Genomic DNA, 230,686 nt, shown 5'->3' on the forward strand with positions numbered 1-230,686 from the left:
GTATGGACGCGGGGAATTCCCGTGGAGTTGACTGGTACTAATAGTCCGAAGGCTTACATTATTTTTTTTCAGGGTTTGTTGGCTGGTTTGTTTGTGTTTGCGTCCACTGTATGGTTTTGAGATAACAGCTCTTATAGGCTGCTTAAAAGCGAGAGGTTCTAGAGTGAAAACTCTAGAACCTCTCGCTTTTTTTGTATCCATTTAAGTGTTCTTGGACTAGAAACCGGGAAGGTAAGCTGAAATCATGGACCTCTTCTCACATCAACCTAAGGCAGAGACGGCGACGCTACCTGCTACAGAACACCAAACCCATGCTGTGTTTGCCGAACTATCCTTACCTTTTGAAGAGATTTGGCAGGGCTTTACTGCTTACACTCACCTGTGGTGGCCTCAGCAGCTGCGTCAAGAACCTACTAGCCACATAGAAATAAGCTCAGAGTATCTGCTGGAACAGAATGAGGATGGCGAGAGTACCCTATTAGGGCAGACAGTGCACTATGTACCGGGTGATGTAGTATCCTTGAGATTCCACGAAGAGACTGCACCTGATCTCCATGCTGCTTTCCCTAATGGGCTCAGTTTCACCTTCGATATTGGTGATGCTACACTACCCTCCATCGTTGAGGTAAGTACTGGCATCCTTGCTCCCAGAGAGATATCAGCAGATGCTGAACTTGGTCTTGCGGGAGAACCTGCAAGAGGTCTTGCTGAGCATATACTTTCTGCTTTCGCCCGTTTTATGGGAAAAACGCAAGCAGTGAAGGTAGAGGAGCTTTGAGGTTAGAGAAGCGCCGGGTTTAAGGTGAGTTTTAGCATAAACTTGGTGGCATTGAAGCGATACTGGGGGAGCAGCTCGGGGCCACAGCTATTGGAGCCGATACCGTTCTGCTGGTAGTCCAGGGATAGCACGGTTGCCTCAGCTGGGCACAGATCCACGTTACGCACTGCACGAGTTAGCTCTTCAGCGCTAAAAGGGGAGGCGTTAAAAGAAAAACCCTCGCTCTGCCCGACCCGCTCACCGGTCACGGTCAGAGCAAGCCCACCACCGCTGATCTCCAAGAAACGGGTATCGGAGTGAGCCCCGTTTTCCTGTGGCATGATGTAGTCCTCGTGCAGACCCTCCACAGTGTTCTCGAACAGCCCGTGCCAGGTACTCTGACGCTTATCAATGTAGTTTTCGTGCGGGCCTAGCCCAAAGTAACGCACTGCCTCCATGGCTTGGGGCAAAAAGAGCCTTAGGCCAAAGCGGGGGAGTGATGGGAACTCGGGGTCCTTGACTACTGCTAGCTCTACCTCAACTTGCCCACCTGTACTTACCTTCCAGATGGCGTTCACAGTCAGAATACGCTGGACGGTGCAGGCGACTAGACCCAGGTGAGCAGTAATGAGTACCCCACCTTCTTCTACCTGCTGCCAGCTTGACGAATAGGTGCGAGTATAGGCCTGATTCAGATGGGCCCGCTGCCACTCAGCACGAATGTACATATCATTGTCGGTGGGGGCGCGCCAGATCTGTAAGTCCATAGGCTTCTCTAACAGGCTTAGCCCTCCAAAGACCATGGAGCTAAAGGTACCGGTGAGACGGTTGAACACGTAGGTAAAGCTACTTCCGCTCAGGGTTAGAGCGGTTTCTGTCTCAGCTACCGTAATTCCCCCGCCACCGGTGGGATTGGTCGCTGGCAGGGTGAACATCCCGGTGCCCCAGTTGCCCTCATCAAAACCCAGTAGATACCCGGCGGGTAAAAGCACCTCACCGGCTGGGGCGTAGTCAGCGGTGAGCTCGGTGCTTACGCGTACATAGACAGCCCCGGACTCTACTTGTACCGCCGGCGTGAAGGGCAGGATTGCACTCTGCCCAGGTGCTAGGGGCGGCAAGGGTAGGGTGCCTGTTTCTGTTTCGGTGCCGTTGACCTCCACGGTGTAGCGCAGGGTAAACCGATCGGAGGCATCGCTAAAGTTCAGATTATTGAGTACGGTGATTTCGCCGCGTTCGGGGCTATGGGTAATCCGCAGGGGACGGAATACCTGCTTAGCTTCCAGCAAGCCTGTGTGTGGTGTGCGGTCAGGGTAGACCAGACCATCCATACAGAAATTCCCGTCGTGGATACCCTCACCATGGTCCCCGCCGTAGAAGAAAATTTTGCGCCCAGCGGCGTCTGCACCCTTATAGATAGCGTGGTCAGTCCACTCCCAGATGAAACCGCCCATCATGCGCGGGTTTTCGTCAATGATCTGCTGGTAGTCCGCAAGATCTCCTGGGCCGTTGCCCATAGCGTGGCAGTACTCCATGAGCAGGTAGGGCTTGCCCAAAAGCCCTGCGCCTTCCTGCCCGCCGGTGGCTGTAGTTGCCGCTAACTCTCCTGCAAGATAGCCGCGGATATGCTCCAGGGAGGGGTACATGCGCCCGTAGATGTCGAGGGGGGAGAAGTCATAGGTGCGGCGGCTACCGGCATTAAAGACACCTTCGTAGTGGGTCAGACGAGTTGGGTCAAAGCTCTTGACCCAGTGCAGAGCCGTCTCAAAAGTAACCCCGTAGCTCCCCTCATTACCTGCTGACCAGAAAAGGATGGAGGGGCGGTTCTTCTCGCGCTGAACGCATAGCTGCATACGGTCCAAAGTAGCGGTAACAAAAGCGGGGTTGTCCGAGACTAACTCATTCCAGTGCTCAACCTTGTGAGTGTAGGACTCATCGCGTAAATATTTAAGTTCGTGCCCGTGGCTTTCGTTATCAGCCTCAGCCATGACCATCAGGCCCATCTCGTCTGCCAGCTGGTAGAGGTAAGGGGAACCGGGGTAGTGGCTGGTGCGCACAGCATTGACGTTGTGCGCCAGCATCATCTCAAAATCACGTTTGACCTGCTGAATTTTAACAGTAGGGCCTGTATAGGGGTCTGAATCGTGGCGATTTACCCCACGGATTTTAAAGGGAAGATCATTGAGTTTAACCACCGAATCTTCCAGGCTCACCTGGCGCAGACCAACCCGATCGGCAATTATTTCGTGCTCGGTGTCTAGCGTTAGCTCATAGAGATAGGGGGTTTCTGGTGTCCACAGGTGGGGTTCAGAAATCTCGAGTTCCACCGAGTGGGTGTAGCCCTCCCTCGCTGACCCAGCGGTTAGCTGACCACTGGTAAGAACCTGCCCTGCGGCGTCCTGTAGTCTCACGCTGGTGGACACTTCGCCGCTCAGTACGGCATCAATGTGCACGGTAGCACCCTCAGCCTGCCCCGCCTGAAGGCCGGTTAGTTCCGAGGTAATAAAGAAGTCCTGCAGTGCTTTCTCGGGGCAATGCAGAAGGTAGACGTCGCGGAAAATCCCGGAGGTGCGGAACTTATCCTGATCCTCTAGGTAGCTCCCATCGCACCATTTAAGCACCAGCACAGCCAAACGGTTGCTACCCTCTACCAGATGCTCGGTGATATCAAACTCAGCGGTTGCGTGTGAAACCTGACTGTAGCCCACATAGGTGCCGTTTACCCAGACATAAAAACAGGAGTCCACACCCTCAAAATTGAGGTGGGCCCGGGGTGCTTCTGCCACAGGGGTGTAGATAAAATCTCGGATGTAGGCACCGGCCGGGTTAGCATGCGGCACGAAGGGCGGGTCAATGGGGAAGGGATAACGAATATTAGTGTACTGGTGGCTATCAAACCCGTGATTCTGCCAGACGCTGGGTACCGGTAAGTCGGTAAAACCCTCCAAGAGGTAGTCCCCCGCGAAAAATCCCTCGGGAACCTCGTAAGGGCTATCAAAAAGCTGGAAAGCCCAGGTGCCGTTCAGGCAGGTAAACCTGTCTGAACGCTCGCGGTTGTACACCAGGTCGCGGGCACTGAGTTGAGCGTTCCCGGATGCTGGTATGTAGTAAGCGTGGGGTGCTAGGGTGCCCTCGTGGAGGACCTCCAGATTTTCAAAATGACGAGGGATGAACACGAGTTTGCCTTTCGGAGCCGAGGCGGTGTCTAGCGGTCCTGAGCTGCTGAGGCTGCGGGGCTTGCCAGCAGGAATTCGGGGTGGTTAAAGCCTGCGCGTTCGTAGGCGGATGCTACAGCTTCTGCGACGGTGGGTACCAGCTCTTGAGATACCAGGGCGATAGCTGACCCACCAAAGCCACCGCCTGTCATACGTGCCCCCAGGGCTCCAGCAGCTCGGGCGGCGTTGACAGCCAGGTCTAGCTCATCGCAGGAAACCCGGTAGTCATCGCGCAAAGAATCGTGCGAAGCATTGAGCAGATCTCCTAGCTGTGCCCAGGTCTGCTCGGTGGTTTCTGCTGTGCTAAAGAGCGCCAGACACTCCTCAACCCGGGCAATTTCGGTCAAGGCATGCCGTAGGGCAGCTCGGGCGGTCGGCAGATCGGTCTGGGGTGGTAGGTCAACCATGCCCGCTGTAACCTGTTCTTCCCAGCGAGCTACCAGCTGATGCGCTTCAGCCAAGGTAGGGGTGCTTTCAAAGTAGTCACGCAGGGTGGTAAGCCCCAGTGTATCTGCGGTGAAATCGCAGGCTGCTCGTCGTTTAGCATACTGGCCGTCTGACAGATTGTGGTGGGCGCGGGTGTCCATAACCAACAGGGCAAGACCGGCGCGGTCAACGTCTACCGTGAGCGGGCGTGTTGAAAAATCGCGGCAGTCAATGGCAAGAACTGACCCCTGATGAGCGCGCAGAGAGATGGACTGATCCATCCCACCGGTGTTAGCTCCGGCTATTTCGTTTTCCGCCCGAATGCAGGCGATAGCAAGCTGTGTCCTGCCTGTATCACTCGCAGACAGAGGTTCCCTGCCAGTATTAGCTGCCGCAAAAGCGTCAAAGGCTAGGGCGGTAGAGCACTCCAGTGCAGCAGACGAGGATAGCCCAGCCCCCAGCGGTACTGAGGAATCAATGGCAATATCGGCTCCAGGCAGCTCATCGCGGCTTACCAGCCCCTCTTGAGCCATTGCCCAAGGAACTCCTGCGACGTAGGCAAGCCAACCTTCAACTGCACCCGGAGCTATCGCACCCAGTTCTATTTCACGGGGGGAAGAGGATGCTGAAGCCCCAGCGTCGCCCTGTGCTGTTACAGCACGCAAGAGCCTATCCTGGCGGGGAGTAACAGCTAGATAGGTTCTCTGGGGTAAGGCAAAGGGCAACACAGTACCACCGGAATAGTCGATATGCTCGCCCAGTAGGTTCACACGTCCTGGCGCGGAATAGACCGCCGTCGGCTCGTAGCCAAATGCCAGCCTGAAAGCCTGGGTTACCCTGTCGATTAGCTCGGTGGGCTTAGGGGTTTTCTTCCAGACGGGGGTCATGCTCCCAGCTCCTTAAAACGTGCAGCAATACGTTCGGGGGTGGTGTCATTAATCCATGCACCCATAGCGGACTCGGCTCCGGCGAGGTACTTTAACTTTCCTGGCGCGCGGAGCAACGAGAAGACGTGGAGGAACATCCGCGAGATATTCTGACCATCAATCAGGGGCTTCTGCACCCAGGCAGCAATGTAGGGAGTCTTCTCGACTCCTTCAAAGAAACGGTCGAGGCGAGTAAGCATGTCGAGATACACTTCGGTCAAATCATTTTTCTCGGCGGAGGTAAGGGCCGCGAAATCGGCGGCTGCCCGGCGCGGCATCACCATAAACTCCACCGGCCACTTAGCCGCAAAGGGTACATAAACTACCCAGTGATCGGTCTCGCGCACAATGCGCACGCCTGCCTCTAGCTCAGATGCCAGTACTGACTCCAGCAGGTCAGTGCCCTGCTCTATTGCCCAATCATCCGCTCGTCGTACCAGGGCAGCGGTGTAAGGCGGCAGGTAGGAGAAAGCATAAATCTGACCGTGGGGGTGGTGCAGGGTTACCCCAATTTCTTCACCCCTATTTTCAAAGGGTACTACCTGCTTTACACCGTCCAACTCTGAAAGCTCAGCGGTGCGGTGCGCCCATGCCTCCACTACAGTGCGGGCCCGTTTAAAGCCCAGAGTGCCGAAGGAACCCTCATGATCCTGAGTGAAGCTAACAACCTCACAGCGACCGGCAGGAGTGGTCTCAAAATTGAGAGGGTCACCGTTGACCAGGGCAAGAGGGCCCTGCAGGGAGGGGAAGCGGTTTTCAAAGACCACCACATCGTACTCGGTCTCGGGAATTTCACCGGGTACGCTGCCTACACCAGCTGGAGCAAGAGGATCTTCATCTGCCGGGGGCAGGAAGGTACGGTTCATGCGGTGAGCAGCCAGCGTCACAAAGTCCCCGGTTAGAGGATCGATGCGGATTGATGCTGACTCCTGAGGGGGCAGAGTGCGCTCATCCAGTGGACGCAGGTCTTTGGCGCCGCGCTGTTTAGCACCAGAGAGGTAGGGTTCAGAGTCGTCAAAAAAGATGATTTCACGACCGTCCGCTAGGGTGCTGCGAGAAATTTTTACTTGTACCTCGCCCATAACTAAGCGACCACCAGCCTTTCAACGGATTCGGTGAGAAGTGTGTGTGTCTCCGGTGAGATACCGGAGGAAGTAATGGCGATATCGATGTCGGACCAGTTGGCAAAGCGTGCTAGGCCGGGGGTGCCCCACTTACTGTGGTCAAAAACCGCGACCACGGTATCTGCGCTCTTCATGAAGGTCTCGTTGGTACGTGCCTCGTTAAGGTTGGGGGATGTCAATCCCTTAGTGCTTCCGCCATGAGCGCCCATAAAGAGCAAGTCAAGACTGAGCTTTTCAAGGGTGGCATCGGCAACCGCGCCTACCAGTGCATCCGAGGGGGTATGCTCGCCTCCAGTAAGAACCACCCGGTGCCCGTGCGCTCCGGTATCTGCCGTGCGGTAGAACTCATGAGCTACAGACAGAGAATTGGTCACGATGGTGAGGTTTCGGAACGTGCCACTGGCGGCTATTTCTTGGGCTATGCGGGTACAGGTGGTCCCGGCAGTGAAGCCCAGGGATTGACCATCCTGCACAAACTGCAGGGCACTGAGTGCTATAGCAGTTTTTGCATCCGCATGTAGGGTCATTTTTTCTGCAAAGGTTGGCTCTAGGGAGGACGGAGTGGGTATAGCACCGCCGTGTGTTCGGGAGAGTAAACCCTGGTCTTCTAGTTCTGCTAGGTCACGGCGCACGGTCATGGATGAAACGCCGAGGGCTTCTGCCAGTTCCTGTACTTGGGCGCTACCTCGCTGCTGAACTTCGCGCAGTATGTGCTTCTTGCGTTGCTGGGGGAGCACCTGTCACCTCCGGTTTCTTATATCTTCTACCTCACCACCCATTATGCACAGAATATAACATTTATGAACAGTGGTTGAGATTTTTTGTTTGCTTTCCAGCTGGGTAGAGACGGTGTAGACATTTACGGCACCCATAATTCATTTGTATTCTTACTTGTCAAAACAATATAAAATAAAAAATAAGGAAGAGATAGTGACGTAGGACAAAAATCTCGGTAGACTTTCACAAAATAAACACAAATGAACATTAAACGGTTTTGCCGAAGTGTTTCAGTCCCAACTAGCAGGAGTATCCCATGACACCCACCCCCCTCCAGCTCGACCCCGCACACCTGAGTCAGCTCCACCTGCGAGCTGCTGGGGTATCCCTGCTACTCGATATCACCGAAGGCGAGCTACCTGCCGTTATCCACTGGGGTGCAGATTTGGGTCCCACCTCCGCAGATGAAGCCACTACTCTAGCGCTTGGCCACATCCAGCACATCGCAATTAACGACCAGGAGCGACCCACCCGAATGAACCTGCTCGCCACGCATGAGGCAGGCTGGCACGGCCGTCCCGCCATCGACGGTGGGCGCGTGAACGGAGCCGGATGGACCACCAAACTCAAAATTACCGGCATTACCGCCACCCTAGAGGGTGCCGAGCAGACCGAAAACCTACTCAGCGGCGGTGCTGGAACCCTAGAATTTACCACCGTGGACACCGATGCCGGGGTGAGCGTAACCATCATCTTGGAACTGTTCCCCAGCGGCCTCATCCGCTCCCGTGCCACTCTCACTAACATTGGCCAGGGCGCCTACGAGGTGCGCGAACTGGGCATTGTTTACCCTCTTCCCTCGAACGCTCGTGAACTCTTTGATCTTGCCGGTCACTGGGGCAAGGAACGCGTTCCCCAGCGCATGCCCTTGACCGTGGGCGCTCACCTGCGTGAATCTCGCAAGGGGCGCACCGGTGCGGATGCCGCTACCCTGCTTACTGCTGGCGTTCCTGGTTTTGGTTTTGAGAGCGGAGAAGTTTGGGGCGTTCACACCGCTTTCTCTGGCAATCACCGTTCCTGGGCAGAACGCGCCTACACCGGAGTTGCTGTGATCGGTGGATCTGAGGTTCTTCTCCCCGGCGAAGCGGTGCTAGAGGAAGGTGAAAGTTATACCGGTGTCTGGGTTTATGCCGACTACGGTGACGGGCAGGATGCCCAAGCCGCGCGTATCCACCGCTGGTTGCGCTCGCGTGAGATCCACCCCCAGCGTCAGCGCCCCGTGACCCTCAATGTCTGGGAAGCTGTCTACTTTGACCACAATCTTGACCGCCTCAAAGACCTTGCTGATAAGGCTGCGGAGCTAGGCATTGAACGTTACGTGCTGGATGATGGCTGGTTTGGTTCCCGCCGCGACGACACATCCGGACTAGGCGACTGGACTGTTTCACCCGATATGTGGCCCAACGGTCTGACCCCCATCATTGAGCACGTGGAAAATCTCGGTATGGAGTTTGGGCTTTGGTTTGAACCCGAAATGGTGAACCCTGATTCTGACGTTGCCCGCGACCACCCTGAATGGATTATGGCACCTGCCGGTCGCCAGCCTGTGACCATCCGTAGCCAGCAGGTCATGAACCTGACCATCCCCGACGCCTACGCCCATGTGCGGGACCAGATGGTTGCCGTTCTCACCGAAAACCCTGGCATCAAATACATCAAGTGGGACCACAACCGTCACCTGGTAGAGGCAGGTAACCCCGCAACCGGCGCCCCCGGTGTTCACGCCCAGACTCTTGCCGCCTACCATCTGATGGAAGAGATCAAAGAAAACTTCCCCGGTCTAGAAATTGAAGCCTGCGCATCGGGTGGTGCCCGTGTGGACCTTGAAGTTCTGCAGCGTACCGATCGGGTATGGACCAGTGATTGTATCGACCCACTAGAGCGTCAGCAGATGCACCGATATACACAGCAGCTCATCGTACCCGAGCTTATGGGCTCTCACATCGCCTCGGGTAGCTCTCACACAACTGGTCGCACGCACACTCTTCACTTCCGTGCTGCTACAGCATTCTGGGGGCACTTGGGTGTGGAATGGGACCTCACCGAAGCTTCTTCTGAAGAATTTGCCGAACTTGCTGAATGGATTGCCTTCCATAAGAAGCACCGCGCCCTGTTGCACAGCGGTGACATCGTGCGTATGGACCTCTTTGATAAGGCAGTTGGTGTTCACGGCGTGGTTTCTGCAGATCGTCGTGAGGCCCTCTTTGGGATTAACCAGCTGGACTTCGCAGAGACCAACCCCGTGGGCAAGTTCCGTCTGGGTGGCCTTGATCCCGAGACCATCTATGAAATCAGGGACGTAACCCCCGGGCATGCGGATGCCCACACCGGCTTCCGTCCCTCACCTGTCTGGCCCACCGGACAGCCCATCCGTGTTAGCGGTAGGGCACTTGCCTCAGCAGGTCTCTTCCTGCCCGGTCTTTGGCCCGAAACGTCCCGGATCCTGCACCTCGCAGCTCTCTAAAACTCCTCAATCAACACATACACCCTTAGAGGTATACCATGAGTACATCGGCCACCGGCCACCGATCCGCGAGCCCTGCAAAGCGGCGTCGCGTCAAAGCACAGCAGCCCTGGCTGCCCTGGCTCTTCCTTGCTCCTGCCGCATTCGGATATGTGGTCTTCTACCTGTGGCCCACGTTGCGCGGTATCTGGCTGAGCTTTACCGAATACAACCTGCTGACTCCCGCCAAGTTTGTGGGGCTCTCCAACTACGAGCGCATGTTCCAGGATCCTATCTTCTGGGGATCCATGAAGGTCACCGTGCTCTACGTGGTGCTCAACATCGGTATTCAGACCATCATGGCGCTCTTGATCGCTGTGCTCATGCACCGCCTCACTAAATCAACTTTCGTGCGGTCGGTAGTGCTCTCTCCTTACCTGGTCTCCAACGTAGTCGCCGCAATCGTTTGGCTCTGGGTGTTGGATGCCCAGTTCGGTGTCTTCAACCAGTTCCTTGAATGGATTGGCATTGGAAAAATTGGCTTCCTCACGGACGAATTCTGGGCTATTCCCACCATCGCCATGATTAACGTCTGGCGCCACATGGGCTACACCGCCCTATTAATCTTCGCTGGTCTGCAGACCCTGCCCGAATCCGTCTACGAAGCAGCTCGCATGGACGGTGCGAGTGAAACCCGCATCTTCTTCTCCATCACCATGCCCCTGCTCCGCCCCATCCTGGCGTTGGTGCTGATTATGACCATCATCGGCTCCTTCCAGGTCTTTGACACCGTGGCAGTTACCACCGGCGGTGGTCCCGCAAACGCCACCAACGTACTGCAGATGTATATCTACGACCTCGCCTTCGGCCGCTTCCAGTTCGGTTATGCCTCGGCAATGTCGGTAGCCCTATTAATCGTCCTCGGTATTATCACCATGATTCAGTTCAAGCTCACCCGCGCCAACGACACAGATTTGGACTAAGACCATGAGCACTCAAACTACTAACCGCCCACCCGTTCAGCCCGAACCGGCACCTGCGCCTGAACCTGAGTTCCGCAAGAAGTCCCCCTGGGGCAAAATCTTTGCCTGGACTGCCATGGTCATCATCATGCTGGTTACCCTGTTGCCCTTCTACTGGATGTTGCGCACCGCGCTCTCAACCAACTCCTCCCTCTACCTAGACCCGGCAAACCCACTGCCCCCGGAGTTCTCCACTGGCGGTTTTGAACGAGTCTTTGGTATGCAGACCGCAGAAGAAGCAATCGCTGAAGGCGGCGCCGTCACCACCATGAATTTCTGGCGTTACATCATCAACTCCACCATGCTGGCTACCCTGGTCACCGCCGGGCAGCTCTTCTTCTCAGCAATGGCAGCCTACGCCTTTGCCCGCCTCAAATTCCGCGGCAGCAATATCGTCTACGTAGCCTTCCTCGCGGGTCTCATGGTGCCCTCCATCTTTACCCTGCTACCCAACTTTGTGCTCATCAAAGAGCTGGGCCTCATCGACTCCATCTTCGGTATCGCCCTGCCCACCATGTTCATGACCCCCTTCGCGGTCTTCTTCCTACGCCAGTTCTTCATGAACATCCCCCGCGAAATTGAAGAGGCTGCCCTGCTTGACGGTATCTCCCGCCTCGGAATCTTCTTCAAGGTCATCCTGCCCATGGCTCAGGCGCCCATGGCAACCCTGGGCATCCTCACCTACATTGCTGCCTGGAACGACTACTTCTGGCCGCTCATGGTGTCCTACACCGACAACTCCCGAGTGCTCACCGTCGCCCTCGGTGTCTTCCGCGCCCAGTCACCCCAGCTCGGCACCGACTGGGCAGGTCTCATGGCGGCCACCCTCATCGCCGCCCTGCCCATGATGATTCTCTTTGCCTTCTTTGCAAAGCGCATCGTCAACTCCATCGGCTTCAACGGCCTCAAGTAAGGATCGAACAATGGCTTTCAAACGATTCCCTAAATTCCGTGGAGCGCTCGCCCTCTCAGCAACCGCCATGTTGGCGCTGACCGGTTGCGCGCCGTCCGACGGTGGTGAAGGTACCACCGCTGGTGCCATCGACTACTGGCTCTGGGACACCGGGCAGATTCCCGGCTACCAGCAGTGCGCTGATATGTTCGAGGATCAGACCGGCAAGAAGGTGGTTATCACCCAGTACGGCTGGGATGACTACTGGCAGAAGCTCACCGCCGGTTTCATCGCCGATCAGGGACCGGACGTATTCACCAACCACGCCTCTAAGTACGCTCAGTACGTCAACCTTGAGGTTATTAAACCCCTCAACAAAATTGAGGCAACCGCCGCCGTCAATACCGATGATTTCCAAGAAGGTCTTGCCGAAATCTGGACCGGACCTGACGGTAACCTCTACGGGATGCCCAAGGACTGGGACACCATCGCCGCCTTCTACAACATGGAAATGATTGAGGAGGCCGGTTACACCGCCGAAGACCTGGAAAACTGGGGGTTCAATACTGCAGACGGTGGCTCCTTTGAGCAGATTATTGCTCACCTGACCATCGATGAGAACGGTGTTCGTGGCGACGAGCCCGGTTTCGATAAGAACAAGGTAGCTGTCTACGGTCTTGGTCTTTCCGAATCTGGTGGCTCCACCTTCGGCCAGGGCCAATGGTCCGGCTTTGCCGCTGCTACCGGCTGGGAAGCAACCAATAAGCCCGTCTGGGGTGACCACTACAACCTTGATGACCCTACCTTCCAGAGCACCATTGACTGGTATTTCGGGCTGGTAGACAAGGGCTACATGCCGGCTTTCGGCGTCTTCCCCCAGTCAGAAGGTGCAGCACCTCAGTTGACCTCCAGCAAGGCGGCTATCACATTCAACGGCTCCTGGATGATTACCACCTACGCCAAGGCAGGCTTTGAGGTTGGGTTAGCTGAGTTCCCTACCAACACCGACACCGGTGTTTCCAAGACCATGATGAACGGCCTAGCGGACTCCATCAACGTCAATACCAATGACCCCGAAGGTTCCGCCGAGTGGGTGGCCTTCATGGCAACTGACCAGTGCCAGAGCGTCATCGGTGAGCAAGGCGTGGTCTTTCCCTCGCGGAAGGACGCCACCCCCATCGCTACCGAGGCTTACTCCAAGCTGGGGTTGGACACCGCCGCCTTCAGCGACCCGGTAACCCGCAACGACGTGGTCTACTTCCCCATTACCGACTACGGCGCCGACATCGGAGCGCTCACCACCCCGGCATTTGAGGATATCTACGCCAACCGCAAGCCGGCATCCACCCTCTCCGCGGTGAATGACTCTATCAACATACTCTTCGAGACCTCCGCTGACTAAGGTCAGCCCCCAAAATTTAGAAAGGACGCACCATGTCAGGCGTCACCCTTGAAAATGTAACTTGCCACTACCCCGGTGCCGAGCGCGCCTCAGTATCCAACGTTAGCCTCGATATTAAAGAGGGCGAGTTCCTGGTGCTCGTCGGCCCCTCAGGCTGCGGCAAATCCACTACCCTGCGCATGATTGCCGGTCTTGAGGATGTCACCGACGGATCCATCACCATCGGCGGGAGGGACGTCACCCACATCGCCCCCAAGGACCGCGACATCGCCATGGTCTTCCAGAACTACGCGCTTTACCCACACATGACCGTGCGCGAGAACATCGCCTTCTCCCTCAAGGTCGCCAAGTACCCCAAAGACAAAATCAACCGCCGCGTAGAAGAGGCAGCTAAGCTACTTGACCTTACCCAGTACCTGGATCGCAAGCCCAAAGCGCTTTCCGGCGGTCAGCGCCAGCGCGTAGCAATGGGCCGCGCTATTGTGCGTGAGCCCCGCGCCTTCCTCATGGATGAACCGCTCTCAAACCTGGATGCAAAACTGCGCGTGCAGACCCGCACCCAGATTTCGGAACTCACCCGCCAGCTGGGTGTCACCACCGTCTACGTCACCCACGACCAGACCGAGGCGATGACCATGGGGGATCGTGTGGCCGTGCTCAAGGACGGTCTGCTACAGCAGGTGGACACCCCATCCAACCTCTACGACAAGCCCACCAACGAGTTCGTTGCCGGTTTCATTGGCTCACCCTCCATGAACCTTTTTCGTTGCAAGGTCGATGCCGCCGGTGTTCATCTGGGTAACACCGTGATTCCCCTATCTGAGGCGCAGCGTTCCCGCCTGACCGGTGACACCGTGAGCATCGGTGTGCGCCCCGAAGATTTGTCTATCGGAGCCGAAGGTGAGGGCATCGTGGTGCATGTAGACCTGGTGGAAGAGCTGGGCGCAGATGCCTATGTCTACGCTTCCCTTGGTCTCTCCTCAGAGGTCAAGCTCAATACCACCAACGACGAACGCCCTGCCCAGGTAATCCTGCGCGTGGGTGGTCGCAGCTCCATCAAGCAGTATGACCAGCTCTGGATTTCCCCCTCGGGCCGTCTGCACTTCTTTGATGCGGCAACCGGCGTAAACCTGGACGAAACGTCAACCACCGACCAGCAAGATACCCCCTGGGGTTAATTGGTTAGCTGCCTTTAGACGCTGCACCACTGCTCTACCTGCCCCTACCGGCTACCGAAACCGCACCACCCACAACGCTGGGTACGTGGTAGGGGCAGTGGGCACCGGGAGAAGCCTTTGAGATGCTCACCGAGGGTCTGAAACTGACCAACTACCCCCTGGCTGAAGTGGAGCAGTCTCGGCAGGAAACCCGCGATTTTGGCAGCTTTACGCTGGGTGCAAATAAGGATTTAGCTTTGCTAGAAAACAGCGATACCTACGATATTGAACGTGAAGTGGACCTGCCGGCAACAGGCTCCGAGCGGGTATGCCTGGAACTTATGAAGACCGGTGCTGGGAACCGAGTGCTAATAAGCTATGACAGCCGTGACTCCTGACTTTAGCCCCGTCCACGGCACCCTAGTAACCCTGACCGGAGGTGGCTACACCGCCCAGATTTCTGAGGTTGGGGCAAATCTTAACCGTTTGCTCGCCCCCTGTGGCCGTGATCTCGTCCTACCGGTAGGGCCAGGGCTTAGGGAAGGGTACCGAGGATCAGTTTTAGCTCCTTGGCCTAACCGTATAGCTAACGGTGTATATAACTTTGAGGGTGAACAGCGCTTGTCCGTGACCGAACCTGAGCTGGGAAATGCTAGCCACGGGCTAGTGGCCTGGGTGCCATGGCACCTGGGTGAACCGGTAACGGTTGATGATGGGCAGCAACTTACCTGCAGTTTGCACCTATACCCGCAACCCGGCTATCCCTTTAGCCTTTCCCTGCAACTGGTCTACACCCTTACCCGGGAGGGGCTACATGTTGTGCTTACCGCGCAGAACAGGGGTAAAACTCTCGCTCCCTATGCCGCGGGTTTCCACCCCTATCTGCTTGCTGATGGTCAGGCTGAGACAGAGGGTGTGATTGATAGGTGGAGCCTTGAACTGCCCGCTACCCGCTACCTGGAAACTGACCACCAAATGATTCCTGTAGCGGAGCACCCGGTTGCTGGCAGCACCCTTGATTTCTGTGTGGAGCGCCCGCTTGCCGGTGTGAATCTTGACCATGGGTTTGGTGGTCTTATCGGCACAGCCGTAACCTTGCGTGGTGCCAGCGGTGGAACCCTGTTGATGATGGGGGAGGGTACTAGATGGGTGCAGGTTTATACCGATGGAACAGCCCGCCGTGGGGTTGCTGTTGAACCAATGAGTGCTCCTGCAAATGCCTTTGTGACCGGTAAAGATCTGGAGCTGCTAAATCCGGGGCAGTGGCATACGATGAGCTGGTCTCTGGCGGCACTGTAAAACTATCGGGACTTCCAGGTGTCACCAGTATGCTTACATGAGGCCAATAAACTGTTATTTATGTCTTCACGAGGTGATACGCATTGGGCTCACCCGTGGCTCGGACCAGCTTGGATTCTAAATACAGCGATGAATTCTTATATGACCATCATTAAAGAGGTACGGCAGCCGGTCATCCTAGGGAATATCTACCTAACTGCTGAACATGATTTTGTAGGCCAGGAAGAACATGAGTGCGGCAATACCGGCGTCCAGAACACGCCAGGCGCGGGGATTGGCGAAGATGGGGCGCAAGAAGCGGCTGCAGCTAGCCAGCAAGCTGAACCAGAGCGTGGAACCAACTACGGTGCCAGCATAGAAAAGCCAGCGGTTCTCCCCCTGCTGATTGGCAATGCCACCCAGCAGGACGATGGTGTCCAAATAAGCATGGGGGTTAAGGTAGGTCATGGCTGCAGCAATCAGCAGTGCTTTGCCCACAGTTTTAGGCCCATCTTGGCCGGTGACTACAGTCATTGCGCTGGGCTTTAAAGCGCGTTTGGCGGCAAGTAGACCGTAGCAGATGAGAAAGAGCCCTCCACCCCAGCGCATTAGCTCTAGAACCCAAGCAGCAGAATCCACGAGTTTACCGATGCCAAAGACGCCTAACCCAATGAGCAGAGCATCCGAAAGGATGCAGAAAATAGCAATAGGCCACACAAATTTCCCAATGATCGCCTGGCGCAGAATGTAGGCATTCTGGGCGCCAATAGCAACAATGAGGGAAAGCCCTGTGGTGGCGCCCAATAGTATGGTGGGAAGCATTTCAGTAGTCACGAGGTACCACCGTACCCGCCTAGGGCTAATAAAGCCATCTAATGAAACTTCAATAACATAAGATGTTCTTATGATGCGTTTTACTACCGACCAGTTACACACCTTTGTCACCGTGATTGAATACGGCACCTTCGATGCCGCTGCCGATCTCTTGGGAATCAGCGCGTCGGCGGTGTCCCAGCGTATTAAGGCAATGGAGCAACTAGCTGGCAGGGTGCTCCTCAAGCGCACTAACCCTGTTGCCCCCACGGAATCGGGCCAGAGTGTGCTACGCATTGCCCGGCAAAGCGAGTTCTTGCACGGCGAGATGGAGCGGGAGCTGGGTGGCGGCGGCGCTGTCCAGAGTGTAGCTGTGGCGGTCAATGCTGACTCTCTAGCGACCTGGTTCCTCACTGCAGTAGGTGAGCTCGCCGCGCAGGACAAAATTTTTTGCGACGTACGCCGCGAGGGAGAATTCCATTCATCAGCTCTACTGCGTTCGGGTGAGGTTATGGCAGCGTTGACTTCTCGCCCCGAATCAATCCCGGGGTGCTCGGTAGAGAAGCTGGGGGAGATGCGCTACCACGTGGTTGCGTCGGGCCAGTATGTGCGCACTTACTTTCCCCACTACCCCAAAGTAACTGCTGATGAACTGGCACTAGCTCCTGTGGTTGAGTTCGACCGTAAAGACTTTGGGTTATCCTCTGCCCGTGATTTGTTAGCGCAACGCTTTAATGTTGAGTTAAGCGCCCTAGGTGTACCACCAAGAATTTACATTCCTAGCTCCCCCGATTATGCTCGCGCAGTTTTGGCTGGAATCGCCTGGGGAATTGTGCCGGAAGCTCAGTGTTTAGATGCTCTAGAGTCTGATGATTTGGTTGAACTAACGGAAGAACCCATTGACGTTCCACTCTATTGGCAGCACTGGAATATTAGCTCCCCGGTCCTGCAGCGACTCAGTGAGAAGGTCTATAACGCGGCCCAGCGCGGGGGAGGGCTAAGGTAAGGAAAATTTTTTTAACTGTGGCTTGCGGGGAGGAAACTTTACAAGTAAAGTATTCTTTGTTGAAGCAACCACCTTACGAAAGGTAAAGAACATGGCAGAGCTAACCGCAGGCACCTGGAATTTCGATCCCGCACACTCGGAGATCGGTTTCACCGTACGCCACGCAGGAATCACCAAGGTACACGGCATCTTTGAAGAGGCAACCGCGAACCTAACCATCGCAGAGAACATCTCAGAATCAACCGTCACAGCAACCGTGCAGACCACCTCTATCAACACCGGCAACGCAGACCGCGATGGCCACCTCAAGAGCGGTGACTTCTTCGGCGCCGAAGAAAATTCAGAGATGACCTTCACGTCCACTTCCTTTGACCTGGATGGTGAAGACCTCACCCTGACAGGTGACCTCACCATCAAGGACGTAACCCGCCCCATCACCTTCTCTGGCGAATTCGCTGGCGCTGTTGTTGACGCTTTCGGCGTTACTCGCGCAGGTGCGTCAGTTACCGCAACCATCTCTCGTAAGGACTTCGGCATGACCTGGAATGCCGCCATCGAAGCCGGTGGTGTCCTGGTCTCAGATAAGGTCGCCATCAACCTCGATGTAGCCTTTACTGCCCCCCAGAACTAACCTCCCAGCGTTCCCAGAACGCTGAAGGCAGCAGCAACCGCTGCGCAACCTTAGCCCCTTCCCGCTTTCCTCAAGCGGTGAGGGGCTAAGCTGTATGCTGGGCTGGAAATATCACGAAAAGGGGCTCTGCATGGCAGATTTTCTAGAAAATCACCAGGTAGCGCTCTACCTACTTGCCTTGGTTGCCGGTGGTGCGGCGTCCTTTATGCAGAGCGCAGCGGTGCTGGCTGAACCTCTGGTCAGCCCCGCCCTTGCTGCACTGCTCCTGGCTACCTTTCTCTGTATCCCGTTGAGGCAGGCTGCTACGGAGAAACCTCCGCGCGGCTTTGTATCCGGTCTGCTGGTGCTCAACTTTCTACTGGTTCCTGTGGTTCTTGCCCTTCTTTTGGCCGTAACCCCGGCACCCGATGCCCTACTCTTTACGGCTGCCCTGGTGCTGCTGGCACCCTGTATTGATTATGTGGTGGTCTTTTGCGGTCTTGCGGGTGGGTCTTCCCGCCGCCTACTAGTAGCAACCCCGTTACTACTTGGTGCCCAGCTACTAGCTGTGCCGCTGTGGCTCTTTCTGCTGGGACACGTAGGGCTCTGGTCAGCTACCCCGGTGACCCCCGCTGCCCTGCGAGCCGGCGCGACCCCCGCCGTGCTGGCCCTAGCAGTGGTGCTGGTGCCCCTGCTACTCGCCTGGGTACTACAGGGCTTCCAGACGACCTCGCACCGGGCACAAGAGTATGCTGAGGCAGGTATGGTGCCACTCATGCTGGCGGTCCTGTTTCTGACCGCCGCCGCCCATACCCACAGCCTTGCCGGTGAGTGGGCCTCCCTTGCACCGCTGGTCCCCGTTTACGCGGTCTTTGCCCTGCTCACCGGCGTCCTTGCCTGGTGGGGCTCACGACACCTGCTACGTCCTGCCGCGCACCCAGACCGTCTCGCTCTTACCTTCTCCGCAGTCACCCGCAATGCCCTGATAGTACTTCCCCTTGTGCTGGGGCTCAGTGCCCTAGCCCAGAGTGCCGGCACACCGGGCGCTACCCTCATGCCCATCGCCGTAGTTACCCAGACCCTGGTCGAACTACTGGTCATGACCGGCATGGTTGCACTCTTTCGAGCAAGAAAAAACCGGGCACCCGCCCCCAAATAAGGGAGGTGCCCGGCTTGCCGCTTCTAGCTGGCAAAAGACTGCCACACAAAGTAGATAGCAATTGCCGCGATGACTCCGAGCAGAGCCCAGCGTCGCAGCCTGGTCTCAAACTTGGCTGCCTTGATGTCCTTACGGTCAGCAAACTTCTCGGTAGGGTCCACAGGCGCCAAATTAGCTGGATTAGTAGTCTCTGGTTTATCTTCAGACACGGTCAGACCCTAGCGCCAACGGGTGGTCATCATCAGCCCCACCATAATTAGTCCAACACCGATACCAATGTTCCAGTTACCCGCAGCGGCTACCGGCAGAGTGCTCTGAGTAATGTAAAAAGTAACAATCCACAGCACCCCAAGAATCATAAGAGTAAACATGATCACGCGGTACCAAAGAGGCGTGGGGGAAGGGAACTCATCGTCACTGTACATCGACTCAGCAACTCGGCGGAGCTCAGCCTCACTTAAGTCCTCATCGCGAATCGACTTTGAATCAGCCACTATTCCTCCAGCTGGGGCATATTACCCCGAATATTTATGTAGACGTACAGACTCGATTTTAACGTCTAGAACTGAGAAAGTTCTACCATTGGACAGTAACCCGCCTAACGTCACTGAAAGTTCTCTCTATGGCCGCCAACCGCCCCACCGCCTCCAGGATATCTCTGACCCCCCTGCAGTGGGCTGTGCAAATTTTCGGTGAACTGCTCATTACCCTGGGTTGCATCCTCGTCCTCTTCGTTGCCTGGCAACTCTGGTGGACCAACATCGCCGCTAACAGTGCTCAAAAAGATGCAGTGCAGTCTCTAGTGCAAGAGTTTGATGCAACGCCAGAAGCTGATGCGGTACAAGAAACTCATCAAGCACAAGGGGCAGAAAATGCCCCTTCATCTGAAACTTACGACCCCCTCACACCCCCCATCACGCAGGCACCGGCTTACGGGAAAGTCTACGGAGTGGTCTATATACCCCGCCTAGGCGAAGGCTACGCTCGCCCTCTCGCTGAAGGAGTGGGCACCGATGTGCTCGACACGCTCGGCCTCGGCAGATACCCGGGCACCCAGCTCCCCGGCGAATACGGCAACCTAGCGCTCGCCGGCCACCGCCAAACGAACGGGGCTGTACTAGACCATATCGATGAGTTGCAGACCGGTGACGCTATCTATGTAAGGACGGCCCAGGGATACTACACCTACAGGGTTTATGAATCTACCATCGTGCTACCGCACCAGGTGGAGGTTATTGCCCCCAACCCCGATGCTCCTCACGCCCCGGCCTCCGAAGCTAATCGGCGACTTCTGACCCTCACCAGTTGCCACCCCCGCTATGGAGATACTGAGAGGTACATCGTGCACGCTGAATTCGTGGGTTGGCAGCCCAATCAGGCAGGTGCTCCCGAAGAGATTGCCAATATCTCCCTCTAAAAAATCGCTCGGTAAAGAACGTGCCACAACAGCCACTCACCCTTGGAGTTTTCTTATGTACGGATGGATCTTCCGCCACCTACCCGGCCCTCTGTGGCTCCGCATCATCACAGCCATCGCGCTTCTCCTGGTTGTCATTTACGCCCTGATGGAATACGCCTTCCCGCATTTTGAGCAGTACAGCCCCTTCAATACGGACGTCACCATCGACCAGGTGCACTAGATTCAGCATCTGAGGCCCTTCCTGAGCACAGGTGCAGTACAGCATGCGATAAAATCGGGTCAGAACGAAAGGGCCACACCCATGACCAAAATTCTTGTCATCGATAACTACGACAGCTTCGTTTTCACCCTGGTGGGCTACCTACAGCAACTAGGTGCTGAAACCACGGTCATCCGTAATGATGAGCTCGATCTCAAGGAGACCATCGCACTCGCAAAGACCCATGACGGTGTACTTGTTTCCCCAGGGCCGGGCAACCCCGCTGAAGCCGGGGTCATCATCGATGTCATTCGCTGGGCTGAAAGCTCTCAGAAGCCCCTTTTGGGCGTCTGCCTGGGCCACCAGGCGATCGCAGAAGCTTTTGGTGGTGTAGTAGCCCACGCTCCCGAGCTGATGCACGGCAAAACCTCACAGGTAACGCACGAGGGGGAATCTGTCTTCAAAGATTTGCACAGCCCCTTTACCGCCACCCGCTACCACTCCCTCGCGGTGGAACCAGCCACCCTCCCTGCAGAACTTTCAGTGACCGCTCAGACAGAGAACGGGATTATTATGGGTCTACGCCATAAAACCGCCCCCCTGCACGGGGTGCAATTTCACCCCGAATCTGTGCTCACCGAAGGCGGCTACCTCATGCTGGGCAACTGGCTAGAAGGGGTGGGGCTAGAAGGAGCGGCAGGCCGTGGAGCTCAGCTCTCGCCGCTCATTACCTCCTAACTATTACCTCAGCCTCTTCGACTAAGCGCACGCTTTACCAAAAAATAAGGCCCGCCCTCATGCACGAGGGCGGGCCTTTATATGATGTTGGCCAGTTGTCGGGGTCCTTATTGGTCACCGGCATCGGAGGACTCAGCAGAGGGCTGATCAGCCTCCTCTTGAGGCTTTTCAGACTGGCTACTGGGCGTCGGGGTAGCCGGTGTTGTAGGCTGCGTGCTAGCGGAGGGCGTTGACGTCACCGCGGAGGGTGCAACCGTGGGAGCCGGAGCGACTGCCACACGGATGGTTACCGTAGATCCCTGTTCAATGAGAGTTCCTGCAGCCGCACTTTGAGAGATGACGGTTCCAGCAGGTTGAGAAGCGGTAGTGACATTCTCAATATTGGTGCTCAGCAGGGTGTCAGGGCCGGTGAGGGTGGCAATTGCCTGATCACGAGTGAGACCGACAAGGCCGGGAACTACCACCTTGCCGTTCGACAGAATGATATCAACGGTTGACTCGGCAGGAGCCATCTCATCAGACGCCGGATTAACCCCCACCACCATGCCATTGGGCACCGTGGCGCTATTGACCGTGGTGGTACGTCCAGCCACAAAACCAGCCTCAGCCAGAGCCTCACGGACATACTGCTCGCTCTGCCCCTCAAGGTTGCTGGGCACGGTAAGCATGGACGGACCGGATGAAACGGTCACCGTGATTTCGGTACCCTCTTCAGCCTCTAGACCGGTCACGGGCGAAGTCTTGATGACCCTGCCCTTTTCAATCTCGTCCGAATGTTCCTCTTCAAACTTCAAAGTGTAATTCAGGTTGCGCAGGGTGGTTTCTGCCTCCGCCTGAGTCATCCCCTGTACCGCAGGAATCATGTGCTTCTCAACCTCGTTGAGCTTGGCATTGTAATAAAGCACTGAGCCGATACCGAAAGCTGCAAGCAGAAGAATTAGCAGGGTGGTCAGAGCCTTACCCCAGGCACTGCGGCGGCGCTTCTTGCGGGCGGTTTCGGGGTCTTGCCCATAACCGTACCCGTAGAGCTCCTCGTCGGTGTACTCTGCCTGTGCCGAGTCGAAGAAACTACCAAGACCGGCTTCTTCAGTTTCGCGATTGCGACCGGTAGCGGTAGCACCAGCAGCCACAGCGCCCAGGCCAGTAGCTGCGAATACTGTGGTTGCTTCGGTGGGGTCATCATCTACCCCACCTGCAGATATTCCTGAAGCGGCATTCTTGAGGTCGGCGCTGAACTGTGCGGCACTTTGATACCGGTCGGAAGTATTTTTGCTAAGACCCTTTAAAACCACGTGATCTAGAGCGGGTGGTAGATTATCAGCAAAGACGCTCGGGGGCTGAGGAATTTCACTCAGGTGCTTACCCGCCAGTTCTACATTGGTGGGCGCATCAAATGGCGAACGGCCAGCTAGCATCTCATAGATAACGCAAGCAGCAGAATACACATCACTGCGGGCATCTACCGTCTCACCGCGTGCCTGCTCAGGGGAGATGTAGCGTGCGGTCCCCATCACAGTATTGGCCTTGGTGAGCGTCTCGCCTGCCTCCTCGGCAGCTCGCGCGATACCAAAGTCCATGACTTTCACCTGACCCGGATCACCGAGGGAAACATCCTCAGGCGTCTGGGGGAGCACCATGACATTAGCCGGCTTAATATCGCGGTGGATGATGCCTGCCCCGTGACTATATTCCAAAGCCTCTAGAATCTGGACGCCGTAGTTAATGGCATCAGACTGAGTGACAGCTCCCTGTGCCAAAAGCTCCCGTAGGGTTGTTCCCTGCACCAGTTCCATCACCATGAAGGGTACGGAGACAGTAGAGCTACCGGCCGTAGCCTCAAACGCCCCGGTATCGTACACACCCACAATGGAGTGATGGTTCAGAGCAGCCACAGCCTCAGCTTCTCGCTGGAAACGAGCGCGAAAAATCGCGTCCTGAGCGTGCTCAGCGCGCAAAACCTTCAGCGCAACCTTACGACCCAGCCGAGTATCAACTGCCTCATAGACAGTTGCCATCGCGCCCGAGCCAATGACAGAGCCAACTTCATAGCGCTCATCGATTGTTGTGGGAACCTGCTGGTCCATGTATTCACCCATCTTCGGTGGACTTAGTTACCGGTCTCTGCGCTGCTCGGTGTAGAGCTAGGCGTTGATTCGCTATCTGCTGTAGAGACGTCTTCTGTTGCTGGCTGCGATGACGCACTGGGCTCAGGGGTTGGTGCCCGAGCGACATAAATATTGACGCTACTGCCCACCTCAACTCGAGACCCGGACGTGGGGGAGGTGCGCAAGACGGTACCCGCAGTAGCACTCGTGGTTTCCTCAAAATGAAGCTGGACATTCACACCAAGGGCAGTGATCGCCGTGGCAGCCTCATCAGAAGTCATACCCTCCAGGTTACTCGGTAGTGTCACAGACTGTGGCCCCGCAGAGTACTGAATAGTGATAGTTTCCCCCACTTGCACGCTGCCGGTCGGTGAAACTGAGAGAACGGTATCAACAGGTTTATCGGAGGTAACGCCGGTGGTACGGGTAGAAAATCCCATAGTGGTGAGTTCGCTGACTACGGCATCAAGCGGCCTCCCCTCAAAGTAGGCGTTGTCGATATCAACCCGCTGCTTCTCGGTCTCCGTGCTTTCAGCTGTAGGTGTCGGCGAGGCATTGACCGTTGAAATTGTGCCAGATGCGGTGGGCGGAGTTTCTGTGGTGCCGGTGGAATTTGAAGCATTGAAAAGGACGAACCAAACAATTGCAGCCACCAGCAGTAGGGCGAGCACCAAAGATACCCAACCCCAGGGACTTTTTTTCTTTGGAGGTTCACTCCTATAGCTCTGAACGGGCTGGGACGCAGGAACACGCGCAGTTGTGGGCTCAGGCTCAAACTGCGCACCTGTGCCAAACCGTGCCGCAGTAGGGGAGACAGCCGTAGGGGCAGTAATGACCGCTGTGGCGTCCCCATCTGCGCCCTGGGGGAGGAACTTGCTCAAAGAAGGGACAGCCTTAAGCGCTGCAGGCATATCGCGGCGACGAATCGCATCGATAGCTGAAGCGAGAGCGGTTGCCGTTTCCGGTCGCTCGGCGGGATCCTTGGACAGCAGACACATAATGAGAGCAGCTGCTGGCGCGGGGACGTCCCTAGGCAGGGCAGGGGGCGGATCATTGACCTGCGCTAGCGCAATAGCAATCTGTGACTCACCGGTGAAGGGTCGTTTACCTGCCAAGCACTCGTAGCCGATAATACCCAAAGAGTACATGTCAGAAGACGCCGTTGCCTGCTGCCCTGTTGCCTGCTCCGGTGCAAGATACTGGGCAGTACCCATGACCTGACCGGTAGCGGTGAGAGGTACCTGGTCCGCCAAACGCGCGATACCGAAGTCGGTGACCTTAACGCGTTCGTCCGGAGTGACAATCAGGTTGCCGGGTTTGACGTCGCGGTGCACCAGCCCCTGAGCGTGGGCTGCAGCAAGCGCGCGGGCGCTCTGAGCCATGATGTTGAGGATGCGGTCGGCGGGAAGCTTCTTATCCCGCTCAATGATGGTAGAAAGAGGGTCTCCGGGTACCAGCTCCATCACCAGATAGGCTGAACCGTCTTCTTCGCCATAGTCAAAGACATTAGCCACCCCGGGGTGGTTAAGAAGGGCTGTATGGCGCGCTTCAGCGCGGAAACGTTCAAGGAAGCCGGGATCTCCCGTATATTCCTCTTTCAGAATTTTTACGGCGACGATGCGGCCTAGCACCTTATCGCGAGCCTTCCACACCTCACCCATACCGCCAATCGCGATACGTTCGGTCAGAGTGTAGCGACCGCCCAAAGTCATATCTACTGAAGGCCTCACTAGTTCAACACCGCCTCAAAAATTTGCTGGGCCGCACTCGTCGAAAGCTGCGATCCAGTTGTAGTATCTACATCTTCATACACTACCGCGATTGCCACCTGCGGGTCATTCGCGGGAGCAAAACCTGTAAACCAGGAGTTCACCGTGTCGGTACCTGTCTCAGCTGTTCCGGTTTTACCGCCGACAGAGACCCCGTCAACACCTGCTCCCGCAGCAATTCCCTGATCCACCGAATTAACCATCCAATCTCTCACCTGATGAGCTACCTCAGCGGAAGTGGAGCGGCGCAACTGCTCAGCTGAGAAATCGTAGAGCGAACTCAGGTTATGCGACTTGACCGAACGAATCAGGTTGGGTTTCATTTGCACCCCTTCATTGGCAATAGCTGCACTGGTCATCGCCACTTGCAGGGGGGTTGTTTTTACATCGTACTGACCGATAGAGGCGAGTGCTAACTGACTATCTTCCATGTTAGTGGGGAAGACGGATTGAGAGACGGTAAGAGGAATCGAAAGATCCTGCCCGTACCCAAAATTCTGGGCGGTCTGCGCAATTTGTTCTTGCCCCACCTTCATCGCAATCTGTGCGAAGGGTGTGTTGCAGGATTGCGCGAAAGCCCACTCAATCGTTGCCTCACTACGAGCTGTGCAATTACCGCCCAGGTAGTTAGGCAACGTGACATCGGTGTTGGGCAGGCTAAGGTTCTGGGGATTGGGGATGACCGAATCAGCCGTGTACTCACCGGACTCAAGGGCGGCCACTGCGTCAATAATTTTGAAGGTGGACGCCGGTGCGTAGGTGTCGCCCGCAATGGCACGGTTGTAGAGGGGCCGGTCGGGGTCTTCATTCAGTGCTGCGTACTCTGCAATAACCGGCTCTGCGTTGTGTGAGGCCAGCACATTAGGGTCGTAGGAAGGACTCGATACCATAGCCAAAACCTCACCGGTCTTGGGGTTCAGAGCAACAATAGAGCCCTTATGCCCCTGTAAGAGGCTATAAGACAGCTGCTGAAGCTCTCCATCAATCGTGAGCTCAACACTCGCGCCGGCAGCGGTATTACCCGTGAACATTTGAGCTATGCGGTCATAGAATTGAGCATCAGAGTTACCCGAGAGCTGCTCGTCCATGGCAGACTCCAGACCGGTAGCCCCGTAGATCGATGAGAAATACCCCGTTAAGCCCGCGTAAATATCAGCCTGTGGATAGGTGCGCTGGAAAGCATACCCATCATTTGACTCCACAGAGACGGCAACTTCAACACCGTCCACCACAATTGAGCCGCGCTGAGAACCGTAGCTCTCATAAAGAGTGCGGGAGTTCCATGCATTAGCTTGCAGATCCTTTGAGTCAAAGAACTGAACATAGGTAAGCGTTCCTAGCAGTAAAACAAAGATGCAAGCCGACGCAATCCAAGCTCTACGGATTGCTGTATTCATCCTCTACCTCCCTGTGGTGTGGTGGAGTCGGTGATACGAGAGATAACTGAGGTTGCTCCGTCTGCTTCGCTGCCGCTGTAGTCAACGCTGTCAGCGCTATCGAAGGCTTCTACCACATGGGGTGCACGCGCTGCGTGGGAGATAGCGAGCAGGATGGCTACGATAATCCAGTTAGAGAGCAAGGACGAGCCACCCGCTGACATGAAGGGGGTGGTGAGACCGGTGAGGGGAATCAGGCGGGTTACACCTCCAATGACCACAAAAAGCTGGATGACCATCAACGCCGAGAAACCCGCAGCAAGGAGCTTACCGAAGGCATCGCGGGTGCCAAGAGCTGCGCGGAACCCTCGCGATATCAGGAGCAGAAAAAGCATGAGAATTGCACCCAGGCCCATGAGACCTAGTTCTTCACCCAGGGCAGTAATAATCATGTCTGAGTTGGAATATGAGACCAGGTCCGGGCGTCCGTTGCCCCAGCCGCGCCCAAAGAGACCTCCCGAAGCTAGCCCGAAGAGGCCCTGCACAATCTGCCCCGAACCACCCAGGGGTTGGTTATAGATTTCCGGCTCAAAGGCATGCGTCCAAGCGTTGATGCGGTAGTGCACATGGGAGATGTAGTTGTAGGCCAGGAGACCTCCCGCCACCACGAAGAGTAAGCCCAGAGCGACCCAGGTCAGACGGCCGGTCGCCAGGTAGAGCATCACTAGGAAGATACCAAAGAAGAGAATGGCGGAGCCCAAATCGCGCTGGAAAACCAGTACCGCTAGGCTGATGAGCCAGGCGACCACCATGGGTGCCATATCCCTGAAGCGGGGTAAGCGTACCGGGCCAATTTTTTTACCCGCCAGAAGAATAAGATCTCGATGCGTTGATAGATAGCCAGCAAAGAATATAGCCAAAGTTATTTTGGCTAGTTCGCCGGGCTGGAAAGTTCTGCCACCCACAGAAATCCAAATTCTTGCACCATTAATCTCAAGACCCAGGAAGGGCATGAGAGGCAAGATCAGCAAGAGTACTGATGCTAGAAGGGAGATGTAGGTGACCTTCAAGAGGATTTTATGATCCCGCAAAAAGAAGAGCACAACGGCTGAGACCACCATCGCCAGGCCCGTCCACATCAGCTGCATGGCACCCGCGTTGGCCGGGGTAGTGAGGTCAATACGATAAATCATTGCCAGCCCCAGACCGTTAAGAGCTACAGCAAGAGGCAGAATAAAAGGATCGGCGTAACGAGCACGCAGGTACATCACCGCATGCAAGATAAGCGCACCCACCCCCTGCACCAGCAGAGCCTGCAACCACATGCGGTTCTCAACTGCACGATCAGGGTCAATGAGGTACATAGAAATGGGGCACAGAGCTATTGCGCACAGCGTTAGAAGTAGCTCGGTAAGCCGGCGGGAGCGCGGTGTATCCACGCGTGAAACTGTCGATGCTTTATTCACCCCTACCTCCTTCAGTGGCGCTGGGCTGAGGCGTTGGGGTTGCGGTTGTCACGGTGCCGGGGGTAACCCGAGCAGGTAATTGTTCCCGCAAATTCTCCACCACTTGTTGCGCCTCTTCTTGGCTACTGACCGTGATGGTGCCGTTAAGGAGGGACTGAGAAAACTCCGGTAGGTCGCTGACCTTCACGTCAGTTTCTTCAACCACACTGTGCAGAGTAAAGGGCCCTAAGTTCTGATTAATCCCGTTAAAGATAGCTACCTGCTCACCTTGAAGACCCACGTAGTACTGGTCCTTGGTCCAAGAGAAGAAGATAGAGGCCGAAGCGGCTACAACAGCCAAGGTTAATGCCGCCACAAAAAGGCGCATAGGCCAGCGGTGGGGCGCCGGGTGCTCCTCCTTGAGAGCGGCCCTAAACTCTTCTGGTAGTTCGGCCGGCTCAAGCCCGGCATCCCCCTGATGAGAGAGGGTAGCGAGATTTTCTGCGGTGCGCGCTGTCACCGCCGGGATCATGCCCGTCCGAGTAGCATTAGCAGCAGCACCCACCAACTCATGGGGTCGCTCGGCAAGCTCCCTGCGCAAGACGGACGCCGGGGTAGGCTCGGACTCCTGGCTATCGGGGTGTTCCATGATCGCGTCCTCGGGCTTATCAACGCCAGCCCGAACGGTCATGGCATTAAAAACGCCATCCGAGAAGGACTCACCACGCCACTTGCCGTGCCGTAGAGCATTGCGTGCCTTTGCGTGCTGGGGGAGGCGGCGGCGCCAGGGGGTGCGGTGAAGGTCATCTGAACCCTCATCCTCAGAAGATGCTTCCCAACCGGCGTCCACGGTTTCATCAGTGCTCTCGGCAGGGCTGCTTTCTGCCTCTTGCTCGACCGTGGGGTGGACACCCACTAGCTGGCCGTCCGTGCCGTACTTACGCACGGGAATAATGGGCTGAGGTGCGGTCACCGCTGTAGAAAGAGATTCCTCTTCAATAACCGAAAGGGCGACTACTGTGACGTTATCGGGTGCCCCCCGCTCCAGCGTCATATCAACCAGGAGGTCGGTCATCTGCCCCAGGTCATCGGTGGAGCGCATCATTGTCTCAATTTCTTCTACCGAGACCACTGCGTCCAGACCATCGGAGCTAAGAATCCACTTTTCGCCCACTTGGGCATCTAAGGTGCGCAACTCAAGCTCGGGGGAGGCATCTACGTCGCCCAGAACTCGCATAATGACGTTCTTGTGCGGGTGCAGAGCTGCATCTTCAGGCGAGATACGCCCCTCCTGAAGGAGGCGCTGTACAAAAGTGTGATCGGTAGTGACCTGTTCAAAAATCCCGCCCCGCAAACGGTAGGCGCGCGAGTCACCAATGTGCGCCATCTCGATATGGTCCCCATCAATGAGAAGGGCGGTGCAGGTGGTCCCCATGCCTGCCAGGCGCGGGTTGAGATCAACCAGCTCATTCATGATGATATTGGCGTTCACAATTTCATCGGCCAGGTAAACTCCAGCGTTGCCGTCGAAACCTGCGTGGTCAAGGGGAGCTAGATCAAGCACGGTGGTGGCCGAGGCGACGTCGCCGCCCACGTGCCCGCCCATGCCATCAGCAACTACCGCAAGGTAGTGGCCTGCGTAGCCTGAATCGTCATTTTTAGAGCGCACCCTACCCACATCGGAGCGGGCGGCAAAGCGGAAAGCGATGCCCATATTTAGGCTTTCAACTGCATGGTAGTGCGGCCTACACGGAAATTCTGCCCTACTTCGATGGGGGTGGCACGCGTCAGGCGCTGTTCACCCACGAAAGTGCCATTGGTAGACCCCAGATCCTCAAGGAACCAGCGGGAGCCTTGCGGGAAAAGGCGGGCATGGTGGCCTGAGGCGTAGTCATCTTCTAAAGACACCTCAATATCTGAGGAGCGACCCATAGTGACGGGCTGATCATCAAGGCGCATGACAACCCCCGCCTGGGACCCGTCAATGATAGTGAGCTGGGTGGCGCGAGGCCGAGGCGCGGGGGCGACGCTCGGGTGCGTTAGGGAGGCAGGTGTCATGGTGTCTGCTGAAGCCTTGGCGGTGCGCACATTGCGGCCTACGCCTAAATCACGACGCGAAGCAGCTAGAACCATGAACACGAAGAGCCACAGCAAAATCAAGAATGCAAAACGCAGAACTGTCACGGTAATTTCTGACGCCATGAGCTACCCCCTGCGAATCATGAGACGAAAAACAATGCGGGCCCGGCCCATCTCAATCACCGATCCGTTGGTGATTTCGGCGCGACCCATTAGGCGCTGTCCGTTGATGTAGGAGCCGTTGGTGGAGCCCAAATCGACCGCCAGGTAGGCGCCGTCCTGCTCCACAATTTCTAGGTGCCGGCGCGATACCCCGGTGTCTTCAACGGTGATATCAGCACTAGAACCTCGGCCTAGAGTAACCGGCAGGGCACGAACCGCTATGCGTTCACCATTAACCTCCAGGACTACCTGCGGCTTGGGAGCTACAGACCCCGGGCGCTGCCGGGGAAGGTCAGCCGCGGGCACCGGCTGAGTGCGAGCCTGCTGGGCAGGGCGCGTAATGCGGTTCGGTAAAGAAGGAGGGGTAGAGGCCGGGTATGAACCTGAGTCAGCGCGCTGATGCCTAGTTGTTTTACTGGGTGGGGCTGCGTCGGGAGCGGGTGTAGCTACCTGCTGCTGCATGCCAGTAACGGTGAAGTCATCGGGCTCCAGCTCATCACCCACGGCAAAAGTAACGCGTACCGCGCCGCGCAGGGAATAACCCTGAGTGCGGGCGTGCCGAATCGCTACGTCGCAGAGCTCCTCAGCGAGAGGGACCCCCCACTGCTGGGCGCGGGAAAAATCCTGGCTGGAGAACTCAACGGTAAAAACGTTAGGTGCAATGGTCCGGCCGGACGCGATCGCATAGGCCTTCTTGTCCATTTCGGTGCGTAGGCGGTTAGCGATATCAACGGGTTCGAAAGCTCCACCTTTGCTGAAGGTGCCGCGGACAGCCTTTTCTAGGCCCTGTTCGATTCTGTCAATGAATCCCATGCTTGCCTCCTTCAACAAACGTATGTGGTGAGCTCCGCCGGGCGGGCGGTTGCGGACTGTGAACCATAGTGGGGCACAGTCTAAAACACCAGTCTAGTAGATAACCGTAAAAACACCCTTGGAAACACTGGGCACTACCCGTCAGTAAGGCTCACTCAGCTAGATTCTGGCACTGCAGGGCAGTGATTGGTGTGACCTATTGCATGTAGACTGGATAGTTTTTGGTTGGACACCCTCACCGGGCCTTGTGTATAGTTATCTTCGTTGCTCATTCGGCAACTCAAAAATGAATAATGCGCAAGTGGCGGAATTGGCAGACGCGCTGGCTTCAGGTGCCAGTGATCGCAAGATCGTGGGGGTTCAAGTCCCCCCTTGCGCACAGAGAAGAAAAACCCGTTTCCTTTTGAAGGAAGCGGGTTTTTTTGTTGCCTGCGGTTTCCTGTGCCCTCTGGAGTTACTTGGCCTGCCCTCGTGTGCTGGTGGTGCCGCGGCACCCTGTGCGGCTCAATAAATAGAATACACATACTAATAAATATAGAATATGTGTACTAGTATGTGGGTATGAAAGCAGTCCTTATATCCAAGATTCGCGCACTGCAGCCGTTGCATCTGCCTCTGCCGCCCACGCTGATACCCGCCGGCTTCCCCTCGCCGGCGCAGGACTACCAGGCCACCAGCATCGACCTCAATGAACTTCTCATTAGGGATAAAACTTCCACCTATATCTTCCGCGTTACTGGCTCGTCCATGGTGGATGCAGGCATAGCGGACGGTGATGAAATTGTGGTGGATCGCTCCATCACCCCTGTGCCCGGGGACGTCGTGGTCGCCAGCCTAGACGGTGAATTCACCGTTAAACGCTTCATCATCGACCGGCAGGGTCAGGGTTGGCTCACCCCCGAAAACCCTCAGTACCCCGCACTGCGCATAGAAGCCCTCTCAGACTTCACGATCTTCGGGGTGGTGACCAGGAGCATCCACCATGTGCGCTGATACCCCAAGAACCCTCATCTTTCACGTGGACATCAACTCCTGCTACACCTCCTGCGAAAAGCTGCTGGACCCCTCCATCGGTAACCGCCCGGTGCTCGTCCTTTCTAATAATGACGGGTGCATTATTTCGCTGGACGCCGCCGCGAAGGATCTGGGCTTCATCATGGGCCAACCCTGGTTCACCGTGCAAGAGAAAGCAAAAGAGCTGGGGGTAGTAGTACGGTCATCGAACTACGAGCTTTATGGGGACATCAGCCACCGAGTCATGCTGCTGCTGGAGAGCTACGCCCAGGAATTTGAGCAGTACAGCATCGACGAAGCCTTTCTCACCATCACCGCCAGCCTGCCCCAAGCACGGGTCCTGGCCCGTCGGATCAAGGAGGATCTGGCGCGCAGAGTTGGCGTGCCGGTTTGTGTGGGGGTGGCGGCGTCCAAGACGTTAGCTAAGCTGGCCAATAGAACAGCCAAGAAAATACCGGCCCTCAGGGGCGTCTGCGTGTGGGACGCCCTCCCGCCCCAGCGGGTGGATGCCTTGTTGAGCACCCTCCCTGCAGGAGAAATATGGGGTGTGGGGAGCAGGGGTGCTCAAAAACTAGCGGGTATGGGAATTCTCAGTGTCAAAGACCTGAAAGAGGCCTCGCTGGGGCTGATTCGCAAGAGGTTTTCGGTGGTGCTCATGCGCACGGTGCTTGAACTGCGCGGGGTAAGAGCGATTGAGCTTGAACCTGAGCGGGTTTTTAAAGATCAGATGATGTATTCCCGCTCTTTTTCTGACCCGGTAACCAGCGAAGACACTATGCGCCAGGTTCTGAGTATCTATGCCCAGCGTGCCTCTGGACGTCTGGCCAAGAGCGGGCAGGTTGCTGGGTTAGTCAGCGCTTTTTGTTCGACCTCCCGTTACGCCGCAGGAGGTTTTGTACGCGCTGACGTGCAGGTGAAACTGCCTGCGCCTACCGCTGACCCTATTATTCTCACTCAGGCCTGCGCCCAACTGCTGGAGCGCGCCACCTTTGGGGCGGTGAGGTACGCCAAGGCAGGGGTGGTGGTCAGTGACCTGACGCCGGCTGGCGCTACTGCTCTGCTAGACCCCTTTGCCCTCAGCCACGAAACCCGTGATATCGCTGGTTTGGTGCACAGCATCAAAGAAAAATGTGGCCCGCGCTCTCTGGGAGTTGGGTACGGGGGGCTGGCCCAATCACCTGCCTGGGAAATGAAACGCGAGATGCTTTCCCGACGCGGCACGACCCACTGGGCAGAACTCCCGGTCGCTGTCATCAAGTAATTCTCGGCGCGGGCGCGCCACCTGCATATAGCTATAGCCCATGCTGGTCTAATAGAACTTAGGTTTTAGGTGAAACTAATAGACCGCCCACGAGGCGGACGCTGATAGGCAAGGAGGGCGGTCTATGCCGACATCCAGGGGGCAGGAGCTGCCTTTAATCGTGCAGAAGGGTGCCGGGGCGTCCTTACCCGCTCAAATCGTGGAGCAAATACGCCCGCTCATCGAGACGGGAGTGCTCAAAGCTGGTGACCTGCTGCCCTCAAGTCGAGATTTAGCCCGCCAACTGGGTGTCTCCCGCGGCACGGTGGTTTTCGCTTATGAGCAGCTCATCGGTGAGGGCTACCTGCAAGCCGGTCACGGGGGCACCAGGGTGGACGCTCACCTGCGGCACCGGCGCCTAAGCCCACACAACTCCGGCCAGAGAAATTCGGTTCTTGACCCTGAATCGGGTAAAAACGCATCTGTTGCGACCGCTGTAACCGCCGGTATGCCAGCTAGCGCACCCGGTCAATCTGCCGTAACCCCCGAAGAGCACCCCGCGCCTCTTCGGCACGGCGTCATTAGCCTCTTGCCTGGCGCTCCTGACACCACCCTTCTTGCGACCACCGAGTGGCGTGCCGCCTGGCGTCGTGCGGCCGCCAACCCCGCTGATGGCTACCCCGCAGCAGGATCCACCCAACTGCGCACCCACATCACTGAGCATCTGCGCCTCACCCGCTCAGTTCTGCGCTCACCTGACGACGTGCTAGTCACTGCTGGTGCCCGCGAAGGCTTCCGCCTCTTACTCACCCTCTTACGCCGCCGTGTGCGCAACCGCCCCTTGCGCATCGCGGTGGAAAACCCTGGCTACCCCTCCCTGCACCGCATTCCACAGGCCTTCGGTCACACAGTGATCCCCATCCCCGTGGACGAGCAGGGGCTTGACCCGCAATATCTACCGACTGGCGCCCAGCTACCGGACATCGTCCTCGTGGCCCCCAGCCACCAGTACCCACTAGGGGCCTCGATGCCCGCTGCCCGCCGCCTCGAACTGCTGGAATGGGCCCGCACTCACCAGGTGCTTATCGTGGAGGATGACTACGACTCCGAACTGCGCTACACCGGCGACCCCCTACCCGCCTTGGCCGCCATGGACCGACCCGCTCACCACACCCACCCCGCAGGTGGTGGGGACCGTGTTATCACGCTGGGCTCCTTCGCCAAAGTGCTCACCCCGGGCCTTAACCTAGGATTTTTAGTGATGCCCAGACATCTGCGCGATGACCTACTCCACCTCCGCGCTGACTTGGGTAACCCGGTACCAGCCCTGGTTCAGGACGCCGCTGCTGATCTGCTAGCAGCCGGTGGGGTGCGCCGCCATATCGCCCGCATGCGCAAGGTCTACCGCGCTCGCCGAGCCCTGGTGGTTGAACAGCTAGGCGACCTGCCCGGGGCAGATATTCTGCCCATGGACGGCGGTCTGCACGCGGTCTTACAACTACACTCCACTGCTGATGGGGAGGCTGATCTAGTGGAGCGGGCTGAAGGTGCAGGGGTGCTGGTTGCGCCCTTGGGCTCCTACTGGTCGGCCCCTGCCGGGGTGGAGGTCTCAGAGGTAAGCGAGTCGAAAGGTGATGAGCTTACCACCGCTCCGTTACCCCTGAAAGGGGTTGTCATAGGTTTTGGTGGAATGAATGACCGGAAACTGGCAGAAGGGCTACAGCGCTTGCGCCGCGTCCTCTGATGCCCCTGTAAAAGTTGATACCCTTAGCACCACTGGCGCGCCCTTAGAGTGCACTCACTATATGCCTCACACCGCCCAAACGTGAGAGGCCACCCGGGTTCGCTACACTGGAACGGTGACTCACGAAACTGATGCCCCCACCCCCGTACCAGACCGCCGCTTAGCTGCTGCTCTGGCAGCTCCCACCGCCACCCACGCTCTGGTTTTTCTCATCTTTGGGCTGGTAACGGTCTTCTGGCAGGAACCCACCCTCACCGTTATCACCGTGATGCTTACTGCCTACCTGCTGGCTTACGGCGCGGCGTCCTTCTTTACCTCCCGCGCCCTCTTGCGTGAGGGGGATGACCAGAATAGTCAGGTCTTCACCTCCATCGCAGGCATTCAGGCAGGTGCCGGTGTGCTGGTGCTTCTGCTGCCGCGTGGGGAGTTCTGGCTGACTCTGGTGGTGTGTGTGGCTCTGGGCCTCACCGGCGTGTTGAAAATGCTGGCGGGTATGCGCACCAAAGGACACAACCCGGCAGCCCGTGACTGGCAACTTGAAGGTGCCATCATCACCATATTTGCCGCCGCTCTGCCGGTAGTGTCAGAAATCGGGGACAAGGCCATTATGGGCACCGCCGGTGCTGGTGCACTTATTGCCGGTGTCTTTGTCATGATTGGTGCTCTTACCCTGCGCTCCGCAGGTAAAGGTGTCTAGGTTACCTCTGTAACCTGCCCCCGCGGTCAGGCAAAAAACAGTTTGACCCCGTAGACTGGTCTGAGCACATTTTCAGGAGGAATTAGACGTGACTCAAAAGCCTGGCTCAGAAGAGCGCGGTTTCAAAGCCCAGGTGCGCGGGCCCCTTATCATCGCCTTTGTTCTGGCGATAGTGGCCTTTTTGTGCACCTTCATTTTTGCGACCGGCGGCACCGATAACGCGCCTCAGCTGGTGCTTGCTCTGACGGTTGCCGGCGCAGTTTTTGTGGTTACTTTGGTCATGTGCGCCACTCTCATTTTGGTGGAGAAGCCCAATGATCCCTCACTGGGTGAGGGCACCGGTGTGAATCGGTCCTCCGCTAAGCTCTACGCCGAGGCGCGCGCCCGCCGCGAAGCTGAAACCAAGCGTCGTGAGGCCGAAGAAAAAGAGCGTCTGGCCCGCAAAATTGATGAAGCGAACGCCGCCAAGGACGCCCAACAGAAGCAGCCCGGCGCCTAGCCCTATCGTTTTCTGCAGAAAGCCCCGCCAGATGCACCTTGGAGTGCGACGGCGGGGCTTTTTGCTACCCGAAGGAGCGCCCCGGTGGTGGTGCGCGTCATAAGTTGGGGTGTGCTTCAGGGAGGATTAGAGTGGAGATAAGGAAACCGCGCAAGGTTGCGCATCCACCGCAAAGGAGCCCCCCGTGAGCAAGAAGGACAAGAAACCCCAGGTTAAGAAAGAGAGCACCCAGAAGACTCTGGTAAAGACCCCCAAGAGCGTTGCGCGTTCCTCTGACAAGGTGCAAGAAATCTTTGCCCAGGCAACTAAAAAGCATCTCGCCCAGCACGGGGATGAAAAGAAAGCCAAGAAGGCGGGCAAGGAGGCCTTGAAAAAGAAGGGGTACTCTAAGACCGACGGCATGTGGGGCAAGTCTGCTGTAGAGCAGAAGCCTAAGAAGTCTGATCAGAGCCTCGAGAAGGGCGCTGCAAAGAAGTCTGATAAGAAAGCCGAAAAGCTTAAGGGCGAGAAGAAATCTGACCAGGATACTAAAAACGCTAAGGGTGCCGCGAAGCTAACGGACCAGAAGCCTGGCAAGAAAAACGGCAGAAAAGGCGCTGAAAAAGCTGCCGAACAGCAGCTAGAGCCTAAACCCTCTAAAAAGGCTAATAAAGCTAAGAAGAAGAAAAAGAAGATTCAGCGTGAGAACCAAGGGCCCCTGAAGGCCGCCACTGACTCTCTGGATATTGAGACCCTTCTGGGTGAGGATATCCCCGATGAGAACATGTACAGCTCCGCAGATGTAGAGGTTGAACCAGAGGTAGACCTAGATGAAATGGAAGACCTGGTGGATGCTGAAGATCCCGTCGAACCGCTGGATGAGCTAGCGCTTGCAGAGTTCGACCGGGAGTTTGCTGAGGAAGTCGCTGACCTGGAAGAAGTTGAGCACCCCGGCGCCCCCTCGGGCGCCGAGGCCCCCGCTCAGCGTCGCCCCATTGAGGTTTTTACCCGTCAAGAACTCTACGAAGAGGCTAAAGAGCTGGACATCCCGGGCAGGTCAAGAATGACCAAGCAGCAACTTTTTGATGCTATCGAAGAGGCAACTGCCTAGCACCATTGCCTAACGATGAAAGGAGCCGGGGCTCGCAGTGATCTGCGGGCCCCGGCTCTTTAGGGGAGGCTGGGGTGCTTAGATAAAGACCCTATCGAAGTAGTCCGCGATACCTTCACAATCGGTGAGGGGCAGTACAGCGCCGACGTACTGGTCGGGGCGCACAATCACTACGACACCTTCGCGGCTGATACCGCGCTGTTCAAAGATATCCTCGCCGGGCAGGGTGCAGTAGATGTTCTCCCAGTATTCCACCTGGCGGCTACCCACCAGCGGGCGGAAAGCTGCCGGGGCGTCGGTGGTTTCGAACTCGGTGTGCAGATGCTGGTAGGTGACCAGGGGCTCGATGCGGGTATCAAAACCGGAACCGTCTGGCCGGTGCTTGATGAAGGGAGAGCGGGCGTCCTGAGTCAGGAAGTCGCTCAGCGCCTTCACTTTTGACTCGTCGGACGCGGGGTGGGCGGCATCGGCAAAAACGTAGAGGCGGTAGCGGCCATCGGCGGCAGCGTCGTGGCCCAAGAAGCGGGGGTAGGCGTTCTCGCGGCGATTGACGCGGGCGGCACGGAAGCGTTTGCCCACGGTGTAGCCAGTTGCCAGGCTCTGGTGTTCGGTGCCTCCGGTAATCATCGAGGGCTTGTACTCGGTCATGAAGCCAGCAGGGAACTCGGCAGTTTTGACGTAGAACTCCTCTAGGTATTCGGGGCTGGGTAGTTCCTCTGCCGGGGTTGCCATGAGAGTTGACCACTCTTTATCGAAGTCTATGAGGTTCTTGGCGATTTCCTGGCGCTCTCCGGAGTAGGTGTCCAGCAGGGTTTCGGGGGCGCGTCCGCTGAGCACATGCCCTAGTTTCCAAGAGATATTGAAGCCGTCCTGCATGGAGACGTTCATACCTTGGCCTGCCTTAGCGGAGTGGGTATGGCAGGCGTCCCCGGTAATAAAGACGCGGGGAGTGCGGGTGCCGCGCTCCTCGGTGTCTACATCGTCAAAGTGGTCGGTGAGGCGGTGGCCAACTTCGTAGACTGAGTGCCAGGCGACGTCTTTCACGTCAATACTGTAGGGGTGGTAGATGGCGTTAGCGCGGTTGATGATTTCTTTGATGGGGGTGTTGCGCACCGCGTGGTTGTCGTTCAAGGGAACTTCCCCCAGGTCAACGTAGATACGGGCCAGGTGGCCGCCCTCGCGGGGGATGTGCAGAATAGAGCCGTTCTTGGAGCTAATTGCACACTTCATGCGCCAGTCGGGGAAGTCGGTGTTGGCAATAACGTCCATAACACCCCAAGCGTGGTTGGAGGCGTCCCCGGCAAGAGTGCGGCCAATGGCTTTGCGGACACCGGAGCGGGCGCCGTCGCACCCAATGACGTACTTGGCGCGCACGGTGCGCTCTTCACCTTCGCGTTCACCGGCGGTGTGGCGCAGGGTGACCTTGACGGGGTACTCCTCACCCTGTTCAACGGTGAGAGTGATGAATTCGATGCCGTAGTCGGGGGTGATGCGGCCGGGGGAGCGCAGGGCAAAGTCGGCAAAGTAATCCAGTATGCGCGCCTGGTTGACAATGAGGTGGGGGAATTCGCTGATGTCGTGCGGGTCGTCGATGGGCCGGGCAGTGCGCACGATGTTCTCGGGATGGGTGGGGTCTGGCTTCCAGAAGCTCATTTCGGTGATGTGGTAGGCCTCGCGAATGATTTCTTCGGCGAAGCGGAAAGCCTGGAAGGTTTCAACGGAGCGAGCCTGGATGCCGTCTGCCTGGCCTAGTTCTAGGCGGCCGTTGCGGCGCTCGATGATGCGAGTGTTAATCTCGGGGAATTGCGAGAGTTGGGCTGCAGCGATCATGCCGGCGGGCCCTGAGCCGACGATGAGAACGTCCATGGTCTCGGGGAGTTCGGTGGCACGGTCGATGCCGTAACCGGCGGCGTCGTGGATGCGTGGATCGCGCGAGACGTAGCCGTTGTGGTGGAAATGCATGGTGCTCCTAGAAGGGCGGGGTGCGACACTGCACCCGGCAGGTATGTGATGGGTAACACTTGACTTGAATCATATACGATGTCCAAAATCGTGACAAGGGTCGGTCGCATTTGTTTTTGCACCCTAAAGCGTGCACCGGCAGGGCAGGGGGTACCGCCCCCATGCCCAGCAAGAGATGACCGGATTTTTCCCACCGGACCGCATGTTTTCTGGTTAGATGAGAGAAATCTGGTCACCGTGGTACAACCTGGTCACCGTGGTACAACCTGGTCACCGTGGTGAGATGGGCTTTCCTTAGATGCCTCGCCCCGGGGTCAGAATACCCGCCGGGTCTAGGGCTGCTTTGATAGCGCGTCCGGCGGCAAGGGTTGCCGGGGTTAGTTGCTCTTCCAGGGCGTGTAGTTTTGCCGAACCTATGCCGTGCTCACCAGTCACCGTGCCACCCAGTTCCAGGGCTACAGCAGAAATCTGTGCCAGAACCGCCTCGGCGGACTCGGTCTCCTCACCCTGGGCGCCCGCGTAGACACTGGGGTGTAGATTACCATCCCCGGCGTGGGCGGTAATGAGCACGGGTCTGCTGGTAGCTTCGGAAATCTCCTGAATGCGGCGTATGAAGTGCGGTAGTTGAGGCACCGGGACGCCAGCGTCCCCCAATACCGTGAAACCTTCGGGGTAGATGGAGCTAAAGACCAGCCTGCGGGCTTCCATGAGGGAGAGACCTTCTGCTGTCTCGGTGGAACTAGCTCCCTGTTCGGCGCATATGCTTGCTGCCTGTGCGGCGTCTGTCTGAGCACTGGTTCCGGTGCAGAGACCCATCAACAGTCCGGCACCCGGTGCGGTGAGCCCCGCCCCGTGGTGCTTATTAATGAGTTGCACGATGGTGTGGTCGATCAACTCCAGGCTCTCTAAATTCAGCCCACTCTTGGTGAGAGCCAGCACCGCTGCGCCGGCGTCCTCTAGGGAGTCGTAGGAGGCGGCAAAGGTGTAGGGGGTGCCCTCTGGGAGGGGTTTGAGGCGCACGGTTGCGCGGGTGATGACGCCCAGAGTGCCCTCAGACCCCACAAAAAGTGGGGTCAGGTTGAGCCCGGCAACGTTCTTGATGGTCCGCGCACCTGTCTGAATGACCTCCCCGCTGGCTAGTACCACCTCAAGGGCTGCTACCGAATCCGCGGTCACCCCGTGCGCCAGGCAGCGCAGCCCACCGGCGTTGGTGGCGATGTTGCCGCCCACGGTTGAGGTGGTGGCGCTGGCGGGGTCCGGGGCAAAGAAGAGCCCTTGTGCCTGGGCGGCGGCATCTAGGGTGGCGGTCAGGACGCCAGGCTGGACGTCGGCAAGCCGCCCGGCGGCGTCGATGCTCAGCTCGGTCATGGCTTCGGTGCTGATGACCAGCCCACCATCGTAGGCTGCTGCCCCGCCCGCTAGACCGGTGCCTGCCCCTCGCACCGAAACTGGTAGCTGGTGGGCGCTTGCAAGGTGCAGGATCGCAGATGTATCGGCGGTGGTGCGAGGGAGAAAAACCGCCAGCGGGCGCCCGGACGCCGCCTGGGAGGCGTCTGTCAGATAGGGGGCTATATCATCATCGCTGGTCAGTGCTGGGCACCTAAGGTGTTTGATGAGGGTGGTGATATCACTGGTCATGGGTGCCTTCTCAAGATTTTTCCGTGCGCTCTATTGCTGTGATGTGAGTTACTTTGCTAGTGTAAGAAAATGATATACGATTTGGAATCAGATTCAAGAGCTTAATGAGGAGCCTTCATGACTGAAGCACCCAAGGCAACCGGCAAAGACGCCGCTGTCGTCCCGGTTACCCCCGGCAAAATCATTGCGGTTCACGTTGCCTACGAATCACGTGCAGCCCAGCGCGGGCGCCGCCCCTCCCAACCTTCCTATTTCCTGAAGCCCACCAGCTCCCTGGCGGGTTCCGGTGCCACTGTTGAACGCCCGGCAGGCACCGAACTGCTGGCCTTCGAAGGTGAAATCGCCCTGGTTATTGGCAAGCCCGCCCGCCGCGTCAGCGCAGAAACAGCCTGGGATCACGTCGCCGCCGTCACCGCCTCCAACGACCTGGGTATCTATGACTACCGCCCGGCAGATAAAGGCTCCAACGTACGCTCCAAGGGGCGCGACGGCTACACCCCCCTGGGCCCCGGCCTCATCGACGCCCGCACCATCACCGAAGACCAGCTACGCGTACGCACCTGGGTCAACGGGCAACTAGTGCAAGAAGACGTCACCGAACCGGCGAACATGATTTTCCCCCTCTCCCAGTTCGTCGCTGACCTCTCCCAGCACATGACCCTGGAAACCGGCGACGTCATCCTCACTGGAACCCCGGCAGGCTCCTCCGTCATCGCCCCCGGTGACACCGTAGAAGTTGAAGTGGACGCCCCCGTAGCACCGGGTGCACCCACCTCCGGCCGCCTGATGACCCACGTCATCGAAGGCCCCGGCGACTTCGACCCCGCCCTGGGCACCCTGCCCGCTACCGACGAAAAGCAGACCGAAGAAGCTTGGGGATCCCGCGAAGCTGCTGGCCTGCCCCCGGTCGCAGAAGAAGAACCCGTGCTCACCGACCGCCTGCGCCGCCTGCTCACCGCAGTGCCCACCGCAGGGCTCTCAGCTCAGCTACGCGCTCGCGGTCTGAATAACGTGGTCATTGAGGGCGTCTACCCTCAGACCCCCGGCACTATTATGGTCGGCACCGCCAAAACCCTACGCTTCGTGCCCAACCGTGAAGACCTCTTCACACACCACGGCGGCGGCTACAACGCCCAGAAGCGCTGCTTTGACGCAGTGGGCGAAGGCGAAGTGATTGTGATTGAAGCCCGCGGTGAAAGCGGCTCGGGCACCCTGGGTGACATCCTTGCCCTACGCGCCAAGGGCCGCGGCGCTGCCGGCGTGGTGACTGACGGCGGTGTACGCGACTACGCGGCGGTCAAGGAAATCGGCCTACCCGTCTTCACGCAGGGTGCCCACCCCGCCGTCCTGGGCCGCAAGCACGTGCCCTGGGAATATGATGTGGCAGTCGCCTGCGGTAACGCCACTGTGCTCCCCGGTGACATCATTGTGGGCGACGATGATGGCGTTATCGTGATCCCCCCGCACCTGGCGCTTGAAGTTGCCGAGGCCGCCTACGCCAAGGAACACGAGGACGCCTGGGTCGCCGAGCGTGTGGCAGAAGGCAACCCTGTGGACGGGCTCTTCCCACCCACCGGCATCTGGAAGGAAAAATTCACTACCTGGCTGGCTGACAACCCACCCGCTGACCTCTAACCCACCCCACCCTTACCCTCCTCAACCACAAGGAAGCTCATGAGCACCGCAGTAGCCTCACCCTCCGCCCCCGGCGGAGAGAGTTTGTCTAAAGCCCAAATCGCCTACACCTGGGTGCGCGAACGCATCGTCTCAGGGGATTATGCCCCCGGCCACCGTCTAGTGCTCTCAACCCTGGCAGCAGAACTGGACATGTCGGTGGTGCCCGTGCGTGAGGCCATCCGGCAGCTAGAAGCTGAGGGGCTTGCCAATTTTGAACGCAACGTGGGCGCACGCGTCGCCATGATTGACGAGGCCCGCTACGTGGAGAGCATGGAGGCGCTCGGCATCCTAGAAGGTGCTGCTACCGCCATGGCGCTGAGCAGTATCAGCGAGGAAGACCTAGCCCAGGCGCAGGATCTCAATGATCAGCTGCGCGTTACCCTAGAGGACTTTGACCCCAAAACCTTCACCGAACTCAACCACCGCTTTCACAACGTGCTGACCTGCCGCTGCCCCAACGAGCGCCTGATTGAACTGGTCAACGCAGAATGGGAAAAGCTGGGGCACCTGCGAGAATCAACCTTCTCTTTTGTGCCCGGCAGAGCGGCGGAATCGGTAGCCGAACACCAGCGCATCCTGGATCTCATCGAGAACCGAGCAACCTCAGCCCAGGTGGAAGCCGCAGTGCGAGAACACCGTGCCGCCACCCTCGCTAGCTATCTTGCAGCACACCCCAACCACCCCTAAACCCCACAACTTACCCCCAGCCCACTTGAACAAAGGAGTTACCCGTGAGCGACTACACCAATAAAACCGGCCAGCCAACAGGTCTGCCTGAGAAAATTCAGCACTACATCAACGGTACGTTCGTTGACTCCATCGACGGCGATACCTTTGAGGTGCTCAACCCCGTCACCAACCAGCCCTACATCACCGCAGCAAGCGGCAAGAAGGAAGACATCGAAGCAGCCGTTGCAGCAGCTAACGACGCCTTCAAGAACGGCCCCTGGCCCGGCATGCTACCGCGCGAACGTGCGCGCGTCCTGACCACGATCGCAGACATTGTAAAATCCCGCGAGCAGCAGCTAGCAGAAATGGAATCCTACGACTCCGGCCTGCCCATCACCCAGGCAAAGGGCCAGGCACGCCGCGCCGCAGAGAACTTCCGCTTCTTCGCAGATCTGATCGTCGCCCAGTCTGACGACACCTTCAAGGTGCCCGGCCGCCAGGTCAACTACGTCAATCGCAAGCCCATCGGTGTAGCCGGTCTGATTACCCCCTGGAATACCCCCTTCATGCTGGAATCCTGGAAGCTGGCACCCGCCCTGGCCACCGGCAACACCGTGGTGCTCAAGCCCGCAGAATTTACCCCCCTCTCAGCCTCCCTGTGGGCAGGAATCTTTGAAGAAGCAGGTCTGCCCGCAGGTGTCTTCAACCTGGTTAACGGCTTTGGCGAAACCGCAGGTGACGCCCTGGTCAAGCACCCCGACGTCCCCCTGATCTCCTTCACCGGTGAATCCAAAACCGGTCAGATCATCTTCGCTAACTCCGCCCCCTTCCTGAAGGGCCTTTCCATGGAACTGGGTGGCAAATCACCCGCCGTTGTCTTTGAGGACGCAGATCTAGAGACCGCCATCAACGCCACCATCTTCGGTGTCTTCTCCCTCAACGGTGAACGTTGCACCGCAGGCTCCCGCATCCTGGTTCAGCGCAGCATCTATGACGAGTTTGTGGAGCGCTACGCAGCCCAGGCCAAGCGCGTCAAGGTTGGCCTTCCCTCAGACCCCGCCACCGAAGTCGGCGCCCTGGTTCACCCCGAACACTTCGAAAAGGTCATGTCCTACGTCGAAATCGGCAAGACCGAAGGCCGCCTGGTCGCCGGCGGCGGCCGCCCCGAAGGCTTTGAAGAAGGCAACTTTGTGCAGCCCACCGTCTTTGCCGACGTCGCCCCCGACGCCCGCATCTTCCAGGAAGAAATCTTCGGCCCCGTCGTCGCCATCACCCCCTTCGACACCGATGAAGAAGCTCTGGAACTTGCCAATAACACCAAGTACGGCCTGGCCGCCTACATCTGGACCTCCAACCTGCAGCGCGCCCACAACTTCTCACACGCAGTCGAAGCGGGCATGGTCTGGCTCAACTCCAACAATGTGCGCGACCTACGCACCCCCTTCGGCGGTGTCAAGGCATCCGGTCTGGGCCACGAAGGCGGCTACCGCTCCATCGACTTCTACACCGACCAGCAGGCAGTGCACATCAACCTGGGCGAAGTACACAACCCTGTCTTCGGCAAAGCCGACTAACACACACCCCCCCCCCGCCCGGTTCGCCGCAACGTAGCGCCGCACCGGGCACCCACAGAAAGCGAAACCACATGTCACCCACCTTTGTTGACTACCCCGTCATCGAACCCGACGCCGACGCCCCGGACGTGCTGCGCTGCGCCTCCATGGAACTCGTGGTCACCGACCTCGAACGCTCCCGCAACTTCTACGTTGATGTGCTCGGTCTGGTCGTCACCGAAGAAGACGAGAACACCATCTACCTGCGCTCCATCGAAGAGTTCATCCACCACAACCTGATTCTGCGCAATGGCGAGACTGCCGCCGTCGCAGCCTTCTCCTATCGCGTGCGCACCCCCGAAGACCTGGACAAGGCAGAGAAGTTCTACTCCGCCCGTGGCTGCCAGGTACGCCGCAACAAGGACGGCTTCGTCAAGGGCCTGGGCGACTCCGTACGCGTCCAAGACCCCCTCGGCTTCCCCTACGAATTCTTCTACGACGTCGAACACGTAGAACGCCTAGCCTGGCGCTACGACCTGCACACCCCCGGCGCCCTCGTTCGCCTGGACCACTTCAACCAGGTCACCCCCGACGTCCCCACCGCCGTCAAATACATGGAAGACCTCGGCTTCCGCGTCACCGAAGACATCCAAGACGAAGCTGGCACCGCCTACGCCGCCTGGATGCGCCGCAAGCCTACCGTCCACGACACCGCCATGACCGGCGGCGACGGCCCCCGCATGCACCACGTTGCCTTCGCAACCCACGAAAAGCACAACATCCTCGCCATCTGCGACAAGCTCGGTGCCCTGCGCATGTCCGACGCCATCGAACGCGGCCCCGGCCGCCACGGCGTCTCCAACGCCTTCTACCTCTACCTACGCGACCCCGACGGCCACCGCGTCGAAATCTACACCCAGGACTACTACACCGGCGACCCCGATAACCCCCGCGTCACCTGGGACGTCCACGACAACCAGCGCCGCGACTGGTGGGGCACCCCCGTCGTACCCTCCTGGTACACCGACGCCTCCCGCGTGCTGGACCTCGACGGCAACCTGGTACCCCTGGTAGAACGCACCGATGACTCCGAAATGGCACAGACCATCGGCGCTGACGGCTTCTCCTACACCCGCGCCGAAGACGGCGACGAGTCCATGCCCGACTGGAAGAAGGGCGAATTCAAGCTGGGCAACCAGCTCTAACCTCGTCTCACCAGGGACATAGAGGCGGAACGCGGGGATATGCTTTTGCCGGCTGACCCTCTCACGGGTTCGCTAGCGCTCACGCGTGATTCACGCCAGCCCCGAGCCAGCCGGCTGCAAGCATATCCCCGCATCCCTCCCGCTGGTTGCCGGACCTGTAGGTGAATGGGCGCGCTGTACGTCAGCTGGCTGGGTCTGGCATGAATCACGGCGAGCCCCCCAGGGCGAGACGTGAGAGGGTCAGCTGACGGAAGCGCGTCCATTCACCGTTCAAGAACTGTGTACCCTCGCCCACCCGCCGTTCTAACAGAAGGAAACCTCATGCTTACGCAAGAACAACTGACCAAAATCGCTGATAACCTGGCGGCGGCTGAGGCCAACCGCACCATGATTCCGCGGCTGACCGCCACCTACCCTGAGATGACCGTGGAGGACTCTTACGCGGTGCAAAACACCTGGCGTGCCCGCGGTGAAGCTGCGGGGCGCCGGTTGGCGGGGCGCAAGATTGGTCTGACCTCCAAGGTGATGCAGGAGGCTACCGGTATCACTGAGCCTGACTACGGTGCAATTTTTGCTGACCAGATATACGAGAACGGGTCGGTCATTGAGCACAGCCAGTATTCCAATGTTCGTATTGAGGTGGAACTGGCCTTCGTTCTCAAAGAGGACTTAGTAGGCCCCAACGTCACCATTTTTGATGTGCTGCGAGCAACCGAATATGTGGTCCCGGCACTTGAAATTCTCTCCTCACGGATTGAGATGCAGGGGCGTACCATCGTGGATACCATCAGCGACAACGCTGCTCTGGGTGCCATGGTGGTGGGCGGTAACCCGGTTGACCCGGCATCCGTCGACCTGCGCTGGGTTTCTGCCCTGCTCTACCGCAACGAGACCATCGAGGACACCGGTGTGGCAGCTGCCGTGCTCAACCATCCCGCTAACGGCGTGGTCTGGTTGGTGAATAAGCTGGCGGCGCACGGTGACAGTCTAAAGGCTGGCGAGATTATTCTGGCGGGCTCCTTCACCAAGCCCATGTGGGTTCACCCCGGCGATACCGTGCACGCAGATTACGGTGATTTGGGGGCCATCACGTGTCGCTTCGTCTAAACCCGCCCTTCGCCCACACCCTCGATACGCTAGGACGCCCGGCGGTGGGCATGTGGGTCTGTTCAGGTTCGCATGTGGCGGCTGAGATTTGTGCCGGTTCTGGCTTTGACTGGTTGCTGATTGATGGTGAGCACGGGGTGCTTAGCCTGGAAACCACCCAGCAGCTTCTGCAGGTCACGGCGGCCTACCCGGTGCACACCATGGTGCGCCTGCCCCAGCTCGATACTGCCACCATCAAGCAGTTTTTGGATGCTGGTGCCCAGAACATTTTGATTCCTATGGTGGATGATGCCCGGATGGCGCAGGACGCCGTTGCGGCCACCCGCTACCCTCCTGCAGGGGTGCGCGGGGTGGGCTCTGCCCTCTCCCGCTCTGCCCGCTGGGGTGGCGTCGCCGGTTATCTGACCGATGCTGAGCAGTACATTTCGCTCTTTGTGCAGATTGAATCTGCCGCGGCAGTGGCCAATGCCCGCGAGATTTGTGCCGTCAAAGGGCTGGCGGGCGTCTTTGTGGGGCCTTCAGATTTGGCGGCGTCCATGGGACTGCTGGGCCAGCAGAACCACCCGGACGTAGTGGCGGCGGTTAAGAGCGTCATCACGGTGGCGCACGAAGCTGGTATCAAGGTGGGTCTCAACGCCTTTGACCCGGCGCAGGCAGAAGACTACCTGGCTGCCGGTGCTGATTTTATTCTGGTGGCCGCTGACGTGCAGCTGTTGGCTCTGGAGTCTAAGAAGCTGGCAGCCCAGTTCATTGATTCAGCCGCAGGTGGCTCGGCGGACGTGGGCTACTAGGTCCCGGAGCGTAAAGGAAGAACCCGGGAAGAAAGTAATTTTCTTCCCGGGTTCGTTTTTCGCCTATTCCTATTCTGAGTCGCGTCGCTTTAACTTGACCTCTACCTTGGGAATCTTGCGGGCAACGTTTTTTATTCCATCCATCGTTTCTGTGGCTTTAGCACCTGCGGCGACTTTCCAACCAAAAACTTCTGACTCGCTCCATAAGTTTTCCTGTAGCTCTAAGGCCTGGGCAAAAGTGTCTAAGTTTTTGTCTACGGCACCGATCCCTGCAAAGATTTTCTTCACAGCGATAGGATTTCTGAATTGCATCTCTTGTGCAGTTTCCCACGCTGGGCCAAGTTGGCTGCCAAGCTCCAGAAGCGTTGACTCAATTTCCGCGATACGGTGGTTACGAGCGAGCTTCAACCCCTCCCGATGCTGTTCTAGGGCTTCCGGGGACTCTTCAAGCACTCGGTCAAGTTCGATAACTGCAAGCTGGTCCTGGATCATTACTGCATTCCCTAAAGCCATGAGCCAGCCGGCAATTTCACCGCTAAGTGCATCTGTCGAGGTTCTGAGATCTGCGGCAGTTTTGGCTATCTGAATTTTTTGAGCAAGGCCCTGAATCTTTTGTAGGGCGTATTTCTGCACTTTAGTAGCGGCTGCCCCACATGACGCTACCTTGGACCATGTTGTAGAAGATACAAAGCCTGTCTCCTTACGGATAATGTATGCTTCTTCAACAGCATGTCTAAGTGAGAAAAGTTCGGAAATTACATTATCTTTTTGATCTTGAATTAGGTCATCGATTTTGGCATCAATAACCTCTAGGTATTCTGAAATTTCAGATATTGACTGTTCGAGGGCTTTCTGTGCGAGAATACTGCCGAGCACAGCTACGCCAGCAGGAGTGAATAGCCCACCAATTTGGGCAAACTTCAGATGCTTGATGATTTGTCCGTTACTAGCACGTGCGACTCCGCTTGTAGCGTTGGTAGCCTTAGCTAGTGCAGCCGATTCTTTAGTGAGCTTCACCCATCTACCGGATTGCTCCACCAAGTTCATTGCCTCAGTTGTAGTAACCCCAGCTGAGTGTATTGCCTTATTAAAAGCAGAACCAATTGGCTGTGATGCAATACCATTAGCGCTTAGCCAAGCTTCAACCGCTTGAGGGTCTCCGAAAAGAGCGAGACCCTTTTCCTCTTCAATTACTGTAATTTCTCCGTCAGCAGGAGAGAAGGAATCTTTATCACTCATAACCTCATCATAAAACTTTGTAGGTAGAAGTTTGTACAAAGACTTATTTGTATAGACGTTTTGTGAACTTATACTTGCTGTAATCTCTTGCCCGACCGGTCAGTATCCACGAAGCGATTTATTGCAGATGGTGAGCTGATATGTGGACTACAGACCCCGGCTCTGCCGACGTGGGCTACTAGCGGCGGCCCCGAGTTCTTGCTCTTTGGTGAAAGCAAGAAAAAACTAGATGCCCCTAAAGACCGGCTTGCGCTTCTCCGTGAAGGCTGCGAAACCTTCGGCGTAGTCCGCTGAGTTGCAGAGGTCGCCTTGGGCGCGGTTCTCTGCCTCAACGGACTCCCAGAGCCCCACGCGCTGATCACGCACCTGCGCCACCAGCTGCTTGGACGCCAGGAAGGCACCGGTTGCGCCGGCAGCCACGCGGGCTACCTTCTCGCGGGTAAAGTCCAACAGTTCAGTGGCAGGCACCGCCCGGCTAAAGAGCCCCGCGGCAACAGCTTCAGCACCAGAGATTAGGTCGGCGGTATAAATCAGGTCTAGGGCACGGTGGGCACCCAGACGCTCCACAAAGAGGGCATGCCCGCCAGAGTCCAGGGTTGCCCCCAGGTTGGCAAAGGGTGAGCCAATCTTGGCGTTTTCAGCCACGTAGACTACGTCCGTGGCAATCGCCAGACCCAGCCCCACACCCAGGCAAGCACCCTGCACCGCGGCAAAGGTGGGGGCAGGGAAGGCACTTATCTTCTGCAGTAGGGGAGTCACCTTATGAGAGAGGTAACCGTAGGCGTCGTCTTCAGCAGGCACCAGCCCGGCGATGTCACGCCCGGCGCAGAAACCCCTGCCTTCACCGCGCAAGAGCAGAGCGCGGGCGCCTGCCTCAGCTGCCTCGTCATAGGCAGCTGAAAGGTCAGCGAGGGCAGTCTCATTGAGAGAGTTCATTTTTTCGGGGCCGTTCAGCACCACCTCGGCAACGTTGTCGGTGATAGTCAGTTCAATCATGCTCATGGCTGTTCCTAGGCGTCGAAGTCTACGGTGACCTTGTCGGTGCAGGGGCGAGCCTGGCAGGTCAGAACGTAACCGGCATCCACCTCGTCCTTTTCAAGGGCGTAGTTCTCTGCCATCTCAACCTCACCATCAATCACCTTGGCGCGGCAGGTGCCACACACACCGCCGGCGCAGGCGAAAGGTACGTCGGCACGGACGCGCAGGGCAGCGTTCAAGATGGTTTCGTTCGCTGAGACGGGGGATTCCACAGAACCGCTGGTACCGTCCAAGGTGAAGGCGATGGAGTAGTTATTGCCGCCGGGGTCAACCTCAACAGCCTTGCCGTGCTGACCGGCAGGAGCCTCGGGGCGGCCGGTCGTGAAGAGCTCAAAACGTACGTTTTCCTCGGGGACGCCGCGCTCAGCCAGGGTGTCGCGGCAGAGCTGAACTAGCTCGAAGGGGCCGCAGAGGAACCACTCGTCAGCCTTATCCACCTGAATCACGTAATCGAGAATAGTGTTGAGTTTTTCGTCGTCAATACGGCCGCTCATCAGTGGGTTGACGCGCTGTTCGCGGGAAAGCATGTGGTGCACAGCAAAGCGGGTGGGGTATTTGTCCTTGAGGTCGCCCACCTCTTCAGCGAACATCACATCCAGGGCTGACTTATTGGCGTAGACCAGGTCAAAGGTGCTGTTTTCGCTGGCTTTCAGCACGGTGCGGGCAATGGCTATGATGGGGGTGATACCTGAGCCTGCTGCGAAAGCAACCATGTGCTCCCCGCCTACCGCCTTGGCGTCCTCAGCGATTTTCTGGGGTTCATTCAAGCTGGTGATGTTGCCCTTGGAGACGAAAGCACCCTGAGGGTTCATAACATCGATCTGATAGCCGGCGGCTAAGGTGTCGTTGGCCCAGTTAGAGAAAAGGCCGCCCAAGTCGCGCTTAATAGCCACTCGGATTTCACCGGGGACAGGCTCAGCACAGATGGAGTAGGAGCGGCGCACCTCTTGGCCGTCAATGGTGGCACGCAGGGCGACGTACTGGCCGGGAGCGTAGTTGTAATCCTCGATCAGGTGTTCGGGCACCTCGAAGGTTACCTCTACCGAATCCTTGGTCAGGGGGCGTACCTGGCTGACGGTCAGAGTGTTGAAGGACGCCCGGCGGCGCGCTGTCTCAGTCATGGCTTTTCTCTTATCTGTACGTTCTGTGAAGAGGTTCAGCTAGTGAACCTTGAAGTAGTCAAAGGGTTCCTGGCAGTCGCGGCAGCGGTAGAGCGCCTTGCAGGAGGTGGACCCGAAACGGGTGAGTTCTTCGGTGGCCAGGGAGTGGCAGCGGGGGCACTTGACGGCCATGCCCAGGTGGACGCGGCCTGCTGCAGCTTTGCCGGTGGGAGGGGCAATACCGTAGGCCTCAAGCCGTGCCCTACCTGCTTCACTCATCCAGTCGGTGCTCCACGCCGGTGAGAGAACCAGTTGCACTGCGGGTTCTGGTATCTGGTGCTGGGCAAAGACTCTGCGAATGTTGCTGGTGATCGCGTCCATGGCGGGGCAACCGGAGTAGGTGGGGGTAATGACCACCTGCGGCACCCCGTCCTCGCTGTAGTAGGCGGCCCGAAGAATCCCAAGGTCAGCAATTGAAAGCACAGGAATTTCGGGGTCTGCCACGTGCGCCGCAGTTTCCCAGAGGGCGGCGTCTGAGCCAACAGGTGCGGGGACGCTGCTCTCGGTTTCTAGGGACGGCGCGCGGTAGCCAGAATCAGTATCAAAACCAAAACTGAAATCAACACCGGCGCTTGCCTCTTCGCTGCTGCGCACGCGGGTCACCTCCTTGTGACGGGACGGGGTGGGGCGGGTTTACCAGGTGGCGCCGGGGTGGGCGCGTGCTAGAACCTGCAGTTCGGTCAGAATGTGACCGCGGTGTTCACTCATGGCACCGGAGCGATCGCCGCCGCGTGCCTGGGGCACGTCGGGCACCTGCAACTGGGCTTCTGCGATGGTGGCGTGCAGACGCTCCTCAAAGCGTGCGCGCAGGGTGGAGGGAACCACGGCAACACCGGGCAGTTCTGCTACGGGTTCAAAGTTGTAAAAGAGCTCATCGATGTAGGGCCACATGTAGTAAAGGCCCTCCTGCAGACGGCGGTTGGCTTCCTCGGTACCGATGCCCAGGCGCAGTGCCCAGGCGGTGGCATGATCCTGGTGGTACTCCACCTCTTTGAGGGCCTTGGCTGCGATGGCTGCCAGGGTGGGGTCCTCAGACTTCATCAGCTCGGTGTAAAGCTCGTACTGGTAGTAGCTGAAGATGAGCTGGCGGGCGATAGTCTGCCCGAAATCACCGTTCTCCTGCTCCGCCAGACGAACCGAGCGGAATTCTTCTTCGTCGCGGAAGTAGGCTAAGTCGTCCTCGGTCTTACCCCAGGCGGTGCCTGCGTAGGTGAGAAAGAAGCGGGCGTGGCCAATCAGGTCCAGGGCAATGTTGCCTAGAGCGATGTCTTCCTCCAGCTCGGGTGCGCGCGAAATCCAGTGAGCTAGTCGCTGGCCCAGCATCAGGGCGTCATCACCCAGTGCTAGGGCGTATCGGGCTACTGCTTCACTCGCCTGCACACCTGAGGTCGCGATGTCTTCAGCGATGATGGATTCGCCCTCGCTGTGGCGGGTCGCTGATTCGAAGGAAGCGTAGCTCACAGGTGCTTCACCCCTTCGCTCTTGGTGTAGTAGGTGGCGTGGCGGTAGCTCTTGCCCTGAGCTGACTCAAAGAAGCCACCCTTGGAGTCGGGGTCCGATGCCAGGATCGCTTCTGCCGGGACAACCCAGACGCTGGTGCCCTCATTACGGCGGGTGTAGAGGTCGCGGGCGTTACGCAGTGCCATGGTGGCATCGGGTGCGTGCAGTGAACCTGCGTGCACGTGAGACAGGCCGCGGGATGACCGTACGAAGACCTCCCAGAGGGGCCACTCGTTGGATTCGGGCAGGTGTGTGATGTTCTCTGACATGGTTATGCTCCCATGAGTTCTGCGTGCTGTTCTGCGTTTTTGCGGGCGTATTCGGCGGCTGCTTCGCGCACCCAGGCGCCTTCGTCGTGAGCTGCACGGCGGCGCTGCATGCGCTGAACGTTGCAGGGGCCTTTGCCCTGGATGACGGAGTGGAATTCGTCCCAGTCCAGCGGCCCGTAGTCGTAGTGGCCGCGTTCTTCGTTCCACTTGATGTCCGGGTCAGGCAGGGTCAACCCGAGAGCTTCAGCCTGGGGGACCATCATGTCCACGAAACGCTGGCGCAGCTCGTCGTTAGAGAAGCGCTTGATGTTCCAGTTCATGGACTGCTGGGAGTTAGGGGAGTCGGCATCTGGGGGGCCGAACATCTGCAGGGCGGGGCCGTAGAAGCGGTTGACGGCGTCCTGGGCCATCTTCTTCTGCGCCTCGGTGCCGTGGGAGAGCTCGTAGAGGATCTCCCAGCCCTGACGCTGGTGGAAGGACTCTTCCTTACAGATACGAACCATGGCGCGGCCGTAAGGGCCGTAGGACGCACGGCAGAGGGGCACCTGGTTGCAGATAGCGGCGCCGTCCACCAGCCAGCCGATAGCACCCATGTCTGCCCAGGTGCGGGCGGGGTAGTTGAAGATGGATGAGTACTTGGCGCGACCCTCTAGCAGCTGCTCGTTGAGGACGTGGCGGGGGGTGCCCAGGGTCTCTGCGGCGGAGTAGAGGTAAAGACCGTGACCTGCCTCGTCCTGCACCTTGGCCATGAGGATAGTCTTGCGCTTGAGCGAGGGAGCGCGAGTAATCCAGTTGGCTTCGGGCTGCATTCCGATGATTTCGGAGTGGGCGTGCTGGGAGACCTGACGGGTGAGGGTCTTGCGGTATTTCTCGGGCATCCAGTCCCGGGGTTCTACGCGAGAATCCTCAGTGATGAGAGCGTCGAAGTAGGCCTGCTCAGCTTCATGAGAGGCGCCGGCGGCAGGTGCGTCTGCGACCGGTGAAAGGGTGGGAGTCTTCTCTGTTGAAGTCATGAAAGTTCCTTGTGTGATGAGAAGGGGAAACCCCTGCACCAATAATTACTGACCGTTCGTTCAGAATATATATTTATGTAACTGGCGTCAAGTAAAGACCTAGAGACTGCATGACTTATTTCTACCTACCTCTACCGTCCGCCGGGTGCCTTGGGTAGCCTGGGGTTCATGCCCAATGTGAGTTGGTGCACATCTAGAGAAGAGGAGGCTTCGATGACGAAGCAGCTAACCCACTACGTCGGCGGCGCCCACCGTGAAGGTGCCTCCGGCCGTTACGCCGATGTTTACAACCCCAGTACCGGGCAGGTACAAGCTCAGGTGCCTCTAGCCAGTGCCGATGAAGTGCGCGAGGTTATTACCAATGCTGCTAAAGCGCAAACTGGCTGGGCAGAAACTAACCCGCAGAAGCGTGCCCGCGTCCTGCACCGTTTTGTTGACCTGGTCAATGAGAATGCCGATGAGCTGGCTGAACTGCTCTCACTAGAGCACGGCAAGACGATTGCTGACGCTCACGGTGACATCCAGCGTGGCTTGGATGTTGTCGAGTTCGCTACTGCTGCACCCCATCTGCTTAAGGGCGAGTACTCGGATGCGGTAGGCACCGGCATCGATGTTTACTCCATGCGCCAGCCTCTAGGTGTGGTTGCTGGCATTACCCCCTTTAACTTTCCCGCCATGATTCCCCTGTGGAAGTGCGGCCCCGCCATTGCCGCAGGTAACGCCTTCGTGCTCAAGCCTTCAGAGCGTGACCCCTCAGTACCTTTGCGCCTGGCAGAACTGTGGACCGAGGCTGGTCTGCCGGATGGCATCTTCAACGTGGTCAACGGCGATAAAGAAGCAGTAGACACCCTGCTGGACGACCCCCGCATCAAGGCAGTCGGTTTCGTAGGCTCTACCCCCATTGCCCAGAGCATCTACGAGCACGCTGCCCGCACCGGTAAGCGCGCCCAGTGCTTTGGTGGCGCAAAGAACCACCTGATTATCATGCCGGACGCTGACCTGGACCAGGCAGCGGACGCCCTGCTGGGTGCTGCCTTTGGTTCTGCCGGTGAGCGCTGCATGGCGATTTCTGTGGCGGTGCCGGTGGGCCAGCAGACCGCGGACACCCTGGTGTCAAAATTGCAGGAGCGCATCGGTGGCCTGAAGGTAGGTCACAGCCTGGATCCCCAGGCTGATTTTGGGCCTGTAGTAGCTAAGTCGGCCTTGGAGCGCATCGAAGGCTACATTGCCGCCGGTGAGAAGGAGGGTGCCTCCCTGCTGGTAGACGGGCGCGGCGTTAAGGTGGAGGGCTATGAGGGCGGATACTTCGTAGGCGCCACTCTCTTTGACCATGTCACCCCCGAGATGTCTATCTACCGAGAGGAAATCTTTGGCCCCGTGCTGACCGTGGTGCGCGCTGAAACCTTTGAAGAGGCCCTGGCTCTGCCCAGCAACCACGAGTTCGGTAACGGTGTCGCTATTTACACCCGCGACGGTGATACCGCCCGCGAGTTTGCCCGCCGCGTTGAGGTGGGCATGGTGGGCGTCAATGTGCCCATTCCGGTGCCCATCGCCTACTACACTTTCGGTGGCTGGAAGGCGTCTGGCTTTGGTGATCTAAACCAGCACGGCCCCGACGCTTTCCGCTTCTACACCAAGACCAAGACGGTGACCTCCCGCTGGCCTTCCGGCATCAAGGAGGGCGCCAGCTTCGTGATGCCGACCGGCAACTAGCCCCGATTCACGTGGAACAAGAAGGGGCCCCACCTTCAGGTGAGGGCCACTTTCTATATTTATAGACAGCAGTTTTCAGTACCGGCTAGAGCCTTCTAATCTCTTGATCTGGGTTCGGCTCTGCCCCTGGCTGTCCTAATCAGTAATCTCTATCCAGCATCGTCAGCGTTGTGTCACACATCTGCTTAATACCAGGAATCAAACGCTGTGCCAATTCACTCTTACCTAGAGCGGCTTGTTCCTCAAGGCATACTTTTTCTAAAGTTTGAGGAAGGTGGACGCACATATATTCAACAGTCTCGCGTAGTCGTTCTTCATTAACTCCAGTAGCCTGCGCGAACTTGTTCCAGTGTTTTCTCGTTATTTTTCCAAAACGGCGTTCCCCGCCAATCGCCATCGCAGCTTTCTCAAGACCATCATTCTTACCTGGAATGCCGTTACTCGAAAGGTGCTCATAGGGTATACCTGAAGCCACATCGTAAAAAGGTGCTAAACGGGTTACACCATCTGGCAGGTGTAGCAGTGAATAATTCTTTGCATGCGCGTCAGGAGCTCCTAGGAGATAGTTAGCGATGAGTCCTTGGATAAACGTTTCAGTATCTTCTTGAGGGCAAACTTGCTGCAATAGCCGAATGATTTGCACTGCCGAGGGTCCACCCGAAGATTCATATTTTTTCTCTGGTAAGGCAGAGAGCGCCTGGCATATATCTTCCTGATGTAGGCGGACGACAAATCCATTAGGGAGGCGTAGACGATCATATCTCTTAATAACGATGGCAGCTTGTTGACCAAACTCTTGGTAGCTGCTTTGAGCTACTGGGAGCCCGAGTTCTCCCAGCGCTCTAAGGCAGAGGTGTTCATTAAGTGCCTGATCTTTGAGGTCGTAAATTCCGGGTTTAAAAATGTGGGTAGTTGGCTGGGCGCCAGTAGCCTCATACCACTGTCCTTGATTGAAGTGGAGAGCAAACTTACTTTGAGCCCCCGCTAGTGACCAGCGTTCGCGGTCTGTCTGCCATGACTTTCCAGGTGTCGTGTTAAGGCGTTGGAGACGATTTTCTATGTCCTGACGTGATACGGGGATAAGCTCTCCCTGTAGATTAGGGTAATGTTCCATATCTTCAGGGGTAATGAACTGTACAGCTCCGGCGCACTCTAGCCCTATCTTTTCCAAGATGCCAAAGGGGTTTTTCCAGGAGGATAGATTGTATTCGCGAGCTAAGGATTGCCGGACTGATTCGCCTTCTGGGATGAGACCTTCGATGAAGGGCATGGTTTGCTTTTTGGGGTATGGGCTTTTTCTGTAGGGCAGGGCGACTGAGAGCTCCGCCGTTGGTTTTGCCTCTGTGGTGTAGACCAGCTTTTTGGTGCCCGAGGCATCTTGTTGGAGTTCTGCAACAATCTGCCCATAGAGTGCGACATAAAGTTTTTTCATGGGAATCTTTACTCTGAAGAGTTGCCTGTTTTATTTTTCTGATTTTGCCGGTTGAGCGCTTGCGTAATCCCTGACGCTTGGCCAAAGTTCGGAACGCTGTTCTTGAGCATGTTGGTGATGTCATCGGATGGAGCCAGGGTTGCCACAGGGTTTTGTGAGGCATTGGGCTCTGGTGCTAAGGTCTGTTTTGCTGGTTGTCGCTCAAGTACCAGGTTGATATTCAAGGCCTCAAGAACATTTAATATTTTGTCGAACTCAGCCCGTTGCCGTTTTCCTTGCTCAACGCCGATGAGCCAGCTGCGGGATACTCCTGCTAGCGTGGCAAGAGATTCCTGAGTGAGGTTACGTTCTATCCGGGCGTCATGAATGAAAGCGCCGAGGGCGCGGGGGGACGAGATGATGCTTTTATCGCGTGCCATAGTGATGTTCCCCTAAATACTTTTCTTTAAAATGTACACGTTTGTAGACATTTAAAAAAGTCTACGAACATAAACATTTGAGATTTAGATTCCTAAGCCTCACTCACGATGAGGCTCTGACAGCACGCCAAGGAATCAGCGGGATACACAGCAGCCTGCAAGCACCAATGATGCCGATAGCTGTGCGTGTGCCCAGCCATTCCACGAGTAAAGCCCCACTCAGCAGAAACACTGGCTGGACGAGTGCGGCAGATATTGGTCAGGCTGAACCCACCCTTGCCAATAGTGACCGGTCTACAATCTGCATCCTGTAGGTGACGAGGACCGGGTTAAAGAGACCAGCTGCGAACATTAGACCGCATTCACAGATAAGAATAAATATTAAACCTGGGGCTCCGCCGGGGCTGAAAGCTAAAAGGGGTACCCAGAGAGACCGTGCGGCACATGCCCACAGGAGGAGGTTGCGCCAGCCTGTCAGTACCTCACTTATTTTTTCTTTTCCGCTGGCACCGCTACTTGGTGCAGGGGGAGGTTCTTGTTGCGGAATGCGTCTTATAAGAACCCCTGAACATACATAGGCAGCACCGTTGATGGCCAGGACGGTACCTGGGTTTGTAGCAACAATTACTACGCCTCCGAGAGGGGTAGCCAGGGCTGACATTATCCATACAAGTGATTCGATTTTCCCGTTAGCCTGCGGCCAATCTTCTTGCCTGACGAGATCACGTAGGTGGACGCCATTGGCCGCTCCGGAAACGATTCCTGAAAGGGATATAAGAACTAGGCAAAGAGTAAGGAGCGGGAAGGTAAGAATTTCTGCCCATGCCAGTGTAGCTATAAGTATGAGTAGCGTTCCCCTGAAAAAGGAGGCACCAATCAATATTGGCCTCTTCTTTCTGGTCTCCACCACGGGCTAGTAGGAACCGCCGCTAGGGCAGCGGCGATACTGGCCCGACCCCCGGAAAGTAGACACGGGGGATGTGATCAGGAAGCAGATCTCAGCGTAACAGGACATTGCTCCTCAAACACTGCTGGAGCGAGATACCCGCACCAGGAATGCCGACGCGTGGTGTTGTAGCGATCGAGACGCTTGACTGGGCGACTGCGCAACTCTTCTTGATCCCGACGACCGAACTGGACAGGCGACGACAGGCGATTCGCAATCAGCTTGGCGACGATGCGCGCGTTCAGCGCCAACTCGCCTACCTCCATGAGTCACTTAGCATCCGGCTGCGCGATGCCTACGTTCGCCGCCTCGGCATAGACCCCGCCGACACATCTGACTTGCGTCCACAGATTCTCGTGGGGCTTTACCTCTCTCTCGCTACTGAGGTGTCGGGCCGGTCACAATCACCGGAAGAGACGCGCCAGCGGTGGCTTGCGTCGCTTCGCAGTCTGCTTTGAGAGGTCGGCACTGCTATCGACATTTACATGCTTGGTTGCGGAGGTGGGGATTGAGCGTTGCCGACCTTATGGGGTACACTGGAAGTATGCATTTGTATTTCCTGTGACGGTTGAGTAGGCCTACCGCGCTCGTTGAGCAACTCCGAGCTAGCGACGGCCGCTCGTTCTGACCCTGGAAGGGTCCCCGTCATTTGCGTGCCCGCTGGCTGTTTGGCTCGTCGTGGTGCGCCTTGCTGAAGGATTTGAATGCTTACCCCTACTAACCGTCATCCGGCGCGCCATCGCGCGCAACTCACCGCTTCCGACGTCTCCGTAATGCGAGGCGTAACCCCGGTGCTCAACCATGTCGATCTCGTCGTCACTCCCGCGTCCCGTGTGGCGATCGTCGGAGAGAACGGGCGCGGAAAGACCACACTTCTGCACGCGCTCGCGGGCACGCTGGTACCTGATAGTGGAACGATCCAGCGCATCGGCACGCTCGGGCTCGCTGAACAAGAGATGGACTCCACCGACAACCGAACCGTTGGGCAGGCCGTCGCGGAGGCCATCGCCGAACCGCTCGCAGCGCTGGCCACACTCGACGACGCCGCTGCCGCTCTCGCGGAAGGGAGTAGCGAGGCCGCAGAGCAGTACGCTGCGGCCTTGGAAGATGCGGAAGCGCTCGACGCTTGGGATGCCGAGCGCCGGGTACAAATCGCGCTCGAAGCACTCGACGCCGAAACCGACATGACGCGGTTGCTCGCTGATCTGTCTGTGGGGCAGCGATATCGAGTGCGGTTGGCCTGCCTGTTGGGGGCTGAAGATGATTTCTTACTGCTGGACGAGCCCACCAATCACCTCGACCGCAGCGGACTTGATTTCTTGACCATGCAACTCCGCACGCGCAACGGTGGTGTCGTCATCGTCAGCCACGATCGCGCGCTGCTCTCTGACATTGCGGAGACGGTGGTCGACCTCGATCCGACACCTGATGATCGCCCCCGCATCTACGGCAACGGGTACGCGGGATACCGAGAAGGGCGCGTGGCCGAGCGGGAACGCTGGGAGCAGGAGTACGACCGCCAGCAGCAGGAACAAGCCCGGCTGCAGGACAGTCTCAGCGCTGCACAGAACCGACTCGTATCGGGTTGGCGACCGGAGAAGGGGTCACAGAAGCACGGCCGCGCGACGCGCGCGGGCGGGCTGGTGCAGAGCGTGCACCGACGCCAGGAAGCACTCGAAGCACACGCGGTGACGGTACCTGAACCACCGCAGCTATTCCAGTTCCCCGACCTGCCCACACGAAAAGGGGCGGTGCTACTAAACGTCGACAACGTGAGCCTTGCCGGGCGGTTAGCGCAGCCAGTGTCGTTCGAACTCTCGCACCGCGGCAGGCTCGTGGTCACCGGCTCGAACGGGGCCGGAAAGTCGACGCTCCTGAGTATCGCGGCGGGCGAACTACTGCCAGATACGGGAACAGTGCGGACATCCCGTGGCACGCGTTTGGGTTTTCTTCGTCAGGAGACGATGCTGCCGCCTGATCGCCGGGCGAACGAGGTATACGCCCGACACCTCGACGAACTCGTCGGTCAAGGAACGCTTCAATCATCTGAGGCGGTCGGTCTCGGTCAACTTGGACTGCTGCGATCGCGCGAGGCAGGCAAACGAGTGGGTGAACTGTCGATGGGTCAACAACGACGCCTCGATCTGGCGCTCGTACTCGCGGCACGCCCGCACGTGCTACTACTAGACGAGCCCACCAACCACCTCTCCATCGCGCTCGTTGACGAACTCACCGAGGCACTCGGGGCTACCCAAGCGGCCGTCGTACTGTCGACCCACGATCGGCAACTCCTGCGCGATGTCGCCCAATGGCCTCATGTACATCTGATGGCGATGGCTGAAGGCGAGGCACTGGTATGAGCAACACCATCAAGCTACGCGCACTCCACCCATTGGCATCACGTGATTACCGTCTCCTGTTTGCCGCCGTCGGCATCGAGGTATTCGGGACCGGTATGTGGACGATCGTCATGGTCTTCCAAGTACTCGCACTCGATGACAGCCCACTTGCCTTGTCGGCGGTTGCAACCGGAATGAGTCTTGGCCTGTTTGCGTTCTCCGTTCTCGGTGGGGTTGTCGCAGACCGGTTCTCCAAACGGCGGATTCTCATTACAGTGCAGGGCTCAACGGCCGCGATCATGACCGCCGTGGCGGTCCTGTCGCTCACCGGGAATATCGAACTTTGGCACGTCGCCGCAGCCTCGTTCGCGATGGGTGCCGGGAGCGCCTTTTTCTACCCTGCGTACAGCGCTTACCTACCTGTGGTCCTTCCGCCGGAGCAACTCCTGGCCGCGAATGGGCTCGAAGGGGCGCTCCGTCCATCGATGGGGCAAGGGCTGGGCCCGGCCCTCGGTGGAGTCATCGTCGGTATGTTCTTCCCCGCTATCGGAGCGGTCATCGTCGCGGCTTCGTACGCGATTGCTTTCGTCATCACGTTGTTTCTTAGCCGTCGTGACGAACACACTGAGCCCACTCCTCCCGAGGATCGCCCGACCGTCTGGGGTGACCTTCGTGCGGGGGTTGCCTACGTGGCTCGTACACGCTGGTTGCTTTGGACGCTGATCTTCGGGTCTTCGCTTGCGCTCATTGTCCAAGGCCCGATCGAAGTTCTCCTCCCGTTCCTCACCCGCGACCGATTCGAGGATGCTGAAGCTACTTTCGGGTTCCTTCTGGCCGCCTATGGGATAGGTGGGGCTGTCGGTTCGCTGATCGTGTCGTCGTTGAAGCTTCCTCGTCGGTACTTGACGTTTATGATCCTGTGCTGGGGTGGAGGAACACTACCTCTTGTGGTCATTGGCGTTGCCGACAATTTGATCCTCATGCTCTCCGCGCTCTTTGTCGTCGGTGCACTCACCGGGGCTGGCGTTGTCGTGTGGGGAACATTGCTGCAACGGTTGGTGCCGCTCGACATGATCGGCCGAGTCGCCAGCCTCGACTTCTTCGTTTCGATCGCGTTCATGCCGGTCTCAATCGCCATCGCAGGGCCGCTCTCACTGTTGGTTCCCATCCCCATCATCTTTGTGATTGCGGGAGTCATTCCGCCAGCTCTCGCGTTGATCGCATTGCTGGCCGGGCGCATGCGCCAGACCGAGGACAGTCAACCACTAGACGCAGACTGACCTCGATGGCTCTGGGAATATCCCGGACGTTCGGCTTCGAGCCTTTAATGGCTCGAAGCCGAACTTTTCGTACCGCTGGCCCGATCTCCGCAGAAGACTGCGCGAGGCTGATCTTCGTGCGTGCCGGATCGGTTCTGTTGCACAACGAGCTGGGTGTGCAACAGGCGAACGTTGGAGACGTCATCACATTGGGGTCAAATGCCATGTTCGGCTATGAACCGGAAGGCTTCGTGACCGTGACAACGATCTGCCTTAATCTCGACTACGTTATCGACCAAGTGTTCTGGCAACATGCCGCCAAGTTCACCGACCGGCTGGAGGGGGCCCGACCCCCGGAAAGTAGACACGGGGGATGTGATCAGGAAGCAGATCTCAGCGTAACAGGACATTGCTCCTCAAACACTGCTGGAGCGAGATACCCGCACCAGGAATGCCGACGCGTGGTGTTGTAGCGGGTACACCAGCGGAAAACAACTCGCCGGCACTGCAACTGATTGGCAAACGTCTTTGCGTCCTGGAGGACCTCACGCTTCAACGCGGCGTTGAAGGACTCCGCCAGGGCGTTATCAGCGCTGCTGCCGATCGCGCCCATCGACTGCCGGATCCCCAGCTGCGTACACGTGTCCTGGAACGCATGGGAAGTGTAGACACTGCCATGGTCCGAGTGAAAAATTGCGTCGTCGAGACTTCCGCGCTGGCCCTTGGCCATCACCAGGGCGTCCTGGAACAGGGAAGAACGCATGTGATCGGCAATCGCGAAGCCGACCAGCCGGCGGGAGAAACAGTCGATGACCGTGGCCAGGTACATATTCGACCCGTCCGCGATCGGCAGGTACGTGATATCGCCGACGTAGACCTGGTTCGGTGCCGGGGCGGTGAACCTCCGGCCGACGAGATCCGGAAACACCGGCTTCCTCCCATCCGAGACAGTCGTGGTGACCTTGCGTTTCTTGGAGTAGCCAACCAGTTGCAACGAGCGCATGATCCGGGCGACTTTCTTGTGATTGACCGGACTGCCGGGCGAGTCGTCGTTGAGTTGCGCCGTGATGCGTTTGGAGCCGTAGCAGCCGCGTTCTGCGGCGAACACGGCCTTGACCCGTGCGCCGAGGATCGCGTCGCTGAGCAGGCGTTGTGTCCTGGCGGAGGAGGTGTTTCTCCATTTGTAATACGAGGACCGGTTGAGTTTCAGAACCTCACATAACCGCTTGACCGAATGGCTGTTCTTGGCGTCGTCAACGAACTGGAAGCGGATCACCAGGTCGTCTCTTCCGCAAAATATTTCGCGGCCTTGCGCAGGATGTCGCGCTCTTCCTTCAGTCGGGCGTTTTCCCGTTCCAGCTGGCGGATACGTTCGGCATCGGTCACCGATGTCGGGGTCTGCGAGGCGGCCTCGGTGCTGGTGGTGGTGCGGGCGCCGGTGCCGTATTTGCGGACCCAGATCTGGAGGGTGTTGCGGTTGACGCCGAGTTCGGTGGCGAGGGCGTTGATCGATACGCCGGGGGAATTCTCGTAGAGGGCGACCGCGTCGTGGCGGAATTCCTCGGTGTAGGTCTTGCTGGGCATGGTGGCAGGTTACCTTTCTTCCCCGGCAGAAAGCCGGGTTGTCGGGTGTCTACCAAACAGGGGTCAGGTCCCCTTGAAAAACCCAGCATGAAGGGCACAAAGGAGTCTGGGACTTTAGTTCTTGAATTGCCAGCACTGAGATAGCGCCGGCGCTGAAAGCAACACCAAAAGTATTGAGAAAGGTGCCCCACCAAAGAAGCTTAAAACTAATGCTGTTGAGACTAACCCCGGGAGGTTCAGGATTCATAAGATGTTGTCTCCGGGGCCTAGTAATAGTGCAGATGGGTAACGGTCAATATGTAAAGCTATTGTGGCATTCTTTGGCACGGTAATTTCCACCGACAAAACGCTCAATGCAGAGGACGCCGGGGCGCTGGCACAGCTGGTATTACCAGTAGTGCCCGCCCCAGCGTCCTGCCGTGTTTAGCCGCTAGCCCTTGAGGTCGGGGAAGTCGGTGTCAGAGAACTCGTGGCCGTAGCCCTCGGTGGTGGTGCGAGCTGCTAGTGCCTGGGTCTTCAGCTCGCCGTGCTCACCGTGGAACTCCTTCTCACGGGCACGCAGCTGCACGCGGCGAATCTTGCCCGAAATCGTCTTGGGCAGGTCAAAGAATTCCAGACGGCGAATACGTTTATAGGCCGCCAGGTTATCCCGGGAATACTTAAGAATTTCTTGGGCGGTCTCAGCGGTGGGCTCATAGCCCCCAGCTAGCACAACGTATGCCTTGGGGACCGCGTAACGGATTTCGTCCGGGGAGGGGACCACTGCCGCCTCAGCAACCGCCGGGTGCTCAATAATGACTGACTCCAGTTCGAAGGGGGAGAGCTTGTAGTCGGACGCCTTAAAGACATCATCGGCGCGGCCCACATAAGTGAAGACCCCGTTTTCATCCCGCTCGGCAATATCGCCGGTGTGGTACCAGCCGCCATCGAATGCTTCTTCGGTTTTCTCGGGGTCACCCTTGTACTGGATCATCAGACCCACCGGGCGGGGGCTCAGGCGCACACAAATCTCACCCTCTGCGGCGGGCTTGCTGAGGGGGTCCAGTAGAGCAATCTCGTAGCCGGGAAGGGGGCGCCCCATGGCACCCACCTTAAGCTCCTGACCAGGGGTGTTAGCAATCATGACGGTGCTTTCGGTCTGCCCAAAGCCGTCGCGAATGTCAACACCCCACGCGGAACGAACCTTCGAGATAACCTCGGGGTTCAATGGCTCGCCGGCAGCAACTACCTTGGTGGGTGGGGTCTTGAGCTGGCTCAAATCAGCCTGGATGAGCATACGCCATACGGTGGGTGGGGCGCAGAAACTGGTCACGCCGTGCTTCTGCATATTCTGCATGAGAGCTGCAGCATCGAAGCGAGAATAGTTGTAAATGAAGACCGTCGCCTCAGCGATCCAGGGGGTAAAGACATTCGACCAGGCGTGCTTAGCCCAGCCAGGAGAGGCGACATTCAGGTGTACATCGCCCGGTTCCAGGCCAATCCAGTACATGGTGGATAAGTGGCCCACGGGGTAGGAGGTGTGGGTGTGCTCCACCATCTTGGGGCGGGAGGTGGTGCCAGAGGTGAAGTACCACAGCAGCGGGTCGGACGCCGGGGTGGGCCCATCAGGTGTAAATTCCTCGGGTGCGCCGTCGGCATCTAGGTAGCTAACGTGCGGGTGGTTTGTGACAGCACCCTCGGTGAAGTCGCCGGTCTCAATGACAGTAAAATCGCCGGTTACGGTCTCGTATTTAGCTACGTTAGCGGAGTTGGTGATGACCCATCGGGCCTCGCCGCGTTCAATGCGGTCATCCAAATCTGCCTGTTCCAGCATCTCGGTGGAGGGCATGAGCACGGCACCCAGCTTGATGCCTGCCAGCATGGTCTCCCACAGCTCCACCTGGTTGCCCAGCATAAGAATAATGCGGTCACCGCGCTCTACCCCCAGGGAGCGCAACCAGGTGGCAACTTGAGAGGAACGACGCGACAGCTCACCGAAGGTGCGGGTGATATGGCTGCCGTCCTGTTCAGCAATTACGAGCGCCAGGGTATCCTTGCGTTCCTCACTGGCGGCCACCTGGTCAAACCAATCGAGGGCAAAGTTGAAGTGCTCGAACTGGGGCCAGTTGAACTCTTCTCTAGCTACTTTGTACTCCTCACGCAGAGCAACTAGCTGGTCTCGGGCGGTGCGGAACTGTTCGGTAATGCTCATGCTTCTCCTTTTGGCCAGGGGGTAGCTCTGGGGCGTCAAAATAAAGGTGTTCTGAGTCACTGTAGGATTGTTTTTTGGGGGCTGTCAAGGAATTTTCGTACTGGCACCCTCAGTGGCGTCATGTGGTGACTATCTGCCTTAATCTGTCCGGAAAGGGTTTACATATTCTTGACAGAGGGGGTAACTTGGTCTTAATTTATGTCTCACATCACAGTGCTGTGGTGAGAGTGGTGATCCCACCGGCCCCTGCACAGATACCAGCCAGGAGAAAACTCGATGACCACCCACATCCGAGGTATGGTTCAAAATCCACCCGCTAAACCCCTGCCCTTCCCCGATATTGACCCCTTTGGGGTGCTCAACCTGCTCCCCGAGGATGAAAAAGAGTGGTTCCTGCGGATCCGAAAATATCTACAAGAAGAAGTACGCCCCCAGGTCACCGATTACTGGAACCGCGAAGAGTTCCCCTTCCACCTCCTAGAAGGTATGGCAGAAGTGGGCCTGGCGCGGCTAGAAACAAGTGGCACCTCCTGGCTCTTTCGTGGCTTGGTCTACGCTGAGGTAACCCGCGTGGACGTCTCCCTCTCGGCCCTGGTGGGCATCCACAATGAGCTGGTGCTGGGCATGGTCAACGCTCTAGGTTCTGAAGAGCAGAAAAAAGACATGCTGCGCAAGCTAGAGAACTTCGAACTGACCGGCGCCTTTGCGCTGACCGAACCCGCCCACGGCTCTGACATCGCAGGTGGTCTGGAAACCAGTGCCACCTTTGATGGTAAGAACTGGATTATTAAGGGTGAAAAGCGCTGGATTGGTATGGGTACCATCGCAGACTTCGCCCTGGTCTGGGCAAGGGACACCGCTGACCAGCAAATTAAGGCATTCATCGTGCCCACCGACACCCCCGGTTATTCAGCTGAAAAGATTAGCAACAAAATTGGCCTGCGCATCATGCAGAACGCTCACATCACCCTCGATAATGTGAGCGTGCCGGCTAGTGCCCACCTGCCTGGTGCCGTTAACTTTGATGCCGCCAACGAGATGCTGCGCAACTCCCGCGCCTGGGTCGGCTGGCAGGGCTACGGCATCCAGATCGGCATCTTTGATATCGCCCGCGAGTACGCCACTACCCGCGAGCAGTTCGGTAAACCGCTGGCTAAGTTCCAGCTGGTGCAAAAAGGCATTTCAGAAATCATGAGTAATGCTCAGGCAGCACTAGGGCTCATGATGAACTGCGCCCGTATGCAGAAGAACGGCACTTTGGATATGGTGCATGCCGCCATGGCTAAGGCAACAGCCACCCGCTTTGCCCGTCAGAGCGCTGCACTCGGGCGTGAGGTACTGGGTGGTAACGGCATCACCACAGATTATGAGATGGCTAAATTCTTTGGGGACGCCGAGATTCTCTACACCTACGAAGGCACCTACGAAATTAACTCTCTGATTGTGGGCAGAGCTCTCACCGGCTACTCGGCCTTCGTATAAACCGCTAGAAAGGACGCTCTGTGCAACTTCATGACACCCTTGCCCTGGTCACCGGGGCGGCTTCTGGAATCGGCAATGCTACCGCCAGGGCGCTCCTTGCCCAGGGTGCCCAGGTCTGCGGTTTAGATTTGCAACCCAGCATTGACCGTGCCCAACCCCTGGAAGGACTAACCCTATTGGCGGCTGATGTTACCGACTACGCCGCCGTTGAAGCCGCCCTGGCACAGGTTCACGAGGTGGGCCAGCCCCTGCGTACCGTGGTCAACTGCGCTGGCATTGCCCCCGGTGCCCGCGTCCTTTCTAAAAAGGCCAAGCATGACCCGGCCCTTTTTGCCAAAACCGTGAGCATCAATCTGGTGGGCACCTTCAATGTGCTTACCAACGCTGCAGCTGTCATGGCAGAACAGGATCCCGCTACCGAGGACGGTTGCCGCGGGGCCGTTATTAATACTGCCTCTATCGCCGCTTTTGAAGGGCAAATCGGGCAAATCGCCTACGCCGCCTCCAAAGGCGGAGTGGCTGCCATGACCCTGCCCGCTGCCCGCGACCTAGCTAGCAGTGGCATTCGCGTGAACACTATAGCTCCTGGCATCGTTGACACCCCGCTCATGGCAGGTATCACTGAAGAATTTAGGGAGGCACTGGCCGCCGGCGTCCCCTTTCCCCAACGCTTGGCAACCCCTGCGGAATTCGCAGACCTGGCGGTCTTCATCGCCCAACACGACTACATCAACGGCGAAACCATCAGAATGGACGGCGCCCTGCGCATGGGCCCGCGCTAAAACCCACTCTAGGAGGACATCATGACCACCCAACCCATCATCGCTTTCATCGGACTGGGGCACATGGGCGGCTACATGGCCGCCAACCTGGTAGCAGCCGGTTACACCGTGCACGGCTTTGACCTGATGCCCGCAGCTCTAGATACCGCTGCCAGCAAGGGCATCACCATTGCCGAGAGCGGTGAGGCGGCCGCAGCCCAGGCCGATATTGTGCTGACTATGCTACCCGCCGGCGTCCATGTGCTCTCTGCCTACCCAGCGCTCCTAGCCGCCGCTAAACCCGGCACCCTTTTTCTCGACTGTTCCACCATTGAAGTAGACCACGCTCTGCAGGCAGCAGAAATGGCACAAAAGGCAGGCTTTGAGGCAGTAGACGCCCCCGTCTCAGGTGGCATGGTGGGTGCAGAAGCCGGCACACTCACCTTCATGGTTGGCGGCTCAGAAGCAGGCCTAGAACGCGTGCGCCCCCTGCTGGAGGTCATGGGTAAAAAGGTTGTTCACTGCGGCGCCAACAGCACCGGCCAGGCTGCCAAAATCTGCAACAACATGCTACTGGGCATCGCCATGGTCGGAGCTTCAGAAGCCTTCGCGCTGGGTCAGAAGCTGGGGCTAGAGAATCAGGTGCTCTACGACGTCATCTCCACCTCCTCGGGCTACTGCTGGGCCGTTAACGTCAACTGCCCCGTGCCCGGCCCCGTCCCCACCTCACCCGCCAACAAGGACTACGAACCGGGCTTCGCCACCGCCCTCATGGCTAAAGACATGGGACTGGCGCTCGCCGCCTTAGAAACTACGGGAGTTAACGGTGAGCTGGGGGCGCGAACTGCCGCTATCTATGCTGAACTGGTAGAAGAAGGACGCGGCGGCAAGGACTTCTCAGATGTCTACAACCGCATCGCGGGCACCATTTCAACAAAGGAGACGACATGAGCAGCTACGAGAATATCCTGACAGAAACCCGCGGCAGGGTTGGGGTTATTACCCTCAACCGCCCCAAGGCGCTTAACGCCCTCAACGACGCTACTATGCGCGAGGTTGTTGCCGCCGCCACCGCTTTTGATGCGGACGCCGGGGTGGGGGCGATCGTCCTGACCGGTAGTGAAAAAGCGTTTGCTGCCGGTGCCGATATCAAGGAAATGTCGAGCCAGACCTACGACAGCATGTATGCCGCCGACTGGTTTGCCCACTGGGATAACCTCACCCGCCTGCGCACCCCAATCGTCGCTGCGGTCAACGGCTATGCCCTAGGCGGCGGCTGCGAGCTTGCCATGATGTGCGACATGCTGATTGCCGGGCCCTCCACCAAGTTTGGCCAGCCCGAAATCAACCTGGGCGTCATCCCAGGCATGGGTGGTTCCCAGCGTCTAACCCGCGCCGTAGGTAAAGCAAAGGCAATGGATCTCTGCTTGACCGGGCGTTTTATGGGAGCAGAAGAAGCAGAACGCTCCGGATTGGTATCGCGCCTAGTAGAGGCGGATGAGGACGTTCTACCCACCGCTCTAGAAATGGCAGAGACTATTGCGTCTAAGTCCAAGTTCGTGGCGCAGGTGGCGAAAGAGGCAGTGAATGTTGCCTTTGAAACCACTCTGGCTCAGGGCATCCAGTTTGAACGTCGCACCTTCCACGCGCTCTTCTCTACCCACGATCAGAAGGAAGGCATGGCAGCCTTCGTGGAGAAGCGTGAGGCTAAGTTCGAGCACCGTTAAAAAAACTCTTTGAGAGAGATGCAAGGTGGCCACGGTGCAAAGCGCTGTGGCCACCCCCTATCTTTGTCTGCTGGGCCACCGTCATGGTGTTGCGCATCTCATTGAAGTGTGACAAGGTTAGATTCAATCGCAATAACTGACCAATCGGTCACTAATGATTTGTGGAGGCAAAGTGGCCAAACCGCACCCCATGCTTGAGCGTGACTACGCCACAGAGTGGATGGACCTTAATGTTCTAGAGGTCTGCCAGGGCTATGCCCTGGCAGAAATGACGATCACCCGCGATATGCTCAACGGCTTCGGCATCGTCCACGGGGGCATGACCTTTGCCTTTGCCGACACCGTTTTTGCCCTCACCGTTAACTCTTTGAACCCCGAAGAATTCAGTAAGAAAATCACTGTGTCATCCGGGGCAGACATCAACTACGTAGCCTCAGCACGCGAGGGTCAAACCCTGCGCGCTGAAGGTAAGCTCGCAGCATCCTACGGGCGCAACAGCCTGGTTGATGTCACCGTGACCTGCGAAGGCCAACTCATTGCCGAGTTCCGCGGCCGCGGGCGCACCATCACACCCCCGACAGCCTCGGAAGGACAGTAAATATTGAGCACCTACAAAGCACCCCCCTGCAGTGTGGAGAACCCCTACACCCCACCGGCTAAGCCTGCTGACCCCGGTAGCCCCGACGCTGAGGAGCTGATGAGCCGGGACCAGATTGAGTCCCTTCAGTTTGAGCGCCTGCGCTGGAGCCTGCACTATGCCTACGAAAATGTGGCAGCTTACAAGGAGCTCTACGACGAACACGACGTGCACCCCGGTGACTTTAAAGAGCTAGATGACCTCAAGCTCTTCCCCTACACCGACAAAGAATTTCTGCGTAAGGCCTACCCCTTTAAGGCTTTCGCTGTGCCCATGAGCGACCTGCGCCGCATCCATGCGTCCTCGGGTACCACCGGCCAGCCCACCGTGGTGGGTTACACCGAAAATGACTTGACGACCTGGGCATCCCTGGTGGCTCGTTGCTTCCGCTTCTCCGGTATCAAGCCCGGCCAGAAGGTGCACAACGCCTACGGCTATGGTCTCTTTACCGGTGGTCTGGGTGCGCACGCAGGTGCAGAACGCTTAGGCACCGCCGTCATCCCCATGTCTGGCGGCCAGACCGAGAAGCAGATCCAGCTCATTCGCGACTTTGAACCGGATGCGATTCTCTCCACCCCCACCTACCTGCTCACCATTGCAGACGGTTTCCGCAAGCTGGGTATCGACCCCAAGGAAACCAGTCTCAAGACCGCGGTGCTGGGTGCTGAGCCCTGGACCGAGGAGATGCGCCACGAGATTGAAAAAACCTTCGGCACCCTCAAAGCCTGCGATATTTACGGTCTGTCTGAGGTCATGGGCCCCGGTGTTGCTGGTGAATCTGGCGAAACACAGGACGGCTCCCACCTTTGGGAGGACCATTTCCGCCCCGAAATCATTGACCCCTTTGACGACACTGTGCTTGATGTGGGACGCCCCGGCGAGCTGGTCTTTACCTCCCTCACCAAGGAGGCGTTGCCCATCATCCGCTACCGCACCCACGACCTCACCCGCCTGCTGCCCGGCACCCAGCGTCCCGGCCACCGCCGCCTGGGTCGCATCACCGGCCGCAGCGATGACATGATCATCCTGCGCGGCGTCAACCTCTTCCCCTCCCAGGTAGAAGAGCTGGCCCTGCAGCAACCTGAACTCTCACCCCACTTCGCCCTGGAGCTCACCCGCCCAGGCCGCATGGACGAGATGACCGTGCGTATTGAGCGCCGTGAGGACGCCACTATGCAGCAGGCAGAGGACGCCGGCAAGCGTCTGCTGCACGACATCAAAACCAAGATCGGTTCAAGTTGCCGCATTGAGGTGCTGGACCCGGACATCCTGCCCCGCTCGGTGGGCAAGATTCGCCGTATCTACGATTACCGCAACAAGCCCAAGGGCACCGGCGAGTAAACGTCAGTTGAGCTAGTAGAAAGTGGGATCTGGCTACTACCATTGGGGGTGTCACCTGTCTGCAGGTGGCACCCCCACTGTGATGAAAGGAAACAGGTGAGCAAGACATCTGTGAAGCGCGGCCGCCCCGGCTATGAGCGGGCTGAGGTCTTACGTCTGTGCGTGGCTGAGTTCAATGAGCGAGGCTACGAGGCGACCAGCATGGACATGCTGGCTAAGAAACTGGGGCTCACCAAAAGCGCGATTTACCATCACGTGGCGTCTAAAGAAGAGATCCTTGAGATTGCCCTCAAGCAGGCACTCAATGCCCTGGATGAGGTTTTTGAAGCGGGCGAAGTGCTCGAGGCGGATGCTCTGGAGCGCCTTGAGTTTGTGGTGCGTCAGACCGTCTTTGTGCTGACCGACCATCTGCCTGAGGTGACCCTGTTGTTGCGCTTGCGCGGCAACACCCCGGTGGAGGACGCAGCTCTGGGTAAGCGCCGTGAGCTGACGGTGCGCCTCTCCAACCTGGTGGGGGCAGCGCAAGAAGCCGGTTTCGTGCGTCAGGACGCTGACCCTGCCACCCTGGCTCGTCTGATTTTCGGCATGATTAACTCCTTATCGGGTTGGTATGACCCCACCCGCGGCAGCGACGTGGACGCCTTGGCAGACACGGTCGTGGAGATGGCCTTCCACGGTATTGGTAGGCATACGTTATGATGCGAATTCGGATGAAAAAATTCTTGGCGTAGACCAAAATCCCATGATGTGAAAATTTCAACTATATCGATAATAAGATTCTGTCAAACTACGGGTGACCTGTCCAACAACCTGTCTATTGAAAAATTAATTATTTCCCCTTGACAGACCATGGTTCAGGTAAGAATATTTTAATCAGATAGTAATTTAATAAATTTGATTATTGAAAAATAACTAATATCTGATTTATTGAATGCCTTTATTTATTTGGGCAATTAATGTAAAGGATATTTGCCATGCGTAAATTTCTTACTTCAACATTGTTAGTTGTCGCTACTCTATGAATATTTCCTGCTGCACATGCCGTAAATAATGCACAGGGAAATGCGACTATTGAAACTCTCCAAGTTCCTCTTACTCCTGGTGCCGGAGATGTAAATATTCAGTGGTCAGACACGGGTCTTGGTCGCTATGCAAGCTATGTGACGCCTCAAGATGCCTGGGGCTCAAGTTATGCAATAAGCAGAGAGCTAGCTTGGGTGCGCTATGTGGGGACGGCTAGGGCTGCAGGTAACATTTATGGGGGCCAGCGAATTACGGGTGTATGTATTTGGTATACGCGTAATGGTGCCATGAAAAGTTATAAAGGATGCTCTTATGTCAGCAGCAATGGGCGTAGCTGGGCTGCTGGTCCAGTAACAATCGTAGAAACATGGGACACGATAGATCCTAATGCTCCTAAGACAATTTTTAATATTCAAACTACTAGAATCAATCCTAATATTTTTTAAGGAGAGCCTGCTGTGGTTAAGAAGATGGTCAGGGGTGCGGTGGTTACCACCTTCTTGCTCTCTGCCCTGACCATCTTCTCAGCCCTGAGTAGTCTCGCTGCCTACTTAGGCGGTGGGGCTCATCCCCTCCTAGGGTACGGCGGTGCTCTTAGTACCGTTACTATCGGTGAAGTTGGTGACTCTAACTCTCCTAGCCCTGAAGCCTCTGATTCTTCTGTCCCGCAAGAGACACATCAGGGGTTCACGCAGAACATTAACCGGTTCAGCCAGGGGCACCGAGTCTCCATTCTCTATGTTCCGGCCAGTCAACTTGATACAGCAACTGTCCTCGATGAAGCCCATAACTTTACTCTAGGGGAGGGACAAAGCTACCAGGCTCTAGAAGAGCCAGCCAGCCAAACCGCACTAGTGCTTGGACAGGTTCCCTCGGCTAGTTACGAGGTGCTATTACCTCATTCGTCGGTTGATATCTCGGCACTAAATGAGCCCTACCGTATCGACCAAGAGCCGGGTATCACCGCATTGGCGACTCCCGCTGTCCAACCTTTTGGCACTGGCACCTACTACCTCACCACCGATAATCACATCGCCATAGCCGTGCTAGAAGAGCTTGCCCAGAATGAGGGTTACACCTTTTCCCTAGTTGATACACGTAGCCAACCGACACTAGCCCACTATGTATCCTCCCCCTATGGGCTAGTTAACCTACTGCCCGTCCTTACCCTAGCTCTCTGTGCAACGGCGCTTATTCTTATCTACCTGCTAGGCCGCACCTCCTCAATGGCAACAGCTCTCTCCCTGGGCGCTAGCCGCTACCAGGCTCAGCAGGTCGAGTTGCGCCGTTTGATACCGGGGCTGGTCTCAGCTAGCTTACTAGGTGCCTGCCTTGCCCTGGTCTACTCCTTCCTGGCCCCCCAATATTCTTCGCTCTTCATCCCGGTGCTTACCGTTGTTCTAAATATTCTCTGGTGGGTAGCTCTTATTTGGCTACTTCTTCACCGTGCAGGCAGGAGGCTCAAACGTGAAATCCCATGCTAAAAGAACTTTGCTGGACATCTCAAAGTTCCTACCGCGCCTGCTCCCCATTAGCCTGCTGATCTTTTTGGCTTCGTGTATCGGTGTTTATTCCCTTGCTTTCTTTCTCAATGACGGCGCCGCTAACAATCCAGGGCGCCAGAGCTCCGACGGTCAGGTTGCCTTTCTTAGTCAAGTAGATGCCCATAAACAGCGCACCATTACCACCCCGCAACAGGCAAGCCCCACCCTTCTAGCTGGGCTTGCCCGAGAGCTGGAAAACTGCACCGGCTGCCAGCTAAGCATCGAGGTTCAAGGAATGCTGAACCGGGCACATTTTTCGTTGGTAGATGATGATGCAGATGCCCTGGTACTTGTCAGCAACCAAGTTGCTGAGCAGACGAATATTTCTACAGCTGAGATGGGTAGCGAGAACTATGGGCGCACAGTGCTTTCCCTACCTCCTGACCAGCTGACCAGCCTTCCCTTTTTACCGCTGGCAGACACAGTTTCCCTGCCCCAGAATATTTCCTGCTCCTGTTCAGCAGAGGAACTTGCTGTGTTGGCCGGAAACATAAATGAGGCCTATAAGGATGAGGGGCTTACCAGCCGCTTCTACGCTTACAGAGACGCTCCTCGGACCTATACACTGACACAGTGGGCGGTAACGCTCAACCAAAACCTGCCCTTCTTCCTGCCTTTACTGGTATTGCTTGTGCTGGCGGTTGCCGCTAACGCAGCCCTTTGGAAACTACTGCGTCCCAGCTACCGGCTTCAGTCCTTCTATGGCGCCCACTGGGTGGTGTTACTTCTTCGCTACCTCTTTTTTGTGGGTCTTGCTTTTACCCTGCCCCTTTATTTGGGATTTGACCTGGTAGACCGGCTGTTGCGTTCTAACGGGGGTTACTCCGCACCGCCCTGGCCCGCAGGCGGAGGTGCCCTCATGCCTCTGGCGCTATTGAGTTTCCTGCTGCTGGTTGCTGCCCCAGGCATCCTCTCTATCTATCGGCTTTCTCGAAAGGAGCGAATCGGTGACTAACCTACTGCTTGAGGCCTACGGGGTAGATAAGACCGTGCCAGACGGGACTGCTCGGCGCCAGGTTCTCAAAGACTGCAATCTAACCCTAGCTGCTGGGGAAATTGTAGGGATTATGGGTCCATCTGGCTGCGGTAAAACCACCCTGCTCGATATCGTAGCTGGCCTGCAGGTACCTGACAGAGGGCAGGTCTACCTGCGCGGCACTCCACTGGACTATACAAAACCTGCCAGCCTGCCGCCCATACGCCGGGAGCACATAGGTTTCTTATCTCAGGGCTATGGGTTACTACCTGACGAAAGCGCTTACGAGAACTTGGTGCTGCCCCTGCGTTTTCAAAAGCCCACTCCGCCCCGAAAAGAATGGCGGGCTCTAGCGGAGGAAAAGCTGGAGCAGGTAGGGCTAGATGTCGCCTTGGAGAAGAAAATTAACCGCTTATCGGGTGGTGAAAAACAGCGACTGGCATTAGCCCGCGCCCTTATGCGCAACCCTCAAATCTTAATTGCGGACGAGCCCTCGTCTGCCCTGGACTGGGGGCGTACCCAGCACCTCATTGAGCTTTTTGCCCAGCTTGCAGGGCAGGGAACTGGAGTTCTGCTAGCCACCCACGACCCTTTACTGGCTGCCGCCTGCCACCGGGTGCAGAATCTAGAAACTCTCTAGGTTGGGTATGTCTACATAACTCTTGCTCTATAACGTTTTGCGTTATAGGTCGTGGCTATACCTCATACCACTGGCGGAAAGCCTGAAGGGGCTGAAATTGTTGACTACCACTAGCCTCGCCCCGGTTCACCCCGGCGAGATTTTACTCGAAGACTTTCTAGAGCCTCTGGGGCTGAGCCAGAATCAAGCTGCACGTGCCATGATGGTGCCGCCCCGCAGAATCAACGAAATTGTGCACGGCAAGCGGGGAATCACGGCAGACACCGCAGCCCGCCTTTCCCGCTATTTTGGCACCAGCGCTGAATTTTGGCTTAACCTCCAGGCGCGCTACGAGCTAGACCAGCTTGAAGAGACCCAGGCTGAGAGCTTAGCGGCCATAGTTCCGCTAGCATCTGCCGCCTCATCAACAATAAGGACGCCGCTCCCTTCTCCCAGAAGAAAGGGTGCGGCGTCCTTATTGTTGGCTGTTCCGGCGGTTGAGACTAGTTAGCCTCGTCCACCTCGGGCATAGGCCAGGTCTTAGCGACCAGGGTTAGCACGTCGTAGGTGGCGACGATTTCGTCATTCTGATTATGTAGCACGGCGTCCCAGGCGACCTCGCCGTACTCGTCGGTAACACGCGGGGTGATTTTCTTAGCGGTCAGGGTTACTCTGATCGCGTCGTCATAGGTCACCGGGGTGATGAAGCGCAGGTTTTCCAGGCCGTAATTAGCCAGGACGGGGCCCGGTGCGGGGTCCACGAAGAGACCGGCGGCCCAGGAGACCAGCAGGTAGCCGTGGGCTACGCGGCGGGGGAAGAAGGGGTTAGCGGTCGCTGCCTCTTCATCGGTGTGGGCGTAAAACATATCTCCGGTTTCATGCGCGAAAGCGGTGATGTCCCCCAGGGTCACGGTGCGCAGGTCAGAAGCGAACTGGTCGCCAATTTCCAACTCAGCTAGGGACTTGCGGAAGGGGTGTACGCCCTCGCCCGCATCAACCTGGGCGCGGGTTACGGTTTTGGCATCCGCCCCGCTGTGCCACACCCCGGTCAGGGCGGTTAGCTTATTGGGTGAGCCCTGAATTGCGGTGCGCTGCATGTAATGTTTGACGGCGCGTACACCGCCTAGCTCCTCTCCGCCACCTGCCCGGCCGGGGCCGCCGTGGACCAGGTGGGGCACGGGGGAGCCATGACCGGTCGAGGTCTTGGCGTCCTCGCGGTCCAGCACCAGGACGCGGCCGTGGTGGGCTGCAATGCCCAGGGTGAGCTGGGCGGCAGTTGCGTCATCGTGGGTGCAGACGCTGGCGACCAGGGAGCCGCCACCCATGGCAGCAAGCTCGACTGCTTCATTGAGACTCTTGTATTCCAGTACTGAGGTGACGGGGCCGAAGGCCTCCACGCTGTGCACCTCGGGCGTGCGGGCGTCCGCGAACTTCAGCACGGTAACAGGGAAGAAGCTGGTGCCCTCGGGGGCCTCACCCTGGAAAGCAATCTCGCCGCCGGCAGCTACCAGGCGGTCAACAGCCTTGGCAACTTCTGCTTTCTGCTCGGGGGAGGCCAGTGAGCCCATGGTGACGCCCTCTTCGCGGGGGTCACCTACCCTAATGCGTTCGCTCACCTTAGCTGCCAGTGCATCAATCACTTCCTGGCTGCGTCCGGTAGGCACAATGACGCGGCGCACGGCGGTGCACTTCTGACCAGCCTTGGCGGTAATTTCGACCATGACCGACTTGATAAAGGCATCGAATTCGGGAGTGCTGGCCAGGGCGTCTGGGCCCAAAATAGCGGCGTTAAGAGAGTCAGTTTCGGCGGTGAAGCGCACTCCCTTGGTCTGCACATGGGGGTGGTTGCGCAACACCTGGGCGGTAGCAGCGGAGCCGGTAAAGGCGATGTGGTCGCGGTAATCCAGGTAGTCCAGCAGGTCACGAGCTGAACCGGAAATCAGCTGCAGAGAACCTTCGGGCAGTAGGCCGCTGTCCAGCATGAGGCGCACGGTTGCCTCGGTGACGTAGCCGGTGGGGGTCGCAGGTTTGACGATGGTGGGCATACCCGCGATAAAGGCGGGTGCAAACTTCTCCAGCATGCCCCAGATGGGGAAGTTGAAGGCATTGATTTCAACGGCTACACCGGGCAAGGTGGTGTAGATATGCTCACCGATGAAGGAGCCGTCGCGGGAGAGGACCTCGATGTTGCCGTCGATGATGACCTTGGAGTTAGGGAGTTCGCGGCGCCCCTTGGACGAGAAGGTAAAGAGGGTGCCGATGCCACCGTCCACGTCAATGTAGTGGTCGCGCTGGGTGGCGCCGGTTGAGAAGGAGATGTCGTAGAGACTCTGCTTGTGCTCGGTCAGGTACTGGGCGATGTGCTTGATTCTCAGGGCGCGCTCGTGGATGGTCAGCTTTTGCAGGTTCTGCTGGCCTACGGTGCGGGCGTAGTCGATGGCACCTGCGGTATCTAGCCCCTCGGTGCTGACCTGGTAGATGACTTCGCCGGTGGCGGCGTCCACAACGTCAGTGGTTTTACCGGGGTTTTCGGGGGCCCACCAGGTACCTTTGATGAAGCTGGGAACCAGGGTTGGGGTGCTCGTCATTGAGATGTCCTTCGCTGTTGCAGTACGACCCGGTAATAAGTGACCGAGCGTTCAGTTATTGATATAAACTATAGTTCACATCACAAGTGAGTGAAAGTTATCGGGCGAGGGTTACGCCCGGAAAGGACGCTGGTGGGCAAGATGGCAGACCAAGAACAGTGTGAGCTGTGGAAGATTACGCTCGGTGAGCTAGATGAAAAGATGGGCGTGAAGGTGCTGGAAGAGTCGGCCCAGCGCGTGGTCGCCACCATGCCGGTGGAGGGCAACCGCCAGTCCCTTGGGCTACTGCACGGCGGTGCCATGCTGGCAATCGGAGAAGCGGTCGGTTCCTGGGCCGCGGTGATTCACGCGTCCTCTATGGGCAAGGTGGCAGTGGGAGTGGACGTGAATGCTACCCACCATAAATCTTCACGCGAAGGAATGGTGCGCGCTACGGCCTCCGCCATTCACCTGGGTAGGTCGCTGACCACCCACGAGGTTATCATTACTCATGAAGAGACCGGTGACCGCCTCTGCACCCTGCGGATCACCAACTTTATTAAGGGGTAGGCCAGAGACCAAATCAGCGAATGTGCAGGAAATGTTCGAGCGTGCGCCTGAGAGACGCACGCCCGAACTTATAAGCTCACGCTCCTGGTGACAGCCTAGCTGTAGTCATAGAAGCCCTTGCCGCTCTTGCGACCCAGCTCGCCACGAGCCACCATATCTCGCATGAGCTGCGGGGGAGCGAAGCGCTCACCCAGCTGGGACTCCAAGTACTCAGCAATGCCCAGGCGGACATCCAACCCCACCACATCGGTCAGAGCCAGCGGCCCCATGGGGAACTTGTAGCCCAGCACCATGGCGTTATCAATGTCATCAGGGGAAGCGACGCCCTCCTCCACCATGCGGATAGCCTCCAGCGCGATTGCCACCCCCAAGCGGGAGGATGCAAAACCGGGAGCATCATTGACAACCACCGGGGTCTTGCCCAGACCATCTACCCAGGTGCGAGCCGCTGTCTTAAGCTCCTCAGAGGAATACTTAGACTGCACCACCTCAACCAGCTTGGATGCCGGTACCGGGTTAAAGAAGTGCAGGCCGATGAACTGACTGGGCCGTTCTAAAGCCTCAGCCAGCCCATCAATAGACAGGGACGAGGTGTTGGATGCCAGGTAGGCACTCTCGCTGAGCTGCGCTTCAACGTCGCTCAGGGCAGAGACCTTCAAATCCCAATTCTCGGGAACAGCCTCAACTACCAGGTCGCGGTCAGCGAAAGCCGCGTAGTCAACCGATACATCAAAACGTTCGGTCAGTTCACCCAGGTTGCCGTCAAAAACACCGCGCTCAATGGACTGAGCCAGTCCGCGCACCACGCGCTCGCGTGCAGCCTCAGCACTGGGGGCATCGCGCTCAACCACAACTACCTGGGCGCCGGCCAGGACGAAAGCGTGGGCGATACCCGCGCCCATGCGTCCGCCGCCCAGCACGCCCACGCGGGCGGGAACTTTAAGGTCATGAATTTCGGCCACGGTTTACCTACTTCTTTTTGCGCTCTAGGAAAGCTTGCATACGGTCGAACTTGGCATCAGACTCAAAGAGAATTGCCTGCGCTAGCTCGTCAATGTGGGGGTGGGCATCGCGCGGGGCAGCAAAGACTCGTTTGGTAATGCGCACCGCCAGGGGGTCCTGGGCGCCGATGCGGTCAGCCAGGGCACGGGCGGCGTCCAGAAGCTCGGACGGCTCGTGCAGCTCAGTCACCAGGTGCAGATCCAGTGCTTCCTGGGCATTGAGGATGCGCCCGGCCATAAGAATCTCAAGCGCCACCGGCTCACCCACCAGCTCCTTGAGACGCCAGAGTGCACCGGCGGCAGCGATGATACCCAGGTTGGTTTCGGGCTGCCCCATCTTGAGGTGGGGGGTGCCGATGCGGAAGTCTGCGGCGTAAGCCAGCTCTGCGCCACCGCCCAGGGCGTAGCCGTCAAGAGCGGCGATGACCGGCATGGGCAGGTGGTGGATACGATCAAAGATCTGCGAGTTAATCCCGCGCAGGGCGTCCTCTCGGCGGCGCTCGCGCAACTGGGCAATATCAGCGCCAGAAGCAAAAATGCCGCGGCCGTTGACCTCACACCCGGTCAGAATCAGAATCTTGGGGGTGGTTTCCAGGTAGGCGCAGAGCTCGTGCAGTTCAGCCACCATGGTAGCGTCAATGGCGTTGCGCACCTCGGGGCGGTTCATGCGGGCGACTAGGTGCCCCTCGCCGTCCTCGATGGTCAGTGCGGTGAAGTGCTCAAACATTAAACCTTCTCCACCAAAACAGCTGCACCCTGGCCCACACCGATACACATGGTGGCAAGGCCGCGTTCGGCGTCCTCGCGTTCCATCCGGCCCAGCAGGGTGATGATAAGACGGGAACCGGAGGAACCGAGCGGGTGCCCCAAGGAGATAGCGCCGCCGTCACGGTTGACGATGTCCTCGCTTAAACCCAGGCGGCGCATGGATCCCAGGGACTGGCTGGCAAAGGCTTCGTTGAGTTCAACAGCGCCCAGATCTTCGACGCTCCAGCCTGCGCGTGCGAGCACCTTCTCGGTGGCGGGGACCGGGCCGAGACCCATGATTTCCGGGGCAAGACCTGCGGCGGCGCCGGTCACAAACCGCGCGCGCGGTGTCAGCCCGTACTTCTCGATAGCTGCTTCTGAGGCAACAATAATGGCAGAGGCGCCGTCATTGAGCGTTGATGAGTTACCTGCGGTGACTACTTCGCCACCGGCCACGACGGGGCGCAACTTGGCAAGCACCTCGGTGGTGGTGCCGGGGCGGGGGCCCTCGTCAGTGTCGACCAGGGTAACGTTGCCCTTACGGTCACGTACGGGAACGGGCACGATCTCGTCCTTGAAATGGCCGGCCTCAATGGCGGCAATAGCCCGCTCGTGGGAGCGTACAGCAAAGGCGTCACAGTCTTCGCGGCTGATGCCATCGACTCGGGCAACTTCCTCAGCGGTTTCAGGCATAGAATAGGTGAATTTGTCACGCTTGGCGAACTCAGGGTTAACGAAGCGCCAGCCAATAGAGGTGTCAAAGGTTGCGCCGGGCTTGGCGAAGCCGGTGGTGGGCTTTTCCATGACCCAGGGGGCGCGGCTCATAGACTCAACGCCGCCCGCGATCACGACGTCAGCATCGCCGGCACGAATCATTTGAGCCGCCATGGTCACGGCACTCATGCCAGAGGCGCACAGGCGGTTGACGGTGATGCCAGGGACGGTATCTGGGTAGTCGTTGAGCAGCCAAGCCATGCGGGCTACGTTGCGATTCTCTTCGCCGGCGCCGTTGGCGTTGCCCAAGATGACCTCATCGACAACGGCAGGGTCAATCCCTGCCTTCTCTACGGCATCCTTCAGCACCAGAGCGGCGAGGTCATCGGGGCGGACGCTGGATAGTGCCCCGCCATACCTGCCGACGGGGGTGCGGGAACCGCCGACCAAATAAACCTGGGGTGCGGAAGACATTCAAACTCCTTTGTGAGAACGCGCGGGGCGCAGACGTCAATAACTGACCAATCGTTCACTAAATCTTTTCACTTTAAGTGACCTGGGTCAAGTGAACCAGCCGCCCCCGAGGGAGCGGCTGGCGTGAGGGGTGAGGCAAGGCTCTCGCTATAAGAGTGCGGGTTCTTTAGTTTCCTCGGGGTGTAGGTCAATTTCCTGGTTGCTCTTGGGTACCATGCTGACTGCGACAAGAGAAATTACTGACAGGACCGCGATATACAAACCAATCATCCACGATTGACCGGTCTCACGCAGAATCATTTCAGCAATCATGGGAGCAAAGGCGCCACCGAGAATTGCACCAATGGCGTAGCCGATGGAGATGCCGGAGAAGCGGACCGCTGCCGGGAACATTTCGGCGTACATAGCCGACTGGGGGCCGTAGGAAGGGCCCAGGCCGATGGTGAGGATGAAGATGGCCAGGGTGAAGAGCACGATGTTGCCACTGTCGATGAGGAACCACATGGGAATGGCCCAGAGGATAATGAAGCCGTAGCCGAGTTGGAAGGTGCGCACGCGCCCAATCTTGTCGGACATCCAGCCGCCCAGCATGGTGAAGATGAGCCAGCCAAAACCGCCTATGATAGCCGCGGTCATGGCTTCGCCGCGGCTCATGCCCAGTGCTTTCACGCTGTATGAGATAAAGAAGGCGATGACGAGGTAGCCAGCTGCGTTGTTGGCAATGAAGATGAGCGCTGCAAGGATGACCTGGCGGGTGTTGGTCTTGAAGAGCTGCTTGAGGGGCGCAGATTCACGCTTCTTGAGGTTCTGCATCTCCTTGAAGACAGGGGATTCCTCAACGGAGTGGCGGATGTAGAAGCCCACCAGAATCAACACGATGGAGGACCAGAAGGGGATGCGCCAACCGAAGGAGAGGAACTGCTCTTCGGTGAGGATGGAGTTGAGGAAGAGGTTGATGAGGGTTGCCAGAATCATGCCCAGGGGGACGCCGATCTGGGGGAAAGCGCCGAAGAAGCCACGCTTGTGGCGGGGGGCGTGTTCCACGGACATGAGGGCTGCGCCGCCCCATTCGCCGCCTGCACTGAAGCCCTGTAAGATGCGCAAGAAAACGATGATGATAGGAGCTGCGATGCCAATTGAGGCGTAGGTAGGCACGAAGCCGATGCCGACGGTGGCGATGCCCATCATGATAAGGGTGAGCACAAGGGTGATGCGGCGGCCGAAACGGTCACCGATGTGGCCAGCAACGATAGCACCCAGGGGGCGGAAGACGAAGCTGATACCCAGGGAGGCCCAGGCGACAATCTGTGCGATGGTGTTATCTTCACCTTCGGGGGTGAAGTATTGTGTTGCCAGAATGAGGCCGGCGGCCTGGGCGTAAATGAAGAAGTCGTACCACTCGATGGTGGTGCCGATGAGAGTTCCGGCGAGAACTTTTCGCTCTTCCCGGCTGACTTTGTGCGGTGCTACCGCTGCGTGTGAAGACATTGATGTACCTCTGCTGGTGGAGGGGCGCGTGTGCGCTTGATGCCCTGTGCAACCTCCTCTCATCTATGAGGCGGGGGTCACATCTTGGTGGTTAGTTATGAATCATATACGACTTTTAATCCCCGTGCGATAGTTTCCTAAAATTTTTTACCGTTCGGTCAGTAAATAACGACTGAAGCTCAAGGACGCCGGCACTTAGCCTGTGCGGACAAGCTAAATACCGGCGTCCTGCCTGAGGGGAACACAGACTGTGGAACGCCTAGCCCACGAGAGTTTCGACTACCTTTTCTGCAATCATGATGGTGGGAGCATTGGTGTTGCCTGTGGGTATCACTGGCATGACTGAGGCATCAATGACGTGCAGGTTCTCAACTCCGTGCACTGCCAAATTGTTGGAATCAACAACAGACTCAGGACCCTTGCCCATGGCACAGGTGCCTACCTGGTGGTGATAGGTCACCACAGCATCTCGCGCGTAGGCCTTTAGCTCCTCATCACTGTGCACCGATGTCCCTGGCCAAATTTCTTGGGCGCCCCACTCGCCAGCCAGCGCCTGCTGATTGCTAATCTCCCGGCACTGTTTGATGGAAGCAACCAGAGCATCGATATCTTCATCTTCGCTGAGTGCTGCAAGGTCGACGGTGACTGAATCAGCCAGGGATGCCCCGGTGAGTTTGAGTTCACCGCGAGATACAGGGCGAACAATGCCCGCCATCAGGGTAAATGCTTCGGCGGGCCCCTCCATCTGCCCCTGCCCGTAGTCTTGCGAATACATAGGTACCGAGAAGAAAATGGGCTGGGTATCCGGAACAGCGTGAGCGGGGGAAGACTTCGCGAATAGGTGAACCTCGGCGGGTGCATCTTCTAGGGCTGGGATTGGTCTATCAGTAGTAAAAATGACCGGCGCCAAGAGGTGATCGTGCAGGTTCTTGCCCACGCCGAGAATATCTGCCACTACCTCGATACCCAGCTGTTCTAGCTCGGCACGCGGCCCCACGCCCGAACGCAAAAGAATTTCGGGGCTACCCAGTGCACCGGCTGAAAGAATGACGGTATCTGCCAGTAATTCTTGGGGCTCCCCCTCCTGATGCAATAGGACGCCTTTTGCACGGTTACCATCGAATAGCACCTTCTCAACCCGAGCGTCCGTTATCAGTGTTAGGTTCTTATGGTCAGCAACTGGGCGTAGATAAGCATGCCAGACATTGAAACGTTCGCCATCGCGCAGGTTGAGCTGCATGCGGGAGATACCCTCAACATCACCCGAATTATAATCAGGGTTCAGGGTGTGGCCTGCTTGCTGGGCCGCTTCGACCATAGACTCCTGCAAGGGGTTGCGCCTAAAATTTTCACGCACGTCTAAGAGACCATCCCCGCCACGGGTGGCTGAAGCGCCGCCGTCAAAATTCTCAATTTTCTTAAAGAAGGGCAGCACATCAGACCAACCCCAACTGGAGTTGCCCATCTCTTCCCAGGCATCGTAATCAGCGGAGTCACCGCGTACCCAGATGCAGGCGTTGAGCGCGTGGGAACCGCCCAAAACCTTGCCGCGGGGCAGGTGGAGGCGGCGGCCATGAGCGCCTTTTTGAGGCACGGTGTAATAATCCCAATCCTGCTCACTGTGCCAGAGCTTACCCAGGTTATAGAGGTGATCAATATCGGGGTTGGGGTCACGCAAGCCTGCCTCTACCAGGGTCACTGTTTTGCCGGCATCCAAGAGCCTACGGGTGAGGACAATGCCGGCAGAGCCTCCGCCAACCACTAGAAAATCTGACATGATGTCTCCTTTGACTGTAGATATAAAAGCACCCCGATTCTCTGATAATTTTCAAGAAAACCGGGGTGGTGGGGTGAAATCTATTCGCAAATTACGTGAGGCACACCCATATGCTTGAGCCCTTCAACACCGAACTCCAGGCCGTAGCCGGACTGCTTGATGCCGCCGAAAGGGATGCGGGGATCAATGGCACCGTGCTTATTGATCCAGACGGTGCCAGCCTGCATCTGCGCAGCAACCTCGCGGGCGCGCTCAAGGTTGGGGGACCAGACCGAGGCGCCCAGGCCAACATCCAGACGGTTAGCTTCTTCTAATGCTTCTTCCAGGCTGGAGTAGCGAATAATCGGCAGGGCAGGGCCAAACTGCTCCTCAACCACCAGCGGGTTATCCTTATCAAGGTCGGCAATCAGGGTGGTGGGGTAGAAGAAGCCGGGGGCAGTTTCGTCCGGGGTGCCACCCAGTAGCACGCGACCACCGCCGTCCTTGGCCTTCTGCACCAGGTCCGCCACAATGTCGTACTGCGCCTTGTTCTGCAACGGGCCCAGGACGTTTTGCTCCTCAACACCCACGCCCATGGGCATGTTCTGAGCAACCGCGGTCAGCTCCTCACAGACCGCATCGTAGAGAGAATCGGGTACGTAGAGACGCTTGAGGGCGGCACAGGTCTGACCGGTATTGATGAAGGCGCCCCAGAAGAGGCCCTCAGCAATCGACTTGGGGTCTGCGTCATCCAGTACGATGCCAGCGTCGTTGCCGCCCAGTTCAAGGGTGAGGCGCTTGAGAGAATCAGCAGCTGATGCCGCGATCTTTTTGCCGGTGGCAGTGGAGCCGGTGAAGGTCAGCTTATCGAAGCCGGGATGAACCGACATCTTGGGCCCCAGGGCGCGGTCGGCACTATCTGCCACCACATTTAATACGCCCTCAGGCAACGCGGTGTTCATGACCTCAACCAGCGCCAGCACGCTCAGGGTGGTGTACTCAGAAGGCTTGACCACAATGGTGTTACCCATGCGCAGAGCGGGGGCAATCTGCCAAATCGCAATCATCATGGGCCAGTTCCAGGGGCCAATGCCACCCACTACGCCGATGGGGCGGTAATTGAGCACCGCGCGGGTTTCGCCGTCGTCCACCAGGGTTTCTTCTTCTAGTCCAAAGGACGCGGTGGCGCGGGTCCACGCCACAGCACCGCCCACCTCAAAGCGGGCGTTAGGGCCGTTCAGCGGCTTGCCCTGCTCGCGTGAGAGTAGCTCTGCCAGGGGTTCAGCGGTTGCCTCGATGGCATCGGCTGCCTTCATGAGGTAGTCGCTGCGTTCGGCGTGAGAGAGTTTTGCCCAGGCAACCTGGGCTTCACGGGCAGCTTGTACCTTGCGATCCAGGTCTGCTTCAGTTGCGGTGGGGGCAAGACCGATGAGCTCTTCGGTAGCAGGATCAAAAATTTCGCGGCTACCGCCTTCGGTCACGCGGCTGAGCAGTTCTTGGTAGGTGGTGGGTAGTGACTGCACTGTCATCTCCTTAGCATCAAAGATAGTTACCCCTATGCTCTCCAGCAGTGAACGATGAGCGTTAGGTGCAGCGTGCACACCCTTTGGCTTTTTGTGCCCCCGGTCACTTATCCTGTAGATTTCAAATAGTAGTCCACAACGGGAGAGAGGGAGGAGATGGGTCAGAGCACCCCCAAAACTGCCCGCGGCCTCGTGCTGCACGGCGAAATGAACATGACCCAGTGGCGTCTGGGTGCCACCGAAAGTTTCGGCGACCTCGCCATCACCTGCCCCAACCCCGCCTCCTTCCGCGCTAGCGTCCGGACCGCGTCACTGGGGAAGGTTGAACTCTTTGACATGCGCACCCCGGCGCACACCGTCAGCCGTGACCCCAACCGCCACGACCTAGAACATGACGGCTATTGCAAGCTCAGCCTGCAGTTAGAAGGAGAATCTGTGCTCACCCAGGACGGGCGTAGTTGCACCCTAACCCCTGGTAGCCTGGCACTCTACGTCACCAAACGCCCCTACACCCTGGAATACACCGGCGATCAACGCAGCCTCATCGTGCTCTTCCCCCAAAATTTCGTGCAAATGAGCTCCGACTATATGGGCCTAATTACCGCCACCTCACTCTCAGATAGACAGGGCCTTGGTAAGGTAGCCGTCACCCTCTTTGAGCAGCTTGCCGCCAACCTTGAGGAGTTGCAGGGGGCGCACGCGCTCGCCCTCGTGCGCTCTGCCCTGGAAATGCTGATCACGGTCATGGCGGCGGAGTCCAGCAGCGCCGGGCGGGAACCCTCCAACCTGCTTTTTCACCAGGCGGTAGCCTACATTGAGGATCACCTGGGCGACCCGGAACTTAGCCCGGGGCGGGTAGCTGACGCCCTCTATATTTCCCTGCGGCAACTACACGGCAGATTCGCTACCAACGGGCTGACGGTAGCTACTTTTATCAGGACGCGCAGGCTAGAACGTATTCGGGACGACCTGGCCAACCCACTGCTACGCTCCGACTCGGTGCAGACTATTAGCTCCCGCTACGCCCTCTTTGACCCCTCCCATGTCAGCAAAACCTTTAAGGCCGAATACGGGGAAAGCCCCTCTGCCTATAGGGCGAGGATGCTGACTATCTAAAGCGCAACAGCCGCGTTGAATTCAGTACCACAAAGACCGAGCTGAAGGCCATAGCTGCAGCGGCAATCATGGGGTTGAGTAGGCCCGCTGCTGCCACCGGAATCGCCACCGTGTTGTAGGCGAAAGCCCAGAAAAGGTTGGACTTAATCAGGTTCAGAGTCGCCCGGCTTAGCCTGATTGCAGTAGGTAAGGATGCCAGGTCGCTGCGCATGATTGTCATATCGGCTGCTTCCATGGCAACGTCGGTGCCCGAACCCATCGCCACTCCCAGGTCGGCCTTCGCGAGGGCGGCGGCGTCATTCACTCCATCACCTACCATGGCAACGCCATGGCCACCAGCCTGCAGCTGCGTCACCTTATCCAGCTTGTCTGCTGGGCTAACCCCGGCAAAAACGTGCTCCGGATCAATGCCCACACGGGCGGCAACAGCGCGGGCCACCGGCGCGGCGTCCCCTGTCAAAAGAACCGGGGTGAGGCCCAACTTTTTGAGCTCGGCAAGGGCGGGCACGGCGTCGTCCTTCGGTGAATCCTGTAAGCAGAGTAGACCGGCAAGGTGGCCCTCCACTGCCAGAAGCACGGTGGTTAGCCCCTCTTCTTGTAGGCTATGCACTTGCTGACTAATAGCGTCAGAAACTTCAACGCCCTCGTTCACCAGGTGGGAGACCTGCCCCACGACGGTGCGCACCGGCTGCCCGTGATAGGTAACGGTGGCACGCACGCCACCGCCTGCTACAGACTCAAAATCATCGACAGAGGCCAGCGAACCGTGTGCCCGGGCAGCCCCGGTAATTGCCCGCGCTAGAGGGTGCTCGGAGGGCGCCTCGGCAGCTCCTGCTAGTTGTAGCACCTGGTATTCTGCCCAGTCACCCAGAGGTAACACACGGTCAAGGGTAAGCTCGCCGGTGGTCACGGTGCCGGTCTTATCGAGTACCACAGTGTCTACCGTCTGGGTGCTTTCTAGCACCTGCGCTGACCGAATCAAAATACCCAGTTGTGAGCCCCGCGAGGTACCCGCCAGCAGAGCGGTGGGGGTAGCAAGACCCAGGGCACAGGGGCAGGCAATCACCAGCACCGAAACCGCTGCGGTAAAAGCGGCGTTGACATCGCCGGTGATCAGCAACCAGCCCGCCAAAACCACCAGAGAAATACCCATTACGATGGGCACAAAAACCGCCGAAATGCGGTCAGCTAGGCGGGCGATGGGCGCTTTAGTGGCCTGTGCTTCGGACACTGCCCGCCCCATTTGCGCCAGCACAGTATCGGCACCCACCCGGGTTGCCTGCACCGTCAGCGCACCGGAGGTGTTCACGGTCGCGCCCACCACCGCGTCCCCGGGGCCAACCTCAACGGGCACTGATTCGCCGGTCAGCAGAGAGGTATCCAGGGCTGAACGGCCAGAAATTACCTGCCCGTCCACCGCAACTTTCTCACCGGGCCGCACCAGGAATTCATCACCCGGTAGCAAATCTTTGACGGGAATTTGTACTGCCTGCCCCTGCCGCAACACGGTGGCACTTTTAGCGCCCAAATCCAGGAGGTTACGCAGGGCCCGGGAAGACCTGCGCTGAGTGGAATGCTCAATCTGTCTGCCCACCAGCAGGAAGATGGTAATCATGGTGGCAGCATCGAAGTAGAGCTGATGGTCCATGCCGTGCCCGCCATGGGACACGCCCGCATGAGCCGTCATGGAAGGGTCAACAAGAAGCTGCCAGAGCGAAAAGACGAAACTGGCGATGACACCCAGGGAAATAAGGGTGTCCATGGTGAAGGAGCCATGCTTGAGATTGGTCCAGGCGGGGCGGTGGAAGGGTAACGCCGCCCACGTGGCAACCGGCAAGGTCAGGGCGGCAACTACCCACCCCCAGTGCGGGAACTGGAAGCTAGAAAACATGGATATAAAGAAAACCGGCACCGCAAAAATCAGTGCCACCACAATACGGAGCGTCAGCGAGGTGCCCGCCTCCTGCTCATTTATCGGGGCATCTATCTCTTTGAGGCGTGCACTATAGCCAGCCTTTTCCACGGTTTCAATCAGCTGCTCATCGCTGATGTTCGCCGGGGCAATCACTCGGGCGGTTTCCAGAGGCAGGTTGACGGAGGGGTCCACCCCCAGCTTTTTCAGCTTGCGTTCTACCCGTCCCACGCAGGACGCGCAGGTCATACCCCCCACGTCCAGGGTGACGATGCGGGTTGGCTGGCTCAGGGTGTTAGAGACCTCCGGAGCGGAGGCCGAGGTGTCGGGTGTAGAGGTCATGGTGTGGTTTCCTCCATCGGAGGCATGGGTAAAGCGTCATGAGCAGGGGGTAATCCCTCTGCTGGTGATAGGTTGCCCATGCAGGTTGCGCTTACTTAACCAGGGTGAAGCCGGCTTCGGTAATAGCGGCTTCAATGCTGTCGTTGGTGAGGTTGCCGTCGTGGGTGATGGTGACGGTCGATTCTCCGTCCTTGACGACAGCGACCTCAACGTTAGTCACGTTCTCGATTTCTTCGAGCTCTTCGGTAACGCTCATCGCGCAGTGGTTGCAGGTCAGACCGGTTGCTTTGACGGTGGTTGCTGACATGGGTTTCCTCCTTGAGGTGGGTTAGCTTTTGACCAGTCGGCTAATGGCGGTCATAGCTTCGGATAATTTGGCGTCCAAGAGTTCTGGGTTGCCGCTTGTCTGCGCTTCGGTGGCTGCGCCGACCACACAGTGCCGCACATGGTCTTCTACCAGTTGTAGTGAGACGCTGTGCAGTGCCTTGTTGATGGCGGCTACCTGGGTGAGAACGTCGATGCAGTAGGTATCCTGCTCGACCATGCGGGCGACCCCGCGCACCTGCCCTTCAATGCGGCGTAGGCGCTTGAGGTAGGCGTCCTTCTCAGGGGTGTAACCGTGAGGTGCAGTAGGGCTTGAATCTTCTTCGCACATACCTTTAATGTATACCCTATAGGGGTATATTTCAAGTGTCTTACCTCCGGCAGTTTTAAATCATCTCCGCAGTCTTAGTAAGCCCCCTGTTAGACTGGGTGGCATGGCTTCATTCATCGAGGATTATGCTCTACTTTCAGATATGAACACCGGTGCTCTGGTCTCACGGGCTGGTTCTATCGACTGGTTCTGCGCTCCGCGCTTTGACTCCCGCGCGGTCTTTGCAGCTCTGCTGGGCGAGCGTGAGCACGGGCGCTGGCTCCTGGCTCCCCTCGAATCGGTGAACCCAGCTCCGGTAGAAGAGGTGCGTACTGAGCGCTCCTACCGCGAAAACACTTTCATTCTGCAGACCGTCTGGTTTGTGGGGGACGCCAGTGTGCGCGTCACCGAGTTTATGCCTCTTTCTGGCGGTACCACCATCGTCCGTAATGTTGAGGGCCTCACCGGTGAGGTCACCATATACCACGAGCTAGCCATGCGCTTTGACTACGGCAAGACCGTGCCCTGGGTGACCCGCTATGAAGGCACCAGCTCAGATGGTTCACCAGATCCGGATGCAGCCATGCTGGTGGGTATGGCTGGCCCCCACGCGTTGGTTTTCCGCGGTGATAGTGTGCCTGAGGGTGACCCTGAATCCAAGGCGGAAACCTTCACCGTTTCAGCAGGTCAGAGCTATACTTTTGCGCTGTCTTACTTTGCCTCTAACCACAATCCGCCGGCACCGGTCGATTACGCCACGGCACTGACCTACACCCAGGATCAGTGGAGTGAGTGGTCTGATCTTTATACCGCTCCAGAAGAAGAAACTGAGCCTCAGGCCACTGGTGCTGATACGGCGGGCGCTGATATGACCGGTGCTGATATGACCGGCGCTGATACAGCCAACCCAGAAGAAATATCTGCGGTGCGTTCGGTGCCCGAGTTTCAAGAGGATGCTACCGAGAGCCTCAAAACCTCCTCTATTCTGCTTGAAAGCGGGTCCAACACCAGTTCGCTAGAGGTCGACGAAGAAACCTACCGAGAACTAGCGCAGACCGCTGCCACGCCACTTGCCGTGCCTACAGAAGAGTCCCACCGCGAAGAGGCAGACGCCCGCTACCGCGAAGCTCGTCTACGCTCACTGCTGGTGTTGCGTGCTCTGATTTCACGGGAGACCGGTGCGCTGGTTGCCTCAGCGACCACCTCTCTGCCTGAGGTCATCGGCGGTAAACGTAATCACGACTTCCGCTTCACCTGGCTACGCGACGTCGCCATGGCTATGGACGTCACCCTAACCCACGGGCACGAACGTGAAACCGCGCAGCTGCGCAACTGGATTCTGCGCGCCCTTGCCAATAACCCGCGTCAGATTCACGCGGTCTACGGGCTGGCGGGCGAGAAGGACGATATGGAACGCCGCCTGGCGCTCCCCGGCTATGAGGGCTCACAGCCGGTTCGTTCGGGTAACGGTTCTGGTGACCAGTTCCAAGGGGATGCCCTGGGGCAGGTGCTGGTGACCTTTGCGAACCTGCGTGAGCAGGGTGTGGCTGAAGATCACCTGTCCTGGCCCATCCAGAAGGCATTGCTGAACGCGGCCACTGAGCGTATCGGTGAAACTGACCGGTCGATGTGGGAAATCTACGGTGAACCTTCCACCTATACCCACTCTCAGGCGATGCTTTGGGCTGCCTTTGATGCTGGTGTGTCAGCGGTCCGTGATTACGGCATGGACGGCGATGCCGCCACCTGGGAAGCCTGCCGTGACACCGTAGCTGAGGACATTCTGACCCGCGGTTACAACGAAGCTTTGGGTTGCTTTGTCTCAACCTACGGTGGTTCTAGCGTGGACGCTTCCCTGCTGCAGCTACCCCAAATTGGGCTGGTTGCTTGGGATGACGCGCGGATGCTGGCGACCGTCAAGCGTATCGAGGAAACCATCCAACATGTTTCGGGCATGATTTACCGCTATGACAACTCCGATTCGCACGACGGCTTTGAGGGGCAGGATAACCCCCACTTCATCTCCACCCTGTGGCTGGCTGAGCAGTACATTCGTTCAGGACGTGAGGCAGACGGCCGCGCCCTGCTGAACCTGGTGCTGGACTGCGCCAATGACCTGGGCTTGATGAGTTCGGAGTACGACTTTGCCCATGAGCGTCTGACCGGTAACTTCCCGCAGGCTCTTGCTCATATTTCTTTGATTCGTGTGGTTGAGGCGCTGGGTCTTTAGAGACTAAGGGCAGCTTCCCAGAGGATAGTTACACCAAAAATCACCAGCACGGTGCCTGCCACTCCGTCAATTACTAGGGTGGCGCGTGGGTGCAAGAGCCACTTCATAGACAGGGACGCCAGGGCGACGATGACCGCGAACCAGGCGACGTTGATACCACCGTGGATGAGCGCCAGGTAGGTGCCCATCAGCAGTGGGGGCACGGTAGCAACCATAAAAGGTGGCACCGTGGCAATGTAGAAAACCGCGATTTTTGGGTTGAGAATGTTGGCTATAAAGCCCGCTAAAAAGTCTCGGTAGACCCCTGCGTTAGGGTTGCTTGCTGAATCAAATTTTCCCCCGGGAGTCTCGGGGGTTGGCAAAATGGCTAGGGCGGCGTCCTGCGTTTTGAGAGCGGTCACTGATCCCCAGTGGCGCAGATTGAGCAGAAAACGTACGCCCAGATAGATGAGGTAGGCACCGCCTGCCAGGGTGATGGCATCAAAGACGCCCGGGGCCGTTGCCATGAGCACCGCCAGGCCGGTGGCTGCCGCTATGCCCCAAATGAGCAGGCCAGCGGTGATACCTAGAATGCAGGCAAAGGCAGCGGTTCTGCCCCGGGCTACGAGGGAGCGCAGCACCAGGGCGGTATCAGTGGCGGGAATAATGGTGATCAGAAAAGCGATACCCGCAAAACCAATCAGCGCCTGGCTAAGAGTCATGGGCACACGCTACCAAGGCAGTTTTACTACGTGCAAGAAAGTTTTGGGATGTAGGACGGGGGTGTTCTAGGTGTGCCGATAGTAGCCGGCTTGAGCTCTGACCGGCCTGGGGTCTAGGGTGCTTGACGTGCCCACTTGGCGGCGCGGGCGGCACAAATCATCAGCTGTACCTGGTGGAAAACCATCAGCGGTAAAATAATGGCGCCAACTGCGCCACCACCGAAGATGACCGCTGCCATGGGGACCCCGGTTGCCAGTGATTTTTTGGAACCACAGAACTGAACTGCCACCCGATCACCGTAGCTAAAGCCCAGCTTATTAGATACAAAGCCGCTGAACCAAAGCATGAACTCCACAATGAGCAGGGACAGAATCACCAGGACAACCAACTGCCAGATGCCGATGCGGGACCACACGCCGTCCACAATGCCCGCTGAAAAAGCGGAATAGACCACCATGCCAATAGAGAGTCGGTCAACGTTTTTGGTGAGTTTGTTTTTAGCAATCCCACCCACCCAACGGCGCAGTAGCTGGCCGATGAGGAAGGGCAGGAGAAGCTGAATAGAAATATCCAGGAAGGCGCTACCAGAAATGACTAGGTCACCATTACGCATCAGCAACATCACCAGCAGGGGGGTGAGCAGAATACCGGCGATATTAGAGGCACTGGCGCTGACGATAGCCCCGGCGACGTTACCGCGTGCAAGCGAGGTGAAAGCCACCGATGACTGCACGGTGGAAGGCACCAGGCACATGAAAAGTAGACCCAGGTAGAGCTCCTGGCCCAACACATAGGTCAGAGGGTAGAGCGCTAAACCCAAGAGGGGGAAGACCAGGTACGTGAAGCCCAGAATAGTGCTGTGCAACTTCCAGTGTTTGAGGCCCTGCAACGCTTCGGTGGGCGAAAGGCGGGCACCGTAGAGGAAGAAGAGCAGGGCAATAGCTATTTTTGTGGCCAGACTGAAGCCCTCGGCAAAGTCGCCGCGGGCTGGTAGAAGGATCGCCAGGATAACCGCCACAATAATCAGCATAATCAGCGGATCCGGGCGGCGGGCCAGCAAGTTTTTCAGGGTCATTCTAGGTTTCACGAGCCCCGGTTTAAGCGGGGTTCTGAGGGCCAGTTGTGCCCTCTGAGTTGCCGGGTTCGTCCGGGGTTTCTGGGGCAGGACGCTGGGGTGCGTCCGAGCTGGAAGCTTCAGGGTCTGCCTGCGATTCAGTGCCGGCTGGTGTTGCAGCCCCGCGCACCGGGTCACCCAAGCTGCCGGGCATATCGCCGCGGAATTGCGGGGGCACCCAACCGGCGTAGAGCATGTCGCCCACGGCGCGGTCGCGGTACTGGGCAGGCTCGCGGTAGACGGTCTGTACTGAACCCCAGTGCTGGTTGTCTTCGCGCTCGGGGTAGGTGAGCATAAAGTCGCTGGCCTGCAACGGATCTGGCCAGACGGCTGCCGGTTCGGCGGCGGGCACGGCAGAGAGGGGGTAAACCGGGTTGTTCTTGGGACGCCAGACCAGGCGGCCGGGCTTGGTACGGTCGCGCAGGGCGTGGGCACGCCAGGTAACCGGCGGGTGGGTGGTATTGAGGTTAGCCAGCCAGGTGAAGAAGCCCCTCTCGTAGACGGCGCGGTTGGCGAGCTCATGAAAGTTCACGTCGTTCATCAGGTACTTACCGGCGGCAAGCACGGAGGTGGTGGTTTCGGCGCCTTCGGGGCAGAAACGGTAGCCAAAGTTATCGGCGGTGTATTCCTGGGTGCGGGAAAGCAGTGTGCCTAGGAAGGGAATCTGTGTAAAGAAGGAAGTGAAAATCAGGCGGAAATAGCTGACGTGGCCAGCGGCGATATGGCCCACTTCGTGCCCAATGATGAAGCGTAGAGCCTCGGGGTTGCGTGCCTCCCCACCGATTTCAAAGAGGTCTGAGTAGATAACGATGAAGCGGCGGTGCCCGTGCCCGGAGGCAAAAGCGTTGATGACGCCGTTACCTGCCACCACGTAGGCGTCCGGCACACGGCGCAGACCAGCGGCGTGGGCGGCTTCGACCACCATTTGGTAGCCCTCGGGGAACTGGGTGGGCGACATACGCACACCCTGGATGCGCATCTGCGCGTAGTTCATGGCGCGCACAAAGAAGACGATGATGGGCAGGTAGAGGGCAATCACGATGAGCTGTAGTACCAGGTTGCTGGGGGTCCAGAAGAAGTCTGGTTCCAGAATGAAGCGCATGAACTGCACAGTTAAAAAGATGGCGCCGCCGATGTAGACCATGAAGGTCAGGGCATAGGCCATAGCCACTAGCGGCACTTCAGCGGGGTGACGGATGGCGTTGAGGAATCTGAAGGGCAGCAGGGATTGGAAGCCAAAGAGCTTGGGCTCCGGCAGCGGTGAGATGGGACGCTGGCGGGTATCTTCTGGTAGCCAACCGCGCGAGAGGTCATGAGGCAGCGGGGTGCCGGGGTGCTGAGCCGTCTGCTGCTGGGGCGGTTCGATGCCGTAGGGTGTTTCGCTCATGTGTCTCTCGCTGGTTAGACCTGTAGTTCCTGTATAACACTAGCAAGAAAGCGGGGAGGGGGCGCGAGTTAGGTGGCGGGCAGAACAAGAAAGGACGGCGGGGCGCTCACAACTACTGTGCTGGGTTACTTGCGCTTAAAGCGGGAAGAAAAGAGTAAGAAGAGTAGGACGATGCAGACGGCAAGAACCAGGAGTTCTAGGGGGCTGATCTGAAACATGGGTGCTCCTAAGCAGTAATATCGAGGGAGTCGGTGATGCTTTTCTGCTGATGCTGGCGACTGGAGATCGCCGTAGTAGCAACGAGGAGAACCATTGTGAACCCAAGCAAAGTAGTACCGAGAGAGCTACCAAATTCTTCCGGGTGAAAGAAAGACCAGAGGCTACTGATGACGGTTGCTAGCCCCATTACTATGGTTGCAGTAGCCAGCATTTTCAGTTTCATGGCGTCACCTTTCCTGCCAGGTTTTTGGTGCCTTGACCAGCGTCTTTGCTGGCAGCACCTATAAACGAAGAGGTAGTTTGACTCTACCCCTCCCGCCTAGCCACTACAAGAGGTTTAGTACCATGCTTGCCCACCCTTCAAAGTAGTCTGCCCGCGTCCCTACAGAAAGGGACGCGGGCAGACGGGCTAGTGGCAGAAGACTACTTGGTCAGCGCCTCGGTTGCCTCAGCGATAGCCTTTTCCTCGTTGGTGGGAACAACCAGAACGGGGATAGCGGAATCCTTGGTGGAGATAACGCGGGGCTCGTCGCCGCGCACCAGGTTGGCCTCAGCATCCAGCTTGATGCCCAGGGCTCCCAGGCGGGAGATCGCCAGCTCGCGGAACTGTGAGGAATTTTCACCGATACCTGCGGTGAATACCAGCGCCTGCATACCGCCAACAGCTACATGGTAGCCACCGATGTACTTAGCCAGCCGGTAGGAGGTCATGTCCAATGCCAGCTTGGCGCGCTCGTCGCCGCCCTCCATCGCCTCAACAACTTCGCGCATGTCGTTGTTACCGGCGATAGCCAGTAGACCGGACTGCTTGTTAAGGATGGTGTCCATCTTCTCAGCGGTGATTTCGGGGTTCTGAATCATCACAGAGGTCAGTGCTGAGGGGTCAATGTCACCGGAGCGGGTGCCCATAATCAGACCAGCCAGGGGGGTGTAGCCCATGGAGGTGTCGATGCAGGCGCCCTTTTCGATAGCTGTGATTGAAGCACCGTTACCCAGGTGAGCAATGACGCCGTTGAACTCGCTGCGCTCTACGCCCAGGAAGTCAGCGGCAATGCCGGTCACGTAGTCGTGGCTGGTGCCGTGGAAACCGTAGCGGCGAACACCGTACTGCTCGTAGAAATCCTCGGGAACAGCGTAGCGGTAAGCATGTGCGGGCATGGTGCCGTGGAAAGCGGTGTCAAAGACAGCGACCATGGGAACACCGGGGTAGGTTTCCTGCGCTGCACGGATACCCAGCACGTGGGCGGGGTTGTGCAGGGGAGCCAGCGGTGAGAGCTCATCAATCTTGGTGATGACGTCCTCGGTAATGATCACGGGCTCAGAGAAAATCTCGCCGCCGTGCACCACGCGGTGGCCGATAGCGTCGATGGTCTTGCCGTGCAGGGGCTCAACCAGTGCCTCAGCCATAATGTGCAGAGCTTCGGTGTGAGTGGGAATCTCAGCCCCACCGATGTTTTCGATCAGGCCCTTAGCAATGACCTGGGCATCTTCGCCGGTAGCTGCGGTGTCGCGCACCTGGTATTTGACTGAGGATGAACCGCAGTTGATAACGAGAACGAGCATGAAGTGTTTTCCTTCTAATAGTTGAAAAGTCTTTATGGGGGGCAGCCGACCGGGCGTACTTTTGCTAGGTGGCAGGTATGCACGCGCCTGGAGCCAGATGGCTCGGGGCTGGCGTGAATCACGCGTGAGCGCTAGCGAACCCGTGAGAGGGTCAGCTGGCGAAGGCGCGTGCATGCCGCCGTACCTGGTCAGCCAGCCCGCATCCTTGCGGAGCCTGAATTACAGGGTCTGTGCCTGGATCGCGGTGATAGCTACGGTGTTGATGATGTCATCAACGGTGCAGCCGCGGGACAGGTCGTTCACGGGCTTGCGCAGGCCCTGCAGGACGGGGCCAACTGCAACTGCGCCGGAGGTCTGCTGGACAGCCTTGTAGGTGTTGTTGCCGGTGTTGAGGTCGGGGAAGATGAAGACGGTTGCTTTACCTGCGACCTCAGAGTCGGGCAGCTTGGATGAGGCGATGGACATGTTGGATGCCGCGTCGAACTGGATGGGGCCTTCGAAGGCGAAGTCGGGGTTGGACTCGCGGAGCTTCTCGGTCGCTTCGACTACTACCTCGACGTCTGCGCCGGCGCCGGAGGTGCCGGTGGAGTAGGAGAGCATGGCGACCTTGGGGTCTACACCGAACTGGCGGGCAGTTTCAGCGGAGGCGATAGCGATGTCAGCTAGCTGCTCAGCGTTGGGGTTGGGGTTGACTGCGCAGTCACCGAAGACCAGCACGCGGTCTTCCATGAGCATGAGGAAAACGGAGGAGACGACCTTGACGCCGGGGCGGGTCTTAACGAATTCCAGGGAGGGGCGGATGGTGTTGGCGGTGGTGTTTGCTGCGCCGGAGACCATGCCGTCCACGATGCCCTTGTGAACCATCATGGTGCCGAAGTAGGAGGGATCCATCATGCGGTTGCGGGCGCCTTCAAGAGTCATTCCTTTGTGGGCGCGCAGTTCAGCGTAGGTGGCGGCAAAGTCATCGAAGTATTCGTTGTTATCGATGTCGATGATGGTGACGCCGCGCTTGTTCCCGTCCGCTACGGGCAGGTCAATGGATTCGCGCTGGCAGATTTCAGCGATTTGCTGGGGGTTACCGATGATGACGAGGTCGCAGAAGTCGCGGCGCACGATGATGGACGCGGCGCGTAGGATGCGGGGGTCGTAGCCTTCGGGCAGGACGATGGAGCGGCGGTCGCTGCGTGCCTTTTCGATGAGGTTATGCAGGAAGCGCAGGGGGGTCATGGTGGCGGGGCGTTCAAGTTCTAGACGCTCGAAGAGCTCCTTTTCGTCCACGTTGCGGAACCATTCGCCTAGGGCGGCTGCGATTTTACGGGGTTGTGCGAGGGCTAGCTGGCCGCGTACCTGGGAGACCGCGCGCCCTGCCTTGAAGGTATCCAGCTGGGTGGAGAAGACGGGGAAGGGTGCTTTTTCGACCAGCTGGCCGATGGCGGTGTTGCTGCCTAGTTCGTTGGTCAGGCCGCCGGTCAGTAGCATGCCAGACGGTGCGGGGAAGCTGGGCGCCAGGGCAGATGCCAGGGTGGCCACCATGATGTCTGAGCGGTCCCCGGGCACGATGACGAAGTCGCCGTCGGTGAACTGGGAGAGGAAGTTAGAGACGGTCATAGCCGCAATTTTGATGTCGTGGATGTCGCGGTCCAGGAAGTCAGCGCTCATACCTTCGCCGTTCAGACCAAGGTTGTGCACAACCTCTGCCACGGTGGGCAGCGCCATTTCGGGCAGTTCGGGCAGAACGTAGACGGGTCGGTTGGAGGGGCCGCGCTTGACGTTCTTTGCGATTTCATCGCGCAGCTCAGGGCGGCAACGGTTAACCATCATGGCGAGCACATCGACTTTGGCGTTGTGCAGTTCGGTGCGGGCAACGTCGATGGCGTTCACGGCATCAGACACGGATGCTTCCTGAGCGCCAACCACCGCGATAACGGGCAGGCCGAGGTCGCGGGAGAACTGGGCGTTGAGGTCAAACTCAACGGTGGCTGCGTTGTGGGAGAGCAGATCGGTGCCGTCTACGATAATCACGTCGCAGTGCGCTGCCATTTGGGAATATACCGATACGGCAATAGAAGACATTTCCTCATGGTTGCCTTCTGCCAGCAATTCGCGGCAGCGATCTAGTGAGACACCGCCGCGGGCCTGGTCCTCGGTCAGCTCGTATTTGGCGCGTAGCAGTCGGATCATAGGGTCGTGTGATTCGATTTCACCGGCGAAAACGGGGCGGAAGAAGCCCACACGGTCGGTTTCTTTGACGAGAGAATCGAAGAGGCCAAGTGCGATGAGGGACTTGCCGGAGCCCTGTGTCATCGCTGAGATGTATATGCCGTTGGTCATCAGTGTCTATATTCCTTGTGGCGGGTTGGGCCCTCGCGTCAGGCTCGGTGCGGGCGCGAAGGGGGCGCTTTGCCTTACCTTCGAGTTTATTCCTTGAGGTGAGTTTTAAGGGCTATACGCCGTGTGTTTGTGTGACATCTCATGTGTGCTCGCTGCAGTGATGCACGCTGACAGTCTGTCATCTCCCGCCCCTCCTCGGTGAGGGTAAGGTGGTGGTCAAGTGTTACTCATTTCAAGGAGCCTACCTGTGAAACTGTCCGCTTGTGCCCGTTCTCTTGCCCTGCCCGTTATCGCGCTATTAGCGCTCAACGCCTGCGGTGGAGCGGCTGACAACGCTAACTCACCAGTAACTCCTAGCGCCACCGTTTCTAGCGCCCCTGCGTCCTCGAGCAATCAGGAATTTCTGAGCGAAACCGAAACCGGCGTGCGCACTCAGGACGGCTATCACCTCAACAAAGTTACCGAAGGTGCCCCCACCGTCACTCTTTTTACTGACCTAGAGTGCCCTTACTGCGCCAAGGCCGATCCCACTTACGCGCAGGTGGCGGGGGAGCTTGAAGGCACCATGAACGTGACCGTCAAGCACTTCCCGTTGCCCATGCACGATAACGCCGTTCCCGCTGCACAAGCAGTTCAGGCAGCAGAACTACAGGGCGCCCACCAGAAAATGGCGGACCATATTTACAAGCACCAGAGTGAGTGGAAAGAACTCACCACTTCTGAGAGTCTGGTGGAGGCATTCACCGGTTACGCAGAGGAACTGGGGCTTGATCAGGAACAATTTGGTGCTGACCTGAACCGCGATGACCAGTTCGACCTGATTCAAAGTGAGTATGAAGAAGGTAAGACAGCGGGAGTGACTGGCACGCCTCAATTCGTGGTCGATGGTCAGGTAGTGGCAGGGGTGGAGTCCTCCACCTCAGTGGAGGCTATGGTGGCCGCGTTTAAGAAGGCAGCTAACCTCTAAAAACGTTTTCTGCCCCGCTGTACCAGTCATTGACCCTTTGAATACGCTTCTTTCTTGCCTAAAGTGGAACTATGAAGATTGCCCTCTGCCAGATTCAGTCCACCAAAGATATCTCCGCTAACCTGCGCTTACTCCGTGAGTACACCGAGGCTGCGGTGAGCAAAGGGGCGCGCCTGGTGGTCTTTCCCGAGGCAAGCATGGTCAGTTTTGGCGGCTCCCTGTACGATGACGCAGCCCAGCATGAGCTCAGCTTCCGCCAGACCCTGGGCAACCTGGCGAGGGAGCACTGCGTGACCGTGGTCGCCGGCGGTTTTGCCCCCGTGCAACTGTCAGATGAATGGAACCTGCGGGTGCATAACAACCTCTATGCCTTTGACCAGAATGGCGTGGAGACGGTCTACACCAAGGTGCATCTCTACGACGCTTTCGGCGTGAAAGAATCAGACGGGGTCAAAGCGGGTAAGGAGCTAAAACTTATTACCGTGGACGGCGTGAAAATTGGCCTTGCCATCTGCTATGACGTGCGTTTCCCCAAGCTTTTTGCCGACTATTCACGTGCCGGTGCGCAGGCGACCATCGTGTCAGCTTCCTGGGCTGGCGGCGAAGGCAAGGTGGAGCAGTGGCAGATTTTGACGAGCGCCCGCGCCCTGGATTCCAACATGTTTATTCTTGCTGCCGACCAAGCCTCTCCGGCGGTGAGCGACCCGCGCGTTGATATCACTCAGCCGCTGGGTGTGGGATATTCCCGGGTTGTGAGCCCCTTCGGCCGAACCCTGGTTCAAGCGGGGGAGGCGCCCGAGGTGCTAATTGCTGAGCTAGATGTGGGTGAGGTCGCCCAGGCCAAAAAGACGCTACCGGTTGTAGAGCACGCGAAGCTGGGCTACTAGGTCACGCAAGGACTTATTGAGCTAAAAGCCAAGTGCCCTAGAAAGCTCCTGCCACCCCGCGTAGCCTAGGATTAAACCCGCCACCGGGGCGGGTGAGCAAAGGAGCATCTCATGGCTAAAGTAACGATTATTGGCGGCCACGGTAAGGTCGCCCTGCTAGCAGAGCCCATGCTGGTGAGTAAGGGGCACACCGTTCAGGCGGTAATCCGTAGCGAAGACCAGTCGGCAGATATTGAGGCAACCGGGGCAACCCCCGTGGTCGCCGATATTCAGAGTCTTTCTATTGAGGAGCAGGCAGACCTCTACCGCCGACTAGGCACTGAAGTTCTGGTATGGAGCGCCGGTGCCGGCGGTGGCACCCCCGAGCGTACTTATGCCGTTGACCGCGACGCCGCGGTGCGTTCTATTGAGGCCGCCAAACAGGCAGGAATTAAGCGCTACATCATGGTCTCTTATAACGGTGCGGGCGCTGATCACGGCATTGACCCGGAACATTCCTTCTACCCCTATGCCCAGGCTAAAGCCGAGGCAGATGAGCACCTGCGTAACTCGGGGCTAGACTTCACCATTTTAGGGCCCAGTACCCTCACCCTGGATCCCGAGGGCCCCATTAGTGTAGGCGTCGCTGCCGGTGATCATCAAACCTCCCGCGCCTCTGTCGCTCGCGCTATTGCGGTCACGGTTGATGATGACAGCACCGTGGGGAAGGCAATTCCCTTCACCGATGGGGCCACTGATATTGCTGCGGCTCTGGCGTCCGCACCGCAAAGCCTGGTCTTACAGTAGAAACTTAAGTTTTCTAGTGAATCGGGGCACCTGCTTAGAGCAGGTGCCCTTTTATATATGCGGGCAAATTACTAGAGTGGGCTTATGGGTTTCTTTGATTTTCTCTCTGATAGCAGGGCACCGAAGCAAACGGTTGAACCTGCTGAAGCGCAGTTGACCGCCACCGTCCACGGTCGGGTGCAGGGCGTGGGTTTCCGCTGGTGGGTTGCCAGTAAGGCAAAGCCTCTGGGGTTGGTGGGCTACGCCAAAAACCTCGATGACGGAACTGTTGAGATCATCGCCCAGGGCCGCCGAGCGGACTGTGAGAGTCTGCTTGCAGCCCTTAAGTCGGGCGATACCGCCGGCCACGTAGAGCAAGTGCAGGCTGAGATGGGTGAGCCAGAAGTGCGCTACAAGAGCTTCGGCATCTACTAGCGGGTTGTGGGCGCCGTTCGTTCCATTTGATATCTACTATTTATCGGCAAATGGAACTAGAAGTGCCCAAAACGGTAGGGTCATTCTATGACCAAGAATATCCAGCTCTCCTTTTCGGGGCTTTCTGCTTCCGTTGCTCGCGATGGTTTCAGCAAGACGGGGTACATCCTCGAAATAGGGGGCGCTGAACAGTCCCATGTGGATCTCGCCAACCCCGACCACATTTTCTATGAGTACCTGCGCCGCATTGGCCACCTAGCTGATCTGGTAGCACCGGCAGGCCAGCCTATGACTGCAGCGCACTTGGGCGCCGGTGCCTTAACTCTGGTGCGCTATGTGCAGGCGACCCGCCCTGGGAGCCGCCAAATTGCCGTGGATATTGAACGGGAATTACCCAGCTTTGTCATTTCCCAACTGCCTCTGCCTGTAGGCACCGACTGCCAGATCCTTATCGAAGACGCGGCGGCAGCTGCGCCTTACCTCAAGGGCTACCTAAATGCCCCAGAAGGCATAGACCTGTTGGTGCTCGATATTTTCTCGGGATGGTCCGCTCCCGAGCACCTCACTACACCCGGCTTTTACACTGACCTGCGTGATGCCTTAGCTCAAGAAGGCGTGCTGGCAGTGAACGTGGGGGACGATGCCGGGCTAACCTTCTTCGCCGCCCAGGCACGCACCCTGCTAGAGATTTTTGAGCACGTGTGGTGCCTGACCGAAAGCTCCATGCTGACTGCTCACCATGCAGGCAACCTGATTCTGGTTGGTTCACAACGACCGCTGGATGCAGACACCCGCGCCCGGCTTCTGGCGGCCGGGCCGCACCCGGCGTCCGTGCTGGACACTCATGAGCTGGCGGGTTGGGTGAGCGAACTCTAACCCTTCTCGGCCCTATGTGGTTTCGAGCCCTGGGCGGTAGCGTCCTCAATCATGGGCAGGGACGCGGTCACCGGCGCTACCTCACCCAGCTGCACCTCTTTAGGGCCGGGATTTTTGCGGGCGGAAAGGGTCACGCCCACGCTGGCGGCAATGAGCAGGGCGATGGCTAGCCAGCGCACTGGCCCGGTGACCTGCCCTAGAAGTAGGAAACCGGCAATCGCGGCTACAGCTGGTTCTAGACTGAGCAAAATACTAAAGGTGTTGCGGGGCAGACGGCGCAGGGCCATGAGCTCCAGCGTGTAGGGAATGAGAGAGGCTAGCAGACCGGTGCCGATGGCGAGTAGAAGTAGATGGGGGTCAGTAACACCTTTTAGTGCCCCTGGCGCACCTAGCGGGAGCAGGAACACTGCGGCAAAAGACATGGCAACCGCCAGCCCGCCGGTACCTTCAACCGCCTGCCCCACTTTGGCGCCGGCGAGTACATAGAGCGCCCAGCCTAGCCCAGCAATCAGGGCAAAGAGCACCCCTAAGGGGTCGTAGTCGGTAGCATTGTTGATGCTCTCGTACCCCAGCACTCCCATGCCTAGGAGGGCGATGCCCAGCCAGAGAAAGTCAATACCGCGGCGGGAGAGCGCAGCGGCAAGAACCAACGGCCCCAGAAACTCGATGGTGACGGCAAGTCCGATAGGAATTCGCTCAATAGCGGCATAAAAGGTGCCATTCATCAGCGCCATAGAGCCGCCAAAGAGTGCTACAGCCTTCCACTGCTCGGCACTCCACTGGCCTACCTTGGGGCGCACCATCAGGGTGAGAACCAGCGCCGCAACGCCCAGACGCAGGGTGGTGACGCCCCAGGAACCCAGCTGCGGGAAAAGTTGGTAGGCGAAGACCGCCCCGAACTGTAGCGATAGGGCGGAGCCAATGACCAGGGCAACACCGGTGTAGGTGCTGCGGGCTCTGGGATGCTGTGTCATGGGGTCCTTCCATACGGGGGTACATGCTTTCAAGAATGCACCGAAAAAATAGGATAGTCTAGCGAATGAATTTGATGAAAACTCATCATTTTTTCTTATGAATGGTAGTGGAGTGTGCTCAACCTCAATCGTTTGCGGATGCTTAGCGAACTGTCACGGCTAGGAACCCTGGCAAAGGTCGCAGAATCCCTGGCCTATTCCCCTTCAGCTATATCTCAGCAGTTGGGGGTGCTAGAAAAAGAAACCGGCGTTCAGCTCCTAGAAACGGTAGGACGCGGGGTTAAACTGACCCCCGCCGCCCTGGTGCTAGTGGCTCACACCGACGCTGTGCTGGCACGACTTGAAGAGGCAGAATCTGAGCTGGCAACCTTCCGAGGTGGGCATACTCTACGCCTGGCAACTTTCCAATCTGCGGTGATTGGTATGGCACCCCGGGCACTGACCTTGCTTGCCGAAAACTACCCTCACATCAATGTGGAGCTCTCCCAGCGTATGGTCCATCAATCATACGAGGGGCTCTTGGCACATGAGTTTGACATCATTATTGGGGAGGAATTCCCGGGTTTACCCGCCCCTGCCTACCCCGGTACGGTACGCAATCCTTTGTTGAAAGATGCCTTGCGCCTGCTTTTACCAGTCACTGGCGCGCTGGCCGGCCTACCTACTCGACTAGCTGACCTGGCGCAGGCTCCCTGGGCTTTCGACCCGCCTCATACGGTTGCGGGGCAGTGGAGCCGCAATGTTTGCCGGGAGGCAGGCTTCGAACCCATCGTAAAGTTTGAAACCAATGATCCCCTGCTCCAGGCCAACCTGGTGCGGGAGGGTCTGGCTTTGGCACTAGTACCTTCACTGATACCGGCAGAAGCCCTGCCCGGCACCCGATCTGTGGCACTTGCGGGTAACCCGCACCGTGCCCTCTATACGGTGGTGCGGGCTGGCAATGCCGCCCACCCCGCCGTCATCGCTTGCAAGGAAGCGCTAGAGACAGCGGCTCGAGAGAACGTCATCCTTGAGTCTGACTTTGAGTTGGAGAGTTAATATGCTGTGCCCTGGGCGTACATACACCAAGTAGACTGTTCATATCGGGACCCGGGGCAGTAAGCTAGCGGTATGTTTGATATGTTCAATGCCTCCAGTGCCTTTGATGCTGATGGCAAGCCCAAGCCCGCTGTGACCAAAGCTGTTGACACCGTGCTGAAGGTGCAGCGCCCCCTCATTCTTTCCGGGCTCAAGAAGATGCGGGAGAAATACCCCCATGAGACCCCTGACCAGCTAGCTAAGCGCCTTGAAAAAGCCTACCTGCGTGATGTCACCGTTGGTGGCGGCGCGGTAGGTGCCACAGCTTTCGTGCCGGGTTTGGGAACGGCAGCCTCCGTGGGTCTGTCCGTCTTGGCTGTGGGTGGCTACCTTGAGCGAACCGCTATTTACGCTCAGTCTATGGCGGAGCTGCACGGCGTGCACGTAGAAGACCCCGATAAAGCCCGTCTCATGGTCATGGCGATCATGCTGGGTGAGGATGGTTCCGTGCTCATGAATTCCATGCTCGCGCACACCGGTAAGGCCGGTGGTGTCTCCCGTAAGTGGGGCATGATGATGGGCTCTAAGGATTCCGGAAAGATTTTCAGTGTGGAGCGCACCATCCGTAACATGTTTATCAAGCGCTTCCTTACCCGCCAGTCCGGTGCTCTGCTGGGTCGCGCTATGCCCTTTGGTATCGGTGCAGTGGTCGGCGGCGGTGCTAACCTGGCACTGGGTCGAGCTGTGGTGAAGTCAGTTGCCGAAACTTTCGGAGCCCTGCCCGCAGTTTTCCCTGCCGATCTTAATAGCAGCCGTGCACCCAAGCTGGTGGACACTGCCGCTCAAGGCGTCAAGAACCCTGAGGCTGACACCGAGGGCGGCGCCGCGATCGAAGCCTAGAGGGCTACGCTCCAGCGTCCTTTCATCTTCACCCACCCTGTCTGAGCCAGTACCTGGTCCGGGCAGGGTGGGTTTTTAGTGTCTTAGAATGAAGCCATGACTGACTCTGCTCCCGGTACGCCCCCGGCTGGCCAACAGCCTCAACCGCTGGCGGTTCGCCGCCTCAAGAAGCTACGCCTGAGGCACCCTGATGACACCCCGGAGCAACTGAAGAGCAGGGTTAGCGCCGTCTTTATCAGAGACTTTACCCTGGTGGGCGGGGTAAGTGCAGGTGCTGAGCATTTCACACCCGGTGCGGTAGGTAGGTTCACCCGCAACCCCAAGATTGCCCTGGCAACCCGTGCGGCGGCTCACCTGGGGAGTGCCGGTCAGAAAATTGCAGGTGCGGGGCAGAGCGCTCAACAAGGGGTCAATACTGCGGCTCATGTGGGCTCAGCCCAGGTTATTAAGACCTACGTGCACGCGCTGGCGCTCTTACACGGCAGGCAGGTAGCAGATGCTGAGGACGCCGCGGAGCAGCTTTTGGGCGGGGGAGTCAATGACCTCCTGGCAGCTTTGGATGCACCCCGGCAGAGCACCCCGCAGGATCAAAGTTTCAGCCTGCTAGGTGCTATCGGGGTCTTTGCAGCCCGTAACCCTCAAGCTTTCCTGCTCATCAAGGCAGGCGAGCAGTTAGCTAAGACCGGTAGCGCTGTGCTGACTAACAGCAAAGAACGCAAGCTTTTTGCTGCCAGCCTGGTGGAACAGCTGGCCGAGCAGTTGGGGGAGCCACCGGCAGACTTTCCCCAGTTTTTAAGCCGGGAGGCACTCAAGGACTCCCGAGCAAAAGCCTCCGATATCGCCGACGACGCAGATACCCTCGCTGAAGAGGGGCAGGGGCCAGGGGGCATCCTTGCAGAAGGTGCAGAACAGACGAAGGGAGCTCCACCGGTTCAAGACCCTATTGAGCTACCGGAGAATCATCCTGGAGCTATCGGCGCCCGGCTTGCCGCCCGCGCTTATATGAAGGCGCGCGGGCGGATGGGGCGCTAAACGCTAGCGGTTAGCGTGCTCCAAGAGCTGGGCTGCTAGACCGGTGTAGGTGTGAGGGGTTAGCTCGCTCAGGCGCTTTTCGGCGTCATCTGATAGACCCAGCTCTGCTACAAATTCCTTGAGACGGGTGGCGTCCACGCGCTGACCGCGGGTTAGGTCCTTGAGACGTTCGTAGGGGTTCTCCATGCCTTCAACACCGGCAATAGCTTCGGCGCGCATGACCATCTGAATGGCCTCAGCCAGAACTTCCCAGTTCTCATCCAGGTCAGCGGCAATGACGTCGGTGGCGATGTCCAGGCGTTCCAAGCCCTTGACTACGTTAGAAATCGCCAGTACCGAGTGGCCGAACGCCACACCGATGTTGCGCTGGGAGGACGAGTCGGTGAGGTCGCGCTGCCAGCGTGACTGCACCAGGGTTGAAGCCAGAGTATTCAGCAGACCGTTGGAAATCTCAAGGTTAGCTTCTGCGTTCTCAAAACGAATGGGGTTAACCTTGTGCGGCATGGTTGAGGAGCCGGTAGCACCTGCCACGGGAATTTGACGGAAGAAACCGATAGAGATATAGCTCCACACGTCGGTGCAGAGGTTATGCAGCACCTGGTTGAAGTGGGCGATGGAGGAGTAGAGCTCAGCCTGCCAGTCGTGGTTTTCGATTTGGGTGGTCAGGGGGTTCCAGTCCAGACCCAAGCCGGTGACAAAGTCTTCTGAAATCCTCTGCCAGTCAGCACCGGGTACAGCCACAGTATGGGCTGAGTAGGTGCCGGTTGCGCCGTTGATTTTGCCCAGGAACTCGGCGTTTTCAACCTGCTTAATCTGGCGGTTCAGGCGGTAGGCAAAGACAGCCAGTTCCTTGCCCAGGGTTGAGGGAGTAGCGGGCTGACCGTGGGTACGCGAAAGCATGGGCACCTCGCGGGCCTCTTCTGCCAGCTTCATAATCTGCTCTACCAGGCCGCGGGCTGCAGGCAGCCATACATTGGTGACGGCGTCCTTGATGCCCAGGGCGTAGGAGAGGTTGTTGATGTCCTCACTGGTGCACCCAAAATGAACCAGGGGGGTCAGGTGGGCAAGTCCCAGAGCATCGAGGCGGCGACCAATGAAGTACTCCACCGCCTTCACATCGTGAACGGTAACCGCTTCAATCTCAGCTAGTTCAAGGGCAGATTCTTCGGTGAATTCGGTGACGATGGCGCGCAGGCCATCGCGCTGGGCGTCCGTCAGGGGAGATAGGCCGGGCAGGACAGAGTGATCACAGAGGTAGATGAACCATTCCACCTCTACATGCACGCGGTCACGGTTGAGTGCGGCTTCTGAGAGGTAGTCAACCAGAGTTTCGGTGGCGGACTTGTATCGGCCATCTAGAGCGCCGAGGGCTAGACCGGCGCCGGTGAGTGAGTGGCGGCCGTTGGGCAGTGTGGTGCAGTTATCACGATGAGACATAGGTCTAGTTTCTCACGGGCACTAGGGGTTCTGCACCTTTGACGTCTCTCTGTATCGGCCTGTGTGCACCGGGTGGTCATATCCCGTCACAGGTTCACCACTTTTCTTCTCGCGGGTGCCCCCCTTGCCTGTTCTGGAGAGTGTGCCTTATCCACAGGGGTGCTGGCACGGTGCCAAGACGGTTTCCCTTTTTTATGCTGTGGGTCATGTGAAGCGTGAAAGGAGAAGCCAAATGGCCAGCACAGTAGACATAATGGCGGCGGTGGGCCGCGGCGGGCTGGGTTCGGACGCCGCGGCGTCCGCTAGCGCTTCAGCCAGTGGGCTAGCGGCGCGAGTGCGAGAATGGGCGCGGGCACTCGGGGCACATATTGACACCGAAGTGCAAGAGCTAGAGAGCATTGCTGCCGAAAGTAGGGCCTACTCTCTGGAGAATTGGCGCTCGCAGGCAGCGGTAGCTTTTAGGGACGCTTTGGTTCAGGAACAGGTGGCCAACGCAACTTTTCAAGGGGAGCTGGAAACAGCGGCAACGTCCACCCGACATGCCGGTGAGAGTATAGCGGCCAGTCTTGATGCCCTGGCCGCCACCCTGGGCGGGGTGGGAGCCCTCATCGATAATGCTCTGCTGGGTATGAGTCAGGTTGAAGGTGTTCTGGATGATGTAATCGCCCATGCCGACCGCTCCGGTTTGACCCTCCTGCAGAATGAGTTGCAGAGCCACTTAGCTGACCCCCTCTTGAACCAGGTGGCTGGTGCACTGTCGCAGGTGGGGAGGTAACTATGCCCATCGCGGTAACACCGGATTTCTCCCTGGTATCTGCCGGTGCCACTCAAATCATCAGCGTTAATACAGCAGAGCTAACTGCGGTCTCCCAGCAGTTATCAGCCCTGGCAGACCGGTATGAGAGCTTGGGCCGCCGGCTAGCTCCTGTTGCCCTTCAGGTCGGTGTTCTTGCTGCCCTAGATGCCAGCGGCCAGGGGGCTCTTGCCTTCACCAGTCTTACTGTCGGTGCCGCTACGTTGGTCACTCTCGCTGCTGCTGCTCAGAGGCTAGCGACTGCCGTGCGTCAGTCAGCTGCCAACTATGAGGCAGCTGAGGCTTTTGCTTCCGATGTCTTACAGGGCTATGAAGCCGCGCTTGACCAAAGCCCCGCTGCAGCTCAGTCCCTGGGCTCCGCATTCGGTTATCGAGGTGGCAGTCTACGTCTTGTGGTTCAACGCGGCACCACGGTCGTCAAGGTGATTTCAGAAAACAAAGTGCCACTAGCGCTCAAGGGCTTTGATGTCTTTCGCCAGACTGGGGTGGGGCGAGCAAGTATCTCTGTGGCCACCGACCAGCTTCACGATACCGCAAAGAGTTTCGGGCTGGTTCGCAGACTCAGGGTATTCGAAGATATTAGTCACGAGATTGACCCCTGGGTTGACCCAGAAACGGGTGAGAATCTACGCCTTGATAGGCCCCCCAAAACGGCCGCTGACCTTGTGCAGATGAATTACTTGGTGAGCGGTGCACACCAGGCAGTAGATGACCATTACGGAGGTGAACACTACGTCAACGAGTGGGACCACATCGTCCTGCAGCGGCACTACGATGAGCAAACCGGGCAGGAGCGCGTCATCATCACTCTGCCCGGAACCGATGGCGAGCTGGCTGACCTGCTGGCAAACTATGAGGGTGGTACGGCTAGCTGGACCGAAAACATTGCCAATGCTGCCCTGCTCGATGATCCGGATGTTCCACTGGCCCAGTCCTCTGCTGCCATGCAGCTGGTAGACCAAATGCTACGCGAAGAGGGTATCGACCCGGCTACCCCCATCATGCTCAATGGCTATAGCCAGGGCGGAGTGGTAGCTATGTCGCTAGCCAAGAATAAAGAGTTCAGCAGCCGCTACAACGTGCAGGTGGTAGCTACCCAGGGCTCCCCGGTCAGCGACATGGGCGCTGCACCGCCCGGGGTGGCGCACATTCGTATGGATAACAAGATGGACTATGTGCCGAAAACTCAGGGGGCCAACCCTCACTACCAGCCCACAGAGGACTACTCCCTCAACTATTGGAATGAGGGTGACCCTCATGGCAGCCCGGGCTATCTGCACAACGCCCAGAACAGCGAAAGCTTTAATCGTGAGTCAGAAGCGTTAGCTAAGTTCTTCAATGGAGACTTCCGCGCCGGTGAAACAACCGTCTATGCCGGGTCAAGTCAAGATTCAGACCTGACTGAGGTTGAGCTTAATCAGCAACGTTTACTGGGCGTAGCCCATGGGACGTCGAAACTGTCGGTGACGGTAAAAGATACTGTCGACCTGGCAGAAGACAGCATCAATACAGTCTGGAAGAAAATGGACCTGCCAGACGCAAACCGTGGTCCTTCTGGCTCCATGGATGACCTCACCCAACCGGTCAACCCCACCGAGGTCTACCAAAACCTGGACGAAGGCGTGGACTGGCTCAACGACAAGGTGATAGTTGTTGCTGATGAAAAATTGAACAGCGCTCTGCAGGACATCACAATTGGCGATATTGAACTTCATCCCCCAGACCTCACCTGGAACCCCGGTGGGAAGGAACAGCCGCCGGTGCCCACGCTAGATGACAACATCAAAACTTACTCACCTAACCCCATTGAGGTATCTCCCGCTGTTCTCCCAGATGGCAGAAACCCCGCCCTCCACGGGGTGGGAGCGGGGTCTAGCTTTTAGCTCGGGTGAACTTAGGCGGGGTAGAGAGGGTTGTGGCCGGGGGTGACGTACTCGCCCTCCCTGACCGGCCCGGGTGCGGTGGCACCGGCGTCCGTGTTGAAGGGGGAGCCGCCTAGAGCTTCACGGCCGTGGTCACTCAGCCAGTTCTCTAACTGGGGGCCAGCGGGCACAATGCCGGTGGGGTTAATATCCTCGTGCACGATGTAGTAGTGCTCTTTGATTTGCTGGAAGTCCACCGTATCTCCGAAGCCTGGTGTCTGGAAGAGGTCGCGTGCATAGCCCCAGAGGTTAGGCATGGTGGTCAGCGGCTGGCGGTTGCACTTAAAGTGACCGAAGTAGACTGGGTCAAAGCGCACCAGGGTGGTAAAGAGGCGCACGTCAGCTTCGGTGATGTGATCACCCATCAGATAGCGGCGGGTTGCCAAGCGCTCTTCCACCCAATCCAGGGCATCCCAGAGCCGCTGGTAGGCCTTATTGTAGGCCTCCTGAGAACCAGCGAAACCGCAACGGTAGACCCCGTTGTTGATCTCGGTGTAGATGCGCTTCATCACCTGGCGCATCTCGTCTTCTTGCTCAGCAGGCCAGAGGTCAGGGGCGCCTTCGCGATGGAAGGCGCCCCATTCCTTGGCGAAGTCCTCGGTGATTTGAGGGAAGTTGTTGGTGACCACCGCGCCACTTTCCACATGGACGATAGCGGGCACGGTGATACCGCGGGGGTAGTCGGGGAAGCGCTTGAAGTAGGCATCCTGAATACGTTCGATACCCAGTACCGGGTCCTTGCCACCCTCATCCAGGTCAAAGGTCCAGGAGCGGGCATCATGGGTAGGGCCGGGCAGACCCACCGAGATAGCGTCTTCAAGACCAAGTAGACGGCGCACAATCAGGGCGCGGTTTGCCCAGGGGCAAGCGCGGGCGGCGACCAGGCGGTAGGTGCCGGCTTCCGCTGCCCAGAGCTGGTGCTCGCCGTCGGTGGAGGCCGTTGGATCCGCTACGATACGATCCTCGATGTAGGTGGTATCGCGGTTGAACTCCTCACCCTCGTTCACGTAGGCGCCGCGGGTGGAGTGTTCGGTGGTGTGGTTTGTCATGAACTCATCATCTCAAATATTATTTTCATAGTAAAGTAATTACTTAAGATGAGGGATGCCCGCATCATCCTTAGAATTCCCTAAGCTGGCGGTTTCACCCCGCGAAACATGCGACCGGTGACAGCATCACCCCAGGCACCTTGGCAGTCAACAAACCGACCATCCCGAGTAAAACCCCGATGCTCATAAAACTGCACTGCCCTCTCGTTACCCTTGATATACCAGAGATAGGCAGGCTCCTCCTCATAGAGCACCGCATCAAAGAGAGCTGCCCCCAAACCGGTGCCGTGCGTGCATGCCCGCGTATAGAGGTGGGTCAGCTCCCGCGTCCCTTCGGGCACCAGGGGCAGCCCTATACGGCGTTCCCACTCCAGAGGGCCGGGCCGCGAAAGCGCGAAACCCACCGGCTGCTCCCAGTCCACAGCCCCGCCCATCGCACATGACAGGGGTGCACCCGGCTGCCATGCCGGGTTCTCATAGGCGAAGAAAGCCCGCACCTTCGGCGCAGTAATGTTCTGATCAAATTCCTTAAGCCAGCTGTCACGTTCCGCCCGCTGGCGCTCGCCAAAACCGGCGTCCACTAGCTCGTTATAGGTCTCTGCTAAGCAGTCCAGCTGCAGGTCCACGTACTTCTGCGCGTCCGCTGGCTCCACCGGTGCCAGTACGTACCTGCCCTCTACTGCAAACCCCACACCTGCCGTCCTTTCACCAAGGTCATATTGTTCTCCCTCAGTCTATGCGCCAGTGCGCACTAGACTGGGGGAGTGGCTAAACGCAGAAGAACTCCTAAGAAAAAACAGCAGGTTGAAGGTGGCCCCGTTGAGGGCGTCTACGAGATCTCAACCGGCACCGCCGAGCTCATTGAGGACGACTACACCCCCAACGGTTGGGTGTTAGAAATCAACGGCATGGAAAGCTCCCACATTGTACTGGGTGACCCCCGCGCGCTGGACTTTGAATACATGCGCTGGCTAGCTGCCGTCATTGAACCCCATGTGGATGCTCATCTGGACCCCGCTAAACTGCGCATCACCCACCTGGGCGGCGGAGCCTGCTCTATGGCACGCTACCTGGCTGACGTTTACCCCAGCTCCCGTAATACCGTGGTTGAGCTGGACGCCAAACTCGCCGATTACGTGCGTGAATGGTTCGAGCTACCCAAGGCACCCCTGGTAAAAATTAGGGTGGGGGAGGCGCGCGCTGTCACCGCGACCCTAGCGCCAGCTTCGAGGGATGTCATCATTCGTGATGTCTTCTCTGGCTATATCACCCCCGCCCCGCTAACCACTCTTGAATTCACTGAAATGGCGGCCAAAACCCTGGATGTTGGTGGGCTCTACATCATTAATTGTGGTGATAACCGCGATTTAGCTGGTGCCCGGGCTGAAGCCGCCGCGATTTCCCGGGTCTTCGAACACACCGCTGCGGTGGCCGACCCCGCCATGCTGAAGGGGCGCCGCCGCGGCAACATCATTATTGCCGGTTCTCACTCGCCGTTGCCTCTTGAAGGTGAAGCCGTGACTGCCGCGATTTCTAAGCGTCTGCTGGGCGGCGGGGTGCCGGCTCAGTACAAGGATGACGCCTGGGTGCGAGACTTTGCCCGGCCAGCGTCCCCGCGCCACGACCCCGTCTAAAAGTCTGAGCTCAAGGTACCTTCACTAGGGGGCGTTAGACCATGTCCCCATCCAGGTAGAACCAGCTACCGGTCTCTTTAACAAAGCGGGAGTTCTCTTCTTGCACTCCCTTGACTCGTGCGTCCGGAGCAGTGCCCGGAATAGAGCGGTAGTAGGCGGCAAAATGTACGGTCCCGGTGGTCTCAAAGACCGAACCGCTGGTGCCCAGAATATCTAGTCGGTACCAGCGCAGGGTCTCGTCCAGGTCTAAGGACGCCGGCCGGGTACTCGGGTGCCAGGTGGCACGCAGGTAGGGGGCCTCGGACACAGCAAAGGCAGTGAAGCGCGATCGCATCAAGGCCTCGGGTGTGGGCGCTGTTAGCTGGCCGGTGGCATCGTATTGGGCATGGTAGCGGTGGCAGCAGGCGCCGTAGGTTTCGCCGGTGCCGCAGGGGCAGCGGGTGTCAAGATCAGTCATGTTTTCTATTAAAACCTAGGCTGAGGGGCTTAGGCTTCCTTAATGCACACTAGTACAGCGCCTTCGTGCCCGGCGAGCACGACTGTGGAAACAATGAAGTCTGGCACTACCCAGCGGGGAGCCCATAGGGGAACAAGAGCTAGAACGAGCGTCATCAGCGCAACCACTGGAACGGCAATCACGGGTAGATGAAAGAAGAGGGGGTGCAGGGGGAAGCTCATCCAGGCTAAAACTATCTTTCCTGAGATGAGTGTGTAGACCCATGGGGCAGAGGCGGTAGTAAAGCGTATCTGCCGTCTAAGGGTGGAAAGCCTACCCTCTGGGAATTTTTAACCCTGCTTATAAAAGCGACCAGATTTCCCTCAGTTGACCAGCGAATATGTGGTCATGTGAGAGAAATCTGGTCGCTAGAACTAGCGAGGGGCAGGTTAGCGTATCCAGCCCTCGATGACGCCCATGCCAAAGAAGACTAAAAAGGCGGCTGAGACAACGTACATGATGGGGTGCACTTCGCGCCCGCGGCCCTGAATCATGCGGATGAAGGTGAAGGCAACGAAGCCGGCACCGATACCGTCTGCAATGGAGTAGGTGAAGGGCATCATGATGATGGTGAGGAAGGCAGGGATGCCCAGACCCCAGTCAGTCCAGTCAATGTGAATCGCCTGGCGAACCATGAGGAAGCCAACGATCACTAGGGCGGGGGCAACCGCTTCGAAGGGGACGATGGAGACCAAGGGGGAGATGAAGACCGCTAGCAGGAAGAGGGTGCCGGTGACGATGTTGGCGAAACCGGTGCGGGCACCTTCACCGATACCGGTGGCTGACTCTACGAAAATCTGGTGTGCCGAGCTAGAGGAGCCGCCACCGAGCACGGAACCGGCGGCGTCAATGATTAGCACGCGGTCGATGTTTTCGATTTTCCCGTCCTTGATGGTGCCAGCTTCGGTTGCCAGGCCTACGGAGGTTCCCATGACGTCGAAGAAGACGGCCAGAAGAATAGCGAACATCAGCATGGTGGCGCCCAGTGAACCGAGTGAGCTGCCGGCAAAGGCGCCGGTCATATCAACTGCACCAATGAGGGAAAGGTCGGGGTGACCGACCCACTGGCTCGGGATGCCGGGAACCATGAGGGACCAGCCGGTGGCTGAGTCCATGGATGAGCCTGAAGGCCAGACTGTTTCTAGAACCACTGCCAGAATGGTAGATGCGACCACGCCAATGAGGATGGCACCGCGTACGTTGCGGATAAAGAGGGCGATGGTGAGAAAGAGGCCGAAGAGGAAGACGGCGATGGGCCAACCTTGCAGATGGCCGCCGGCGCCGAAGGAGACGGGCACGGTGGTACCTGCGGCATCAGGCATACGACGCACGATGCCTGCGTTCACCAAGCCGATGAGGGAGATGAAGAGGCCGATACCCACCACAATGGCGGTTTTAAGGGATTCGGGCACGGCGTCAAAAACAGCGCGGCGGAAGCCGGTGAGCACGAGAATGCCCATGATGATACCTGCCCAAACGACCAGGCCCATGATTTGTGGCCAGGTGAGGTTGGGGTTGGTGGCGATGGTGGATGCCAAAAGTGCATTCACGCCCAGGCCTGCTGCCATGGCGAAGGGCTGCTTAGCCCAGAGGCCCATGATGATGGTGAGGATGCCGGCGATGAGCGCGGTGGCTGCGGCTACCCGTTCAACGCCGAGGGTGTTACCGGCGCCGTCTGGGCCCAGGCCCAGAATCAGGGGGTTAAGCACCACGATGTAGGCCATGGCGAAGAAGGTTGCCAGGCCGCCGCGGAATTCGGTGGCTAGGGTGGAGCCGCGTTCAGTGATTTTGAAGTAGCGGTCGAGCGCGCTTTTGGGGGCGGCGGGTGCGGTTTTGTGAGCCGCGGTGTTCTCAGAAGACATTCGTGAAAATCCGTAGATACTCGTGGGTGTGTGCCCAGAAATGATGAAGCGCCGGGCTCTTGCTTGGGGCAAGGTCGGCGCTGAAGTTACTGTCTTAGTCTACGCCAGAGGTCATTGGTGCGGCCCAGTGCTAACTGTGAGCTGAGTCTAATTTAGAGGAGGGCTGGGGTGGGGGTTTGCTGAGTGCGATTCATGGGTGAGGTTTGGTTGAGGCAATACCGACTTTTTCCACGCTTCGCGGTAGGGTGGTTAGGTAAACCTAAGTTCAGAGGAGGAACTGTGTCCGATTACCCTACCGTTGCCGAAATGAATCACACTGCCCGCTCACGGGTAGCTACAGACCGGCCCGCCCGGTATGCTAAGCAACTGGTCTCGCACATGGGCAATAAGTTGCCCGTTGAAGAGATTGAGGGCGGGCATCGTCTGACCTTCAACCGTGACGGTGTTTTTAGTGGATACGGGGACGTGCTCGTGCAGGACGGCGTGCCCCAAGTGGTTATGGTGGTGCACGCTCCGAGTGCTGAGAGCTGTACACGAGTCTCTGACGTACTGGCGCGCCATTTAGAACGCTTCGGTGAGCGCGATGAGCTGAAAGTTGAGTTCTTAGCAGCTTAGCGATGAAGGCTGTGGTTCTCTGGGCTAGCTCTCACCCTCGGTGTAGTGTTTCTGAGGTAAGTATCGGGCTAAAGAATGAGGGCTCATGGGCGAGAGAAACCCGCAAGATTTAGTGCTTGCCCGGGAATTTGTGCGACAGGTAGCGCAGCGGCTAGAGATTGACCCGCAGGTTATCCAGCAGACCCTGCCGCATCTTTTAGGGTTCACCAAGCATGTGGCGCACGGGGTAGTGCGCCCGGCTGCGCCCCTAGCCGCCTTTCTGGTGGGCCTGGCCGCAGGGCAGAACTCATCACGCGCAGGCTCTGAAGTCGACACTGAGCAGCTGGCCGCCAGTATCCTTGCCCATATTGACGCGGTTGAAAAACTAGTGAAGGAGCACGAGAATGGGCAGGCTTAACCGCTCGGTCGCTGCCACCAAGTACGTGCGTAAGCCCGATGGTAGCTTCAGCAAAGACCGCCGGGCCGATGCTATCACCGCTGAAGAGCCCCTAGAAATCAGGGTCAATGGCGCCACCGTCACCACCACCATGCGCACCCCCGGCCATGACCTAGAACTGGCGCACGGGTTTCTGCACTCTGAGGGGCAGATTCGTTCGGCCGCCGATATCAGTACCGCCCGCTACTGCGCCGGTGCCGGCCCAGATGGGCAGAACACCTACAACGTGCTTGATATCAACAGCACCTACCAGCCCCCGGCGTCCAAGGACGACGGCAGCGCGGGTTCCACACTTTTTTCCACCACGGCTTCGCCCCTTCGCCTGACTATCACCAACTCTGCCTGCGGGGTGTGTGGATCTGGTTCTATCGAGAGCATCATGGAAAAGAGCTACCGGCAGATTAAACCGATCAAGCTCACCCCTGAACTGGTACTTTCCTTACCTGAGCAGCTGCGGGAGCACCAAACTCTTTTCCGCAAGACCGGTGGCATTCACGCGGCGGCTGTTTTTGAAGAAGATGGCACCTTTTTGGTGGCCAGGGAAGACATTGGCCGCCATAACGCGGCAGATAAGGTGATTGGCCACCTTCTGCTCGAAGATAGCCTACAAAGCAATGGGCGCATCCTGGTCATGAGTTCCCGGGCCTCCTTTGAGCTGGTACAGAAGGCGATTATGGCTGGTTTCTCTGCCCTGATTACGGTCTCGGCGGCGTCCTCTCTTGCCGTAGATCTGGCTCGCGAAGCTGGGCTTACCCTCATTGCCTTTGCCCGCGAGAACCGTTTTAATCTCTATGCCGGAGAAATGGATGACAGCACCCTCCAGTCTTAGTAATCTAGACCACTGGCGATAGACTGAGGGTTATGACGACGCTACCCAAAAACGACAAAATTCCCACCGTGAGCCGTGTGAGCAAAGAAGCCACCCGCTTTGACGGCCCCCGTATTAGTAAAAGATTCAAGGCGGCTGCCGGTGTTGGCGGCGTTGTTCACGCTATGCAGCATGTCCTACCAGCTCGTGGTCTGTTACCCCTTATCACTATGAATAAGCCCGGAGGTGTTGACTGCCCCGGCTGCGCGTGGCCAGAACCTAACCAGCAAGATCTGGGCATCGTGGAGTTCTGCGAGAACGGCGCTAAGGCTATCGCAGAGGAAACCACCCCGGACCGCGCAACCCCCGAATTCTGGGCGAAGCACACCGTGACCGAGCTACGCGATAAGACCGACCACTGGTTGGGTAAGCAGGGCCGCATTACCGAGCCCCTGCTCTACGATCGTTCCAACGGGGACGACCATTACCGCCCCATCACCTGGGAACGCGCTTTCTCGCTGATTGCTGAACAGCTCAAAAGGACCGACCCCACCAAGGCGGTTTTCTACACCTCGGGCCGCGCCTCCAACGAGGCTGCTTACAGCTTCCAGCTGCTGGCACGCCGTCTAGGGTCTAACAACCTGCCCGACTGCGGCAACCTCTGCCACGAGTCCACCGCGGTCGCCCTCAAAGAAGTCGCCGGCCTGGGCAAGGCATCGGTCACCATGAAAGATATGGAAACCACCGAACTGTTCATCTCGGTGGGCCAGAACCCCGGCACCAACCACCCACGTTCGCTGACCACCCTCAAGAAGATGAAGGAAAACGGCGGCAAAATGGTGGTGCTCAACCCCATGCCCGAAACCGGTCTGATGGCCTTCAAGGAACCGCAATCGCCGGTAGGCATGTTCAAGGCCGAGCAACTGGCGGACGAGTACCTGCAGGTACGCTTGGACGGTGACCGCGCCTTCTTCCAGCAGCTCAACAAGGAGCTCATCCGCCGGGGCGCGATTGACCACGTCTTTATTGAACGCTTCACCTCTGGCTTCGATGAGGTTAAAGAGCACCTGCTCAACCTGGATGACGCTGAGCTTGAACGCGGCTCGGGTATCTCTGCCTCTCAGGTTGCGAAGGTCGCGGATATGGTAGAGACTGCCAAGACCGCCATCGTTGCCTGGACGCTGGGCGTCACCCAGCACCGCGAGTCGGTCAACACCATCCGCGAGATGATGAACTTCCTCTTCCTGACCGGCAACATCGGCAAGCCGGGTGCGGGCAGCTCGCCCTTCCGCGGTCACTCCAACGTGCAGGGCAACCGAACCGTGGGTATCTGGGAGAAGATGCCAGATCCCTACCTGCAAGCCATCGAAGATTACTTCGGTTTCCCCGTACCCCGCGAACACGGTCTTGACACGGTGGATGCCCTGCGCCAGATGCGCGATGGTGATAACCAGTTCTTCATGTCTCTTGGGGGTAACCTGGTGCGCGTTGCTTCAGATACCACCGCCTGTGAACAGGCAATGAGCCAGCAGGAAATGACGGTGCACCTCTCCACCAAGCCCAACGGATCCCACGCCTACCCCGGCGAGAAGTCCCTGATTCTACCCGTTCGCGCGCGCACCGATGTGGATGAACGAGCGTCCGGTCCGCAGAAGATTACGGTAGAGAACTCTGCCGGCGTCGTTTCAGCCTCCCAAGGCCACCGCACCGCTAACAAGGACCTAAACCTCAAGTCAGAAGTAGACATCATCTGCTCGGTGGGCCGGGAAACTTTCGGGGATGACTTCTGGCAGCGCATGATTGATGATTACGGCGTCATTCGTGATGCGATTGAGGGCACCATCCCCGGCTTTGATCGCTATAACGAGCGCATCGAAAAGCCCGGCGGTTTCTACCTGCCTAACGGCCCCCGTGAGCGTGTCTTCAATACGGCTACCGGCAAGGCCATGCTGACGGTCAATGAAACTAACGTCTTACAGGTGCCAGAAGGCCACCTGCTACTTTCGACCGTGCGTTCACACGACCAGTTCAACTCAACTATTTATGGGTTGGATGACCGCTACCGCGGTGTGCACGGTGGCCGTCGCGTGGTCTTTATGCACCGCGATGATATCGTAGCTCTGGGCCTGGTCAACGGCTCTATGGTCGATATCGTGTCGGTCTGGGAGGACGGCGAGCGCCGCGCCCCCAACTTCCGGGTGGTTGAGTATGACCACGCTCGCGGGTGCTGTGCGGTCTACCTTCCGGAGGGTAATGTGCTGGTGCCCTTGGATTCTGCTGCTAAGCGTTCTAATACCCCGGTCTTCAAGTCGGTGGTGGTGCGCTTGGAGCCGCTGGGCAGGGTTGCTGACTAACCGAGTCGCTTAAGAATTGCCCCGTACCTCTGTGAGGTACGGGGCTTTTGTCTGCTCTTTTTGCTGGGGGTGAGTCTGTGAAGACTGGTGATAGTGGCTGTCAACACTTTCCCATGTCAGGCGGCAGTTTTCGTGGTGTCCCCTAAATGGATGAGTATTTTTCTTCTTTTGTGTGCGAATGTGTGGGGTGTTTGATGGTCGTTAAGGTCAAACTGTCGCTACTTGTGCTCTGATTAGTAGATACGTTCCTAATGAGGGGTCTTTCTAGCCACGGTGCGAAGTAGTCTTGAGAATGCAGTGCAGGGATCTGCCTGTGACAAGTTCGCACTACCAGAGAGACTAGATTTTTGTCTACAGCGCTCCTTTCAGGTACCCAAAAATCAAAATATCGACATAAGAAAGCTCGCTTTCTCTACCAGTTTGTTCTCTACCTATCCCCGGTTATTCTTCTAACGTCCATCTTCCCCCTGGTGACCCCTCGTATGGCTGGCATCATGGTGGGTGGCGTGGAGCTACCTCAAATCATCCTGGCGGTTGCTATTACGGTGCCCTGGATGTCGCAGAGCGTCTGCCTGCCGGTCTACCGCGCTATGGGCGACCTCCTGGGGGAGCGCGAAATGAACGCCTGCATGCGCAGGTTCGCTGAGTATTGGATTACTACTAGCCTAGCGGTCCTTCCGGCTCTTCTGTTCTTCTCTTTGCCCTTCTTCTTTGCTTTAAACTGGAGCCTTACCACCCTGTTGGCCTTCCTGGTTCTGGGCTTTTTGAACATGCTCTTCAGCCAGTTGCTGGTGATTGCTAATCTGCCAACCGATAGCCGTAACACCTGGGCTTTTGCCTGGCTGGCTTACGCCCTGGCACTCCTTGCCTTCCCTGCCGTCTGGTTCCTGCCCCCGGTCATGGGTATCTTTGTTATGCTCTTTGTGTTGCGCGGGCACCTGCGTCACTTGGTTGCCTTCAAGCGTCTTGATTATCATGTGGTTGCCCGAGAGATGCTACGCGGTTTCCTACTGGGGTCTGTGCTCTGGGCAGATAAGTACCTCCTGTTCATCACCTTGGACGGCACCATGAACGTCATTGCGGTTTACATGGGTCTTGCCCCCGCCGTGATTGCCTACAACTACTTTTTCGCAGCCGAAGCCACCAAGGTGGATCGCGCTGTTGGTCACCTGCGCACCATCATTGAGAGCAAGGGCTACCAGCAGGTTGAGAGCTACTCGACCAAGGTTGAAAACCGCGTGGTTGATTCAACGCGCCGCACCCTGATGATTGCTGGCATTAGCTCCGTTATCGTTGCTGTACTCATGTTTCTCCTATCTCCGGAATCCTTCTCCCTGGCACTCACCGTGATTGTTTCGTCCTGGCTCTTCTTGGCGGTAACGGTCTTCTGCTACCAGATTGATTACCTGGGGTCGCACACCGCCCCCCAGCTTATTGGCTTAGCCCATCTCTTCATCTGTGGGGTTGCCTTCCAGCTATTCCCGGGCACCCACGCCTATTTCGCCATTATGGTGGGTGAACTTCTACTCGTTACGGTCAGCTATATGGCCTTCCGCCGCACCTGGAAGACTCCGGCCTATGACCTTTTCTGGCGTCACGCCGTCGCCTGGTAAATCGCTAGCACCGCTTATTTTGATTGTTGAGGGGAACAATTATGACTGAGAATATATACAAAGATTTGATCCTGCCCGAGACCGGGCCCAAGTACACCGACCTTAACTACCCCGATGTTGACGTAGCAATCGTCATGGAATCCACGTACCCCTTTTTGAAGGGCGGAGTGTCGGCTGTGGTGCACGATATCATCACCACCAACCCCGATATCACCTTTGGAATTATCCACATTTGTTGGGATAGCAACTCACCGAGTGAAGACCTCTACGGTATGCCCCAGAACGTGCTGTGGGTTAAGACCATTTACATCAGCCTTGATGAGCATCGCGACGGTTTCAGTCTGCCGGTGCGCGAGTTGAAAATGAACTCTAAGCAGCGAACCGCTGCTTGCAACGAAATTATTGACGCTCTGCTGGCGCTGTCAGAGGACGCTGATCCTAACCCCCTCTGGTCGATCTACGACCGCATGTTCTCCGAAAAGAACCGGGAATACCCCGGGTGGGCTTTACTGGGCACCAAAGAGTTCATGCAGGTCTTCTTTACCCGCATGAAGCTCCCGGGTATGAGCTTCTCGGAAGCCTTCTGGCTGGTTCGCACCTTCTTCTCGCTGGCTTACGCCCTCTTGCACGAGCGTATGCCCTACGCCCGGGTTTACCACGCCCATACCACCGGCTACGCCTCGGTGATTGGTGCGGCTGCAGCCCGCGATAACGGCACCAGCTTCTTCTTGACCGAACACAACCTTTATGTGCGTGATACCGTCAACACCCTACTGGATCGCAATATGTCCCTCCCGGTGGCTGTGGGTGATGAGGACATTTTTGACCTCACCCCTGAGCAGCGCGCCTGGGTCATTTGGTGGATTCAGATGGGCCGTTTCTGCTATCCCAGCGCTAATTTGATTACCTACCTTTACCCCAAGGCAATTGACGAGGCGAAGGGGCTGCACGGTCTAGAGGAAAAGTCGGTGATTCTCCCTAACGGTATGCTGCTCTCGGATGTGAACGAAGCGTACGCGCTACGCCGCACTGCGCGCGAAAAGATTGAACTCCAGGGCAAGAACCATCACTGGAAGTTCGTTTTTATCGCCCGTGTAGTGCCCATTAAGGGCCTCATTGACCTCATCGATACGGTGGGCATCCTCAAGAACCAGGGCTACAACCTACACATTGACTGTTTGGGCCCCACCGAGCACGTGCCCTGGTACTACGACGAGTGCCGCGAGGCAATCGCCGCCAAGGGACTAGAAGACTACATCACCTTCCACGGCACCGTGAACGTGCGCGAGAAGCTGGGTGAATTCGATGCACTGGTCATGCCCAGCTACAACGAGGGCCAGCCGATTGTGGCTTTGGAAGCCATGAGCGCGTCTATACCCGTGATTGGCTCGGACGTGGGCGGCATGTCTCAGCTGATTGATGACACCCTGGTAGCTGATAACGGCGAGATGATTGAACGCTGCGGCATTCTCACCCAGGCAGGTGACCCAGAAGGGTTTGCGCAGGCACTGCAACGCATCATGGATAACTCTGCCTTCTACGAGCAGCTCTGCATCAACGCTCGTGAACGCGTCCAGCAGTTCTTCCAGTTACACACCGTAATGGAACGCTACAACATGATTTACCGTGACCTGGGCAAGATGGAACCCAAGCCGGAGCACGCCGGTATGTCCATTGACGGGGTGCGTAGCATCCCCTCTGATGAGCGCGAACAGCAGATTTCTCTTCTGGAACGCGGGCTGGGAAGCAGTCTGCTCGCCGCTCCTTCTACCGTTAGCTAATGGCTCTGGGTAATTCAGCAAGCAGGGGCCTGTGGGTACGCTACGGAGGAGAGCCAGTGACAGAGGAGCAAATTAAATTTGCTGCTGAGCACTACTCCGTAGCTCTTCTTCAGCCGCGGCAGACCTACGCCGCAGCGCGGCTGAAGGAGCTTAACCCTGCCATAACGGTGCTCTGCTATAAGTGCCTGTCCTCTACCCGAAGCTATGAGACTGAGGGCCCTTATACCTCAGGTGTTTCCTACGCTGAGGCAGAGCAAGTGGAACAATCGGGGGAACAGTGGTTTGCCCGCCGTTCCAACGGGGAGCTCATTGAGTGGACTGGCTACCCTGGGCACTACCAGATGCAGGTGTGGTCCCCAAGCTACCGTTGGCACTGGGTGCGCAATGTGACCACCGAGCTTGCTGGCTCACCCTTTGACGGGGTTATGGCGGATAACGATATCCACGGGGACTACTACGGCCTTAACCTGCCCATCCAGGGCGCTCGCAACGTGAAAAAATTTCACCGCGGCTTAGACCGCCTAGTGAAAGATGCCGGGCGGGCACTGAATGCCGGGGGGAAAATTCTGGTACCCAACATCGCAGAATCTCGTGAGACACCGGGTAAGTGGGAGCGTCACAGCGCTTACGGTGGGGGTTTTGAAGAGGTCTTTTTGGGCTGGTCAGCTACAGACTTCCTCGACCAACCCTCTGCTCTGGCACAGATGAAGCAGATGATGGGCAACCACCACCCCGTTAGTCTCGGTCAGGTTCATGAGATGGGGGTGCATAGCCCACGGCTGACCCTGTTGCGGGCGTCCACAGACGGGCAGGATGATCACCCCAACTTTCTAGCAGCACTCGCCGCTTTCTGGGTCTTTGGCGCCGGACATTGGTCTGCTCTGAGCGCCGGGGGTCATGACGCCCACAACGGCACACCCTGGCGAGAAGAACTGGCGTGGGATTTGGGTACCCCGCACGGGGACGCTGTGATGAGCAAAGGAGCTTGGGTGCGCCGTTTCAGCCAGGGCTGGGCGGCTATCAACCTCGGTCCCAAAAAGTCCGGCACCCTCACCCTGCCTCCCGGCCTAGTTTCAGCTTCCGGCCCCGCACCGTCCAACCTGGTGCTCCCCGCCCACGGCGGGGTTATCTTCCGCTATACCTGGAACTAGCTCGGGCTAGTCGAAGATAGGGAAGTTATAGCGCCCTGCCTCCACCAGTATCTGCAGGCGGGTATTGATACCCAAGATGCTGTAAATGGAGCTGAGCTGGTTCTTCATGCTAGGGAGCGAAGAGTCAAGCTGATCCGCGATTTCTTGATCCGTTTTACCCCAGCAAACCAGCTTCACGATGGTCTGCTCATCCTCGCTGAGCTGCGCCCAGGGGTCCCCTTGGGGGTAGTCCGCCGCGTTCATGGAGGCAACCAACGAAGCAAGTGCGCGCCGGTCAATCAGGGTGCGGCCCTCAAGGGCCGCCCTGATGGCAGTATCAACCTGGCTGGGGCTTGAGTTCTTCAGCAGATAGCCGTGAACCCCAGCCTTCAGCGCCCCCGTCACGTAGTAGTGATCAACGAAGGTAGTCAGAGCAATAATGGTTAACTCTGGGTAGCTCTCTCGCAGGGCAACGGTCGCCTCAATGCCATCCAAAACGGGCATTTGCAGATCCATGAGCACCACATCTGGCTCAGTGCGAGCTACCAGTTCAAGCGCTTCAGCCCCGTTGATCGCTTCGCCCACCAGCTCAAGGCCGCTCAAGCTCTCAACATAGAGATTGAGAACCTCACGGATTTCGGGCACATCATCAACGATGGCCACCCTAATAGTCTGCACAGTTATATCCTTTACAGGGGGATGGGAAGGTGAATGGTCAGGTCCCAACGGTCAGCCACGGCGCCGTAGCTCATCGTGCCACCCAGCCGGCGGATGCGTTCTTCAATACCAACCAGCCCAAAGCCGGTTCCAGGTTCGCCCGGGTTAGCCTTTTTCTGCGGTGTACCGGTCTTCACCAGGTTACTGGTCCTAATGGTGATGCCCGTGAGATTGGGGCTGACCTGAAGGTCAATTTCTGTGCCGGGCTGAGCATACTTGCTGGCGTTAAAAGCAAGCTCTTTGATGATTTTATAGACGGTGGGGCGCAGACCTTCGGGTACATCGCTGGAACTGTATTCAATATCTGCCTTCACCATCAACCCCTTAGACCGCAGATTTTCTAGCTCGAAGTGTAGGGCATCACCCAGCGGCGGCACGTTTGCTGCCGGCAGCTGGGGAGCTCCGCTAAGGCTCTGGTCATCTCTAGCGGTCTGAATGAGAGCACGAACATCGGTCAGCGCCCGGTCTGAGCTGGTGGTGATAGCAGTCAGCGCGGCGTCCTTACCGGTCATCTCAGCCTGTTGCAGGGCGCTGTGGGCGTTGAGGTTAATGACGCTGATGTGCCGGGCAACGGTATCGTGCAGTTCCCGCGCTAGCTCCCGGTTGGCTTCGGCGACGCGCTCGCGGTAGGTAGCCAGGGCAGTTTCGGATCGTAGCCGTCCCTCCCAGTGCAGACGCACGGCCAAAGGGAGGATCAAGAAGATGCAGAACATGAGAGGAATGTAGGACAGCATATCTGGGCTGTTGAGGCGGTAGTCATCTACTGCTATCAGGGTGAGTACCAGAAGGTTGAAAATATTCTGCGCCGCTGAGGAATGGATGATGCAGATGAAGAGCGCGTAGAGGGCAAAGGGGGTCTGATGCGATGAGTCGCTGATAAACCACAGGGTAAAGCAGAGGGCGAAGAAGGGCACCGCGTAGCTTTTACCACGGTAGATGAGCACACCCCAGGTGAGGTAAAGAGCGGGGGTGAGCGCCTGAACCAACCCACCCACACTGCCGTTGATAAACCAGCTCAGGATTTCAACGACAGCGAAGAAGAGACCGATGCCCAGACTGATTCTTTTGACCAGCAGAGAGGGCGCACGAAATTTAAGGGCAAAAACTCGCTGCAGGGTTTGTCGCATCTGCTAGCGACAGATGAAGGGGAGGAACTGGCAGACTCCCTGCGGAGTGCTGTCCATGTGAGTGATGGTCTGGTAGGTACCTACACCTAGAGTGGTGCTGGCAGAGATAAGAAGAACGGCAAGGAGCTGCTTCATGGTCTGATGTCCTTTTCACGAGGAAAATCTTGTGGGCTTAGCTCAACTATAGGTGCCCTCAGTCGGTAGGCTCAAGGGGTCATGTCAGTCTCTGGTCTAGTCCAGTACCGGGAAGTTATGGTGCCCTGCCATCACCAGCAGCTGGGTGCGGCTATCCATCATAAGCTCGACTTGAATGGTGCCTCTCATGGAGTCAGCGGCAGCATCCAAGAGCTCAACCAGATCTGTCAGAATCAACTTAATATTGAAGAGCTGGGGGAGGAGTCGATGTATGTCCTTAGTCTTAGTCCTAGTGATGAAGGTATACGGCTGGAGCTGACTGTTTCTGGAAAAAATTCTGAGGTTGTGTTGTCTCAATTAGCACAATCTGTGTGAGCAAAATAAAGTCTGTAAACCACCCTTGCTGAGAATTTCTTCATGAGGAAATGAGGTTTGAGACTGACAAGCGGGCGTCTGCCCCCCTTCTGGGGTAGGCGCCCGTAGCACTGCGCTCTACTCGGTTATTACCTATATTAACTCGGTTATTAACCTATATTAACCTACATGACTGTAGAGGTAATTATCAGCCGATAAGGTAAGCCTCATCAGCGCCCGGCGGTAAAGTGGTGACCATCTGTGTACAAACGTCCTCAGCCGGTCACCACGCTTACCAGCGTCCGGCGCTGAAAGGAATCTCTCGTGTCTCAAGCACCCCGCGCCCTGCGCGTCGCCATCATCGGTGCTGGCCCTGCCGGTATCTACGCCGCCGACATCCTCACCAAAAGTGAAGAAGTCAAAAATGGTGATGTTCCCGTAGCCATCGACATCTTTGACCGCTACCCCGCACCCTTCGGCCTGATCCGCTACGGTGTAGCCCCCGACCACCCCCGTATCAAAGGCATCGTCAACGCTCTGCACCAGGTACTGGACCGCGGCGACATCCGATTCTTCGGCAACGTAGAGTACGGCACCGACATCACCCTGGCTGAGCTCAAAGAGCACTATGACGCCATCATTTTCGCCACCGGCGCCATCAAGGATGCCTCCTTGGACATTCCTGGCGTTGAACTGGATGGGTCCTACGGCGCCTCAGACTTCGTCTCCTGGTACGACGGCCACCCCGACTACCCCCGCGAATGGCCCCTGAACGCCAAGGAAATCGCCGTGCTGGGTAACGGCAACGTAGCGCTGGATGTCGCCCGCGTGCTCTCCAAGCATGCCGACGACTTGCTGGTCACCGAAATCCCTTCCAACGTCTACGAGGGTCTCAAGGCTTCACCCGTGACCGATGTTCACGTCTTTGGCCGCCGCGGCCCCGCCCAGATTAAGTTCACCCCCCTAGAACTGCGCGAACTGGCCCACTCCCGCGACGTCGATATTGTGCTCTATGACGAGGACTTCCAGTTCGATGAAGCCTCCGAAGAAACCATGACCACTAACAGCCAGGTCAAGGTCATGATGAAGACTCTTAATAAGTGGCGTGAAGAGCAGAAGGAAACCGAGCAGACCGCCTCTCGCCGTCTGCACCTGCACTTCCTGCAGTCACCCGCAGAAATCATGGGCGAAGACGGTAAGGTCACCGGCATCAAGATGGAACGCACCGCTCTCAACGGCAACGGCGGTGTAGAAGGCACTGGCGAGTTCATCGACTACCCCGTGCAGGCCGTCTACCGCGCCATCGGTTACTTCGGCACCGAGCTGCCCGAGGTTGGTTTCGACGTTGAACGCGGCGTTGTCACCAACGCTGAAGGTCGCGTCATCGATGACTCCAGTGTGCCCGTGCCCGGCCTCTACGCCACCGGCTGGATCAAGCGCGGCCCCGTTGGCCTCATCGGCTCCACCAAGTCAGACGCGCTGGAAACCATTACCCACCTGCTCGAGGATCGCCCGGATCTCTACACCGCAGCGCAGCCCGAGGTTGATTCCATCAACGCCCACATGGATGCTAAGGGTATTAAATACACGACCTGGGAAGGGTGGCAGAAGCTGGACGAGCACGAAAAGGCACTGGGTGCCCAATCCAAGGACGCCGCCGGTGAGCCCCGTGCCCGCGTGAAGGTGGTAGACCGCGAGGAAATGATTAAGGTGTCCCGCGGCTAAAGCCCTTCTTAAACTTCACAAACCTATAGCCCGCTGCTGACCCTCTCGCCTGGTTCGCTTCGCTCACAAGAGCGATTCACGCCCAGCCTCGCGAGCTCGGCTGATTCCGCACACTTTTTCTTTCCTCGCGAGCTCGGAAAAGTGTGCTTCATCCAGCCAGCAGGCGGGCTATAAGTTTGTTCCGTCTAATGCCGTGGTAAGTGCCAGTCCGTTAGCTGAGAAGTACTTTCTCAAGGTAGGGGTTAAGGAAGGTGCCTGCCGGGTCCAGCTCCTCGCGTAGGCTCGTGAAGTCCTCAAAGAGTGGGTAGAGCTCTCCCAGGGCGGCGGCGTCCTGGGTGTGGAACTGCCCCCAGTGCGGTCTGCCCCCGTGCGCCTTAAAGATATTTTCGAGTGCCGTGAAATATTCAGTGTGGGGGCGACGCCAGTACTGGCGTGCCGAAATGTAGAAGGTTTCGCGCCCGTAGGCCTGGGACAGGGGAATCTCATCAGCGGCAGCGGTGCGCACCACCAGCGGGTAGCTACTCTCACCCAGTGAACCGTTCAGGTGGGTGTAGAGATCTGCCATGACTTCATCAAACTGCTCAACATCGAAAGCGTATTCCATATTGTTTTGGGGGATGGTGCGAGCCACCGTGAAAACCCTGGCTGAGTAGTCTGCGTAACGGCGGTTGCCCTTGCCCCAATTAGAAATTTTATTGAGCGTAGGTTGAGCGGCGGGGAGTTTCTGCCCTGCGTAGCTAAGAGCCGAGAAAATACCGTTATTGAGGAAGTGATCGCCGCCGTAGCGCCGTGCCTGGCTCAGTGCCGCGCCGGCGGGCATATAGCCGTCGGTGAGTAGGGGCAGGCGAGTGAGACGGCGGGTGCGCACCTCTTGGGACCCAGGGAACCAGCTGAATTCATAGTGGTCGGCCCCTCGGGCACGCTCAATAAAGGCAGGGACGATGGTGCTATAGCGGTGCCCGCGTTCGGCGGCGTGCAGTCGGAACTGGGGCACTACTTTAAAGGTGAGGTGGGTGATGATGCCCAGAGCGCCTAGTCCGCAGAGAGCTGCCCTGAAGATTTCGGGGTTTTGGCTTTCTGAGCAGGTGAGTGCTTGGCCGGTGGCATCAACCATGCTCAGCTCTTTGACCTGGCTAGCAAAAACACCGTAGCCCAGTCCGGTGCCGTGAAAGCCGGTGGAAATCGCCCCTGCCAGGGTTTGTTCATCGAGCCTGCCCAGGTTGGTAAAAGCCAGGTTGTAGTAGCCCAGCGCCTTATTGGCATCGCGGACGGTGGTTCCTGCTAGAAAGGTAGCGGTGAGGTTCTGCGGGTCGACGTTCACCAGGCCCGTGAGGTAGTCCAGGGTTAGATGCTGGCCATTGGGTTGGGCTACAGCTGAGGCACTTCGACCTCGCCCTACTACCTTGACGCGCTGACCTGACGCCGCTGCGTCCTGTACCTGAGCTGCTAGTTCAAGGGCAGAACGCGGTGCTAGTAAGTCAGTGGGGGTGGTGCTGTGCTGGTGTGACCAGGTGCTCCATGCCTTATCAGTCATTGTGCCCTCATTTCGTGGAATTGGTCATTACTCTTATTATCTCACTGAGGGATGGGTAACCGCTGGCACATTGCCGCGCAAAAAATGAGGGGCCGCAGTTTGTTGTAGGTTCACAATATCTTGCGACTATCATGCGAAATAAGCCCCTAAACTGTGAGTGCAGGCACTAGACTTAAGATAAAGACCCCGGCGGTTGCGCCGGAGATTCGGCCACTGCATGCCACGGGGTTCTCACCTAGATAGTAAGGGGAAAACCATGACCGACCGCGAACTCCGCACCTTCGGCGAAGAAGCTGTAGCAAACCGGGGCGACCACTCGCAGCTCGCTGGCGCTCAGGGTGAAATCATCGTAGGTATTGATGGTTCAGAGCAGAGCTACGGTGCTCTGCGCTGGGCAGTACACGAGGCTGAGGTACGTAAGGTTCCTGTGCGCATGGTAACCGCTTACTCTCTCCCTGTCTTCACCGGCACAGGCTTTGACGCCGGCTACTCCATGATCGATGAGAAGGCACTCACTGACGGTGTGGCGCAGATTCTTGATGAGGCGCGCTCCCGTATCGGTGAAACCAGCGTTGAACTGCGCGCCACCGTTGAAACCGGCGATGCTACTGCGGTTCTGCTAGAACTTTCCAAGAAAGCTGAGCTGATGGTCGTCGGCTCCCGCTCACACGGCGGCTTTATTGGGCGGTTGCTGGGCACCGTATCCACCTCTCTCCCTGCGCATTCTCACTGTGCCACGGTGGCTGTGCCTCAGTCCTACGCTGAAAAGATTGAAAAAGACGCCTCCCTGCTGGGCGGCGGAAATTCAGTAGTGGTTGGTTCTGACGGTTCAGAAGAAGCCCGTATCGCTATGATGCAGGCGGCTGATGAGGCTGACCGCCGCGGCGTTAAGCTCACCCTGGTCAACGCGTTGGCCCCTTACACCGGTGCACTAAACTGGGTGCCTGCCGCAGTTGACTTTGAGGCACTCTACCGCGAGATTGCCGACCTGCAGCGCAAGGCTGCCGAGTGGATTCGCGGCTACTTCCCCAACCTAGAAATCGAGTTCAAGCTAATTGACGGTTCTCCCGTTCAGGTATTGCTTGAAGCTGGCAAGAACGCCGACATGATTGTGGTTGGTACCCGTGGACGCGGCGGAATTGCCGGCATGCTTCTAGGCTCAACCTCTCAGGGCATCCTGCACAACACCCAGGTTCCGGTCATGATTGTTCCCCAGCTTGAAGACCCACGTGTCGAAACCGCGCCCAGTGCGGAAGTCACCTGGGGCTAAGCACCTAGCCCTAAAACCTTCTTACTCTTTCTCTGGTCTCTAGACCCGGGGAAGGGTAGGCTGGTACTAAGCTGCAGACGGCAGGGCATCGCGCCGAAGCTCAAGATTCAATATGGTTTGGCTTCGACGATGATGTTCTGCCGTCTTTTTTAAAAAAATCTAGAATTTTTTTCTTGCCTAAAATCTTCCTTAAAAAAACCCCCTGACTAGTGATTTCTTTGATGATGTTGGGGTGGGTAACCCCTTTTTGGTGGTCTGGGTTACGTATTTTGGAGCAGATTTTGAGTAATTCCCGGTTTTTTGATTTGCGCGCTGTTTTGAAGTCGCGTAGTGTATTACTTGTTCGAGCGACGGGCTGAGAAGTCCGGAGTTCATGCGAACTAGCCCCTATCGTCTAGCGGCCTAGGACGCCGCCCTTTCACGGCGGTAACACGGGTTCAAATCCCGTTGGGGGTACAGTGAAATCTTCGGATTTCACGGCCAAGTTGGAAAGAAATTTCTAGCTATGGCCCCGTAGCGCAGTTGGTTAGCGCGCCGGCCTGTCACGCCGGAGGTCGCGGGTTCAAGTCCCGTCGGGGTCGCTCCGACCGCGTAAGTTCTCGTAAGAGAAGACGCGGTTGTGGCATATCTAAGGGTATGCCTGGCTCTGTAGCTCAGTTGGTAGAGCGTGCGACTGAAAATCGTAAGGTCACCGGATCGACGCCGGTCGGAGCCACGAAATCCACTCTCTAGGCTTCTACATGAGGGTGGATTTTTATTTTAAAAGTAAGCCGCCCCGCACCAGTTCTTTGGTGCGGGGCGGCTTCTTCTTTAGCTATTAAAAGATTAGGCAATCTCGATGATGACGGGGGTGTGGTCAGAGGCTCCCGCACCTTCACGTTCTTCCCGGTCAATCTGTGCAGCAACGACGCGCTGGGCCAGAGCAGGGGAGAGCAGTTGGAAGTCGATGCGCATGCCCTCATTCTTTGAAAAACGGCCCTTGGTGTAGTCCCAGTAGGTATAGGGCTCGTCGGTGAGCGGACGCACCGCGTCTACCAGGTTGAGGGGTTCTTCCAGGAAGGCGTTGAAAGCCGCGCGTTCGGGTGCGGTTACGTGGGTCATCTGGTTTTCCCTAAAGAAGTCGATATCCCACACATCCTGGTCTAGCGGGGCGATGTTCCAGTCACCCACCAGGGCAAGCTGGGCTCCTGGGTCGGCTTTAAGCCAGCCGCTGGTGTCCTTGTGGAGGGCGGAAAGCCAGTCCAACTTGTAGCTCATATGGGGGTCTTCAATGCCACGGCCGTTGGGCACATAGAGGCTCCACACACGCACTCCGTTGCACGTGGCGCCAATGGCTCGGGCCTCTTGAACGGGTTCTTCGCCGGGCTTGCCGAAGGGGGGCTGGGAAGGGAAGGTACGCTCTACGTCCTCAAGACCTACGCGGGAGGCGATGGCCACGCCGTTCCACTGGGAGATGCCAAAGTGGGCGACTTCGTAGCCGGAGTATTCAAAGATTTCGTAGGGGAAGGTTTCGTCGGTCGCCTTTGTTTCTTGGAGAGCGAGGACGTCCACCTCGGTTTTGTCGAGCCAGTCTTCAATGCGGTCGGCACGGGCGCGAATGGAGTTGACGTTCCAGGTAGCAATTTTCATGACTTTAACCCTAACAGTGCGCCCTGGCAGGCTAGTGACCCCTACCCGTAAGCGGTAGGCTGTGATGTGCATAACCTTTTGAACATATGGAGGGCAAATGACCGACGAGAAACTGGTGCTGGGTAGCAGGCAAGGAAGCCTGGGCGTCATTACGCTCAACCGCCCGCGTGCGGTAAACGCGCTGAATTTAGACATGATGCAGCTGGTAGACCAGTTGCTCACCGAGTTTGAAGCTGATGACAGTGTGACCACGGTACTGATGACCGGTGCAGGGGATCGCGGCCTTTGCGCCGGTGGAGATGTGAAGTCAATTTACTACGAACCGGAGCGCATGCCTGAGTTCATGGGTTTTGAGTACACCATGAACCTGCGCCTTTCCCGTTATCCCAAGCCACTGGTGAGCTTCATGGACGGTTTGGTGCTGGGAGGCGGCGTCGGAATTTCAGCACACGCTGCCTACCGGGTGGTTACCGAGCGCAGCCGGGTGGGGATGCCCGAAACTATCATCGGTTTCAGCCCCGATGTGGGCGCTTTGCACATCCTTTCCCGCAGCCCCCGTAAGCTAGGTTACGCTATGGCACTCACCGGCCTGCATGCCTCCGGCGCAGATGCCCTAGCGGTGGGACTTGCAGACTACTATGTCCCCTTTGAGCGTCTCAATGATCTGGCAGAGGCACTGAGCAAGGTGGATGCGGCTGAGAACGTTGAGCGCTGCATCCAGGGTTTCACTGTGGACGCCGGGCCCTCACGTCTAGAAGAAAACGCGGACTGGATTGAGAGGGCCTTCTCAGAAACTACCGTGGAGAAGATTGTGGCTGAGGTTGAACGCCAGGCAGTGGCAGGGGCGGACGAGGGCCCGCTGGTGCACGAGGTACTGGCAGCCCTGCGCCATAATAGTCCCACCGGCATGAAGGTGGCGCTAGAGGCTACCCGCCGGGCAGCGGACCAGACACTGAACCTGACGCTGAATCAGGACTACGCAGTGACCCTCAACTCGGCTGCCGGCCACGATATGCGTGAGGGCATTAGGGCGCAGGTCATTGATAAGGACAGACAGCCCGCTTGGCAGCCTGCCACCCTGGAAGAGGTGGATGAGGCCAGTGTCCTTGCCTTCTTTGAAGATCCGGAATCAGGCCCGTTGGAGCTACGTTCGATCTGAGCGATGGGGCACTGTGTGCCAGCTGCCCCTCTTGGCGCGCGGGGCGCGCGCTACTACCCGCCCGAAACAATCGCAGAAGCAGGCTGCCCCTCTTGGCGCGCGGGGCGCGCCCCAATTCACGTCACCCGGCCAGCTGGCGCACAGCCACCCCCCAGCACTCAGGTAAGTAGCTGTAGACAGGGCAGAAAAGCCCGCCCCCCGGTTTGTCACCGGGGGGCGGGCTTTCTCTTGAGAGTTTTACTGGCTGACGGGGAAGCTCTTCAGCTTGCCGCCGACCATGGTTTCCAGCACGCGGATGACCTGGCAGGAGTAGCCGAACTCGTTGTCGTACCAGACGTAGAGGATGGCGTTGGTATCACCTGAGGTGATGGTTGCTAGACCATCAACGACGCCGGCAGCACGGGAACCTACGAAGTCGGTGGAGACGACCTCATGAGAGTCGGTGTAGTCGATCTGACGGCGTAGGGATGAGTGCAGGGAGCGATCACGTAGCAGGTCGTTGAGTTCGTCCTTGGAGCCTACGGGCTTTTCGAGCTGTAGGTTGAGGATTGCCATGGAGACATCCGGGGTGGGGACGCGGATAGCGTTGCCGGTTAGCTTGCCTTCTAACTGGGGCAGAGCCTTAGAGACAGCTTTGGCAGCGCCGGTCTCGGTGATGACCATGTTGAGGGCTGCGGAGCGGCCGCGGCGGTCGCCCTTGTGGAAGTTGTCAATGAGGTTCTGGTCGTTGGTGAAGGAGTGAACGGTTTCAACATGGCCGCGGATCACGCCGAAGACCTCGTCCATCACAGCCAGAACGGGGGTAATGGCGTTGGTGGTGCAGCTGGCAGCTGAGAGCACGGTGTCGTGCTCGTCGATGAGCTGGTCGTTGACACCGCAGACGATGTTCTTGACGCCCTTACCCGGTGCGGTCAGCAGAACACGAGCTGCGCCGGTTGCCTTCAGGTGCTGTGAGAGAGCATCCTTATCGCGCCAGCGCCCCGTGTTATCGACGATGATGGCGTTATCGATGCCGTAGGCGGTGTAGTCGATATCGCTGGGGTCTGAGGCGTAGATGAAGCGGATGGGGGTGCCGTTAGCGATGATGGTGCTGTTCTCTTCGTCCACGCGGATGGTGCCTTTGAAAGCGCCGTGTACGGAGTCGCGGCGTAATAGGGAGGCGCGCTTGTAGAGGTCCTTATCGGAGTTCTTGCGCACGACGACGGCGCGTAGTTTGGGGCCGGCACCGGCTGAGCGTTCGAGCAGGATGCGGGCCAGTAGGCGGCCGATACGGCCGAAGCCGTAGAGCACGACGTCGTGGGAAGTGCCCTTGATGTCGCCCTTTTGGTCGATGACGGGAGCTAACTCGCCGCGCAGCCAGGCTTCAAGGTCACTGTCACCGGATTTCTCAAACTTGCGCCAGAGAGCTGCAAGATCGAGTGAGCAAGCGCCCAGGTTAAAGCCCTGAACAATCTGCAGAACTGACAGGGAATCAGCAGGATCAAGCTCAACATCGTCAATCTGACGGGCAAAACGGTGAGCCTTCAGAATCTGAATGACAGACTTGTTAATCAGTGTATGCCCGTGAATGGAAACCACCACGTTGTTCTCGCGGTTGAGTTTGCCGATCATCGGAATCATGGTCTCAGCTTCAGCTTCAGAAGCGAGCCACTGATCGTGAGCGTTGTCTGCAGAAATAGTCATGGTGTGACCTCTCTCGATAAGCATCGTCGTTGAGCTTATCGGTTATGCGCTACAGTGCGCTGACTGGGGTGCTTGAACTCTTAGCGGTAGCTCGACCCCTTTGCAGGAGGAGGGCGCCAAGAGCACTACAAAGACAGTGTATAGTTTCTACGCCACCGTGTGCAGTTTGTGACGTGAACGTTATACGCGAGCGCGATCACACGGTAAAATTGTGCTCATGCTTACTGTCATTGGCGAAGCCCTCGTAGATGTTGTCCAGCGCCCCGGTGCCGAAACTGCCGCGCACCCCGGCGGATCCCCCATGAATGTAGCCGTGGGCTTAGCCCGCCTCGGCCACGATGCGCAGTTTATTGGCCGCTACGGCAAGGACGATCACGGCACGCTCATTGACGAGCATCTGCGTGCTTCGGGCGTGCACCTGCCGGTGGGTGCGGACGAGAAGAAGACCTCGGTCGCCCAGGCCACTATCGGTGCGGACGGCGCAGCTGACTACAAGTTCGACATCGACTGGTCACTGGACGGTGCCGCCGAGAAACTGGCGGACGTCGCCGCGGGAGCTACCGCAGTGCACGTTGGGTCTATCGGCGCCATGCTAGAACCCGGTGCCAGCGCTGTATTGGAAACCGTGCGCAAAGCATCTGCCAACGCACTCATTTCTTATGACCCCAACTGCCGACCCACCATCGTCCCTGACGCCTCGGTAGCGCGCACGTGGGCCGAAAGCATCGTGCGCTACTCGGACGTTGTCAAGGCATCAGATGAGGACCTACTCTGGCTCTACCCCCAGCGCTCTCTCGAAGAGTCAGCCAAGGCATGGCTGGAATTGGGTGCCTCCTTGGTGGTAGTTACTCGCGGTGAACTGGGCCCCTGGGCGATTACCCAAAAAACTAGCCCCGCTGGTGTAGCCATGCCTGCCTACCGGGTTGAGGTCGCTGATACCGTGGGTGCCGGCGACTCCCTCATGGCAGCCCTGCTAGCAGCTCTACTGGATCGCGGCATCGAAGGTAGGGGCGCTCGCGCTACTTTGCAGTTGATGAGCAAGGATGAACTCAAAGAGATTCTCACCTTCGCTGCTACCGCAGCTGGTATCACCGTTTCACGCCCCGGCGCTAACCCACCCACCCGCGAAGAGCTCGAAGCGACTCTCGCGCGCTCATAATCCCACAAGACGAGGAGGCTTCAATGTTGAACCGTGAACCCTACGCCGACCTGCCCGATCTACCCACCTTTACCCTTACGTCCACTGACATTCAGGAGGGGGCACCGCTACCCAAGGCCCAGGTCTCAGGGATTATGGGTTGCGGGGGTGAGGACGTCTCGCCGCAGCTTTCTTGGGAGGGCTTCCCCGAGGGCACTAAGTCTTTTGTGGTTACCTGTTTTGACCCCGATGCTCCCACCCCCAGTGGTTTCTGGCACTGGGCTGTCTCTAATCTGCCTGCTGATGTTACAGAGCTAGCTACCGGTGCTGCAGAGAACCTGCCGGCAGGGGCTCTCGGGCACCTGAATGATGGTGGCACCCGCGGCTTTGTGGGCGCAGCCCCGCCCGCCGGTCACGGCCCTCACCGCTACATCTTCTGCGTCACCGCTGTGGATGTTGAGAAGTTGGACATCGACGAGAACGCCACCCCCGCCGTGGTGAACTTTAACCTCTTCTTCCACGGGATTGCCCGTGCCTTCCTCACCGCAACCCACGAAGAAAACTAGTTTCACCACCGTGATAAAACTGATTGCCAGTGACCTGGACGGCACCCTTATTGGGCATGACTTTCACTTTCGCAAGCGAACTCTTGAGGCCCTGAGCGCCGCCCGGGACGCCGGCGTGCAACTGGTGGTTGTCACCGGTCGCCCTTTTCGCTGGTTAGACGGGGTACTGGGCCAGCTGCCAGGCTATGACTCCTACGCTATTTGCTCTAATGGGGCGGTGACTTACCATGTGGGCAAAGGCAGAGTGGTAGCAACCCGTACCCTTGCAATGCACACGGTTTTAGAGGCACACCAGATTTTAGAACGTGAGTTCCCCACCGCTACTTTTACCGCTGAAACGGTCGATACTGTCTTTTTGCAGGGTGATGTGAAGGTTGAAGAGGGCGGCCCGCTTGAAAATAGTGAGCTGGTCTGGGGCAACCTGGCAGAAATTTTGAGCCCAGATGCGCAAGTGGTGAAATACCTGGTACGAGTTGAGGGGTATGATCCTGAGGACTTGCTCCCGCGTGTGGCGAAACTGGTGGGGGAACGAGTGTCAGTCACGCACGCGGTGCCCGGTGACCCCCTCATTGAAATGGCAGCACCCGGTTTGAATAAAGGGGCGGTGCTGGCTGATTTTGCCGCTGAGCGCGGTATCGAAGCGCACGAGGTTGCAGCTTTTGGTGATATGCCCAATGACTTGGAGATGTTGCAGTGGGCGGGTCATGGCTACGCGCTGGAATCCGGTTCACCCTCTCTGCGCCAGGCCGTAGCGCGCACCTGCCCCGCATTTGACCAGGACGGCGTGGCTCAAATAATAGAGAAACTGCTAACCAGAACGTCCTAAACGTAGCTCTCTTGAAATGAGTGCCCCTAAGTTACTAGCGGGTAGTACTCTTATAAGAATGTCTACTAGGTCAGCAGCGCGCCGCTCTTCTCTCAACCAGCCCCTTGAGACCTTCGAAATTTTTGCCCACCGGGGCCTAGCCAAGGGTTGCACCGAGAATACTCTAGAAGCCTTTGCACAGGCAGTAAACGCCGGCGCCCACTGGCTCGAAACCGACGCCCATACCACTGCAGACGGGGTAGTAGTAGCTTTCCACGATCACACCCTCAATCGGCTCTTTGGCACCTCCGGCACGATTCACGATACTACCTGGGAAGAACTTAAAGACCGCGAGCTCGTCAAGGGCGGTAAGCTAGCCACCTTTGAACAGGTACTTCGCACCTTCCCCAGCATGCCGGTCAACGTCGATATCAAGGACGCCGCGACCGCAGAACGCATCGCCAAAATTACCGTGCAGGAAAGGGCTCAAGACCGTGTGCGTTTTGCGTCCTTCAAGGAAGAGCGTAAACGGCGTGCTGTTCAGTGTGCAGCCCAGCTGGGTGCGCATATTCCATCGAGTGGCAGTGAGCTCGCTACCGCCCTCTTTTATCTGTGCAGCCGGGTGAGCTGGCGTCTGTGGCCTCTGGTACGCGCCGTGACCGCTCCCTGGATTAGCCCTTTCCAGTCCCTCCAGGTGCCCGTCACTCAAACGTACGCCGGTCTCACCTTTAGGGTCGCAGACCGTACCACCGTTGCTATGGCGCACCGCTTTGGCATTAAGGTGCACGTCTGGACGATTGATGATGAAGCGGAGATGCGCCGCTTGCTCGACCTAGGGGTAGACGGTATTGTCACTAACCGCACCGACCTGCTAGCAAAAATTCTGGCGGGGCGGGCAGCGTCCTAAGGCAGATTAAGCGTGAAAAGGCGGGGCTAATTCAGTGTGAATTAGCCCCGCCTTGTGTGGGTCTTAGCGGTGTGGGTCTTAGTGGGCGTCGCCCTTAGCTTCGCTGGGGGTGAGCGGCTCGGGGTGGGAGCCGGTAGCGCGCGCAATGGCTGCCATGAGGTGGTAGACCACCAGGGTTGCGGCGGTGCCCAAGGCGATGCCTGCGAACTGGAGATCTCCGATATCCCAGGTGTAGTCGGCAATACCCACGATCAGGGCCACGGACGCCGCGGTGAGGTTGACCTGGTTGGAGAAGTCCACGCGGTTCTCTACCCAGATGCGCACGCCCAGCATACCGATCATGCCGTAGAGGACGGTGGCGGCGCCACCCAGCACGCCTGCGGGGACGGAGGCAACGGCTGCACCGAAGACCGGGAAGACCGAGAGTAGCACTGCCACGATGGCGGCGACCCAGTAGGCTGCGGTGGAGTAGACCTTGGTAGCTGCCATAACGCCGATGTTCTCGGCGTAGGTGGTGGTACCGGAGCCGCCGCCAGCGCCTGCCAGGGTGGTTGCCAGGCCGTCAGCCATAAGGGCACGGCCGGAGTAATTGTCTAGGTTCTCACCGGTCATCAGCGCCACCGATTTCACGTGTCCAATGTTCTCAGCTACCAGCACCAGGATGACGGGGATGAAAAGACCGGCAAGGTTCCAGTGAAATTCGGGGGCCTGAAAGTGGGGCAGACCGATGAGACCTTCGGTGTCCCATGCCTGCTGGATTTTACTGAAGTCAACTTCACCGCGAACAACTGCGGTGATGTAGCCGATGATGACACCCAGCAGAATGGCCAGGCGGCCGATCATACCCTTGAAAATCACCGAGATCAGGATGATGGAGACCAGGGTCGCTAGTGCAGTGACGGGGGCTTCCATAAAGTTATTCTTGGCGCTGGGTGCCAGGTTAAAGCCGATCAGTGCCACGATAGCGCCGGTGACGACCGGCGGCATAAGCCTGGTGAGCCAGCCGGTGCCGGCGAACTGCACAATGGCGCCTACCAGGAAGAGGCAGACACCTGCCATGACGATACCGCCCAGTGCGCCGCCGGGGCCGTACTGGTTAGTTGCCGCTGCCAGTGGGGCAATAAAGGCGAAGGACGAGCCCAGGTAGGAGGGCACGCGTCCTGCGGTAATCAGCAGGAAAAGGATGGTGCCGATACCTGAGAAGAAGAGGGTGGTGGAAGGCGGGAAGCCGGTCAGCAGGGGCACCAGGAAGGTCGCGCCGAACATGGCAACCACGTGCTGGGCACCAATGCCGATAGTGCGGCCCCAGCTGAGGCGTTCGTGGGGGCGGACGACGCCGCCGGGGGTGATATTTTTACCGTCGCCGTGCAGCGTCCAGGCGAAAGGGGAGCGAGAGGTCACAGGGGTGTCCCAACCGTAGTGTAATGAGTGTAAATCGTCATCATTTTACTCTGCCGCCGGAGCTTAGGGGTGCAAGGGAGAAAGTGATGCTGAGTGGGCCATAGAAAAGATTTGTTGAAGTTTCTACCTGACCTTCAAAAAATAACTACCGTTTAAGTAACCCCTGACAGATATGTAGCAAGTATTGCACCGTGCAGGAATTGCTGTTTATTTGACAAATGTGAATTTTTGAGATTTTCATCATCGACAGAGGCACTAAGCCCACGTATTCTTTTAACAGAATGCCCCTGTGACCCAAGGCCTGATACGTGACCATAGTTCTTGCCCTCTTCCTCCTCCTATCAATCATTGCGCCCTGGGTGGCACGCCGCATAGGGGCCAGCGTATTTTACCTGCTGGCCGCACTACCAGCACTCGTGCTGGCTTTTGTGCTCACCAAAACCCAGAGCATCCTGGGTGGTACGCCCTGGTCCGAAAGCTACCGGTGGGTCCCCGAGCTCAACCTCGAACTCACCTTCCGCATGGACACCCTCTCCTGGGTGATGAGCCTGCTCGTGCTCGGAATTGGCTCTCTAGTGCTCTTCTACTGCGCAAGCTATTTCAAGCACAGCAGCGGTGACATCGGTCAGTTCGCCGCCTACCTCTTCGGCTTCGCCGGCGCCATGTTCGGTCTGATTACCGCAGATAACTTCATCATCATGTTCATCTTCTGGGAAATCACGACCATCCTCTCTTACCTGCTCATTGGCTACTCCCGCCACCGCCTCTCGGCCCGCAGCTCGGCGTTGCAGGCCCTGACGGTCACCACTGCTGGTGGTCTTGCCATGCTGGTAGGCATCATCATGCTGGGACACTCCCTGGGGACCTACAGCCTGGCTGAACTGGTTGAACGGGGCCCCGCCCTGGTGGCCGCTGCGCAGGCAGGCGACAATAACACCATGAGCTTAGGGCTGCTCTCCGCCGCGCTAGTGCTCATTCTTTGCGGCGCGCTCAGCAAGTCCGCCATCTTCCCTGTGCATTTCTGGTTGCCCGGTGCAATGGCTGCACCCACCCCCGTCAGTGCTTACCTGCACGCAGCTGCCATGGTCAAGGCAGGCATCTACATTCTGTTGCGCCTGGCTCCAGGTTATGGCGAGGTAGCTATCTGGCAGAACATACTGGTCATCTTTGGTGCCTTCACCATGATCTTTGGTGGCTGGGCGGCTCTCAAACAGACCGACCTTAAACTGATTCTTGCGTACGGAACTGTGAGCCAGTTGGGTTTCCTCACCCTGATCATCTCGGGTGGCACGCCCAACGCTATATATGCCGCTATGGCTATGATGCTGGCGCACAGCCTCTTTAAAGCAACGCTCTTCCTAGCAGTTGGCATCATCGACCACCAGTCAGGTACCCGTGATATTCGCCGTCTCTCCGGCATCTACCGCCGTGCCCCTAAACTCTTCTGGGTCTCACTGATTTCGGCGGCGTCCATGGCCGGTGTACCTCCGCTGGCCGGTTTCGTCGCTAAAGAAGCAGTGCTAAAAACCTACGTGGGGCATACCACCGGCTGGCAGAGCGCCGTCACCTTGGCCGCTATCGTGCTGGGCTCCGTGCTTACCTTTGCCTACAGCGCCCGCTTTGTCTGGGGTGCTTTTGCGGCTAAGCCCTACAACTACATTAACCACGAGCACGTCAAGTACTGTCAGGAAAGCGCGGACGGCGGCCGCCCGGCTGCCCTGCGCAGCAAGAGCGGTAAAAAGCTGAGCCCCGACACCGCCTTCCACCAGGTCAGCTACAGCTTCGTCGCCGCCCCCGCGGTGCTGACACTGCTCACCGTGTTCTTTGGTTTCTACCCGGAGCCCGCCCACCTCTTCATCAAGCCCTTCCTTGACGCTTTCCCGGCGTCCGCACCAGAACTTGAACTGCACCTGGCTCTCTGGCACGGTTTCACTCCCGCGCTCTTCACTTCACTGGCCATTGTACTGGTGGGTCTCATCCTCTTTGTCTTCAAGCGACAGATTGAAGAAATGCAGCGAGCCCTGCCACATACCCCCAGCGCGTCAGTGGTCTACCGTAATCTGATTGACCTGCTGGACCGATTCGCCGTATGGGTCACCGGTATGACTCAGCGAGGCTCCCTTGCCTACTACTTGGCCGTCATCCTGATGACCGCCGTGGTGGTCCCCACCGCAGCGCTCTTCATCAACGAAACCCCGCCGTTAGGTAACATTCGCATTAGCGAATCCCCAGCACAGTGGTCAATCGTTCTGGTCATGATTGTGGCCGCCCTGGTAGTGGTCTTCGTGCGCCGCCGCTTCCTGGCGATCCTCATGGTGTCAGTGACCGGCTACGGCATGGCAATTCTCTTTGCCATCCGCAGCGCCCCCGACCTTGCCACCACCCAGCTCCTGGTTGAAACCATCGTGCTGGTCGCCTTCGTGCTGGCGATGCGTGTGCTACCCCGTGACATCCCTCGCGTGAAAGCCAAGGACGGTAAGGACGGCGCCCGCAAAACCCTGCGCGTCATTATCGCCGTGGGCTTCGCAACCCTGATGATGGCACTTGCCATGTTCACCTTCTCATCTCGTTCCCTGCCGGCTATTTCTCTGGACATGCCGCGCCTGGCCTACGAAATCGGCTACGGCTACAACGTGGTCAACGTAATCCTGGTAGACCTGCGTGTCTGGGATACCTTCGGTGAAATTTCAGTGCTGGCACTGGCTGCCACCGGCGTGGCCTCCTTGCTCTTCATTGGAGGGCGCGCGGATGACCGCAACCAGCGTTTGGACACCACCACCATGAAGAAGATTGAGAAATCTTTCACTCAGCGCCGCCACATTAGTGTGCAGCAGCGGGTTGCTGGTCAGTTCTCATCGGTGGAACGGGATCCCTTCATCGTGGCGGGCCGCACCCTGCCCCCGGAGTCCCGTTCCATTCTGCTGGAAGTGGTCACCCGTCTCATTTTCCACACCCTGATCATGGTTTCCGTCTACATGCTGGTAGCCGGTCACAACCTGCCAGGCGGCGGCTTCGCCGGCGGTCTGCTGGCAGGTCTGGCCTTCGCTGTACGCTACCTGGCCGGCGGCGGCGCGGAGTTACGCGCCGCGTCACCGCTTTCAGCGGGAGCCTTCCTAGGTGCCGGTTTGGGTCTCTCCACGCTCTACGCGATTGCACCAGCCTTCTGGGGCGATCCCATCTTCTCCAGCTACGTCTTTGACTTCTGGGTACCTGTCTTCGGTGACGTTCACTTTGTCACCGCGGTAATTTTCGATCTCGGTGTCTACCTTCTAGTCATCGGCCTGGTTCTTGATATCCTGCGCAGCTTGGGTGAACGAGTAGACGAGAAGCTCATCAAGGAACGCAAGAACAAAAATCGTAGAAAGGCACAATCATGATTATTGATCTCAGCCTCATCCTGGTCATGGGTGTGCTCTACGCCGCGGGCGTCTACCTTATCCTGGATCGCTCCATGACCCGCGTGGTGCTCGGCCTTATGCTGATTACCAATGCCACCAACATCCTCATTCTGCATGCCGGCGGCCCTGCCGGGTTCGCTCCCTTCTACGCAACAGATATTGCTGCAGAAGACTACTCTGACCCGCTACCGCAGGCCCTGGTGCTCACCGCAATCGTGATTTCCTGCGCGGTGACCGCCCTGATCCTGGGCATCATCTACCGCAGCTGGCTGCTCTCACGCGCCGATGAAATTCAGGACGATGATGAAGATATCCGCGTGGCAGAGCAGAGCTCCTTTGACATGGAAGCCGACGCCGATGTCGAAGCGGAAACCTCAGAATTTGATGCGGACGAAGAAACCCGTGAACGCCAAGCTAACAAAGAGAGAAGGAAGACCCATTCGATCCCTGTTCAGTCAGCGACCGGTAGCGACAGCACAGAAGGATTGGGGGCTTAACCTGTGGAACTAGCTCAGCTCGCCCCCCTCAGTGTCATCGTGCTGTTCATGGCAGCAGCCCTGACCTTCATCTCTAAAAAAGATAAAACACAGCGTCTCATCGCCTTCTTTGCCGTGGCAGGGGTGCTCATTTTTGAGATTCTCATGCTTTTCTCGGTATGGAACCTAGAGCCTCAGATTGTTTTCATTGCCGGTTGGGAGGCTCCCTTCGGTATCACTCTGGTGGTCGATCAGCTCTCGGCTCTTATGCTGGTGGTTTCCTCCACTATCTCTCTTGCCGTGCTGGTTTTCGCCACCGGCCAGAACCTGGCGGATGGCGATGACGAGGTGCCCATCTCGGTCTTCTACCCCACCTACCTCATGCTGCTGGCAGGCGTCTCTAACGCCTTCTTAGCAGGGGACCTCTTCAACCTCTACGTGGGCTTTGAAATCCTGCTCATGGCGTCCTACGTGCTGATCACCATGAACGCCAACACCCCGCGTATTCGTGCGGGCGTGACCTACGTGGTGGTCTCCGTGGTCTCATCTCTGCTCTTCTTGACCGCTATCGGCTTTATCTACGCTTCAGTGGGCACCATTAATATGGCCGACCTTTCGCTGAAGCTGGGGACCCTCCCTGAAGGCACCCAGATGCAGCTACACCTCATGCTACTCATCGCTTTCGGCATCAAGGCAGCGGTCTTCCCGCTCTCCCTCTGGCTGCCCGACTCCTACCCCACGGCACCAGCACCGGTGACCGCCGTCTTCGCGGGTCTGCTCACCAAGGTGGGCGTTTACGCTATCATCCGCACCGAAACCCTGCTCTTCCCTGGCGGGCAGCTCTCCACCCTGCTGGGCGTCGTCGCTGGCTTGACCCTGCTGGTAGGTATCCTCGGTGCCCTGGCACAGGGTGACATCAAGCGTCTGCTCTCCTTCATCTTGATCAGCCACATCGGTTACATGATTTGGGGTATCTCGCTCAACAACGAACTGGGCCTGACCACCGTGGTCTTCTACATCGCCCACCACATCGTGATTCAGACCGGCCTCTTCATGGTGGTAGGTCTGATTGAACGCCGTGCCGGCTCAACCAATCTGCGCCGCCTGGGTGGGCTCATCAAAATTTCACCCTTCCTGGCTCTGCTCTACTTTGTGCACGCCATCAACCTGGGCGGCATCCCGCCCTTCTCCAGCTTTATCGGCAAGGCCGGCTTTATCGAAGCGTCCGTGCAAAACGGTGGTGCCCTGGCCTACATCAACGCAGGCATCGGCGTCCTCGTTTCGCTGCTGACCCTGCTGGCTTTGGCTCGCGTCTGGAACAAGGCTTTCTGGCGCCCCGCCAAGGACGCAGAACAGCCCACCCCCGCTCTGGTCCGAGCCGAGCATACCGGCGAGCAACCCGATGAAACCGACAGTAAGAATATCCCCGCCTCCATGATGGTCTCTACCGTCAGCCTGGTATCAGTAGGCGTGCTCATCACTGTATTCGCGGGCCCACTCTACAACCTCTCAGACCGAGCATCAGATAACTTGGTCAACCCCGACCGCTACATCTCAGCGGTTCTCGGTGAGGACGCTCCCACCCGCGAACAGTTCATCAACGAACAGGTCAACCTCAACGGCTCCCAGGAGGTCAACCAGTGAAAGCCCTAAAAACCTCCAGCTCCGACCTGCTGCACTCCATTCCGCCTACCCTCTGGTTGGTTTTCGTGTGGTGTGCCCTCTGGCAGAACTTTTCCCTGCCCTTCCTAGCCTTCGGGCTGGTGCTTGCGGTGGGAATCGTCTGGATTTTCCGTTTGCCCACCCTCTACCTCTCTAACCGCTTCAATCCCTGGTATGCCATCAAGTTTTTGGCGCTCTTCATTTGGAATATCGCGGTAGCCAGTGTGCACGTCATGTGGCTGGCCTTCACCTTCACTCCGCCGCTGCGTAACTCTGTGGTGGCAGTTCAGCTGCGCACCCACTCTGACCTGCTCCTCACCGCGGTATCACACACCATGTCCCTGATTCCCGGCTCGGTCGTCGTTGAAGTAGACCGCTCCCTTTCGGTGCTCTACTTCCACGTGCTCGATAGCTCCACTGAAGAAGAAATCCAAGACTTCATCCGCACCGTGGGCGACTTCGAATCTCTCATCATCAAGGCCGTAGGCAGCAAAGAAGAACACGAAGCGCTACTTGCAGATGAGAAACTCGATAAGGAGGCCGCAGCATGAACCTCACAACCGTAGCCTGGATTGCAGGCGTTATTCTCACCATCTCAACGTGGGGCACCGTCTACCGCATCTGGAAGGGCCCCTCCCTGCTGGATCGTGTGCTCGCTAGCGATGTTTTACTCTCCATCATCACCTCGGCGCTTTGCATCATCATGATCGTCACCGATACCCAGTACTCAATCATTCTTCTGGTCGCCATTGCCCTCATCGGCTTCGTCGGCTCTGTCACCGTGGCACGCTTCGCGGACAACTCTAAAGCAGATGAAGCTACCCCCATCACCACTGTTGAACGGCACCGCCGCCGTAAGAACCGCGGCAACCGCTCAACCGGTCGCGATCACCGTGATTACCATGCAGAGGATACCGACAAAGTGCACCACAGCGAGTCGCATCCGTCCCGTGCATCAATGGATCAGGGAGAATAAACCGTGAATACCGATCTCATCCTCGATATTATTACTGCCATCTGCCTGATAGTTGGCTCCCTCATGTCGCTAGCAGCGGTGGTGGGCCTGGTACGCTTCCCGGATCTGCTGACCCGTCTACACGCTGGTACTAAGCCCCAAATCTTCGGTCTTATGTTGTTGCTCCTGGCGGTAGGGCTCCACAAGAGAAGCTGGGAGGACGTCCCCGTGCTGATTCTCATTATGGTGCTTCAGATGATCACCATCCCCATCTCGGGTCATATGATGGCGCGCTCTGGCTACCGTAACAAGCACTTCCGTAAAACTGACCTCCGCCACGATGACCTGCGTCGCCTGGTCGATGAGGTAGAGGGTAGGTAAGACCCCTCTCATGTAAAGACCCGCTTTCTGTACAGCCCATATGGTGTCACAGAAAGCGGGTCTTTTAGTGCCCGACTACTTGAGTAACTTCTGTGCCAGCGTGTCCAGGGCAATGCCCAGAACACCAATGACCAGGATAACCACCAGCATCTCGTCGTAGGCTAGCCGGTCACGGGCATTCAAAATCTCGTAGCCCAGCCCCGAAGAAACCCCTAACATCTCGGCTGGCACAATAATGACCCAGCCAATACCCAGTGCCAGGCGGATCCCCGAGAGTACAAAGGGACGGATAGAGGGCAACACTACTGAGCGCAGCTGCTCCGGGCCGCTAGCACCCAGCGTCCTAGCTACCTGAAGGTATGCCGGGTTGAGTGCCCGCACCCCCGAAACCGTGCCCAGAGTAATGGGCCAAATAGCGGCGATAGCCACCAGGAAAATGACTGGCAGGCTACCCACCCCAAAAAGAGCCACCGCAATGGGCGCCCAAGAGAGTGGGGAGACCATACGCAAGAACTGCACCAGCGGGGCACTGGTCTGCTCAACCAGTCGGGAGAACCCGATGACCAGCCCGAGAGGGACGCCCAAGACAGTGGCAAGGCCCAGCCCACTCAACAACCTCAACAGGCTGATACCGACATCAGAGAGCAGCACCCCGCGGCCCAGTAGGCTCTTCAGGGCGTCGGGGACGTTCGCGGGGGCGAAGGCTGCCAGCATCAGGTTGCCGGTAGCTGCTCGGGTGAAAATCCACCAGAGAAAAACAGCGAAGACAATGCCTGCAGCGCCCAGCGCCCAGCTCTTAGTCAGTGACTGATTCTGCTTCTTGAGGGTACTCATGCTGAAATCTCCTCGGTGCGCTCTAGGCTCTTGAGACCGAACGTGCCCAGACCACCCGCTGCTTGCATAGCCTGGGTGACCAACTCCGCATTAACTAACTCTCCGTGCACCGCCGAAGCGTCCAGGTCTTCCAGAAAATCGGTTGGGGCGTCCATGAGGGTGTTGCGCATTTGCTGGACCAGTTCTTGGGTGTAACTCGCATAGGGATAGGGCTGAAACTGCAGTAACTCCCCGCCCCAGCTGGGGTGTTTAATAATTTCCTTATGCTCCTCAAAATGGTCGGTCATGGCCCGCAAAATGGCAGCGGGCTTCTGTGGGAGGTACTTCTTTTCAGAGAGCAGGGCAGCTGCCTCCACACGGTTCTCGCGGGCATAAACCTGCGCCTTGACCAGGGCATCTACGAACTTCTGGGCGGCCCCGCCCTCCCGCTCAATCAGCGAGGAACGCATCATAGTGACGCAGCAGGCATGATCGCGCCAGACATCGCCCATAAAGCGCTGAATAGTGCCCGTTCCGCTGGTGTGGGCGGCAGCATTAAAGGGGTCAGCCACCGTAAAACCCGCTATAGTGCCGTTGGCCAGTGCCGGAATCATATCCGCCGGTGCCATAACAATGAGAGCTACCTCGTTCTGAGTTTTGTCTGCAGTTTTACGAATCACCGGCGTCAGTCCAGCCTCCTTCAAAATCTTCTGCACCAGAATGTTGTGAAGAGAAAACCAGGCTGGAATCGCCACCGTCTGCCCCGCCAGCTCAGACAGATTGCTGATGGACGGTGAGAGAGTCAGCGCCGAGCCGTTCACGTGATTCCACGCCACCACTTGAGCGTCAGCGCCCAGATCGTACTTGAGGTATACCGGCATAGGCATGAGCAGGTGAATCACATCAACGCTGCCCGAAATAAAGGCTTCGGTGAGTGAGGCCCAAGAGCGGAAGAGCACCGGCTGTTCTACCTGCACTCCGGCGTCCTCGTACAGGCCCCTGGCGTGCGCCAGGAGCAGAGGAGAAGCGTCAGTGATAGGGAGATAACCGATTCTGATAGCGTCATCGGTGCTCTGCGCCCTGCCGGCAGCTTCAGCACCGGACGCCGCCCCAAGAGTGTGGGCGCCCCAAGTAGCGCCGGCTGCCGCCAGGGTAAGGCCGCCTGCCCCCAGCACTTTTCGACGGTTGAGTTTAGATGACATAGGAACTCTGCTCCCGGTAGTAGCCCAGGATTTCGTCCTTGGACACCTGCTCATCACGAGGCCTCCAGAAGCGGGTGAAACCCTTGCCCGCCTCAAAGAATCCAATGCGGTCACCCACCACCGTGGCCTCAGCGATATCGTGGGAGACCATCAAAACGGTCAGTCCCAGATCTTCAATCAGGCTACGCAACCACCCCTGTAATTCTTCGCGAGTGGCTGGGTCAAGGGCCGAGAAGGGCTCATCGAGGAGCAAGAGAGAAGGCTGAATGGCCAGGGCTCGGCCAATGGAAACTCGTTGGGCCTGGCCGCCAGAAATCTCACTGACTTTACGGTTTTCAAGTCCGTTCAGACCTAACCGAGAGATTAGTGCATTGACTCCATCAGCGGTCACTCTGCCGCTGTTGCGTTTGTAGCGGGAACCTAGCTCGATATTCTGCCGAACCGTCAGCCAGGGGAAGAGCGAAGCTTCCTGAAAGACCACGGCTAGCCGGCCCCGGTCAGCCACCTGTATGGAGCCAGAATCTAGTTCTTCAAGCTGCGCCACCGCACGTAAGAGGGTCGATTTACGGAGCCGGTAGCTCCCAAAACCACAAAGGCTTCACCCCGAGGCAGAGCGAGATCGATATTTTTGAAGATAGGTTGGGGTGCCCCGGGATAGGTTTTGGTGGCACCTGTAACGGTGAGAGCGTCCATGGTTGTCTTAGTCAATCTGAGAGAGTTCATAGCGCAGATGGCCCTCGGTGGGGGATTGGACGGGCAAGAACGTTGCCTCGCGGTAGCGACGGGCGGTGGCACTGGTGGTCTTGTAGCCGCGTCCGCCAATCACTGCCATTTCCAGGTGGGTGGCGCTGATCGCCAGGTGAGAGACGTCCAGGCGCAACTGGAGCAGACGGCGGCGGCTGGTAGCGGCAGGCTCTTGAGCAAGGTCGGTAAGTTCGGTGCGCAGACGCTGGTATTCAGCCTTAAATTGATCAAATTCCTGGGTGAAGATACCCCGGGAGACACTGGTGTGGGGAGCCGTTGCCGCAAGGGCTGCCGCTGCCAGGCCCAGGCAGAAAGAGGACTGAATCAACAGAAAAGGTGCAGTGATGGTCGCGAGGAAACCTGGGACGTCGCGGCTGAGAATATCCGACTCGGGGACAAATACCTCGGTTAGACGGATGAACCCGGATTCTGTTGCATCCAGCGCCAGGAGACCTTTTTGGTACTTCACATCTAGCCCCTCAACGCCCACACGCAGGGTGACGATGTAGCTAACCGGCTCACCGGGTGCAGCATCCTCCACTGCCACGGGAAGAATCATGACGCCTCCCGGGTAGAGGTTGGATGCCCAGCTGATGCTTCCATTGAGCAGTAACCCGCCGTCGGTGTGCTTTGCCTGAACCCCCAGTTCCCCTACTCCCGAGGCGTGCTTGAAGGCGGCAGCCATGGCGGTTGACCCGGTAGTTTCACCGGTTTCCATACCTTCGGGGAGCTGACGTCCCACGGCGTCAAAGAAGGCGATAGTAGCCCGGTGAGCCCAGAGTGAGAAGGCGGTTGCGGTATCTTCGGTCGCCAGGTCAAAGGCCACGGCCGCCTGGGGTAGCACTGACCCGGTGCGCCCCAGCGTCAGCAGACCCTCCTGCCCCAGCTCACGCAGGGTCTCGAAAGGGGAGCGTTCCCCCGCGTCCACTGCGGCAGCGTGTTCTCGGGCTAGCGCCAGCAGGTTGTCCCGTTGGGAGTAGGGGTAGAGAGGTTCAAGGGTAAAAGTGCTTGTCATGGCTGTTTTCTAACTGCTCTAGAAGTGGGGTGCTGGGGTTTTAGAGTGTAAAAAAACCGCCGCCTGGTGGTGGGCGGCGGTCTCTGCTGTGTCTAGACGTTGAGCTTGAAGAGGCGGTCAATGGGAGTTGATACCGCTTCGCGTGCTCGTACGACCGCTGCCTCATCAGGGGCATCGTAGAAACAGAGGCACTTGGCGGTATCTTCTCGCACGTAGGTGCGCAGGAAGGAAACCTCGGGCACCTGCGCGTACTTAGGAGAATTAGCCTTCTTGCGAGTGAGGTACTGATCCATGGTGATTTCTGCGGGGATATCCCATTCAACCAGGTACTCTGCGCTGGACTTGAGCTTCTTGATGTCCTCGAGTTCAGCACCCACCAGACGCACCTCATCGGGGCCTTCCAGCCCAGCGCGGGCACTGAAGGCGTCCTTGACCGCGGGAGCGAAGACGCCGGGGTTAGCTGCCTCGATGATGGCGAAGACCAGCTTGTAGTCACCGGTGACCTGGGTTTCAATCAGCTCAGCGCCGTCCACGCCGTCCAGTACCTGAGCGATGTCAGCAACCAGTGCTTTCACTTCGTCCTGCGAAGTATCGTGAGGGGTGAATTCTACGAGGTAGAGTGACATGTTCTCTCCGTTTCATGCGGCGTCCTTCTGTCTAAAAAGATGCTTGCTGCTAACGCACGCCGGCCATCTTCTTAACGATCCACTTATTCATGGCCCAGAGGACGGCACCGATAATGATGGTGACGACACCCAGGGTGGTGAAGTAAGCGACTTCGGTTTCCATGGTGTAGAAACGGCCCAACCAACCTGCCAGAACGGTGCCCAGCGAGACAGAGGTGAAGTAGAGCGCAACCATAGCCACGCGGTGCTTCTCGGGCGCCAGTTTGGTGGCCAAAGAGGTACCCACGGGTGAAATTGCCAGCTCGCCCATGGTGCAAATAAAGAGAATCAGCACAATCCACAGGAAGTTCACGTTGGTGTTCCCTGCCTGGGTTAGGAAGATCAGGAAGGCTAGACCAATCAAAATCAGGGCAAGCGAGAACTTGACCGGGGTGGTGGGCTGACGGTCACCCAACTTGGTCCACATGGCAGTAAAGACAGCGCCGAAGATCATGATGAAAACCGGGTTAATGGAGTTCATAAATTCGGGGGTGAACTGCAGACCCATGATGTTCCAGTTGATACGGGATTCTGAGTAGATTGCTAGCACAGTGAACTGCTGCTGGAAGAGCGCCCAGAACGCTACGTTACCGATGAACATGGGAATGAAGGAGACCACCCGGGAATGCTCGTCCACTGTGGTGTGCTTTGAGGTCAGCAGGGTGTAGAAGAGCACCGCGGCGCTGATTGCAACAATGGTCATGACCCAGGTTGCCAGGTTGGCGGGGTTGATGAGACCGGTCATCACCAGGACGAGCACTGCTGCAACGATGACTACAGCAAGACTGCCGTAGATCTTCTTCTCGCTGGCGTTCATGGGCTCAGAGAGCTGGTGGACGCTGGCGGGTAGGTTCTTGCGGGTCAGTGAGTACTGGATTAGGCCGATTGCCATACCTGCAGCCGCTAGGCCGAAGGCGATGTGGAAGCCGTAGGATTCCCGCAGAATACCGGTGAGCATGGGGCCAAAGAAGGCACCGATGTTTACACCGATATAGAAGATAGTGAAGCCACCGTCACGGCGGGGGTCGGTGCGGTCGTAGAGAGACCCTACCAGCACTGATGCGTTGGTTTTAAGACCACCGGAGCCGATAGCAACAAGCACCAGACCGGCAATGACGCCAGCTGCGCCGGGTAGCACGGCGAGTGCCAGGTGACCTGCCATAATGGTGAAGGCTGAGTAGAAGAGGGTGCGCTCGGGCCCGAAGACACGGTCGCCTAAGAAGCCACCTACGACTGCCATGAGGTAGACCATGCCACCGTAAGCGCCCATGACGCTGGATGCTGATGCCTCGCTGAGAAGTCCAAGACCGCCACGGTCAGCTTCCCAGTAGAGGTAGTAGAGCATGATGACCTGCATGCCGTAGAAGGAGAAACGCTCCCAGAGTTCTACGGAGAAGAGGCTGGCCAGCATGCGGGGGTGGCCGAAGAAGGTTTTGCCGCTGGGGTTATGGGCGTCCTCCGGAGTAGGCCGCAGTGCGGGGGTTGTCATAGTAATACCTTGTGTCTCGGTGTATTTGCGGGAAGACCGTGTATATAAATGCGGTCGGTAGCATACCTTACTCTCTTGGATTGGCTATTTGCACTTCTGAAGGAGTAGGGATGATGCTCGCGGGCGCTTTTTGGTGTGCTGGCGCGCATGAAAAAGGGGCTGCCCGGCAGATCGCTGTGATAAATACAATCTTTCGAACAGTCCCTTCTCAGCGGAACGCTAGACGCTAGGCGATGACGCCGTCCACCAGCGCCTTAGCTTCCTTCTGAACCTGAGCCAGGTGCTCAGGGCCCTTAAAGGATTCGGCGTAGATCTTGTAGACATCTTCGGTACCTGAGGGGCGGGCCGCGAACCAGGCGCTCTCGGTGGTCACCTTCAAACCGCCAATGGAAGCACCGTTGCCGGGTGCCTCGGTCAGCTTGGCGGTGATAGCCTCGCCTGCTAGCTCTGAGGCGGTGACGTCCGCCGGTGAGAGCTTGCCCAGCTTGGCTTTCTGCTCGCGGGACGCCGCGGCGTCCACCCGGGCGTAGGCAGGCTCACCGAAGGACGCGGTCAGCTCAGCGTAACGCTGGGAGGGGGTCTTGCCGGTTACTGCGGTCATCTCGGAGGCCAGCAGGGCCAGGATGATGCCGTCCTTATCGGTGGTCCACACCTTGCCGTCGCGCATGAGGAAGGAGGCACCTGCGGATTCTTCGCCGCCAAAACCGATGGTGCCGGTGCTCAGGCCGTCTACAAAGTATTTGAAGCCCACGGGAACCTCAATGAGCTTGCGGCCCAAAGCATCAGCCACGCGGTCGATAATTGAGGAGGACACCAGGGTCTTGCCGATGCCAGCATCTGCTGCCCAACCGGTGCGGTTGCGGTAGAGGTAGTCAATGGCGGTTGCCAGGTAATGATTGGGGTTCATCAGCCCGTGATCGGGGGTAACGATTCCGTGGCGATCCGAGTCGGCGTCGTTGCCGGTGGCGATGTCGTACTTATCGCGGTTGGCAATCAGGGAGGCCATGGCATTGGGGGAGGAGCAATCCATGCGGATTTTCTCGTCCCAGTCCAGGGTCATGAAGGCCCACTGGGGATCAACGGCGGGGTTTACGACATCCATGTTGAGCTTGTACTGCTCAGCAATGCGCTGCCAGTAGGCAACGGAGGCGCTGCCCATGGGGTCCGCGCCAATCTTCAGACCGGAGGTTGCGATAGCCTCCATATCGATGACATCACCCAGCTCGTCCACATAGGTGCCCAGGTAGTCGTAGGTGCCTGTGGTTTCTGCTGCCGCGGCCTTCTCAAGGGGTAGACGAGCTACATCCTTATTTCCGCCTTCAAGCAGCTCGTTGGCACGATCGGCAATCCAGCCGGTTGCATCAGAATCAGCGGGACCACCGTGGGGAGGGTTGTACTTGAAACCGCCGTCGGCAGGGGGATTGTGGCTGGGGGTAATCACAATGCCATCAGCCTGCGCGGTGTTGGCGGGGTTAGCGTTGTGAACGATGATAGCGCGTGAGAGCGCGGGGGTGGGCACAAAACCTTCGTTGGCGTCCAAAAGAACGGTGACACCGTTAGCCGCCAGAACCTCCAGCGCGGTATCCTGCGCCGGGTCTGAGAGCGCGTGGGTGTCCTTACCCATAAACAGCGGGCCGGTGATGCCCTGACCCTTGCGGTACTCCGCAATTGCCTGAGAAATAGCAGCAATGTGAGCGTCGTTAAAGGAACTCTTAAGGGAGCTGCCACGGTGCCCGGATGTACCAAAAGCCACGCGCTGTGCGGGATCGGTCATCTCGGGGGTGAGGTCATAGTAAGCGCTGATCAGCGCATCGATATCAACAAGGTCTTGAAGGGTGGCAACTGTGCCTGCGCGGTTTGACATGTACTAAGCCTAGCCCCGTGGTGTGCATGAACCGCGTAGAACCGCCCGTGTGTAATCTTCATTGTGGACGTTGATGAGGCGACGAGCGTTAGAGGGCCTCTTGCTGCGCCTCGGTTTAAAACGTGTGACCCGGCTAGAACAATAGCCGGGTCACATAAAACCGCGAAAGAGCGGCGCGAAGAGTTCTAGCTGAGCTTAGTAGCGCGAATCAGCTTCTCGTTGGTGAACTCAAGCAGACCCCACTGGGTGAGTTCACGGCCGTAACCTGACTTATTGATACCACCGAAGGGTAAATCTGCCTGGGTAACAACGTGCTCGTTGACCAATACCATACCGGCTTCGATCTGATCAGCAACTTCAAGCCCGTGGTCCATGTCAGCGGTCCACACAGATGCCTGCAGACCGTACTCGCTGGCGTTGGCGAACTCAATTGCCGCTGCCTCGTCCTTGACCTTGTAGACCACAAGAGCCGGGCCAAAGAGTTCATTGCAGGAGAGGTCATCATCGAAATCAACGTCGGTGAGCAGGGCGGGGCTCATGAACCAGCCGGGGCGGTCTAGCTTCTTGCCGCCCGCATGCAGGGTCGCGCCGTCCTTGACTGCCTGCTCGATGCGCTCGACGGCGTCATCGCGTGCTGACTCTGAGGACAGCGGGCCCATCTGGGTCTCGGGATCATCGGCGTCGCCCACCACGAAGTTCTCAACGGCGGTTTTTGCTGCTTCAACGAACTCGTCATAAATGTCTTCAACCACGATGATGCGCTTGGGTGAAGTGCATACCTGACCAGCGTTGGAAAAGCGCAGACCAGCAAGGGTTTCTGCCACCTTGCCCACGTTCTCAACGTCGGCCAGGACAATGGCGGGGTCATTGCCACCCAGTTCCATGACAGACTTTTTAAGGTTTTGCGCCGCCAGCTCAGCAACCGCAGCGCCGGCCCGTTCAGAGCCAGTGACCGATACGCCCTTCACGCGGAAATCCTTGAGGATGTGCGCGACGTCTTCGGTGTCGAGGTAGAGGTTCTGGTAGGCACCCTTGGGTAGGTTTGCTTCTAGCAATACTTCCTCAAAAGCAGCTGATGAAACGGGGCAGATAGACGCCTGCTTCATCAGGACCGTGTTACCCACCAGCAAGTTGGGGGCGGTGAAGCGTGCTAGCTGGTAGTAGGGGAAGTTCCAGGGCATGACACCCAAAAGGACACCCAGCGGGTCGTGACGCACGAAGTTTACGGGTGCACCCTTGGCATACAGCGGTGAATCTTCAAGATGTGCAGGGCCTTCTGTGGCGTACCAGTTGAAGATGTCCACTACAAGCTGGATTTCAGCCAGAGCATCGGCATGGGGCTTACCCATTTCACGTCCGATGATTTCAGCGAGTTCATCTTTGCGAGCATCAAAGCCCTGGGCGGCCGCCGCGAGCACAGTGGCGCGCTCCGCTACGGAGTTATTTTTCCAGGAAAGGTAGGCTTCGTGGGCAGTGTCGATGAGCCCGGGGATCTCGCTGGATGCGAGGGTATCAAAAGTTTTTTCAACCTTACCGGTGTTGGCGTTGGTGAGTGCGTAGGTGCTCATAGCAATCTCCTTTGAGTAAGCGCACGGTATTTGTAAGCGTGCTTTCTTTTAACTCTAACTGTGTAGTGTGACTTGTCAAAGGGGGTGGGGAGGAAAGCTATGCGCTCACAGCGTAGAAGTGCGGTTCGGAGACGATGATTTCGGTACTGGCTGAACCACTTGTGAGCAGCACCCTGCCCCGCCTATCCTGAAGCTAAGAAACATCTCAAGTAAAGGACTCCACTATGAACGAAGACATCCCCCAGGTCACCGTCGACCAGATTCCCGAAGGCGCCAAAATTCTGGACGTCCGCGAGGACTACGAGTGGCAAGAAGGTCACATCGCCGGCGCCCAGCATATTCCCCTGGGCGAAGTTCCCGAGCGGTATGGTGATGTGCCAGCAGACGAAGATGTGTACGTCATTTGCCGTGCCGGTGGCCGCTCACTGCGGGCTGCCGCCTACCTCAACCAGTACGGCTTTGACGCTATCAACGTCATTGGCGGTATGGGTGCCTGGCAGGACGCCGAGATGCCCATGGTCTCCGAGAACGGGGAAACCCCGCAGGTACGCTAAGCTCCTCTGCTACTACGGCCGCCCCGGTATCACCGGGGCGGCTTTTTGGTGCAGTGGGAGGGCAGCTCTCTTCGCTATACCTTGCCTCCAGATCTTGCCCGATATACTAAACCGGTGACTTCCCTGACCTGCCTGCCCCTGCCTTTCCCGGTGGAACCCAAAGACGCCTTCCCACTGGTGGCAGGCACCAACCCTTACGCTTTTTGGCTGGACTCAGCCCGCGATGAATCGCCTATGTCCCGCTACTCCTACCTGGGTGCCCCTCACGATGGGGGAGCGCTACGCTATGAGTCTGCCGGGCTGACCCAGCCGCAGGTCAGCGTCCTCGATGGTAAAGGGGCTATGAGGCGCACCCTACCCGGCACTATCTGGCAGGTTCTGCCTCGGATGCTGGCAGATGCCCCCGCTATTACCGGCGCAGAGAACCTCCCGCTGGATGCTCTGCCTGGCGGTTACGTAGGTTTTATGGGCTATGAGGCACACGCCGATTTTGAACTGACTAACTTTCACCACCAGCACCCCTACCGGCAAGCGTCCACCCCCGATGCGCTCTGGATGCCTGCTACCCACTACCTGGCCTATGAGCACGCTAGTGGGAAGGCTTGGTTGATAGGCCCGGATGCCTGGGTTCAGCAGACAGCACGCCAGCTGGCAGAGTTGGGTGAAAACACTGGTGCTCACACTATGCAAGCTAGAGCATATGCGCCTGCCATACCGGATTTTCCCCTACCCGACCGCGATGATTACCTCGCTAAAGTACAGGAATCTCAGCGGGAAATCTTCGAGGGCAACAGCTATGAAGTCTGCTTAACCGCTGAAACATCTACCCGGGTTCAGCCTGCTCTTGATGAAGCTGATCTTCTGGCTCTTTATCTAGCCCAGCGTGAGAAAAATTCTGCCCCCTACGCCAGCTTTTTGCGTTGCGATGACTTTACGGTGCTCAGTTCATCGCCCGAAAAGTTCCTGAGCGTGACCGCCGGTGGTCAAGCCGAGAGCAAGCCCATTAAGGGCACCGTGCCCCGCGGTGCTACCTCCGAAGAGGACGCCGCGGCGTCCGCCTGGCTGGCGGCGGACCCCAAAACCCGGGCGGAAAACCTTATGATTGTTGATCTGCTCCGCAACGACCTTTCGTTGGTGTCCTACCCCGAGTCGGTACGCGTGCCGGTGCTCATGGGCGTTGAAAGTTACTCGACCGTTCATCAGCTGGTCTCCACCATTACCGCCCAGTTGCGCCCCGGCGTCACTGCGGTAGATGCAACTGCCGCCTGCTTCCCAGGCGGCTCTATGACCGGGGCGCCCAAAGCGTCCACCATGGCAATTATCGACCGGCTTGAGGGGCGCGCTCGTGGGGTCTACTCCGGCGCTCTGGGCTACTTCGGGGCAGACGGATCTGCTGCTCTGTCCATTGTGATTAGGACGCTGGTCGCTTACAGGGATGGCACTCTCACCCTGGCTGCCGGGGGAGCGATTGTGGCTGATTCAGACCCCGTCGCTGAATATGACGAGATGGTTACCAAGTTACGCGCGGCCGTGCCCCGCCACGCAGATGGAGTGGCGGGGGCCTAACGGAATCTCAGCAACTCCCCGGAGCTACTTCTTAGCTACGTAAAGAGCTGCGGCAATCATAGGAATCTGCATGGGGAGGCGGCGCAGGCGTTTGGCGTCGGTATCAAATACCCCTGGGATATCAATGCCCTGAGTGTACTGGTAAACATTGGCGGGGAAAACCGCCGCAAAAAGGGCTGCAGAACCTAGACTGGATACACGTCGTGCGCCGGGTGCGGTCAGCAGGGTGAGGCCCAGGGTCAGTTCAGCAACACCGGATGCATACACCGCACCCTCGGGGCTGCCCGGTACCCACGGCGGGACGATAGATGCGAACGAATGCGCCGCATCCTTCTTAAAATGCAGAGCGCCCATGAAAGTGAGGCCAGCACCCAGACCCAAGCGGGTGAGTTTCTGCCCGGTAGTTTCGGTGGTGTCTTTCCTAAAAAGGTTCATGCGTACCATGCTACGCCCGCTGGTCTAGCGGTCTGCCCTCACCCGGTGTTCTAAGTAGTATTCTCTCCACTCAAACCTGACCCAGAATTAGAGCCTCGGAGCTACAGATGGCATGGGCGCACCCATTAGACTAGGGAACATGACTAACCTCTCTGACACCCCCACCATCGAAGAAGCCCGCGAGCGTCTGCGCCAGCTCATCTCTGAACTTGCTGTTGTGCGCGGCAAGGTGACCCTGGCGTCCGGCAAAGAAGCTGACTACTACGTTGACCTGCGCCGCATCACCCTACACCACGAGGCGTCCCGCCTGGTCGGTCAAGTCATGCTTGACCTCATTGACTCAGCCGGCATCGAGTTTGATGCCGCTGGCGGTCTGACCATGGGCGCTGACCCCGTCGGGCACGCCATCATGCGCACCGCAGGTGACAATGACCGCGCCATCGACACCTTCGTAGTGCGTAAGGCTCAGAAGTCCTACGGCATGGGCCGTCAGGTTGAAGGCCCCAGCGTGGTTGGACGCCGCGTCGTTGCTGTTGAGGACACCTCCACCACCGGTGGCTCCGCCCTGACCGCTGTTGAAGCCCTGCGTAACGCAGGTGCCGAGGTCGTGGCTGTTGCCGTCATCGTTGACCGAGCAACCGGCGCCAAGGAGCACATCGAAGAGATCGCGGGCGTTCCCTGCCTCTATGCCTACTCCAAGAGCGACCTGGGCCTCGACTAACCACTGTTTTTGGTGCAGAAGACCCCTCAGCGCAGGGGTCTTTTGCCGTGTGAGAGAGAGTTTTATTTCATGAGTGATGACCAGAAAAGCGAACTGTTTGACCCAGTTGCACCCGAACAGCCCGCGGCCCCTGCTCCTGAGGATGCCCGTGTGGTCGGCGTCGGCCCCTGGGAAGGCGAGTGGCCCGAGGGTGAGCACTGGGACGAGGAACTGTTGCGCGAGGGCGACCGCCGCAACGTCTTAGACCACTACCGCTACTGGACCATGGACGCCATCATCGCTGACCTGGACACCCGACGCCACACCTTCCACGTGGCAATCGAGAACTGGCAGCACGATTTGAACATTGGCACCGTGGTGCGCACCGCCAACGCTTTTTTGGCGAAAGAGGTGCACATTATTGGTAAGAAGCGCTGGAACCGTCGCGGCGCCATGGTCACCGACCGCTACCAGCACGTGCGCCACCACCCCACGGTCGAAGACTTCGTCGAGTGGGCACGAGCCGAGGGGCTAGCAATTATCGGTATCGATATCTTCCCAGATTCCAAGCAGTTAGAAACCTATGACCTTCCTAAGGACTGTGTGCTGGTCTTTGGCCAGGAAGGCCCGGGCCTGTCAGAGGGAATTCACGCTGCTGCAGAGGCGACTTTGTCCATCGAGCAGTACGGCTCTACCCGCTCCATGAACGCGGCAACTGCCGCCGGTATCGCTATGCACGCCTGGATCCGCCGCCACGAGTTCGGTCAGAAGGTCAACTAGATTTTCGTGCAGAGTGGCGCTTCTTGCCGGTGAATGACAGATAAATGCCGCTGACCGGCAGGAAATGTCATTTTAACCGCAGCGGCTTCTAGCAATCAGTTCAGCCCTCTGAGCGGGTGTACCCTTGGCAAATAGAGACTTGCACCTGTGCACGAAAGGACGCCTGCAATGAGCCAACCCGGCACCCCACCCTCCCCTACTAACGGTAGCGGGGGGTCTGCGTCCTTACCGGCTCACACCAGCCCCAAGAAACTGCTGACTGCCCTGCTCGTGCCTCTCTTCATGGCGCTCATGGCGGTGTCCGTGGTCAACGTGGCGCTCACGCCCATCGGCTCATCACTGGGGGCAAGCTCCAGCCAAACCCAGTGGGTCGTCTCAGGTTATGCCCTTTCTTTCGCGGTGCCACTGGTTGCCGCCGGACGTCTGGGCGATGCCACCGGCCGCCGCCGTATGTTCATGCTCGGGCTCATTCTCTTTACCCTGGGCTCCCTGCTCAGCGGTGTGGCCCCCTCCATCGAGTTTCTGATTGTTGCCCGCGTTCTGCAGGGCCTCGGCTCTGGCTTCATTAACCCGCAAACCACTGGCATCATCCAACAAAACTTCACCGGCCAAGCCCGCGCTCGCGCCTACGGTATGTTCGGTTCGGTGGTGGCGCTTGCAGTGATTGTGGGCCCGGTGCTGGGTGGCTTCCTGATTCAAATCTTTGGTGAGTCACTGGGCTGGCGCATGATGTTCCTCATTAACGTGCCTATCGGCCTGCTGGGTTTGGTGCTGGGCCTGCGGTGGATTCCGCGAGACCGCATTGCGCCCTCCTCCGGCGCCAAGCGCATGGACCTAGATCCCGTGGGTATGGTTACTCTGGCCCTGGCCGTTTTCACTCTTCTTCTGCCCTTTGTGCAACGTAGCGAGAACCCGGCTTTCTGGGTCTTCCTGCCGCTAGGTTTGGCTCTGCTCGTTTTCTTCGTGATCTGGGAAGGGCGCTATAAGAAGGCTGGGCACCCGCCCATGCTGGACATGGACCTCATCAGGCAACCTGCCTTCCGCAACGGCATCATGATTGTCTCCCTCTATTTCTTGGGGAACACCAGTGTTTGGCTGATCATACCTATTTACGTGCAGGGGCATCTAAACCAGAGCGCCCTCATGGCTGCCATGATTGGGGTGCCCTCAGCGCTGGTGTCAGCCTTTGTCGCTCCCTGGGCAGGACGCCGTGTGCTGACTGCCGGCCGCCGTATGGTGATGGTGGGGTTCTGCTTCTCTCTACTGGCGATTTCTGGCACGATACTTCTCATCACCCCGGTTGAAAACGGCACTTTGCCCGTCTGGGCGCTAGCGGTACCCCTGATTCTTCTGGGTATCGGTGGCGGCTTGACAATCTCACCTAATCAGACTCTGACCCTCAAGTCGGTTCCGCCGCAGGTCAGCGGTGTCGCCGGTGGTGTGCTTTCACTGGGGCAACGGATGGGAACCGCTGTGGGTACTGCCCTGATCCCTTCCATTCTTTATGCGCTGACCGAGGCCGGCTTCCACTGGAACCTGGGTATTATTGCAGCCTTCTCGGCTATTATTCTCACTCTCAGCAGCGGGCTTGCCTTCACTATCGCTGACCGCCGGCTCGAAGTGCGCGAGACTGCCTCCTCTTAGACCTGGGCATCCTAGACCTGGGCATCTTAGACCTGGGCAGGCTTAGCCCGGCGCTCTGCTTACCATCGCATCTGCAGGAATAACGCCTCACGAGCAGGGGGATTGCCCCCATGGTGGTGAGGCGTTACCTATACTGCTACCCCCACCAGCGTCACACACATGTGAAGTACACTTCACCAAAGGCCTTGTCTAGTAGAGTGAAACGAACCCCCGCATGAGTGCGGGCCAGGAGTTACACACACAAAGAAGTGAGGTCTACATGTCAAAACCCCACGTCACGGGCGACCACCTGCAGAAGTACAGTGCGGCGCCCACTCAGGCGATTTCTCAGATTCACCACTCCCGCGGCTCTCAAGCCCCAGAGGTTGAACAGGGCGAACGCAAAAAGCGCTTCATTGGTTTCATCGGTGGTCTAGCTGCCGCACTTTTGGTCTACTTCATCATGCCCGGCGAGGTGCCGGACGCCGCCCGCCTCACTGCGGCAACTGCTGTGCTCATGGGCGGTTGGTGGATGACCGAAGCGATCCCCATCCCTGCCACCGCCCTCCTGCCGCTGGTGATTTTCCCGGTGTTTAATAGCGAAGTTAAAATCAACGATATCGGCGCCAGCTACGGCAACAGCATCATTTTCCTCTTTATGGGCGGATTCCTGCTGGCACTTGCTATGCAGCGCTGGAACCTGCACCGCCGCATCGCCCTGCTGACCCTCAAAGTCATGGGCACCAACCCCTCCATGATGGTTGCGGGTTTCATGGTGGCCACGGGCTTTCTCTCGATGTGGGTATCGAACACCGCCACCGCGGTCATGATGATCCCTATCGGTGTCTCCGTGCTCATGCTGATTGCCCAGGCAACCGGCGGTAAGAACATTCAGATTGAGGACGGCGCCGCCCCTGACAGCGATGAGGTCAAGAGCGCTGTCATTGAGTCCAACTTTGGCACTGCGCTCATGCTGGGTATTGCCTACGCGGCGTCCATCGGTTCGCTGGGCACCCTGATTGGCACCCCTCCCAACACCCTGCTGGCAGGCTACATGGCCGACACGCACGGTGTGCAAATTGGCTTTGGTCAGTGGATGATTGTGGGCATGCCCATCGCCATTGTGGTTCTTTTCTTCTGCTGGTTCCTGCTGACTAAGGTACTGTTCAAGCCCGAAATTGATGAGATTCCCGGCGGTAAAAAGCTGATTGCTACCGAGTACCAGAAGCTAGGTAACATGGGCTCGGGCGAAGGGCAGGTGCTGGGGATCTTCATTCTGGCGGCTCTCGCTTGGATTTTTGTGCCCATCATCTGGTCTGATGCGCCCCCCATCACGGACGCCGGCATCGCGGTGGCCGTGGGTCTACTGCTCTTTGCGCTGCCTGCCGGTGGCAGCGCTAATAAGGGTGTTCGCCTGATTGACTGGGAAACTGCCACCAAGCTTCCTTGGGGCGTCCTGCTCCTCTTCGGCGGCGGTCTGGCTCTTTCAGGTCAGTTCACTAGCTCCGGGCTGACCGAATGGATTGGTAGCACGGTTGCCGGTCTGGGCGCTCTGCCCATTCTGCTGATTGTGGCTCTGGTAGCTACCGGCGTGCTCTTCCTCACCGAGCTGACCTCTAACACGGCTACCGCGGCGACCTTCCTACCCGTGGCTGGCGGCATCGCCATGGGCATGGGCTACGATCCCATGCTGTTGGCAATCCCCGTGGCACTGGCTGCAACCTGCGCCTTCATGCTGCCGGTAGCAACCCCGCCCAACGCTATTGCTTACGGCTCGGGGTACGTCACCATCGGTCAGATGATCAAGGGCGGTCTGTGGCTGAATATCTTCTGTATCTTCGCCATTACCGCAACCACCATGAGCCTGGCTGTCTGGGTCTTCGGTCTTTAGCCTTTTAGGTTCCGGTGAGGACGCCGCAGGTGCACCTTCCAGCAACGAGCAGGGAAGGTGCACCGGCGGCGTCCTTGTGTATCAATAGGGGGCGAGTTGAGGGTAAGAGGCGTCCACGTAAACCCATAAAAACCAACATGTAAGCCTTCTCGACCGAGAAAAATTAGGCTTGAGGTGCATTAGACTCTATGATCTTCATGGTTTTAAGTGGGTTTATGACCGAAATTTGTGTGGGAAACCTACCTTAAGCGCGTTCACCCTTGGTAAACTGAGAAGTAGGCAAGTGCCCCTGACCGGTCAGCCCGGCAGCGCTGGTACTAACTCGATCAACAGGCAGCCAACCGGGCCGCCCAACCGACAACCAAGGAGTCAGCATGCCTATTGCAACCCCGGAAGTCTATGCAGAAATGCTTGAAAACGCGAAGACCAAGGGTTTCGCGTACCCAGCAATCAACGTCACCTCATCACAGACCCTCAACGCAGCCATTGCAGGTTTCGCTGAGGCAGGTTCAGACGGCATCATCCAGGCATCAACCGGTGGCGCAGCATACTGGTCAGGCTCAACCAAGAAGAACATGGTTGTTGGCTCACTGGCTTTCGCTGCCTACGCTCGCGAGGTCGCTAAGCAGTACGACGTCAACATTGCTCTGCACACCGACCACTGCCCCCAGGACAAGCTAGACGGCTTCGTTCTGCCCCTGCTCGAAGAGTCAGAGAAGGCTGTAGCCCGCGGCGAAGACCCCATCTTCAACTCACACATGTGGGACGGCTCAGCTATCTCCCTCGAAGAGAACCTTGAAATCGCTCAGCAGCTGATCGCTCGCACCGCTAAGAACCACCAGGTTCTTGAGGTCGAGATCGGTGCTGTTGGTGGCGAAGAAGACGGCGTTGAGGGCGCTATCGATGACTCTCTCTACACCACTGTTGAGGACGCCATCAAGACCGTTGAGGCTATCGGCCTGGGCGAGAAGGGCACCTACATGGCTGCTCTAACCTTCGGTAACGTTCACGGTGTGTACAAGCCCGGTAACGTGCACCTGCGCCCCGAGCTGCTCAAGGAAATCCAGACTGAGGTCGGCGCTAAGTACGGTAAGGACAAGCCTTTCTACCTGGTCTTCCACGGTGGTTCAGGCTCAACCGAGCAGGAAATCGCGGATGCCGTTTCATACGGTGTTATCAAGATGAACATCGACACTGACACCCAGTACGCCTACACCCGCCCCGTTGCTGGCCACATGTTCAGCAACTACGACGGTGTGCTGAAAGTTGACGGCGAAGTTGGCAACAAGAAGCTCTACGATCCCCGCGTATGGGGTGCTGCAGCTGAAGCTGGTATGACCGCTCGCGTGGTGGAAGCAGCTCAGCAGCTAGGCTCAGCAGGTACTTCAGTGAAGTAGTCCCTAGCTGGCTAGCTTTACAGGCGCGGTGCGTCCTTCTTTTGGGGAGGGCGCGCCGCGCTTTTGTGTGCGTGGGCTGTGCACCGCAGAACGGGGCTGCGGCTTAACCCTAAAAATGGGCTTTTTAGGTTTAAGGGTGCGTCCGAGCCGTCCCTTAAACGTAAAAAGGGGTGTTTTTACGTTTAAGGAATGGATAGGATGGGGTCTAAATACTAAAAACGGGTGTTTTTACGAGATAGGCAGGGCTGTTATGCAGAAATACAGGTTGCTCAAGAGCGTCTTTCATCAGTACGACCATGATACTGCTGCCTCTGAGGCTCAGCGCAGGCGGTCTAACGGTTTTGAAACGCGCTTTACTGTGGGTGCGGAGACTCTCTTCTATACGGCTACGCCCCAGTTGCTCCAGTTGCAAGAGAAGATTTTGCGCAATGAGCGCTCCATCAAAGACCTGGCACAAAATATCCCTGTAGCGGCACGGAAAAGCTACCTATATAACCTCATCATTAGGGAAATTGCAGCGACTAATGAAATTGAGGGTGTGCGTTCTACGCGGCAAGAAATTATGGACGCTCTTGAAGCAGCGCCAAACGAGCATAAGAAGTTCCGTGAGATTGCGACGCTGTACTTGGAGCTTTCCCAGGGCAAGGTTGAGCCGCCTGTTACCTTAGAGGGCATCCGGGCTACCTATGACAGCCTCTTTGGCTCTGAAATTGAAGAGGATGATCGCCTTGATGGCGATCTATTTAGGGCTGGTCCGGTATACGTGCGCGACGGTGCTAACGAGGTTGTCCATGCCGGAGCCAAAGATAAGGGGGAAATATCTGAGCAACTCAAAGCAATGTTGGAACACCTGGAAGACGACAGCGCCTCCTTCCTTCTTTCCAGGGTGGTTTCCCACTTTATGTTTGAGGCAGTCCACCCTTTCTATGATGGCAATGGGCGTTTCGGCAGGTTTTTACTGAGTGCTCAGCTTCTACATATTTTTTCTGCTTTTACCGTGCTGACTTTGGCTTCTCAAATTAATGGGCAGAGACCTAAGTACTATAGGGCGTTCACAGATGTTGAAGAGCCACTGAACTTTGCTGATGCTACCCCCTTTGTTCATACAATGTTGGAGTTAATCCAAGATGCACAGGTAGCTTTGATGGATGATTTCGAGCTGAAACAGAAGCAGATGTCTGCTCTGGAGTCCCGCCTTGATGTATTGGTGGCTGATGATGAGGAGCTCACCGAGGGTCTATCCGGAACCCTCTACGTTCTTGCCCAGGAACGTCTTTTTGGTAATGGATTGGGAGTTACTTGGGATACGCTAACCGAGGTGTCGGGTAGGTCAAGAAGTACGACTCGTAAGTACATCGAGGGGCTTGAAACTAAGGGGCTGGCAGAACGTATCTCATCCCGTCCTTTGTGCATCCGGTTGAGTCAAGCCGGTCGCAGCAGGCTCTTTGAAGATTAGCTGGGGTGGCGTGCCTGGCTAGCGCGTAGACTTTGGTGTAACCGTAAGAACTGTTAAGGAGACCCCCATGTCACTTGCTGGTAAGAACCTGTTGGACGGCCCTGCCCCCACCTACCTGCCCGAAGAAACCGAGCTACTGGCACGCGTCCAGGCCGGCGATATTGGTGAAGATTTGGCTAAGGCCTTCCCCAAGTCCCCACTGGCTTGGGCAACCTTAGCTGAAGAAACCTGGGCAGATTGCCGCGTGCTTGAGGCTTACGCTTATGCGCGCGTGGGCTACCACCGCGGTTTGGACGCACTGCGCGGCAACGGTTGGAAGGGGCACGGGCCAATCCCCGTAAGCCATGAACCTAATCGCGGCTTCCTGAAGGCTCTGCTGTTGCTGGGCCAGGCTGCTGCTGCGATTGGCGAGGCTGACGAGGCGGAGCGCATCGAAAAATTCCTGAACGATTCAGACCCTTCGGCGAAGTCTGAACTGAGCTAGTTACACAGATTTTGTTGCCCGGGCTCTTCGCTCCTCTAGGTGGGGGAGCCCGGGTGCTTGCGTGTAATATGGATTACACCCCTGTTTTTGATGGCGAATTAAAGGAAGTAACCATGCGCATTGGCGTACCCCGCGAAATCAAACCCCAAGAACAGCGAGTAGGGCTGACCCCCGATGGCGTCTACGCACTTACCCAGGCTGGCCACCAGGTTTTTATCGAGAAGGACGCCGGCGTTGGCGCTGGCTTCACTAATGAAGAATATGAGGGTGCCGGTGCGCAGCTGGTGCGCCAGAGTGAGACCTGGGAGCAAGCAGAACTGCTGGTGAAGGTCAAAGAACCCATTGAATCTGAGTATGAGTACCTGCGCGAAGATCTTACCCTTTTCACCTACCTGCACCTGGCCGCAGACAAGCCCCTGACGGAGGCTCTTTTGGCGGCTAAGACTCGCGGTATTGCTTATGAAACCGTGCGTACCGGCCGGGCGCTGCCTCTACTATTGCCCATGAGCGAGGTTGCGGGGCGCCTTGCAGCCCAGGTTGGTGCTCAGTACCTGCTCTCAACAGAAGGTGGCAGCGGCACTCTGCTGGGCGGTGTGCCCGGTGTTGCGCCTGCCCGCGCCGTGGTGTTGGGCGGTGGCAATGTGGGTACTCAGGCGGCAAAACTGCTGGTGGGTCTAGGCGCCGAGGTCACTATTCTTGAGGGTTACGGGCCGCGGGTGCGCGAACTGGCTGATTTATTTGGCGCATCAGCGCGTATTCTGACCTCAACCCCAGCCAATATTGAGCGTGAAATTGTAGCAGCGGACGTGGTAGTCGGCTCCATTCTGGTGCCCGGCGCTAAGGCACCGAAGGTGGTGCGTCGTGAGCACCTGAAGCAGATGAAACCCGGTGCACTCCTGATTGATGTGGCGATTGACCAGGGCGGATGCTTTGAAACCTCCAAACCCACTACCTATGCTGACCCCATTTTTGAGGTAGACGGCATCAGGCACTACTGCGTAGCCAACATGCCCGGAGCTGTACCGCGCACCTCAACCTTGGCGCTGACAGACGCTACCCTGCCCTATGTACTCAAGCTGGCAGATGGAGTGGATGCCGCCCTAGCAGCTAACCCTGACCTAGCGCTAGGGCTCAATACGGATGCAGGCAAAATCGTCTTTGACGGTGTGGCAGAAGCCTTCCCTGACCTAGCGAGCTAGGTACTACGCGGCGTCCCTGCCGTGTTGCTGTTTATCCCCGTCTGCGCACTAACCGTGCTGCAGGCGGGGATCATTCTGTGGGGGAGAGGTAAAGAGCACTTGCCGTGACCGCCTGCTGGGTGAGGTTCTGCCTAGAAGCAGGAGGGTAGCTGCCAGAGAATAAATCAGGCTTCGGCCGGTGGTAGTCATCCGGGCTGAGCATGAGCCTGGAGCCAGCGGACTGTGTTTGTGGGTCTGCTGCGTGGATCAGGACCTCATCTCTTGGTGTTTTGCGTTACCGCAAGTTTGGCAGAGGGGGATAGCACGCATACAAAGAGCCAGTTATAGAACAGGGAGCTGGCTTGATGAGTTTGGTGGACACAATACGCCAAGTAAGAAATTTTCTACTTTTCGGGCTGCCGTCACCGTTTTAAACCACACCTGTTTTAAGCTGCTGGAATGACCTCTCAGCATTATCGTCCAGATCTCGTATACCCACAGCTCGCTGTTCCCCGTGAACTCGAACAACATAATATTTGGTTAGTCAGATCACTTGACGACGAGGTGAACCGTAGGGCTAAATCTGGTCTTGTCTATGACGACGATATCGATTCGCACTACTCATATAGCGACAAAGTACCCAACTGTAAGCAGGTTGCACCTGGTGATTGGCTACTGGTGAGGGATGAGCAGATGTTGTTGGGCGCTGCTGTCATTGAGTCAATTTCTATGGTGTCCGCGCCTGTGGAACGGTTGCGGTGCCCACGGTGTAATAGCACCAGGCTGTACTGGCGCACGACGTCCGAGGACTACCGTTGCGATGGCGTATGTGCTGGTCAGCTTACCGCTGACCAGCGTAGCACCAGAGTACCTGTGGTTTCGGTAGAAAACGGGATCTCCTATAGGGCTGAATTTGGGGATACCTGGTCTGACCTTGCTGGTTCTATGCTTGCTAATGAGTTCCCCCAGCTATCTGATCACTGGAATAGGCAGAACAGCATCGTTAAGCTCAACCCTGCTAAGGTGTTGCGCTTCTTTGATCAGCTGAATTTCAGCACCCGACGCCAGGTGGAGGTGGGCTTGAACGATTCGGAGGTCGCTCTGCCGGGTGGGTTTGCCGAAAGAACAGTGCGGACGCGCCGTGGGCAGGCGCAATTCCGTGCCCACCTCATTAGAAAATTTGGTGCTCAGTGTGCTTTTACAGGCCCCTGCTATATCGCTGCGCTGGACGCCGCACACCTCTATTCTTACGCAAGTACGGGTGAGCATGTTGCGGACGGCGGTTTGTTGCTTCGGAGGGATGTGCACAGGCTTTTCGATATGGGGCTGATGGGCGTTGACAATACTCAGCGGATTTCTTTGCACCGCGATTTGGTGACAACCCAGTACAGTCTCTTGCACGGGAGTCCTCTTCAGGCTGAAATTGGTGAGAAGGAGAAAGCCCTGCTGTCTAGGCATTTTGAGGAATACGCGCGAGACCTGGTGCCTGTATAAGCCTTCATGTTAGCTGTAGAAAACTTGAGCGGGGCAGACTTATTGTCTGCCCCGCCCCGCTTATCTTTACTTCAGTATCGGCAGTCTATTAGCTCAGACCAAAGTGACGTTTGTTGATAACTTTGCCCAGAGCGTTGGGTATACCTACAACCAGAGCATTACCCATGCAGAAAGCACGGTGTCCATCGGTAAGACCTGTGTCTGTCCAGCCACGTGGAAAACCTTGAATCTGGTCAAGTTCATCAGGGACAAGGCGGCGTAGTCTCCCTGACTCAGTTTCCACAACGTGTTTAAACCTGGAGGCACCTGCTCCGCCTTCGCCCGTTAAGATGGTGCGGGCAGGCCTATCTAGTGGGTCGGGAAAAGACATACTACCTTCAGAGTAAGTGTATTTGAAGCCGCTAGCTTTATTGATACGTTCTTCTCGCTTACCGCCCTTGAGATATTTCCACGATTCGATTTTGCTGGAATCGATAAAGAATTGCTCAGGAATCTGGTTCTCATCCAAAATGATATCGCCGAGAACCTTAAAAGGACCGCTATAAGATGCCCGCGGTTTTGCGGTATAAACCTTGCCGTCTTGCATCACACCAGCGTCCTGGAATCGCGAAGTTTTAGCACCTAGCCCAAAGTCCTGGGTGACTTCATAGGGATCAATTCCAATGGTGAAGTTATCTTCTCGTTCTAGTTCCTGTGTGATGGGGAAAGCTTCAGCAAAGACTCCATCGGTACGTAGGGTCTGCTCAAGTTCCCATGCTGTGTCAGTAAGTTCTGCGTATATATAAACTCGCTTGCGTTTCTGGGGATGACCGTAGTCCGCAGCGTTAATTACGCGCCATTCTGCAGAATAGCCGAGTGCATAAAAGCAGGAAAGAATAATTGCAAAGTCACGTCCACGTTGTTTTGATGGTGATTTGAGCAGCCGGTCTACATTCTCCAGAACAACATAGCGAGGCTTTTTCATTTCGAGAGCGCGATAGATATCCCACCAGAGAACACCTTTTCTGCCCTCTATGCCGTGAGACTGGGAGAGAGGTTTAGACACAGAGTAGTCCTGGCAAGGGAAGCCACCAACAAGCATGTCGGCGTCGGGGATGGTGAGTTCGCCGTTTTCTGCCATGGTTAGCGCTTTATTGATGTCCTCGTTGAGGAAATTCTCCTCACCAAAACGGGCAATGTAGCAGCGAGCAGCGAATTGCTTAGTGGGTGTTCCTGGGGGCTCCCACTGGTTGGCCCAGACTGTCTCGAAACTACCTGCTGCGGGCAGGGTAAAGCCGTCTTTGTCGTAGCCCTCAAAGCCCAAGCGGAAACCGCCTACGCCAGCGAAGAGTTCAATGATGCGAATTGGCTTGTCAGACATGCCTAACCCCCTGCTGGTAAATGATACTTATAAGAGTATAGATCAGAACTGATGTTCTGATCAAGTAATAGCGTTTGAGATGTTGCGCACCAAAGCGAATCGTTTGAATGACACCAGGTCAGAGCATGTTCATGTCTACTGATTATGCGAAAATCCAACACATATTAGGTTAACAGGGGAAAGTTAGCCCTTCCCTGTCTGGAACCCACGTATCAAAAAGGGAAATCTGAGCGCCCAATCAATGTGCCCATCTCTGATAAATGAAGTGATTTCATATTTGATTGATTGTGCGACGATTAGTATCGCCCCTGCATCAAAATATGCGTCACGGTAGGTTGAGCTTGATTTCCTGCGCAATCAGTTGAGTGTTGAGCCAAAATGCCTGTTTGGTCATCCACTGCCCATCTGGCAGCTGATTTGCGTCTTTCTTGACATTGCCTATCTCAGGTCTGCCATCGGTGAAACGGTATGCTCGGGCATCCGCTCCCGGGCGTATGTGGCAGACAGGGTTATCAGCTACTCCTAGAAAGTTATTGGTTATCGTATTTCCCTTTTGTTTTAGGATGATTCCTTCCTTAAGTTTGTTCTTGGTATCTAGCCAGTATTCGTAGGCTGTGCCCGTGTTGTTTTCAAATTCTTCGCCCCCAATGAGGTGTGTAGGGACTGCCCAGAAGAATGCACCGCGTAGATAGTAGCCTCTTTCATCCTCTTGATAAACCACGAATAGATAACGTTTGTCGCTGAGCAGGGAGTACCACTCAGATTCCTCCCACTTGGTTTCGGAGTGAAGATCAAGGAATTTGAAGTTTTTCAGTTTCAGCTTTTCCTTGATTTCCCCATTCTTTTGTACCCGGACTGCTTTGACAGAGATATTTGCTTTATCAAATTCTTCAATCCGTTTTTTCTTAGAACCTAATAATCGCCACGTCAGAGCATTGTGAAAATTTTTGGCGTTGGGGTTTAGGTCAGGAGCCATCTCAGCTCCGAGGTCGGTCGAGTAGCGCTTTTCGAAAGGAGCGAGTAGATGTAGGACTACGTCGTCGAAAGAATTTTCTTTGAGCTCCCGAAGATTATTAACCAGTTGGTCAGCTTCTTTTTGTTCCTTCTCAAACCGCTGGACTAGCGAAGTCATGAAAGACTGTTTGAGTGAAAAGGCGCGACTTTTCGCAGGTATGTACTCTAGTGATCCATCCCCATTAACCATGGGGTAGAACTGGGTTCGTAGGCTCTTTTCTGCGGTTGCGCCTTTGGTACAGGCCCCCAGGTAGTTAGTCATTCCTTCGCTGAGTTCATGGGCACGCCCTGCTTGAACTAACTTGGTGATTTTTTCGTAGTCAGCCTTGATAATCTCTAGGTCTTCTCCAGAAATTTGATACCGGTTGACGAACTTAATCATCTGTTCAGTATTTTTTAATGAACGGTCACGCAAATAGTTGATGAGAAGAATGTCCGAAGTTTTTTTCTCGAGAGATGACCCTTCGTACTCAACTGGAATCTCACAGTTGTTGGGAATCATCGTGAGAACCAGCCGTTCACCGGCCTTAATAACCCACTCTTTCTTGCGATTATTGCCATATTCAACCGGTGTAACTTTGAGCTCCATGCCAGCATTGGGGAAGTCGGGCTGTGAGTCAGAGTTGATGGTATAACCGAAATAATGTTCTTCAAGAAGGTTCCCCAACGCCCCCTTGCGGCTACTGTCTGTGAGAGATGCTTTTGGTAGAACCTCAGATAGCTGTAGTGCGAGGACATCTTCAAAAGTTAGATTTCGTAACTCTTCTGCATATCCGAGAATTGCTTCGGCTTCGCTAAAGTTATCTGCTTTTAAATCTTGAAGTTTGTTTACTATACGGTGGCGCTTTGTCTCATCTGTAGCCATGGGGGTCCTCTCTAGGGGAGCATCTACTATTCAATTAAAACTCAGTTCTCATTTGCCGGCTAGGAATCTTTGAAAAGTACAACTGTATGCCTGTGTCTGAGCAGAATTCGAGATATCTTCACCACCCGTGCCGTAACCTAACGCCTCATGCACTCACCCTGGTGTTCTGAGTGGAAAGCCTAATAAACACCCTTGTCATGTCACATTTCCAGTGGTAGCTATTGCTAACACAAGTAGAAATGAACAAGGGAGAAACCATGTCAGCCCCGGAAATCGCACCCGTGCGTAAACGTATCTCGCGGCGCGATACCCACCACCCCCAAGACCCACACCCGCGCCCCGACGCGGGTCTGGCACACGCCTGGGGTAATCTCTTCACCTACCTCACAACCTTCCGCGGCAGAGCATCACGCAGCGAAGCCTGGGGAGTAGGTGCCCTGGTGCTGCTCTGTCTGCCAGTCCTTCTGGTGCTTCAATTCTTCCTTGACCGTCTTACCGCCAGCTACCGCTACGACGGTCAAACCTTCAGCCTCATTGGCCTAGGCCTTATTCTGATGTACTGTGGCGTTCAAATTCTGGTGCACGTACTTTTACCCGCGCTCCTCGCTTCACTGGCTGCCCGGCGCCTGCGCGACGTCGGGTTCAGCCCCCAGCTGGCATGGCTACTCCTGGCTGCGCCCCTGGGGCTACTGTTGCAGTGGCTGGGTTTCTGGACCACCGGCACGCTCCTCCCCGTTATACCTATCCTTGCATTGATGGGTCTTACGCTCCTCCCGTCAGCGCCGGTTACCACCGACATGACACCGGGTGGATCTTTCACCGCAAACCCTCACCAGCTCGCCGCAGACCACCCGGTCAACGGTTCACACACGGTGCCGACGCTTGTCTCCCAGCACCCCACTGATGGTCTGCCCCGCCCTCGGGTTGGTTGTGGCATCGCCCTGAGCAACTTCTTTTCATACATGACTCTCTACAAGGGCAGAGCCTCGCGCAGCGAATACTGGTGGGTCTTTGCCTTCTGGGCCGCTATCACCGCCTTGGTGTGCGCTGCCATCTTCCTCTTCATGCTGTGGATAGCTCCAGAGACAGGGCAACCCGGTGACAAAATGCACGGCTTTGGGGAAGTTATGATGGGCCTGGCGGGCATTATCTTAGCGTGGGTGGCATTCATGCTGAGCTACATCATTGGGATCAGCCTGAGCCTCGGGCTTCAACTGCGACGCCTGCGCGATGCCGGTTTCTCCCCCTGGTGGGCGCTCTGCTTCGTGGGGATTCTGCTGGATGTCCTCATGCTCCCTGTCACCGGCATGATGGGGATTGGTCCTATCGTGGGATTCTGGTGGCTGGGCTTCATACCGCTGCTGCTTTGCCTCACACCTTCACGTGACCGGTCAGGCCACCCCTCCCAGCCATCACCCTTGCCAGCGCAGCCTGCCGCGGACTACTACCAGCAGACCCAGAACACTTATCAACGATAAAATTTTTGGGGCATCGTGCCGCCGTTTCTCTCACCTGCCGGACGCTGCCCCGCACCCCCTAGGTTAGGGCCAAGGGGCGCACTAGACTGGTTAACCATGCGTTACACCTACCTAGGCCCCAGCGGCACCTTCACCGAAGCAGCCCTGCTGACCGTACCCGGCGCCCTGGATGCTGCCCGTGTGCCCGCTACGAGCGTCCCTGATGCTTTGGAGCGACTACGCAACGGGGAGGCAGATGCCGCCATGGTGCCCATCGAGAACTCGGTGGAAGGTGGGGTGACTGCAACCCTGGATGCTATCGCTGCAGGCGGTGCTGATCTACGGATTATCCGCGAAGTTTTGGTGCCCATCACCTTCGTGTTGGTAGCCCGCCCCGGTGTGAGCCTTGAAGATATTAGAACCGTTTCAACCCACACTCACGCCTGGGCGCAGGTGCGTGCCTGGGCGGCAGCTAACCTGCGGGGTGTGGACTACGTGCCGGGATCGTCCACCGCCGCTGCAGCACTGGGGTTGCTCCATGAAAACCCCGGCTACCAGGCAGCTGTCTGCTCGCCCACGGTAGCTCAGCAACACCCCGACCTTGAGGTGCTAGCGCACAACATCGGTGATAACAAGAACGCGGTGACTCGCTTTGTGCTAGTTGCCCGCAATAAACCTGCGCCTGCTCCCACCGGAGCTGACAAAACCACCCTGGTGATTCCGCTGCCGCAAGATCGCCCTGGCGCGCTGCTTGACCTGCTCGAACAGTTCTCTACTCGCGGGATCAACCTCTCCCGCATTGAATCGCGCCCCACCGGCGAGTTCTTGGGCTCCTACTTTTTCTCCATCGATATTGATGGGCACCTGCATGATGCTCGTGTGCGGGACGCCCTGCGCGGCATCCACCGGGTCTCACCGGGGGTGCAGTATTTGGGCTCTTACCCCCGCGCTGACCAGCGCGTCACCGCTGTAGACACCCTCCACAGCGAGGATGCCTTTGACGCCGCCCGCGATTGGGTTGAGGCCCTCTTTGTCGGTGGCCGCCCTGAGGGTCTCAAACACAACATCTAAGGTCCGATGGGTGCCGTTAGAGCCGCAGTAGCCTCTGCCACCAGCGCACCTGCTGTTCAACCAGGTCTTCACGCGCTTCGACCAGGTCAGAGAAGGTGCGGATCTCAAGCTCTTCAGGGTAGACGTTAACGTTCACAGCGCCGGGCACCACTGTGGCTGTCATCGAGTCAACCTCGCCCAACACATCTCCATCCACCTCAACGGGCAGGGGCTGGCGGGGGAAGTCCACCGTTACGCTAGTGCCCACAAAGTACTCTACGACGGGGAAGCGGGTGTCGGGACGGCGTGTCATGTACTGCCCAGCCAGGCGTAGCCAGCTGACCACGTTGCGCGGGGTCAGAACAATCACCTCAAGACGCCCGTCTGAAGCTTCAGCAACTGACGCCAGATTAAGCCCGCCTTGAATCTTGCCGCAGTTGGCAATCAGAACGGTGCGGATTTTTCGGGCAAAGGGGGTGCCGCCATCCACAGAAATCTGTGCGGGACGCCGGCGGGTAAAGACGTGTTTGAAGCTGGCACCCACGTAGGCCAACCAACCAATTTTCGCCTTCAAATCCTCGCGGGTGTCGTTCATAATTTGGGCATCAAACCCGGCCCCGCCCATGACCAGGTAGTCAATGGGGTCAAGCTCCTTGCCGTGACCGGTCAGCTCAAGATGAATCATGTCAATGGCCTGGCTGGTGCCGTGCAGGGCCACGTTAATACAGCCGTTGAGGTCAGAAATATCAAGTTCAAGGTTGCGCGCTAGCAAATTACCGGTGCCCAGGGGTACCACACCCAACCGGGCGTCCGTACCAGCTAGCCCGTTGGCCACGGCGCGTACGGTGCCGTCACCGCCCACAGCAATCACGATATCGGCGCCGTCTTTGACCGCCTGCTGAGCAAGACCGGTGCCGGGATCCTCAAGAGTGCTCTCGTAGAAAAAAGCACGCGGCCAATTAGCGAAACCCAGCTGGGCAGTAATCATGCGTACCGCTGCCTCCGCCCGGGTTTTAGTCGGGTTATAAATCACCGCTACCTGCCGCGGTTCACCCGGTTCAATCATGCGGTGCAGGGGGCGGTAAACCGGGAAGAGATCCGGGCGGGCGAGTCTTGCCCGACGCATCAAGAGAGCGGACGCCGCGGCGGCCACTCCAGCGCCAGTTACAGAAGCCACAAGAATTGATGAACGAGAAACCATATGTTCAGCATACTGAAAAGATGCCACTTGTGGTGTGTAGTACGCTACAGGCGTCTCCTTGACAGTGCTCGCACCGTTTAAAACTAGAACCTCTCTAAAACTGCGGTAAATTTAAGGGCATGATCGACATTAACCTCCTCCGCGAAACCCCCGACGCTTTCCGCGCCTCCCAGCGTGCCCGTGGCGCCGACGAAACCCTCATCGACCAGATTCTGGAAGCTGACACTACCCGCCGCCAGAAAATCTCTGAATTTGAGGCCCTGCGTGCAGAGCAGAACGTCTTCTCAAAGAAGATTGGCAAGGCTGCTAAGGAAGAAAAGCAGGCGCTACTGGCTGAGGTAAAGGAGCTTTCGCAGAAGGTTTCAGAAGCTAAGGCAGCTAGCGAGGAAGCTCAGAAGAACCAGGAACAACTGGTCAGCTCGGTGGCCAACCTGATCATTGATGGCATCCCCGCCGGCGGCGAAGACGACTACACCGTTGTCAAGACCGTAGGTGAACCCCGCAATTTTGAGGCCGAAGGCTTTGAGCCCCGCGACCACCTAGAAATCGGTGAATTGGTGGACGGTATTGATATGGCGCGCGGTGCTAAGGTATCTGGCTCCCGCTTCTACTTCCTCAAGGGCCATGTAGCCCGCCTGGAGCAGGCTCTGATGTGGATGGCCCTCGATCAGGCAACCGCCAACGGTTTCACCATGATGACCACCCCCACCCTGGTGCGCCCAGAAACCATGAACGGCACCGGCTTCAACGTGGAGCACGACGATGAGATTTACCGCCTAGAGCGCGATGACCTCTACCTGGTGGGCACCTCCGAGGTGGCGCTCGCCGGTTACCACGCCGATGAAATCATTGACTTCGAAAAGGGCCCGAAGAAGTACCTGGGCTGGTCCTCCTGCTACCGCCGCGAAGCTGGCTCTGCCGGTAAGGATACCCGCGGCATCATCCGCGTGCACCAGTTCAACAAAGCAGAAATGTTTGTCTACTGCCCCGTTGAAGAGGCAGAAGAGATGCACACCAAGATGCTGGCCTGGGAAGAGGAAATGCTGGCTAAGTGCGAGCTGTCCTACCGCGTCATCGACACCGCGGCGGGCGACCTAGGTTCATCCGCTGCCCGTAAGTTTGACTGCGAAGCGTGGGTTCCTACCCAGGGCGCTTTCCGCGAGCTGACCTCGACCTCCAACTGCACCACCTATCAGGCACGCCGTCTGAATATACGTGAGCGCCAGGCTGACACCGTAACTGCTGAGGGTAAGACCAAGAAGGGTGGCACCCGCTCGGTGGCCACCCTCAACGGCACCCTGGCAACCACTCGCTGGATTGTTGCACTGCTGGAAACCCACCAGCAGGCAGACGGCTCAGTGCGCATCCCCGAGGCGCTTCGCCCCTACATGGGTTGGCTAGAGATCATCCCGGTAGCATCCTAAAGGGTAGCTGAACAGTAGTAGCGCGACGTCCTTTCATCACCGTATGAAGGGGCGCCGCGCTATTTTCTACCCCAAAATTTGAAAGTTCGTTGAGGCGAACTTATGATGGAGGCACACAGGCCAGAATACTTCAACGGTTGCAAGGACGCACCCCGCAAGGCTCTGCCTAACCCCGAAGGGACAAAATGCCCATGACGCCTTGGTGGTCAACGCTCATTTCAGTGCGTACTTTTCTCATAACCTGCCTGGTTGCGATTACCGGGCTAGTGACTGCCTGCTCCGCCCCTGAACCTGCCGATAGTGGCAAGCCCACCGTGTTAGCTACCTTCACCGTTCTGGCCGATCTTGCCCAAAACGTGGCAGGCGAGCACCTAGAGGTGCAGTCTTTAACCAAGCCAGGGGTTGAAATTCACGACTATGACCCGGTGCCATCTGACGTGAGAAAGGCAGCAGATGCTGACCTCATTCTCGTCAATGGCTTGCACCTGGAAGGCTGGTTAGAGCAGTTCTTGCAGGACGCCGATGCGGAAAGCGTGACGGTTTCTGAAGGTGTTCAGACTATCGGTATCGCGGAAGGCGACTCAGCTGATAAGCCCAACCCCCATGCCTGGATGAGCCCGCTAACTGCCCAAATGTATGTGGACAATATTGCTGCTGCTTTGGCCGATCTTGACCCCCAACACGCTGCTGACTTCGCAGCGAATGCTAGCGCCTACAAGCAGGAGCTACAGGCTGTACATGACCGGCTAATCACTGACCTGGGTGACCTGCCACAGCATCAACGCGCCTTAGTGACCTGCGAAGGCGCCTTCTCCTACCTGGCAGCGGATGCGGGGCTCACCGAGAAGTATCTCTGGGCAGTGAACAGTGATGGTAATCCCTCAGCCGCCCGAGTGGCCGAGGTGGCAACCTTTGTAAAGGAGCAACAGGTGCCTGCTGTCTTTTGCGAGACCACCGTGCCCGCAGATACCATGCGGCAGGTTGCCGCTGAATCTGGTGCTACCTACGCCGGTGAGCTCTATGTTGATTCCCTATCGCAGGAGGGCGGGGATGTGCCTACCTACTTGGATTTGATACGCCATGATGCGGAGGTGATTGCTCGTGCGCTCGGCCAGTAAGTTTCCTGTGACCAAGAGCAACGACCAGCCCGCTGAGCTCTTGTTGGACGCTCAGAAGTTGACCGTGAACTACGGCGAGGTGCAGGCCCTCAAGGGTGCCTCACTGAGCGTCCAGTCCGGTGAAATCTGTGGGCTGGTGGGCATGAACGGGTCCGGTAAATCCACTCTCTTTAAAGCGATTATGGGAGTCACCCCGGCTGAGGGGCAGGTGCTCATTGACGGTCAAACACCTACGCAGGCTCGCAAACTGGGCCTGGTGAGTTATGTGCCGCAGAGTGAGGACATCGACTTCACCTTCCCGGTGTCAGTGCGGGATGTGGTTTCGATGGGGCGATACGGGCGCTTGGGCCCCACACGACGCTTAAAGGCAGCAGACCGGGCGGCGGTTGATGAAGCACTTGAACGTGTTGATCTTCTTGATCTTGCCCACCGGCAAATCGGCAACCTGTCTGGTGGCCAGCGGAAACGTGCTTTTGTAGCCCGCGGTTTGGCACAGGGTGCTCGCCTGCTTCTGTTGGATGAACCCTTTGCCGGAGTCGATAAACGTAGTGAGACCATGCTGGTGAGCTTGCTACGCCAACTTCGGGACGCTGGGGCGGGCGTCCTGATTTCTACCCATGACCTAGCCAATTTAGCCGAATTAGCTGATACCGCCGTGCTGTTGCGGAATGAGGTGCTGCTCAGCGGGGAGCCGGGTGCCGTGCTGGCTCCCGAGAACCTAGTGCGCGCTTTTGGTATGAACCCACTAGGAGGCAGCGGTGTATGAGCTTCTGATAGACCCTCTGACCTACGGTTTTATGCAGCGCGGTTTTCTCGTCACGGTACTAGCGGCCCTAGTTTGCGCCCTCCTCTCTTGCTGGTTGGTGCTCATGGGTTGGTCCCTGATGGGTGACGCTATCTCCCACGCAGTGCTTCCAGGAGTGGTACTCGCTTACATGACCGGGGTGCCCTTCGCCGTGGGTGCAGTCGTCGCTGGGCTGGTAGCGGTGGGGCTGATAGGGGCGGTGCGCTCTAAAGGGCGCATCCGTGAGGACGCCGCTATCGGCATTGTTTTTACCGTCATGTTCGCGCTGGGACTGGTGCTCATCTCGGTGACTCCCTCCCAAACTGACCTGCATAGCATCCTCTTCGGTAATGTGCTGGGGGTTGCCTGGGCTGATGTGCTCCAGCTTGCTACCCTGGGTGTTCTGGTGACGGCCGCCCTACTCTTTAAGCAACGCGACTTAACCCTCTACGCCTTTGACCCCGGCTATGCCCACGCTATTGGTCTACGCCCCCGTTTTTTGGCTGGTCTGTTGCTGGTCTGTCTGGCGTTGACCTCGGTGCTGGCCCTGCAAATCGTGGGAGTGGTGCTAGTGGTCGCACTGTTGGTTATTCCTGGGTCGACTGCCCGCCTGCTGACTGACCGTTTCGCACCCATGTTAGCCATCTCTGCCTGTGTTTCGGTGCTGGGTTCTCTGGTAGGGCTCTACGCCAGCTTCCACCTCGATGTTTCAGCCGGTGGTGCCGTGGTACTGGCGCTGGGTGCTATTTTCATCTGCGCCTATCTCTTTGCCCCGCAACACGGCCTGCTGCGCCCGCGCAGAAAAGTTAGGAAGTAGCCGTTGTCACAAAGACAGCAGCAGCGCCCTGAGGGGAGAGCGCAAAGGTGGCTTCGCCCCTAGCAGACAAAGTGAGGTGACCCGCTGCGTCCCGGGAGAGCACGGTCAATTTCGCCTCGGGGCCGACCCCCTGTTGAGCGAGAAAACGTAGCAGGGCGGGGTCAGCGTCCGAAATGCGTTCAACTACCAGCTGCTGGCCCTCGCAAGCCTGCTCTAGAGTGAGGCCAGCCAGTTTATCTACCTCGCCCGAGACCGAAGGAATAGGGTCGCCATGGGGGTCACGAGTGGGGTGCCCCAGCACCGCATCGATACGTTCAACCATCAGATCAGAGACAGCATGTTCTAGCACCTCAGCTTCATCATGCACCTGATCCCAGGTGTAGCCCAGGGTTTTCACCAGAAAGGTTTCAATGAGGCGGTGGCGACGAATCACCTGCAGGGCCGCTGCCTGGCCTTCTTGAGTTAGCTCAATCGCTCCGTAGGGCTGGTGCTCCACCAACCCGGCAGCTACCAGCCGCTTCACGGCATCCGATACGGACGATAGCCGCAACCCGGCACGCGCGGCAATCACCGAGGTGGTGGCGGGGGCGTCAGCATGCTCGGTGATGCTCCAGATAATTTTGAGGTAATTTTGGGTGCTATCAGAAAGATGGTCAAGAGGCATAGGTAACAGTCTAGAGCAGGCCGACTCACCCCTGCCCGTCCCACAGTTTTCACCCCCTGTTCGCCTGGGAGCAAGGTGTAGGCTAGAGCCAGTTGCAAGACTGAAAGGCGTGATTGCTGCAATGAAAGATCTAGAAGTAAACCCGCCCCGACGCTCTAACTGGCAGAAGGAAGACGGGGTCAAGTACCTGGTGGCCCTCGATATCGACGGCACCTTGGTTAACCACGACGGCGTTATGAGCGAGGCCGTCAAAGAAGCTGCCCAGGCTGTAGTGGCTGCTGGTCACCACGTGGTCATTTCTACCGGACGTTCCATGGGTGCCACCCTGCCCATCGTGAACATGGTGGGCATGACCAGAGGGTACGCGGTGAGCTCCAATGGCGGAGTAACCCTTGAAATTGACCCCGCGGTCCAGGACGGCTACCGCATCCTGGACAGGGTCTGCTTTGACCCCTCCCACGCCATCACCATGATCAAAAAACGTTTGCCCGATGCCTCTCTGGCTCTTGAAGCCCCCGATGGCACCGTCTACGCCACCGAAAACTTTGAAGACTGGTCCTTTGGCGCTAACACCGTGAAAAGAACCCGCACCGAGATGGCTGCTATGGAGTCTGCGGTTCGTGTGGTGGTCTCATCCTCAACCCAAACCCCCGATGACTTCAAGCGTGCTATCTACGATGTGGGTCTGCACGGCGTTAACTACGCGGTGGGCTGGAGCGCCTGGCTTGATATCGCCGCTCACGGTGTTTCAAAGGCATCAGCCCTCGAACAGATTCGCCGCCGCTTGAGCGTTGATCCCCGCCACACCGTTGCGGTGGGCGATGGCTACAACGACAAAGAAATGATTCACTGGGCTGCCCGTGGCGTAGCTATGGGCCAAGCGCCAGCTGAAATTGCTGCACTTGCCACCGACGTCACCGGCAGCGTCTATGAAGACGGCCTCGTGCCGATTCTGCGCGAACTGCTCTAGGCATATGGAATCAGCAGCGCTCTTCTACGACCCGGATTGCGGGATGTGCCAGCGTGCGGCCAACCTACTGGCACACGCCGGGCTCACCGCGCGCGTCGTTCCCGGCGAAGCAGAAACCCTGCTGGACGCCGGGGTACAACTAGAGCGCTTCATACGGCAGATACCCTTCCGCACCGAACAGGGGCAGGTAGCCTACGGTGCGCTCGCTATTGGCCTAGCCCTGCGCACCAGCCGCTATGTTCCCGTGCGGGCTGCCGGCGTCCTGCTCACCCAGCCCCTCATCCGCCCCGTCGCTGAACGGGCCTACCGTCTGGTGGCAGATAACCGCTCCACCACCTGCACCCTCAAAACCTAAGAGCCAGAGCCGTCATAAAGGGTCACTCTTACACCTGGCTACCGCTCACCTTGCTAGCCTAGAGAGGCAGAGCAAGGAGGGCGCCGCGTGGTTGGAGTTTTAGAGGGTTTCACGATTATTGCCGTGGTAGTCGGGGTTGGCTACCTGGTCGCCCGCCTGGATATCCTTCCCCCCAACTCGGGCCTAGCACTCAATAAGTTTGCTTTCTTTGTTGCCCTGCCGCCGCTCATGTTCGTCACCATGGCGCACGCTGATCTGCGCGTTATTTTCTCTGCTCGGCTACCCATTGCTGTGCTCAGCTTCAGCGTCGTTGCCCTACTCTACGCACTGATTGCGCGGTTTTTGCTGAAGAAAAGTGCCGGGAGGGTTACTGTGGGCGCTGCCTCCTCGGGTTACATTAATGCTAACAATATGGGTCTGCCGGTAGCTACTTATATCGTGGGGGACGCCGCGCAAGTTGCACCCATCTTGCTCTTTCAGCTTCTGATTGCCGCGCCAATCGTGTTGACGATTCTCGATACGGTTTCAACCGGTCGCCGCCCCTCGCTCACCACGGTGATGAGTCAGCCGGTCAAGAATCCGCTGATTATTGGGTCAGCGCTCGGCCTGCTGGTCAATGTCGCTGGGTTTACCCCACCGGATATCGTGCTTGAACCCCTGCGAATTCTGGGTGGTGCCGGCGTACCCCTTATTCTTGCCGCTTTTGGTATGTCCTTGCGCGGTTCGCGTCTGCTCGATACCCCCGGGCAAAAGCTTGAAACTGTTCTGGCCGCCAGCTTCAAGAACGTACTGATGCCCCTGCTCGCCTACCTCTTGGCTCAGTTTGTTTTCGGGCTTGATGCGCAGGAGGTCTTTGCAACCACCGTGTTAGCGGCGCTACCTAGCGCACAGAACATGTATAACTTCGCGGTGCGCTATAACGTGGCGGTTGGTCTTTCCCGTGACATCGTGCTGCTGTCCACCATCGGGGCGGTGCCCGTCATCCTGGTGGTTTCGTTACTGCTTGCCTAGCGGTAGCAGCTTCTGCAGGCAGGTTGGTTAGGCGGCGTTCAACTGCTCCATGAGATGTTCCAGCAGGGGGCGGGTGGCTAGTTCTTCGTGCCAGAGGGAGCGCACCAGCGTCTTACTGACCGCCTGCGAGGTAATACCCAGAGCCTGTGCCACCGCTTTTTGCTGGCCGCGCACCCCCGGGATGAGCAGATCAAGGACGCGCCACTCGGCCTCGGTGCGGGCGGCAGTCACTCGGTAGAGCAGGCGAAGCAGCCCGGTGACTTGCTCAGCCTTCTCGCGATCCCGGGTGTTCAGGCAGATACCGCGTGGAGGTGCACCGGTCTGCGCCAGCTCTACTGCGGCGCGTGAAGCGTTGAGGGCAGCACCTTCGCAGTCGGTGGTTGCTACGACTCCCAGAGCGGTAGCAAAACGGGGTAGGGTGAGGGAGCCAACGCCGATACCCACCCAAAATTCGCCATGACGAGCACCCAGAAGGGCGGCCGCCAGAGCGTCCTGGGCAGTGTCGAAAGCGCCCTGTAGTTCATCATGGTAGGTCTGTGCAAAACCTACGGTGGGCTCTAGCTGCTCCAAGCGCTGAGCGAGCGCGGACATATCGGAGCTAGCTAATCGGGCGATAAAGGTTAGAACAAACACGGTTTCCAGTATGCCCTACTCACCCGGTCTGTGTGGGGGTAGCTACCCCTCGTCCCAGAAAAGGGTCTCAGTATCAACGCCCATCAGGAAGAGCTCTTCTTCCAGGGGTTGGCGGCATTCAAGAGGCAGAGCGATGCTGCTGCAGGACAGATCGTAGCCCAGGTAGACACTTATCTGGTCAAAACCGGTGCGTAGTTTGGCGAGGGAACGGCAGAGGTCCGCTACACCTGCCAAATCAACATCTGACCCAAAGACCCAGAAGGAGTCAGGGCTGGTCAGCTGAAAGAGCCCTACCGGCTGACCGCCGCCCTCCCGCCCGCGCACCCGCACCCAGCCGGCTGCATCGATAGCGCCTTCCGAAGGAGCAATCGGGTCAAAGACCCAGGCGCGGGCTTTTTCTAACCAGCTGGGGAGCTGCGGCATGTAGAGCGTTTCTTCGCCCTTTGACCAGGGGGTGGACGCGAAGCTGCGGGCGTACATGGCAGACCAGAATTCTTCTTGAGAACAGCTCACCCCCACGCTGTTGAGCAGGGCAGGGTCACTGGGGGCACCGAACTGTTCTAACCCGGGGCTAAAATTTTCGGGGTTCTGCATCGACAGGTCGGCTAGGTAGGCCTGGTCCCAGAAAGTGGGCCGGGTGGTGTAGCTCTGTTCGGTGAGCCGGTCGTTGATACGCTGCAAAAAGTCAGGCTCACCAAGAGCCACGGTCTGCCCATCAAAATGAAAAATGTAGGGTGATCGTGATCGATGGGTGGGGGTTAGTGCCATGCTCTCTCCTTGTAACGTACCGGTCTAATTATGCTCTCTTGCAGGGCGCTTGGGTAGCGCCGCACAGCTCGGTAGGGGCAGCGCCGAACGGGTGAGTTTGATGAAGCCGCCCAGAAGCGCCAGCGCCTCCGGTGAGACGGGCAGAAAGTGGGTGAAACTAGCTGACTTAATGACGACCGCCGCCCACATGCCGCGCGAAAGGGCAACATTCAGGCGGTTGGACGACAGTAGGAAGTCAGTGCCACGCGGGGAGTCCCCGGCGCTGGATGCCGCCATAGAAACTAACACCACCGGCGCCTCCTGGCCCTGGAACTTATCGACCGTGCCCACCCGCACCCCGCCGTCTTCATCAGCTAGGCCAGCCTCTAAGAGGGCTTCGCGAATAGTCTCAACCTGGGCATTGTAGGCTGCCACCACAATGATGTCCTCAGGCTCCAAGGGTCTGGTGCTCTCGGGCTCCTGGAGGGAGGGCGTCCACTGATGCCCCAAGAAACTGCGGGCCAGGCGTACCACCTCGGCTGCTTCCTCGGCGGAGAAGGTGCCGTTGCCGCTGTGCTCCACCTCGCTCACATAAACCCCCGGTTGCCAGGTCTCTAGAAGACGCTCAGCCCCGGCCGGCGCCGAGCTGAGCTTGCCCTCGTAGGACAGCGCGGAGACCGGGGCGCAGAGCGCCGGGTGCATGCGCCAGCTAACATCCAAAAAGTAGCCAAACGTCTCGGGGAGCACCGTACGCCCGTCAGAGAGCCAGCCCAATGCTGACTCGTCTACCGGGTAGGGGTGGGTACCTTGGGTGACCTGGGGTAGCTGGGCAGGGTCACCCAAGAGCAAGAGGTTCTTAGTTGACCGCGCTACCGCAAGCGTGTTGGCCAGGGAATACTGGCCGGCCTCATCAATCACCAGTAAATCTAGCGACTCTGCACGGAACTTGCGGTCGGACGCGAAATCCCAGGCAGTGCCCCCAAAAATTCGCCCGCCCGCGCCGTCCATGAAGCGTTGAACTTCAGGGTTGCGCACCTCCTGCCAGGGGAAGTCCGGGGTCTGGCTCTTCCCCAGACCCTTAGCTACCTGTTCGGGCTCAACCCCGCCATTCTTAATGCAACCTAACAGCATGTTCTCCACCACCGCGTGGCTCTGGGCAACAATGCCCACCTTCCAGCCCTCAGCTACTAGCCGTCCAATCACGTGGGAGCCTACAAAGGTCTTGCCAGAACCAGGAGGGCCCTGAACCGCTACAAAAGAACGGTCAAGCTCAGCCACCGCCGAGTAAATCGCCTGAACCGTTGCCATACTGCCGTGAGTCTGTGCGAAATCAGCCGGACGCGGCAGCTGACCCCCGGTTTTCAGCCGCGGGGACGCCCGCAGAAGCAGGTCGGTTCCGGCGGTTTGCGGCAAGTGAGGTAGGGATTGCGCGGTGGCGCTCGCCAACTCTAAGAGAGAATCTTCCTGGGCTTTTGTGGGGATAGGGGTGGAGGGGGTCACGGCCAGGGGCAGTGCCCGGTAAAGTTCAGGCTGCCCCTCCCCAAAGCCTTTGAGACTCTCGCGCACTCTAATCCGTACTAGGGCGTCCTCACCTTCGACCTCTTCTAAATCGAGTATCTCGCTGTTGAAGGCACCTGCCCGCTCAAGCGGTGCTGGCAGGACGCCCTCGTGCAGCGCCGCGTATTCCAGTGCCTGCTGGTGGGTTTGTTGCTGCAAAAACTCGGGCAGGGGGCGGGCGTACATAGCAAAAAGGTTCTTATCGCCCACCTTGAGCGAAGATCCCGGCGCCAGGCGCGCAGTGCCGGCTAGAATCCGCGAGAGACTGCGGGCACCGGCAGGCTTGTGCCAGTCCTCCTGCACACCCACTCGCTCAAAAATGAGGACGTCCCGGGTCTCTTCCCAGTCATCTACCGGAGCGGTTAAACGGTCAAAATGGTCCCACCAAAACTGGCGGCGCTCCCGGCGATGGTAGCCGGTAGCAGAAGCAACCATAGCCACCGCTTCCTTCTGTCGAGTAAGGGCATCAGCCATATCAACGCCCGCCACGAAGCGCTGCAGGGTGCGCTCCACCTGAGTTTCCTGCTCGTCTTTACCGGACTGCACTAGAAGCTCGCTGACATCAACTAGGGGAGTGGGCTCCCTGGTCTCGGCCCGGGCGTCACGCCCTGCTAACTCCAAAAGCCAGTTGCGCAAGCCCAGCAGAGAAACTCCGTCAAACTGCACATCGGTCTCCACAGCAGAGGTAATAGCCGCAACTCGCTGGCTATCATCGGAGGCACGGGCAGTACCCAAATCTGCGTAGGCTCCCTCCGGAATCTCAAAAGCTCGGCTCTGCCCCTGCATGTATAGGGGTTCTATACCCGCCAGAGAAGCCGTGCCCGCAGAGACCCTTAAGGACCGACGCAACACTTCTGACAGATCTACCAGAATGTTATGCCGCAGTAGCTCTGCGATATAGTCCTCGCCCAGGCTGTGCTGGGCCGCTAGCTGACGTAGCGCGTTCTTGGTCTGTGCACCGAAGTGATAGATGTGCAGGCCGGGGTAGTCTGTACGCCTCTGATGCACGGCATTGAGGAAGGAGAGAAGAAGCTGTTTTTCCTCTGACCGGCTGTGGGCCCAGACCGGGGTGAAGCTGGGCACTTGGCCCGGCTCCGAATAGGAGGTTAGGCCCAGCAGGTAGCTCAGCCCCCAGGAGTGCTGCCCATTGGGCCGGCTCTCATCGCGCCAGAGACCATCACCCCTCAGGCTGAGAAAAATATCTTCAGAATTAGCCCGCGGCAGCTGCCCCAATGAATGCTTGGGGAGCAGCTTATAGCTCACGCTCTGCTGCTGGCCTCCGCTCTCAAAGGCGACCGAAGCATCCGGTTGCGCGAGCCCCGTTTGCAAAGCCGCCTGCTCAGCAAATTTACGAGTGGCACCGCTCAAACCAGGCTGACCTGCCAACTGTGCCAGTTCCTCTATACGGTGCACCCCGTGCCGCTCTATCAAGAGATTGCGGGAGCGCGCCGTCATGCCCTGGGTGAGCATAATATCTCTATGCTCCTGCACCTGAAGCAGGCACTCATCACAGACGCCGCAGCGGCTGATTCTGCCGTAGTCAGGGTCTGAATGCCACTGCACCGGCTCGCGCCCACGCTGGCAGTGGAGGCTCAGCAACACCCTCAAACGCTCCCGCTTCTCTTCAAAAACGGGGGTAATGGTATCTAGATTGTGAAGGGATTCAACTCCATTGCCCAGAATGAGCGAAGCATGACGGTCTACCTCAATACCCGCCTGGGATAGTTGATCAGCGTAGGCAGCCAGCTGTAAAAGGGCAGTGACCCGGGCGGTACGTGCCAGTTTGGAATCAACTACCCGGTAGGTACCATTTGCTTGCTTGACCAGAAAGTCTGCGCGACCGTGAAACTCACCGTCAAAAAAGGAAGCTTGAAAGACTACATCCGCGCCGGCTCTGAGAGCTCTAAGAGATTCTTCGTGTTTCTCTTTGAGAGCCTCAGGGGTATAGGTAGCTGCCGGCTCCACCTCGTAGACACCCCGCTCGCCGTCCCACATGCCATAGGTAGAGACTAAATCGGCAAGAACCCTGGCTTCGTGAGCTTCACCCAGAGTAGCTGCGCGAGCCCTGCTGTCGTTGACCACCTGTTCGTCACGGGGCACCCGCCCCAGCTTTTGGTCGGCGGTGTGCAAAACAGAGAACTCACACTGAGCAGACTTCACCAGATCAGAGGCAGAAAAAACCGGACGCAGGGGTGCATCACCAGCGGTGTCTGAAGGTTCTGATGCGGTAAAGAACATGGGTGCTCCTTAATATGTTTCTCTAAGGCTAGCAAGAGGGACTGACACTTTAGGGTCGCCCGTAGAGGCGTAGGTTGGTCGGTAAAAAGATCCGGGGAGCCATTGTTCGGTCAGTATATAAAGACATCAAGGGTCGGTTATGAGCTGTCTTACACGGTATATTCTTATTAGAAAATAATACGAAAGTATGTTCGATTACTTTCTATTCTTAATAGAAGGTTAACGAATTTCTGCTATCGTTTTGCCGATTCCTTGTCGAATTTTTCATGACAGGTTCTATGTTTTAACCTCGCCACGCCGGTGAACAAGAGAAATTTGATACCACCTCCGGTGATGCCGGTCCCAAATTAAAGCAAGCCGTATATTAGGTATCCATTGATGACCGCTGCGCTTTGTGATGTATAAATTTGCCCTCAAAAATATAATTTTTGCGATAAATGTGTAACGAAATAATAAAAATTAGGTCACGATTCTATAAAGTTATCTTCAGCTATTTCACATTGCACACACACCACATCGCATCCTTAGGGTGCAACGAATCGGAGTCATCGTGAACAATCTTCTTGAAGCTGCGCGGCCTACTCGACGTCAGGTCGCTGCACTTACCCTTTCTGGCCTAGCAGTAGCTGGCACCGCTACCGCCGCTATCGCAGCATCCTCTGATCTGCGCAGTGTTTCAGCTACTCAGCGTGCAACGGACCAGCAGAGGCTACTTGACCTCATCAACGTTTTTAGGGCGCAGAACGGTCTCAGGGCAGTGCGTCACTCCGCCACTGTAGCTACCGTGATGCAGGCAGAGGCTGAACGTCAGGTGCGAGCCGGTTACTTCTCCCACGGAACCGAATTTATTTATAACCCCTCGGTTCAGGGGTACAGCTTCGTGCGCGAAGTCATCGCTCTCTCTTATAACGATGACCTGAATGTGCTGATTAACTTCTGGAAGGGCTCACCCGCCCACCGCGCCGCCGTGCTGGCGCCCCAGGCAAACGTTATGGGCATTGGTCTTGCCTACGGTCACGGCACTTCTTTGCCCTGGCGCGTACTGGGCAACGTTGGTATTTACGAGTACCAGGCTGGACGCGGCCCCAACGATTACGTTTCGAACATCACCGCTGATCTAGGCACCCAGTCTGATGATTCTAAAGAAATACCTGCTTTCGCCCTGACCGGTGCAATTAGCAACCACTACTATGCTCGTGGCGGCGCTAACTTCTTCGGGCAGCCCACAGGTAACGAATTTGGTTCTATCAATGGCGGCGCTATCCAGAACTTCTCCAATAGTCGTACAATCTACTGGACTCCTCAGCAAGGAGCCCATACTATCTACTGGTCAGGTACTATTGGTCGTCGTTTTGCCGGCGCTGGCTTTGAGCACGGTTGGGGCTACCCCATGAACTCTGAATATAGTTTCTGGGGCAGCGTGCGCCAGGATTTTGTGAAAGGTGGACGCATCAACTCCGTCTACTGGACCCCTTCAACCGGTGCCCGCGTTATCAATGAAAGCGGCGCTATTTCTGCCCGCTGGTATTCTCTGGGTGGCCCTCCTGCCCTGGGTTTCCCCACCACGGACGAAACTATGGGGAGCGACGGGGTAATCCGCGTTAGCTTCTCTAGGGGCGTCACTATTAACTGGAGCGCCGATCGCGGTGTATGGGTGAACTAACAGCCTCTACTGCAAGGCCCCGCCCCTCATTGGTCGACAGATGAGGTGGGGGGCTTTTGTTGTTCTAGCGGTCGGTGAGGGTTGCTGAAAAGCGGTCGATGACATTTTTGGCGGCTTCGGCGTCCTCTAAGTCATTCATGATGACCGAGAAGGCGAGCACTCGCCCGCCGTCAGTGACGGTGTAGCCGGTCAGTGATAGCACGCTGTTGAGGGTGCCGGTTTTAGCGCGTACCAGACCACGAGCTTCTACTTCTTCTGGGCTGTTAAACCGTGTGGGCAACCCGAGGGTGCCGCTGTAGCCAGCCACCGGTAGGCCAGCTAGGGCCAGTCGTTCTGAGTCCGTGCCGGTGACGGCTCGTTGTGTCATATCGGTAAGCAGCTCGTTGCTGACCTTATTGTTGAGAGACAGTCCGCTGATATCGGTCTGCTGATAGTCAGTGGGCAGACCCCGATCGCCCAGGACGGCGCGGATTTGGGCAAGAGCATCACTCTGGGAACCATCCCCACCCCGCGCAACCGATAGGTTACGCCCCAGCACCTCTGCCAAGGAATTATCGGACTGCTGCATCATCAGCGCGCTCTGCTGGGCGGCCGTGGCAGATTCCACGGCAGCCAGCTCGGTGGCATCTTCACCGCTGGGGCTCTGGGCGCCTGTGATGAAGCTGAGACCGGCGTCTTTACCTACCCGGTTAAGAGTGCTCACCAGCTGCTGGTGAACCTGCCCCGGAGCATCCTGGGGGCGGCTGGTGCTAGCCTCACTTCCGCTGCCATCAGGGGAGTAGTGGGAGAAGAAAGCTAAGGGGGTTACCTCTGTCATGAAGCCCGAGTCGATATCCTCCTGCGCCCAGTCTGAGTTGAGCGCAGGCCCGGCGAAGATAGAGGTATCCAGATTGACGACTAATTCGCCGGTGATGCCCTGGCTCTTGAGGGCATCCACGGTTTTCTGCGCCAGGGTGGTGATACCGGCATGTCCCATCACCGCATCGGGGTCAGATTCGCCGGGCACCAGTAGAGTATCTCCGCCTGCTACCAAAGTGAGGGTTTGGGGGTCAGCCAGCTCTACGGAGGTTTTAAAACGAGCCTGTGGTGCGGTGGCCAGCAGGGCGTAGTCCACCAGCATTTTCATGTTGGACGCCGGCACGCGGCCGGTACTGGCGTCGCGGCTGTAGAGCACCTGCCCGGTCGCTGCGTCCACTACTTGAGTGGAAGCTGTGCCCTGACCCAGCGAGTCAAGCACAGCGTTGGCGTCTGCGGTGAGTGTAGCGGCATCCACCGGGGTGCCTTCGCTTGCACTCTCTACCTGCTGAACCTGTGCTGAGGACGCTGGCGCAATGGCTGTTGCTTGAAGGCGCTGGGTTTCAGACCAGGTAGGTACAGCCCAAGTGCCCGCACCAATGCAACCTGAGGCTAACAGGGCGGTGGCAGCCCACCAGCCCGCAGCTTTTTTGCGGGTAGTAACAGACTCAGACACGCCAACCTCCAAAAACGACTACCACCACAATAACCCGCCTGAGCGGCATAGCCTTGCCTTGTCCGCTAGACTAGACCCGATACACTCGTGCACTCGCGCACATACTTCAACCTAGGAGGTTCCTCTTGGAGCTCGACGTCACCATCGAAATCAACCGCGGCTCACGCGTCAAGTACGAAATCGACCACGAAACCGGCCGTCTGCGCCTGGACCGTGTTCTCTTCACCTCCATGCAGTACCCCACCGCCTACGGCTACTTTGAGGACACCCTGGGCGAAGACGGTGACCCCCTGGATGCCATGGTTATCCTCGACGTTGACGTAGTTCCCGGTGTGCTCGTAGAGTCACGCCCCGTTGGCGTCTTCCGTATGACCGATGAAGCCGGCGGCGACGACAAGGTTCTCTGCGTTCCCACCGACAAGCGTTATGACCACATCCAGACCATTGACGATGTGTTCGAGCAGCTCAAGAACGAAATCAAGCACTTCTTTGAGCGTTACAAGGACCTGGAGCCCGGCAAGTGGGTCAAGGGCGAAGGCTGGGAAGATCGCGAATTCGCGGAGAAGCTGGTTGAAGAAGCTAAGGTTCGCTTCGCCGAATCCCACTACGACTCAGCTGCTGAAGCAGAAGCTGACGAGAACTAAGCTTTAGCTTTTCTAAGCTAGTTTTAATAAAGGGCGCCGCCCCGCATCTTCCTCACTCTGTGTGAGGAACCTGCTGGGCGGCGTCCCTTGCTTTTATAACGCTAGGGGAGGGATGAGCACAGTTTTGTATTCCTACCTTAAGATGAGAGTAGTTGGTTCGGTTCCGTGCGCCAAGGAGGTATTAGTGGATAGCAGCTCTGGTAGGTACTTGTTGTCTTTCAGTGCAGGGGCTCTGATGCTCAATGAATCATTGGCGGTGGCCCGTGTCTATAGCGACTTATTAGATTGGGATGCCACTCGGTCCTTTGTACTTCACAATAACTCGATTCAGGCTACTGCTGAGTCGAGCCTGAAGAGGTACACAGCTGAGGTCATTGGAAGACTTAAGGTGCTTAATGCAGAGCAGCTCAAGTTTTTACTAGATGCCTCAGCCACAGATCAGAAACTAGCTGTTTGGACAGCAATCTGCCGTCGCTATGCCTTTATTGGTGATTTTGCTGAGGAAGTGCTTCATCAGAAGTTCCTTGGGCAGGATTATTCACTTTCTTTCGATGACTACGATGTTTTTGTGGCTCAGAAGGTCTTCTGGCACGAAGAGCTGGAAGAGGTTACTGAGCTAACCCAGAAGAAGTTGCGGTCTGTTGTCTTTAGGATGCTCGAGGGGGCGGGTCTAATCAATGAGTTCGGCATGATTTCTATGGCTTTCCCGTCTGACGAATTCATTCAGATGTTTGATGGCGATGTGCCTGGTTCTACAGTTCGTTTTTTGCCAGCATATGAAAGTGGGGGTCACGGTGGCTACTGATCAGCAACTTGTTGCGCTACTGGGTAGCGATAATTTTTTACAGATGCGGGGGTTGAACAATGAGGTTCCTTTCTTTATCTATCCCTTTAACCCTAAAGAGGCTTTATCTGCTGAAAAATCTTTGAAGGTGGTGAGTAGCCAGCTGAAACAGCAAGGCGTCAACCTCATCACTATTGATTTATTTAGACTCTGTGTTCAAATTTTGGAAGAAAAGCATCTGCTGCAACCTGTGCTTAATGCTGAGCCCGCGCAGAAGCCTAAGTCTCGGTTCCGCGTTGGTCTCCAGAGCATGCTTGATGTTGAAACCGTGATTGCACCGAGGATTGCAACTGAGTCTAAGGGCCAGGAACTGGTCATTGTTCATGGTATTGGTGCGGTTTTCCCCTTCCTCCGTACTCATGCCTTGTTAGAGGCCCTGCAGATTCATATGCCACCTGTACCCCTGGTTTTGTGGTTCCCGGGAGAGTACACGACGAATGCTGCGAGGGGTTTTGAACTGAAGGTTTTGGATATCTCGGTGAGTGATAGCTACTACCGGGCTAAGAATATTGAGGAAATGGTGAGGGGCGGTCTGTAATGCAGATTAATGATCTTTTTGCAAAGGACATCCAGCGCTCGATTGAAGGTGTCATCAAAGCCGATGACACCAAGCAGCTGGGTATTGAAGTTGACGAGTATGTGCTAACTGCTGAGGCAGCCCGTGCTGTCGATCAGCTGTTAGATAGATACAACAATAATGACGGTAGTAACGGCGTATGGATCTCGGGCTTTTTCGGGTCAGGTAAATCGCATTTGCTGAAGATGCTGGCACATCTGTTGGGGACTGTTCCTCAACATGATTTTGATCGTGCTGTTGCTGTAGAAGCGTTTTGCCAGAAAGCTCGTGAAGCAGATGAACTGATGCTTGAGGGCGCAATTAGCAGGTCGTCCCAGATTCCGGCGATGAGCATTTTGTTCAATATTGACCAGAAGGCCAGCGCTGCAACGGTTAAGAATGATGACTCATTGTTGGCTGTATTCGTGAGGGTTTTTGATGAGGCTTGTGGTTATTTTGGGCGGATGCCACACGTTGCTCAGTTTGAACGTGATTTGGATTCCCGTGGTGAGCTAGAAAAGTTCAAAGCTATCTATGCTGATGTTGCTGGTTTGCCCTGGGAAGAAGGGCGCGGTTTGAGCTTTTTGGAGGAGCATAATGCTGCTGTGGCCTATGCGCGTCTGAAAGGTACTTCTGAGTCTAATCCTGTACAAATCCTGAGCCAGTACAACGATAGTTATAGCGTTACTGCTGAGGATTTCGCGCAGAATGTCAAGCAGTGGATTGACCGGCAAGATGACCCACAGTATCGAATAAATTTTTTTGCTGATGAAGTTGGGCAGTTCATTGCAAACAATGTAAAGCTGATGCTGAAACTTCAGACTGTCGCCGAAACCTTGATGACGGTTTGTGGCGGCAGGTCTTGGGTCTTTGTGACCTCTCAGGAAAGTATGGATTCTGTTCTGGGGGATCAGACCAAGCAGCAGGCTAACGACTTTTCTAAGATTCAAGCTAGGTTCAAGGCTCGTTTGAAGCTTTCTAGCCAGGACGTTGAGGAAGTCATTAGTAAGCGCCTTCTGCGTAAGAATGAAGAGGGTGCCGCTGAGGTAAGTGCTTTGTATTCCGAGCAGCAGCAGAACCTGAAGACGCTCTTTGATTTCCACGATGGTTCACGTTCTTATGGCAACTACAAGGACCAAAACCATTTTGTGGCGATTTACCCGTTTGTGGGTTATCAGTTCCGCCTGTTCCAGAATGCGATTGAAGGCCTTTCACAACAGAATGCTTTTGAGGGGCGTTACTCATCTGTGGGTGAGCGTTCTATGTTGGGAGTGGTACAGGATGTCGCTAAGCAGATTGCTGGGGAATCAACTGGCGCTACGGTGAGTTTTGACCGGATGTTTGAAGGCATTATGAATGCTCTTCAATCTTCCATCGTCCGTCAGATTGGTGCGGCAGAGCAGGAGTTAGATGCCTTTGCTGCTCAGGTGCTCAAAGTACTGTTTTTAGTTAAGTATGTTGATGAGTTTAAGGCTTCAGAGCACAATATTGTGGTGCTTATGTATTCTGGCTTTGGCGCTGATATTTCTGCCCTACGCTCTAAAGTTAAGCATGCTCTGAGGGAGTTAGAGCAGCGCAGCTTCATCCAGCGTACTGGTGACCTATTTGAGTATCTGACCGATGCAGAAAAAGATATCGAACAGAAAATAAAGAACGTTGATATCGAGCCTGCCGATGAACGCGCAGTCTACAAAGAGCACATCGCATCTATCCTATCTAGTGCAAAAATCCGCGATATAGCCACAAATAGGGATTTCCAGTACGCGCTAAAAGTGGACGATACTTTTGCAGGCCGTGGGCATGACTTGAGTATCAACTTCTTGACTCCGCTCTACGATTTTTATGATCAGATTGATGTTGTGCGGAGCCACAGCGTGGGAATTAATGAGCTGCGTGTAGTTCTTAAACCTGATGAGCGGTTAGCGAGCGATATCCGGCTCTACGTTAAAACTAAAACGTACGTAAAGCGTACGCAGGGTGCCGCTGCTTCTGAAGATTCAACCCGTGCCTTGAACATGAAGGTGCAGGTTAATCAGGTTCGTGAGCGCCAGTTTAGGAACAGAATTGAACGAGCTATTCTTGACGCTGTCCTGATCGACAATGGCTCTGAACTTGAAGGCATCTCTGCTACATCTGCTAAGTCTCGGGTTGAGTTAGCCTTCTCTAAACTGACTGGCCGGGTTTACTCTGAACTGGGCCAGCTGGGCGATTCCAGGATTAACGAAGCAACGATTCGATCGATTTTGAGTTCAGATGAGACTCTAGATGGTGCTGACACTGAGCGTTCAATGGCTGTTGCTGCTCAGACGATGCTGGGGGAGGTCACCCGGCGCCATAATTTGGGTGAGCCCCTTAACGTGGCACGGTTGATTAGTCACTTTGAAAAGACGCCCTATGGTTGGGACAGCCTTTCTTCGCGTGCTGCTTTGGCTGTTTTGGTGATAGGCGCTAAGGTTACCATCAGTAAAGACAGCAGAATTCTGAAACGAACTCAGATTTCTGAGGCACTGACTCGGGGTACCGGGTTTGATCAGCTATGGCTGGGCGTTCCTCGTAATATTTCAGAACAAAAAGTGCGTTTTTTGCGGGACTTCTTGAACGACCTGGAACCGCTTCAATCTCTGCCTACCTATGAAGGCGGGGAAAATCTCGCTGAATATGCTGTAGAAAGAATCAAAGCTGTCTTGGCAGAGGTAGAAGACCTCTCTACTTCCTCATACCCTTTCGTTCCTTTGCTGGCACCTCTCAAGGGAAAACTCAGAATATTAGGACAGTATTCTTCAGCTCCTGCCGGTCTTTATGAGCAAGAAGCAGCTTTAGACGAAGTTTTGGACGCAGTTGAGGCGGTACTTGCCCCTATTCGTGGTTTCATGAAGGGGCAGCAGTGTTCACACTATGATCAAGCTAGCCAGTTCCTTAACACCGAGAGCGTTAATCTTGAAGCTCTGCCAGGGGAACTTGTGATGCGCCTTCGTGATGCGCTGAATATTGAGCGGTGCTTTGACACTCAAAATATTCAGAAAATTCGGCAGCTGCAGGTAGAAATCAGCGAGCAAATCATCCAGGCTAAGCATGATGCCTGCAGCGAAGCTTTTGAAGTTTTGGAACAGGGCAAACAGCATCTGGAAGGTCTGCCTGAATGGCATCGGGTCGCTGCGCAGATCCGTGAAGAGATCGAGAACGAATTCCAGAAAGCCCGTGAGAAAGTGAACGGGCAGCAATTCATTCCCAGCATTATGCCGGTTGCTTATCGCTTTAGACAGAACCAGGTTCCCCGGCTGGTACAGAAGTTGATGCTGGCGGCTCAACCGCAACAGGTTGCTAAACCTGAACCTGTAACCGATGATGCTGCTGCAACAGTGATTAGTTCCCCAGAAACCGTGAGCCTTCAACCGCAGCAGCCCGTAGCTCAGCCTATTCAGATCGATAAACTAATGCGCCCTAGCGACTCTCTGCCTGTGTTGAGAGGGGCTGCTGATGTCGACCAATATCTTGAGCTGTTGAGACGGGATCTACTGCAGGCATTAGACGATGATCAGTACATTATGCTGTTCTAGCTCCGGGCACTGGTACTCAAGGTAGAACAGATTTAGAGGCAGAATGGTCTAGCAGCTTGGGCCTTGCCACAACAACTTACTTTAAATATGAAGTTATTTTACTTCAAAGACAAGGGTGATTTTATTGGATACTTCAGCGTTGAAGGAATTTGCGGCAGAAACCCGCAGAGAATTAACTCAGGGTGTATCTGCCCGCCTAGATACGGTGCTTCTGCCGGGTTCTGCAGCCCGCCTGGATTTTCCTGTTCTAGTGGGAAAGCTAGAACGGGCTATCGAGGAGACCTCCCGTGAAGCTGTGGTGGACAGGGTAACTTACCTCTGGTTTAACCGATTTGTGGCTTTGCGTTTTATGGATGCCTGTGGGTATACCCCTGTTGGGGTTGTTTCACCAGCAGAAGGTGTAGACCCTATGCAGGCTCCGCCCCAGATTGTTTCTGATGCTTTCGCTGGAGTTATTGATACGGATATCGTAGGTGCCAAGGTTGCTCAGCAAGTCAACGATGTGGTGAGCGGTGTTAGGCGATCTCAAGATCAGTATTCTGAGGTTTTTGCGCTCTTGCTTGATGCGTATGCCCAGCATTTTAAGTCTTGGGTGCCTGCCATGTTCCCGGATGCTGACGATATCAGCAATCTTCTTTTGCCAGCTAATCTGTTGTCTGTAGATTCTGTGGTGCGTAAGGTGGCGCAGAGCATGACGCCTGAGATGTGTCAGGACGTGGAAGTTATTGGCTGGCTCTACCAGTTCTATATTGCTGAACGTAAAGATGAAGTATTCGAGGGTTTCAAGAAGGGCGTGAAGGCGGGTGCAGAGCAGATTCCTGCGGCAACCCAGCTCTTTACCCCTGATTGGATTGTCCGTTACCTGGTGCAGAATACGGTGGGTCGCACCTGGCTGTTGAACCGTCCGGGCTCTGCTTTGCGGCAGCAGATGGAGTATTTTGTGGAGCCGGTAGGCGGCTTGGAATCGGTAGAGGATTTTGTGCGAATCACTTCGCCGGAGGAACTGACAGTCCTTGACCCGGCGGTCGGCTCTGGTCATATGCTGACCTACGCCTTTGATTTGCTCTATGAAATGTACCTGGAAGACGGCTATGCAGAGGCGGATATCCCTGGGCTAATTCTGGGAAAGAACCTGGTGGGGTTGGAGCTGGACGAACGAGCTGGTGCCCTGGCAGCTTTTGCTCTGACCATGAAGGCACGCGGCAGGTACCGCAGGTTCTTCCGCCGGGCTGTTCAGCCTTCTATCTGTGTGCTGAAGCCTGTGACTTTCTCGGGTGAAGAGCTACGTGAACTTGCGAGGGGCTTTGACTTTACTCGTGATTATGCTGGAGACGGCTCTGCCCAGCCCGTAGTGATTGATGAAGCACGCTTTGGCCAGTTCTGGAACACCTTTGAACATGCCGATGTGTTCGGTTCCTTGATCCGCCCGGACGCAGAGGTACTGGAGCTGATGGAGGATCACTGGAGTCAGCATGTATTAGCCCGGGAGTTGCCAGAGGGCGCCCTGGACGTTCAGGTTGACCAGTCCCTGAAATCGAGGACGGAGACTGCGCTGCGCCAAGCACGTTTGCTGAGCCAAAAGTACACGACGGTGGTGGCGAACCCGCCCTACATGGGGAAAAAGAACATGGGAGAACAGCTTAAAAGCTTCATAGTGGATAATTTTCCGGGTGGGAAGGATGATCTGTTCTCAGCATTTATCTATAGAAATCTCGCATTTTCGATTTCTAAAGCCGCATGCGGATTCATGACACCCTTCGTATGGATGTTTATCTCATCTTATGAAAGAGTGCGTAGGGAAATTTTGAAATCCAATAATATTCTTTCCTTGGTTCAGCTTGAGTACTCGGGTTTTGCTGAGGCAACTGTCCCAATCTGCACCTTTGTTTTACAGAAAGACCTATCTGGGTACGAAGGTGTCTATATAAATCTGAAAAAATATGTTGGTCCTAAGAATCAACCAGTGCATACTCGGAGAATAATTTCTGATATCAGAGAAAATGGAGTGAGCAACACAGCTGACTCATTTTCAAAAATTCCAGAATCCTTCAAAGAGGTGCCAGGTAGTCCTATAATTTTCGAGTTGACTGATGAAATGCTGAAAGCCTTCACTCGTGGAGAGAAGCTTAAAAATCTTGCCGAACCGCGTGTGGGGTTGCAGACCGGAAATAATTCAGACTTTGTGCGTTTATGGTATGAGGTAAGCGCTGATAATTTTGGTGCGGGATACGCCTCGCGGGATGACGCTCAGAACTCCGGCCTTAAGTGGTTCCCCTATAACAAGGGTGGGAAGTTCCGCAAGTGGTATGGCAACCAGGACCAGGTGGTGAACTGGGAGAACGATGGGGCAGAAATACGAATATTTGGAGCAAATGATGGGAAAAAGACTCGTTCGCGCGTCCAAAATTCTAACTACTATTTTCAGCCTTCCATTTCCTGGTCAAAAGTGGGTAGCGGCGAATCTTCCTTCCGTTACTTCCCAGCAGGTTTCCTCTTTGACGTAGCCGGTACCTCTATATTTATCGACTCTTCAAAAGAAAAGGCTCTGCTGTCAGTTCTTAACTCCTCAACCATAAGGCACCTGCTTTCCTCTATTTCCCCCACCATGAACCTTGAGGTGGGAACCCTCGCGCAGACTCCCTTCGTGAATTCAGTAGAAACTCAAGAAATAACTGAGGAGCTCACCGAAATTCATAAGGCTGACTGGGACTCCTCCGAGAATTCTTGGGACTTCACCCATAACGCTATCTGCCAGTTAGCTGCTAGCTCAGGCAACGGCGTCCTTGCAGAACTGGTAGAAGCTAACTTTGCTGAGTCCCTGATTACCGTTGAAACGGTGCAGGAGCTGGAGAAAGAAAACAACTTCAAGGTGGCAAACGCATACGGTATTACCCACGGTATCGAACACGATGTTCCCGCTGACCGCGTTACTCTGCTCAAAAACCCCTACGCCCGTTACGGCACCAACCTCAGCGTCGATGAGCTCCGCAACAAGTACGACCACGACACCATCAAAGACCTAATCTCCTACTTCGTCGGCGTCCTCTTTGGGCGTTACTCCCTCGATGCCCCTGGGCTGATTCTCGCCAACCAGGGCGAAACTCTCGCCGACTATTTGACAAAGATTGGCACAGACGCACCCACCTTCATCCCCGATGAAGATAACGTAATCCCCGTACTAGCAGATGATCGCTTTGAAGACGACATTGTTGCCAAGTTCAAAGCCTTCCTGAAAAAAGCCTTCGGTGAAGAAAACCTTGAAGCTAACCTGGCTTTCGTAGAGAGCGCCCTGGGCAAAAACATCCGCAAATACTTCACCGATGAATTCTTCAAAGACCATCTCAAACGGTACTCCAAGCGCCCCATCTACTGGATGTTCTCGTCCACTGGCAACGGAAAAGGTAGCTTCAAAGCCCTGGTCTACATGCACCGCTACACCCCCGCGACTGTGAGCACCGTCCTCAACGACTACCTCCGCCCCTACATGGACAAACTCACCGCTAACCGAGAACACCTACAGTACACCATTACCCACGGTGAAGGCGCAGAAGTCACCAAGGCACAGAAGGAAGATGACAAATTAGGCAGGGTCCTCAAAGAGCTCACGGACTACCAAGATAACGTGCTCTACCCCCTTGCCCTGCAAAACAAGCACATCGACCTTGATGATGGTGTAGCCCATAACTACCCGCTCTTAGGAAAAGCACTTATCTCTTTCAAGTAGATAAGTAACCCCATGGAGAATTAACAACTATGTATTATGCGCTGACCACCGACAGTTCCGGCAAACTTACGAACCATGAAAGCAAAACCCTGGAATACAAGCGGGATCTCTCGCACCCCCAGGGGCCCTTGCCCACACTTGTAGCCTTTGCTAACGCTGCCGGTGGTCAGCTGGTTGTAGGCGTAAACCATGATCTCAGCATCTGTGATGTTAAAGATCCGTTGAGGCAAGAAGAATGCCTAGAACTGAGTTTCCTTCTGAAATGAAAAGCCCCAGAGCAAGAATCAGCAGTATAGGCTCACTCATACAGGCAGACAACTACTCACAGCAGGAAACTAGAAATGTCAGACATCGCCCAGGCTATCAATCGTAAATTCGAAGAGCAGAAAATTATCATTTGGCATGACTCTGCCCAAGAGTTTATGGAGGATTTTGAGACCCTTGAACTGCCAGGAAACATTCAAAAGCTCCGAGTAGATAATAATGAGTTCGGTGTTAAGCACACGGTATTTACCGCCTCAGACGAGCAGAAATTCCTCATCTACAGAGGTGGCTTACTGCCGCATGAAACCGAAAACTGGCTGCTTGATCTTGAACTCGCCTATGGCATCTTCACGGCAGATAAGATTTCTCTTACTCTGAATTCGCTCGGTATCAGCTCGCCTATTGCTATCAACTTGGCAGCACAGCACCCTGCCTTCTTTGGGAAGAATACCCTGCTGCAGCAACTTAAGCTGCGTCTTACCGGTCAAGAAGATGAAGCTACCTTTAAGGCGAAGATGGTGGCATGCATCCTTGGGCTTCCCGAAGATCAACACTCAATGCAGGTAATTTTGTCTCATCTAATGACAAAATATGCGCAGGGAGACAGCTCCCCTCAGGCTGCTTTAGCAGAGTACGGGCTTGAAGAATTCTTCTGGAAAGGTACCCGCAATATTTACCGCTATCCAGAAGACAGCCCAGAAAACTTTGGTGCCTTACTCATCTGGGCTTACCGGGATGAAGTTCTTGATAGTACTACCCCCGAGTACCGTAATATTCGTACGGACTACAAAGCTTTCCGGGATAATTACAGCACCCGGGACTACGCTCTAAAAATTGCGCAGAACATTGCAGAAAACAAGAATTACTATCACACCCACAAAGACGATGCGCTGGGAGAGCTGTTGCCCAGTGCCCTTTTTGAGGAGACAGAACAACTCATCCTGCTCAAGCTTACTCAGGGGCTCCTATCAGCCCTGTATTCTGCGCAAGAAATTAGCGAATCTATAGCTCAACGTTCCCAAAATTCGGTGCTCTGGTACCAAAAGTACAGAGAGGCCTATGAAGCACTGATCACTGGTGCTCAGTTGCTTGAACGTATTCGTACTCTAGAGCTTGGGGCCGGAAACCTCGTTGAGACATTCAAAAACTATATCTACCGCTGGTCTATTATCGATCGGCTCTACCGCAAGTATCACCTGGCTCAAAAACGAAGCAGCCAGGTTCATGGAAACACACTCTTCAATGAACTTACACAGCAGGTCAACAATGCTTACACCAGCAATTACCTGATTCCGCTGGGAGATCACTGGTCTAATCTAGTGGACAAGACCCCCAACTGGCGTGAAAGCTTCCCTGACAGTAACCGTCAAGAAGCCTTCTACACTGAGCATGTGAAGCGACACCTTGAAAAAGCGCGTACCTTCGTTATCATTTCAGATGGCATGCGCTACGAAGTAGCTTATGAGCTAGAACAAAAGCTTGCGCAAAACGATAAGTATAAAACCAGCATTAGCGGCATGCTTGGAGTCCTTCCTAGCTACACTCAGCTGGGCATGGCTTCTCTCTTGCCTCATACCAAGCTAACCATCACACCAACACCTAACTCTGCTTCGGTATTAGCTGATGGGATTTCGACTCAGGGCACTGCAAACCGCGATAAAATTCTTACCTCTTTTGGCGGCCGAGCATTTCAGTATAAAGACGTGATCAGTCTCAGTCGAGCTGACATGAAAAAGCTCTTCAAAGACCTTGATTGCATTTACATCTACCACAACACCATTGATAGTACCGGCGATAAGCGTGCAACCGAGGACGGAACCTTTACCGCAACCGAAATCGCCTTTCAAGAGATTGAAGCACTCGTCAAGAAGCTGCACACATCAGCTACCCGCATACTTATAACTGCTGATCACGGCTTTATTTACCAAGATGAAAATGACAACCAGATCAGTTATCTCAGCGAAAAGGCACACGGCGATACACTCATCTTCGAAGACAGGCGGTTTGTTTTTGGAGAGGGCCTGCACAAGAGCGAAGCATTCCATCACTTTACCTCTCAAGAGTTAGGCGTAGAGCCTGGTGTCGAAGTGCTTATTCCCCGTTCAATCCAACGCCTGAAAAGGCAAGGTTCTGGGTTTAGGTATGTGCATGGTGGTGCATCCCTCCAAGAGATGACAGTGCCGGTGATTAACGTGCATATCACTAAAAATAAGAGCATTTCCAAAACGGTGAAAGTGGACTTTGTTGAAGTGCCCAGCAAGTTAACCTCAAACTTGCTGGTCATTAAACTCGTTCAGCAGCACCCCCTTGGCAATCTACAGCCACTTAGGGTGCGCGCAGGTATTTACCATAATGACAATCTCATCTCAGATCAGCCGGAAGCTACCTTTAACTTTGCATACGAGGCAGCGAGCGAACGCCAATTGAGCCTCACCCTTGAACTGACCAGGGCTGCAGATAGCCTTACCGAAGGTAATGCAGAAATTAGGCTTGAGAGCTATAACTCTGGTACCGAAACCTGGCATCACTACGAGAAAACAAATATTGAGATTAAACGCGGGAACACTGCGATTGATGACTTCTTCAACTAACCCCTAAGGAACATATCTCATGGCATATACACCGCTTGACGAAAAAATCGTTTCAGAGTTTCCTGGTAACGTCGTTCGTAAAGACCTCTCGGCCCAGCTCAAAAGCAACGCCCCAGTTCCTACCTACGTATTGGAATATCTGCTCGGGCAGTATGCGACATCAAATGATGAAACCCAAATTGCCGAGGGTATTGAACGGGTTAAAGCCATTCTTGAGAATAACTTTGTTCATAGAAACCAGGCCGAACTCATCAAGTCAACTATCCGTGAAAAAGGCTCAAAACTGCTGATTGACCGAATTCACGTGATCTTCAATGACAAAGATGACCGTTATGAGGCAAGTTTTAATAACCTCGGCATCTCAGAAGTTGTGATTGACTCAGCAACGGTACGAGCAAACCCCAAACTGCTGACAACTGGAGTTTGGTGTCTACCTCGTGTGAGTTACCACGGCACCCCCGAGCCAGGTACCAGCCCCTGGCAACTCGAAAGTCTCAAGCCCGTCCAGCACTCAGGGTTTGACTTCGACCAGTATAAAAAACATCGCGAGGCCTTCAGCTCCGAAGAGTGGATCGATGTACTGATGCAATCCATCGGCCTCAATCCTGAGTTCTTCGGCCATCGCCAGAAACTCTTTCAGCTAACTCGCCTGATTCCATTCGTTGAAAGAAACTATAACCTCATTGAACTTGGGCCAAAAGGTACAGGTAAAACCCACGTCTACTCGGAATTCTCACCCCACGGCATTGTCATTTCTGGTGGTGATGTCACGGTGCCCAAACTTTTCATCAACAATACAACCGGCAGAATAGGGCTAGTAGGCTACTGGGACGTTGTGGCTTTTGATGAGTTTGCCGGCCGAACTAAACGCCCTCAACGTGAACTTGTAGACATCATGAAGAACTACATGGCAAATAAGAGTTTCTCAAGGGGGAACGATGTGCAAAGTGCTGAGGCGTCTTTTGCTTTCGTTGGGAACACCGCTCATAACGTACCCCACATGCTGAAACATTCAGATCTCTTCTCAGAGCTTCCTGCTAACTACCACGACTCAGCATTTATCGACCGTTTCCACACTTATATTCCTGGTTGGGAAGTTGAAACGGTGCGCAACGAAATGTTCACCCAGGGTTTTGGCTTTGTTGTGGATTACCTGGCAGAAGGTCTGCGGCACATGCGCAACCTCGACTACTCTCTTCATACCGCTCATTTATTTGACCTTGATAAGAGCCTCTCTAAACGAGACCGGGACGGTATCAATAAGACTTTCTCGGGCTTGCTCAAGCTAATTTACCCTCACGAACAGTTCACCCCGGAACAAGCAGAAGAGCTTTTTATCTTTGCTATCGAGGGCAGAAAACGAGTCAAAGACCAGCTCTGCCGTATCGACTCCACGATGGTTCAACCCCGTTTTTTGTACCTGAACAAGACAAGTAACCAGGAACGCGGGGTACAGACTCTTGAGGAAGCTGAGTACCCAACTCTCTACTGGCGAGATAACGCGCTTCAACAAGAAAACCTTGAAGAAACACCCGTTACGCAGGGTACCGTCGGGGTTGCGCAGACGGCCCTCACACCGGTAGATACGCCCCCCCTAGAAGGAAGGGTTGAAATAAGGGAAAACCAAACAGGCGTCACTTATCAGGGGCTATTTGCTGACTATCTCCGAGGGGCCACCATGATTCAGCTTGAGGACGCCTACATTCGCCGAGCACACCAGGGGCGAAACCTGCTTGATCTTCTGGTCGTTGTTCATTCGGTTAAAGATCCTGCCGAAGAAGTTGTTTTTGCCTTGCGCTCAGGTTCAGACGAATCCGGTGGGTTTACTCAGGAACAAGAGGAGATGTTTGAAGAAATTAAAAACCAAGTTGAGCCACTTGGAATTAAGTTCATCTATACGTATGACTCCGGCACTCATGATAGGTCTATTAAATGTAACAACGGTTGGATTATCGACCTTGGTATTGGGCTAGACATGTTCCAGAGACCTGCTTGGAGCCAGTATTCACTAGAGTTCAGCCATCAAAAGTTCCGTAAGAGCAGAAGAGTAGTGCTGAATTACACCTTTGATGCGAATGCTAACGTCAATGCCTAAAGCAACAGCAATTTTTATCTGTGATGTCCGAGTACGTCCAGAAAAAATACATAAAAGTAGTGCCTGGTCTCAAGGAACCTGGGCGGTTCCCAGCGGTACCCGCCGGGATGGAAGTCAGCTTTACTCCGACGGGGGATGGAGAGCTCAATACTTTCCTTCCACAATGTCACCTTTTTTGTACGGGGACATGGGCGGTTCCAAGAGCCTTACTATGATTCCTGTGCGCTATCACCACGAGTGCGATATTAATGTTATGCCCTATATAAAAGGTAAGGAACGACGTACATCCGATGGCAGTAATATGCTGAGGTTTCCTGAGGTAACACATTTCACCATCAGACGCTTAGAACTATTAATTGCTGATCGGGTTATAGACGGTGTGGCACTTGCTCAGCTAGCCATCGTAAGCGAAGTTGAGGCAAACACCGAGGAACAGGTCAAAAACGTAATCCGCAGTTTTGCCTCGGCATTTGGCGGAGGTGACTACCGAGGCGTCCGCGGGCGTGATTTACACGAAGTAGTTGAGAAAGAATGTGTAAATTCACACATTGATTTTCCAACAGCCAAGAGCCTCAAATACGATACCGAGGCAAATACCTATACCGCTATTTTTCTTCAAAAGAGCCCACAGGAAGTAGAAGAAATAAAGAACGGTCTCCCTGCCGGTTTTGAAGACTATGAGCCGTTTCTGCCACTGTTGGTCGAATATACTACCAACCTCACTCCCCAAAGAGCCGTGGAAGATAAAGAGCGATTTGATCAGGAGCAGGAGACCCGTTTCCTCACCTTTAACCGGGTAGGGTATGGGTACTTTGCCCGTTATTATGCTGCCTTTATAGCTGTAGAAGACAATGGTGGCTGGCGTTCCCAAAAATTTGCGGCGAGCTTTGAAGCAGAATATCTGGATGCTTTACTTTTGGGCAGGTTGCAGGACCAGATGCTCCGCCAGTCCGAACTCAGACTAGTGCAAGCTATGGCTGGTGCCGCCCACTCTAACAACTTGGGGAAAACCTCAGATCAGGTGATGGCGCTTTACCGTGAAATTGAAGTGGACTCCGTGCGCTATTGGATGGATGATGCTTCTGCTAATACCGGTAAGACTATGGAGGTTTTGAGAGAATTCAAAAAGGCCATTGAATTTTATAAACGGTACGGCGCAATGAAGCAGCACGCTGAGACGATTATGAATATCGCAACCCGAGACCAGCAAGAAGCTGCGCTGGAGAGCCAAGACCGTATTGCACTGGTACTCGCCATTGTTGGTGCCTTAGTTATTCCGTTGCCGCTCTTGAACGATAGCTTCGATTTTATGGATAGGGTTGCTCAGCAGGAAATCTTTGTTTCTTGGCAATCCTTTGTGTTCTGGTTCTTGCTGTCAGGTCTGACTCTGGGGCTAATAGTGGGTCTGGTTAACTGGCTACTATCTTTGCGCAGAGGCAGGCTCCGCGGAGTATTTTCTGTGTTGAGACCAAGAAATAAACATCGGTAGCTATAGGTTGTTTTCCTTACCCAGTTATTCGTTTAGGCGGTGTATATGTGCAGGTTCTACTTACCGGGACTACAGATGATAGTGGGCAGCTCAGCAGGTAGAGAGAAGGAAACAGAGAACACCAGGGTGTCTTGTGCACTCCGGTAAAGTGAGGGTCTATGAATGCCTCACCCGCTCCCCAGCGTCCTGACAGTGCCCGCTCCGTACCCCTGAATTTTGGGTTGGCCCACAAGGTTGCCAGCTTCATCACCCCCGGCGGGCCTCGGCTAGAAGACCAGCGCAAGCGTAGCGCCGTGGAGGATATGCGCTACGCCGCTACCGCCGCCGTGGATCATGTCTATAACATCACCGGTTTGGACGCCGCCCACAACCTGCACGACTCTGAGCTTCTCATTGTTGACCGCGCCACCTGGGTGCAAGCCAACGCCCAGTCCTTTGACGTCATGCTGGGGCCTGTGGCCGAAGAGGTGCTGGGTAGCAAGCTAGAGCACCTTACTGACACCCAGTACGCCATCACCGAGGTGGGCGGTGCCACCGAACTGGGCGCGGTGCTGGGCTTCCTCTCCACCCGCGTGCTGGGGCAGTACGACCCCTACGCCGCGCTCGCCGGTCACGGAGCGTCCGGCGGCAGGCTCATGATCGTGGCACCTAACCTGGTTCAGCTCGAAAAAGAGCTCAATCTTGACCCCGCAGATTTCCGCCTCTGGGTGGCGTTGCACGAGCAGACCCACCGGGTGCAGTTCGCCGCTGCCCCCTGGCTGCGGGATTACATGCTGGCCACGATGCACGATTTAGCCAGGGAACTAGGGCAGGTCACTGAGAACCTGCCCGAACGTCTTGCTTCTGCTGCCACCGGCGCGGTGCGCGGTATGAAGAACCGCGAAGCGCTGGGTGAAGGAACCCCCGCCCCCGGCGTCACCGCCCTGCTCAGCCCTGAGGGCAAGGAGCTTATGGACCGGGTCACCGCCATCATGAGCCTGCTCGAAGGTCATGCCAACGTGGTCATGGACGCCGTGGACGGCTCCATCGTGCCCAGCGTCAAAACTATCCGCCGCCGCTTTGAGCGTCGCGGCAAAAACCAGGGCTTCTTCCCCCGCTTCATGGGCAAACTCTTGGGGATGGATGCCAAAATGTTGCAGTACAAAAACGGGCAAAAGTTCGTTCAATACATTGTGGATCAGGTGGGCATGGGCGACTTTAACCGCATCTGGGAATCCCCCGAGAACCTGCCAGCCGCCACAGAAATCACCCGCCCTCAAGCGTGGATTGACCGTGTACTCGGTGCAGCCCCGGCAAAAACTATCTCAGCACAAACCATCCCGGAGAACTAATGCAAGAGGCACGCAAAGGCAGGCTTAACCCCACCGTAGGTGCAGCGCGCGGGGCATTGGCCTCCGCCCTTAATGACGCCCTGGGGCCGGGTACCGTGGCCCCCGCAGGCCGGGCTACCCGAAACCGGCAGGACGTGAGCGAGCAGGGTGCCGGCATCCAGCACGAAAACTCGGCCGTGCCCCTGGTGCTGGTGGCGGTCAGTGGCGGCCCTGATTCTCTGGCGCTCGCCTCGCTCACTGCCCACTTTGCCCGCCGCGGTGATCTTCGTGCCGGTGCCATCGTGGTGGACCATCAGCTGCAAGAAGGATCGGGAGAAGTTGCCGAGAGCACCGCCCACGTTCTGCGGCAGATGGGGCTATCGCCGGTTTTAGTAGAGAAAGTCACGGTTAATTCCAGTAGTGAGGGCCCAGAAATGGCGGCACGCCTTGCCCGCTACGGGGCTTTTGAAAAGGCAGTCCGCGAAACCGGTGCCGCCGCCGTCCTTTTGGGGCACACCCTAGATGATCAGGCAGAAACCGTTCTGCTGGGGCTGGCACGGGGTTCAGGCACCCGGTCGCTGGCTGGCATGCCCGCCCTCAAAGAAGAAAATGGTGTCACCTACTTGCGCCCACTCTTGAGCGTACGCCGCAGTGAGATTGAAGAAATCTGCGCCGCCGAGAACCTGAACCCCTGGTACGACCCCACCAATACCGACCAGTCCCTCATGCGCGCCAAAGTGCGCCACAGCATCCTGCCCTATCTTGAGGAGCACCTGGGAGGGGACGTAGCCCTCTCGCTGGCACGCACCGCTGCCATCACCGGGCCGGACGCTCTCTACATGCACCAGCAGGCAGAAGCAACCCTTACCCGGGTAGAAACTAGCCTTACTGAAGTGGGTGGCCTGGAAAAACTAAATCTACCCCCGGCAGCAGAAACAGCTGACCTGGTACTGCTGGACCGCGCCAGCCTGCTGAACCTTCACCCAGCTCTGCGGGGCCGGGTGCTGGCGCTCGCCGTCAAAAAAGCCGGTGGTTTTAACCCCGGGTTCGAGCGTTTAGGGGCTCTGAATGAGTTTGTGAAAGAACACTCCATTGCAGGACCAGTTCAATTACCGGGCCATGTCAGCGCCTACCGCCGCCGCCCCTCGGCCGCCCTTTTACGCCAGGAAAAACAGATAAACCTCAAAAAAACCGGGCTTATCGTTTTACTCAGCACCTCAAAGTAACCATACTTAAAGGTAGGACGCGCCGCCACCCGGTAACGGCGGCGGTGCCAGCAGCTTAAAACAACCAGAAAGCAACAGACGTGGACGCTAACGACGTACAGAACGACATCAAGCACGTTCTCTTCAGCAAAGAAGAGATTGACGCCAAAATTAAGGAGCTTGCCGCTCAGATCGATAAGGATTACAAGGGCAAGGACGTGCTTCTGGTGGGCGTACTCAAGGGCGCGATCATGGTGGTAGCCGACCTTTCCCGTGCGCTTAAGGCCCACTACACCATGGACTGGATGGCTGTTTCCTCTTACGGCTCGGGCACCAAGTCCTCCGGCGTAGTTCGTATCTTGAAGGACCTCGACACCGATTTGACCGGCCGCGATGTACTCATTGTTGAGGACATCATTGATTCAGGCCTGACCCTCAAGTGGTTGCAGCAGAACCTGGTGTCCCGCGGCGCGGCGTCCGTGGAAATCTGCACTCTGCTGCGCAAGCCGAAGAGCGTGAAGACCGATGTTGACGTCAAGTATGTCGGTTGGGATATCGAGCCCGAGTTCGTCGTCGGCTACGGTCTTGACTTCGCGGAGCGCTACCGCAACCTGGACTGCATCGTCACCCTGGCTCCGCACGTTTACTCCTAAACTGCCTTTAGTATTGAGCGCGCAGGTAGCCCCCGGGCACCTGCGCGCTGCTGTATCTAAGCCAGATTAGGGCGGGTAAGGGGAGAGGCAGCCCCGGCTTGTCCTTTAGCCCAGAGGCGAAACAAACCAGCATCACGGTTAGAATTCAGGAAACTTAGGTACATTAGATAGGTCTTTAAGTTCTTAGGCCCCGTTCGCGGCGGCAATAGAAAATGTAAGTGGTTGGGCTCGCCTAGCCCCGTCAGATGTGGAAGGCACGGCATTGACGCAAAAAACGGATAACACCCCTGATGGCAAGAAGAAGGGGTTCTTTGGCAAGCTGATTTCAGGGCCCTGGTTCTGGGTTCTTCTTGCCGTGCTCATTGCGGTCCCCATGCTGTTTGCTAACAGCTTCTCATCAGCACGCCAGGTTGATACCAACGTGGGCCTGGGGCTGCTGAACGACGATAAGGCGATCAGCGCCAAGATTTACGATGGCGATCAGCGCGTGGATCTTGAGCTCAAAGATGACTACGTGAATGGTTCTGGTGAAAACCAGGGCAAGTCCGTTTCTTTCTACTATGTTGAGCCCCGCGCTGATGATGTGGTGGCGGCTATGGACGATGCCGGCTTGGAATCCTTCACGGATCAGCCGGTGCAGACCAACTGGTTTACCTCCATGCTGTCCTTTATGCTGCCCTTCCTCATTCTGGTAGCTCTCTTCTGGTTCTTAATGTCTCGCATGGGCGGTGGCAGCTCCCAGATCATGAACTTCTCTAAGTCAAAGGCTAAGAAGTTCAACAAGGACAACCCCACCGTGCGTTTCGCCGATGTTGCCGGTGTGGATGAGGCTCTGGCTGAGCTTGAAGAGGTGCGCGAATTTTTGGCTGAGCCTGAGAAGTTCACCCGTCTGGGCGCGAAGATTCCCAAGGGCGTTCTGCTGTACGGTCCTCCCGGTACCGGTAAAACCCTGCTGGCTAAGGCCGTTGCTGGTGAAGCCGGCGTGCCCTTCTTCTCCATTTCAGGTTCTGACTTCGTTGAAATGTTCGTAGGTGTGGGCGCCTCCCGCGTACGCGACCTTTTCAAGGAAGCCAAGCAGAACCCCGCTGCCATTATTTTCGTTGATGAAATCGATGCTGTGGGCCGCCAGCGCGGCGTCGGCATGGGCGGCGGTAATGACGAACGCGAGCAGACCCTTAACCAGCTGCTGGTTGAGATGGATGGCTTCGACGGCACCTCTAACATCATCGTTATTGCGGCGACCAACCGCCCCGATGTGCTCGACCCCGCGTTGCTGCGCCCCGGCCGTTTTGACCGCCAGGTGGGCGTGGACGCCCCCGATATGGCAGGACGCCAGCGCATCCTTGAGGTGCACGCCGCAGGTAAGCCCATCGATCGCCGTGTTGACCTGGGAACAGTAGCTAAGCGTACTCCCGGTTTTACCGGTGCTGACCTGGCTAACGTCATGAATGAAGCGGCCCTGCTGACGGCCCGCGATGGCGGTAATGTCATTGATGAGCGTGCCATTGACGAGGCGATTGACCGCGTCATGGCCGGCCCCCAGCGTTCTTCCCGCATCATGAATGAGCACGATCGTAAGGTGACCGCCTACCACGAGGGCGGCCACGCCCTGGTTGCTGCTGCCCTGCGTAACTCGGCACCGGTCACTAAGATTACGATTCTGCCCCGTGGCCGCGCCCTGGGTTACACCATGGTTATGCCGCAGGATGATAAGTACTCCACCACCCGTCACGAACTGCTGGATCAGATGGCCTACGCCATGGGTGGCCGCGCGGCTGAAGAGGTCGTCTTCCACGACCCCTCTACCGGTGCGTCCAACGATATTCAGAAGGCAACCGACACTGCGCGCAAGATGGTGACCGAATACGGCATGAGCGCCAAGGTAGGTTCGGTTCGCCTGGTCGCTAAAGAATCTGATCCCTTCCTGGGCGGTGGCGGTGGCGGTGGCAACCAGCATTCCGACGCTCTGGCTGCCACTGTGGACGCCGAGGTGCAGGCTCTGCTGGAGGGTGCCCACGACGAGGCTTTCCAGATTCTGGTTGAGAACCGTGACGTGCTGGATACTCTTGCTATGACTCTGCTGGAGAAGGAAACCCTGCTAGAAAAGGATCTGGCAGAAATCTTTGCTAACGTACGCAAGCGCCCTGAGCGTGAGCACTGGTACTCCAAGGACACCCGCGAGAAGACCAACATCCCCCCTGTACTAGCCCCCAGCGAACGTGCTGAGGCAAATCAGGGTGAGAATGAAGAGTCTGAGGGTGCTCCCGTTGAGGGTATTGTGCAGCAGCCGGTGGTTGATCCCATGGACCATGGCACACCCCACCCCGGCGCGGCTGGTCCTGATGGCACCCCCGATGTGGACCCGCTCGGAGGGCAGCGCTAATGGCGGTGGATCAGCCTCGTATCGAGGCCGCAGTACGCGAGATTTTGCTGGCAATTGGGGAAGACCCCGAGCGGGATGGTCTCCTAGATACCCCCGCCCGCGTGGCACGTGCCTATGACGAGATGTTTGCCGGTCTGCATATGGATGCCGGCGATATTCTGGGAACAACTTTCGATATTGACCATTCCGAGATGGTGCTGGTCAAGGACATCCCCTTCTTCTCTACCTGCGAGCATCACCTGGTGCCCTTCTACGGAACAGCGCACATTGGTTACATTCCCGGTGGTGACGGAAAAGTAACCGGCCTGTCTAAGCTGGCACGTCTGGTGGATCTTTACGCTAAGCGCCCTCAGGTTCAGGAGCGTCTGACTACCCAGGTGGTTGAGGCTCTTGAAGAGCATCTGGCTCCTTTGGGCGCCATTGTGGTCATGCAGGCTGAGCATATGTGCATGTCGATGCGCGGCGTGCGTAAGCCCGGCACCAAGACCGTGACTTCGGCAGTACGCGGTGCCCTGCGTGACCCGGCGACCCGGGCTGAGGCAATGAGCCTTATTAATGCTTCTTAGCCTTGAATATTGGAAAGGGGCCGGTTTGTAGCAACAAACCGGCCCTATTCGTTGTGCCTTAGCCCCAAGAGCACCTGTTAGATGGTGGCGTCTGTATCCTCTTGAAGGGTCAGCCCCCGGCGTAGTGCTCCTTCGATGAAGAAGAGGGCTGCGATAAAGAGGAGAGTCACCATTCCCTGGTCTGAGAAGAAGGTCGCCTCTTTTTCGAGGGAGTCCAGAGCGTAGGCCCTGCTGACACCAAAGGCCACCACCTCAGTGAAAATGGAGTAGCCAATCATGCCGATCAGCAGGACGATGGGCACGGCTCGCAGGGTTGCCAGGGCTGTAACGGTGAAGTCAGCCTTCCGGTAGAAGGCTTTAGCCACCCGGTGCAGCAGCACCGCGGTAGCTAGATAGACCATGAACTTCCAGACGAAGCCTGCCCAGGCAGCTACTACGGTGAGCTGGCTGAGGTTTTCTGCGCTGACCCAGTGAGTCCCGCCGGTGAGCTCGGGGTTGAAACGGTGCAGGGGAGAGGGGATGCCCTGCTCAGGCCACTGTATAACGGCAAGCCCAAGGATCATGAAGATAGCGAAACCGGTGTAGATGTAGGCGACGCTGAAGTTATGCTCTTCTGGCTGGTTCTTATTGCCGGCGTCCAGCCCCAGGTAATTTTTGAGTTTTCCCATCAGGAGGCTCCTTGGTCGTTATAGGTGAAGAGGTCGCCCGGGCTGCAGGCTAAGACGTGGCAGAGAGCGGTGAGGGTGGAAAAGCGGATGGCGCGAGCCCGGTTATTTTTGAGCACCGACAGGTTGGCAACCGATACACCCACCTGCTGGGAGAGCTCAACCAGGCTCAGGTTTCGCTCTTCTAGAAGCCGGTCAAGGTTGCACTTAATCTGGTGTTCTTGGTCTGGTGGCATACATCCCTCTCTGAATCAAAAAGCCTATCGTTTATCGATATGCTCTAGTGTGGCATATCGATAAACGATAGGCAAGAGTTCAGGCGGAAGGGTTAGCCGATGGAAGCTCCGGCCCGCTTTTCACGCTGGTAGAGTGCGGCGTCCAAACCCAGCATGAGCAGCAAGGAAACACCAAGGACCGGCCACGCCAGACCCAACAGCACGGGAACACTGATGCGTGATAAGGAGGGGGCGCGGGCTGGACAGCGCTGCGCAGAGGGGAATAGCCAGTGCCCAGGTCGGCATCAAGACGAGCGGGTGGGTGTGAAGGTTGCCTCCTGCAAGCAAGTGCATGCAGAGGGATGAGAACAGCACAAAAGAGGCACTCAAAAGGTCTTTGAGTGCCCTGTGCTGTCACATTGATAAAGGCATAAACATCATTGTAAGCCCAGGTAGATTCTCACCAGGTACCTTCGACCCCTAGACTGGAGACATGAATTTACCGCACGCTCACGGCACTTTTGAGGCTCTGCCTGCCGACCGAACTCTGGTGATGGGCATTCTCAATGTCACCCCTGATTCTTTCTCTGACGGTGGCCTGCACGCCACGACCGAGACAGCTGTAGCTCACGCTTTGCGTCTAATAGAGCAGGGGGCTGACATCATCGATGTAGGCGGCGAGTCTACGCGCCCCGGTGCGGTGCGCGTCCCGCTGGCTGAAGAACAGCGCAGGGTGCTACCCGTGATTGAAGCGCTGGCAGCGCAGGGTGTTGTGATGAGTGTTGATACTCTCAACCCAGAAACTGCTCGGGCAGCTGTGGCCGCCGGTGCCAACATCATCAACGATGTGGCTGGTATGAGCTTGCGTGATGATATGACCGAAGTGGTAGCGGAGTTGAACGTTCCCTACATCCTCATGCACGCCCGGGGCACCTCCCAGACCATGGATTCTCAGGCGACGTACGGCCGGGTTGCTGATGAGGTGACCGCTGAACTGCTGGGCTTGCGGCAGCGCCTCCTGGCCGGGGGAGTGGAACCCCAAAAAATCATCCTTGACCCGGGCCCCGGTTTCGCAAAACGCGGGGACCAGAACTGGCAAATTTTGGCGAGTATTGAGGGCCTGGTTGCTCGGGGGCATAAGGTTCTGGTGGCTGGCTCCCGCAAGCGTTTTATCGCCGCTGCCTTGCAGGCCAGCGACGCGGCGTCCGCGGGGCAACCCGTGGATCAGGTGGCTGAGCGTGCGCCCGCTGACCGCGACGTCGCCAGCGCCGCCCTCAGCCTGATGGCGGCGGAAGCCGGGGCGTGGGCAGTGCGGGTGCATAACGTGCGTGCCACCGTGGACGCTCTAGCGGTGAGGTCTGCCTGGCAACAGGGCGCCGAATAGGTTAAAGAAATATACTTCTCACCGCTGAAATAAACGCTTCACAAAAGAAAAAGTGTTTGTGACCTTAACCTCCTTCTTGGGTGATGTGAAACTCAGTAAGCTGGGAGTTTCCGCAGAAAATCGGCAGAGTTTGAATACATCATGTTTAAAAGCACGAATTACTAGTAGCTCAAGTAGCCTAAGCACCGTGGATAATTGTTAGACAAGACACCAACGATGGTGCTCACTGACCCCGGTGAAAGGTGGCCATGCACGTTCACGAATCATCTAGCGATTTCACGCGCAGGGACTACTCGCGCGCTGACCGTATCACGCTGACCGGCGTGGGTAGCGTCGGCTATCACGGTGTGCTTAATACCGAAAAACAAACAGGGCAGCCCTTCTTCGTCGATATCACCATGTTCACCGATTTCGCCCAAGCTGCGTCTACCGACGATGTCGCTCATACCGTCAACTATGCTGAGGTCGCTGAAGTGATCCGCGAAATCGTCACCGGTGATTCCTTAGATTTGATTGAAACCCTGGCAGAGAACATCGCGCAGACGGTGCTGGAGCGTTTTCCGCTGGATGCTGTGGAACTAACGGTGCATAAGCCTAATGCTCCTATCGAAGTCACCTTCGCAGATGTTGCGGTCACAATTTTTAGGGAGAATCATGCCCGTTAAAGCTGTTCTTGCGCTGGGGTCAAACCTGGGTGCTAGTGAAGATACTCTGGCTCAGGCTGTTGCTGATCTTGCTGCTCACGAGAAGATTGAAATCACCCGAGTCTCACCGGTTGCAATTACTGCACCCGTGGGAGGCCCCGCCGGTCAACCGGATTACACCAATATGGTCATTGAGATAGCGGTAGCTATGCGGCCCTTCATGCTCCTGGAGTATTGCCAGAGCATCGAAGAGAAGCACCACCGCACCAGAGAAGTGCGCTGGGGCCCTCGCACTTTGGACATCGACATCATCGATATCGCCTCCCTCGAGATGGACGATCCCGACCTCACCCTGCCCCACCCCCGCGCCGCCGAGCGCGCTTTCGTGCTTGAACCCTGGGCTCGTATGGACCCAGCCGCCGAGCTCATGGGGTCCTCTGTACGTGAACTAGCGGATGTAGCCCCTGACGCGGAAGGTATTAGGGAGTTCCGCCCAGCCCCAGTGGTGTGCGCGTGAACCTGAAGCCCCGCGCGCTGGCGCTCACCCTTGCCGGTGGAGCCGCCACCGGCGCCATCGTTAATTCGCTGAGCGTGCGTAATGGGGGGCCGGAGCTTTCTCTGCCCGCCCTCATCTGGGTGGCAGCTCTCCTGATTGGCGGCGCAGTTCTTTATCTGGCTAGCCAGGTCAGTAAGTTCAGCAAACGTGAAACCCGCAGCCAGGCGGGCAACATGAACCCCCTGCTAGCCGCCCGCATCGTGGTTTTTGCGCAGGCACTGGCTTTGACCGGCGCACTGGTTATGGGCTGGCAGCTGGCTATCCTGGTCTTCCAACTTGGCCTCATGAGCAGCCGCGCTTCTACCTGGCCGCTCGCAGAATCAGCTATCTCCATGGTGGCAGGGCTCTTTATGATGGTTTCCGGCGTCATCGCAGTAAACATGTGCAGGATCCCTCCCGGTGATGATGAAGACGGCGGCGGCACGGGTCTGGGTGAGGGCCTGCCGCAGACCGGGCCCCTAGCGAACCGCGAAAGTAAGTAGTAGCCTTCTTCGACAGATTATTTTCTTCGCCAGATTACATGCCTATGGAACAATGAACACTGAGGTTGATGAGTTACTAGGCAGAGAGCGTTTCCATGACTGAGAACAGGCTGATCGAAGATAATGACCAGGGGCAGGCTGTACGTCCTCCCGCTGTAGCAACACCTTGGCAGCAAGCCCAGGCGACTGAGACTTTTAGCTCCCCAGCTTTTACCCCCACTCTGCCTCCGCTTGACCTAGACGGTCTGGGCAAGGATTTCATCGACCCCGCCGACATTGAATGGAATCGGGTGTCCCCTAAGTACCTCAAGGTGCGTATGATTTCGCGGGCTATCTGGTCGCTGATCATGATTGCTTTAGCTTGCCTTCCCCTGCTATTTACTGAGGTTCTGGGCTGGTGGAATATGCCCCTGTGGCTATCGGTATCTTTGGCCGCGGTAATGGTGGTGTGGCAAATCTGGCTGACCATTATTGTCAGACGCCAGGTGCGCGCCTTGGGCTACAGCGAACGCGCTGAGCACTTGTTGACCCGCAAGGGCATCATGTTCCGTAAAGTGCGCGCGGTACCCTATGGCCGTATCCAGTTCATTGACGTGAGCTCCGGGCCTGTTGAGAACATGGTGGGTCTTAGCCATCTCGACATCAAAACGGCCGGCGGAGCCAGCACGGTCCTTCCCGGGCTTGATAGGGCAGAGGCTCAGCGGCTGCGTGAAATTTTGACCGACCTATCTGATACCAAGATGGTGGGCCTGTAGGTGAGCGCTACAAAACCTGAAAACACGGCGCACTCAGATGAACCTTCCGATTGGAAGCAGGAACAGACCCTGACCTGGCGCCGGGCGCACCCGCTCTCACCTCTGGTCCGGTCCTGGCTGATTATCGTTGCCTTCCTTTTTGGGATTGTGCGCCCCGCCGTTGAAGACTTCTTTAGGGGCGATGATCCCCTGACCTTCCAGGATTTGGCGACAGCGCAACCGCCTGAGTCCGGAATCCTGGCATGGTTGCACATCTTCGGCAGTTTCTGGCTTCCGGTAGCGGCGGTGCTGGTTTTTCTGCTGCTGCTGGTTCCCTTTTTTCTGACCTGGTTTTTTTACCGGTTTGCGGTGGATACCTCCAACGTTTACATCAAGAGCGGCATGCTCTTCAAAACTGAGCGCAAGGCACGCCTTGACCGGGTGCAGTCTATCGACGTCAACCGGCCCCTGGTCGCCCGCATACTGGGGCTTGCTGAACTTAAGTTCGATGTGGCGGACGGCGCGGGGTCAGCCTTGCAGGTGCAGTATCTTAGCTACCGAGAGGCACGCAGGCTACGCGATGAACTGCTGGTCCAAGTGCGGGACTTGAAATCAGGCTCGAAGCCTAGCGCGGCTGGTAGCCAGCTAGAACCTGGGCACCCTGACTCTGCACCTGGTGTGCAGGCCGGGGAACACCATCTGCGTCAGCGCCTGGCCCAGCACGTCACCGAGAACTTCCTGGGGGCACGCGGTAAGGGCGAGCAGCAGATTGTGCATGTGCCGGTGGCCAGGTTGCTGGGGTCTATGTTCCTTTCGCTGGGAGTAGTTTCCGGTGTGCTGTTTGTTGGTGCTCTGATGGGTGTCATGCTCTGGTCAGACATCTCCTTCGGCGCTGTTTTTGCTTCTAACCTGGCTTTGATTGCGGGCCTGGCATCTGCTCTCTGGAAGCGTCTGAACACCGGGTGGAACTTTAGACTGGTGACCAGCCCTGATGGTCTGAAGACCCGTTTTGGCCTCACCGATACCGTCACAAGAACCGTGCCTGAGGGGCGCATCCAGTCGGTGATTGTCACCCAGCCCCTGCTCTGGCGCCTGACCGGCTGGTACAAGGTATCTGTTGCCCTGGCCGGGCAGGGTGAAGGCGAAAATGCCGCTTTTGCCGGTGAGTTGCTGCCGGTGGGCACTCGCGCTGACCTGCTGCGCATCCTACCCCTGGTCGTTGTCGATGAGGCGCACGGCGGGGCTACCGCTGAGCAGCTGCATGCAGGTCTGGACGCTAAGGGCAGCGGTCACGGCTTTACCGCTAGTCAACTTACTGCCCGCTTCCGCGTTGACTGGTTTGCAATCAGTCGCAATGCCTTTTCGCAGACTCCCGCACTATTGCTGGTGCGCGGTGGCATGATGACCAAAAAACTAAGCATTACCCCGCACGCGAAAATTCAGCAGCTTGAACTGAAGCAGGGGCCTCTGGGTAAGCGCTACGATTATGCGGAGGTATCGGTGACCGCCGCCGGTGCCCTGGTGAGTGGTAGCGAGATAGACCTCGTGGACACCGCAACGGCCCGCGCCTTGTTGGTCCGCCAGGCCCAGCTGGGCGTCCACGCCAACCAGGTATTAGCTGCCCCGGGTGTTTACTCACAGACAGAACAGAGGACAGCCCTTGATTGAGTTACTTGCTGCCAAGAAAGCTTTTAAAGAAAACCTGGTTTTTGAGGACGCCTCGGTGCAGCTGCACCGAGGCACCTATTACACACTGACCGGCCCCAATGGCTCGGGCAAATCGACCCTCATGAAGTGTCTGCTGCAGCAAGAAGAGCTGACCGAGGGGCAGATGCTTCTGAACGGTGCGCCGGTTAAGTCCTCGTCCCGCCCCTTCCGTACCCAGGTCTTCGGCATCAATGACGCCATCGGCTGGTTACCCGGGGTGACTGTGGGCCAGCACCTTGAAATGATGGCGCGGGCTGCCACAGAAATTAACGAGGCACTGGGCACTGACCCCGAGAATCTCTACAGCCCGCGCGAAGCCCTAGAAGAGCTGGGCGTGCCCCAGGCCTACGACCGGCAACCCTACACCCTAAGCTCTGGGCAGGAGCAGCGCTCGCGCCTAGCATCCCTGCTGGTACGCCCGGCCCGCTACTATTTTCTGGACGAACCCGAAAAACGGTTGGATTCAGCCGGGGTGCAGTGGATCACCGAGTGGGTTGACTGGCGGGTTACGGACTTAGGCGATATGGTCTGCATTGCTACGCATGACCCGCTGCTCAATGAAATAGCGGGTACCGTCAATCTGCGTTTCCCCCTGAACCAAGAAGAGAGCCGGGCGTGAGTGCCCTACCGGTCGCCCGCAGCCGCGGGGACCGTTTCGTAGAGGTCTACAATTCTTTCTTTTACGTGGTGGTATTTTTCGCTATTGCAGCCACTATGGCCTACGGGCTCCGCAATGTTCGCGGTACTTACCTTTACTTCACCCTCACCAATCAGCAGGCCCTCCCCTTCTTTGCCGGTGCCCTACTGATTTCCAGTGCTGCCTTTGCCTGCATCCTCTACCTTCTGGGGCCGGTTGCTTATTCGTCCTCTGACCTTTTTTGGCGTTTCACCGGCCGCCTGCCATTATGCAATCTTTGGCGACGCACCGAGAGTTGGGCGGTGCTGGCGTCCTGGGGGCTGGTCTCCACTTTGCTCGCCACGATCTTTGCTCCTTTTTCAGCTGCCTGGCTGGTGGGAACAGCCTTTGCAACTCTGCTCTTCGGGGCGGTTCTCATGCAGGGAGCACTGGGTTGCCAACTGCTGGATAGAAAGCTGCCCCTCCTGCTGTGGGCGGCAGGTGCTTTTACCCTTGGGGTGGTTGTGGTGTTGCTGACCACCACTAGTTTAGGGGCTGGCATAAGGCTAAACCTCGTGCCTTTCCTTACCGGCGGCTGGGTTTTGGCGGCGATCGTGGGTTCTTTAGCTCTAGCCCTCCGAACGGCGCGCACCCCGCTGGAATGGCGCGTAGCAACGGCGGCTTACGGCCGAAGTTCAATGCTGCTCTATGCTTTGCACAATGTTGGCGGGCCTGATGGTTACCGCTACTATGGCTCGGAAGGTTCCCGTACCCGGCGCCGGTTGAGCTCAGCCTCGGCGGCGCAGCTTTCGCTAGCGGCCTTGGCGGACAGCCTCTTACCGTTGATACTCACTGCCCTGGTCAGCTTACCTTTTGCTATCTTCCTGGGAGTGGGGTTCGGTGCCCTCGGAGCGGGGGCTGCTATCGCACTGGGCACGTGGGTTGTGGCCTCTTTCTACCGCTGGCTGACCCGTGAGTGGGCCTCTCACCAGGCTCTGCGCCAGTGGCTGGGGGCTCCCTACTTTCGCACCCTGCTGGGGTTCGCGTCAGGATCAGGGGTTGCTACAGCTGTCTATGTGCTGACCATGGCACTGGTTTTTCAACTACCTCTGCAGCTGGCTTTGGGCGGACTGCTCTTTGGGCTTGCGATAGCACTGGGCGAGGTAAACCCGCCCACCCAGTTCAACTACGACCTCACCTTCACCACCATTGAGGGGCTGACCGTGCCCCTTGAACCCATAATCGCTGCCGTAAAAACCGTGGGGCTTTTGGTGGGTATAACGGGTTCCTTCATGCTGGGTGGTGCTACTCCGCTACTGGTACCCGCAGCGTTGCTGGTAGCGCGAACCGTGCAGCACCTGCGCTCTGCCCGCTAGCCTGCTGCCTGCGCGTAGAATGGTGGGGCATCTGCACCTGCCACCGAAAGGCCCCGCCCGTGAATCCCCTAAAACCTGCCCGCCTGGGTATAGGCATTATTAGCGCCGGGAAAGTGGGAGCGGTTTTAGGTGCCGCACTGCGTGCGGCCGGTCACGCTATCGTGGGGGTGCACGCTGTTTCTGAGGCCTCCCAAACCCGCGCTGAGGCGCTACTGCCCGGCGTCCCGGTGCTGGCTATCCCCGAGATTGTTGAACGCAGTGAAGTGGTTCTTTTGGCAGTGCCCGATGACGCCCTGTCCTCCCTGGTCAAAGGCTTGGCAGAAACTAAAGCCTGGCAGCAGGGGCAGATTGTTCTTCATACCAGCGGACGTCACGGTACCGATGTGCTGGCCCCCGCCAAAGAGTGCGGTGCTATCGGTCTGGCTATCCACCCGGCCATGACCTTCACCGGACTGTCCCTTGACCTCACCCGCCTCAAAACCACCAGTTTTGGTGTCACCGGCCCTGCTCCCTTCCTGCCCATTGCCCAGGCGCTGGCTGTAGAGATGGGTGGTGAGCCGGTCCAGATTGCTGAGGGAGACCGGGTGCTCTACCATGCTGCCCTCGCTCACGTTTCTAATCACCTGGTCACTATCACCGGTCAATCCCTGCAGATTCTTCGGTCTATCGGGGTAGAAGATCCCGCTCGTTACCTTGAACCTCTGCTGCGAGCGTCCTTAGATAACGCCTTATCAGCGGGAGAAAATGCGCTCACTGGCCCCGTGGCTCGCGGGGACGCGCACACGGTGGCTGCACACGCCCAAACCCTGGCAGGCTTTGCGGTAGAAGAAGAAGCGGGCGACATCAGTTCTGCTTATCTGGCCCTGGCACGCGCCACCGCCGAACGTGCCCACCGCCGCGGGGCGCTCACCGGTGAGCAGTACAATAGTGTGCTTGCAGCTTTGACGGTAAACTAGAGCCTGTCGTCCAGTGAAAGGACCTCTCACAGTCGTGATGAGCCAACCCGCTATTACACACACCATCGCTGATCTTGGTAACGAGATGCTCCTAGCGCGCACCAGTGCAGCCAGCCAGCTAAACGCCCAGATGGGCTCAAAAAAGCAGTTAACCGTGGGCTACGTCGCCACCATGGGCGCTCTGCATGAGGGGCATGCCACCCTGATTCGCCGCGCCCGCGAGCAGAATGACGTGGTGGTGCTGTCCATCTTTGTGAACCCCCTGCAATTCGGGCCCAATGAAGACTTCGACCTCTACCCCCGCACCCTTGAGGCGGACGCCGCGCTGGCAGCAGAAGCCGGAGTGGATGTTATCTTTGCCCCTACGGTTGAAGAAATGTACCCCGGTGGCCAGCCCCGTATTACGGTGTCCTCCGGCGAGCTGGGTCACCTCTTTGAGGGGAAAACCCGCCCCGGGCACTTTGACGGTGCGCTGACGGTGATTAACAAGTTCTTCAACATTCTGAAGCCGCTGACCGAGGGCGCTACGCTGAATGCCTACTTTGGGCAGAAGGACGCCCAGCAGCTGGCCCTGATGCAGCGCATGGTCACCGATTTCAACCACGATGTGGTCATCAAACCTGTACCCATCGTGCGTGCGGATGACGGGCTAGCGCTATCTTCTCGCAACCAGTACCTCACCCCTGAGGACCGCGAAGCTGCCCTGGTGCTCTCCCGCACCCTGGCGCACCTGCGCGAAAAGTACATCACCGGCGTCCTTACCGATACCGCCGTGGACGAAGCGCGTGAGGCCATCAACAGCACCCCCGGCGTGCGTCTTGATTACCTTGAAGTGATTGACCCTGCCACCTTCCAAGCTCCCGTTGACGACCAGGGGCGTGTCCTGGCACTCGTAGCAGCCTACGTGGGTAACACCCGCCTCATCGATAACATGGACATTAACTAGACCACCTTTGCACCAACCTCAGAACGGGTAAACCATTGACTGAACAGGGCACTACTGTGCACGAAAAGAACGATGTCTCAGAGCAGATGCAGATTCGCCTGGACAAGCGCGCCAAACTGCTTGAATCTGGCCGTGAGGCCTACCCGGTGGGTGTGCCGGTAACGCACACTATCACCGAGATTCGCGAGAAGTATGATGGCAAGCTGGAGGCAGACCAGACGACCGGTGAGCTGGTGGGTGTCGCCGGCCGTGTGGTCTTTGTGCGCAATACCGGCAAGCTCTGCTTTGCCTCTCTGCAGCAGGGTAATGGAACCCGTATTCAAGCCATGATTTCTCTGGCCGGTGTGGGCGAAGAGGCGCTGGCTGACTGGAAGGCCCTGGTTGACTTGGGTGACCACGTCTTTGTTCACGGTGAGGTGATTTCTTCTCGCCGCGGTGAGCTCTCCATCATGGCGGACTCCTGGCAGATGGCTTCCAAGGCACTGCGCCCCATGCCTAACCTTCACTCTGAGTTGAACGATGAAACCCGCGTGCGTCAGCGCTACCTCGATTTGATGGTGCGCGATGAGGCTCGTCAGATTGTGCTCAAGCGCGCCAAGATTACCCAGACCGTGCGCGATGTGCTGAATAAGCGCGGCTACACTGAGCTGGAAACCCCTATCCTTCAGCTGATTCACGGTGGCGCTTCTGCCCGCCCTTTCACCACCCACCTCAATGCCTTTGATCAGCCCATGACGCTGCGTATCGCCACCGAGCTTTTCCTTAAGAGTGCAGCGGTGGGTGGCCTGGAACGCGTCTACGAGATTGGCCGTGTCTTCCGTAACGAGGGTGTGGACTCAACCCACAGCCCTGAGTTCACCACCCTGGAGTGCTACGAAGCCTATGCTGACCAGTTCGTGATGGCTGAGCGCATGAAGGAAATCATCATGTCCTGCGCTGATGCCGTGGGTGTGCACCAGATTGAAACCGAGGCGGGCACCATTGACCTGACCGGTGAGTGGAAGTGGCTGGGTGTTTACCCCGGTCTGTCAGAGGTAGTGGGTCAGGAAATCACCCCCGAGACCACGGTCGATCAACTGCGCGCAATTGCTGCACAGCACGAGGTTGCCGTTGATCCCAAGTGGGACGCTGAGAAACTGGTCGTCGAGCTCTTTGGTGAGATTGTAGAACCTACTCTCATTAACCCCACCTTCGTCTATGACTACCCGCCCTCCGCGCAGCCCTTGGCACGCCAGCACCGCAGTGAAGCTGGTTTGATTGAAGCCTGGGACCTCATCATCGGTGGCATGGAACGCGGCACCGCTTTCTCTGAGCTGATTGACCCCGTGATTCAGCGTGAACGCCTCACTGAGCAGTCCAAGCTGGCAGCCGGCGGCGATGACGAAGCTATGCAGCTGGACGAAGGCTTCCTACGCGCTCTGGAACACGGAGCACCCCCCATGGGCGGCCTGGGGCTGGGCATTGACCGTCTCGTAATGCTCTTCACCGGTGTGGGTATCCGTGAAACCATTCTCTTCCCACTGATGAAGCCTGAAGCCGAGTAAGTCAGGCTGAGAAGCACCTATAAATATCGCCCATTGGCTCTAACCGATGGGCGATATTTTTGTGTTCACGGTAGATTGGTAGGAGCGAAACACTAAGGAAAAGAGTCACCATGGAATTCTTTATCGGGCTTCTTCCCTCTATTGGGGCGGGCTTGGGCCTCTACTTCATCTTGCGGTGGATTAGCCGAGCTGACCGCACAGAACGTGCGGCTAAAAGCGATATTCAAAAGGACGCTGAGGCATGGTATGAAGCGGTCAAGAAAGATAAAGGCACTAAAGACCCTTTTGGTGCCGGCAAAGAAAGTAAATAATTTACCGGTAAAATTTTCCCTCATTTCCCATTTTTATTCTCTCGGTGTATATTAATGAATGATATAGGTTCTCCTGTTAACTTGTTTCTAAACTTTTACCGAATCATCCCGTTTTCGGTTCTTGTGCGTTCATAAGGGTTCCTTGCCTTAATCACTGGATTATTTATATGAGGAGATAGTAGTGGCTCAGAAAGTAAAGATTATTCTTGAAGATGATCTTGATGGCGGCCCCGCAGACGAAACCGTTCGCTTTGGACTAGATGGTGGATCATTTGAAATTGATCTGTCCAGCGCTAATGCGGCTCGTCTTCGCGACGCAATCCGCCCCTTCGCTGCCAAGGCTCGCCGTGTACAGGGCAATCGAGCGCCCGGCCGTCCCGCCGGTTCACGTACCACCGTAGGTACTACTAAGCGCAACCCTGAAATCGCTGAAATTCGTCAGTGGGCACAGGAGAACGGTTACAAGGTATCAAGCCGTGGCCGTATTCACCAGGAAATTCAGGACGCTTACTACGCTGCTAAAAAAGATAAGTAGGGTTTAGAGTCTCACACTAAAGGTGGGTATCCCCTGATAAGGGGGTGCCCACCTTTATATATGTCAGCAAGGGATTAGCTTTCTCATTATAGTGGGGGCTTTAATGAGTGTATCCCCTGGGAATTAGAGGCGATAGGTAAATAGTGGAAGCAGGGGGTTACTCAGAGATTCGCCAGGCTTTGGTTTTAAATATGCGATTGAAATAAATCTGCTGCCACCATTGGGTGTTCACCGGCATTCGACCAATATAATCTTCCCTCTCTAACGTCCGGTGCGTGAAACCTACTTTTTTCCCTCAAAGTCGGCTCATTTTACTTTGTTGGCGAACGCAGTTCATTCCCTGGCGAACAGCCCCCCGCGCCCTTACAAAGACGCGTAATCTTTGGGGTAATAATACGTTTCCAAGGAGTGTTCAATGTTTGAACGGTTTACTGACCGCGCTCGCCGAGTAATCGTGCTTGCTCAAGAAGAAGCACGCATGCTCAACCACAATTACATCGGTACTGAGCACATTCTGCTCGGTCTAATTCATGAGGGTGAAGGCATTGCTGCCCGCGCACTGGAATCACTGGGAGTGAATCTGACGGCTGTCCGGGAGCAGGTGCAGGAAATCATCGGTTCTGGCCCCCAGGCATCCAGCGGGCACATTCCTTTCACTCCGCGCGCCAAGAAGATTCTCGAGCTCTCCATGCGTGAGGCTATTCAGCTCAACCACGGCTACATTGGCACCGAGCACATTCTGCTGGGCATGGTGCGTGCCAATGAAGGCGTCGCCAACCAGATTCTGTCGAAGCTGGGTGCTGAGCCTGCTAAGGTGCGCCAGACCGTTATGGATCTCATCTCGGGATACCCTGGCAACAGCTCTGAAGGCAACAAGGAAGCTGCCGGTGTTGGGGCGGGTAACTCACGCGAAGGCACTCCCGCCGGTTCAGCCATCCTGGACCAGTTCGGCCGTAACCTGACCGCTGCTGCACGCGAAGGTAAGCTTGATCCCGTTATTGGGCGCTTCAAGGAGATGGAGCGCGTCATGCAGGTGCTCTCCCGCCGTACCAAGAACAACCCCGTGCTGATTGGCGAGCCCGGCGTGGGTAAGACCGCTGTCGCTGAGGGCCTGGCTCAAGCTATTGTTGCTGGGGACGTCCCCGAAACCCTCAAAGACAAGCACCTCTATACCCTGGATTTGGGTTCTATGGTGGCAGGTTCACGCTACCGTGGTGACTTTGAAGAGCGCATGAAGAAGGTACTCAAGGAGATCCGCAACCGCGGTGACATCATCCTCTTCATCGACGAGATTCACACCCTGGTGGGTGCTGGTGCCGCCGAGGGCGCTATCGACGCTGCTTCTATTCTTAAGCCTATGCTGGCTCGCGGTGAACTGCAGACCATCGGTGCA

The 230,686-nt window shown here is 57.1% G+C and carries 201 protein-coding genes, 4 tRNA genes and 1 pseudogene (1 of these 206 cut by a window edge); 127 read left to right on the forward strand and 79 right to left on the reverse strand.

Annotated elements, in window-relative coordinates:
- Nucleotides 1–201, reverse strand: a 201-nt coding sequence (locus tag ABD982_RS00005; protein WP_345443096.1) for a hypothetical protein, incomplete at its 3' end; no start/stop codon positions are given.
- A 43-nt stretch (nucleotides 202–244) separates the two neighbouring features.
- Between ABD982_RS00005 and ABD982_RS00010 the strand changes: the two genes are divergently transcribed.
- Nucleotides 245–778 carry a hypothetical protein gene (locus ABD982_RS00010; RefSeq protein WP_345443099.1) on the forward strand — a complete coding sequence of 178 codons (534 nt, stop codon included), beginning with the start codon at nucleotides 245–247 and terminating at the stop codon, nucleotides 776–778.
- Nucleotides 779–780: 2 nt separating this feature from the next.
- Here ABD982_RS00010 and ABD982_RS00015 read toward each other — a convergent pair whose 3' ends face one another.
- The 4 genes from ABD982_RS00015 to ABD982_RS00030 are packed head-to-tail and all read right to left on the reverse strand — an operon-like array spanning nucleotide 781 to nucleotide 7,182.
- On the reverse strand, nucleotides 781–3,930 hold the full coding sequence (locus tag ABD982_RS00015) for a glycoside hydrolase family 2 TIM barrel-domain containing protein (RefSeq protein ID WP_345443102.1): 3,150 nt from the start codon (nucleotides 3,928–3,930) through the stop codon (nucleotides 781–783).
- A 29-nt stretch (nucleotides 3,931–3,959) separates the two neighbouring features.
- Nucleotides 3,960–5,282 (reverse strand): galactokinase, encoded by a 1,323-nt coding sequence (galK, locus tag ABD982_RS00020; RefSeq protein ID WP_237203094.1) that lies wholly within the window; start codon nucleotides 5,280–5,282, stop codon nucleotides 3,960–3,962.
- Complete coding sequence (galT, locus tag ABD982_RS00025) at nucleotides 5,279–6,403, reverse strand: galactose-1-phosphate uridylyltransferase (protein ID WP_345443109.1); 1,125 nt, start codon at nucleotides 6,401–6,403, stop codon at nucleotides 5,279–5,281. The genes galK and galT overlap by 4 nt, the downstream gene beginning before the upstream one ends.
- 2 nt (nucleotides 6,404–6,405) lie before the next feature.
- The gene (locus tag ABD982_RS00030) at nucleotides 6,406–7,182 is read right to left on the reverse strand and encodes a DeoR/GlpR family DNA-binding transcription regulator (RefSeq protein ID WP_345443112.1); all 777 of its coding nucleotides are present in this window, start codon (nucleotides 7,180–7,182) and stop codon (nucleotides 6,406–6,408) included.
- 296 nt (nucleotides 7,183–7,478) lie between these two features.
- Between ABD982_RS00030 and ABD982_RS00035 the strand changes: the two genes are divergently transcribed.
- From ABD982_RS00035 to ABD982_RS00065, 7 genes are all read left to right on the forward strand, one after another.
- Nucleotides 7,479–9,686: an alpha-galactosidase gene (locus ABD982_RS00035; protein WP_345443115.1), complete on the forward strand. Its 2,208-nt coding sequence runs from the start codon at nucleotides 7,479–7,481 to the stop codon at nucleotides 9,684–9,686.
- A 38-nt stretch (nucleotides 9,687–9,724) separates the two neighbouring features.
- Nucleotides 9,725–10,648, forward strand: coding sequence for a carbohydrate ABC transporter permease (locus tag ABD982_RS00040; protein ID WP_345443118.1), 924 nt, complete (start codon nucleotides 9,725–9,727; stop codon nucleotides 10,646–10,648).
- A 4-nt stretch (nucleotides 10,649–10,652) separates the two neighbouring features.
- Nucleotides 10,653–11,600 (forward strand): carbohydrate ABC transporter permease, encoded by a 948-nt coding sequence (locus ABD982_RS00045; RefSeq protein WP_251379661.1) that lies wholly within the window; start codon nucleotides 10,653–10,655, stop codon nucleotides 11,598–11,600.
- A gap of 10 nt (nucleotides 11,601–11,610) precedes the next feature.
- Nucleotides 11,611–12,981 (forward strand): ABC transporter substrate-binding protein, encoded by a 1,371-nt coding sequence (locus tag ABD982_RS00050; RefSeq protein ID WP_345443123.1) that lies wholly within the window; start codon nucleotides 11,611–11,613, stop codon nucleotides 12,979–12,981.
- A 32-nt stretch (nucleotides 12,982–13,013) separates the two neighbouring features.
- Nucleotides 13,014–14,159 carry an ABC transporter ATP-binding protein gene (locus ABD982_RS00055; protein WP_251379659.1) on the forward strand — a complete coding sequence of 382 codons (1,146 nt, stop codon included), beginning with the start codon at nucleotides 13,014–13,016 and terminating at the stop codon, nucleotides 14,157–14,159.
- A 122-nt stretch (nucleotides 14,160–14,281) separates the two neighbouring features.
- Nucleotides 14,282–14,536, forward strand: a complete 255-nt coding sequence (locus ABD982_RS00060) for a hypothetical protein (protein ID WP_345443127.1) — start codon at nucleotides 14,282–14,284, stop codon at nucleotides 14,534–14,536.
- Complete coding sequence (locus ABD982_RS00065) at nucleotides 14,517–15,437, forward strand: aldose epimerase family protein (RefSeq protein WP_345443130.1); 921 nt, start codon at nucleotides 14,517–14,519, stop codon at nucleotides 15,435–15,437. The genes ABD982_RS00060 and ABD982_RS00065 overlap by 20 nt, the downstream gene beginning before the upstream one ends.
- Before the next feature lie 192 nt (nucleotides 15,438–15,629).
- Here ABD982_RS00065 and ABD982_RS00070 read toward each other — a convergent pair whose 3' ends face one another.
- Nucleotides 15,630–16,250 (reverse strand): LysE/ArgO family amino acid transporter, encoded by a 621-nt coding sequence (locus ABD982_RS00070; RefSeq protein ID WP_251379656.1) that lies wholly within the window; start codon nucleotides 16,248–16,250, stop codon nucleotides 15,630–15,632.
- Between the two features lie 70 nt (nucleotides 16,251–16,320).
- On the opposite strand from ABD982_RS00070, the gene ABD982_RS00075 reads away from it, so the two are divergent.
- From ABD982_RS00075 to ABD982_RS00085, 3 genes are all read left to right on the forward strand, one after another.
- Nucleotides 16,321–17,235 (forward strand): LysR family transcriptional regulator ArgP, encoded by a 915-nt coding sequence (locus ABD982_RS00075; protein ID WP_345443135.1) that lies wholly within the window; start codon nucleotides 16,321–16,323, stop codon nucleotides 17,233–17,235.
- 91 nt (nucleotides 17,236–17,326) lie between these two features.
- Complete coding sequence (locus tag ABD982_RS00080) at nucleotides 17,327–17,866, forward strand: YceI family protein (protein WP_251379654.1); 540 nt, start codon at nucleotides 17,327–17,329, stop codon at nucleotides 17,864–17,866.
- Between the two features lie 130 nt (nucleotides 17,867–17,996).
- A complete protein-coding gene (locus tag ABD982_RS00085) occupies nucleotides 17,997–19,004 on the forward strand; it encodes an arsenic resistance protein (RefSeq protein WP_345443141.1) in 1,008 nt (335 codons plus the stop codon).
- Between the two features lie 23 nt (nucleotides 19,005–19,027).
- Here ABD982_RS00085 and ABD982_RS00090 read toward each other — a convergent pair whose 3' ends face one another.
- Together ABD982_RS00090 and ABD982_RS00095 are read right to left on the reverse strand one after the other, a co-directional pair.
- Nucleotides 19,028–19,213 carry a hypothetical protein gene (locus tag ABD982_RS00090; protein ID WP_251379652.1) on the reverse strand — a complete coding sequence of 62 codons (186 nt, stop codon included), beginning with the start codon at nucleotides 19,211–19,213 and terminating at the stop codon, nucleotides 19,028–19,030.
- A 9-nt stretch (nucleotides 19,214–19,222) separates the two neighbouring features.
- Nucleotides 19,223–19,498 (reverse strand): cell division protein CrgA, encoded by a 276-nt coding sequence (locus ABD982_RS00095; RefSeq protein WP_251379651.1) that lies wholly within the window; start codon nucleotides 19,496–19,498, stop codon nucleotides 19,223–19,225.
- Nucleotides 19,499–19,626: 128 nt separating this feature from the next.
- Here ABD982_RS00095 and ABD982_RS00100 point away from each other — a divergent pair, with 128 nt between their 5' ends.
- The 3 genes from ABD982_RS00100 to ABD982_RS00110 all read left to right on the forward strand — a co-directional run bounded on the left by ABD982_RS00100 (nucleotide 19,627) and on the right by ABD982_RS00110 (nucleotide 21,361).
- Entirely contained in the window at nucleotides 19,627–20,421 is a 795-nt protein-coding gene (locus ABD982_RS00100) for a class E sortase (RefSeq protein WP_345443146.1), read from the forward strand.
- 55 nt (nucleotides 20,422–20,476) lie between these two features.
- On the forward strand, nucleotides 20,477–20,644 hold the full coding sequence (locus ABD982_RS00105; RefSeq protein ID WP_251379649.1) for a hypothetical protein: 168 nt from the start codon (nucleotides 20,477–20,479) through the stop codon (nucleotides 20,642–20,644).
- 81 nt (nucleotides 20,645–20,725) lie between these two features.
- On the forward strand, nucleotides 20,726–21,361 hold the full coding sequence (locus tag ABD982_RS00110) for an aminodeoxychorismate/anthranilate synthase component II (RefSeq protein ID WP_251379648.1): 636 nt from the start codon (nucleotides 20,726–20,728) through the stop codon (nucleotides 21,359–21,361).
- Nucleotides 21,362–21,468: 107 nt separating this feature from the next.
- Here ABD982_RS00110 and pknB read toward each other — a convergent pair whose 3' ends face one another.
- Genes pknB through ABD982_RS00145 form a run of 7 tightly spaced genes read right to left on the reverse strand, consistent with a single transcriptional unit; the run spans nucleotide 21,469 to nucleotide 31,110 of the window.
- Complete coding sequence (pknB, locus tag ABD982_RS00115) at nucleotides 21,469–23,445, reverse strand: Stk1 family PASTA domain-containing Ser/Thr kinase (RefSeq protein ID WP_345443149.1); 1,977 nt, start codon at nucleotides 23,443–23,445, stop codon at nucleotides 21,469–21,471.
- A 23-nt stretch (nucleotides 23,446–23,468) separates the two neighbouring features.
- Complete coding sequence (locus ABD982_RS00120) at nucleotides 23,469–25,196, reverse strand: protein kinase domain-containing protein (RefSeq protein WP_251379646.1); 1,728 nt, start codon at nucleotides 25,194–25,196, stop codon at nucleotides 23,469–23,471.
- Nucleotides 25,196–26,632, reverse strand: coding sequence for a peptidoglycan D,D-transpeptidase FtsI family protein (locus tag ABD982_RS00125; protein WP_345443153.1), 1,437 nt, complete (start codon nucleotides 26,630–26,632; stop codon nucleotides 25,196–25,198). Before ABD982_RS00125 ends, ABD982_RS00120 begins: the two co-directional genes overlap by 1 nt.
- Nucleotides 26,629–28,077 carry an FtsW/RodA/SpoVE family cell cycle protein gene (locus ABD982_RS00130; protein ID WP_251379644.1) on the reverse strand — a complete coding sequence of 483 codons (1,449 nt, stop codon included), beginning with the start codon at nucleotides 28,075–28,077 and terminating at the stop codon, nucleotides 26,629–26,631. The genes ABD982_RS00125 and ABD982_RS00130 overlap by 4 nt, the downstream gene beginning before the upstream one ends.
- Nucleotides 28,070–29,770, reverse strand: a complete 1,701-nt coding sequence (locus ABD982_RS00135) for a PP2C family protein-serine/threonine phosphatase (protein ID WP_345443157.1) — start codon at nucleotides 29,768–29,770, stop codon at nucleotides 28,070–28,072. Before ABD982_RS00135 ends, ABD982_RS00130 begins: the two co-directional genes overlap by 8 nt.
- Nucleotides 29,771–29,772: 2 nt before the next feature.
- A complete protein-coding gene (locus ABD982_RS00140) occupies nucleotides 29,773–30,258 on the reverse strand; it encodes an FHA domain-containing protein FhaB/FipA (protein ID WP_345443160.1) in 486 nt (161 codons plus the stop codon).
- A gap of 3 nt (nucleotides 30,259–30,261) precedes the next feature.
- On the reverse strand, nucleotides 30,262–31,110 hold the full coding sequence (locus tag ABD982_RS00145) for an FHA domain-containing protein (RefSeq protein ID WP_345443162.1): 849 nt from the start codon (nucleotides 31,108–31,110) through the stop codon (nucleotides 30,262–30,264).
- Between the two features lie 295 nt (nucleotides 31,111–31,405).
- Between ABD982_RS00145 and ABD982_RS00150 the strand changes: the two genes are divergently transcribed.
- From ABD982_RS00150 to ABD982_RS00180, 7 genes are all read left to right on the forward strand, one after another.
- Nucleotides 31,406–31,489: transfer RNA gene (locus tag ABD982_RS00150), tRNA-Leu, on the forward strand.
- A 182-nt stretch (nucleotides 31,490–31,671) separates the two neighbouring features.
- A complete protein-coding gene (locus tag ABD982_RS00155) occupies nucleotides 31,672–32,103 on the forward strand; it encodes a LexA family protein (RefSeq protein ID WP_251379638.1) in 432 nt (143 codons plus the stop codon).
- Nucleotides 32,093–33,385, forward strand: a complete 1,293-nt coding sequence (locus tag ABD982_RS00160; protein ID WP_345443166.1) for a Y-family DNA polymerase — start codon at nucleotides 32,093–32,095, stop codon at nucleotides 33,383–33,385. The genes ABD982_RS00155 and ABD982_RS00160 overlap by 11 nt, the downstream gene beginning before the upstream one ends.
- A gap of 124 nt (nucleotides 33,386–33,509) precedes the next feature.
- Nucleotides 33,510–35,108, forward strand: coding sequence for a MocR-like pyridoxine biosynthesis transcription factor PdxR (gene pdxR, locus ABD982_RS00165; protein WP_345443169.1), 1,599 nt, complete (start codon nucleotides 33,510–33,512; stop codon nucleotides 35,106–35,108).
- 115 nt (nucleotides 35,109–35,223) lie between these two features.
- Complete coding sequence (locus ABD982_RS00170) at nucleotides 35,224–35,805, forward strand: DUF308 domain-containing protein (RefSeq protein WP_251379636.1); 582 nt, start codon at nucleotides 35,224–35,226, stop codon at nucleotides 35,803–35,805.
- Nucleotides 35,806–35,893: 88 nt separating this feature from the next.
- Complete coding sequence (locus ABD982_RS00175) at nucleotides 35,894–36,304, forward strand: hypothetical protein (RefSeq protein ID WP_345443173.1); 411 nt, start codon at nucleotides 35,894–35,896, stop codon at nucleotides 36,302–36,304.
- Nucleotides 36,305–36,488: 184 nt separating this feature from the next.
- A complete protein-coding gene (locus ABD982_RS00180; protein WP_345443176.1) occupies nucleotides 36,489–37,394 on the forward strand; it encodes a Rho termination factor N-terminal domain-containing protein in 906 nt (301 codons plus the stop codon).
- A gap of 78 nt (nucleotides 37,395–37,472) precedes the next feature.
- Here ABD982_RS00180 and ABD982_RS00185 read toward each other — a convergent pair whose 3' ends face one another.
- Together ABD982_RS00185 and ABD982_RS00190 are read right to left on the reverse strand one after the other, a co-directional pair.
- Nucleotides 37,473–39,356: an FAD-binding monooxygenase gene (locus ABD982_RS00185; protein ID WP_345443179.1), complete on the reverse strand. Its 1,884-nt coding sequence runs from the start codon at nucleotides 39,354–39,356 to the stop codon at nucleotides 37,473–37,475.
- 294 nt (nucleotides 39,357–39,650) lie between these two features.
- On the reverse strand, nucleotides 39,651–40,994 hold the full coding sequence (locus ABD982_RS00190) for an FAD-binding oxidoreductase (protein WP_345443182.1): 1,344 nt from the start codon (nucleotides 40,992–40,994) through the stop codon (nucleotides 39,651–39,653).
- A 117-nt stretch (nucleotides 40,995–41,111) separates the two neighbouring features.
- Here ABD982_RS00190 and ABD982_RS00195 point away from each other — a divergent pair, with 117 nt between their 5' ends.
- The 6 genes from ABD982_RS00195 to ABD982_RS00220 all read left to right on the forward strand — a co-directional run bounded on the left by ABD982_RS00195 (nucleotide 41,112) and on the right by ABD982_RS00220 (nucleotide 47,996).
- Nucleotides 41,112–42,629, forward strand: coding sequence for a fumarylacetoacetate hydrolase family protein (locus ABD982_RS00195; RefSeq protein ID WP_345443185.1), 1,518 nt, complete (start codon nucleotides 41,112–41,114; stop codon nucleotides 42,627–42,629).
- A gap of 39 nt (nucleotides 42,630–42,668) precedes the next feature.
- On the forward strand, nucleotides 42,669–43,358 hold the full coding sequence (locus tag ABD982_RS00200; protein WP_345443188.1) for a GntR family transcriptional regulator: 690 nt from the start codon (nucleotides 42,669–42,671) through the stop codon (nucleotides 43,356–43,358).
- Nucleotides 43,359–43,402: 44 nt separating this feature from the next.
- Nucleotides 43,403–44,914, forward strand: coding sequence for a 5-carboxymethyl-2-hydroxymuconate semialdehyde dehydrogenase (gene hpaE / locus ABD982_RS00205; protein ID WP_345443191.1), 1,512 nt, complete (start codon nucleotides 43,403–43,405; stop codon nucleotides 44,912–44,914).
- 71 nt (nucleotides 44,915–44,985) lie between these two features.
- The gene (hpaD, locus tag ABD982_RS00210; protein ID WP_345443194.1) at nucleotides 44,986–46,098 is read left to right on the forward strand and encodes a 3,4-dihydroxyphenylacetate 2,3-dioxygenase; all 1,113 of its coding nucleotides are present in this window, start codon (nucleotides 44,986–44,988) and stop codon (nucleotides 46,096–46,098) included.
- A 321-nt stretch (nucleotides 46,099–46,419) separates the two neighbouring features.
- Complete coding sequence (gene hpaH / locus ABD982_RS00215; RefSeq protein WP_345443197.1) at nucleotides 46,420–47,205, forward strand: 2-oxo-hept-4-ene-1,7-dioate hydratase; 786 nt, start codon at nucleotides 46,420–46,422, stop codon at nucleotides 47,203–47,205.
- On the forward strand, nucleotides 47,190–47,996 hold the full coding sequence (locus ABD982_RS00220; RefSeq protein ID WP_345443200.1) for an HpcH/HpaI aldolase family protein: 807 nt from the start codon (nucleotides 47,190–47,192) through the stop codon (nucleotides 47,994–47,996). The genes hpaH and ABD982_RS00220 overlap by 16 nt, the downstream gene beginning before the upstream one ends.
- Nucleotides 47,997–48,065: 69 nt before the next feature.
- Here ABD982_RS00220 and ABD982_RS00225 read toward each other — a convergent pair whose 3' ends face one another.
- The 7 genes from ABD982_RS00225 to paaA form a co-directional block, all read right to left on the reverse strand.
- A complete protein-coding gene (locus ABD982_RS00225) occupies nucleotides 48,066–49,235 on the reverse strand; it encodes a hypothetical protein (RefSeq protein ID WP_345443203.1) in 1,170 nt (389 codons plus the stop codon).
- Nucleotides 49,236–49,460: 225 nt separating this feature from the next.
- Nucleotides 49,461–50,231, reverse strand: coding sequence for an enoyl-CoA hydratase/isomerase family protein (locus ABD982_RS00230; RefSeq protein WP_345445714.1), 771 nt, complete (start codon nucleotides 50,229–50,231; stop codon nucleotides 49,461–49,463).
- 14 nt (nucleotides 50,232–50,245) lie between these two features.
- Nucleotides 50,246–51,394: a 1,2-phenylacetyl-CoA epoxidase subunit PaaE gene (gene paaE, locus ABD982_RS00235; RefSeq protein WP_345443206.1), complete on the reverse strand. Its 1,149-nt coding sequence runs from the start codon at nucleotides 51,392–51,394 to the stop codon at nucleotides 50,246–50,248.
- Nucleotides 51,395–51,433: 39 nt separating this feature from the next.
- Nucleotides 51,434–51,877: a 1,2-phenylacetyl-CoA epoxidase subunit PaaD gene (gene paaD, locus ABD982_RS00240; RefSeq protein ID WP_345445716.1), complete on the reverse strand. Its 444-nt coding sequence runs from the start codon at nucleotides 51,875–51,877 to the stop codon at nucleotides 51,434–51,436.
- Nucleotides 51,878–52,066: 189 nt separating this feature from the next.
- Complete coding sequence (paaC, locus tag ABD982_RS00245; RefSeq protein ID WP_345443208.1) at nucleotides 52,067–52,894, reverse strand: 1,2-phenylacetyl-CoA epoxidase subunit PaaC; 828 nt, start codon at nucleotides 52,892–52,894, stop codon at nucleotides 52,067–52,069.
- On the reverse strand, nucleotides 52,891–53,202 hold the full coding sequence (gene paaB / locus ABD982_RS00250) for a 1,2-phenylacetyl-CoA epoxidase subunit PaaB (RefSeq protein WP_251379621.1): 312 nt from the start codon (nucleotides 53,200–53,202) through the stop codon (nucleotides 52,891–52,893). The genes paaC and paaB overlap by 4 nt, the downstream gene beginning before the upstream one ends.
- 2 nt (nucleotides 53,203–53,204) lie before the next feature.
- Complete coding sequence (paaA, locus tag ABD982_RS00255; RefSeq protein ID WP_345443211.1) at nucleotides 53,205–54,215, reverse strand: 1,2-phenylacetyl-CoA epoxidase subunit PaaA; 1,011 nt, start codon at nucleotides 54,213–54,215, stop codon at nucleotides 53,205–53,207.
- Between the two features lie 213 nt (nucleotides 54,216–54,428).
- Here paaA and ABD982_RS00260 point away from each other — a divergent pair, with 213 nt between their 5' ends.
- Nucleotides 54,429–55,928 carry a CoA-acylating methylmalonate-semialdehyde dehydrogenase gene (locus ABD982_RS00260; protein WP_345443213.1) on the forward strand — a complete coding sequence of 500 codons (1,500 nt, stop codon included), beginning with the start codon at nucleotides 54,429–54,431 and terminating at the stop codon, nucleotides 55,926–55,928.
- A 139-nt stretch (nucleotides 55,929–56,067) separates the two neighbouring features.
- Here ABD982_RS00260 and ABD982_RS00265 read toward each other — a convergent pair whose 3' ends face one another.
- A complete protein-coding gene (locus ABD982_RS00265; protein WP_345443216.1) occupies nucleotides 56,068–57,360 on the reverse strand; it encodes a type II toxin-antitoxin system HipA family toxin in 1,293 nt (430 codons plus the stop codon).
- An 8-nt stretch (nucleotides 57,361–57,368) separates the two neighbouring features.
- On the reverse strand, nucleotides 57,369–57,779 hold the full coding sequence (locus tag ABD982_RS00270; RefSeq protein ID WP_345443219.1) for a helix-turn-helix domain-containing protein: 411 nt from the start codon (nucleotides 57,777–57,779) through the stop codon (nucleotides 57,369–57,371).
- Nucleotides 57,780–59,429: 1,650 nt separating this feature from the next.
- Between ABD982_RS00270 and ABD982_RS00275 the strand changes: the two genes are divergently transcribed.
- The gene (locus ABD982_RS00275) at nucleotides 59,430–61,085 is read left to right on the forward strand and encodes an ABC-F family ATP-binding cassette domain-containing protein (protein ID WP_345443222.1); all 1,656 of its coding nucleotides are present in this window, start codon (nucleotides 59,430–59,432) and stop codon (nucleotides 61,083–61,085) included.
- A complete protein-coding gene (locus tag ABD982_RS00280; protein WP_345443225.1) occupies nucleotides 61,082–62,344 on the forward strand; it encodes an MFS transporter in 1,263 nt (420 codons plus the stop codon). Before ABD982_RS00275 ends, ABD982_RS00280 begins: the two co-directional genes overlap by 4 nt.
- Nucleotides 62,345–62,702: 358 nt before the next feature.
- Here ABD982_RS00280 and ABD982_RS00285 read toward each other — a convergent pair.
- Nucleotides 62,703–63,907, reverse strand: a protein-coding gene (locus ABD982_RS00285; RefSeq protein ID WP_345443228.1) for an IS3 family transposase whose coding sequence is annotated in 2 segments (ribosomal slippage) — nucleotides 62,703–63,610 and nucleotides 63,610–63,907 — 1,206 coding nt in all. Because the reading frame shifts where the segments join, the coding sequence is not laid out codon by codon here.
- A 430-nt stretch (nucleotides 63,908–64,337) separates the two neighbouring features.
- The gene (locus tag ABD982_RS00290; RefSeq protein ID WP_345443231.1) at nucleotides 64,338–66,098 is read right to left on the reverse strand and encodes an AMP-binding protein; all 1,761 of its coding nucleotides are present in this window, start codon (nucleotides 66,096–66,098) and stop codon (nucleotides 64,338–64,340) included.
- Nucleotides 66,099–66,374: 276 nt separating this feature from the next.
- On the opposite strand from ABD982_RS00290, the gene ABD982_RS00295 reads away from it, so the two are divergent.
- The 11 genes and pseudogenes from ABD982_RS00295 to ABD982_RS00345 form a co-directional block, all read left to right on the forward strand.
- Complete coding sequence (locus tag ABD982_RS00295) at nucleotides 66,375–67,580, forward strand: acyl-CoA dehydrogenase family protein (protein ID WP_345443233.1); 1,206 nt, start codon at nucleotides 66,375–66,377, stop codon at nucleotides 67,578–67,580.
- Between the two features lie 20 nt (nucleotides 67,581–67,600).
- A complete protein-coding gene (locus tag ABD982_RS00300; protein WP_345443235.1) occupies nucleotides 67,601–68,362 on the forward strand; it encodes an SDR family oxidoreductase in 762 nt (253 codons plus the stop codon).
- A 21-nt stretch (nucleotides 68,363–68,383) separates the two neighbouring features.
- Entirely contained in the window at nucleotides 68,384–69,292 is a 909-nt protein-coding gene (mmsB, locus tag ABD982_RS00305; RefSeq protein ID WP_345443238.1) for a 3-hydroxyisobutyrate dehydrogenase, read from the forward strand.
- Nucleotides 69,289–70,068: an enoyl-CoA hydratase gene (locus tag ABD982_RS00310; protein ID WP_345443240.1), complete on the forward strand. Its 780-nt coding sequence runs from the start codon at nucleotides 69,289–69,291 to the stop codon at nucleotides 70,066–70,068. The genes mmsB and ABD982_RS00310 overlap by 4 nt, the downstream gene beginning before the upstream one ends.
- Before the next feature lie 172 nt (nucleotides 70,069–70,240).
- Nucleotides 70,241–70,666, forward strand: coding sequence for a PaaI family thioesterase (locus ABD982_RS00315; protein WP_345443243.1), 426 nt, complete (start codon nucleotides 70,241–70,243; stop codon nucleotides 70,664–70,666).
- A gap of 99 nt (nucleotides 70,667–70,765) precedes the next feature.
- Entirely contained in the window at nucleotides 70,766–72,046 is a 1,281-nt protein-coding gene (locus ABD982_RS00320; protein ID WP_345445717.1) for a phenylacetate--CoA ligase family protein, read from the forward strand.
- A gap of 96 nt (nucleotides 72,047–72,142) precedes the next feature.
- Nucleotides 72,143–72,745 carry a TetR/AcrR family transcriptional regulator gene (locus ABD982_RS00325; protein WP_345443246.1) on the forward strand — a complete coding sequence of 201 codons (603 nt, stop codon included), beginning with the start codon at nucleotides 72,143–72,145 and terminating at the stop codon, nucleotides 72,743–72,745.
- A gap of 782 nt (nucleotides 72,746–73,527) precedes the next feature.
- Nucleotides 73,528–74,553, forward strand: a complete 1,026-nt coding sequence (locus ABD982_RS00330; RefSeq protein ID WP_345443249.1) for a hypothetical protein — start codon at nucleotides 73,528–73,530, stop codon at nucleotides 74,551–74,553.
- Nucleotides 74,537–75,568, forward strand: a complete 1,032-nt coding sequence (locus ABD982_RS00335) for a hypothetical protein (protein WP_345443252.1) — start codon at nucleotides 74,537–74,539, stop codon at nucleotides 75,566–75,568. Before ABD982_RS00330 ends, ABD982_RS00335 begins: the two co-directional genes overlap by 17 nt.
- Nucleotides 75,561–76,229 carry an ABC transporter ATP-binding protein gene (locus ABD982_RS00340; protein ID WP_345443254.1) on the forward strand — a complete coding sequence of 223 codons (669 nt, stop codon included), beginning with the start codon at nucleotides 75,561–75,563 and terminating at the stop codon, nucleotides 76,227–76,229. Before ABD982_RS00335 ends, ABD982_RS00340 begins: the two co-directional genes overlap by 8 nt.
- 97 nt (nucleotides 76,230–76,326) lie before the next feature.
- Nucleotides 76,327–76,626: pseudogene (locus ABD982_RS00345) on the forward strand (HigA family addiction module antitoxin); the annotation flags it as partial.
- Nucleotides 76,627–76,711: 85 nt separating this feature from the next.
- On the opposite strand, the gene paaZ reads toward ABD982_RS00345, so the two are convergent.
- Nucleotides 76,712–78,796 carry a phenylacetic acid degradation bifunctional protein PaaZ gene (gene paaZ, locus ABD982_RS00350; protein ID WP_345443257.1) on the reverse strand — a complete coding sequence of 695 codons (2,085 nt, stop codon included), beginning with the start codon at nucleotides 78,794–78,796 and terminating at the stop codon, nucleotides 76,712–76,714.
- A 141-nt stretch (nucleotides 78,797–78,937) separates the two neighbouring features.
- Between paaZ and ABD982_RS00355 the strand changes: the two genes are divergently transcribed.
- A complete protein-coding gene (locus ABD982_RS00355) occupies nucleotides 78,938–79,345 on the forward strand; it encodes a PaaI family thioesterase (protein WP_345443259.1) in 408 nt (135 codons plus the stop codon).
- Nucleotides 79,346–79,440: 95 nt separating this feature from the next.
- On the opposite strand, the gene ABD982_RS00360 is transcribed toward ABD982_RS00355, so the two are convergent.
- From ABD982_RS00360 to ABD982_RS00385, 6 genes are all read right to left on the reverse strand, one after another.
- Nucleotides 79,441–80,307 carry a 3-hydroxyacyl-CoA dehydrogenase family protein gene (locus tag ABD982_RS00360; RefSeq protein ID WP_345443262.1) on the reverse strand — a complete coding sequence of 289 codons (867 nt, stop codon included), beginning with the start codon at nucleotides 80,305–80,307 and terminating at the stop codon, nucleotides 79,441–79,443.
- A 7-nt stretch (nucleotides 80,308–80,314) separates the two neighbouring features.
- Nucleotides 80,315–81,073 (reverse strand): enoyl-CoA hydratase/isomerase family protein, encoded by a 759-nt coding sequence (locus ABD982_RS00365; protein ID WP_345443265.1) that lies wholly within the window; start codon nucleotides 81,071–81,073, stop codon nucleotides 80,315–80,317.
- A complete protein-coding gene (locus ABD982_RS00370; RefSeq protein ID WP_345443268.1) occupies nucleotides 81,073–82,281 on the reverse strand; it encodes a thiolase family protein in 1,209 nt (402 codons plus the stop codon). The genes ABD982_RS00365 and ABD982_RS00370 overlap by 1 nt, the downstream gene beginning before the upstream one ends.
- Nucleotides 82,282–82,428: 147 nt before the next feature.
- The gene (locus ABD982_RS00375; protein ID WP_345443270.1) at nucleotides 82,429–83,769 is read right to left on the reverse strand and encodes an MFS transporter; all 1,341 of its coding nucleotides are present in this window, start codon (nucleotides 83,767–83,769) and stop codon (nucleotides 82,429–82,431) included.
- Between the two features lie 259 nt (nucleotides 83,770–84,028).
- Nucleotides 84,029–85,546 carry a GMC family oxidoreductase gene (locus ABD982_RS00380; RefSeq protein ID WP_345443272.1) on the reverse strand — a complete coding sequence of 506 codons (1,518 nt, stop codon included), beginning with the start codon at nucleotides 85,544–85,546 and terminating at the stop codon, nucleotides 84,029–84,031.
- An 80-nt stretch (nucleotides 85,547–85,626) separates the two neighbouring features.
- Complete coding sequence (locus tag ABD982_RS00385) at nucleotides 85,627–87,054, reverse strand: aldehyde dehydrogenase family protein (RefSeq protein ID WP_345445718.1); 1,428 nt, start codon at nucleotides 87,052–87,054, stop codon at nucleotides 85,627–85,629.
- A 150-nt stretch (nucleotides 87,055–87,204) separates the two neighbouring features.
- Here ABD982_RS00385 and ABD982_RS00390 point away from each other — a divergent pair, with 150 nt between their 5' ends.
- Nucleotides 87,205–88,164: an AraC-like ligand-binding domain-containing protein gene (locus ABD982_RS00390; RefSeq protein WP_345443275.1), complete on the forward strand. Its 960-nt coding sequence runs from the start codon at nucleotides 87,205–87,207 to the stop codon at nucleotides 88,162–88,164.
- Here the strand turns inward: ABD982_RS00390 and ABD982_RS00395 are convergent.
- The 3 genes from ABD982_RS00395 to ABD982_RS00405 form a co-directional block, all read right to left on the reverse strand.
- Nucleotides 88,157–90,418: a heavy metal translocating P-type ATPase gene (locus ABD982_RS00395; protein ID WP_345443277.1), complete on the reverse strand. Its 2,262-nt coding sequence runs from the start codon at nucleotides 90,416–90,418 to the stop codon at nucleotides 88,157–88,159. The genes ABD982_RS00390 and ABD982_RS00395 overlap by 8 nt on opposite strands.
- A 91-nt stretch (nucleotides 90,419–90,509) precedes the next feature.
- On the reverse strand, nucleotides 90,510–90,725 hold the full coding sequence (locus tag ABD982_RS00400) for a heavy-metal-associated domain-containing protein (protein ID WP_237203017.1): 216 nt from the start codon (nucleotides 90,723–90,725) through the stop codon (nucleotides 90,510–90,512).
- 21 nt (nucleotides 90,726–90,746) lie between these two features.
- Entirely contained in the window at nucleotides 90,747–91,073 is a 327-nt protein-coding gene (locus ABD982_RS00405; RefSeq protein ID WP_251379596.1) for a metal-sensitive transcriptional regulator, read from the reverse strand.
- A 103-nt stretch (nucleotides 91,074–91,176) separates the two neighbouring features.
- Between ABD982_RS00405 and ABD982_RS00410 the strand changes: the two genes are divergently transcribed.
- Nucleotides 91,177–93,282, forward strand: coding sequence for a glycoside hydrolase family 15 protein (locus tag ABD982_RS00410; protein ID WP_345443283.1), 2,106 nt, complete (start codon nucleotides 91,177–91,179; stop codon nucleotides 93,280–93,282).
- Here the strand turns inward: ABD982_RS00410 and ABD982_RS00415 are convergent.
- From ABD982_RS00415 to pta, 6 genes are all read right to left on the reverse strand, one after another.
- Entirely contained in the window at nucleotides 93,279–93,983 is a 705-nt protein-coding gene (locus ABD982_RS00415) for a LysE family translocator (protein WP_345443286.1), read from the reverse strand. The two genes, ABD982_RS00410 and ABD982_RS00415, sit on opposite strands and share 4 nt — an antisense overlap.
- Nucleotides 93,984–94,096: 113 nt before the next feature.
- Entirely contained in the window at nucleotides 94,097–95,059 is a 963-nt protein-coding gene (locus tag ABD982_RS00420; RefSeq protein ID WP_251379593.1) for a bile acid:sodium symporter family protein, read from the reverse strand.
- Between the two features lie 22 nt (nucleotides 95,060–95,081).
- Nucleotides 95,082–96,485 (reverse strand): M48 family metallopeptidase, encoded by a 1,404-nt coding sequence (locus tag ABD982_RS00425; protein ID WP_345443291.1) that lies wholly within the window; start codon nucleotides 96,483–96,485, stop codon nucleotides 95,082–95,084.
- Nucleotides 96,486–96,711: 226 nt separating this feature from the next.
- Nucleotides 96,712–96,927: a hypothetical protein gene (locus ABD982_RS00430; RefSeq protein ID WP_345443294.1), complete on the reverse strand. Its 216-nt coding sequence runs from the start codon at nucleotides 96,925–96,927 to the stop codon at nucleotides 96,712–96,714.
- Between the two features lie 200 nt (nucleotides 96,928–97,127).
- Entirely contained in the window at nucleotides 97,128–98,267 is a 1,140-nt protein-coding gene (locus ABD982_RS00435; protein ID WP_345443297.1) for an acetate/propionate family kinase, read from the reverse strand.
- Nucleotides 98,268–98,486: 219 nt separating this feature from the next.
- Entirely contained in the window at nucleotides 98,487–100,598 is a 2,112-nt protein-coding gene (pta, locus tag ABD982_RS00440; protein ID WP_345443300.1) for a phosphate acetyltransferase, read from the reverse strand.
- Nucleotides 100,599–100,845: 247 nt separating this feature from the next.
- Between pta and ABD982_RS00445 the strand changes: the two genes are divergently transcribed.
- The 5 genes from ABD982_RS00445 (at nucleotide 100,846) to ABD982_RS00465 (ending at nucleotide 104,528) form a co-directional block, all read left to right on the forward strand.
- A complete protein-coding gene (locus ABD982_RS00445; protein WP_345443303.1) occupies nucleotides 100,846–101,565 on the forward strand; it encodes a DsbA family protein in 720 nt (239 codons plus the stop codon).
- Between the two features lie 71 nt (nucleotides 101,566–101,636).
- Nucleotides 101,637–102,452, forward strand: a complete 816-nt coding sequence (locus tag ABD982_RS00450) for a nitrilase-related carbon-nitrogen hydrolase (protein ID WP_345443306.1) — start codon at nucleotides 101,637–101,639, stop codon at nucleotides 102,450–102,452.
- A gap of 111 nt (nucleotides 102,453–102,563) precedes the next feature.
- A complete protein-coding gene (locus ABD982_RS00455) occupies nucleotides 102,564–103,238 on the forward strand; it encodes an SDR family oxidoreductase (RefSeq protein ID WP_345443309.1) in 675 nt (224 codons plus the stop codon).
- Nucleotides 103,239–103,322: 84 nt separating this feature from the next.
- Nucleotides 103,323–103,652, forward strand: a complete 330-nt coding sequence (locus tag ABD982_RS00460; RefSeq protein ID WP_345443311.1) for an acylphosphatase — start codon at nucleotides 103,323–103,325, stop codon at nucleotides 103,650–103,652.
- Between the two features lie 87 nt (nucleotides 103,653–103,739).
- Nucleotides 103,740–104,528 carry a spermidine synthase gene (locus tag ABD982_RS00465; protein WP_345443313.1) on the forward strand — a complete coding sequence of 263 codons (789 nt, stop codon included), beginning with the start codon at nucleotides 103,740–103,742 and terminating at the stop codon, nucleotides 104,526–104,528.
- Here ABD982_RS00465 and ABD982_RS00470 read toward each other — a convergent pair.
- A complete protein-coding gene (locus tag ABD982_RS00470; RefSeq protein ID WP_345443316.1) occupies nucleotides 104,525–105,502 on the reverse strand; it encodes an EamA family transporter in 978 nt (325 codons plus the stop codon). The genes ABD982_RS00465 and ABD982_RS00470 overlap by 4 nt on opposite strands.
- A 114-nt stretch (nucleotides 105,503–105,616) precedes the next feature.
- On the opposite strand from ABD982_RS00470, the gene ABD982_RS00475 reads away from it, so the two are divergent.
- The 3 genes from ABD982_RS00475 to ABD982_RS00485 all read left to right on the forward strand — a co-directional run bounded on the left by ABD982_RS00475 (nucleotide 105,617) and on the right by ABD982_RS00485 (nucleotide 108,451).
- Nucleotides 105,617–106,540, forward strand: a complete 924-nt coding sequence (locus tag ABD982_RS00475; protein ID WP_345443319.1) for a LysR substrate-binding domain-containing protein — start codon at nucleotides 105,617–105,619, stop codon at nucleotides 106,538–106,540.
- A 72-nt stretch (nucleotides 106,541–106,612) separates the two neighbouring features.
- Nucleotides 106,613–107,419 carry a di- and tripeptidase gene (locus tag ABD982_RS00480; RefSeq protein ID WP_345443322.1) on the forward strand — a complete coding sequence of 269 codons (807 nt, stop codon included), beginning with the start codon at nucleotides 106,613–106,615 and terminating at the stop codon, nucleotides 107,417–107,419.
- A gap of 96 nt (nucleotides 107,420–107,515) precedes the next feature.
- On the forward strand, nucleotides 107,516–108,451 hold the full coding sequence (locus ABD982_RS00485) for a hypothetical protein (RefSeq protein WP_345443325.1): 936 nt from the start codon (nucleotides 107,516–107,518) through the stop codon (nucleotides 108,449–108,451).
- A gap of 3 nt (nucleotides 108,452–108,454) precedes the next feature.
- Here ABD982_RS00485 and purB read toward each other — a convergent pair whose 3' ends face one another.
- Nucleotides 108,455–109,888, reverse strand: coding sequence for an adenylosuccinate lyase (purB, locus tag ABD982_RS00490; RefSeq protein WP_251379580.1), 1,434 nt, complete (start codon nucleotides 109,886–109,888; stop codon nucleotides 108,455–108,457).
- Between the two features lie 232 nt (nucleotides 109,889–110,120).
- On the opposite strand from purB, the gene ABD982_RS00495 reads away from it, so the two are divergent.
- Both ABD982_RS00495 and ABD982_RS00500 read left to right on the forward strand, forming a co-directional pair.
- On the forward strand, nucleotides 110,121–110,663 hold the full coding sequence (locus ABD982_RS00495) for a hypothetical protein (RefSeq protein WP_345443330.1): 543 nt from the start codon (nucleotides 110,121–110,123) through the stop codon (nucleotides 110,661–110,663).
- 2 nt (nucleotides 110,664–110,665) lie between these two features.
- Entirely contained in the window at nucleotides 110,666–112,585 is a 1,920-nt protein-coding gene (locus tag ABD982_RS00500) for a hypothetical protein (RefSeq protein ID WP_345443333.1), read from the forward strand.
- A gap of 11 nt (nucleotides 112,586–112,596) precedes the next feature.
- On the opposite strand, the gene ABD982_RS00505 is transcribed toward ABD982_RS00500, so the two are convergent.
- Together ABD982_RS00505 and ABD982_RS00510 are read right to left on the reverse strand one after the other, a co-directional pair.
- The gene (locus tag ABD982_RS00505; RefSeq protein ID WP_345443336.1) at nucleotides 112,597–113,673 is read right to left on the reverse strand and encodes a glutathione S-transferase family protein; all 1,077 of its coding nucleotides are present in this window, start codon (nucleotides 113,671–113,673) and stop codon (nucleotides 112,597–112,599) included.
- A gap of 80 nt (nucleotides 113,674–113,753) precedes the next feature.
- Nucleotides 113,754–114,365, reverse strand: a complete 612-nt coding sequence (locus tag ABD982_RS00510) for a GNAT family N-acetyltransferase (RefSeq protein ID WP_345443339.1) — start codon at nucleotides 114,363–114,365, stop codon at nucleotides 113,754–113,756.
- A gap of 72 nt (nucleotides 114,366–114,437) precedes the next feature.
- Here ABD982_RS00510 and ABD982_RS00515 point away from each other — a divergent pair, with 72 nt between their 5' ends.
- Nucleotides 114,438–115,307, forward strand: coding sequence for a spermidine synthase (locus ABD982_RS00515; protein ID WP_345443342.1), 870 nt, complete (start codon nucleotides 114,438–114,440; stop codon nucleotides 115,305–115,307).
- Between the two features lie 34 nt (nucleotides 115,308–115,341).
- On the opposite strand, the gene ABD982_RS00520 is transcribed toward ABD982_RS00515, so the two are convergent.
- The 3 genes from ABD982_RS00520 to ABD982_RS00530 all read right to left on the reverse strand — a co-directional run bounded on the left by ABD982_RS00520 (nucleotide 115,342) and on the right by ABD982_RS00530 (nucleotide 117,665).
- Entirely contained in the window at nucleotides 115,342–115,764 is a 423-nt protein-coding gene (locus ABD982_RS00520; protein WP_345443345.1) for a YchJ family protein, read from the reverse strand.
- A 29-nt stretch (nucleotides 115,765–115,793) separates the two neighbouring features.
- Entirely contained in the window at nucleotides 115,794–115,985 is a 192-nt protein-coding gene (locus ABD982_RS00525) for a hypothetical protein (protein WP_345443348.1), read from the reverse strand.
- A gap of 207 nt (nucleotides 115,986–116,192) precedes the next feature.
- On the reverse strand, nucleotides 116,193–117,665 hold the full coding sequence (locus ABD982_RS00530; protein WP_345443351.1) for an NCS2 family permease: 1,473 nt from the start codon (nucleotides 117,663–117,665) through the stop codon (nucleotides 116,193–116,195).
- Nucleotides 117,666–117,944: 279 nt separating this feature from the next.
- Between ABD982_RS00530 and ABD982_RS00535 the strand changes: the two genes are divergently transcribed.
- The 7 genes from ABD982_RS00535 (at nucleotide 117,945) to ABD982_RS00565 (ending at nucleotide 126,423) form a co-directional block, all read left to right on the forward strand.
- The gene (locus tag ABD982_RS00535; protein WP_345443354.1) at nucleotides 117,945–118,280 is read left to right on the forward strand and encodes a DUF2218 domain-containing protein; all 336 of its coding nucleotides are present in this window, start codon (nucleotides 117,945–117,947) and stop codon (nucleotides 118,278–118,280) included.
- Nucleotides 118,281–118,365: 85 nt separating this feature from the next.
- The gene (locus ABD982_RS00540) at nucleotides 118,366–118,677 is read left to right on the forward strand and encodes a DUF6457 domain-containing protein (RefSeq protein WP_345443357.1); all 312 of its coding nucleotides are present in this window, start codon (nucleotides 118,366–118,368) and stop codon (nucleotides 118,675–118,677) included.
- Nucleotides 118,664–119,545, forward strand: coding sequence for a formate dehydrogenase accessory sulfurtransferase FdhD (gene fdhD, locus ABD982_RS00545; protein WP_251379569.1), 882 nt, complete (start codon nucleotides 118,664–118,666; stop codon nucleotides 119,543–119,545). The genes ABD982_RS00540 and fdhD overlap by 14 nt, the downstream gene beginning before the upstream one ends.
- Nucleotides 119,546–119,577: 32 nt before the next feature.
- The gene (locus ABD982_RS00550) at nucleotides 119,578–121,878 is read left to right on the forward strand and encodes an FdhF/YdeP family oxidoreductase (protein ID WP_345443360.1); all 2,301 of its coding nucleotides are present in this window, start codon (nucleotides 119,578–119,580) and stop codon (nucleotides 121,876–121,878) included.
- A gap of 347 nt (nucleotides 121,879–122,225) precedes the next feature.
- Nucleotides 122,226–123,491: a hypothetical protein gene (locus tag ABD982_RS00555; RefSeq protein WP_345443363.1), complete on the forward strand. Its 1,266-nt coding sequence runs from the start codon at nucleotides 122,226–122,228 to the stop codon at nucleotides 123,489–123,491.
- A 41-nt stretch (nucleotides 123,492–123,532) separates the two neighbouring features.
- Entirely contained in the window at nucleotides 123,533–125,272 is a 1,740-nt protein-coding gene (gene pelF / locus ABD982_RS00560) for a GT4 family glycosyltransferase PelF (RefSeq protein WP_345443366.1), read from the forward strand.
- Nucleotides 125,273–125,328: 56 nt separating this feature from the next.
- On the forward strand, nucleotides 125,329–126,423 hold the full coding sequence (locus tag ABD982_RS00565) for a putative glycoside hydrolase (protein ID WP_345443369.1): 1,095 nt from the start codon (nucleotides 125,329–125,331) through the stop codon (nucleotides 126,421–126,423).
- A 6-nt stretch (nucleotides 126,424–126,429) separates the two neighbouring features.
- On the opposite strand, the gene ABD982_RS00570 is transcribed toward ABD982_RS00565, so the two are convergent.
- The 4 genes from ABD982_RS00570 to ABD982_RS00585 form a co-directional block, all read right to left on the reverse strand.
- The gene (locus ABD982_RS00570) at nucleotides 126,430–127,080 is read right to left on the reverse strand and encodes a response regulator (protein WP_345443372.1); all 651 of its coding nucleotides are present in this window, start codon (nucleotides 127,078–127,080) and stop codon (nucleotides 126,430–126,432) included.
- An 11-nt stretch (nucleotides 127,081–127,091) separates the two neighbouring features.
- The gene (locus ABD982_RS00575; protein WP_345443375.1) at nucleotides 127,092–128,246 is read right to left on the reverse strand and encodes a sensor histidine kinase; all 1,155 of its coding nucleotides are present in this window, start codon (nucleotides 128,244–128,246) and stop codon (nucleotides 127,092–127,094) included.
- A 3-nt stretch (nucleotides 128,247–128,249) separates the two neighbouring features.
- Nucleotides 128,250–128,381, reverse strand: a complete 132-nt coding sequence (locus ABD982_RS00580) for a hypothetical protein (RefSeq protein WP_345443378.1) — start codon at nucleotides 128,379–128,381, stop codon at nucleotides 128,250–128,252.
- A gap of 96 nt (nucleotides 128,382–128,477) precedes the next feature.
- Nucleotides 128,478–128,618: a hypothetical protein gene (locus tag ABD982_RS00585; protein WP_345443381.1), complete on the reverse strand. Its 141-nt coding sequence runs from the start codon at nucleotides 128,616–128,618 to the stop codon at nucleotides 128,478–128,480.
- A gap of 441 nt (nucleotides 128,619–129,059) precedes the next feature.
- Here ABD982_RS00585 and ABD982_RS00590 point away from each other — a divergent pair, with 441 nt between their 5' ends.
- Nucleotides 129,060–130,460 carry an FAD-dependent oxidoreductase gene (locus ABD982_RS00590; RefSeq protein WP_345443384.1) on the forward strand — a complete coding sequence of 467 codons (1,401 nt, stop codon included), beginning with the start codon at nucleotides 129,060–129,062 and terminating at the stop codon, nucleotides 130,458–130,460.
- Between the two features lie 211 nt (nucleotides 130,461–130,671).
- Here ABD982_RS00590 and ABD982_RS00595 read toward each other — a convergent pair whose 3' ends face one another.
- Entirely contained in the window at nucleotides 130,672–131,994 is a 1,323-nt protein-coding gene (locus tag ABD982_RS00595) for a D-arabinono-1,4-lactone oxidase (protein WP_345443387.1), read from the reverse strand.
- A gap of 256 nt (nucleotides 131,995–132,250) precedes the next feature.
- On the opposite strand from ABD982_RS00595, the gene ABD982_RS00600 reads away from it, so the two are divergent.
- The 4 genes from ABD982_RS00600 (at nucleotide 132,251) to ABD982_RS00615 (ending at nucleotide 133,979) form a co-directional block, all read left to right on the forward strand.
- A complete protein-coding gene (locus ABD982_RS00600) occupies nucleotides 132,251–133,264 on the forward strand; it encodes a universal stress protein (protein ID WP_345443390.1) in 1,014 nt (337 codons plus the stop codon).
- A 383-nt stretch (nucleotides 133,265–133,647) separates the two neighbouring features.
- A tRNA-Glu gene (locus tag ABD982_RS00605) sits at nucleotides 133,648–133,720 on the forward strand.
- Nucleotides 133,721–133,771: 51 nt separating this feature from the next.
- Nucleotides 133,772–133,845: transfer RNA gene (locus ABD982_RS00610), tRNA-Asp, on the forward strand.
- A 61-nt stretch (nucleotides 133,846–133,906) separates the two neighbouring features.
- Nucleotides 133,907–133,979 (forward strand) — tRNA-Phe (locus tag ABD982_RS00615).
- 110 nt (nucleotides 133,980–134,089) lie between these two features.
- On the opposite strand, the gene ABD982_RS00620 is transcribed toward ABD982_RS00615, so the two are convergent.
- On the reverse strand, nucleotides 134,090–134,893 hold the full coding sequence (locus tag ABD982_RS00620) for an exodeoxyribonuclease III (protein ID WP_251379557.1): 804 nt from the start codon (nucleotides 134,891–134,893) through the stop codon (nucleotides 134,090–134,092).
- 97 nt (nucleotides 134,894–134,990) lie between these two features.
- On the opposite strand from ABD982_RS00620, the gene ABD982_RS00625 reads away from it, so the two are divergent.
- Nucleotides 134,991–136,052, forward strand: coding sequence for a 3-hydroxyisobutyryl-CoA hydrolase (locus ABD982_RS00625; RefSeq protein ID WP_345443394.1), 1,062 nt, complete (start codon nucleotides 134,991–134,993; stop codon nucleotides 136,050–136,052).
- A gap of 237 nt (nucleotides 136,053–136,289) precedes the next feature.
- Here ABD982_RS00625 and ABD982_RS00630 read toward each other — a convergent pair whose 3' ends face one another.
- Nucleotides 136,290–137,735 (reverse strand): glyceraldehyde-3-phosphate dehydrogenase, encoded by a 1,446-nt coding sequence (locus ABD982_RS00630; RefSeq protein WP_345443397.1) that lies wholly within the window; start codon nucleotides 137,733–137,735, stop codon nucleotides 136,290–136,292.
- Between the two features lie 217 nt (nucleotides 137,736–137,952).
- On the opposite strand from ABD982_RS00630, the gene ABD982_RS00635 reads away from it, so the two are divergent.
- From ABD982_RS00635 to ABD982_RS00650, 4 genes are read left to right on the forward strand one after another with little or no spacing between them, the layout of a single operon-like run.
- Nucleotides 137,953–138,894: a carbohydrate kinase family protein gene (locus ABD982_RS00635; RefSeq protein ID WP_251379554.1), complete on the forward strand. Its 942-nt coding sequence runs from the start codon at nucleotides 137,953–137,955 to the stop codon at nucleotides 138,892–138,894.
- A 23-nt stretch (nucleotides 138,895–138,917) separates the two neighbouring features.
- On the forward strand, nucleotides 138,918–139,439 hold the full coding sequence (locus ABD982_RS00640) for a YbhB/YbcL family Raf kinase inhibitor-like protein (RefSeq protein WP_345443402.1): 522 nt from the start codon (nucleotides 138,918–138,920) through the stop codon (nucleotides 139,437–139,439).
- Nucleotides 139,405–140,265, forward strand: coding sequence for an HAD family hydrolase (locus tag ABD982_RS00645; protein WP_345443405.1), 861 nt, complete (start codon nucleotides 139,405–139,407; stop codon nucleotides 140,263–140,265). The genes ABD982_RS00640 and ABD982_RS00645 overlap by 35 nt, the downstream gene beginning before the upstream one ends.
- A gap of 58 nt (nucleotides 140,266–140,323) precedes the next feature.
- Nucleotides 140,324–141,151, forward strand: coding sequence for a glycerophosphodiester phosphodiesterase family protein (locus ABD982_RS00650; protein WP_345443408.1), 828 nt, complete (start codon nucleotides 140,324–140,326; stop codon nucleotides 141,149–141,151).
- Nucleotides 141,152–141,229: 78 nt separating this feature from the next.
- On the opposite strand, the gene ABD982_RS00655 is transcribed toward ABD982_RS00650, so the two are convergent.
- Complete coding sequence (locus ABD982_RS00655) at nucleotides 141,230–142,552, reverse strand: uracil-xanthine permease family protein (RefSeq protein ID WP_345443411.1); 1,323 nt, start codon at nucleotides 142,550–142,552, stop codon at nucleotides 141,230–141,232.
- A 308-nt stretch (nucleotides 142,553–142,860) separates the two neighbouring features.
- Between ABD982_RS00655 and ABD982_RS00660 the strand changes: the two genes are divergently transcribed.
- The 6 genes from ABD982_RS00660 to mnhG are packed head-to-tail and all read left to right on the forward strand — an operon-like array spanning nucleotide 142,861 to nucleotide 149,424.
- The gene (locus tag ABD982_RS00660; protein ID WP_345443414.1) at nucleotides 142,861–145,929 is read left to right on the forward strand and encodes a Na+/H+ antiporter subunit A; all 3,069 of its coding nucleotides are present in this window, start codon (nucleotides 142,861–142,863) and stop codon (nucleotides 145,927–145,929) included.
- Entirely contained in the window at nucleotides 145,926–146,447 is a 522-nt protein-coding gene (locus ABD982_RS00665) for a Na(+)/H(+) antiporter subunit C (protein WP_251379548.1), read from the forward strand. Before ABD982_RS00660 ends, ABD982_RS00665 begins: the two co-directional genes overlap by 4 nt.
- Nucleotides 146,448–146,450: 3 nt before the next feature.
- On the forward strand, nucleotides 146,451–148,070 hold the full coding sequence (locus ABD982_RS00670; RefSeq protein ID WP_345443420.1) for a Na+/H+ antiporter subunit D: 1,620 nt from the start codon (nucleotides 146,451–146,453) through the stop codon (nucleotides 148,068–148,070).
- A complete protein-coding gene (locus tag ABD982_RS00675; protein ID WP_345443423.1) occupies nucleotides 148,067–148,639 on the forward strand; it encodes a Na+/H+ antiporter subunit E in 573 nt (190 codons plus the stop codon). Before ABD982_RS00670 ends, ABD982_RS00675 begins: the two co-directional genes overlap by 4 nt.
- On the forward strand, nucleotides 148,636–149,064 hold the full coding sequence (locus ABD982_RS00680) for an MrpF/PhaF family protein (RefSeq protein ID WP_345443426.1): 429 nt from the start codon (nucleotides 148,636–148,638) through the stop codon (nucleotides 149,062–149,064). Before ABD982_RS00675 ends, ABD982_RS00680 begins: the two co-directional genes overlap by 4 nt.
- Before the next feature lie 3 nt (nucleotides 149,065–149,067).
- A complete protein-coding gene (gene mnhG, locus ABD982_RS00685) occupies nucleotides 149,068–149,424 on the forward strand; it encodes a monovalent cation/H(+) antiporter subunit G (RefSeq protein WP_345443429.1) in 357 nt (118 codons plus the stop codon).
- A 75-nt stretch (nucleotides 149,425–149,499) separates the two neighbouring features.
- Here mnhG and ABD982_RS00690 read toward each other — a convergent pair whose 3' ends face one another.
- The 8 genes from ABD982_RS00690 to ABD982_RS00725 form a co-directional block, all read right to left on the reverse strand.
- On the reverse strand, nucleotides 149,500–150,258 hold the full coding sequence (locus tag ABD982_RS00690; RefSeq protein WP_345443432.1) for an ABC transporter permease: 759 nt from the start codon (nucleotides 150,256–150,258) through the stop codon (nucleotides 149,500–149,502).
- Entirely contained in the window at nucleotides 150,255–151,439 is a 1,185-nt protein-coding gene (locus ABD982_RS00695; RefSeq protein ID WP_345443436.1) for an ABC transporter substrate-binding protein, read from the reverse strand. The genes ABD982_RS00690 and ABD982_RS00695 overlap by 4 nt, the downstream gene beginning before the upstream one ends.
- Nucleotides 151,429–151,983, reverse strand: a complete 555-nt coding sequence (locus ABD982_RS00700; RefSeq protein ID WP_345443439.1) for an ATP-binding cassette domain-containing protein — start codon at nucleotides 151,981–151,983, stop codon at nucleotides 151,429–151,431. Before ABD982_RS00700 ends, ABD982_RS00695 begins: the two co-directional genes overlap by 11 nt.
- A 156-nt stretch (nucleotides 151,984–152,139) precedes the next feature.
- On the reverse strand, nucleotides 152,140–153,198 hold the full coding sequence (locus ABD982_RS00705) for an acyl-CoA dehydrogenase family protein (protein WP_345443443.1): 1,059 nt from the start codon (nucleotides 153,196–153,198) through the stop codon (nucleotides 152,140–152,142).
- A 92-nt stretch (nucleotides 153,199–153,290) separates the two neighbouring features.
- On the reverse strand, nucleotides 153,291–153,824 hold the full coding sequence (locus tag ABD982_RS00710; protein WP_345443445.1) for a DUF4242 domain-containing protein: 534 nt from the start codon (nucleotides 153,822–153,824) through the stop codon (nucleotides 153,291–153,293).
- Between the two features lie 49 nt (nucleotides 153,825–153,873).
- Nucleotides 153,874–155,352 carry a peptide MFS transporter gene (locus tag ABD982_RS00715; RefSeq protein WP_345443448.1) on the reverse strand — a complete coding sequence of 493 codons (1,479 nt, stop codon included), beginning with the start codon at nucleotides 155,350–155,352 and terminating at the stop codon, nucleotides 153,874–153,876.
- 226 nt (nucleotides 155,353–155,578) lie between these two features.
- The gene (pgm, locus tag ABD982_RS00720; RefSeq protein WP_345443451.1) at nucleotides 155,579–157,216 is read right to left on the reverse strand and encodes a phosphoglucomutase (alpha-D-glucose-1,6-bisphosphate-dependent); all 1,638 of its coding nucleotides are present in this window, start codon (nucleotides 157,214–157,216) and stop codon (nucleotides 155,579–155,581) included.
- Between the two features lie 185 nt (nucleotides 157,217–157,401).
- Nucleotides 157,402–158,784: an aldehyde dehydrogenase family protein gene (locus ABD982_RS00725; RefSeq protein ID WP_345443454.1), complete on the reverse strand. Its 1,383-nt coding sequence runs from the start codon at nucleotides 158,782–158,784 to the stop codon at nucleotides 157,402–157,404.
- 224 nt (nucleotides 158,785–159,008) lie between these two features.
- Here ABD982_RS00725 and ABD982_RS00730 point away from each other — a divergent pair, with 224 nt between their 5' ends.
- Both ABD982_RS00730 and ABD982_RS00735 read left to right on the forward strand, forming a co-directional pair.
- The gene (locus ABD982_RS00730) at nucleotides 159,009–159,338 is read left to right on the forward strand and encodes a rhodanese-like domain-containing protein (RefSeq protein ID WP_345443457.1); all 330 of its coding nucleotides are present in this window, start codon (nucleotides 159,009–159,011) and stop codon (nucleotides 159,336–159,338) included.
- Between the two features lie 114 nt (nucleotides 159,339–159,452).
- Complete coding sequence (locus tag ABD982_RS00735) at nucleotides 159,453–160,904, forward strand: anthranilate synthase component I family protein (protein ID WP_345443460.1); 1,452 nt, start codon at nucleotides 159,453–159,455, stop codon at nucleotides 160,902–160,904.
- A gap of 24 nt (nucleotides 160,905–160,928) precedes the next feature.
- Here ABD982_RS00735 and ABD982_RS00740 read toward each other — a convergent pair whose 3' ends face one another.
- Nucleotides 160,929–161,339 carry a DoxX family protein gene (locus tag ABD982_RS00740; protein ID WP_345443463.1) on the reverse strand — a complete coding sequence of 137 codons (411 nt, stop codon included), beginning with the start codon at nucleotides 161,337–161,339 and terminating at the stop codon, nucleotides 160,929–160,931.
- A gap of 139 nt (nucleotides 161,340–161,478) precedes the next feature.
- On the opposite strand from ABD982_RS00740, the gene pyrE reads away from it, so the two are divergent.
- The 4 genes from pyrE (at nucleotide 161,479) to ABD982_RS00760 (ending at nucleotide 166,333) form a co-directional block, all read left to right on the forward strand.
- Nucleotides 161,479–162,060: an orotate phosphoribosyltransferase gene (gene pyrE / locus ABD982_RS00745; protein ID WP_345443466.1), complete on the forward strand. Its 582-nt coding sequence runs from the start codon at nucleotides 161,479–161,481 to the stop codon at nucleotides 162,058–162,060.
- 69 nt (nucleotides 162,061–162,129) lie between these two features.
- Nucleotides 162,130–162,819, forward strand: coding sequence for a TrmH family RNA methyltransferase (locus ABD982_RS00750; RefSeq protein ID WP_345443469.1), 690 nt, complete (start codon nucleotides 162,130–162,132; stop codon nucleotides 162,817–162,819).
- 168 nt (nucleotides 162,820–162,987) lie between these two features.
- Nucleotides 162,988–164,463 (forward strand): MFS transporter, encoded by a 1,476-nt coding sequence (locus ABD982_RS00755; RefSeq protein ID WP_345443472.1) that lies wholly within the window; start codon nucleotides 162,988–162,990, stop codon nucleotides 164,461–164,463.
- Nucleotides 164,464–164,722: 259 nt separating this feature from the next.
- Nucleotides 164,723–166,333 (forward strand): SLC13 family permease, encoded by a 1,611-nt coding sequence (locus ABD982_RS00760; protein WP_345443475.1) that lies wholly within the window; start codon nucleotides 164,723–164,725, stop codon nucleotides 166,331–166,333.
- 4 nt (nucleotides 166,334–166,337) lie between these two features.
- On the opposite strand, the gene ABD982_RS00765 is transcribed toward ABD982_RS00760, so the two are convergent.
- The gene (locus tag ABD982_RS00765; RefSeq protein ID WP_345443481.1) at nucleotides 166,338–166,472 is read right to left on the reverse strand and encodes a hypothetical protein; all 135 of its coding nucleotides are present in this window, start codon (nucleotides 166,470–166,472) and stop codon (nucleotides 166,338–166,340) included.
- 235 nt (nucleotides 166,473–166,707) lie between these two features.
- Between ABD982_RS00765 and fbaA the strand changes: the two genes are divergently transcribed.
- The 5 genes from fbaA (at nucleotide 166,708) to ABD982_RS00790 (ending at nucleotide 172,342) form a co-directional block, all read left to right on the forward strand.
- Nucleotides 166,708–167,730 (forward strand): class II fructose-bisphosphate aldolase, encoded by a 1,023-nt coding sequence (fbaA, locus tag ABD982_RS00770; RefSeq protein WP_237202950.1) that lies wholly within the window; start codon nucleotides 166,708–166,710, stop codon nucleotides 167,728–167,730.
- A gap of 250 nt (nucleotides 167,731–167,980) precedes the next feature.
- Nucleotides 167,981–169,186 (forward strand): Fic family protein, encoded by a 1,206-nt coding sequence (locus ABD982_RS00775; protein WP_345443486.1) that lies wholly within the window; start codon nucleotides 167,981–167,983, stop codon nucleotides 169,184–169,186.
- A 67-nt stretch (nucleotides 169,187–169,253) separates the two neighbouring features.
- A complete protein-coding gene (locus ABD982_RS00780) occupies nucleotides 169,254–169,670 on the forward strand; it encodes a DUF3151 domain-containing protein (protein ID WP_345443489.1) in 417 nt (138 codons plus the stop codon).
- A 113-nt stretch (nucleotides 169,671–169,783) separates the two neighbouring features.
- Nucleotides 169,784–170,869 carry an alanine dehydrogenase gene (gene ald, locus ABD982_RS00785; RefSeq protein ID WP_345443492.1) on the forward strand — a complete coding sequence of 362 codons (1,086 nt, stop codon included), beginning with the start codon at nucleotides 169,784–169,786 and terminating at the stop codon, nucleotides 170,867–170,869.
- A gap of 438 nt (nucleotides 170,870–171,307) precedes the next feature.
- Nucleotides 171,308–172,342 carry an HNH endonuclease signature motif containing protein gene (locus ABD982_RS00790; protein WP_345443495.1) on the forward strand — a complete coding sequence of 345 codons (1,035 nt, stop codon included), beginning with the start codon at nucleotides 171,308–171,310 and terminating at the stop codon, nucleotides 172,340–172,342.
- Nucleotides 172,343–172,430: 88 nt separating this feature from the next.
- On the opposite strand, the gene dcm is transcribed toward ABD982_RS00790, so the two are convergent.
- Complete coding sequence (dcm, locus tag ABD982_RS00795) at nucleotides 172,431–173,702, reverse strand: DNA (cytosine-5-)-methyltransferase (protein ID WP_345443497.1); 1,272 nt, start codon at nucleotides 173,700–173,702, stop codon at nucleotides 172,431–172,433.
- Between the two features lie 325 nt (nucleotides 173,703–174,027).
- A complete protein-coding gene (locus ABD982_RS00800) occupies nucleotides 174,028–175,581 on the reverse strand; it encodes a Sau3AI family type II restriction endonuclease (protein WP_345443500.1) in 1,554 nt (517 codons plus the stop codon).
- 257 nt (nucleotides 175,582–175,838) lie between these two features.
- Here ABD982_RS00800 and ABD982_RS00805 point away from each other — a divergent pair, with 257 nt between their 5' ends.
- Complete coding sequence (locus ABD982_RS00805; protein ID WP_345443502.1) at nucleotides 175,839–177,059, forward strand: DUF805 domain-containing protein; 1,221 nt, start codon at nucleotides 175,839–175,841, stop codon at nucleotides 177,057–177,059.
- Nucleotides 177,060–177,155: 96 nt separating this feature from the next.
- Nucleotides 177,156–178,109 carry a prephenate dehydratase gene (gene pheA / locus ABD982_RS00810; RefSeq protein WP_345443503.1) on the forward strand — a complete coding sequence of 318 codons (954 nt, stop codon included), beginning with the start codon at nucleotides 177,156–177,158 and terminating at the stop codon, nucleotides 178,107–178,109.
- Nucleotides 178,110–178,125: 16 nt separating this feature from the next.
- Here pheA and ABD982_RS00815 read toward each other — a convergent pair whose 3' ends face one another.
- Complete coding sequence (locus tag ABD982_RS00815; RefSeq protein WP_345443506.1) at nucleotides 178,126–179,289, reverse strand: diacylglycerol/lipid kinase family protein; 1,164 nt, start codon at nucleotides 179,287–179,289, stop codon at nucleotides 178,126–178,128.
- 119 nt (nucleotides 179,290–179,408) lie between these two features.
- Here ABD982_RS00815 and serS point away from each other — a divergent pair, with 119 nt between their 5' ends.
- The 4 genes from serS to ABD982_RS00835 all read left to right on the forward strand — a co-directional run bounded on the left by serS (nucleotide 179,409) and on the right by ABD982_RS00835 (nucleotide 183,432).
- Entirely contained in the window at nucleotides 179,409–180,713 is a 1,305-nt protein-coding gene (gene serS / locus ABD982_RS00820; RefSeq protein WP_345443509.1) for a serine--tRNA ligase, read from the forward strand.
- Between the two features lie 185 nt (nucleotides 180,714–180,898).
- Nucleotides 180,899–181,831: a metal ABC transporter substrate-binding protein gene (locus ABD982_RS00825; RefSeq protein ID WP_345443511.1), complete on the forward strand. Its 933-nt coding sequence runs from the start codon at nucleotides 180,899–180,901 to the stop codon at nucleotides 181,829–181,831.
- A 7-nt stretch (nucleotides 181,832–181,838) separates the two neighbouring features.
- Nucleotides 181,839–182,597: a metal ABC transporter ATP-binding protein gene (locus tag ABD982_RS00830; protein ID WP_345443513.1), complete on the forward strand. Its 759-nt coding sequence runs from the start codon at nucleotides 181,839–181,841 to the stop codon at nucleotides 182,595–182,597.
- Nucleotides 182,598–182,628: 31 nt separating this feature from the next.
- Complete coding sequence (locus tag ABD982_RS00835; protein ID WP_251379711.1) at nucleotides 182,629–183,432, forward strand: metal ABC transporter permease; 804 nt, start codon at nucleotides 182,629–182,631, stop codon at nucleotides 183,430–183,432.
- Here ABD982_RS00835 and ABD982_RS00840 read toward each other — a convergent pair.
- Nucleotides 183,422–184,096 (reverse strand): metal-dependent transcriptional regulator, encoded by a 675-nt coding sequence (locus ABD982_RS00840; RefSeq protein ID WP_345443515.1) that lies wholly within the window; start codon nucleotides 184,094–184,096, stop codon nucleotides 183,422–183,424. The genes ABD982_RS00835 and ABD982_RS00840 overlap by 11 nt on opposite strands.
- Before the next feature lie 121 nt (nucleotides 184,097–184,217).
- On the opposite strand from ABD982_RS00840, the gene ABD982_RS00845 reads away from it, so the two are divergent.
- The 3 genes from ABD982_RS00845 (at nucleotide 184,218) to ABD982_RS00855 (ending at nucleotide 186,432) form a co-directional block, all read left to right on the forward strand.
- Nucleotides 184,218–185,066, forward strand: a complete 849-nt coding sequence (locus ABD982_RS00845) for an HAD family hydrolase (protein ID WP_285835733.1) — start codon at nucleotides 184,218–184,220, stop codon at nucleotides 185,064–185,066.
- Nucleotides 185,067–185,070: 4 nt separating this feature from the next.
- Nucleotides 185,071–185,421: a thiol-disulfide oxidoreductase DCC family protein gene (locus ABD982_RS00850; RefSeq protein WP_345443520.1), complete on the forward strand. Its 351-nt coding sequence runs from the start codon at nucleotides 185,071–185,073 to the stop codon at nucleotides 185,419–185,421.
- Nucleotides 185,422–185,508: 87 nt separating this feature from the next.
- A complete protein-coding gene (locus ABD982_RS00855) occupies nucleotides 185,509–186,432 on the forward strand; it encodes an AEC family transporter (RefSeq protein WP_345443522.1) in 924 nt (307 codons plus the stop codon).
- 27 nt (nucleotides 186,433–186,459) lie between these two features.
- On the opposite strand, the gene ABD982_RS00860 is transcribed toward ABD982_RS00855, so the two are convergent.
- Genes ABD982_RS00860 through ABD982_RS00870 form a run of 3 tightly spaced genes read right to left on the reverse strand, consistent with a single transcriptional unit; the run spans nucleotide 186,460 to nucleotide 191,607 of the window.
- Nucleotides 186,460–187,065, reverse strand: a complete 606-nt coding sequence (locus tag ABD982_RS00860; protein WP_345443525.1) for a recombinase RecJ — start codon at nucleotides 187,063–187,065, stop codon at nucleotides 186,460–186,462.
- 42 nt (nucleotides 187,066–187,107) lie between these two features.
- On the reverse strand, nucleotides 187,108–187,833 hold the full coding sequence (locus ABD982_RS00865) for a hypothetical protein (RefSeq protein WP_345443528.1): 726 nt from the start codon (nucleotides 187,831–187,833) through the stop codon (nucleotides 187,108–187,110).
- Between the two features lie 24 nt (nucleotides 187,834–187,857).
- A complete protein-coding gene (locus tag ABD982_RS00870) occupies nucleotides 187,858–191,607 on the reverse strand; it encodes an AAA domain-containing protein (protein ID WP_345443531.1) in 3,750 nt (1,249 codons plus the stop codon).
- Between the two features lie 550 nt (nucleotides 191,608–192,157).
- Between ABD982_RS00870 and ABD982_RS00875 the strand changes: the two genes are divergently transcribed.
- Entirely contained in the window at nucleotides 192,158–193,270 is a 1,113-nt protein-coding gene (locus ABD982_RS00875) for a CAP domain-containing protein (protein WP_345443534.1), read from the forward strand.
- 64 nt (nucleotides 193,271–193,334) lie between these two features.
- Here the strand turns inward: ABD982_RS00875 and ABD982_RS00880 are convergent, their stop codons facing one another.
- Nucleotides 193,335–194,741 (reverse strand): D-alanyl-D-alanine carboxypeptidase/D-alanyl-D-alanine-endopeptidase, encoded by a 1,407-nt coding sequence (locus tag ABD982_RS00880; RefSeq protein ID WP_345443537.1) that lies wholly within the window; start codon nucleotides 194,739–194,741, stop codon nucleotides 193,335–193,337.
- A 125-nt stretch (nucleotides 194,742–194,866) separates the two neighbouring features.
- Here ABD982_RS00880 and ABD982_RS00885 point away from each other — a divergent pair, with 125 nt between their 5' ends.
- The 14 genes from ABD982_RS00885 to folE all read left to right on the forward strand — a co-directional run bounded on the left by ABD982_RS00885 (nucleotide 194,867) and on the right by folE (nucleotide 216,622).
- A complete protein-coding gene (locus tag ABD982_RS00885; protein ID WP_237202924.1) occupies nucleotides 194,867–195,385 on the forward strand; it encodes an inorganic diphosphatase in 519 nt (172 codons plus the stop codon).
- 142 nt (nucleotides 195,386–195,527) lie between these two features.
- Nucleotides 195,528–196,190 (forward strand): DUF1819 family protein, encoded by a 663-nt coding sequence (locus ABD982_RS00890; protein ID WP_345445719.1) that lies wholly within the window; start codon nucleotides 195,528–195,530, stop codon nucleotides 196,188–196,190.
- Nucleotides 196,180–196,767, forward strand: a complete 588-nt coding sequence (locus tag ABD982_RS00895) for a DUF1788 domain-containing protein (RefSeq protein ID WP_345443542.1) — start codon at nucleotides 196,180–196,182, stop codon at nucleotides 196,765–196,767. Before ABD982_RS00890 ends, ABD982_RS00895 begins: the two co-directional genes overlap by 11 nt.
- Nucleotides 196,767–200,342 carry a BREX system P-loop protein BrxC gene (gene brxC, locus ABD982_RS00900; protein WP_345443545.1) on the forward strand — a complete coding sequence of 1,192 codons (3,576 nt, stop codon included), beginning with the start codon at nucleotides 196,767–196,769 and terminating at the stop codon, nucleotides 200,340–200,342. The genes ABD982_RS00895 and brxC overlap by 1 nt, the downstream gene beginning before the upstream one ends.
- Before the next feature lie 124 nt (nucleotides 200,343–200,466).
- On the forward strand, nucleotides 200,467–204,066 hold the full coding sequence (gene pglX / locus ABD982_RS00905) for a BREX-1 system adenine-specific DNA-methyltransferase PglX (protein ID WP_345443548.1): 3,600 nt from the start codon (nucleotides 200,467–200,469) through the stop codon (nucleotides 204,064–204,066).
- A 29-nt stretch (nucleotides 204,067–204,095) separates the two neighbouring features.
- Nucleotides 204,096–204,332 carry an AlbA family DNA-binding domain-containing protein gene (locus ABD982_RS11285; protein WP_425569995.1) on the forward strand — a complete coding sequence of 79 codons (237 nt, stop codon included), beginning with the start codon at nucleotides 204,096–204,098 and terminating at the stop codon, nucleotides 204,330–204,332.
- Between the two features lie 75 nt (nucleotides 204,333–204,407).
- On the forward strand, nucleotides 204,408–206,921 hold the full coding sequence (gene pglZ / locus ABD982_RS00910; protein ID WP_345443551.1) for a BREX-1 system phosphatase PglZ type A: 2,514 nt from the start codon (nucleotides 204,408–204,410) through the stop codon (nucleotides 206,919–206,921).
- Nucleotides 206,922–206,940: 19 nt separating this feature from the next.
- The gene (gene brxL, locus ABD982_RS00915) at nucleotides 206,941–209,016 is read left to right on the forward strand and encodes a BREX system Lon protease-like protein BrxL (protein WP_345443554.1); all 2,076 of its coding nucleotides are present in this window, start codon (nucleotides 206,941–206,943) and stop codon (nucleotides 209,014–209,016) included.
- Nucleotides 209,009–210,505 carry a hypothetical protein gene (locus ABD982_RS00920; protein WP_345443556.1) on the forward strand — a complete coding sequence of 499 codons (1,497 nt, stop codon included), beginning with the start codon at nucleotides 209,009–209,011 and terminating at the stop codon, nucleotides 210,503–210,505. Before brxL ends, ABD982_RS00920 begins: the two co-directional genes overlap by 8 nt.
- Before the next feature lie 158 nt (nucleotides 210,506–210,663).
- Nucleotides 210,664–211,836: a zinc-dependent metalloprotease gene (locus ABD982_RS00925; RefSeq protein WP_345443559.1), complete on the forward strand. Its 1,173-nt coding sequence runs from the start codon at nucleotides 210,664–210,666 to the stop codon at nucleotides 211,834–211,836.
- Nucleotides 211,836–213,041 (forward strand): tRNA lysidine(34) synthetase TilS, encoded by a 1,206-nt coding sequence (gene tilS, locus ABD982_RS00930; protein WP_345443562.1) that lies wholly within the window; start codon nucleotides 211,836–211,838, stop codon nucleotides 213,039–213,041. Before ABD982_RS00925 ends, tilS begins: the two co-directional genes overlap by 1 nt.
- An 80-nt stretch (nucleotides 213,042–213,121) precedes the next feature.
- The gene (gene hpt / locus ABD982_RS00935; protein WP_251379509.1) at nucleotides 213,122–213,673 is read left to right on the forward strand and encodes a hypoxanthine phosphoribosyltransferase; all 552 of its coding nucleotides are present in this window, start codon (nucleotides 213,122–213,124) and stop codon (nucleotides 213,671–213,673) included.
- Nucleotides 213,674–213,935: 262 nt separating this feature from the next.
- Entirely contained in the window at nucleotides 213,936–216,056 is a 2,121-nt protein-coding gene (gene ftsH, locus ABD982_RS00940) for an ATP-dependent zinc metalloprotease FtsH (protein ID WP_345443568.1), read from the forward strand.
- Nucleotides 216,056–216,622, forward strand: a complete 567-nt coding sequence (folE, locus tag ABD982_RS00945; RefSeq protein WP_251379508.1) for a GTP cyclohydrolase I FolE — start codon at nucleotides 216,056–216,058, stop codon at nucleotides 216,620–216,622. Before ftsH ends, folE begins: the two co-directional genes overlap by 1 nt.
- Nucleotides 216,623–216,699: 77 nt before the next feature.
- Here folE and ABD982_RS00950 read toward each other — a convergent pair whose 3' ends face one another.
- A complete protein-coding gene (locus tag ABD982_RS00950) occupies nucleotides 216,700–217,290 on the reverse strand; it encodes a hypothetical protein (RefSeq protein ID WP_345443572.1) in 591 nt (196 codons plus the stop codon).
- Nucleotides 217,290–217,523, reverse strand: coding sequence for a helix-turn-helix domain-containing protein (locus ABD982_RS00955; RefSeq protein WP_345443575.1), 234 nt, complete (start codon nucleotides 217,521–217,523; stop codon nucleotides 217,290–217,292). Before ABD982_RS00955 ends, ABD982_RS00950 begins: the two co-directional genes overlap by 1 nt.
- A gap of 472 nt (nucleotides 217,524–217,995) precedes the next feature.
- On the opposite strand from ABD982_RS00955, the gene folP reads away from it, so the two are divergent.
- The 14 genes from folP to ABD982_RS01025 all read left to right on the forward strand — a co-directional run.
- Nucleotides 217,996–218,886, forward strand: a complete 891-nt coding sequence (gene folP, locus ABD982_RS00960) for a dihydropteroate synthase (RefSeq protein WP_345443578.1) — start codon at nucleotides 217,996–217,998, stop codon at nucleotides 218,884–218,886.
- A gap of 248 nt (nucleotides 218,887–219,134) precedes the next feature.
- Nucleotides 219,135–219,551: a dihydroneopterin aldolase gene (folB, locus tag ABD982_RS00965; RefSeq protein ID WP_251379503.1), complete on the forward strand. Its 417-nt coding sequence runs from the start codon at nucleotides 219,135–219,137 to the stop codon at nucleotides 219,549–219,551.
- Nucleotides 219,541–220,047 (forward strand): 2-amino-4-hydroxy-6-hydroxymethyldihydropteridine diphosphokinase, encoded by a 507-nt coding sequence (gene folK / locus ABD982_RS00970; protein ID WP_345443584.1) that lies wholly within the window; start codon nucleotides 219,541–219,543, stop codon nucleotides 220,045–220,047. Before folB ends, folK begins: the two co-directional genes overlap by 11 nt.
- Complete coding sequence (locus ABD982_RS00975) at nucleotides 220,044–220,568, forward strand: DUF3180 domain-containing protein (protein WP_345443587.1); 525 nt, start codon at nucleotides 220,044–220,046, stop codon at nucleotides 220,566–220,568. The genes folK and ABD982_RS00975 overlap by 4 nt, the downstream gene beginning before the upstream one ends.
- A 95-nt stretch (nucleotides 220,569–220,663) precedes the next feature.
- On the forward strand, nucleotides 220,664–221,323 hold the full coding sequence (locus ABD982_RS00980) for a PH domain-containing protein (RefSeq protein WP_345443590.1): 660 nt from the start codon (nucleotides 220,664–220,666) through the stop codon (nucleotides 221,321–221,323).
- Nucleotides 221,324–222,970: a PH domain-containing protein gene (locus tag ABD982_RS00985; RefSeq protein WP_345443593.1), complete on the forward strand. Its 1,647-nt coding sequence runs from the start codon at nucleotides 221,324–221,326 to the stop codon at nucleotides 222,968–222,970. It abuts the gene before it with no gap.
- A complete protein-coding gene (locus tag ABD982_RS00990; RefSeq protein WP_345443596.1) occupies nucleotides 222,963–223,628 on the forward strand; it encodes an ABC transporter ATP-binding protein in 666 nt (221 codons plus the stop codon). Before ABD982_RS00985 ends, ABD982_RS00990 begins: the two co-directional genes overlap by 8 nt.
- Complete coding sequence (locus ABD982_RS00995) at nucleotides 223,625–225,001, forward strand: hypothetical protein (protein WP_345443599.1); 1,377 nt, start codon at nucleotides 223,625–223,627, stop codon at nucleotides 224,999–225,001. Before ABD982_RS00990 ends, ABD982_RS00995 begins: the two co-directional genes overlap by 4 nt.
- 59 nt (nucleotides 225,002–225,060) lie before the next feature.
- Nucleotides 225,061–225,957 carry a Rossmann-like and DUF2520 domain-containing protein gene (locus tag ABD982_RS01000; RefSeq protein ID WP_345443602.1) on the forward strand — a complete coding sequence of 299 codons (897 nt, stop codon included), beginning with the start codon at nucleotides 225,061–225,063 and terminating at the stop codon, nucleotides 225,955–225,957.
- Between the two features lie 37 nt (nucleotides 225,958–225,994).
- The gene (gene panC / locus ABD982_RS01005) at nucleotides 225,995–226,903 is read left to right on the forward strand and encodes a pantoate--beta-alanine ligase (protein ID WP_425570024.1); all 909 of its coding nucleotides are present in this window, start codon (nucleotides 225,995–225,997) and stop codon (nucleotides 226,901–226,903) included.
- A gap of 86 nt (nucleotides 226,904–226,989) precedes the next feature.
- Entirely contained in the window at nucleotides 226,990–228,447 is a 1,458-nt protein-coding gene (gene lysS, locus ABD982_RS01010) for a lysine--tRNA ligase (RefSeq protein WP_345445721.1), read from the forward strand.
- A gap of 110 nt (nucleotides 228,448–228,557) precedes the next feature.
- Entirely contained in the window at nucleotides 228,558–228,758 is a 201-nt protein-coding gene (locus ABD982_RS01015) for a hypothetical protein (protein WP_345443605.1), read from the forward strand.
- Between the two features lie 181 nt (nucleotides 228,759–228,939).
- Complete coding sequence (locus tag ABD982_RS01020) at nucleotides 228,940–229,293, forward strand: histone-like nucleoid-structuring protein Lsr2 (RefSeq protein WP_345443608.1); 354 nt, start codon at nucleotides 228,940–228,942, stop codon at nucleotides 229,291–229,293.
- A gap of 415 nt (nucleotides 229,294–229,708) precedes the next feature.
- On the forward strand, nucleotides 229,709–230,686 hold the start of the coding sequence (locus ABD982_RS01025; protein WP_345443611.1) for an ATP-dependent Clp protease ATP-binding subunit. 1,641 nt of this gene lie beyond the right edge of the window; 978 of the gene's 2,619 nt are visible here — the first part of the coding sequence; it begins with the start codon at nucleotides 229,709–229,711; its stop codon lies beyond the right edge, outside the window.

It is taken from the genome of Rothia endophytica, from assembly GCF_039543885.1.
GTDB classification, from domain to species: Bacteria; Actinomycetota; Actinomycetes; order Actinomycetales; family Micrococcaceae; genus Rothia; species Rothia endophytica.

Bases quoted from the DNA above. Each gene is read 5' to 3' on its own strand.
- ABD982_RS00010 (WP_345443099.1), top strand. From the start codon at position 245: ATGGACCTCTTCTCACATCAACCTAAGGCAGAGACGGCGACGCTACCT.
- galK (WP_237203094.1), bottom strand. From the start codon at position 5,282: ATGACCCCCGTCTGGAAGAAAACCCCTAAGCCCACCGAGCTAATCGAC.
- galT (WP_345443109.1), bottom strand. From the start codon at position 6,403: ATGGGCGAGGTACAAGTAAAAATTTCTCGCAGCACCCTAGCGGACGGT.
- ABD982_RS00035 (WP_345443115.1), top strand. From the start codon at position 7,479: ATGACACCCACCCCCCTCCAGCTCGACCCCGCACACCTGAGTCAGCTC.
- ABD982_RS00040 (WP_345443118.1), top strand. From the start codon at position 9,725: ATGAGTACATCGGCCACCGGCCACCGATCCGCGAGCCCTGCAAAGCGG.
- ABD982_RS00045 (WP_251379661.1), top strand. From the start codon at position 10,653: ATGAGCACTCAAACTACTAACCGCCCACCCGTTCAGCCCGAACCGGCA.
- ABD982_RS00050 (WP_345443123.1), top strand. From the start codon at position 11,611: ATGGCTTTCAAACGATTCCCTAAATTCCGTGGAGCGCTCGCCCTCTCA.
- ABD982_RS00055 (WP_251379659.1), top strand. From the start codon at position 13,014: ATGTCAGGCGTCACCCTTGAAAATGTAACTTGCCACTACCCCGGTGCC.
- ABD982_RS00060 (WP_345443127.1), top strand. From the start codon at position 14,282: ATGCTCACCGAGGGTCTGAAACTGACCAACTACCCCCTGGCTGAAGTG.
- ABD982_RS00065 (WP_345443130.1), top strand. From the start codon at position 14,517: ATGACAGCCGTGACTCCTGACTTTAGCCCCGTCCACGGCACCCTAGTA.
- ABD982_RS00075 (WP_345443135.1), top strand. From the start codon at position 16,321: ATGATGCGTTTTACTACCGACCAGTTACACACCTTTGTCACCGTGATT.
- ABD982_RS00080 (WP_251379654.1), top strand. From the start codon at position 17,327: ATGGCAGAGCTAACCGCAGGCACCTGGAATTTCGATCCCGCACACTCG.
- ABD982_RS00085 (WP_345443141.1), top strand. From the start codon at position 17,997: ATGGCAGATTTTCTAGAAAATCACCAGGTAGCGCTCTACCTACTTGCC.
- ABD982_RS00100 (WP_345443146.1), top strand. From the start codon at position 19,627: ATGGCCGCCAACCGCCCCACCGCCTCCAGGATATCTCTGACCCCCCTG.
- ABD982_RS00105 (WP_251379649.1), top strand. From the start codon at position 20,477: ATGTACGGATGGATCTTCCGCCACCTACCCGGCCCTCTGTGGCTCCGC.
- ABD982_RS00110 (WP_251379648.1), top strand. From the start codon at position 20,726: ATGACCAAAATTCTTGTCATCGATAACTACGACAGCTTCGTTTTCACC.
- pknB (WP_345443149.1), bottom strand. From the start codon at position 23,445: ATGGACCAGCAGGTTCCCACAACAATCGATGAGCGCTATGAAGTTGGC.
- ABD982_RS00125 (WP_345443153.1), bottom strand. From the start codon at position 26,632: ATGAATACAGCAATCCGTAGAGCTTGGATTGCGTCGGCTTGCATCTTT.
- ABD982_RS00135 (WP_345443157.1), bottom strand. From the start codon at position 29,770: ATGGGCATCGCTTTCCGCTTTGCCGCCCGCTCCGATGTGGGTAGGGTG.
- ABD982_RS00140 (WP_345443160.1), bottom strand. From the start codon at position 30,258: ATGGCGTCAGAAATTACCGTGACAGTTCTGCGTTTTGCATTCTTGATT.
- ABD982_RS00145 (WP_345443162.1), bottom strand. From the start codon at position 31,110: ATGGGATTCATTGACAGAATCGAACAGGGCCTAGAAAAGGCTGTCCGC.
- ABD982_RS00155 (WP_251379638.1), top strand. From the start codon at position 31,672: ATGAAAGCAGTCCTTATATCCAAGATTCGCGCACTGCAGCCGTTGCAT.
- ABD982_RS00160 (WP_345443166.1), top strand. From the start codon at position 32,093: ATGTGCGCTGATACCCCAAGAACCCTCATCTTTCACGTGGACATCAAC.
- pdxR (WP_345443169.1), top strand. From the start codon at position 33,510: ATGCCGACATCCAGGGGGCAGGAGCTGCCTTTAATCGTGCAGAAGGGT.
- ABD982_RS00185 (WP_345443179.1), bottom strand. From the start codon at position 39,356: ATGCATTTCCACCACAACGGCTACGTCTCGCGCGATCCACGCATCCAC.
- ABD982_RS00190 (WP_345443182.1), bottom strand. From the start codon at position 40,994: ATGACCAGTGATATCACCACCCTCATCAAACACCTTAGGTGCCCAGCA.
- ABD982_RS00195 (WP_345443185.1), top strand. From the start codon at position 41,112: ATGACTGAAGCACCCAAGGCAACCGGCAAAGACGCCGCTGTCGTCCCG.
- ABD982_RS00200 (WP_345443188.1), top strand. From the start codon at position 42,669: ATGAGCACCGCAGTAGCCTCACCCTCCGCCCCCGGCGGAGAGAGTTTG.
- hpaD (WP_345443194.1), top strand. From the start codon at position 44,986: ATGTCACCCACCTTTGTTGACTACCCCGTCATCGAACCCGACGCCGAC.
- hpaH (WP_345443197.1), top strand. From the start codon at position 46,420: ATGCTTACGCAAGAACAACTGACCAAAATCGCTGATAACCTGGCGGCG.
- ABD982_RS00225 (WP_345443203.1), bottom strand. From the start codon at position 49,235: ATGAGTGATAAAGATTCCTTCTCTCCTGCTGACGGAGAAATTACAGTA.
- ABD982_RS00230 (WP_345445714.1), bottom strand. From the start codon at position 50,231: ATGATTGAACTGACTATCACCGACAACGTTGCCGAGGTGGTGCTGAAC.
- paaE (WP_345443206.1), bottom strand. From the start codon at position 51,394: ATGACTGAGACAGCGCGCCGCCGGGCGTCCTTCAACACTCTGACCGTC.
- paaB (WP_251379621.1), bottom strand. From the start codon at position 53,202: ATGTCAGAGAACATCACACACCTGCCCGAATCCAACGAGTGGCCCCTC.
- paaA (WP_345443211.1), bottom strand. From the start codon at position 54,215: ATGACTTCAACAGAGAAGACTCCCACCCTTTCACCGGTCGCAGACGCA.
- ABD982_RS00260 (WP_345443213.1), top strand. From the start codon at position 54,429: ATGACGAAGCAGCTAACCCACTACGTCGGCGGCGCCCACCGTGAAGGT.
- ABD982_RS00265 (WP_345443216.1), bottom strand. From the start codon at position 57,360: ATGAAAAAACTTTATGTCGCACTCTATGGGCAGATTGTTGCAGAACTC.
- ABD982_RS00270 (WP_345443219.1), bottom strand. From the start codon at position 57,779: ATGGCACGCGATAAAAGCATCATCTCGTCCCCCCGCGCCCTCGGCGCT.
- ABD982_RS00275 (WP_345443222.1), top strand. From the start codon at position 59,430: ATGCTTACCCCTACTAACCGTCATCCGGCGCGCCATCGCGCGCAACTC.
- ABD982_RS00280 (WP_345443225.1), top strand. From the start codon at position 61,082: ATGAGCAACACCATCAAGCTACGCGCACTCCACCCATTGGCATCACGT.
- ABD982_RS00290 (WP_345443231.1), bottom strand. From the start codon at position 66,098: ATGAGCATTACCGAACAGTTCCGCACCGCCCGAGACCAGCTAGTTGCT.
- ABD982_RS00295 (WP_345443233.1), top strand. From the start codon at position 66,375: ATGACCACCCACATCCGAGGTATGGTTCAAAATCCACCCGCTAAACCC.
- mmsB (WP_345443238.1), top strand. From the start codon at position 68,384: ATGACCACCCAACCCATCATCGCTTTCATCGGACTGGGGCACATGGGC.
- ABD982_RS00310 (WP_345443240.1), top strand. From the start codon at position 69,289: ATGAGCAGCTACGAGAATATCCTGACAGAAACCCGCGGCAGGGTTGGG.
- ABD982_RS00320 (WP_345445717.1), top strand. From the start codon at position 70,766: ATGAGCCGGGACCAGATTGAGTCCCTTCAGTTTGAGCGCCTGCGCTGG.
- paaZ (WP_345443257.1), bottom strand. From the start codon at position 78,796: ATGACGAGCACCCCAACCCTGGTTCCCAGCTTCATCAAAGGTACCTGG.
- ABD982_RS00355 (WP_345443259.1), top strand. From the start codon at position 78,938: ATGGCAGACCAAGAACAGTGTGAGCTGTGGAAGATTACGCTCGGTGAG.
- ABD982_RS00365 (WP_345443265.1), bottom strand. From the start codon at position 81,073: ATGTTTGAGCACTTCACCGCACTGACCATCGAGGACGGCGAGGGGCAC.
- ABD982_RS00370 (WP_345443268.1), bottom strand. From the start codon at position 82,281: ATGTCTTCCGCACCCCAGGTTTATTTGGTCGGCGGTTCCCGCACCCCC.
- ABD982_RS00375 (WP_345443270.1), bottom strand. From the start codon at position 83,769: ATGTCTTCACACGCAGCGGTAGCACCGCACAAAGTCAGCCGGGAAGAG.
- ABD982_RS00380 (WP_345443272.1), bottom strand. From the start codon at position 85,546: ATGTCAGATTTTCTAGTGGTTGGCGGAGGCTCTGCCGGCATTGTCCTC.
- ABD982_RS00385 (WP_345445718.1), bottom strand. From the start codon at position 87,054: ATGACAGTGCAGTCACTACCCACCACCTACCAAGAACTGCTCAGCCGC.
- ABD982_RS00390 (WP_345443275.1), top strand. From the start codon at position 87,205: ATGGGTCAGAGCACCCCCAAAACTGCCCGCGGCCTCGTGCTGCACGGC.
- ABD982_RS00395 (WP_345443277.1), bottom strand. From the start codon at position 90,418: ATGACCTCTACACCCGACACCTCGGCCTCCGCTCCGGAGGTCTCTAAC.
- ABD982_RS00400 (WP_237203017.1), bottom strand. From the start codon at position 90,725: ATGTCAGCAACCACCGTCAAAGCAACCGGTCTGACCTGCAACCACTGC.
- ABD982_RS00405 (WP_251379596.1), bottom strand. From the start codon at position 91,073: ATGTGCGAAGAAGATTCAAGCCCTACTGCACCTCACGGTTACACCCCT.
- ABD982_RS00410 (WP_345443283.1), top strand. From the start codon at position 91,177: ATGGCTTCATTCATCGAGGATTATGCTCTACTTTCAGATATGAACACC.
- ABD982_RS00415 (WP_345443286.1), bottom strand. From the start codon at position 93,983: ATGACTCTTAGCCAGGCGCTGATTGGTTTTGCGGGTATCGCTTTTCTG.
- ABD982_RS00420 (WP_251379593.1), bottom strand. From the start codon at position 95,059: ATGACCCTGAAAAACTTGCTGGCCCGCCGCCCGGATCCGCTGATTATG.
- ABD982_RS00425 (WP_345443291.1), bottom strand. From the start codon at position 96,485: ATGAGCGAAACACCCTACGGCATCGAACCGCCCCAGCAGCAGACGGCT.
- ABD982_RS00430 (WP_345443294.1), bottom strand. From the start codon at position 96,927: ATGAAACTGAAAATGCTGGCTACTGCAACCATAGTAATGGGGCTAGCA.
- ABD982_RS00435 (WP_345443297.1), bottom strand. From the start codon at position 98,267: ATGCTCGTTCTCGTTATCAACTGCGGTTCATCCTCAGTCAAATACCAG.
- pta (WP_345443300.1), bottom strand. From the start codon at position 100,598: ATGACCAACGGCATATACATCTCAGCGATGACACAGGGCTCCGGCAAG.
- ABD982_RS00450 (WP_345443306.1), top strand. From the start codon at position 101,637: ATGAAGATTGCCCTCTGCCAGATTCAGTCCACCAAAGATATCTCCGCT.
- ABD982_RS00455 (WP_345443309.1), top strand. From the start codon at position 102,564: ATGGCTAAAGTAACGATTATTGGCGGCCACGGTAAGGTCGCCCTGCTA.
- ABD982_RS00460 (WP_345443311.1), top strand. From the start codon at position 103,323: ATGGGTTTCTTTGATTTTCTCTCTGATAGCAGGGCACCGAAGCAAACG.
- ABD982_RS00465 (WP_345443313.1), top strand. From the start codon at position 103,740: ATGACCAAGAATATCCAGCTCTCCTTTTCGGGGCTTTCTGCTTCCGTT.
- ABD982_RS00470 (WP_345443316.1), bottom strand. From the start codon at position 105,502: ATGACACAGCATCCCAGAGCCCGCAGCACCTACACCGGTGTTGCCCTG.
- ABD982_RS00480 (WP_345443322.1), top strand. From the start codon at position 106,613: ATGTTTGATATGTTCAATGCCTCCAGTGCCTTTGATGCTGATGGCAAG.
- ABD982_RS00485 (WP_345443325.1), top strand. From the start codon at position 107,516: ATGACTGACTCTGCTCCCGGTACGCCCCCGGCTGGCCAACAGCCTCAA.
- purB (WP_251379580.1), bottom strand. From the start codon at position 109,888: ATGTCTCATCGTGATAACTGCACCACACTGCCCAACGGCCGCCACTCA.
- ABD982_RS00495 (WP_345443330.1), top strand. From the start codon at position 110,121: ATGGCCAGCACAGTAGACATAATGGCGGCGGTGGGCCGCGGCGGGCTG.
- ABD982_RS00500 (WP_345443333.1), top strand. From the start codon at position 110,666: ATGCCCATCGCGGTAACACCGGATTTCTCCCTGGTATCTGCCGGTGCC.
- ABD982_RS00505 (WP_345443336.1), bottom strand. From the start codon at position 113,673: ATGACAAACCACACCACCGAACACTCCACCCGCGGCGCCTACGTGAAC.
- ABD982_RS00520 (WP_345443345.1), bottom strand. From the start codon at position 115,764: ATGACTGATCTTGACACCCGCTGCCCCTGCGGCACCGGCGAAACCTAC.
- ABD982_RS00525 (WP_345443348.1), bottom strand. From the start codon at position 115,985: ATGAGCTTCCCCCTGCACCCCCTCTTCTTTCATCTACCCGTGATTGCC.
- ABD982_RS00530 (WP_345443351.1), bottom strand. From the start codon at position 117,665: ATGTCTTCTGAGAACACCGCGGCTCACAAAACCGCACCCGCCGCCCCC.
- ABD982_RS00540 (WP_345443357.1), top strand. From the start codon at position 118,366: ATGGGCGAGAGAAACCCGCAAGATTTAGTGCTTGCCCGGGAATTTGTG.
- fdhD (WP_251379569.1), top strand. From the start codon at position 118,664: ATGGGCAGGCTTAACCGCTCGGTCGCTGCCACCAAGTACGTGCGTAAG.
- ABD982_RS00550 (WP_345443360.1), top strand. From the start codon at position 119,578: ATGACGACGCTACCCAAAAACGACAAAATTCCCACCGTGAGCCGTGTG.
- pelF (WP_345443366.1), top strand. From the start codon at position 123,533: ATGACTGAGAATATATACAAAGATTTGATCCTGCCCGAGACCGGGCCC.
- ABD982_RS00575 (WP_345443375.1), bottom strand. From the start codon at position 128,246: ATGCGACAAACCCTGCAGCGAGTTTTTGCCCTTAAATTTCGTGCGCCC.
- ABD982_RS00580 (WP_345443378.1), bottom strand. From the start codon at position 128,381: ATGAAGCAGCTCCTTGCCGTTCTTCTTATCTCTGCCAGCACCACTCTA.
- ABD982_RS00595 (WP_345443387.1), bottom strand. From the start codon at position 131,994: ATGACTGATAAGGCATGGAGCACCTGGTCACACCAGCACAGCACCACC.
- ABD982_RS00600 (WP_345443390.1), top strand. From the start codon at position 132,251: ATGACCGACCGCGAACTCCGCACCTTCGGCGAAGAAGCTGTAGCAAAC.
- ABD982_RS00620 (WP_251379557.1), bottom strand. From the start codon at position 134,893: ATGAAAATTGCTACCTGGAACGTCAACTCCATTCGCGCCCGTGCCGAC.
- ABD982_RS00625 (WP_345443394.1), top strand. From the start codon at position 134,991: ATGACCGACGAGAAACTGGTGCTGGGTAGCAGGCAAGGAAGCCTGGGC.
- ABD982_RS00630 (WP_345443397.1), bottom strand. From the start codon at position 137,735: ATGACTATTTCTGCAGACAACGCTCACGATCAGTGGCTCGCTTCTGAA.
- ABD982_RS00635 (WP_251379554.1), top strand. From the start codon at position 137,953: ATGCTTACTGTCATTGGCGAAGCCCTCGTAGATGTTGTCCAGCGCCCC.
- ABD982_RS00640 (WP_345443402.1), top strand. From the start codon at position 138,918: ATGTTGAACCGTGAACCCTACGCCGACCTGCCCGATCTACCCACCTTT.
- ABD982_RS00650 (WP_345443408.1), top strand. From the start codon at position 140,324: ATGTCTACTAGGTCAGCAGCGCGCCGCTCTTCTCTCAACCAGCCCCTT.
- ABD982_RS00665 (WP_251379548.1), top strand. From the start codon at position 145,926: ATGATTATTGATCTCAGCCTCATCCTGGTCATGGGTGTGCTCTACGCC.
- ABD982_RS00680 (WP_345443426.1), top strand. From the start codon at position 148,636: ATGAACCTCACAACCGTAGCCTGGATTGCAGGCGTTATTCTCACCATC.
- ABD982_RS00690 (WP_345443432.1), bottom strand. From the start codon at position 150,258: ATGAGTACCCTCAAGAAGCAGAATCAGTCACTGACTAAGAGCTGGGCG.
- ABD982_RS00695 (WP_345443436.1), bottom strand. From the start codon at position 151,439: ATGTCATCTAAACTCAACCGTCGAAAAGTGCTGGGGGCAGGCGGCCTT.
- ABD982_RS00705 (WP_345443443.1), bottom strand. From the start codon at position 153,198: ATGACAAGCACTTTTACCCTTGAACCTCTCTACCCCTACTCCCAACGG.
- ABD982_RS00710 (WP_345443445.1), bottom strand. From the start codon at position 153,824: ATGTCACTCTACCTCGTAGAATTCACCCCTCACGATACTTCGCAGGAC.
- ABD982_RS00715 (WP_345443448.1), bottom strand. From the start codon at position 155,352: ATGACAACCCCCGCACTGCGGCCTACTCCGGAGGACGCCCATAACCCC.
- pgm (WP_345443451.1), bottom strand. From the start codon at position 157,216: ATGTCAAACCGCGCAGGCACAGTTGCCACCCTTCAAGACCTTGTTGAT.
- ABD982_RS00725 (WP_345443454.1), bottom strand. From the start codon at position 158,784: ATGAGCACCTACGCACTCACCAACGCCAACACCGGTAAGGTTGAAAAA.
- ABD982_RS00730 (WP_345443457.1), top strand. From the start codon at position 159,009: ATGAACGAAGACATCCCCCAGGTCACCGTCGACCAGATTCCCGAAGGC.
- ABD982_RS00740 (WP_345443463.1), bottom strand. From the start codon at position 161,339: ATGAACCTTTTTAGGAAAGACACCACCGAAACTACCGGGCAGAAACTC.
- pyrE (WP_345443466.1), top strand. From the start codon at position 161,479: ATGACTAACCTCTCTGACACCCCCACCATCGAAGAAGCCCGCGAGCGT.
- ABD982_RS00750 (WP_345443469.1), top strand. From the start codon at position 162,130: ATGAGTGATGACCAGAAAAGCGAACTGTTTGACCCAGTTGCACCCGAA.
- ABD982_RS00755 (WP_345443472.1), top strand. From the start codon at position 162,988: ATGAGCCAACCCGGCACCCCACCCTCCCCTACTAACGGTAGCGGGGGG.
- ABD982_RS00760 (WP_345443475.1), top strand. From the start codon at position 164,723: ATGTCAAAACCCCACGTCACGGGCGACCACCTGCAGAAGTACAGTGCG.
- ABD982_RS00765 (WP_345443481.1), bottom strand. From the start codon at position 166,472: ATGTTGGTTTTTATGGGTTTACGTGGACGCCTCTTACCCTCAACTCGC.
- fbaA (WP_237202950.1), top strand. From the start codon at position 166,708: ATGCCTATTGCAACCCCGGAAGTCTATGCAGAAATGCTTGAAAACGCG.
- ABD982_RS00775 (WP_345443486.1), top strand. From the start codon at position 167,981: ATGCAGAAATACAGGTTGCTCAAGAGCGTCTTTCATCAGTACGACCAT.
- ABD982_RS00780 (WP_345443489.1), top strand. From the start codon at position 169,254: ATGTCACTTGCTGGTAAGAACCTGTTGGACGGCCCTGCCCCCACCTAC.
- ald (WP_345443492.1), top strand. From the start codon at position 169,784: ATGCGCATTGGCGTACCCCGCGAAATCAAACCCCAAGAACAGCGAGTA.
- ABD982_RS00790 (WP_345443495.1), top strand. From the start codon at position 171,308: ATGACCTCTCAGCATTATCGTCCAGATCTCGTATACCCACAGCTCGCT.
- dcm (WP_345443497.1), bottom strand. From the start codon at position 173,702: ATGTCTGACAAGCCAATTCGCATCATTGAACTCTTCGCTGGCGTAGGC.
- ABD982_RS00800 (WP_345443500.1), bottom strand. From the start codon at position 175,581: ATGGCTACAGATGAGACAAAGCGCCACCGTATAGTAAACAAACTTCAA.
- ABD982_RS00805 (WP_345443502.1), top strand. From the start codon at position 175,839: ATGTCAGCCCCGGAAATCGCACCCGTGCGTAAACGTATCTCGCGGCGC.
- pheA (WP_345443503.1), top strand. From the start codon at position 177,156: ATGCGTTACACCTACCTAGGCCCCAGCGGCACCTTCACCGAAGCAGCC.
- ABD982_RS00815 (WP_345443506.1), bottom strand. From the start codon at position 179,289: ATGGTTTCTCGTTCATCAATTCTTGTGGCTTCTGTAACTGGCGCTGGA.
- serS (WP_345443509.1), top strand. From the start codon at position 179,409: ATGATCGACATTAACCTCCTCCGCGAAACCCCCGACGCTTTCCGCGCC.
- ABD982_RS00825 (WP_345443511.1), top strand. From the start codon at position 180,899: ATGCCCATGACGCCTTGGTGGTCAACGCTCATTTCAGTGCGTACTTTT.
- ABD982_RS00835 (WP_251379711.1), top strand. From the start codon at position 182,629: ATGCAGCGCGGTTTTCTCGTCACGGTACTAGCGGCCCTAGTTTGCGCC.
- ABD982_RS00840 (WP_345443515.1), bottom strand. From the start codon at position 184,096: ATGCCTCTTGACCATCTTTCTGATAGCACCCAAAATTACCTCAAAATT.
- ABD982_RS00845 (WP_285835733.1), top strand. From the start codon at position 184,218: ATGAAAGATCTAGAAGTAAACCCGCCCCGACGCTCTAACTGGCAGAAG.
- ABD982_RS00850 (WP_345443520.1), top strand. From the start codon at position 185,071: ATGGAATCAGCAGCGCTCTTCTACGACCCGGATTGCGGGATGTGCCAG.
- ABD982_RS00865 (WP_345443528.1), bottom strand. From the start codon at position 187,833: ATGGCACTAACCCCCACCCATCGATCACGATCACCCTACATTTTTCAT.
- ABD982_RS00870 (WP_345443531.1), bottom strand. From the start codon at position 191,607: ATGTTCTTTACCGCATCAGAACCTTCAGACACCGCTGGTGATGCACCC.
- ABD982_RS00890 (WP_345445719.1), top strand. From the start codon at position 195,528: ATGAGAGTAGTTGGTTCGGTTCCGTGCGCCAAGGAGGTATTAGTGGAT.
- brxC (WP_345443545.1), top strand. From the start codon at position 196,767: ATGCAGATTAATGATCTTTTTGCAAAGGACATCCAGCGCTCGATTGAA.
- ABD982_RS11285 (WP_425569995.1), top strand. From the start codon at position 204,096: ATGTATTATGCGCTGACCACCGACAGTTCCGGCAAACTTACGAACCAT.
- pglZ (WP_345443551.1), top strand. From the start codon at position 204,408: ATGTCAGACATCGCCCAGGCTATCAATCGTAAATTCGAAGAGCAGAAA.
- brxL (WP_345443554.1), top strand. From the start codon at position 206,941: ATGGCATATACACCGCTTGACGAAAAAATCGTTTCAGAGTTTCCTGGT.
- ABD982_RS00920 (WP_345443556.1), top strand. From the start codon at position 209,009: ATGCCTAAAGCAACAGCAATTTTTATCTGTGATGTCCGAGTACGTCCA.
- ABD982_RS00925 (WP_345443559.1), top strand. From the start codon at position 210,664: ATGAATGCCTCACCCGCTCCCCAGCGTCCTGACAGTGCCCGCTCCGTA.
- tilS (WP_345443562.1), top strand. From the start codon at position 211,836: ATGCAAGAGGCACGCAAAGGCAGGCTTAACCCCACCGTAGGTGCAGCG.
- folE (WP_251379508.1), top strand. From the start codon at position 216,056: ATGGCGGTGGATCAGCCTCGTATCGAGGCCGCAGTACGCGAGATTTTG.
- ABD982_RS00950 (WP_345443572.1), bottom strand. From the start codon at position 217,290: ATGGGAAAACTCAAAAATTACCTGGGGCTGGACGCCGGCAATAAGAAC.
- ABD982_RS00955 (WP_345443575.1), bottom strand. From the start codon at position 217,523: ATGCCACCAGACCAAGAACACCAGATTAAGTGCAACCTTGACCGGCTT.
- folP (WP_345443578.1), top strand. From the start codon at position 217,996: ATGAATTTACCGCACGCTCACGGCACTTTTGAGGCTCTGCCTGCCGAC.
- folB (WP_251379503.1), top strand. From the start codon at position 219,135: ATGCACGTTCACGAATCATCTAGCGATTTCACGCGCAGGGACTACTCG.
- folK (WP_345443584.1), top strand. From the start codon at position 219,541: ATGCCCGTTAAAGCTGTTCTTGCGCTGGGGTCAAACCTGGGTGCTAGT.
- ABD982_RS00980 (WP_345443590.1), top strand. From the start codon at position 220,664: ATGACTGAGAACAGGCTGATCGAAGATAATGACCAGGGGCAGGCTGTA.
- panC (WP_425570024.1), top strand. From the start codon at position 225,995: ATGAGCCAACCCGCTATTACACACACCATCGCTGATCTTGGTAACGAG.
- lysS (WP_345445721.1), top strand. From the start codon at position 226,990: ATGCAGATTCGCCTGGACAAGCGCGCCAAACTGCTTGAATCTGGCCGT.
- ABD982_RS01015 (WP_345443605.1), top strand. From the start codon at position 228,558: ATGGAATTCTTTATCGGGCTTCTTCCCTCTATTGGGGCGGGCTTGGGC.